General features: G+C 59.2%; 208 protein-coding genes and 7 tRNA genes (1 of these 215 cut by a window edge). 123 read left to right on the top strand and 92 right to left on the bottom strand.

The features are described 5' to 3' along the window. Together abc-f and K328_RS0105760 are read left to right on the top strand one after the other, a co-directional pair. Positions 1-719, top strand: partial view of a ribosomal protection-like ABC-F family protein gene (gene abc-f / locus K328_RS0105765; RefSeq protein WP_028465161.1) — the final stretch only. Its footprint begins 1,177 nt before the window's first position; the window shows 719 of its 1,896 coding nt (coding positions 1,178-1,896); its start codon lies beyond the left edge, outside the window; it ends in the stop codon at positions 717-719. An 18-nt stretch (positions 720-737) separates the two neighbouring features. After that, on the top strand, positions 738-2,330 hold the full coding sequence (locus K328_RS0105760) for a rhodanese-like domain-containing protein (RefSeq protein ID WP_028465160.1): 1,593 nt from the start codon (positions 738-740) through the stop codon (positions 2,328-2,330). Between the two features lie 29 nt (positions 2,331-2,359). Here the strand turns inward: K328_RS0105760 and metC are convergent, their stop codons facing one another. After that, complete coding sequence (gene metC / locus K328_RS0105755) at positions 2,360-3,520, bottom strand: cystathionine beta-lyase (protein WP_156901179.1); 1,161 nt, start codon at positions 3,518-3,520, stop codon at positions 2,360-2,362. Between the two features lie 407 nt (positions 3,521-3,927). On the opposite strand from metC, the gene K328_RS0105750 reads away from it, so the two are divergent. From K328_RS0105750 to K328_RS0105735, 4 genes are all read left to right on the top strand, one after another. Next, on the top strand, positions 3,928-4,971 hold the full coding sequence (locus tag K328_RS0105750; RefSeq protein ID WP_028465158.1) for an amino acid ABC transporter substrate-binding protein: 1,044 nt from the start codon (positions 3,928-3,930) through the stop codon (positions 4,969-4,971). 252 nt (positions 4,972-5,223) lie between these two features. Beyond that, entirely contained in the window at positions 5,224-6,258 is a 1,035-nt protein-coding gene (locus K328_RS0105745; RefSeq protein ID WP_245577409.1) for an amino acid ABC transporter permease, read from the top strand. A gap of 3 nt (positions 6,259-6,261) precedes the next feature. After that, a complete protein-coding gene (locus tag K328_RS0105740) occupies positions 6,262-7,617 on the top strand; it encodes an amino acid ABC transporter permease (protein WP_028465156.1) in 1,356 nt (451 codons plus the stop codon). A gap of 50 nt (positions 7,618-7,667) precedes the next feature. After that, positions 7,668-8,459, top strand: a complete 792-nt coding sequence (locus K328_RS0105735; RefSeq protein WP_028465155.1) for an amino acid ABC transporter ATP-binding protein — start codon at positions 7,668-7,670, stop codon at positions 8,457-8,459. A 116-nt stretch (positions 8,460-8,575) separates the two neighbouring features. Here the strand turns inward: K328_RS0105735 and K328_RS26845 are convergent, their stop codons facing one another. From K328_RS26845 to K328_RS25645, 4 genes are all read right to left on the bottom strand, one after another. Further along, positions 8,576-9,646, bottom strand: coding sequence for a GNAT family acetyltransferase (locus tag K328_RS26845; protein ID WP_245577408.1), 1,071 nt, complete (start codon positions 9,644-9,646; stop codon positions 8,576-8,578). Between the two features lie 11 nt (positions 9,647-9,657). After that, a complete protein-coding gene (gene sseA, locus K328_RS0105720; protein WP_028465154.1) occupies positions 9,658-10,512 on the bottom strand; it encodes a 3-mercaptopyruvate sulfurtransferase in 855 nt (284 codons plus the stop codon). A gap of 23 nt (positions 10,513-10,535) precedes the next feature. Further along, positions 10,536-11,537, bottom strand: coding sequence for a cysteine synthase A (locus tag K328_RS0105715; protein ID WP_028465153.1), 1,002 nt, complete (start codon positions 11,535-11,537; stop codon positions 10,536-10,538). A gap of 106 nt (positions 11,538-11,643) precedes the next feature. Further along, entirely contained in the window at positions 11,644-12,213 is a 570-nt protein-coding gene (locus K328_RS25645; protein ID WP_051284561.1) for a GNAT family N-acetyltransferase, read from the bottom strand. A 164-nt stretch (positions 12,214-12,377) separates the two neighbouring features. Here K328_RS25645 and K328_RS0105705 point away from each other — a divergent pair, with 164 nt between their 5' ends. Together K328_RS0105705 and K328_RS0105700 are read left to right on the top strand one after the other, a co-directional pair. Continuing rightward, positions 12,378-12,896, top strand: coding sequence for a SixA phosphatase family protein (locus tag K328_RS0105705; RefSeq protein ID WP_169721177.1), 519 nt, complete (start codon positions 12,378-12,380; stop codon positions 12,894-12,896). Further along, entirely contained in the window at positions 12,893-14,485 is a 1,593-nt protein-coding gene (locus K328_RS0105700; RefSeq protein WP_084608112.1) for a CYTH and CHAD domain-containing protein, read from the top strand. The genes K328_RS0105705 and K328_RS0105700 overlap by 4 nt, the downstream gene beginning before the upstream one ends. On the opposite strand, the gene K328_RS0105695 is transcribed toward K328_RS0105700, so the two are convergent. The 4 genes from K328_RS0105695 to K328_RS0105680 form a co-directional block, all read right to left on the bottom strand. Beyond that, complete coding sequence (locus K328_RS0105695; protein WP_028465150.1) at positions 14,474-15,574, bottom strand: CaiB/BaiF CoA transferase family protein; 1,101 nt, start codon at positions 15,572-15,574, stop codon at positions 14,474-14,476. The two genes, K328_RS0105700 and K328_RS0105695, sit on opposite strands and share 12 nt — an antisense overlap. 129 nt (positions 15,575-15,703) lie before the next feature. Further along, positions 15,704-15,778 (bottom strand) — tRNA-Asn (locus K328_RS0105690). Positions 15,779-15,980: 202 nt separating this feature from the next. After that, positions 15,981-16,054 (bottom strand) — tRNA-Cys (locus tag K328_RS0105685). A gap of 86 nt (positions 16,055-16,140) precedes the next feature. After that, the gene (locus tag K328_RS0105680; protein ID WP_028465149.1) at positions 16,141-17,217 is read right to left on the bottom strand and encodes a tartrate dehydrogenase; all 1,077 of its coding nucleotides are present in this window, start codon (positions 17,215-17,217) and stop codon (positions 16,141-16,143) included. Here K328_RS0105680 and K328_RS0105675 point away from each other — a divergent pair. From K328_RS0105675 to K328_RS0105660, 4 genes are all read left to right on the top strand, one after another. Next, positions 17,216-18,028, top strand: coding sequence for a protein-L-isoaspartate O-methyltransferase family protein (locus K328_RS0105675; protein ID WP_245577406.1), 813 nt, complete (start codon positions 17,216-17,218; stop codon positions 18,026-18,028). The two genes, K328_RS0105680 and K328_RS0105675, sit on opposite strands and share 2 nt — an antisense overlap. A 40-nt stretch (positions 18,029-18,068) precedes the next feature. Next, complete coding sequence (locus tag K328_RS0105670; protein ID WP_051284557.1) at positions 18,069-19,466, top strand: TolC family outer membrane protein; 1,398 nt, start codon at positions 18,069-18,071, stop codon at positions 19,464-19,466. Between the two features lie 94 nt (positions 19,467-19,560). After that, the gene (locus K328_RS0105665) at positions 19,561-20,250 is read left to right on the top strand and encodes a DUF2497 domain-containing protein (RefSeq protein ID WP_051284555.1); all 690 of its coding nucleotides are present in this window, start codon (positions 19,561-19,563) and stop codon (positions 20,248-20,250) included. Between the two features lie 128 nt (positions 20,251-20,378). After that, positions 20,379-23,021, top strand: a complete 2,643-nt coding sequence (locus K328_RS0105660; protein ID WP_028465145.1) for a valine--tRNA ligase — start codon at positions 20,379-20,381, stop codon at positions 23,019-23,021. A 12-nt stretch (positions 23,022-23,033) separates the two neighbouring features. On the opposite strand, the gene K328_RS25640 is transcribed toward K328_RS0105660, so the two are convergent. Beyond that, a complete protein-coding gene (locus K328_RS25640; RefSeq protein ID WP_051284553.1) occupies positions 23,034-23,480 on the bottom strand; it encodes a thermonuclease family protein in 447 nt (148 codons plus the stop codon). A gap of 15 nt (positions 23,481-23,495) precedes the next feature. Next, positions 23,496-24,398 carry an HAD-IIA family hydrolase gene (locus K328_RS0105650; RefSeq protein WP_036553176.1) on the bottom strand — a complete coding sequence of 301 codons (903 nt, stop codon included), beginning with the start codon at positions 24,396-24,398 and terminating at the stop codon, positions 23,496-23,498. Between the two features lie 168 nt (positions 24,399-24,566). Between K328_RS0105650 and K328_RS0105645 the strand changes: the two genes are divergently transcribed. Further along, the gene (locus tag K328_RS0105645; RefSeq protein ID WP_028465143.1) at positions 24,567-24,746 is read left to right on the top strand and encodes a hypothetical protein; all 180 of its coding nucleotides are present in this window, start codon (positions 24,567-24,569) and stop codon (positions 24,744-24,746) included. A gap of 32 nt (positions 24,747-24,778) precedes the next feature. Further along, positions 24,779-26,281 (top strand): M81 family metallopeptidase, encoded by a 1,503-nt coding sequence (locus K328_RS0105640; RefSeq protein WP_028465142.1) that lies wholly within the window; start codon positions 24,779-24,781, stop codon positions 26,279-26,281. A gap of 122 nt (positions 26,282-26,403) precedes the next feature. On the opposite strand, the gene xth is transcribed toward K328_RS0105640, so the two are convergent. Together xth and erpA are read right to left on the bottom strand one after the other, a co-directional pair. After that, complete coding sequence (xth, locus tag K328_RS0105635; protein ID WP_028465141.1) at positions 26,404-27,174, bottom strand: exodeoxyribonuclease III; 771 nt, start codon at positions 27,172-27,174, stop codon at positions 26,404-26,406. Positions 27,175-27,289: 115 nt separating this feature from the next. Then, the gene (gene erpA, locus K328_RS0105630; RefSeq protein WP_245577405.1) at positions 27,290-27,721 is read right to left on the bottom strand and encodes an iron-sulfur cluster insertion protein ErpA; all 432 of its coding nucleotides are present in this window, start codon (positions 27,719-27,721) and stop codon (positions 27,290-27,292) included. Between the two features lie 128 nt (positions 27,722-27,849). Between erpA and K328_RS0105625 the strand changes: the two genes are divergently transcribed. From K328_RS0105625 to K328_RS22680, 15 genes are all read left to right on the top strand, one after another. Next, complete coding sequence (locus K328_RS0105625) at positions 27,850-29,058, top strand: deoxyguanosinetriphosphate triphosphohydrolase (protein WP_028465139.1); 1,209 nt, start codon at positions 27,850-27,852, stop codon at positions 29,056-29,058. Then, positions 29,059-30,816, top strand: a complete 1,758-nt coding sequence (gene argS, locus K328_RS0105620; RefSeq protein ID WP_028465138.1) for an arginine--tRNA ligase — start codon at positions 29,059-29,061, stop codon at positions 30,814-30,816. It abuts the gene before it with no gap. Next, positions 30,813-31,727, top strand: a complete 915-nt coding sequence (locus tag K328_RS22700; protein WP_051284551.1) for an SPOR domain-containing protein — start codon at positions 30,813-30,815, stop codon at positions 31,725-31,727. The genes argS and K328_RS22700 overlap by 4 nt, the downstream gene beginning before the upstream one ends. Before the next feature lie 13 nt (positions 31,728-31,740). Continuing rightward, positions 31,741-32,769, top strand: coding sequence for a beta-N-acetylhexosaminidase (nagZ, locus tag K328_RS22695; RefSeq protein WP_051284549.1), 1,029 nt, complete (start codon positions 31,741-31,743; stop codon positions 32,767-32,769). After that, a complete protein-coding gene (locus tag K328_RS0105605; protein WP_028465137.1) occupies positions 32,769-33,476 on the top strand; it encodes a site-2 protease family protein in 708 nt (235 codons plus the stop codon). Before nagZ ends, K328_RS0105605 begins: the two co-directional genes overlap by 1 nt. Positions 33,477-33,484: 8 nt before the next feature. Further along, positions 33,485-34,279 (top strand): segregation and condensation protein A, encoded by a 795-nt coding sequence (locus tag K328_RS0105600; protein ID WP_028465136.1) that lies wholly within the window; start codon positions 33,485-33,487, stop codon positions 34,277-34,279. Continuing rightward, positions 34,276-34,935, top strand: a complete 660-nt coding sequence (scpB, locus tag K328_RS22690; protein ID WP_036553174.1) for an SMC-Scp complex subunit ScpB — start codon at positions 34,276-34,278, stop codon at positions 34,933-34,935. The genes K328_RS0105600 and scpB overlap by 4 nt, the downstream gene beginning before the upstream one ends. A gap of 147 nt (positions 34,936-35,082) precedes the next feature. Continuing rightward, positions 35,083-36,156, top strand: a complete 1,074-nt coding sequence (locus tag K328_RS0105590) for an ABC transporter ATP-binding protein (protein ID WP_051284545.1) — start codon at positions 35,083-35,085, stop codon at positions 36,154-36,156. Between the two features lie 115 nt (positions 36,157-36,271). Continuing rightward, a complete protein-coding gene (tatA, locus tag K328_RS0105585; protein WP_028465134.1) occupies positions 36,272-36,511 on the top strand; it encodes a twin-arginine translocase TatA/TatE family subunit in 240 nt (79 codons plus the stop codon). Positions 36,512-36,600: 89 nt separating this feature from the next. Further along, positions 36,601-37,059 carry a Sec-independent protein translocase protein TatB gene (gene tatB, locus K328_RS25635; protein WP_051284543.1) on the top strand — a complete coding sequence of 153 codons (459 nt, stop codon included), beginning with the start codon at positions 36,601-36,603 and terminating at the stop codon, positions 37,057-37,059. 3 nt (positions 37,060-37,062) lie between these two features. Next, positions 37,063-37,884, top strand: a complete 822-nt coding sequence (tatC, locus tag K328_RS0105575; protein ID WP_028465133.1) for a twin-arginine translocase subunit TatC — start codon at positions 37,063-37,065, stop codon at positions 37,882-37,884. 102 nt (positions 37,885-37,986) lie between these two features. Continuing rightward, the gene (gene serS, locus K328_RS0105570; RefSeq protein ID WP_028465132.1) at positions 37,987-39,276 is read left to right on the top strand and encodes a serine--tRNA ligase; all 1,290 of its coding nucleotides are present in this window, start codon (positions 37,987-37,989) and stop codon (positions 39,274-39,276) included. A 14-nt stretch (positions 39,277-39,290) separates the two neighbouring features. Then, positions 39,291-40,088 (top strand): 5'/3'-nucleotidase SurE, encoded by a 798-nt coding sequence (gene surE / locus K328_RS0105565; protein WP_028465131.1) that lies wholly within the window; start codon positions 39,291-39,293, stop codon positions 40,086-40,088. Positions 40,089-40,094: 6 nt separating this feature from the next. Then, positions 40,095-40,739, top strand: a complete 645-nt coding sequence (locus tag K328_RS0105560) for a protein-L-isoaspartate(D-aspartate) O-methyltransferase (protein ID WP_028465130.1) — start codon at positions 40,095-40,097, stop codon at positions 40,737-40,739. Positions 40,740-40,820: 81 nt separating this feature from the next. Beyond that, on the top strand, positions 40,821-41,924 hold the full coding sequence (locus K328_RS22680; RefSeq protein WP_051284541.1) for a peptidoglycan DD-metalloendopeptidase family protein: 1,104 nt from the start codon (positions 40,821-40,823) through the stop codon (positions 41,922-41,924). 13 nt (positions 41,925-41,937) lie between these two features. Here K328_RS22680 and K328_RS0105550 read toward each other — a convergent pair whose 3' ends face one another. Continuing rightward, positions 41,938-42,795: an ATP-binding protein gene (locus tag K328_RS0105550; protein WP_028465129.1), complete on the bottom strand. Its 858-nt coding sequence runs from the start codon at positions 42,793-42,795 to the stop codon at positions 41,938-41,940. A gap of 290 nt (positions 42,796-43,085) precedes the next feature. Between K328_RS0105550 and yajC the strand changes: the two genes are divergently transcribed. The 6 genes from yajC (at position 43,086) to K328_RS25630 (ending at position 48,246) form a co-directional block, all read left to right on the top strand. Next, positions 43,086-43,436, top strand: a complete 351-nt coding sequence (gene yajC / locus K328_RS0105545; RefSeq protein ID WP_028465128.1) for a preprotein translocase subunit YajC — start codon at positions 43,086-43,088, stop codon at positions 43,434-43,436. A gap of 87 nt (positions 43,437-43,523) precedes the next feature. Next, positions 43,524-45,095 carry a protein translocase subunit SecD gene (gene secD / locus K328_RS0105540; RefSeq protein WP_028465127.1) on the top strand — a complete coding sequence of 524 codons (1,572 nt, stop codon included), beginning with the start codon at positions 43,524-43,526 and terminating at the stop codon, positions 45,093-45,095. Positions 45,096-45,107: 12 nt separating this feature from the next. Next, on the top strand, positions 45,108-46,076 hold the full coding sequence (secF, locus tag K328_RS0105535; RefSeq protein ID WP_028465126.1) for a protein translocase subunit SecF: 969 nt from the start codon (positions 45,108-45,110) through the stop codon (positions 46,074-46,076). 4 nt (positions 46,077-46,080) lie between these two features. Beyond that, entirely contained in the window at positions 46,081-46,458 is a 378-nt protein-coding gene (locus K328_RS0105530) for an Mth938-like domain-containing protein (protein WP_028465125.1), read from the top strand. A gap of 22 nt (positions 46,459-46,480) precedes the next feature. After that, positions 46,481-47,401, top strand: coding sequence for a phytoene/squalene synthase family protein (locus K328_RS22675; protein ID WP_051284539.1), 921 nt, complete (start codon positions 46,481-46,483; stop codon positions 47,399-47,401). Further along, the gene (locus K328_RS25630; protein ID WP_051284537.1) at positions 47,398-48,246 is read left to right on the top strand and encodes a phytoene/squalene synthase family protein; all 849 of its coding nucleotides are present in this window, start codon (positions 47,398-47,400) and stop codon (positions 48,244-48,246) included. The genes K328_RS22675 and K328_RS25630 overlap by 4 nt, the downstream gene beginning before the upstream one ends. 1 nt (position 48,247) lies before the next feature. On the opposite strand, the gene trmFO is transcribed toward K328_RS25630, so the two are convergent. Further along, a complete protein-coding gene (gene trmFO / locus K328_RS0105515; RefSeq protein ID WP_028465124.1) occupies positions 48,248-49,633 on the bottom strand; it encodes a methylenetetrahydrofolate--tRNA-(uracil(54)-C(5))-methyltransferase (FADH(2)-oxidizing) TrmFO in 1,386 nt (461 codons plus the stop codon). A 182-nt stretch (positions 49,634-49,815) separates the two neighbouring features. Here trmFO and K328_RS0105510 point away from each other — a divergent pair, with 182 nt between their 5' ends. After that, entirely contained in the window at positions 49,816-51,036 is a 1,221-nt protein-coding gene (locus tag K328_RS0105510; RefSeq protein WP_028465123.1) for a hypothetical protein, read from the top strand. A gap of 45 nt (positions 51,037-51,081) precedes the next feature. Here K328_RS0105510 and uvrA read toward each other — a convergent pair whose 3' ends face one another. After that, complete coding sequence (gene uvrA / locus K328_RS0105505) at positions 51,082-53,946, bottom strand: excinuclease ABC subunit UvrA (RefSeq protein ID WP_036553172.1); 2,865 nt, start codon at positions 53,944-53,946, stop codon at positions 51,082-51,084. 188 nt (positions 53,947-54,134) lie between these two features. On the opposite strand from uvrA, the gene ssb reads away from it, so the two are divergent. The 7 genes from ssb to K328_RS0105470 all read left to right on the top strand — a co-directional run bounded on the left by ssb (position 54,135) and on the right by K328_RS0105470 (position 60,234). Next, positions 54,135-54,659, top strand: coding sequence for a single-stranded DNA-binding protein (ssb, locus tag K328_RS0105500; protein WP_028465121.1), 525 nt, complete (start codon positions 54,135-54,137; stop codon positions 54,657-54,659). A 38-nt stretch (positions 54,660-54,697) separates the two neighbouring features. Then, positions 54,698-55,525 carry a class I SAM-dependent methyltransferase gene (locus K328_RS0105495; protein WP_028465120.1) on the top strand — a complete coding sequence of 276 codons (828 nt, stop codon included), beginning with the start codon at positions 54,698-54,700 and terminating at the stop codon, positions 55,523-55,525. Between the two features lie 159 nt (positions 55,526-55,684). Next, positions 55,685-58,435, top strand: coding sequence for a DNA gyrase subunit A (gene gyrA / locus K328_RS0105490; protein WP_028465119.1), 2,751 nt, complete (start codon positions 55,685-55,687; stop codon positions 58,433-58,435). A 16-nt stretch (positions 58,436-58,451) separates the two neighbouring features. Further along, entirely contained in the window at positions 58,452-58,958 is a 507-nt protein-coding gene (gene coaD, locus K328_RS0105485; RefSeq protein ID WP_028465118.1) for a pantetheine-phosphate adenylyltransferase, read from the top strand. A gap of 73 nt (positions 58,959-59,031) precedes the next feature. Continuing rightward, positions 59,032-59,107: transfer RNA gene (locus tag K328_RS0105480), tRNA-Lys, on the top strand. 448 nt (positions 59,108-59,555) lie between these two features. Then, positions 59,556-59,897 (top strand): hypothetical protein, encoded by a 342-nt coding sequence (locus K328_RS0105475; protein ID WP_028465117.1) that lies wholly within the window; start codon positions 59,556-59,558, stop codon positions 59,895-59,897. A gap of 97 nt (positions 59,898-59,994) precedes the next feature. Continuing rightward, positions 59,995-60,234 carry a hypothetical protein gene (locus tag K328_RS0105470; RefSeq protein ID WP_028465116.1) on the top strand — a complete coding sequence of 80 codons (240 nt, stop codon included), beginning with the start codon at positions 59,995-59,997 and terminating at the stop codon, positions 60,232-60,234. Here the strand turns inward: K328_RS0105470 and K328_RS0105465 are convergent. Next, positions 60,231-61,424 carry an aminotransferase class V-fold PLP-dependent enzyme gene (locus tag K328_RS0105465; protein WP_084608108.1) on the bottom strand — a complete coding sequence of 398 codons (1,194 nt, stop codon included), beginning with the start codon at positions 61,422-61,424 and terminating at the stop codon, positions 60,231-60,233. The two genes, K328_RS0105470 and K328_RS0105465, sit on opposite strands and share 4 nt — an antisense overlap. 59 nt (positions 61,425-61,483) lie before the next feature. Between K328_RS0105465 and K328_RS0105460 the strand changes: the two genes are divergently transcribed. From K328_RS0105460 to K328_RS0105450, 3 genes are all read left to right on the top strand, one after another. Continuing rightward, entirely contained in the window at positions 61,484-62,359 is an 876-nt protein-coding gene (locus tag K328_RS0105460; RefSeq protein ID WP_028465114.1) for an alpha/beta fold hydrolase, read from the top strand. 69 nt (positions 62,360-62,428) lie between these two features. Continuing rightward, positions 62,429-63,127, top strand: coding sequence for a DUF502 domain-containing protein (locus K328_RS22665; RefSeq protein ID WP_051284535.1), 699 nt, complete (start codon positions 62,429-62,431; stop codon positions 63,125-63,127). A 36-nt stretch (positions 63,128-63,163) separates the two neighbouring features. Next, complete coding sequence (locus K328_RS0105450; protein ID WP_028465113.1) at positions 63,164-63,559, top strand: RidA family protein; 396 nt, start codon at positions 63,164-63,166, stop codon at positions 63,557-63,559. Here K328_RS0105450 and recG read toward each other — a convergent pair. After that, positions 63,556-65,637: an ATP-dependent DNA helicase RecG gene (gene recG / locus K328_RS0105445; protein ID WP_028465112.1), complete on the bottom strand. Its 2,082-nt coding sequence runs from the start codon at positions 65,635-65,637 to the stop codon at positions 63,556-63,558. The genes K328_RS0105450 and recG overlap by 4 nt on opposite strands. Positions 65,638-65,759: 122 nt before the next feature. Between recG and K328_RS0105440 the strand changes: the two genes are divergently transcribed. The 3 genes from K328_RS0105440 to K328_RS0105430 all read left to right on the top strand — a co-directional run bounded on the left by K328_RS0105440 (position 65,760) and on the right by K328_RS0105430 (position 70,784). Next, the gene (locus K328_RS0105440; protein WP_036553171.1) at positions 65,760-66,020 is read left to right on the top strand and encodes an FAD assembly factor SdhE; all 261 of its coding nucleotides are present in this window, start codon (positions 65,760-65,762) and stop codon (positions 66,018-66,020) included. Positions 66,021-66,024: 4 nt separating this feature from the next. Then, positions 66,025-69,519 carry a transcription-repair coupling factor gene (gene mfd / locus K328_RS0105435; RefSeq protein WP_028465110.1) on the top strand — a complete coding sequence of 1,165 codons (3,495 nt, stop codon included), beginning with the start codon at positions 66,025-66,027 and terminating at the stop codon, positions 69,517-69,519. An 83-nt stretch (positions 69,520-69,602) separates the two neighbouring features. Continuing rightward, the gene (locus K328_RS0105430; RefSeq protein ID WP_028465109.1) at positions 69,603-70,784 is read left to right on the top strand and encodes an oxidoreductase; all 1,182 of its coding nucleotides are present in this window, start codon (positions 69,603-69,605) and stop codon (positions 70,782-70,784) included. An 11-nt stretch (positions 70,785-70,795) separates the two neighbouring features. On the opposite strand, the gene K328_RS0105425 is transcribed toward K328_RS0105430, so the two are convergent. Next, positions 70,796-71,110 carry a DUF1272 domain-containing protein gene (locus tag K328_RS0105425; RefSeq protein WP_156901177.1) on the bottom strand — a complete coding sequence of 105 codons (315 nt, stop codon included), beginning with the start codon at positions 71,108-71,110 and terminating at the stop codon, positions 70,796-70,798. Positions 71,111-71,223: 113 nt separating this feature from the next. Here K328_RS0105425 and K328_RS0105420 point away from each other — a divergent pair, with 113 nt between their 5' ends. Then, positions 71,224-72,000, top strand: a complete 777-nt coding sequence (locus tag K328_RS0105420) for a DUF4197 domain-containing protein (protein ID WP_036553169.1) — start codon at positions 71,224-71,226, stop codon at positions 71,998-72,000. Here the strand turns inward: K328_RS0105420 and K328_RS22660 are convergent. After that, a complete protein-coding gene (locus K328_RS22660; protein WP_036553168.1) occupies positions 71,997-72,650 on the bottom strand; it encodes a DsbA family oxidoreductase in 654 nt (217 codons plus the stop codon). The genes K328_RS0105420 and K328_RS22660 overlap by 4 nt on opposite strands. A 134-nt stretch (positions 72,651-72,784) precedes the next feature. Here K328_RS22660 and K328_RS0105410 point away from each other — a divergent pair, with 134 nt between their 5' ends. After that, the gene (locus tag K328_RS0105410) at positions 72,785-74,407 is read left to right on the top strand and encodes an acyl-CoA synthetase (RefSeq protein ID WP_028465106.1); all 1,623 of its coding nucleotides are present in this window, start codon (positions 72,785-72,787) and stop codon (positions 74,405-74,407) included. Positions 74,408-74,431: 24 nt separating this feature from the next. Here K328_RS0105410 and K328_RS0105405 read toward each other — a convergent pair whose 3' ends face one another. The 3 genes from K328_RS0105405 to K328_RS0105395 all read right to left on the bottom strand — a co-directional run bounded on the left by K328_RS0105405 (position 74,432) and on the right by K328_RS0105395 (position 78,451). After that, on the bottom strand, positions 74,432-75,517 hold the full coding sequence (locus tag K328_RS0105405; RefSeq protein ID WP_028465105.1) for a mandelate racemase/muconate lactonizing enzyme family protein: 1,086 nt from the start codon (positions 75,515-75,517) through the stop codon (positions 74,432-74,434). 97 nt (positions 75,518-75,614) lie between these two features. Beyond that, positions 75,615-77,456 (bottom strand): adenylate/guanylate cyclase domain-containing protein, encoded by a 1,842-nt coding sequence (locus K328_RS25625; protein WP_051284533.1) that lies wholly within the window; start codon positions 77,454-77,456, stop codon positions 75,615-75,617. Next, entirely contained in the window at positions 77,441-78,451 is a 1,011-nt protein-coding gene (locus tag K328_RS0105395) for a P1 family peptidase (RefSeq protein WP_028465104.1), read from the bottom strand. The genes K328_RS25625 and K328_RS0105395 overlap by 16 nt, the downstream gene beginning before the upstream one ends. A gap of 105 nt (positions 78,452-78,556) precedes the next feature. Between K328_RS0105395 and K328_RS0105390 the strand changes: the two genes are divergently transcribed. Continuing rightward, positions 78,557-80,146 (top strand): peptide chain release factor 3, encoded by a 1,590-nt coding sequence (locus K328_RS0105390; protein ID WP_028465103.1) that lies wholly within the window; start codon positions 78,557-78,559, stop codon positions 80,144-80,146. A 54-nt stretch (positions 80,147-80,200) separates the two neighbouring features. Here K328_RS0105390 and K328_RS0105385 read toward each other — a convergent pair whose 3' ends face one another. After that, the gene (locus tag K328_RS0105385) at positions 80,201-81,502 is read right to left on the bottom strand and encodes an NAD(P)/FAD-dependent oxidoreductase (RefSeq protein ID WP_028465102.1); all 1,302 of its coding nucleotides are present in this window, start codon (positions 81,500-81,502) and stop codon (positions 80,201-80,203) included. Positions 81,503-81,898: 396 nt separating this feature from the next. Between K328_RS0105385 and K328_RS0105380 the strand changes: the two genes are divergently transcribed. Next, on the top strand, positions 81,899-82,426 hold the full coding sequence (locus K328_RS0105380) for a MarR family winged helix-turn-helix transcriptional regulator (RefSeq protein WP_169721175.1): 528 nt from the start codon (positions 81,899-81,901) through the stop codon (positions 82,424-82,426). 74 nt (positions 82,427-82,500) lie between these two features. Here K328_RS0105380 and K328_RS0105375 read toward each other — a convergent pair whose 3' ends face one another. Then, positions 82,501-83,187 (bottom strand): aspartate/glutamate racemase family protein, encoded by a 687-nt coding sequence (locus tag K328_RS0105375; protein ID WP_028465100.1) that lies wholly within the window; start codon positions 83,185-83,187, stop codon positions 82,501-82,503. An 18-nt stretch (positions 83,188-83,205) separates the two neighbouring features. Next, on the bottom strand, positions 83,206-83,658 hold the full coding sequence (locus tag K328_RS0105370) for a YtoQ family protein (RefSeq protein WP_028465099.1): 453 nt from the start codon (positions 83,656-83,658) through the stop codon (positions 83,206-83,208). A gap of 175 nt (positions 83,659-83,833) precedes the next feature. Between K328_RS0105370 and K328_RS0105365 the strand changes: the two genes are divergently transcribed. The 7 genes from K328_RS0105365 (at position 83,834) to K328_RS0105335 (ending at position 93,009) form a co-directional block, all read left to right on the top strand. After that, positions 83,834-84,937 carry an ABC transporter substrate-binding protein gene (locus tag K328_RS0105365; protein WP_028465098.1) on the top strand — a complete coding sequence of 368 codons (1,104 nt, stop codon included), beginning with the start codon at positions 83,834-83,836 and terminating at the stop codon, positions 84,935-84,937. Beyond that, on the top strand, positions 84,934-86,907 hold the full coding sequence (locus tag K328_RS22650) for a sensor histidine kinase (RefSeq protein WP_051284531.1): 1,974 nt from the start codon (positions 84,934-84,936) through the stop codon (positions 86,905-86,907). Before K328_RS0105365 ends, K328_RS22650 begins: the two co-directional genes overlap by 4 nt. Positions 86,908-87,152: 245 nt before the next feature. After that, positions 87,153-88,160 (top strand): BMP family protein, encoded by a 1,008-nt coding sequence (locus K328_RS0105355; RefSeq protein WP_028465097.1) that lies wholly within the window; start codon positions 87,153-87,155, stop codon positions 88,158-88,160. Between the two features lie 20 nt (positions 88,161-88,180). After that, positions 88,181-89,725, top strand: a complete 1,545-nt coding sequence (locus K328_RS0105350) for an ABC transporter ATP-binding protein (protein WP_342665264.1) — start codon at positions 88,181-88,183, stop codon at positions 89,723-89,725. Further along, complete coding sequence (locus K328_RS0105345) at positions 89,715-90,764, top strand: ABC transporter permease (RefSeq protein WP_028465095.1); 1,050 nt, start codon at positions 89,715-89,717, stop codon at positions 90,762-90,764. The genes K328_RS0105350 and K328_RS0105345 overlap by 11 nt, the downstream gene beginning before the upstream one ends. A 4-nt stretch (positions 90,765-90,768) precedes the next feature. Continuing rightward, the gene (locus K328_RS0105340) at positions 90,769-91,719 is read left to right on the top strand and encodes an ABC transporter permease (protein WP_036553165.1); all 951 of its coding nucleotides are present in this window, start codon (positions 90,769-90,771) and stop codon (positions 91,717-91,719) included. 15 nt (positions 91,720-91,734) lie between these two features. Further along, on the top strand, positions 91,735-93,009 hold the full coding sequence (locus K328_RS0105335; RefSeq protein ID WP_028465093.1) for an amidohydrolase family protein: 1,275 nt from the start codon (positions 91,735-91,737) through the stop codon (positions 93,007-93,009). Here the strand turns inward: K328_RS0105335 and K328_RS0105330 are convergent. Next, on the bottom strand, positions 93,006-94,145 hold the full coding sequence (locus K328_RS0105330; protein ID WP_028465092.1) for an aminotransferase class V-fold PLP-dependent enzyme: 1,140 nt from the start codon (positions 94,143-94,145) through the stop codon (positions 93,006-93,008). The two genes, K328_RS0105335 and K328_RS0105330, sit on opposite strands and share 4 nt — an antisense overlap. Positions 94,146-94,243: 98 nt before the next feature. Between K328_RS0105330 and K328_RS25620 the strand changes: the two genes are divergently transcribed. Further along, positions 94,244-95,209 carry a glycosyltransferase family 17 protein gene (locus tag K328_RS25620; RefSeq protein WP_084608212.1) on the top strand — a complete coding sequence of 322 codons (966 nt, stop codon included), beginning with the start codon at positions 94,244-94,246 and terminating at the stop codon, positions 95,207-95,209. Positions 95,210-95,255: 46 nt separating this feature from the next. On the opposite strand, the gene K328_RS0105320 is transcribed toward K328_RS25620, so the two are convergent. Further along, positions 95,256-95,345: transfer RNA gene (locus K328_RS0105320), tRNA-Ser, on the bottom strand. Between the two features lie 314 nt (positions 95,346-95,659). On the opposite strand from K328_RS0105320, the gene K328_RS0105310 reads away from it, so the two are divergent. After that, positions 95,660-96,373, top strand: coding sequence for a FadR/GntR family transcriptional regulator (locus tag K328_RS0105310; RefSeq protein ID WP_028465089.1), 714 nt, complete (start codon positions 95,660-95,662; stop codon positions 96,371-96,373). 42 nt (positions 96,374-96,415) lie between these two features. Then, a complete protein-coding gene (locus K328_RS0105305) occupies positions 96,416-97,321 on the top strand; it encodes an SMP-30/gluconolactonase/LRE family protein (RefSeq protein WP_028465088.1) in 906 nt (301 codons plus the stop codon). An 11-nt stretch (positions 97,322-97,332) separates the two neighbouring features. On the opposite strand, the gene K328_RS0105300 is transcribed toward K328_RS0105305, so the two are convergent. From K328_RS0105300 to K328_RS0105280, 5 genes are all read right to left on the bottom strand, one after another. Then, entirely contained in the window at positions 97,333-98,616 is a 1,284-nt protein-coding gene (locus tag K328_RS0105300; RefSeq protein WP_028465087.1) for a TRAP transporter large permease, read from the bottom strand. A gap of 13 nt (positions 98,617-98,629) precedes the next feature. After that, positions 98,630-99,196, bottom strand: a complete 567-nt coding sequence (locus tag K328_RS22640; RefSeq protein ID WP_084608211.1) for a TRAP transporter small permease — start codon at positions 99,194-99,196, stop codon at positions 98,630-98,632. Between the two features lie 116 nt (positions 99,197-99,312). Then, positions 99,313-100,299 (bottom strand): TRAP transporter substrate-binding protein, encoded by a 987-nt coding sequence (locus K328_RS0105290; protein WP_028465085.1) that lies wholly within the window; start codon positions 100,297-100,299, stop codon positions 99,313-99,315. 178 nt (positions 100,300-100,477) lie between these two features. Continuing rightward, on the bottom strand, positions 100,478-101,404 hold the full coding sequence (kdgD, locus tag K328_RS0105285; protein WP_205620581.1) for a 5-dehydro-4-deoxyglucarate dehydratase: 927 nt from the start codon (positions 101,402-101,404) through the stop codon (positions 100,478-100,480). Positions 101,405-101,449: 45 nt separating this feature from the next. Then, positions 101,450-102,283, bottom strand: coding sequence for an NAD-dependent epimerase/dehydratase family protein (locus K328_RS0105280; protein WP_028465083.1), 834 nt, complete (start codon positions 102,281-102,283; stop codon positions 101,450-101,452). A 295-nt stretch (positions 102,284-102,578) separates the two neighbouring features. On the opposite strand from K328_RS0105280, the gene K328_RS0105275 reads away from it, so the two are divergent. The 9 genes from K328_RS0105275 to K328_RS0105235 all read left to right on the top strand — a co-directional run bounded on the left by K328_RS0105275 (position 102,579) and on the right by K328_RS0105235 (position 111,717). Beyond that, positions 102,579-103,556, top strand: coding sequence for a lytic murein transglycosylase (locus K328_RS0105275; RefSeq protein WP_028465082.1), 978 nt, complete (start codon positions 102,579-102,581; stop codon positions 103,554-103,556). 94 nt (positions 103,557-103,650) lie between these two features. Next, the gene (locus K328_RS0105270; protein ID WP_028465081.1) at positions 103,651-104,631 is read left to right on the top strand and encodes a septal ring lytic transglycosylase RlpA family protein; all 981 of its coding nucleotides are present in this window, start codon (positions 103,651-103,653) and stop codon (positions 104,629-104,631) included. 152 nt (positions 104,632-104,783) lie between these two features. Then, positions 104,784-105,959 (top strand): D-alanyl-D-alanine carboxypeptidase family protein, encoded by a 1,176-nt coding sequence (locus K328_RS0105265; RefSeq protein ID WP_084608105.1) that lies wholly within the window; start codon positions 104,784-104,786, stop codon positions 105,957-105,959. Further along, a complete protein-coding gene (gene tmk, locus K328_RS0105260) occupies positions 105,952-106,620 on the top strand; it encodes a dTMP kinase (protein WP_036553455.1) in 669 nt (222 codons plus the stop codon). Before K328_RS0105265 ends, tmk begins: the two co-directional genes overlap by 8 nt. Then, positions 106,617-107,735, top strand: coding sequence for a DNA polymerase III subunit delta' (locus tag K328_RS0105255; protein ID WP_028465078.1), 1,119 nt, complete (start codon positions 106,617-106,619; stop codon positions 107,733-107,735). Before tmk ends, K328_RS0105255 begins: the two co-directional genes overlap by 4 nt. 100 nt (positions 107,736-107,835) lie before the next feature. Continuing rightward, positions 107,836-109,368 (top strand): methionine--tRNA ligase, encoded by a 1,533-nt coding sequence (gene metG, locus K328_RS0105250; protein WP_028465077.1) that lies wholly within the window; start codon positions 107,836-107,838, stop codon positions 109,366-109,368. Then, complete coding sequence (locus K328_RS0105245; RefSeq protein ID WP_028465076.1) at positions 109,369-110,187, top strand: TatD family hydrolase; 819 nt, start codon at positions 109,369-109,371, stop codon at positions 110,185-110,187. 8 nt (positions 110,188-110,195) lie between these two features. Continuing rightward, positions 110,196-110,972 carry an MBL fold metallo-hydrolase gene (locus tag K328_RS0105240; protein WP_028465075.1) on the top strand — a complete coding sequence of 259 codons (777 nt, stop codon included), beginning with the start codon at positions 110,196-110,198 and terminating at the stop codon, positions 110,970-110,972. Positions 110,973-111,069: 97 nt separating this feature from the next. After that, positions 111,070-111,717 (top strand): glutathione S-transferase family protein, encoded by a 648-nt coding sequence (locus K328_RS0105235; RefSeq protein ID WP_028465074.1) that lies wholly within the window; start codon positions 111,070-111,072, stop codon positions 111,715-111,717. Positions 111,718-111,784: 67 nt separating this feature from the next. Here K328_RS0105235 and K328_RS0105230 read toward each other — a convergent pair whose 3' ends face one another. Continuing rightward, positions 111,785-112,414 carry a hypothetical protein gene (locus tag K328_RS0105230; protein WP_028465073.1) on the bottom strand — a complete coding sequence of 210 codons (630 nt, stop codon included), beginning with the start codon at positions 112,412-112,414 and terminating at the stop codon, positions 111,785-111,787. A gap of 43 nt (positions 112,415-112,457) precedes the next feature. Here K328_RS0105230 and K328_RS0105225 point away from each other — a divergent pair, with 43 nt between their 5' ends. Beyond that, positions 112,458-112,709: a hypothetical protein gene (locus tag K328_RS0105225; RefSeq protein ID WP_028465072.1), complete on the top strand. Its 252-nt coding sequence runs from the start codon at positions 112,458-112,460 to the stop codon at positions 112,707-112,709. Between the two features lie 17 nt (positions 112,710-112,726). Here K328_RS0105225 and K328_RS0105220 read toward each other — a convergent pair whose 3' ends face one another. Next, positions 112,727-114,445, bottom strand: a complete 1,719-nt coding sequence (locus K328_RS0105220) for an FAD-dependent oxidoreductase (protein ID WP_028465071.1) — start codon at positions 114,443-114,445, stop codon at positions 112,727-112,729. A 307-nt stretch (positions 114,446-114,752) separates the two neighbouring features. On the opposite strand from K328_RS0105220, the gene K328_RS22635 reads away from it, so the two are divergent. From K328_RS22635 to K328_RS0105175, 9 genes are all read left to right on the top strand, one after another. Then, entirely contained in the window at positions 114,753-115,538 is a 786-nt protein-coding gene (locus K328_RS22635; RefSeq protein ID WP_169721174.1) for an IclR family transcriptional regulator, read from the top strand. A gap of 232 nt (positions 115,539-115,770) precedes the next feature. After that, entirely contained in the window at positions 115,771-117,042 is a 1,272-nt protein-coding gene (locus tag K328_RS0105210) for an ABC transporter substrate-binding protein (RefSeq protein WP_028465070.1), read from the top strand. A gap of 87 nt (positions 117,043-117,129) precedes the next feature. After that, a complete protein-coding gene (locus K328_RS0105205; RefSeq protein ID WP_028465069.1) occupies positions 117,130-118,005 on the top strand; it encodes a branched-chain amino acid ABC transporter permease in 876 nt (291 codons plus the stop codon). Then, positions 118,002-120,539, top strand: coding sequence for a branched-chain amino acid ABC transporter ATP-binding protein/permease (locus tag K328_RS0105200; RefSeq protein WP_051284526.1), 2,538 nt, complete (start codon positions 118,002-118,004; stop codon positions 120,537-120,539). Before K328_RS0105205 ends, K328_RS0105200 begins: the two co-directional genes overlap by 4 nt. Before the next feature lie 54 nt (positions 120,540-120,593). Continuing rightward, positions 120,594-121,301, top strand: coding sequence for an SDR family oxidoreductase (locus K328_RS0105195; RefSeq protein ID WP_028465067.1), 708 nt, complete (start codon positions 120,594-120,596; stop codon positions 121,299-121,301). Between the two features lie 52 nt (positions 121,302-121,353). Further along, entirely contained in the window at positions 121,354-123,135 is a 1,782-nt protein-coding gene (locus K328_RS0105190) for a thiamine pyrophosphate-binding protein (RefSeq protein ID WP_028465066.1), read from the top strand. Positions 123,136-123,172: 37 nt separating this feature from the next. After that, complete coding sequence (locus K328_RS0105185; protein ID WP_028465065.1) at positions 123,173-123,532, top strand: cupin domain-containing protein; 360 nt, start codon at positions 123,173-123,175, stop codon at positions 123,530-123,532. A gap of 223 nt (positions 123,533-123,755) precedes the next feature. Continuing rightward, on the top strand, positions 123,756-124,904 hold the full coding sequence (nirK, locus tag K328_RS0105180) for a copper-containing nitrite reductase (RefSeq protein WP_028465064.1): 1,149 nt from the start codon (positions 123,756-123,758) through the stop codon (positions 124,902-124,904). Positions 124,905-124,981: 77 nt separating this feature from the next. Continuing rightward, positions 124,982-125,806, top strand: coding sequence for an SUMF1/EgtB/PvdO family nonheme iron enzyme (locus K328_RS0105175; protein ID WP_028465063.1), 825 nt, complete (start codon positions 124,982-124,984; stop codon positions 125,804-125,806). On the opposite strand, the gene K328_RS0105170 is transcribed toward K328_RS0105175, so the two are convergent. Then, positions 125,773-126,954, bottom strand: a complete 1,182-nt coding sequence (locus tag K328_RS0105170; RefSeq protein WP_051284524.1) for an NnrS family protein — start codon at positions 126,952-126,954, stop codon at positions 125,773-125,775. The genes K328_RS0105175 and K328_RS0105170 overlap by 34 nt on opposite strands. A gap of 84 nt (positions 126,955-127,038) precedes the next feature. After that, complete coding sequence (locus tag K328_RS0105165) at positions 127,039-127,470, bottom strand: pseudoazurin (protein WP_028465061.1); 432 nt, start codon at positions 127,468-127,470, stop codon at positions 127,039-127,041. 99 nt (positions 127,471-127,569) lie between these two features. Here K328_RS0105165 and K328_RS0105160 point away from each other — a divergent pair, with 99 nt between their 5' ends. Beyond that, positions 127,570-128,265 carry a Crp/Fnr family transcriptional regulator gene (locus K328_RS0105160; protein WP_028465060.1) on the top strand — a complete coding sequence of 232 codons (696 nt, stop codon included), beginning with the start codon at positions 127,570-127,572 and terminating at the stop codon, positions 128,263-128,265. A gap of 25 nt (positions 128,266-128,290) precedes the next feature. Here K328_RS0105160 and K328_RS0105155 read toward each other — a convergent pair whose 3' ends face one another. Then, on the bottom strand, positions 128,291-128,500 hold the full coding sequence (locus tag K328_RS0105155; protein ID WP_028465059.1) for a DUF1858 domain-containing protein: 210 nt from the start codon (positions 128,498-128,500) through the stop codon (positions 128,291-128,293). A gap of 191 nt (positions 128,501-128,691) precedes the next feature. Between K328_RS0105155 and K328_RS0105150 the strand changes: the two genes are divergently transcribed. Genes K328_RS0105150 through K328_RS0105125 form a run of 6 tightly spaced genes read left to right on the top strand, consistent with a single transcriptional unit; the run spans position 128,692 to position 133,658 of the window. Continuing rightward, entirely contained in the window at positions 128,692-129,144 is a 453-nt protein-coding gene (locus K328_RS0105150; protein WP_028465058.1) for a c-type cytochrome, read from the top strand. Positions 129,145-129,156: 12 nt separating this feature from the next. Further along, on the top strand, positions 129,157-130,512 hold the full coding sequence (locus K328_RS0105145) for a cbb3-type cytochrome c oxidase subunit I (RefSeq protein ID WP_028465057.1): 1,356 nt from the start codon (positions 129,157-129,159) through the stop codon (positions 130,510-130,512). Then, the gene (locus K328_RS0105140) at positions 130,509-131,318 is read left to right on the top strand and encodes a CbbQ/NirQ/NorQ/GpvN family protein (RefSeq protein WP_051284522.1); all 810 of its coding nucleotides are present in this window, start codon (positions 130,509-130,511) and stop codon (positions 131,316-131,318) included. The genes K328_RS0105145 and K328_RS0105140 overlap by 4 nt, the downstream gene beginning before the upstream one ends. Positions 131,319-131,333: 15 nt before the next feature. Next, entirely contained in the window at positions 131,334-133,256 is a 1,923-nt protein-coding gene (locus K328_RS0105135) for a nitric oxide reductase activation protein NorD (protein WP_028465055.1), read from the top strand. A 1-nt stretch (position 133,257) separates the two neighbouring features. Beyond that, on the top strand, positions 133,258-133,434 hold the full coding sequence (locus K328_RS26840; protein ID WP_169721173.1) for a hypothetical protein: 177 nt from the start codon (positions 133,258-133,260) through the stop codon (positions 133,432-133,434). Continuing rightward, positions 133,413-133,658: a hypothetical protein gene (locus tag K328_RS0105125; protein WP_051284521.1), complete on the top strand. Its 246-nt coding sequence runs from the start codon at positions 133,413-133,415 to the stop codon at positions 133,656-133,658. The genes K328_RS26840 and K328_RS0105125 overlap by 22 nt, the downstream gene beginning before the upstream one ends. Positions 133,659-133,815: 157 nt before the next feature. On the opposite strand, the gene K328_RS0105120 is transcribed toward K328_RS0105125, so the two are convergent. Genes K328_RS0105120 through K328_RS0105110 form a run of 3 tightly spaced genes read right to left on the bottom strand, consistent with a single transcriptional unit; the run spans position 133,816 to position 137,387 of the window. Next, on the bottom strand, positions 133,816-134,136 hold the full coding sequence (locus tag K328_RS0105120; protein WP_051284520.1) for an STAS domain-containing protein: 321 nt from the start codon (positions 134,134-134,136) through the stop codon (positions 133,816-133,818). A gap of 12 nt (positions 134,137-134,148) precedes the next feature. Beyond that, on the bottom strand, positions 134,149-136,116 hold the full coding sequence (locus K328_RS22630) for a glycosyltransferase (RefSeq protein WP_051284519.1): 1,968 nt from the start codon (positions 136,114-136,116) through the stop codon (positions 134,149-134,151). Continuing rightward, positions 136,113-137,387, bottom strand: a complete 1,275-nt coding sequence (locus tag K328_RS0105110; RefSeq protein WP_028465052.1) for an HlyD family secretion protein — start codon at positions 137,385-137,387, stop codon at positions 136,113-136,115. Before K328_RS0105110 ends, K328_RS22630 begins: the two co-directional genes overlap by 4 nt. A gap of 563 nt (positions 137,388-137,950) precedes the next feature. On the opposite strand from K328_RS0105110, the gene K328_RS0105100 reads away from it, so the two are divergent. The 6 genes from K328_RS0105100 to K328_RS0105075 all read left to right on the top strand — a co-directional run bounded on the left by K328_RS0105100 (position 137,951) and on the right by K328_RS0105075 (position 142,978). After that, positions 137,951-138,781, top strand: a complete 831-nt coding sequence (locus K328_RS0105100) for an archaeosortase/exosortase family protein (protein ID WP_028465050.1) — start codon at positions 137,951-137,953, stop codon at positions 138,779-138,781. After that, positions 138,778-139,203 carry a hypothetical protein gene (locus tag K328_RS26595; RefSeq protein WP_156901176.1) on the top strand — a complete coding sequence of 142 codons (426 nt, stop codon included), beginning with the start codon at positions 138,778-138,780 and terminating at the stop codon, positions 139,201-139,203. The genes K328_RS0105100 and K328_RS26595 overlap by 4 nt, the downstream gene beginning before the upstream one ends. A gap of 148 nt (positions 139,204-139,351) precedes the next feature. Continuing rightward, complete coding sequence (locus K328_RS0105090) at positions 139,352-139,663, top strand: STAS domain-containing protein (RefSeq protein ID WP_051284518.1); 312 nt, start codon at positions 139,352-139,354, stop codon at positions 139,661-139,663. A gap of 10 nt (positions 139,664-139,673) precedes the next feature. Continuing rightward, entirely contained in the window at positions 139,674-140,150 is a 477-nt protein-coding gene (locus tag K328_RS0105085) for a hypothetical protein (protein WP_028465047.1), read from the top strand. Beyond that, positions 140,132-142,261 carry an SLBB domain-containing protein gene (locus K328_RS0105080; RefSeq protein WP_084608102.1) on the top strand — a complete coding sequence of 710 codons (2,130 nt, stop codon included), beginning with the start codon at positions 140,132-140,134 and terminating at the stop codon, positions 142,259-142,261. Before K328_RS0105085 ends, K328_RS0105080 begins: the two co-directional genes overlap by 19 nt. A 12-nt stretch (positions 142,262-142,273) precedes the next feature. Then, on the top strand, positions 142,274-142,978 hold the full coding sequence (locus K328_RS0105075) for a P-loop NTPase family protein (RefSeq protein WP_028465045.1): 705 nt from the start codon (positions 142,274-142,276) through the stop codon (positions 142,976-142,978). Here K328_RS0105075 and K328_RS0105070 read toward each other — a convergent pair. The 5 genes from K328_RS0105070 to K328_RS0105050 are packed head-to-tail and all read right to left on the bottom strand — an operon-like array spanning position 142,975 to position 149,423. After that, positions 142,975-144,429, bottom strand: coding sequence for a sigma-54-dependent transcriptional regulator (locus K328_RS0105070; protein ID WP_051284516.1), 1,455 nt, complete (start codon positions 144,427-144,429; stop codon positions 142,975-142,977). The two genes, K328_RS0105075 and K328_RS0105070, sit on opposite strands and share 4 nt — an antisense overlap. A 13-nt stretch (positions 144,430-144,442) precedes the next feature. Next, positions 144,443-144,760, bottom strand: a complete 318-nt coding sequence (locus tag K328_RS0105065; RefSeq protein WP_028465043.1) for an STAS domain-containing protein — start codon at positions 144,758-144,760, stop codon at positions 144,443-144,445. Positions 144,761-144,816: 56 nt separating this feature from the next. Then, positions 144,817-146,325: a SpoIIE family protein phosphatase gene (locus tag K328_RS0105060; RefSeq protein WP_028465042.1), complete on the bottom strand. Its 1,509-nt coding sequence runs from the start codon at positions 146,323-146,325 to the stop codon at positions 144,817-144,819. After that, entirely contained in the window at positions 146,319-148,886 is a 2,568-nt protein-coding gene (locus tag K328_RS0105055; RefSeq protein WP_028465041.1) for an ATP-binding protein, read from the bottom strand. Before K328_RS0105055 ends, K328_RS0105060 begins: the two co-directional genes overlap by 7 nt. A gap of 27 nt (positions 148,887-148,913) precedes the next feature. Next, a complete protein-coding gene (locus tag K328_RS0105050) occupies positions 148,914-149,423 on the bottom strand; it encodes a putative pterin-binding protein (RefSeq protein ID WP_051284514.1) in 510 nt (169 codons plus the stop codon). A gap of 257 nt (positions 149,424-149,680) precedes the next feature. Between K328_RS0105050 and K328_RS0105045 the strand changes: the two genes are divergently transcribed. Beyond that, on the top strand, positions 149,681-150,610 hold the full coding sequence (locus tag K328_RS0105045) for an NAD-dependent epimerase/dehydratase family protein (RefSeq protein WP_028465039.1): 930 nt from the start codon (positions 149,681-149,683) through the stop codon (positions 150,608-150,610). Between the two features lie 82 nt (positions 150,611-150,692). On the opposite strand, the gene K328_RS0105040 is transcribed toward K328_RS0105045, so the two are convergent. The 12 genes from K328_RS0105040 to K328_RS22610 are packed head-to-tail and all read right to left on the bottom strand — an operon-like array spanning position 150,693 to position 166,026. Continuing rightward, a complete protein-coding gene (locus K328_RS0105040; protein ID WP_036553158.1) occupies positions 150,693-151,712 on the bottom strand; it encodes a glycosyltransferase family 4 protein in 1,020 nt (339 codons plus the stop codon). After that, entirely contained in the window at positions 151,669-152,769 is a 1,101-nt protein-coding gene (locus K328_RS22625; protein WP_051284510.1) for a glycosyltransferase, read from the bottom strand. The genes K328_RS0105040 and K328_RS22625 overlap by 44 nt, the downstream gene beginning before the upstream one ends. Further along, positions 152,766-154,265, bottom strand: coding sequence for a GumC family protein (locus K328_RS22620; protein ID WP_051284508.1), 1,500 nt, complete (start codon positions 154,263-154,265; stop codon positions 152,766-152,768). Before K328_RS22620 ends, K328_RS22625 begins: the two co-directional genes overlap by 4 nt. Continuing rightward, positions 154,262-154,612, bottom strand: a complete 351-nt coding sequence (locus K328_RS0105025; protein ID WP_028465037.1) for a hypothetical protein — start codon at positions 154,610-154,612, stop codon at positions 154,262-154,264. The genes K328_RS22620 and K328_RS0105025 overlap by 4 nt, the downstream gene beginning before the upstream one ends. Before the next feature lie 45 nt (positions 154,613-154,657). Beyond that, complete coding sequence (locus K328_RS0105020; protein WP_028465036.1) at positions 154,658-157,039, bottom strand: hypothetical protein; 2,382 nt, start codon at positions 157,037-157,039, stop codon at positions 154,658-154,660. Continuing rightward, on the bottom strand, positions 157,036-158,175 hold the full coding sequence (locus tag K328_RS0105015) for a glycosyltransferase (protein ID WP_028465035.1): 1,140 nt from the start codon (positions 158,173-158,175) through the stop codon (positions 157,036-157,038). Before K328_RS0105015 ends, K328_RS0105020 begins: the two co-directional genes overlap by 4 nt. A gap of 1 nt (position 158,176) precedes the next feature. Further along, complete coding sequence (locus K328_RS0105010) at positions 158,177-159,844, bottom strand: asparagine synthase-related protein (RefSeq protein WP_028465034.1); 1,668 nt, start codon at positions 159,842-159,844, stop codon at positions 158,177-158,179. Positions 159,845-159,857: 13 nt separating this feature from the next. Next, positions 159,858-161,042 (bottom strand): glycosyltransferase family 2 protein, encoded by a 1,185-nt coding sequence (locus K328_RS0105005; RefSeq protein ID WP_028465033.1) that lies wholly within the window; start codon positions 161,040-161,042, stop codon positions 159,858-159,860. Positions 161,043-161,050: 8 nt separating this feature from the next. Then, complete coding sequence (locus tag K328_RS27075; RefSeq protein WP_036553156.1) at positions 161,051-161,779, bottom strand: acyltransferase; 729 nt, start codon at positions 161,777-161,779, stop codon at positions 161,051-161,053. Positions 161,780-161,784: 5 nt separating this feature from the next. Continuing rightward, a complete protein-coding gene (gene glmS / locus K328_RS0104995) occupies positions 161,785-163,575 on the bottom strand; it encodes a glutamine--fructose-6-phosphate transaminase (isomerizing) (protein WP_028465031.1) in 1,791 nt (596 codons plus the stop codon). Between the two features lie 57 nt (positions 163,576-163,632). After that, positions 163,633-165,084: an O-antigen ligase family protein gene (locus K328_RS22615; RefSeq protein ID WP_051284506.1), complete on the bottom strand. Its 1,452-nt coding sequence runs from the start codon at positions 165,082-165,084 to the stop codon at positions 163,633-163,635. Between the two features lie 3 nt (positions 165,085-165,087). Next, positions 165,088-166,026, bottom strand: a complete 939-nt coding sequence (locus K328_RS22610) for a glycosyltransferase family 2 protein (protein ID WP_169721172.1) — start codon at positions 166,024-166,026, stop codon at positions 165,088-165,090. A gap of 72 nt (positions 166,027-166,098) precedes the next feature. Between K328_RS22610 and K328_RS0104980 the strand changes: the two genes are divergently transcribed. From K328_RS0104980 to K328_RS0104955, 5 genes are all read left to right on the top strand, one after another. Then, positions 166,099-167,280 (top strand): glycosyltransferase, encoded by a 1,182-nt coding sequence (locus K328_RS0104980; protein WP_028465030.1) that lies wholly within the window; start codon positions 166,099-166,101, stop codon positions 167,278-167,280. Beyond that, the gene (locus tag K328_RS0104975; RefSeq protein ID WP_156901174.1) at positions 167,280-168,668 is read left to right on the top strand and encodes a lipopolysaccharide biosynthesis protein; all 1,389 of its coding nucleotides are present in this window, start codon (positions 167,280-167,282) and stop codon (positions 168,666-168,668) included. The genes K328_RS0104980 and K328_RS0104975 overlap by 1 nt, the downstream gene beginning before the upstream one ends. Before the next feature lie 12 nt (positions 168,669-168,680). After that, positions 168,681-169,373 carry a sugar transferase gene (locus tag K328_RS0104970; protein ID WP_084608097.1) on the top strand — a complete coding sequence of 231 codons (693 nt, stop codon included), beginning with the start codon at positions 168,681-168,683 and terminating at the stop codon, positions 169,371-169,373. A 377-nt stretch (positions 169,374-169,750) separates the two neighbouring features. Continuing rightward, positions 169,751-171,118 carry a phosphoglucosamine mutase gene (gene glmM, locus K328_RS0104960; RefSeq protein ID WP_028465026.1) on the top strand — a complete coding sequence of 456 codons (1,368 nt, stop codon included), beginning with the start codon at positions 169,751-169,753 and terminating at the stop codon, positions 171,116-171,118. Between the two features lie 97 nt (positions 171,119-171,215). Next, the gene (locus K328_RS0104955; protein ID WP_245577457.1) at positions 171,216-174,800 is read left to right on the top strand and encodes a PAS domain S-box protein; all 3,585 of its coding nucleotides are present in this window, start codon (positions 171,216-171,218) and stop codon (positions 174,798-174,800) included. 122 nt (positions 174,801-174,922) lie between these two features. Here K328_RS0104955 and K328_RS0104950 read toward each other — a convergent pair whose 3' ends face one another. Both K328_RS0104950 and K328_RS0104945 read right to left on the bottom strand, forming a co-directional pair. Then, positions 174,923-175,618, bottom strand: coding sequence for an HAD family hydrolase (locus tag K328_RS0104950; RefSeq protein ID WP_028465024.1), 696 nt, complete (start codon positions 175,616-175,618; stop codon positions 174,923-174,925). A 38-nt stretch (positions 175,619-175,656) separates the two neighbouring features. Further along, complete coding sequence (locus K328_RS0104945; RefSeq protein WP_028465023.1) at positions 175,657-176,562, bottom strand: LysR substrate-binding domain-containing protein; 906 nt, start codon at positions 176,560-176,562, stop codon at positions 175,657-175,659. Positions 176,563-176,698: 136 nt separating this feature from the next. On the opposite strand from K328_RS0104945, the gene K328_RS0104940 reads away from it, so the two are divergent. From K328_RS0104940 to K328_RS0104930, 3 genes are all read left to right on the top strand, one after another. Then, complete coding sequence (locus tag K328_RS0104940; protein WP_028465022.1) at positions 176,699-177,247, top strand: carboxymuconolactone decarboxylase family protein; 549 nt, start codon at positions 176,699-176,701, stop codon at positions 177,245-177,247. Positions 177,248-177,308: 61 nt separating this feature from the next. Further along, the gene (locus K328_RS0104935; RefSeq protein WP_028465021.1) at positions 177,309-177,920 is read left to right on the top strand and encodes a pyridoxamine 5'-phosphate oxidase family protein; all 612 of its coding nucleotides are present in this window, start codon (positions 177,309-177,311) and stop codon (positions 177,918-177,920) included. 4 nt (positions 177,921-177,924) lie between these two features. Further along, the gene (locus K328_RS0104930; protein ID WP_028465020.1) at positions 177,925-178,431 is read left to right on the top strand and encodes an HPP family protein; all 507 of its coding nucleotides are present in this window, start codon (positions 177,925-177,927) and stop codon (positions 178,429-178,431) included. Positions 178,432-178,435: 4 nt separating this feature from the next. Here K328_RS0104930 and ggt read toward each other — a convergent pair whose 3' ends face one another. From ggt to K328_RS0104910, 4 genes are all read right to left on the bottom strand, one after another. After that, complete coding sequence (ggt, locus tag K328_RS0104925) at positions 178,436-180,178, bottom strand: gamma-glutamyltransferase (RefSeq protein ID WP_028465019.1); 1,743 nt, start codon at positions 180,176-180,178, stop codon at positions 178,436-178,438. Positions 180,179-180,241: 63 nt separating this feature from the next. Beyond that, positions 180,242-180,316, bottom strand: a tRNA-Glu gene (locus tag K328_RS0104920). Positions 180,317-180,360: 44 nt separating this feature from the next. Beyond that, a tRNA-Glu gene (locus tag K328_RS0104915) sits at positions 180,361-180,436 on the bottom strand. A 48-nt stretch (positions 180,437-180,484) separates the two neighbouring features. Continuing rightward, a tRNA-Glu gene (locus K328_RS0104910) sits at positions 180,485-180,560 on the bottom strand. Positions 180,561-180,743: 183 nt separating this feature from the next. Here K328_RS0104910 and K328_RS0104905 point away from each other — a divergent pair. Further along, a complete protein-coding gene (locus K328_RS0104905) occupies positions 180,744-181,802 on the top strand; it encodes a cyclase family protein (protein WP_051284500.1) in 1,059 nt (352 codons plus the stop codon). Between the two features lie 54 nt (positions 181,803-181,856). Here K328_RS0104905 and recJ read toward each other — a convergent pair whose 3' ends face one another. The 4 genes from recJ to K328_RS25615 form a co-directional block, all read right to left on the bottom strand. Further along, positions 181,857-183,632, bottom strand: a complete 1,776-nt coding sequence (gene recJ, locus K328_RS0104900; RefSeq protein WP_028465017.1) for a single-stranded-DNA-specific exonuclease RecJ — start codon at positions 183,630-183,632, stop codon at positions 181,857-181,859. A gap of 4 nt (positions 183,633-183,636) precedes the next feature. Beyond that, positions 183,637-184,611: a class II fructose-bisphosphatase gene (gene glpX, locus K328_RS0104895; protein WP_205620627.1), complete on the bottom strand. Its 975-nt coding sequence runs from the start codon at positions 184,609-184,611 to the stop codon at positions 183,637-183,639. 99 nt (positions 184,612-184,710) lie between these two features. Then, positions 184,711-186,000, bottom strand: a complete 1,290-nt coding sequence (locus K328_RS0104890) for a homoserine dehydrogenase (RefSeq protein ID WP_028465015.1) — start codon at positions 185,998-186,000, stop codon at positions 184,711-184,713. Between the two features lie 129 nt (positions 186,001-186,129). Continuing rightward, complete coding sequence (locus tag K328_RS25615) at positions 186,130-187,461, bottom strand: OmpA family protein (protein WP_051284498.1); 1,332 nt, start codon at positions 187,459-187,461, stop codon at positions 186,130-186,132. A gap of 211 nt (positions 187,462-187,672) precedes the next feature. Here K328_RS25615 and K328_RS0104880 point away from each other — a divergent pair, with 211 nt between their 5' ends. Further along, positions 187,673-189,472 (top strand): PHA/PHB synthase family protein, encoded by a 1,800-nt coding sequence (locus K328_RS0104880; protein WP_028465014.1) that lies wholly within the window; start codon positions 187,673-187,675, stop codon positions 189,470-189,472. A gap of 20 nt (positions 189,473-189,492) precedes the next feature. Here K328_RS0104880 and K328_RS0104875 read toward each other — a convergent pair whose 3' ends face one another. Next, positions 189,493-190,014, bottom strand: coding sequence for a gamma carbonic anhydrase family protein (locus tag K328_RS0104875; protein ID WP_028465013.1), 522 nt, complete (start codon positions 190,012-190,014; stop codon positions 189,493-189,495). A 166-nt stretch (positions 190,015-190,180) separates the two neighbouring features. Between K328_RS0104875 and K328_RS0104870 the strand changes: the two genes are divergently transcribed. Beyond that, positions 190,181-191,389 (top strand): MFS transporter, encoded by a 1,209-nt coding sequence (locus K328_RS0104870; RefSeq protein ID WP_028465012.1) that lies wholly within the window; start codon positions 190,181-190,183, stop codon positions 191,387-191,389. Between the two features lie 182 nt (positions 191,390-191,571). Next, the gene (gene yghU, locus K328_RS0104865) at positions 191,572-192,429 is read left to right on the top strand and encodes a glutathione-dependent disulfide-bond oxidoreductase (RefSeq protein ID WP_028465011.1); all 858 of its coding nucleotides are present in this window, start codon (positions 191,572-191,574) and stop codon (positions 192,427-192,429) included. Between the two features lie 27 nt (positions 192,430-192,456). Here the strand turns inward: yghU and K328_RS0104860 are convergent, their stop codons facing one another. From K328_RS0104860 to K328_RS0104815, 10 genes are all read right to left on the bottom strand, one after another. After that, positions 192,457-193,398: a hypothetical protein gene (locus K328_RS0104860; protein ID WP_028465010.1), complete on the bottom strand. Its 942-nt coding sequence runs from the start codon at positions 193,396-193,398 to the stop codon at positions 192,457-192,459. 252 nt (positions 193,399-193,650) lie between these two features. Further along, positions 193,651-194,760 (bottom strand): dimethylsulfoniopropionate demethylase, encoded by a 1,110-nt coding sequence (locus K328_RS0104855; RefSeq protein WP_028465009.1) that lies wholly within the window; start codon positions 194,758-194,760, stop codon positions 193,651-193,653. Between the two features lie 243 nt (positions 194,761-195,003). Next, a complete protein-coding gene (locus K328_RS0104850) occupies positions 195,004-195,909 on the bottom strand; it encodes an NAD-dependent epimerase/dehydratase family protein (protein WP_028465008.1) in 906 nt (301 codons plus the stop codon). 36 nt (positions 195,910-195,945) lie between these two features. Continuing rightward, on the bottom strand, positions 195,946-196,278 hold the full coding sequence (locus K328_RS0104845) for a hypothetical protein (RefSeq protein ID WP_028465007.1): 333 nt from the start codon (positions 196,276-196,278) through the stop codon (positions 195,946-195,948). Further along, positions 196,278-196,589, bottom strand: a complete 312-nt coding sequence (locus K328_RS27145; protein ID WP_028465006.1) for a hypothetical protein — start codon at positions 196,587-196,589, stop codon at positions 196,278-196,280. Before K328_RS27145 ends, K328_RS0104845 begins: the two co-directional genes overlap by 1 nt. Positions 196,590-196,684: 95 nt before the next feature. Then, entirely contained in the window at positions 196,685-197,503 is an 819-nt protein-coding gene (locus K328_RS0104835; protein WP_028465005.1) for a sulfotransferase family 2 domain-containing protein, read from the bottom strand. A 201-nt stretch (positions 197,504-197,704) separates the two neighbouring features. After that, the gene (gene rpsI, locus K328_RS0104830; RefSeq protein WP_036553149.1) at positions 197,705-198,202 is read right to left on the bottom strand and encodes a 30S ribosomal protein S9; all 498 of its coding nucleotides are present in this window, start codon (positions 198,200-198,202) and stop codon (positions 197,705-197,707) included. Positions 198,203-198,205: 3 nt separating this feature from the next. Then, positions 198,206-198,664, bottom strand: a complete 459-nt coding sequence (gene rplM / locus K328_RS0104825) for a 50S ribosomal protein L13 (protein ID WP_028465003.1) — start codon at positions 198,662-198,664, stop codon at positions 198,206-198,208. Between the two features lie 190 nt (positions 198,665-198,854). Further along, positions 198,855-199,769 (bottom strand): aldose 1-epimerase, encoded by a 915-nt coding sequence (locus tag K328_RS22600; RefSeq protein WP_051284496.1) that lies wholly within the window; start codon positions 199,767-199,769, stop codon positions 198,855-198,857. After that, positions 199,766-200,194, bottom strand: a complete 429-nt coding sequence (locus K328_RS0104815) for a PaaI family thioesterase (protein ID WP_028465002.1) — start codon at positions 200,192-200,194, stop codon at positions 199,766-199,768. The genes K328_RS22600 and K328_RS0104815 overlap by 4 nt, the downstream gene beginning before the upstream one ends. Before the next feature lie 107 nt (positions 200,195-200,301). Here K328_RS0104815 and K328_RS0104810 point away from each other — a divergent pair, with 107 nt between their 5' ends. After that, on the top strand, positions 200,302-201,396 hold the full coding sequence (locus K328_RS0104810; RefSeq protein WP_028465001.1) for an NADH:flavin oxidoreductase/NADH oxidase: 1,095 nt from the start codon (positions 200,302-200,304) through the stop codon (positions 201,394-201,396). Positions 201,397-201,423: 27 nt separating this feature from the next. Here K328_RS0104810 and K328_RS26590 read toward each other — a convergent pair whose 3' ends face one another. After that, positions 201,424-201,618, bottom strand: coding sequence for a hypothetical protein (locus tag K328_RS26590; RefSeq protein ID WP_156901173.1), 195 nt, complete (start codon positions 201,616-201,618; stop codon positions 201,424-201,426). Positions 201,619-201,927: 309 nt separating this feature from the next. Between K328_RS26590 and K328_RS0104800 the strand changes: the two genes are divergently transcribed. Then, on the top strand, positions 201,928-202,791 hold the full coding sequence (locus tag K328_RS0104800; RefSeq protein ID WP_028464999.1) for a dimethylarginine dimethylaminohydrolase family protein: 864 nt from the start codon (positions 201,928-201,930) through the stop codon (positions 202,789-202,791). A 12-nt stretch (positions 202,792-202,803) separates the two neighbouring features. Here K328_RS0104800 and K328_RS0104795 read toward each other — a convergent pair whose 3' ends face one another. Continuing rightward, positions 202,804-203,523 carry an HAD family hydrolase gene (locus K328_RS0104795; RefSeq protein WP_169721171.1) on the bottom strand — a complete coding sequence of 240 codons (720 nt, stop codon included), beginning with the start codon at positions 203,521-203,523 and terminating at the stop codon, positions 202,804-202,806. Positions 203,524-203,700: 177 nt separating this feature from the next. Between K328_RS0104795 and K328_RS22595 the strand changes: the two genes are divergently transcribed. The 3 genes from K328_RS22595 to K328_RS0104780 all read left to right on the top strand — a co-directional run bounded on the left by K328_RS22595 (position 203,701) and on the right by K328_RS0104780 (position 207,201). Next, a complete protein-coding gene (locus K328_RS22595; RefSeq protein WP_036553145.1) occupies positions 203,701-205,011 on the top strand; it encodes an ammonium transporter in 1,311 nt (436 codons plus the stop codon). A gap of 11 nt (positions 205,012-205,022) precedes the next feature. Continuing rightward, complete coding sequence (locus tag K328_RS0104785; RefSeq protein WP_028464997.1) at positions 205,023-205,361, top strand: P-II family nitrogen regulator; 339 nt, start codon at positions 205,023-205,025, stop codon at positions 205,359-205,361. A 121-nt stretch (positions 205,362-205,482) separates the two neighbouring features. After that, positions 205,483-207,201 (top strand): SulP family inorganic anion transporter, encoded by a 1,719-nt coding sequence (locus tag K328_RS0104780; RefSeq protein ID WP_028464996.1) that lies wholly within the window; start codon positions 205,483-205,485, stop codon positions 207,199-207,201. Positions 207,202-207,227: 26 nt separating this feature from the next. Here the strand turns inward: K328_RS0104780 and K328_RS0104775 are convergent, their stop codons facing one another. Both K328_RS0104775 and K328_RS0104770 read right to left on the bottom strand, forming a co-directional pair. Beyond that, entirely contained in the window at positions 207,228-208,034 is an 807-nt protein-coding gene (locus K328_RS0104775; protein ID WP_028464995.1) for an alpha/beta fold hydrolase, read from the bottom strand. 264 nt (positions 208,035-208,298) lie between these two features. Next, complete coding sequence (locus K328_RS0104770; RefSeq protein WP_051284493.1) at positions 208,299-209,660, bottom strand: MATE family efflux transporter; 1,362 nt, start codon at positions 209,658-209,660, stop codon at positions 208,299-208,301. A gap of 76 nt (positions 209,661-209,736) precedes the next feature. Between K328_RS0104770 and K328_RS0104765 the strand changes: the two genes are divergently transcribed. From K328_RS0104765 to K328_RS0104745, 5 genes are all read left to right on the top strand, one after another. Further along, entirely contained in the window at positions 209,737-210,675 is a 939-nt protein-coding gene (locus tag K328_RS0104765) for an AEC family transporter (RefSeq protein ID WP_028464993.1), read from the top strand. Positions 210,676-210,722: 47 nt separating this feature from the next. Beyond that, positions 210,723-212,114, top strand: coding sequence for a multicopper oxidase family protein (locus tag K328_RS0104760; protein ID WP_028464992.1), 1,392 nt, complete (start codon positions 210,723-210,725; stop codon positions 212,112-212,114). A 111-nt stretch (positions 212,115-212,225) separates the two neighbouring features. Beyond that, complete coding sequence (locus K328_RS0104755) at positions 212,226-213,023, top strand: enoyl-CoA hydratase (RefSeq protein WP_028464991.1); 798 nt, start codon at positions 212,226-212,228, stop codon at positions 213,021-213,023. 2 nt (positions 213,024-213,025) lie between these two features. Beyond that, entirely contained in the window at positions 213,026-214,849 is a 1,824-nt protein-coding gene (locus K328_RS0104750; protein WP_051284491.1) for an O-acetylhomoserine aminocarboxypropyltransferase, read from the top strand. Between the two features lie 124 nt (positions 214,850-214,973). Next, the gene (locus tag K328_RS0104745; protein ID WP_169721170.1) at positions 214,974-215,441 is read left to right on the top strand and encodes a PAS domain-containing protein; all 468 of its coding nucleotides are present in this window, start codon (positions 214,974-214,976) and stop codon (positions 215,439-215,441) included. 16 nt (positions 215,442-215,457) lie between these two features. Here K328_RS0104745 and K328_RS22590 read toward each other — a convergent pair whose 3' ends face one another. The 4 genes from K328_RS22590 to K328_RS0104725 are packed head-to-tail and all read right to left on the bottom strand — an operon-like array spanning position 215,458 to position 219,884. Next, positions 215,458-216,036, bottom strand: coding sequence for a histidine phosphatase family protein (locus K328_RS22590; protein WP_051284489.1), 579 nt, complete (start codon positions 216,034-216,036; stop codon positions 215,458-215,460). Next, on the bottom strand, positions 216,020-217,033 hold the full coding sequence (locus tag K328_RS0104735; protein ID WP_028464988.1) for an NAD(P)H-dependent flavin oxidoreductase: 1,014 nt from the start codon (positions 217,031-217,033) through the stop codon (positions 216,020-216,022). Before K328_RS0104735 ends, K328_RS22590 begins: the two co-directional genes overlap by 17 nt. 5 nt (positions 217,034-217,038) lie before the next feature. Further along, positions 217,039-219,165, bottom strand: a complete 2,127-nt coding sequence (locus K328_RS0104730; RefSeq protein WP_028464987.1) for an acetate--CoA ligase family protein — start codon at positions 219,163-219,165, stop codon at positions 217,039-217,041. Beyond that, positions 219,162-219,884 carry an SDR family oxidoreductase gene (locus K328_RS0104725; protein ID WP_028464986.1) on the bottom strand — a complete coding sequence of 241 codons (723 nt, stop codon included), beginning with the start codon at positions 219,882-219,884 and terminating at the stop codon, positions 219,162-219,164. The genes K328_RS0104730 and K328_RS0104725 overlap by 4 nt, the downstream gene beginning before the upstream one ends. 203 nt (positions 219,885-220,087) lie before the next feature. On the opposite strand from K328_RS0104725, the gene K328_RS0104715 reads away from it, so the two are divergent. Together K328_RS0104715 and K328_RS0104710 are read left to right on the top strand one after the other, a co-directional pair. Continuing rightward, positions 220,088-221,149, top strand: coding sequence for an alcohol dehydrogenase (locus K328_RS0104715; protein ID WP_205620580.1), 1,062 nt, complete (start codon positions 220,088-220,090; stop codon positions 221,147-221,149). Between the two features lie 125 nt (positions 221,150-221,274). Then, entirely contained in the window at positions 221,275-222,183 is a 909-nt protein-coding gene (locus K328_RS0104710) for an NAD-dependent epimerase/dehydratase family protein (RefSeq protein WP_028464984.1), read from the top strand. On the opposite strand, the gene K328_RS22585 is transcribed toward K328_RS0104710, so the two are convergent. The 4 genes from K328_RS22585 to K328_RS0104690 are packed head-to-tail and all read right to left on the bottom strand — an operon-like array spanning position 222,159 to position 227,697. Further along, positions 222,159-223,751, bottom strand: coding sequence for an alkaline phosphatase family protein (locus K328_RS22585; protein ID WP_084608093.1), 1,593 nt, complete (start codon positions 223,749-223,751; stop codon positions 222,159-222,161). The genes K328_RS0104710 and K328_RS22585 overlap by 25 nt on opposite strands. 4 nt (positions 223,752-223,755) lie before the next feature. After that, the gene (locus tag K328_RS0104700) at positions 223,756-224,580 is read right to left on the bottom strand and encodes a MaoC family dehydratase (protein ID WP_028464983.1); all 825 of its coding nucleotides are present in this window, start codon (positions 224,578-224,580) and stop codon (positions 223,756-223,758) included. Between the two features lie 23 nt (positions 224,581-224,603). After that, the gene (locus K328_RS25610) at positions 224,604-225,317 is read right to left on the bottom strand and encodes a class I SAM-dependent methyltransferase (protein ID WP_051284487.1); all 714 of its coding nucleotides are present in this window, start codon (positions 225,315-225,317) and stop codon (positions 224,604-224,606) included. A gap of 55 nt (positions 225,318-225,372) precedes the next feature. Further along, positions 225,373-227,697, bottom strand: coding sequence for a molybdopterin-dependent oxidoreductase (locus tag K328_RS0104690; RefSeq protein WP_028464982.1), 2,325 nt, complete (start codon positions 227,695-227,697; stop codon positions 225,373-225,375). 182 nt (positions 227,698-227,879) lie between these two features. Here K328_RS0104690 and K328_RS0104685 point away from each other — a divergent pair, with 182 nt between their 5' ends. Genes K328_RS0104685 through K328_RS0104675 form a run of 3 tightly spaced genes read left to right on the top strand, consistent with a single transcriptional unit; the run spans position 227,880 to position 230,269 of the window. Next, the gene (locus tag K328_RS0104685; RefSeq protein WP_028464981.1) at positions 227,880-228,425 is read left to right on the top strand and encodes a thiamine pyrophosphate-binding protein; all 546 of its coding nucleotides are present in this window, start codon (positions 227,880-227,882) and stop codon (positions 228,423-228,425) included. Positions 228,426-228,428: 3 nt separating this feature from the next. Then, positions 228,429-229,028, top strand: a complete 600-nt coding sequence (locus K328_RS0104680) for a thiamine pyrophosphate-dependent enzyme (protein ID WP_028464980.1) — start codon at positions 228,429-228,431, stop codon at positions 229,026-229,028. A gap of 14 nt (positions 229,029-229,042) precedes the next feature. After that, positions 229,043-230,269, top strand: a complete 1,227-nt coding sequence (locus K328_RS0104675) for an MFS transporter (RefSeq protein WP_051284485.1) — start codon at positions 229,043-229,045, stop codon at positions 230,267-230,269. 3 nt (positions 230,270-230,272) lie between these two features. Here the strand turns inward: K328_RS0104675 and K328_RS0104670 are convergent, their stop codons facing one another. Beyond that, complete coding sequence (locus K328_RS0104670) at positions 230,273-230,593, bottom strand: hypothetical protein (RefSeq protein WP_028464978.1); 321 nt, start codon at positions 230,591-230,593, stop codon at positions 230,273-230,275. Positions 230,594-230,686: the final 93 nt, after the last annotated feature.

Here is a 230,686-nt window from a genome sequence, read left to right as displayed (position 1 = left end):
AGGCGACGGCTGCCGAACATATGGCGCGGCTGATGCCGGGGGCGGCTCCGGACAAGGTACGGGCACGGCTTGGTGGTGTCGGCCTTGTACAGGACAAGCAGACAACACTGTCGAAGCATCTGTCTGGAGGGGAGAAAGCGCGCCTGACGCTGGCCCTGATCACCTATGACAGCCCGCACGTATTGATCCTCGACGAGCCGACCAACCATCTGGATATCGATGCTCGTGACGCGCTGGTTCAAGCGATGAACGATTATACAGGCGCGGTTATTCTGATCAGCCATGACAGGCGCTTGCTTGAATTGACAGTCGACCGGCTCTGGCTCGTCTCGGGCGGGACCGTGAAACCCTACGACGGCGACCTCGACGGGTATCGCGACTGGCTGCGTCAGGAAGAGCGTGCCGCGGCCCGGTCCGAGAATGGCTCGGGTGGGTCGGAGAAGAAAAACGACCGGAAACAGGCCCGCAAGGACGCGGCTGATCGGCGCAAGCAAACCGCGGATCTCCGCAAGCGAGCCCGCGAGCTGGAAAAAAACATCGAGAAACTGAACCAGCGTAAAGCCAAACTCGAAGCACAGCTCGCTGACCCGAAGCTGTATGAAGGACCGACATCGGACATGAAGGCGCTGATCCTGAAGAAAGAAGCAGTGAATCAGGAGCTGGAAGTCGTTGAAGCGGAGTGGCTGGAAGCAGAAGCGGCTCTGGAAGAAGCAAAATAAAGCGGGAGGAGGGCAGCCATGGCCCGGACGATCACTGCGCGCGAACTTCACGATGCGTTAAACGGAACCGGTGAAATTGCCCTCGTCGACGTAAGGCCGGAAGCGGTTTTTGGAGCGAACCATATCCTGCTCGCGGCCAATATTCCGCTCGGCCAACTTGAGCTGCGCATGGCCGATCAGGTGCCCCGGTTGTCGGTATCCGTTGTCTTGTGCGACGGCGGGGAGGGGCTGGCGGAACTTGCGGCTCAGCGCCTGGCCGGTCTCGGCTATACGGATATCTCCATCCTCGAAGGTGGCGTGAACGCTTGGGGAGCGGCTGGTCTTGAGCTTTTCAGCGGCCTCTATGTGCCGAGCAAGGCTTTCGGCGAATATGTCGAGCACGAGTATGAAACCCCGTCTGTCTCTGCCGAAGAACTGCACCAGATGATGGAGCTGGGGGAGAATATGGTGGTGCTGGATTCGCGGCCGATGAGCGAGTTCACCATGATGAACATCCCGACGGGAATCGACATGCCCGGTGCCGAGTTGGTCTATCGAGTGCAGGAAGCGGCGCCCGATCCCGATACCACGGTTGTGGTCAATTGCGCTGGCCGCACCCGGAGCATTATCGGGGCCCAGTCGCTGATCAATGCAGGTATCCCCAATAAGGTTGTCGCGCTGCGCAACGGCACCATGGGGTGGCATTTGGCGGGCTATCAGCTCGAACATGGCAATATGCGCCCACCGCCATCGGTGAGTCCTGAAGGGGGAAATCTTGCGCGGCAGCGCTCCCGGGCTGCGGCCGACCGGTTCGGGGCCCGGCGCGTCGACTCTGCCACTCTTGAACGCTGGCGGTCAGAGAGTGCTGAGCGGACCCTCTATATTCTCGATGTCCGGACCGTAGAGGAATTCGAGGCGGGCCACATAGCCGGATCGCGCCATGCGCCGGGTGGCCAGCTTGTCCAGTCGACCGATAGCTATATGGCGACCCATCGTGCGCGGGTGGTTCTGGTCGACCCGGAGATGGTGCGGGCGAACATGTCCGCAAGCTGGCTCAGGCAGCTCGGCTGGCAGGAGGTTTATGTCCTCGAAGGCGCGCTCGACAGTCAGCAGATGGAGAGCGGTCCGCGTGCATCGCTCCTGCTCGGCGACTTGCCAGCGGCAGATCTGATTTCTCCGGAAGACGCACGGCAACGGGTCGGGGCCGGCGCTGCATTCGTTGATCTGACGCGCAGTCTGGATCATCGGGACGATCATCCCGAGGGTGCCCGTTGGGGTAAGAGGGAGACCCTGGAAAGCGATTTGTCGGCGATCGGCGTGGCGGAAGTAATTCTGACGGCGGCGGATGTGCGGCTGGCTGTCCTGGCTGCGGGCGATCTGGCCGATAGTGACATTCGCTGCTCGGTCGTTGATGGCGGAACCAAGGCTTGGGAAGCCGCCGGTTTGCCAATGGCGGCAGGCATGGGGGCTCCCCTTGCAACTTTGGATGATGTCTATATGCGTCCCTACGACAAAGACGCAGGGAAAGCAGAGATGGAACGGCGGATGAACGCCTATCTCACCTGGGAAGTAGCCCTGGTCGAGCAGATCGGGCGGGCCGGCGGCATCAGTTTCCAATCTTATCGGACCTGAGCGCGCCGGCTCCCGTTATGCGAGGCCGGTCATGCGAGGGCAGACAAGCGCTCAAAACCGGCCTCAAGATCTGCAATGAGGTCGGCTTCATCTTCCAGCCCGGCATGGATGCGCAAAAGCTGGCCCGGAACCTCCCACTTTGTCGCCGTGCGGGCCGCGGCAGGATCGCCGGGAAGAATGAGGCTTTCATAGCCACCCCAGCTCGCGCCCATGCCGTAGAGCTCAAGCCCGTCCAGGAACGCGGCGAGCGCCGTTTTTGATACCGGTTTCAGGACAAAAGAGAACAGCCCGCTGGCGCCGGTGAAATCCCGTTTCCAGAGATCGTGTCCGGGGCAGGAGGGCAGCGCCGGATGCAGGACGCGGTCGACTTCGGGCCTTTCCTGCAGCCATTCAGCCAGGGCAAGGGCCGTCTCGCCGTTTTGTGCGAGACGCACAGCCATCGTCCGGAGGCCGCGCTGAGCCAGATACAGGTCGTCCGGGCCGGAGCAGTTACCCTGCATGTAAACCATGTCGCGGATTGCACCGGCGTGGGCTGTCCGGCTGGCAATGGTTCCCATCATGATGTCGGAATGGCCACAGATATACTTGGTCACCGCCTCGACAACGATGTCGACGCCGTGCTCCAGGGCATCGAAGTAAAGCGCTGTTGCCCAGGTGTTATCCATGATGACGGTCGCATCGTGCTGATGTGCGATTGCCGCCAGCTTCGGGATGTCCGAGACCTCGAAAGTCATGGTTCCCGGGGCTTCCAGATAGACAATCTTTGTCTCCAGCCGGATATTCTCCGCGAGCTCTTCGGGTTTCATCGGATCGAAATAGCTTGAAGAGACCCCGAAACGTTTAAGGAACCCCTCGGCGAATTTCCGTGTCGGGAAATAAACGCTGTCAGCCAGCAGGATATGATCCCCGGCAGAGACCTGGCTCAGGATGGCACAACAGATTGCAGCGAGACCGGAAGATACCGCGATTGCATCGTCGGCTCTGTACAGTGCGGCAACCGCTTCCTCGAAGGATCGACTGGTCGGCGTTCCCCGCCGTCCGTAGCGATATCCATCGAACTCCGGTTTCCGGGATGCCTCCAGTTCCGCGAGTGTCGGCTTGAGAATCGTCGAGGCGTGGTAAACTGGTGGGTTGACGACCCCATGATTCCGATGCGGGTCGCGTCCCGCGTGGGCAATGAGAGTACGCATTCGGGATTTCGCGCCGGTTTTCATGTGATCTCCGAAAACTTTGAGGGTTATTGATAAGGTTTTGCATTTAAAACTTTATTGTCAAAAAAGCACGGTTGTCCGCCGAAAAACCGCAAGAGTTGCAGTGATGGCATGGGGATTACTGAACCGTCGGCTTTTCTCGCACTTGCAAAACACGGCAACGGCGTGTTGGTATTAGCTCTACTGTCATGAAGACTGGTTCCAAGGTTGCCCATGTTCCGCTCCAGTCGAGTGGACGAGGCAGAGAGTAAAAGCCGGGTAGCGGGGATGCATGACGGTGAACAACGACCGGGATCCAAGGGGGCGATCCCAAAGTCTTAGTCAGGGGTATGCAGACCGGGACAACCGGCCGTCGTTAACCTAAACATAACAGGGTGGGTTTAAGAATGAAGAAACTGAGTCTTTTAGGCCTTGGTCTTGGCATGATGGCCAGCCTTGGCTTCACAGCCGAGATGGCGTCCGCGCAAAGCACGCTGGACATCGTAAAGGAACGGGGAGTTCTGCGGTGCCAGGTCGGCACTCCGGCTCCGGGCTTCTATCAGCTCGATGAAAAAGGTGACTGGTACGGCAGTGACGTAGCCATTTGCCGCGCTATTGCAGCCGCCATCTTCGATGATCCGAGCAAAGTGGAATTCCAGTCCGTGACCAGCGCGGTGCGCTTTACCGCCATGGCCAACGGTGAGTCGGACGTGCTGTCCCGCACGACGACGTGGACCCTGTTCCGCGACACGCAGCTTGGCCTCGATTTCACAGCCGTTAACTTCTATGACGGCCAGGGCTTCATGGTCGACAAGGACCTTGGCGTGAGCAGTGCTCTTGAGCTCAAGGGTGCGACCGTTTGCGTGCTGACAGGCACCACGACCGAATTGAACCTGACCGACTTCAGCCGCTCCAACGATCTCGCGATCGAGCCGGTTGTCTTCGAAGATTCCAACGTTCGTGACGATACCTTCGCCAAGGGCGGCTGTGACGCGATCACCAACGACAAATCCAGCCTTGCTTCCACTCGTGCGAAGTTCCCGGATGCGTCCAAGTACGTCGTTCTCCCGGAAACGATTTCCAAAGAGCCTCTTGGTCCGGTTGTTCGTCAGAACGACTCCCAGTGGATGGACATCGTGAAATGGACCGTCTTCGCTCTGGTTCAGGCCGAAGAAATGGGCATCGACAGCACCAATATCATGGATATGGTGGCCAATCCGGCTACTCCTGAAATGGCGCGTATGCTCGGTGTCGAGGGTGACCTGAACAAGGGGCTCGGTCTCGAGAAGGACTGGGTTGTCCGCATCATCAATCATGTCGGCAACTATGGCGAAGTGTACGAAGAGTACATGGGCACCAAAGGTGAGTTCGCCATTGGCATCCCGCGCGACGGTAGCCCGAACGCGCTGTGGACCAAAGGCGGCCTGATGTACTCCCCGCCGTTCCGGTAAGACATCCAAGACAGCAGGCCCGGTCGTAAATCGGCCGGGCCTCTGTTCTATTGGATCACTTAACCTTACGCGGAGATCGGCTATATGGCTGTCGTTGACAGAGGGGCGTCGGGACAGGGTTCATCGTTCTCAGTAATAGTGAACGACGAACGTTACCGATCCATATTCTACCAAATTATCGTGTTTGCAGTCGTTATGTGGGGCGGCTGGTATCTCTTCTCGAACACGTCTCAGAATCTTGAAGCGCGTGGGATGAGCTCCGGGTTTGACTTCCTCGGAAGTACCGCCGGATTCTCGATCGCATTCTCGATTATTCCTTACGAAGCCGGTGACAGCTACCTGTGGGTCTATCTGGTAGGCATCACCAACACGCTTCTGCTGTCGTTCCTTGCCATCGTGGCGACGACGATGCTTGGCTTTTTCGTCGGCATAATGCGGCTTTCGAAAAACTGGATGGTTGCGCAGCTGGCGTCCTGGTACGTCGAAATATTGCGTAATACGCCATTGCTGCTGCAGATCCTGTTTTGGTATCTCGCTGTTTTCGCGATCCTGCCGCGACCGAAGAACAGTCTCGATATTCTCAGCCTTGAACTCTTCCAGCTGAACAACCGCGGGCTTTATTTCCCCGCACCGGTTCCCGGCGATCTTTTCTGGCTGACCATGGTCACGCTTCTGATATCCGTGATCGTTGCGTATGGCATCGCGATTTGGGCCAAGAGGCGGCAAAACGCGACAGGTGTACGGTTCCCGGCTTTCTGGACCGGTGTGGGCATCATTATCGGTTTTCCGATGGTGATGTTCCTGATAACCGGCTCCCCGCTGCAGTGGGATATCCCGGTTCTGAAGGGATTCAATTTCGCTGGCGGATCATCAGTTCCACCGGCTTTCCTCGCGGTTTTCATCGCTCTCGTAATTTACCATGCGTGCTTTATCGCAGAGATGGTGAGGGCGGGAATTCTGTCGGTTAGTCACGGTCAGACCGAAGCCTCGTATTCACTCGGGTTGAAACCGGGACTTACGCTGCGGTTGGTCATCATCCCGCAGGCCATGCGAGCAATCGTTCCGCCGCTGATCAGTAACTGGATGAACGTGGTCAAGAACTCGTCCCTGGCGATTGCCGTGGGCTTTCCTGATCTCGTTGCGGTCTTCATGCAGACCTCGCTGAACCAGTCCGGTCATGCGATCGAGATCGTGGCCATGGTGATGTTCTTCTACATGACCGTCAGCCTGACGATTTCCGGAGCACTGAATTACTACAACAAGCTCGTTCAGTTGAAGGAGCGGTGAGCCATGACAAATCTTGACGCATCGTCTTCAGAAGTTGTCTTCAAGCCAAAACCCAGCCTGCCGCCGCCACCGAATACAGTCGGTGCCATCGGCTGGGTCCGGAAGAACCTGTTTAGTAGCCCATTGAATGCATTCCTGACCATCCTGTCGCTCTATGTGATCTGGGTTATCGTTTCGAACACCTTCGAGTGGGCGATCGTGAATGCTGTATGGGAGGCCAACTCACGTCGCGAATGCCTCGACAAGGTCGGGCTTTCGGGAGCGTGCTGGGCCGGTGTCAGCCATTGGATGAAGAATTTCATCTATGGCCGCTATCCGGATGAGGAAGTCTGGCGGGTAAATCTGGGCTTCGGAACACTCATCCTCTGGATGCTGCCGTTCTGGCTTCCGCGGGTGACATCGAAGATCGCAATTGGCGCATCCGCCATCCTGATCTCTCCGTTCCTCCTCGGGTATCTCTTCGCCGGGGGCGAAAAGGGGCTTTTCCTTCAGGTCATGATCTCTATTGCGATCACGTCCTTCATTTTCAGCTGGGCCCATACCTTGCTGTCCATGGCTACGGGTAAGTCGCTTTGGGCGGCTATCGTTCAGGCCAGCGGGTTTTCCGCAAAGCCGGAAGCCACGCATAAATACCCGGTATTTGCCGCCTGTCTGGTTGTGTTCGCCGTTGCTTTTGCATGGCAATCCAGCTGGGATATCACATCGCAATCAACCAACCTCTGGGGCGGTTTGTTTGTCACTCTGGTGATTTCCGGGATCGGGATTGCGGTTTCGTTGCCGGCCGGCATTGTGCTGGCTCTGGGCCGCCGCTCGAAAATGCCGGTCATCCGGGTTTTCTGCGTGTCCTTTATCGAGCTGTTCCGGTCTGTGCCGTTGATTACCGTGCTTTTCATGGCGGTAACCATGGTGCCGCTGTTCCTGCCCGAGGCAATCAACCCGGTGAAGATCGTTCAGGCGATCATCGCGGTTTGTATTTTTTCCTCGGCCTATATGGCGGAAACGGTGCGTGGCGGTCTTCAGGCCATTCCGAAAGGACAGTATGAAGCGGCGCAGGCTCTGGGTCTGAGCTACTGGAAAATGATGACTCTGATCGTCATGCCGCAGGCTCTGAAACTGATGATCCCGAATATTGTCGGTAGCTTCATCGGCCTTTTGAAGGATACCACACTGGTCTCCATCGTCGGACTGTATGACCTGCTTCTGATGTTGAAGGCCGTCAGTCAAAACCCGCAATGGAACGGTATCCACACGGAGCCGCTTGTCTTCGGAGCAGCTTTGTATTTCGTTCTCTGTTTCGTCATGTCGAAATACAGCCAGCATCTTGAACGGACGCTGGGAGCAGGGCAGGCCGGGAGATAACCCCGGCAGGTCCATTCCTTTTCAGCGTATCGAGCCAAGGAGTTAACAACATGAGCATGGACGCTCAGGTCGAAACAAAACAAACGGTCAAGTCCACCAAGGGCGATGAAGTCGTCATTGAACTGGCTGGCGTTAATAAGTGGTACGGAGAGTTCCACGTCCTGAAAGATGTGAACCTCTCGGTTCATCAGGGTGAGAAAATCGTTATCTGCGGCCCGTCAGGGTCCGGTAAATCGACGCTTATCCGTTGTATCAACCGTCTGGAAGAGCATCAGGGCGGCGATATCATCGTCAACGGCGTGACGCTCGACAACAACCTGAAGAACATCGATGCGATCCGCAGCGATGTCGGCATGGTGTTCCAGAGCTTCAATTTGTTCCCGCACCTGACGGTGCTGGAAAACTGCACGCTCGCCCCGATCTGGGTGAAGCAGACGCCAAAGGCCGAAGCCGAAGAATTGGCGATGGAATATCTGGAGCGTGTGAAGATCCCGGAACAGGCCAATAAATACCCGGGGCAGCTATCCGGCGGCCAGCAGCAGCGTGTCGCCATCGCGCGGTCTCTCTGCATGAATCCGCAGATCATGCTGTTCGATGAGCCGACCTCGGCCCTTGATCCGGAAATGATTTCAGAAGTGCTGGACGTGATGGTCGAGCTCGCGGAATCCGGCATGACCATGCTTGTGGTGACTCACGAGATGGGCTTTGCCAAGCGAGTGGCCGATCGCGTGATCTTCATGGATTACGGCGAGATCGTCGAACAGAACACACCAGAAGAGTTCTTCACGAACCCGCGTTCTGATCGTACAAAGCTGTTCCTGAGCCAGATCCTGGCGCACTAACACATTCAGTCTGGGCTTATACAGTCTGGGAGGGGGGGACAACGGGGGACCCTCCGGAAGGGCGCGCTGCGAGAGATCGCGCGCGCCCTTCGCATTTCTAATTCATGGGGCCAGGATCAGCGCGTGGCACCGTCGGCCAACGGAAGTTTCTCCGCTGCCGCACGATCCCGGAACAGGCTGTTCGGCGCATGTCCGCGATCCGAAGAGTGCGGGGGGAGCGGCAGCCCTGCAAGCCGCGGGTCTGGCAGGATCTCGACCTCCCGTGCGTAGGGCACGAACCCGGCTCTCTGGTAATTGCCGAGGGCGCGGGGGTGATCGAGGTCACAGGTATGGACCCAGACGCGTTCTGTTTCTGGCTGCCATGCGAGATCTATGGCAGCGTCGATGAAATAGCGCCCGATACCGATCCCGATGAATCCCGGCAACAAGCCAAAATAGGACAGCTCCACGTCCTTGCCGTTCTGACTGCGCTCAAGCTCACAGAACCCGGCTGGCTCTCCATCCACACTCAGCAGGTAATATTCGGCTCCTGCGCGTGAGAGGGCTGCCGCCAGCGTTTCGTCATCCATGATCCGTCGAGACACCCAGGTCCAGTCGCCGCCGACCCCGTCATAGAGGAACCGGTAAAACCGCACGCTGGGAACGGCCATTCGTTCCAGCACGATCCGTTTGCCGATCTCCGGCGGCCGTGCCGGCTCCCGGTCTGGCCGGGAAAGCATTTCCAGGTGGATAACCGTCGTTTCGGTCTGCCCGGTCTGCCAATCCGGCACCGGACCGAACCGCTTCGCCATGACAAGGCGGTCTTCCTGGACATAGCCAAGTCGCTCGTAGAAGTCTTTTACCTTGGTATTAGCTGGCCGGATCATAAGCTGGGCCTTGCCGACACCGCGCTCTTTCAGCCATTCCTCGGCGGCGGACATGATCTCCCGGCCAAGCCCGCTCGTCTGTCGGCCCGGGGCCACCCCGACATAATAGTACCAGCCGCGATGCCCATCGTGACCGACCATGGTGGCGGCTGCCAGTTCCTGACCATCGAACCCGAGCAGGATTTCTGCATTTGGGCTGGCGCGGCAGAAGTGGATGTCCTCATAAGGATCGTTGTGCGGAACGGTGAGACCTGCCTCTTTCCAGAGCGCGACAACGGAATCGATATCGCCGCCCGCAATGGGGCGTACGTGCAAAGCCACGACGGCCTCCTTCAGGATGTTTCGACTGGCGTTTCCGGGTGCGCGCCCCATTCGCTCCAGGAGCCGTCGTAAACGGCGACGTCTTCCTTGCCTAGCAGGTAAAGGCCGAGCGACAGGATACAGGCGGTTACGCCGGACCCGCAGGTTGTCGAGACCGGTTGCGCGAAATCAAGGCCGAGACCGGCCTCGAAACGGTCGCGCAAGGCGTCTGCAGGCAGAAATGTCTTGTCCGCGTTTAGCAGGGTACCGAATGGCATACTGAGGCTGCCGGGGATATGACCGCTGCGCAGACCGGCCCGGGGTTCAGGGGCCGTTCCGGCATAGCGTTCGGCCGCACGGGCATCAAGAACCGCCCTGGAGCCACTGCCGATGTTGTCGCTGAGAGCTTTGAGGTCGGTAACCAGCTCTTTGCGGAAGGTCGCCGTGAAGCTGGCTAACGGTCGTGTTTCCGCGCCTGAGGCCACGGGCCGGTCTTCGGCCAGCCATTTTGGCAATCCGCCATTCAGGACAGCGACCTTGTCATGCCCGAACAGCCGGAACATCCACCAGACCCTGGCTGCACTCATCATACCGTAGACATCGTAGACGACGACGAGGTCATCGTTCGATATTCCCATCGCGCCGACCTTCGCGGCGAATGTCTCGGCGTCCGGAATCATATGGGGCAGGGTGGCGGCGGGGTCTTTCACATCGTCGATATCGAAGCGTCCGGCGCCTCGGATGTGCTTTTTGAGATATTCCGTGTCCGCGTCGCGATCTATGCCCGGCAGGTGGTAGCTGGCATCCAGGATCTTGACTGCTGGATTGCCGAGATTCTCGGCCAACCAAGCTGTCTCGACGAGTGCTTCTGGATTCTTGTAATTCATCGTTTTCCTCCCGCTTTGCGCCGTCAGACCAACCAACTCGGTACGGGCAGTCCTTTTTCTTTCAGGAACTCCGGATTGAAGATCTTGGTCTGGTAGCGGTGTCCCCAGTCGCACAGGATCGTCACGATGGTGTGTCCCGGTCCCATCTGTTTGGCGAGCTTGACGGCGCCGGCGACATTGATGCCGGTCGAGCCGCCCATGCAGAGGCCTTCTTCCATCAGCAGTTTGAAGATCACATCGAGGGCTTCCTCGTCCGTCACCTGGAAAGGCGCATCGACTGTAATGCCTTCCAGGTTTTTTGTGATCCGGCCCTGCCCGATTCCTTCAGTGATCGAGCCACCTTCGGATTTCAGCTCACCATGGGCATAGTGGTTGAAGATCGCCGAGCCCATGGGGTCTGCAAGGCCGATCGTCACATTCTGATTGCGCTCCTTCAGTGCCATGCTGACACCGCCAATGGTACCGCCGCTTCCGACAGAGCAGATGAACCCGTCGACCGTACCGTCCGTCTGGTCCCAGATTTCCGGGCCTGTGGTGGTGTAGTGGCCATGGCGGTTGGCGACGTTGTCGAACTGGTTTGCCCAGATTGCGCCGTTCGGCTCACTTGCCGCAATTTCCTCGGCCAGACGGCCGGAGTACCGCACGTAATTGTTCGGGTCCTTGTAAGGTGCCGCAGGAACCAGCCGGAGATCCGCGCCGACCAGGCGCAGCATGTCCTTTTTCTCCTGGCTCTGGGTTTCCGGCATGACGATGACGGAGCGGTAACCGAGTGCATTGCCGACAAGGGCAAGGCCGATGCCCGTATTGCCGGCCGTCCCCTCGACGATCACGCCGCCGGGGCGCAGGGCGCCGCGTTCTTCGGCATCGCGAATGATCGCCAGCGCGGCACGGTCCTTTACAGAACCACCCGGATTAAGGAACTCGGCCTTGCCGAGGATGGTGCAGCCGGTTTCCTCCGACGCGCGCTTCAGTTTGATCAGCGGGGTATTGCCGATTGTGCCGACGAAGCCATCGCGAATTTGCATTCTTTTTCTCCGGTATTACGTGCGGGCCATCAGGCCCCGAACTTAGTGTTCGATCCGTCCGCTTACCAGTTCGTATGGCCTTAATGTGAGCGGCCGGGTGCGGATTTCACAGTTTCTGTTCCTGCATGGATCGACGCAGGGAAGACCCGGCGAGGCGATAGAGAATTTTATCGCTCTTCAGCAACGGGCCGAGCTTTTCGTAAAAGGCCGTCGCCTTCTCGTTCCAGGGATCGGCTGTCCAGTCGATCTGTTCGACACCGCATTCTTCCGCCTGGCGTACCAGTTCGGCCATCAGGCCGGCGCCTACGCCGGACGCACGCGCTCTTCTCGTGACGAAAAGATCCTGAATGAAAAAGCTGCGCTGGCAGCTGGCGAGAGCGAAGACTTCGGTATAGGCGATAAATCCCTGCAATCCGGCGGTTGTTTCGGCGACCAGTACCTTGAGATTGTTGTCCCGCTCAAAAAGTTCCGACGTCATGATATGGGCCATATAGGAGCGCTGGTTTCGCGCCGGAAGGCCATAAAATGCGAGAAGTTCCTGGGTGAGTAGAGCAAGGCTGTCGATATCTTCCGGCTTGAGCGGGCGGATATCTGCTGCTTTTCCGGAATCGATTTGATTACCTTTTGTCGCGGGATCAATGAGCGCGGTATTTCGGGGCGTGGTTTCGGCGCTCATAAACGGTTCCAGCGGACAAACATAATGCGGTACGGAGCAACCGCCTTGTTTGACCTTGGCGGCAGCGGCACGCGCTGTCAATTTAGCGCTCTTTAAAAGGGGGCTGAAATGGTTATGGCGCCAAAAAATACGGGTCCATCGCCCTCAGAAACGGGAGCCGCCTGGTGAGCAAAACCCTTTTGCTGTTGCGTCATGCCAAGTCCAGCTGGGACGCCCCCGCTCACAGTGACTTTGAGCGGCCATTGAACCGGCGCGGCGAACGTTCAGCGGCGGTTATAGGCATCATGATGAAGCAGGAGCAGATTGCACCCGATCTCATTCTCTGCTCATCGGCCCGGCGAACGGTACAGACCCGGGACATTGTTCGTCCTTATTTACCCCGCAATTGCCCGGTAGAGGAAACCTCCCGGATCTATGAAGCAAGCATGAACGATATTTTTGCTGTTCTGTCCGAGCTTCCCGACAATGTTCAAAAGCTCCTGCTTATCGGGCACAATCCTGGCCTGGCACAATTAACCTTGTTTCTGTGCAGTACAGCGGGAGGCGAAGCTCTGACTCGTGTGCGGGAGAAGTTTCCGACCGGGGCTCTGGCGGAGATTGAGCTCGATATCGACACGTGGAATGAGATCGCGCCCGGAAAGGGGCGGTTACGCCGCTTTGTGGCTCCAAAGGATCTTGTATGAGTAGGAAAGCAGAGCCATTACCGACCGAATCGGAGTTGCGGCTCGCGGTCTCGGAGAAATGGGTCAATCGGCTGAAGAGGTTGCCGTCTTTGGTCAAGTCAGGTAGTGAGCGGGCCAAGACCGCTCATCTGAAGTCGACATATTTTGACACGCCAGACAAAGAGCTCGCCAGCGTCGGCATTAACCTGCGCATCCGGGAGATGGGGCGTCGGAAACTTCAAACCCTGAAGATCGGTAGCGGCTGGCAGGCCGGTATCACGCAGCGGATTGAGATCGAAGGCTGGGTTAGTGGCGAAGAGCCGACTCTCGACCTTATTCATGCGCCGGAGATTCGGGATTTGCTTACCCGGGACGGGGTGTGGGGACGGCTGCAGCCCGTTTTCGTCACGGACTTCCGGAGAACGAGCCGTCTTGTAACCTACGCCGGACGGTTCGGTGATGCTCTCATTTCGGCTGATCTCGATATAGGCGAGATTCGCTCGGGTACCCGAAAAACGGCAATCTCCGAGCTGGAACTCGAGCTCAAAGACGGTACGCCGAGCGCGTTGTTCGAGTTGGCATGTGCGATCAACGATGATGTTCCGGTCCGTATCGAATATCGCGGCAAGGCCACCCGCGCGGGGGAATTGCAGGTTCCAAAGGAGCCGAAGCCGGTCAAAGGGCGGCGGCCTCTGTTGGTTAGGGGAAGCCGGATCAATGAAGCGGCCGTTGCGATCCTGAAGGCTTGCCAGACGCAGATCGCTGCGAATGAGTTCCCGATTCTGGAGAGTATGGCCCCTGAAGGACCGCACCAGATGCGAGTGGCAGTGCGCCGTTTGAGAGCCGCGCTCGGGATGTTCCGGACATTCGGTGACGCGGAGCTGATCGATCGCATCAGGGAAGAGGGAAAGTGGCTTGCGGGTTCCCTCGGCCAGGCGCGTGAATGGGATGTTTATATCGCTGATCTTCATGATCCCGTCGAGGCCGCTCTTGGCGCAGATATTCCTGCGCTGAAGGAACTCCGGGCGCTTGCTGAGGTTCGGCAGGAGGCCGGGTACAGAGACGCCCGGGCAGCCGTCGCATCGTCCCGGTTTACCTCTTTCCAGCTGCAACTCGGTCTGCTGATAGAAACGCTGACTAATTCCCAGGGAAAAGACGCCTTCGACCATCTGGCCCGGAGTGAGGAATTTGCCGCGTCAAAGCTCGAAAAATGCTACCGCAAGGTTCGCAAAATGGGACGAACGGCCCTTCAGGGCAACACTGCCGCGAAGCATGAGTTACGGCTCGAAATGAAGAAGATGCGCTATGCCTCTGAGTTTTTCGCGTCCCTTTTCGAGGCCAGAAAAGCCAAGATCTTTTCCAAGTCTGCGGCCCGATTGCAGGACCTGCTCGGCTATGCAAACGACTACGCGGTATGCATTGAGCAGTTGGAGTCTCTTGTTGCTCCGGAGAGCGGAGCGAACATGCCCGATCTGATGAAGGCGTCGGGAATTGTCATCGGATGGCACGGGGAGGAAATGGCCCGCGCGGATCAAGAGATAGAAGATGCATGGAACCGGTTTCTGGATGCCGGGCGGTTCTGGCCGAAACGACATCGCTCAGCGAGCTGATGCATCACCTTTGAGTTCAGCAAGGATTTCGGCTGTGTGCTGGCCTCTGTAAGGACTCGGCGACGCAGGTGTTGGTTTCTTGCCATCGAATCGCGGTGCGGCTGCGGCCTGCAGCCGGCCGTCGAGATCCTGCCAAACCCCGCGCGCTGCCATATGGGGATCGGTCGCGGCGTCATCCGGCGAAAGCACCGGTCCGACGCAGGCGTCGCTGCCCCGGAATAAAGCCAGCCAATGCGCGCGGGACTGGCTGGTGAAGAGGGAGGCAAGCCGTGCGCCGAGATCCGGCCAGAGAGACTCCTCGAACTGCTGTTCGAACGCCGAATCGCCTTCAAGCCCCAGGCGCTCCAGGAATATCCGGTAAAATTTAGGCTCCAGGCACTGAACCGAGAGAAAGAGGCCGTCGCTGCATTGATATGTGCGGCTCCAGTGCGGCCCGTCCAGCAGGCTGTGGCCGCGTTCCGTTTGGAAAGAGCCGGCCGCGCGAAGCGACATCAGCAGATTCATCATATGCGCCGAGCCGTCGACGATCGCTGCATCCACAATGGTGCCCTGGCCGGTCGCACGGGCTTTCAGCAGGGCGGACAGGATGCCAATCACCAGATAGAGCGCGCCACCGCCGATATCGCCGACCAGGGTCGGGGGCGGGAAAGGTGCTGTGCCTCCCGGGGAGGCGTACCAGAGTGCGCCTGATAGCCCGATATAGTTCAGATCATGACCGGCCTCCCCGGCTTTGGGGCCGTCCTGGCCCCATCCCGTCATCCGGCCGTAGACAAGGCGTGGCTGCAGTGAGAGGCACTCATCCGGCCCCAGACCCAATCTCTCCATCACACCGGGCCTGAACCCCTCGATCAACCCGTCCGCACCTCTCAGCAGGGCCTTCAGGACTGCAATATCCTCTGGCACCTTGAGATCGAGGGCGATTGAGCGCTTGCCGCGATCAAGCAGGTTGTTATCGCCTTTGCCCGGAACATCCGATGCTGTCTTTCGGTGCACCGTGATCACGTCAGCACCAAGATCTGCGAGCAACATGGAGGCGAAAGGGGCGGGGCCGAGGGCCTCGATCTCGATGATACGGACATCAGATAACATGGTTGAAATCCAGCTGTTCGGGCAGTGGATCGCATGGTCGCTGGAATGGAAGTCGGCGGCAATGCCGGGCAGGCGTGCGCCGAGAAATAAAAAAACGGCCGAAACCGAAGTTTCGACCGTTTTTGTTATTGGCTCCCCGGGACGGATTCGAACCGCCGGCCAAGCGATTAACAGTCGCTTGCTCTACCGCTGAGCTACCGGGGATCAGCAGCTCGCCGAGGGTGTGCCCCGACGAGGTGGCGGTATATAGCAGCGCTTTTCGGCGAGTGCAAACTCGAAACGTGCCTGTAAGGCAATTTTCGCATGAGCATTTTAAGCGCCGCCTTCTCATGCCCAAAAACAGGCATGGAAGGCTGTTACGGGACGCAAGCCGAGGAAATTATGCGTAAATTCTCAGAAGGGAAGTTGGAGGCCCGGGCCGGAATCGAACCGACGTACAAGGATTTGCAGTCCTCTGCATAACCACTCTGCCACCGGGCCAACAGGGCGCGATAGGTAGCCGCCCGCTCCACGCCCGTCAATGCCTTTTCATGCGTTGAAGCACTGTGTGAAACAAATGACCCGAATCACACATTCCCTTTCGACAGCGCAGCAAGCACTGCATCGGTCACTTGCCGCGTTGTTGCTGTGCCGCCGAGATCGCGCGGAAGAACAGAACCGTCCGCAGTCACCCGCTCAATGGCGGACATCAATCGTGACGCTGCGTCGGTCTCGCCGAGATGCTCAAGCAGCATGGCGCTGCTCCAGAATGTTCCGATCGGATTCGCCACGCCTTTGCCCGTGATATCGAAGGCCGAGCCATGGATGGGTTCGAACATGGAGGGCATATCCCGCTCCGGCCTCAGATTTCCTGTCGGTGCGATTCCGAGCGAACCGGTCAAGGCGGCGGCGAGATCGGAGAGCACATCTGCGTGCAGGTTTGTGGCGACAACCGTATCCAGGCTCTTCGGGTCCAGCACCATTCTTGTGGTCATCGCATCGACCAGCATCTTGTCCGTTTCGACATCCGGGTAATCGGATTTGATTCGCTCGAACACGCTGTCCCAGAACACCATGCCGTGCCGCTGGGCATTGGATTTCGTCACGAGCGTAAGTTTTTTCCGCGGACGGGATTGCGCGAGCTCGAAAGCAAAGCGCTGGATTCGCTCGACGCCGACCCTGGTGAAGATGGAAACGTCGAGTCCGACTTCCTCTGGCAGACCGACATGGGCGCGTCCGCCGGCTCCAGCATATTCACCTTCCGAGTTTTCCCGGACGATAACCCAGTCGAGATCATCGGCAGTGACACCGGCGAGGGGCCCCTGAATACCTGGAAGCAGGCGGGCCGGGCGAACATTGGCGTACTGGTCGAGAGTCTGGCAGATCTTCAGGCGCAAGCCCCACAGGGTGATGTGGTCCGGGATATCGGGATCGCCGGCGGAGCCGAACAGGATTGCGTCGAATCGGCGCAGGGTATCGACCCCGTCCTCCGGCATCATCACGCCGTGCTTGCGATAATAGTCGCCGCCCCAAGGGAAATGCTCGAATGCGAGCTCGAAATTCGCACTGTCAGCGGCGAGCGCTTCGAGGATCTCTACGCCTGCGTCGATCACTTCCGGGCCAATGCCATCACCGGGGACGGCGGCAATTTGATATTTTTTCATGGCGGTTATCGGTGCGGCCGATGACAGGCCGTTCCTCCCTTGGGTGGTATCTGGGGTGGTATCTGGATTGTGTTCAAAAACCCCTCAAAGTATAACTTCCACAAGGCCGCGTATCGGCCTGCCTTTTCACATGCTGGAGCACTGTCGCGAAATGACGGACTTCGCCACTGCACGCCACAACATGGTCGAGAGTCAGATCAGGACGAACAAGGTCACTGATACGGCGATCATTGACGCTTTCGAAGCTGTTCCACGGGAGCTGTTCGTCCCCAAACAGTTAATGGGCGTCGCCTATGTCGACGAGGATCTGAACCTTGGCAACGGCCGGGTTCTGATGGAGCCGATGGTTTTTGCCCGCTTGCTGCAGATTGCATTGCCTGATTCGGCAGACGCGGTGCTGGATGTCGCGTGCGGGTGTGGTTATTCGACGGCCATCCTGTCGCATCTTGCCGGGACGGTTTACGGTGTCGAGCAGGACGAGAAGCTGGTCAGTGGTGCTAATGAACGGCTCGGTTCGCTTGATGTCGATAATGCGGCGATTGTCGCGGGTGATCCGCTTGCCGGTTATATAAAGAAAGCGCCTTACAGCCTGATTGTTATCGGCGGCGGGGTTGAACGGATCCCGGAATCGATTACCGATCAACTTGCCGATGGCGGAAGACTGGTCACGATACTATATGAGAACGGAGCGCGGCAGGGTAACGCCGTGCTTGTCGAAAAATTCGGGACGACGGTTTCCAAGCGGGTGGTTTTCGACGCCTCCGTGCCGTTGCTCCCGGAGTTCCGGAATGAGCCGAAGTTCGTTTTTTAGATTGTCACGTTTGCTTTTTGTTAAAGTGGAAAGATCTCGGATGACACGGGTGACGGGTATGAAGAAATTGCATCGCACGGCCGCGATGTTGACAGTGTCAGCTTGCATTCTTGGCGTTTCTGCACCGCCAGTCACCGCCGAAACGCTTTCTGATGTCCTTTCTTATACCTACCGGACCAACCCAACCCTCAATGCCGCCCGGGCAAGCCTGCGTGTCGTTAATGAAGGCGTCCCGCGAGCCAAGGGCGGCTGGCTGCCGACGGTCTCCTCGACACTTTCTGTCGGCTTCGCGAAAACCGATGTAGATACCAACGTCACGTCAGCTGACGGCAACACGACGCCGAAATCGGCCAACGTTACGGTGACTCAGCCGATCTATCGTGGTGGACGCACGGAAGCGGACGTCAACTCGGCCGAATATAGTGTGCAGCAAGAGCGCGCCACCATGTTCAGTACAGAGCAAAACACGCTGCTCGATGCGCTTACCGTCTATATGAACGTGATTCGGAACCAATCTGTGCTCGAACTGCAGAAAAAGAATCGGGCACGCTTGGAGACCCAGCTTCAGGCAACACGGGATCGTTTCGAGGTTGGTGAGGTGACGCGTACCGATGTGGCGCAAGCCGAAGCCCGCGTCGCCATTGCCGAGGCCGACCTGATCCAGGCGGAAGGCAATCTGATCAGCTCGCGGGTGGCGTACGAACGTGTCGTCGGTACTGTACCGAGTGAACTGGAAGATCCGGACATCGTTACGTCCTTGCCCGAGAGCCGGGAAGAGGCTGTTGAGCAGTCAGTCATAAATAATTTTTCCCTGATTGCCGCCAAATTCGATGAGCGACGCCTCGGTGAGACAATTGATTTGGTGTTTGGCGAGCTGCTGCCGACCGTCAATCTTGTCGGCTCTGCCGAATATGCCGAGGACAGCGGCTTCAACGACGACAAAACGACCGAGTTTGCCGTTACGGCTCAGGTCATCATTCCGATCTATCAGAAGGGGCAGGTCTCCGCGCGTGTCCGCGCTGCGAAGGAGAATGCCAACCGGTCCCGGATCGTGGTGGAGTCGATTCGCCGCGATACGGTCGACCTCGCGGCGCGTGCCTATGAGGCATGGCAGACTTCGGTAGCCCAAATTCTGGCTCTAAAATCCAGTGTAGATGCGGCTGAAATTGCCCTCGACGGCGTCCAGCAGGAAGCGACCGTTGGTGCCCGGACTGTGCTTGATGTCCTGGATGCGGAACAGGAGCTTCTAGACACGCAGGTCAGTCTTGTCAGCGCAAACCGGGACGAAGTCGTGGCTGCGTATACGCTTCTGCTTGCTATGGGCAAGCTCACGGCGGCGGATCTTGGTCTTGATGTCGAGTTCTACGATTATGACAAGCACTACCGGGATACCATCGATCGTGTCTGGGGAACTGATGTGTCGGGAAAACTCCCCTGATCGCCCGGGACTACTGGCCGGACGACAGGCTGGCGTTTCATAAACTTGTAGGATACCCTTTAAGCCTCTTGATTCCTTGTGGGTTTGAGTCTGGATGAGTGATACGGCGCAAGAACCGTCGATGGAGGAAATCCTCGCCTCGATTAGGCGAATCATTTCCGAAGACGGTGAGGAGGGCGAGGAAGCCCCACCCCCCGAAGAAGCTGCCGAGCCAGAGCCGACTCCGGAACCGGAGGCCGAGCCTGAAGCGGAGCCTGAACCCGAGCCCGAACCGGAGCCAGAGGCTGAAGCGGAGCCTGAACCCGAACCGGAGCCGGAGCCTGAAGTAGAGGCCGAACCGGAGCCCGAACCGGAACCGGATTTCGAGGAAGAGGAAGACGTCCTCGATCTGACGGATATGGAGGAAGAACAGCCCGAGCCGCTGTTCGACGAGCAGAAATTTAAGGAAGACGAGCCGGAACCTGCTCCCGCGCCGCCTCCGCCACCACCTCCGCCGCCGCTGCAACAACCGCAGCAAGCGCCTCCGGCCGAAGGGCTTGTTTCACCGCCGCAGGCCGCCGAAACGGTCGATGCGTTCAGCCGTCTGAATGAAAAGCTGAACGAGGATTATCACGAGCTGCCGATCGGCAACGGGGCCATAACGCTTGAGCGCCTGACGCGTGAATTGATGCGTCCGATGCTCAAGGAATGGCTGGATCAGCATCTGCCGATGATGGTTGAGCGTCTGGTTCGCGAGGAAATCGAGCGGCTGGTGATGCAGTCCCAGCGGCGCGACCCCTGGTAAGAACCATCGGTCCCGGGCTTTCCGGGCTGGAATTCCAACCGATGATGCCCTAAACCTGCTCTCCTTTCGGGGAGCAGGTTCTATCTGTTTTCTGATACCGGTTTCACGACATGGCCAAGGGCATCAAAATGCTTGGAAAGACATTCGACGCGGCCGCGGTTGAGCGGACCCATTACGAGAACTGGGAAAAAGCAGGCGCATTCGCCGCCGATCCCAACTCGAGCAAGGTTCCGTACACCATCATGATGCCGCCGCCGAACGTCACCGGCAGCCTGCATATGGGCCATGCGCTCACTTTCACCATTCAGGACATCCTGGTTCGCTATAAGCGGAAAACCGGCAACGATACGCTGTGGCAGCCGGGTACGGACCATGCGGGCATCGCCACCCAGTCGGTTGTCGAACGCCAGCTCGCGGCCAAGCAGATCACCCGGCGCGCGATTGGCCGGGAAGCGTTCGTTGAGAAGATTTGGGAATGGAAAGCCGAATCAGGCGGAACCATCACCAGCCAGCTCCGTGCCCTCGGCGCTTCGCCGGATTGGCAGCGTGAGCGCTTCACAATGGACGAGGGCTGCTCCGACGCGGTCGCGAAGGTATTTGTAGAACTTCATAAAAAGGGCCTGATCTACAAGGACAAACGCCTTGTGAACTGGGACCCGGAACTGCACACGGCAATCTCCGACCTGGAGGTCCAGCAGGTCGAGAGCAAAGGTCATCTCTGGTATTTCCGGTATCCGCTGGAAGACGATCCCAGCCGGCATATCGTTGTCGCGACGACTCGTCCGGAAACCATGCTTGGCGACAGCGGTATTGCGGTGCATCCGGATGACGAGCGGTACAAGGATCTGGTGGGCAAATACGCCATCCTTCCGCTTGTTGGTCGCCGTATTCCGATTGTCGCGGACGAGTATTCCGATCCGGAAAAAGGTTCCGGCGCTGTCAAGATGACGCCTGCCCATGATTTCAACGATTTTGAGGTCGGTCGCAGGCACAATCTGGAACAGATCAACATCTTCGATAGCCGCGCGCGCATCAACGAGAACGCGCCCGAGGCCTATCGGGGGCTCGACAGGTTCGACGCCCGCAAGAAGATCATTGCAGACATGGAAGAAGCAGGGCTGCTGGAGCAGATTGAAGATATCCAGCACACCGTCCCGCATGGAGACCGTTCCGGCGTTGAGATCGAGCCGTGGCTAACCGATCAGTGGTACTGCGACGCGGAAACTCTGGCGAAACCGGCCATCGAGGCCGTGGAGACCGGGAAAACGCAGTTCGTTCCGAAGAGCTGGGAGAACACCTATTTCGACTGGATGCGCAACATCCAGCCCTGGTGCATTTCACGTCAGCTTTGGTGGGGCCATCAGATCCCGGCCTGGTACGGCCCGGACGGCAGCATTTTTGTCGAGGAATCGGAAGAGGCGGCGCAGGCCGCAGCGGATGCGCATTATGGCGCAACGACCGAGATCACGCGCGATGAAGATGTGCTGGATACCTGGTTCTCTTCCGCGCTCTGGCCGTTCTCGACACTCGGTTGGCCGGAAAAAACACCTGAACTGGACCGTTATTATCCGGGTGATGTGTTGGTCACCGGTTTCGACATCATTTTCTTCTGGGTCGCCCGGATGATGATGATGGGCATTCATTTCATGGGCGAGGTTCCGTTCTCGACGGTCTATATCCACGCTCTGGTCCGGGATCAGCACGGCGCCAAGATGTCCAAGTCCAAGGGCAACGTGATGGATCCGCTCGATCTTATCGAGAAATTCGGCACAGACGCGCTGCGTTTCACCCTTACCGCCATGGCGGCGCAGGGCCGGGACATCAAGCTCGCCGAGAGCCGGGTTGAGGGCTACCGGAACTTCACGACCAAGCTCTGGAACGCGGCCCGCTATGCGGAAATGAACGAGTGTCAGTGGGATGCGTCGTTCGATCCAAAGGCCGCGACACAGACCGTGAACCGCTGGATCATCTCCGAGCTGGCGGAAACGGAAGCCAAGGTTTCGAAGGCCATCGACGGCTACCGGTTCAACGACGCAGCGGGCGCGCTCTATCACTTCATCTGGGGCACCTACTGCGACTGGTATCTGGAATTCACCAAGCCGATCCTCTCCGGTGCCGACAAGGCTGCTGCGGAAGAAACCCGCAAGGCAACGGCCTGGGTGCTGATGCAGGCTATCAATCTGCTGAACCCGTTGATGCCGTTCATTACCGAAGAGCTGTGGTCTGCTTTTGGCGGTGAAGGCCAGTTGATCACCACGGCCTGGCCGGATGGCTTGAAGGAAGCTGCAGACGCAGATGCCATCGCCGAGATGGACTGGGTGGTGCGGCTGATTTCCGAGGTGCGCTCTATCCGCTCGGAAATGAACGTGCCAGCCGCCGCGAAGATCGATCTGCTGCTGAAGGATATGTCCGCTCAGACAGTGGAGCGGCTGGAGCGGAACCGGGATGTGATCATCCGTCTCGCCCGTCTGGAGAACATATCGGCGACGGACGATATTCCGACCGGTGCGGTTCAGGGGGTGATCGACGAGGCGATGATCATTTTACCAATCGCCGATGTGGTCGATCTGGCCCAGGAGCGCGTGCGCCTGGAAAAGGATCTTGGCAAGCTAAACGGCGAGATCATGAAGCTGGACAAGAAGCTCTCGAACGAGAGCTTCATCTCCCGCGCGCCGGCGGAAGTGGTGGAAGAAAACCGCGAACGGCTGGCCGATGAGAAGACCAAGCGGGACAAACTGGCCGCCGCGCTGGAGCGGATCGCCGCGCTCTAGGACGCTAACACCTTAGTCTGGAACATTTTCCCAAAGCCCGCGCTTTCCTGCGCGGGCTTTTTCTTCTGCGGGCCTGTAGGCATCGCCCGCTTCATCAGCAACAGCCCAGCCAGACAGCACCATCTCGTTTGAGATATCCTTATTATTGACGATGCATCGGGCATTGAAGGTTTCCACGGCAACGCAGCGGGCCTGCTTACGGTCCGCCAGTTTTTGCAGATGCTTCTTCGCAGCTGCGCCGCAGAGCCAGGGCAGGGCGCCGCGCAGGCATTTCTGACGGGGGCTCGGTGCAACGATCCCGAACAAACGGATTACGCTTCTATCTATCTGGATGGTTCCGGCATCAATAACGCGGGCTTCGCCTTCGATGACGATCGGCTTCTTGTCCGCTGCCATTGCGGCGTTTGAAAAGCCGGTCAGACAGAGGAGCATCGATAGCAAGAGGACTGGCGCATGCATGCGGTCGCTCCATGATTAAATCGACGGTGCGATGAAATCAGGCCAGATTCCGCTTTCTTCCGCAAGGGTGAGGGGATCTTTTCCACGTGTGAAGCCGGTTTCGACCAACAGGGCCTTCATGCCCCGGGCCCGTCCGCCGAGCACGTCCGTATGGAGAGTATCGCCAACGCAGAGCACCCGCTCCGGGGGAATATGGGCCAGGTCACGCATGGCCATCTCATAAACCGGGCCGAAGGGTTTGCCGAGAAAGATCGGCTCGACCCCGGCTTCGTCCGCAAGCTGATGCGCGAGATATCCGGGCTCCAGGCTCATTGCTTCGGTATAGGGGGCTGTCAGGTCCGGGTTTCCGACAATGACGGGGCGGGGATGGCGCTTGAAACTCTCGAGGATCGGCGCGAAATCCTTTCTCCAGAAATTATCGCAATCGAGCAGCAGAAGACCTGCAGCCTCGTCTATATCAACCCCGTCACCAGGCCAGCCGCGAATGTCATGGCCTCTTGGAATCAGGTGCGGATCGAGGCCAATTGCCGCCCAGAAACCGCCTTCACCGCCTTCCAGCATGCTTTCAAGCAGGCTGACACCAGCGAAAATCTCAGATTCCTCGAACAGATATCCGCGCGCGCGATGGCTTTCACACATTGCAGCGACACTCTTTGAGCCGTCGTTCGAGACGACACGGACGGCTACGCCTGCCTTGCGGATACAGTCATAAGCCGCCGGGCCTTCGGGGATGACAGGCGGGCCGAGGCTAAGCACGCCGAAATTGTCGAGAATCACGGCATCGAAATCGTCGATGATCTCGGCAATGCCGGATACGTGGCGCGGTGTGACGGGCGGCGGTGCGGGCGGTAAACGGTGCGACCAGCGCAGATACCCGGCCCAGCTATCGTCGAACGTCAGATATTCCCTCGCGCACATGTCTGTCAGTCCCTCATTAGGTCTGATTTTGGAACCGGAGCGGTTCCAGAAGAATGGTCCCGGGCAAATTGCCATCGCGCAGGGCCCGTGATTAAGATGTCAGGCATTGATTACAGGCAGATGTCCCCTCTGCCAACGCCGCCTCATCCCCGAGGGTACGGAATCTGAATGGTACAGCACGGAGACAGGACCGGGATTGAACAGGAGCCGCGCCGCTGGCACAGCTCCGAGTTCGTCGGTCTTGTCGTCTTTCTTCTCATCTGCGTGGCCGTTCTGCCTTTCGTGCGGGACAGTTACATCCTCCAGGATGTCTGGGTTTCGCTCTGCGGCGCCATCGGCATCAACTAGCTTAGACATAACCTTCGGACGGGAGAGCCCGAATGGCGCGGATTATCATCGGCGGCTTTCAGCACGAGACCAACACATTCGGCCCTAGCAAGGCGGCACTCGACGCCTTCACCAGCCCCGGGAGTTGGCCGGCACTGGTCACCGGTGCGCCCCTGTTCGAAGCGGTCAAGGGGATCAATATTTCTGTCGCGGGTTTCATCGAGCAGGCCCGGGCGCTCGGGCATGAGTTGGTGCCGACGAGTTGGGCCGCGGCGTCTCCTTCAGCTCATGTGACAGACGAAGCTTACGAGCATATCGCCGGATTGATCCTGAAGGGCATCGAGGCTGCCCTGCCGGCCGACGCGATCTATCTCTGCCTGCATGGCGCGATGGCGACGGAGACCTACGAGGATGGCGAGGGCGAGTTGCTGCGCCGGGTTCGGGCGCTTGTCGGAGACGACATCCTGCTTCTGGCCAGCCTCGACCTGCACGCGAACGTCACTCCGGAAATGGTTTCATGGGCGAATGGCCTCGATGCCTACCGGACCTATCCGCATATCGATATGGCCGATACCGGCGCCCGGGTAGCACGCCGGCTGGATGCTCTCATCAAATCTGGCCGCAAGCCCGTCCATACTTTCGAGCAAATCCCGTTCCTGATGCCGCTGGTCCGGCAATGCACGATGGCCGAACCAGCCGCTGGTCTCTACGCGATGATTCCGGAGCTGGAGGCGGCGCATAACGTCTCGCTTTCCTTCGCAACGGGCTTCCCTGCAGCCGATATACATCATTGCGGGGCGTCTGTTTTCGCATATGGAGACACCGAAAGAGGTGTGAAACAATCCGTGAAACAATTGGTTGATGCCATTTGCGCCAAGGAAGCGGGTTTTTCGGCCGCACTGCCCGGTCCGGACGAGGCGGTTCGAGAAGCGATGCGCATCGCGGCCACGGCGGACCGCCCAGTCATCATCGCGGATGTGCAGGACAATTCCGGCGGCGGTGCCGATAGCGACACGACGGGGCTGTTGCGCGCTCTGGTCCGCAATGGTGCCGAGGGTGCTGCGCTCGGATTGCTGGTTGATGCCGAGTCGGCTCTGGCTGCGCATGAGGCCGGTGAGGGGGCGGAGGTCGTGCTCGCTCTTGGCGGCAAGTCCCGCGTGCCGGGTGATGCGCCCTTTGAAGGCACGTTCCGGGTCGAGGCGTTGTCGAATGGAGAATTCATGGCGACTGGACCGTTCTATTCCGGCACCCACATGCGGCTCGGCCCGTCGGCCCGGCTCAGCATCAATGGCGTGCAGATCCTTGTCGGCTCCCGCAAGGTGCAGATGGCGGACCGGATGATGTATCGTTTCCTCGGCGTCGAGCCGGAACAGATGAAGATCCTGGTGAATAAAAGCTCGGTGCACTACCGCGCCGATTTCGCGCCGATCGCCGCAGAAATCATAGAGTGTGCGTCTCCGGGGCCGGTTCTGGCCGATCCGGCGGCGCTACCGTGGAAACATCTGCGCGAAGGGCTGCGGACACGGCCGCTGGGGGACCCGTTCAAAGCGGGGTGAGCTCACTCTAAATCGTCATTCCCGCGCACGCGGGGACCCAGGAAATCAGAACTCGCCATGATCGACTAGGTCCCGGCTCTCCGGCCGGGATGAAGTCTAAAAAGCGATGACGACGTGAGCAGTTACGCCGCGAGCTCGATCCAGACCGGGGTGTGGTCCGAGGCCTTGGTTTTTCCGCGCGGGCCGGAGTCGATGCCGGAGGCTTTCAGCCGGTCCGCCGCTTGCGGCGAGAGCAGCAGGTGGTCAATCCGCACACCGTGATCGTTCTGCCAGGCACCGCCCTGATAATCCCAGAAGCTGTAGCGGTGCGGTGCGGTGTTGTAGATCCGGTAGGCGTCGGCATAGCCGAGATTCAGAATGGAGCGGTATGCGGCGCGGGATTCCGGCTGGCAGAGCGCATCGTCCGCCCAGCCGGCCGGGTCATGCACGTCGTCGTCCATCGGCACGACATTGTAGTCGCCTGCCAGCACGACGGGGCCTTCGCTTTGCAGCAGGATTTCCGCCTGGGCCTTCAGTCGCTTCATCCAATCCAGCTTGTAGGTGAATTTCTCGGTCGCGATCGGATTTCCGTTCGGCAGATAGATCGAGGCGAAGCGGATGCCGCAGATCGTGCCCTCGACATAGCGGGCCTGTTCGTCCGCATCGTCGCCGGGCAGTCCAACCAGTGGGTCCTCGATCTCGTGTTTGGAGAGGATAGCGACGCCGTTATAGCTCTTCTGCCCGTGCGCCAGGATCTTGTAGCCGCGTTCCTCAATCTCAAGGCGCGGGAAATTCTCGTCCACGGTCTTGGTTTCCTGGAGCATGGCAACGTCGGGCTGGAAGCCGTCGAGCCACTCCAGCAGGTTCGGGAGCCTCGCCTTGACCGAGTTGACGTTCCAGGTGGCCGCTTTCATGGGGAGTCCGTTCCGCGAAGAGCTTGGAGAATGACGAGCGGCAAGTTTGCCCGCACGCTGTCGCGCGGCCAAGACACTTTGCCGGACATCAAGGAAACCGGCGCGTTAGCTTCTGTCAGAGGGAGAAGGAAGTACCGCAGCCGCAGGAAGACGAGGCGTTCGGATTCGTGACCTGGAAATAGGCGCCGAGCAATTCGTCGACATAATCGAGCACGCCGCCGTCAAGCAGGTCGAGAGAGGTATCGTCCACGATCACTTTCATGCCGTGGCTCTCGAACACGTGGTCGTCGTCCTTCATCACATCATCGAAACCGAAATCGTACTGGAAGCCGGAGCAGCCACCGCCCTCGACGCCGACGCGCATGAATTTGCCGTCGCCATTCTCTTCCATGTCCAGCAGGACCTTGATCCGCCGGGCTGCACTTTCGCTTAACCCGAAGCTGCGCCCACCAGCACCCGGAGGTGCTGCGGCAGCACTGTCACCATGGTTTTCAGCGAGGCTCATCGCCGCTCCGATCATCGTGTTCGAATTTCTGACCGTGATCATAATCACGTCCCTGATGAGAAAGTAATACGTCAGGCCCTGAATTCAACTGTTTTCGGGCCCTTGGCATTGCGCGAAAGGGCGCCCGAGAGTAGGTTCCGCCCAGTTCGAATCGCACTTGGTCCCTGTATATGCCCGAGTCCCAAAACTGGACGTTCAAACAGCAGTTCGCGCCCTATGCCGCGGATTTCAGGAACAGCCGCGGCCGGCAGTTCCCGGAGCCGGAAGCGCGCGAGCGCACGCCGTTCCAGCGAGACCGGGACAGGGTTCTGCATTCCGGCGCTTTCCGGCGCCTGGAATACAAGACCCAGGTTTTCGTCTATCACGAGGGCGATTATTACCGCACCCGGCTGACGCACAGCCTTGAGGTGGCGCAGATTGCCCGCTCAATCAGCCGCTCCCTTGGTCTGAATGAGGATCTGGCGGAAGCCCTGGCGCTTGCGCACGATCTCGGCCACACGCCGTTCGGCCATGCCGGCGAGGACGCCCTGGACGCGGTGATGAAGCCTTATGGCGGCTTTGATCACAATGTGCAGACGGTTCGGGTCCTGACCCTGCTGGAACAGCGTTACGCGTCGTTTGATGGCCTCAATCCGACTTGGGAAACCATTGAGGGGATCATCAAGCATAACGGCCCACTGACGGATCGGGACGGAGTTGGTGACGTACCACCGATTATTACCGAGTTGGACTCGAAACTATCATTGCAGTTAAGTGGTTTTGCCAGTGCGGAAGCCCAGATAGCGGCGCTTTCCGATGATATCGCCTATCACGCACATGATATTGATGACGCGCTGCACGCAGATCTTTTCGATATCGAAATAATGCTCGATGTACCGCTGATAGGCCCCATAGTCTCGGAAGTGATGGAGAGTTACGGTACGCTCTCCCGCGCCAAGATGGTGCAGGAGATTGTCCGCCGTCTGATTGGCGCCATGGTCGAAGATCTGCTTGGGGAAACTCGGCGAAGACTGGCGGAATACCGTCCGAATTCGGCCGATGACGTGCGCAGCGCTCCTGTTCCGCTGATTGCTTTTTCCGCCGAAATGGAAGACCAGAACCGCACTTTGAAAGCGTTTCTGTTCCACAACATGTATCGTCACTACAAAGTGAATCGCATGGCCAGTAAGGCCCGCAGGGTGGTAACGGACATGTTCGAGTTGCTGATGGCGGAGCCTAACTGCCTTCCGGCGCAATGGCAGCGCACCGGCAACGACCAGCCGGGCCAGATTGACGATACCAAACAGGCGCGCCTTGTGGCCGACTATATCGCTGGCATGACCGATCGCTTCGCGGTGATCGAGCATGCCCGTCTCTTTGATCTAAACGCGAAGACATAAATGAACGTTTTCAGATACTTTCAAAGTAAACTTGATGCAACGATAGAAGCGCTGGCCGCCGAGGGAGCACTACCCTCCGGCATGGATATCAGCCGGGCGGGCGTTGAGCCTCCGCGCGATCCGAGCCACGGCGACATTGCCACGAACGCGGCCATGGTGCTGGCCAAGCCCGCAAATATGAAGCCGCGCGACATCGCCGAGTTGTTGATCGTCAAGATGCGTGACTGGGAAGAGGTCAGCGAGGCTGAGATTGCCGGCCCCGGTTTCATCAACCTCCGGATCGCCGACGGTTTCTGGCGCAATGCCATTTCAGGACTGCTTGAAAAGGGCCTGGATTTCGGCAAGTCGGATATCGGCGCCGGCAAGAAGGTAATGGTGGAATACGTCTCCGCCAACCCGACCGGCCCGCTGCATGCGGCGCATGCGCGTGGTGCCGTGATTGGCGATGCGCTGGCTGCACTGCTTGCCAAGGCCGGATTCGACGTGACCCGCGAATATTACGTCAACGATGCAGGTGCTCAGGTGGATGTCTTGGCTCGTTCCGCCTATCTCCGCTACCGGGAGGCTCGAGGGGAGGATATAGGCACCATTCCTGAAGGTTTCTATCCGGGCGAATATCTGAAAGAGGTCGGTGAGGCACTTTCGGCGCGCGATGGCGGGAAATGGATGCAGAGCCCGGACGAGGAGTGGCTTCCTGAAGTGCGTGCCTTTGCCATCTCCATGATGATGGAAGGGATCAAGGAGGACCTGACCGGTCTTGGCGTTGATATCGAGATCTACAGCTCCGAGAAGGCTTTGGTCGACGCTGGCGCGGTCGATGCCGTCATGCAGACGCTGGAGGAGCGCGACCTGCTCTATACTGGCGTGTTGCAGCCGCCGAAGGGCAAGCAGCCGGATGACTGGGAGCCGCGCCCGCAGCGCCTGTTCAAGGCGATGCAGTTCGGAGACGATGTTGACCGGCCGATCCAGAAATCGGACGGCACTTGGACCTATTTCGCAAATGACGTCGCTTACCACCTCGATAAGTACAATCGCGGCTTTGCCGAGATGATCGATGTCTGGGGCGCGGATCACGGCGGTTATGTGAAACGCATGAAGGCGGCGGTGAAGGCCGTAACCGACGGCAAGGGCGAACTGGACGTCAAGCTCTGCCAGCTTGTGCATCTGATGGATGACGGCAAGCCGGTGAAGATGTCGAAACGGGCTGGAACCTTCGTGACCTTGCGCGATGTCATCGATTCGGTAGGCAAAGACGTGCTTCGGTTCATCATGCTGACCCGGCGCAACGACCAGACCCTCGAATTCGATTTCAAGAAGGTCACCGAGCAAAGCCGGGAAAACCCCGTTTTCTATGTGCAATATGCCCATGCGCGCTGTCATTCCGTCTTAAGGCATGCCGCCGAGGCACTTGAGGGCGCGGATGTTTCCTGTGCCGGGCTGGCACCGGTAGTGCTGGATCGCTTGACCGATCCGGCCGAGCTTGGTCTCATGAAACTGTTACTCGGATGGCCTCGTACGGTCGAAAGTGCCGCCGAAGCGCACGAACCGCACCGGATCGCTTTCTATCTCGGCGAGGTCGCCACCGGTTTCCACAGTTTGTGGAACAAGGGCAGGGAAGACACGACTTTGAGGTTCCTGGTCGATGATGACCGCGAGTTGACCATGGCTCGGCTGGCTCTGGTTCGAGCTACGCAGACGGTCATCGCTTCCGGACTCTCCGTGATCGGGGTTGAGCCCGTGGAGGAGTTGCGCGCATGAGTTTGCATTCGGGAGCGCCGGAACGGCCGCGGATGATCGAGGAAGAGGATCGTCCCGGACCGCCTCCACTCATGTCCGAAGAGACGACCAAGGGCAGGGGGTTGACCATCATTGCTGCAACTCTGGCGGTTGCAGCCTTTGCGGGTATCGTCTGGTACGCCTACGATCAGGGCCGTCGGATAGGCAGCGAAACCGCCGCCCCGCTGATCAAGGCCGATGTGACACCGTCAAAGGTTCGGCCTGATTCGCCAGGTGGTATGGAAGTTCCGCATCAGGACAAGCTGGTGCTCGACGATCTCGGCTCCGGGCGTGGCGCTCAGAACAGCGAAAGCCGTGTAGAGCGCCTGTTGCCGCCGCCGGAGACACCGCTGCCGCCGCCGGAACCTCTGTCGATCCCGACCAATGACGCGACCCAGACTGCGGAAGCCCCGGCGCCGACTGCGCCAGCCGTAACATCGCCCCCGGCTTCATCTCCATCGGCAACCGCCGTTATCCCGCCGGCCAAGAAACCAGCGGAGACCGCGGCGAAAACACTTGTCCCTCCGCCGCCCGCAATCCCGGCAGCGAAGGTAGAAACGCCGGTCACGGCACCGGCGCCGAAGCCCGTTGCCGCAAAGACACCCAAACCGGCACCGGCTCCAGCTCCAGCCCCGGCACCTGTCGCCACAGGCGGTTTCAATATCCAGATCGCCGCCTTGCGGAGCGAGGATGCCGCCGCGAAGGAATGGAACAGGGTGAAAGCGGCTAATGCTGCTTTGCTCGGCGCACTCGGGCCGACTTACCAGCGTGTCACGACTTCCAACGGGGTGTTTTTCCGGGTACAGGGCGGACCGTTGAGCGATAAAGCCGCACGTGACATCTGTACGGCACTGAAAGCCAAGGGTCAGGCTTGCCTCGTGGTGAAACGCTAGACGGGACACGCAAATGCGCTCCTTGATCCTCGGCTGTGCCGGTCCGGAACTCAGCCGGGCCGAGCGCCAGTTCTTCATCGATACCGATCCGTTCGGCTTCATTCTGTTTCAGCGGAACTGCGAAAGCACGGAGCAGATCCGGATGCTGACCGAAGATCTGCGCGATTGTGTCGGACGCCACGCGCCGGTTCTGATCGACCAGGAAGGTGGCCGGGTTCAGCGCCTGAAGCCGCCGCAATGGCGTGCAGCCCCGCCGGCAGCCTTGTTTGGCAAGCTTTACGCCGAGGACCCGGTGCGTGCGGAGCAGGCTGTACGGGTGAATGCCCGACTGATTGCCGCGGAACTCACGGATTGCGGCGTCGATGTAGATTGTCTGCCGTTGCTCGATGTCCGGCAGGACGGTGCCCATGACGTCATCGGAGACCGTGCTTTTGCCTATACGCCGGATATCGTTGCCAGACTTGGTCGCGCTCAGGCGGAAGGTCTTGCCGCCGGCGGTGTCGCTCCTGTGATGAAGCATATCCCCGGGCATGGCCGGGCAGGTGTCGACAGCCACCACGCGTTGCCTCGGGTCGACACGGAACGGGACGAACTTTCCGCGATCGATTTCGCGCCTTTCAAGGCTTTGAAGGACCTGCCGATGGCGATGACAGCTCATGTCATCTACGAGACGCTGGATTCCGGGCGCGCGGCCACGGTTTCCCCCACAGTCATCGGAGAGGTTATCCGGCAGGAGATCGGCTTCGACGGGCTTTTGATGAGTGACGATATCTCCATGAAGGCGCTGGTTGATCCGCTTGACGTATCAACGGCACATGCGCTGGAGGCCGGATGTGACGTTGTCTTGCACTGCAATGGTGACATGACGGAGATGCAGGCAGTCGCCGGAGCGGCCCCGGTTCTGTCCGGCAAGGCTCTTTCCCGCGCCGAAATGGTGCTCGATTTCCTTGAGCGCATTCAGCGGGAGGCCCGTCCGGCGGTGCACGAAGAGCTTCTTTCTTCCTTTGCCGAGCTGACCGGTCAATATCGGTCCTCCACCTGATGGAAGAGATGATCTCCAACATCCTCTTCACGGCGTCGATCTGGGCACTACCGGTATTGATCGCGATCACCATGCATGAAGCGGCGCACGGTTATGTGGCGAACATGCTTGGAGATCCAACGGCTCGCCTGATGGGGCGTGTGACCCTGAACCCGTTCGTCCATATCGATAGGTTCGGCACGATCATCCTGCCGATGCTGTGCGTGATATCTGGATGGGCTCTCGCCGGCACGCCGTTCGTCTTCGGTTACGCCAAACCGGTACCTGTCGCCGTGTCGCGCCTGAACAATCCGCGCCGCGACATGATGCTGGTCGCGGCGGCGGGGCCTGCAATAAATGTCGTGCTGGCATTCCTTGCAGCGGCGCTATTGCACACTGTTGCCTGGTTCCCGGACTGGTTCAGCGCCTGGTGGCAGGCCACCTTGATCAACGGGATCTTGCTCAATCTGGTGCTGGCAGTGTTCAACCTGCTGCCGATTCCGCCGCTCGATGGCGGACGGATCGTCACCGGACTTCTGCCTTACGAGTTGGCTGTGCGTTACTCCAAGCTTGAGCGTTTCGGCCTCTTCATTGTCATCGGCCTGATGTTTCTGCTGCCCTATATTGGCCGGGAGATTGGCGTCGATCTCAGTTACGCCATGCAGCTCGTCATGTTCGGCGTCAAAAATCTGCTACACTTTATCCTGATGCTCACGGGACAAATCTGAGGCAGGCAATGAGCGACGGTTTCGAAAGCCCTGTTCCGGAACACCGCCGTAGGCGGGAGCCGGTTCAGCTTTCGCTATTCCTGAATATCGACGGTTTCGAAGGGCCGATCGACGTTCTGCTGCAGCTTGCCAGGGACCAGAAAGTCGATCTCATTCATGTTTCCGTACTGCAGCTCGCGGAACAGTATCTCGGCTTCGTCAATCAAGCCCAGAAGCTCAACCTGGAACTCGCCGCTGATTATCTGGTGATGGCCGCCTGGCTCGCCTATCTGAAATCGCGTCTGCTTCTGCCGCCTGACGAGAAGGAAGAGGAAGAACAGAGCCCTGAGGAGATGGCGGAGGCCCTGCGGTTCCAGCTCATGCGCCTGGAGGCGATGCAGCAGGCCGGGGAGGCGCTGATGTCCCGTCCGCAGTTTGGCGCGGACTTCTTCGCCAGAGGGCAGGGTGAAAGTATTTCCGTCCGCAGGCGCCCGATCTATGACGTGACGCTGTATGAATTGCTGCGCGCCTACGCGGATCACCGGGTGCGCCACGACAGGTTGGCGCTGCGCATTGAGGCAACCCACCTTTATTCCGTCGAGGATGCGGTCCAGCGTCTCAGCCGCGTCCTTGGTGCCGTGCCGGAATGGCAAACCCTGTTTTCTTTCCTGCCGAGCGGGCTGCGCAAAGGCCTCCGTCTGCGCTCCGCCGTTGCCTCGACCTTTGTTGCCTCTCTGCAGCTGGTTAAGGACGGAAAGGCGGAGATCAATCAGGCCGGGACCTTCGCCCCGATCTATTTTCGCTCCCGGGAGGGTGATGCGTGAATTTCGATACACCCGAGAATTCCGGTCCGAGCCGATCCGAACGAATCGTCGAAGCCCTGTTGTTCGCAAGCAAAGACCCGTTGCCGGTCTCCGAAATTGGTGAGCGTCTCCCGGAGGGCGTTTCCGCGGAAAGCATTCTGGAGAAGCTGCAGGCACGTTATGCCACGCGCGGCGTTCATCTGGTACAGATCAAAGATTGTTGGGCCTTCCGGACAGCACCCGATCTGGGAGACTCTCTGCGGGTTGAGATGGCTGTCCGCCGTAAGCTCTCCCGCGCGGCGATCGAAACCCTGTCTATCGTGGCTTATCACGAGCCGGTCACCCGGGCAGATATCGAAGAAATCCGTGGCGTTGCGGTCAGCAAGGGAACGCTCGACGCCTTGCTCGAAGCTGGCTGGATTCAGCCACGCGGCAGGCGCCAGGTACCGGGGCGACCGCTGACCTGGGGGACGACGGAGGCCTTCCTCGATCATTTTGGTCTGACGGCACTGAGCGATCTGCCGGGGCTGGAGGAATTGAAGGCGACGGGAATGCTGGACAAACGGCCGGGTCTGACGTCGATTGCCATGGGCGATGAGGATGGCATTGAGCCGGACGACGGCGATGAAGAAGACGATGGCCAGTTCGATCTTCTAGAGAGTGAGGACGGAGCTTAAGCAAGCTCTTGTACGTATGTGATTGCTTCCGCGCTTGAGCACCCGTGTGCCTTCTGATACCTCCCTGTCTGTGATGACATTGCAAATAAATCGCGTTTCGCTGCGCACAGCATCAATCCCGACCTGTATCAGGAGCGGGAACAGAGGATGACGCCTGTCCTTCGCCTGGAAGGCGTCAGCCATCAGTTCGACGGTATTCGTGTGGTCGATGACCTGACCCTGGGCATCGCTCCGGGCGAAGTATTGTGTCTGCTTGGCCCGTCCGGCTGCGGGAAAACCACGGCGCTGAGGATTGCTGCCGGTCTGGAGCCGCTGCAGACCGGTCGCGTGCTGATGGGTAATGCCGAAGTTGCGGGGCCTGGTCTGCAGACGCCGCCCGAGCAACGCGGAATTGGTCTGGTCTTTCAGGATTACGCGCTGTTCCCGCATCTGAACGTGCTCGACAACGTGGCGTTCGGTCTTTCGGTGTTCACAAAGTCTGTCCGCCGGGAGAAAGCGCTTACCGAATTGCGCCGTGTTGGTATGGACAGCGCTGCGGACAAATTTCCGCATGAGTTGTCTGGTGGTCAGCAGCAGCGTGTCGCGTTGGCTCGGGCTCTCGCTCCAAATCCAAGGATCATTCTGCTGGACGAGCCGTATTCAGGACTGGACAGCGCTCTCCGTGCCCAGGTTCGCGACGATGTCCTGCATCTCCTGAAGGAAAGCGGTGCCGCCACGCTGATGGTCACGCACGATCCCGAGGAAGCCATGTTCATGGCGGATCGGATTGCCGTGATGCGGGATGGCCGGATCGTGCAGGAAGGTTCTCCGCACAGCCTTTACTGCTATCCGAATTCTGCATTCGTTGCAGGGTTCTTCGGGGAGGTGAATGCCTTTACCGGGCCGGTGAAGGATGGCCACGTCGCAACACCGGTTGGCCCGGCCGCCGTGGAGGATATGGCGGAAGGGACACAGGCAACAGTGATCGTACGGCCGGAGGGACTGCGTGTAACCACATTGCAGGCAGGTCAGAGCGATTATGCGGCACTGGTCATGGAGTCGCGCCTGCTAGGACGCAGCAGCCTGGTCCATTTGCACGTTCAGTCCGGCGAGAACGGCAGTACCAAAGAGTGGCATTTCCACTCCCGCATGCCCGGTATATTCCTGCCGGATGCCGGGACGCGGCTGCGGATAGAACTCGACCCGGGGCAAATCTTCGTGTTTCCCGCGCAGGAAGACTAAATTCCTGCGGATTAAAGCCGTGCGGGACATTGCAGAGGACCTATGATCATGCCTATATACGGAAAAAGTCCTACTACGGGACGTAACTAATCTAGACAGACGGGAGCGTTCGCTCATGGGTTTCGGTAGTATCTGGCATTGGCTCGTTGTTTTGCTGGTTGTCGTTGTGCTGTTCGGCGGAAGTGGGAAAATTTCCTCGCTGATGGGCGACTTCGGCAAAGGCCTGCGTAATTTCAAGAAAAGCATCAAGGACGAGGATGGTGATCAGGCATCCGAGGGCGATTCCTCGAAAAGCCTCAATGCCGAACAGTCCGCTGCTGCGCAGCCCAAGGCTGACGAAGCACAAAAAAGCTGACGGACCTCACCTGGTTCTCCGGCCCTTATGCCGGAAATGGACCACGCGCGGGCCGACAGGTTCCGTGGCGTGAATAATGGTATGCGCTGATGTTTGATCTCGGCTGGCAGGAATTTATGCTGATCGCGTTTGTCGCGGTGGTCATTGTCGGCCCCCGCGACCTGCCGCGTGTGGTTCGCTCGGTCAGCACCTATCTCCGAAAGGCGCGCTCTATCGCCCGCGATTTCCAGAACAGTCTGGAAGAAGTCGCCCGTGAGGCCGAGCTCGATGATCTCCGTAAGGAAGCCAAAAACTTCACCAGCGGCGACATCGAGAAGCGTGTCAATGAGTTGGTGGACCCGGGTGGGGACACCAAGAAGGAGATGGAGCGGATCGCCGGTCAAGCGCGGGATGTGGCGTCGTCACGCCCGGTCGAATCGGCGCCGGATGAGATAGAAGCCGAGAGCATACAGGATGCGAAAGCCCCGGGTGCTGCTGAACCGGCCGAGGCTAAACCCTCTGAACCAGACGATAAAAGCGCGCAGAAAAGCGCCGCTGCAGGACAATAATCCATGACTGAGGATGTTGAAGAAAAGCGGATGCCGCTGCTGGACCATCTGGTCGAACTGCGCAGCCGCCTGATCTATTCCTTTGCCGCTTTCATTGTCGCGTTTTTCATCTGCTATGCGTTCGCCGAGCCGATTTTCGCGTTCCTGGTCGAGCCGCTGGCCAGCCTGACCGAGGGCGAGCCCGGCCGGCGGATGATTTATACGGCGCTGCACGAGGCTTTCTTTACCTATTTGAAAGTCGCCTTCTTCGCTGCGGCCTGCCTGGCTTTTCCGATCATCTCGATGCAGCTCTGGAGCTTCATCGCACCTGGTCTCTACAAGGATGAGAAGACGGCATTCCTGCCGTTTCTGATCGCCACGCCGATCCTGTTCACAATCGGCGCGGCCATGGTCTATTACCTGGTCATTCCGCTGGCCTGGCAGTTCTTTCTCGGCTTTGAGCATCCGGGTACGGACGGTTCGCTGCCGCTGGTGCTTGAGCCGAAAGTTGATCAGTACCTTTCGCTGGTCATGCGTCTGATCTTTGCCTTTGGTGTCTGTTTTGAGCTGCCGGTGTTGATCATCCTGCTGGCCAAGGTCGGCATGGTGAGTTCCACCGGTCTCGCCAAGAAGCGGAAATATGCGATTCTCATCGCGTTCGTTGTGGCCGCCATATTGACTCCTCCGGACGTTATCTCCCAGGTCCTGCTCGCCATTCCGGTCGCGATTCTCTACGAGATCTCGATTATCGGCGCGCGCATCATCGAGAAAAAGCGCGGCCAGAAGGTCGATGACGACGATGATGATGAGGACGAAGACGAGACCTCGTCTAGCACCGCCACCTGACCGAGCGGCGCCCCGGCAACGGATCGGGGCCTGCCGCTGGACCCGTCGGGTGGCACTGCCTATAAGATCAAACCGGATTTCCGAACAGAATGGACGTGTGAGATGCACGATATCAGATGGATTCGCGAGGACGGAGCGGCCTTCGACAAGGCCATGGCGCGCCGCGGGTTTGCCCCGCAGGCTGACGCTATCCAGACTCTCGACAAGCAATGGCGCGATACGACAACCGAGCTGCAGAGCCTGCAGCAGCGCCGTAACGAAGCTTCCAAGGAAATTGGCAAGGTGAAGTCCCAGGGCGGCGATGCCGATACCCTGATGAAGGAAGTCGCCGATATCAAGGACCGGATGCAAAGCCTTGAGGAAGAGGGGCGTCTCCTCTCGGAAAAACTGGATACGGTTCTGTCCGGCTTGCCGAATGCCTTGGCAGACGATGTGCCTGACGGCCCGGACGAGAGTGCGAATGTGTTGCTGCGTACGGTCGGAGACGCTCCCCGCACCAACGAAACCTCTCCGGACCATGTCGCCATCGGCGAAGGTCTCGGCATGATGGATTTTGAAACGGCCGCGAAGCTCTCAGGCGCCCGGTTCTCGTTGTTACGCGGTCAGTTTGCCCGTCTTGAACGCGCACTGGCGAGCTACATGCTCGATATCCATACGGGTGAGTTCGGCTATACTGAGGTCTCTCCGCCTTATCTGGTGCGGGATACCGCACTTTACGGCACTGGCCAGCTTCCGAAGTTCGGCGAGGATCTGTTCAAGACCACGGGCGATCACTGGCTGATCCCGACCGCCGAGGTGCCGCTGACCAACATGGTGTCCGGCGAGATTCTGGCGGAGGAGGAACTGCCGCTGCGCTTCACGGCCTACACGCCCTGTTTCCGCTCTGAAGCAGGCTCCGCCGGCCGGGACACGCGCGGCATGATCCGGTTGCACCAGTTCAGCAAGGTCGAGCTTGTTTCCGTCACACATCCAGACAAGTCGATGGAAGAGCACGAGCGCATGACGAGTTGCGCCGAGGAGATGCTGAAGCGTCTCGGGCTTTCATATCGTGTCGTCACGCTCTGTTCGGGTGACACCGGGTTCGGTGCACGCAAGACCTACGATATCGAAGTCTGGCTGCCGGGTCAGGATGACGGTAAGGGCATGTACCGGGAAATCTCCAGCTGTTCCAACTGCGGCGATTTCCAGGCCCGTCGGATGAAGGCCCGTTACCGGCTCGATGGCAGCAAGCAGACCGGATTCGTCCATACCCTGAACGGTTCCGCTCTTGCGGTTGGACGGACTTTGATCGCCGTGCTGGAAAATTATGCTGAAGCTGATGGCTCGGTCAGTATTCCGGAAGTGCTGTGCCCCTACATGGGCGGGTTGGAAAAAATCTCGGCCGCGAGCTGACGGGAGAGCGAATCATGACCTGGCCGCTTGATGTCGGCAACGCCCGGATCCTGATTACGAATGACGACGGCTATTACGCACCGGGGCTTCAGGTCCTGGTGCGGATAGCACGGTCACTATCGGAAGATGTCTGGGTGGTGGCGCCGGAGAGCGAACAGAGCGGGGCAGGGCATTCCCTGACCCTCAGGCGCCCGCTTCAGGCCCGGGAGCATCAACCGAACTGGTTTTCCTTGAACGGCACACCGACGGATTGCGTGCTGCTCGCAGTAAACTCTCTGATGAAAGGGAAGCTCCCGGACATTGTGCTCTCCGGGGTGAACCGGCACGGTAATCTGGCGGACGACTTGACCTATTCCGGCACGGTCTCGGCCGCCATGGAGGCAACTATCCTCGGCGTTCCTGCTGTTGCGTTCAGCCAGGAGCTGATTGACGGCCAACCGGCGGACTGGACCCCGGCGGAGACTTTTGGTCCCAATCTCCTCCGCCGAATTCTGCATGAAGGTTTTCCGGAGAACACACTGTTAAACGTGAATTTTCCTCCGGTTCCGGCAGATCAGGTCAAAGGCATTCATTTAACCTCCCAGGGGCGCCGTAAAAGCGGGGACGATATTATGGAGGTGACGGATCCACGCGGGGCACGGCACTACTGGATTGGACATATGCAGAGCATGAAGCCCTATGCGGAAGGTACTGATCTCGCCGCGATTGATGCAGGTTATATCTCTGTCACACCGGTCAAGATGGACATGACAGACTACGAGACGCTGAAGTCGCTTCATGGTGCCTTTCAACTGGAACATTCAACCGATTGAGCCGCGATGACTCTTGAGGAAAGCAAGATACGTCTGATCATGGAGCTGCGGCGCGAGGGGATCTCCGACAGCGCAGTCCTGGGGGCTATCGAGCGGGTTCCGAGGGAAATCTTCATTCCGGCTCCGATCAAAACATTTGCCTACGACAACAGGGCGCTCCCCATCGGGGCCGGGCAGACCATCAGCCAGCCCTACGTGGTGGCTTACATGACCCAAGCCCTCAACCTCAACGATCGCTGCAAGGTTCTGGAGATCGGCACCGGATCCGGCTACCAGACCGCGGTTCTGGCCCGTTTGGCGCGTCGTATCTACACCATAGAGCGGCATCCCAGCCTGTCGGATGAAGCGAAAGAGCGTTTCGAAGCTCTGGACCTGCATAAAGTGGTGACCCGGGTCGGCGACGGCAGTAAAGGCTGGCCGGAACAGGCACCGTTCGATCGGATACTTGTCACGGCGGCATCGGAAAACGTGCCGGAAATCTTGCTGGAGCAACTGGGCGAGGGCGGTATCATGGTCGTTCCGATCGGCCCGCAGGACGGCACCCAGCATATTCACCGGTTCACCCGGACAGAGGACGGAATTGAGGATGAATGCCTTCTGCCAGTGCGATTCGTGCCTCTGGTCGAGAGCGAAGTGCGGGACAGCGCCTGATTGTCCCAGCGTTCAGCGGCTCTTGGCGCGGGCCTGCGGGCGCCGCTTGAGAAGGCGGTTTGCAAAACCTAAACTCGCCATATGGCAATGACCTTCCCACGCTTTCGAAATTGGGCCGCCCTTCTTGTTGTGGCTGGTCTGCTGGCTGCCTGCGGCGCGGGCGGGCCGCGTCTTGCCTATCGCCCCTCCGGAAAGTTATCGTCTCATCTTGCCATTCCGTCTGGCGGGCTGATCAGTGCCGGTCCGAACGACACGGTCTATGAGATTTCCCGGCGCTACGGTGTGCCGGTGCGGGACATCATCCTCGCGAACCAGCTGCAGCCGCCCTACAAGCTCTATGTGGGGCAGGACCTGCGCCTGCCGGCGCCGAGCAGTTATGTGGTGCGGCAGGGAGACACGGTTTTCTCGATATCCCGGCGATTCAATGTCGACATGCGCACGGTCGTGCAGATGAACGACATCAGACCGCCTTACCAGATCCGGGTCGGGCAGGAGATGCGTTTGCCGTCGCAAGAGATCGCGAAAGGCAGCGCCGTCGCCTCCAACACCAGAACATCGCTCAACGCACGGCAGTTTCCCAAAGGTCCGGGCAGTCGCGGCAACACCACCAGGACCGCATTGCTGTCACCGGGGATCGTTGCCTTGCCGGAGCTTAACCCGCGTAATCCGGCGTCTTCTGAACGGCAAGCAGTTGTTCTGCGGCCTCCGGCACCGAAACCTCGCTCGACCCAGTCTGCATCGGCGCCCGCTCCCAAGGCGAAAACAGGCCTAGAGGTTGCGAAAATACGTCCGCCGCAACGGGCCGGCTCCAAATTCCGCTGGCCGGTCAGGGGACGGGTCATCGCGAATTTCGGGCCGCGCCAGGGCGGACTTCATAATGACGGCATCAATATCGCCGCCCCTCGCGGCGCACCGGTAGCGGCCGCCGACAATGGTGTGGTGGCTTATGCGGGGGACGGGCTTCCCGGATTCGGCAAGCTGTTGTTGCTGAAGCACGCGAACGGCTGGATTACGGCCTACGCGCACAGCGATCGCCTGCTGGTAAAGCGAGGCGAAATCGTCCGGCGGGGCCAGACCATCGCGACGGTCGGTTCAAGCGGCAGCGTGGATCAGCCCCAGCTGCATTTCGAAGTGCGCAGGGAAAAGCGGGCGGTCGATCCGCGCCAGTATCTCGACAGAAGCTGAGCTCTTTAGCCGGTTAGGCCAGCTTCTTGCCGAGATCGCCGGCCAAATCCTGAATGAACTGCCAGGCGACACGACCGGAGCGTGCGCCACGGGTGACCTGCCATTCCTTGGCCTTGGCGCGCAGATCTTCCGCGCTGATCGGCAGGTCATAGGCTGATGCGTAGCCTTCGATCATGGCGAGGAAGGTATCCTGGTCGCAGGCATGGAAGCCGAGCCAGAGGCCGAAGCGATCGGAAAGCGATACCTTCTCCTCAACCGCTTCGCCCGGATTGATCGCCGTAGATTGCTCGTTATCGATCATATCGCGGGCCATCAGGTGACGGCGGTTGGACGTCGCATAAAACAGCACATTGTCCGGCCGGCCTTCGACGCCGCCTTCCAGGACCGCCTTCAGGGACTTGTAGGAATTGTCGGCAAAGTCGAAGGAGAGATCGTCGCAGAAGACAATCAGACGCCGCTCCGTATCCCGTGCCAGATTCAGCAGACGCGGCAGGGTTTCGAGGTCCTCTCGGTGAATTTCAACCAGGGCCAGGATGCCGTTGCGCTTCTCATTGACCTGGGCATGGACGGCCTTGACCAGCGAGCTCTTGCCCATGCCGCGCGAGCCCCAGAGCAGCGCGTTGTTGGCGGGCAGGCCGCGGGCAAACCGGTCGGTGTTCTCGCGCAACTGTTCCAGCTGCGGGCCAACCCCCTTCAGGAGAGAGATATCGACACGGTTGATCTGCCTGACGGGGTCGACCTGTCCTGCTTGTGCATTCCAGACAAAGCCTTCGGCGTCGCCGAGATCGGCAGCCTTTGCGGGCGGCGGTGCGATACGCTCGAGAGCGTCGGCAATACGGGCGAGAATCTCAAGCTCTCGGGCGTCGGACATGTCACTGGACCTTGAAAAGGATAATCATCGTGCTCTGTTCCGGTTGTTAAACCGGAGCGGCGGGAAAGTATCACACGCCGTCTGTCCGTCAATTCCTCGGTCTGTCTTTTCCACCGGCTTTCCGGCCATTGAAAAAGCCCGCCGGACCTTTATAGTCCGCCGTTCCGAGTTTTCGGCGTGTTCCAGTGGAAATCGCTGGCCGAGACGCCTGGGAGCGACTATGTGAGCGAAGCATGCGCGATTACGAAAACGGATCGCGCTGAACTTTGCGTCTGAATTGGGAGAACTTGATGTTCATTTCACCAGCCTATGCCCAAGCGGCTGGCGGCCTCGGCGGCGGCTTCGACGTAATGGCGTTCCTGCCGTTAGTCCTGATTTTCGTTGTCTTCTACTTCCTGCTGATTCGCCCGCAGCAAAAGCGGGTCAAAGAGCACAAGGAAATGCTTTCCAAAGTCCGCCGGAACGATGTTGTCGTCACCAATGGTGGTCTGATCGGTACGGTTACCAAGGTGATCGACGATAAAGACGAGATCCTCGTGGAAATCGCCGAAGGTGTGAAGGTCCGCGTGGCCCGCAGCATGCTCTCCGACGTTCGGGCCAAAACCGAACCCGCGACGGCGGAAGCCACTGACAAAAAGTAAGAGTCCTCGCGGCGCCCTGACGGGCGCCGCTGACACATCCGCTGACCCGTTATGGCGATGGCCCGTTATGGCTAGAGGCACATAAAGATGCTCCAATTTCAGCCTTGGAAAACCGCTCTCGTGGCGCTGGTCTGCGCGTTGGGTGTGCTGTACGCACTACCGAATGTGATCGAGCGCGACCTGACCCAGGATCTTCCCTCCTGGCTTCCCGGAAAGAAGATCAATCTCGGTCTTGATTTGCAGGGCGGCTCACATCTTCTTCTCGAAGTCGATGTGGACGTCGTCGTTGCCGAACGGCTGGAAGCCATTGTCGATCAGACCCGGCGCAATCTGCGCCAGGAGCGGATCGGCTATCGCGGCCTTGGCGTGGCGCGCGACGCGGTTCACTTCACCGTTCGCAATCCGGAAGATCTCGAAAAAGCGCGGAATACTGTCCGCAGGATTGATCCGGAAACAGATACGGAAACCGGTGCCGGGAACACGATCCGGATCACGCTGACAGAGGTTGCAATGCGCGATCTCAAGGCCCGTGCCATCGCTCAGTCGATCGAGATCGTTCGCCGACGCATCGATGAGACCGGTGTGCGCGAGCCGACGATCCAGCGGCAGGGCGACGATCGTATTCTGCTGCAGCTGCCGGGCGTTGACGATCCGGAGCGGATCAAGGCGCTGCTCGGCCAGACGGCTAAACTGACCTTCCGGATGGTCGATGCGACCGCTTCGGTTCAGGACGCGATGCAGGGACGGGTGCCGCCGGGCTCGCAATTGCTTCCGGCAGCCGACGAGCGTCCTGGCGCCCCGAGTAATTACGTTGTGAAGCGACGGGTGATGGTCAGCGGCGAAAATCTCGTCGATGCCCAGCCGAGCTTCCAGGACGGACAGCCGGTCGTCAGCTTCCGCTTCGATACGGTCGGCGGTCGCCGGTTCGGCAAGGCAACAACCGAGAATGTCGGGCGTCCCTTTGCAATCGTGCTGGACGGCAAGGTGATCAGCGCGCCGGTGATCCAGACAGCCATCCTTGGCGGATCGGGGATCATTTCCGGCAGCTTCACCGTGCAGGAAGTCCAGGACCTCTCGCTGCTGCTGCGCGCCGGTGCACTTCCGGCGCCGTTGCAGGTGCTTGAAGAGCGCACTGTCGGTCCGGGACTTGGTGCCGATTCAATTGCTGCCGGCAAGTTTGCCAGTGTCATAGGTCTCTTGCTGGTGATTGTCTTTATGATCGTTGCCTATGGATTCTTCGGCTTGCTGGCGAATGCCGCCCTGTTCTTCAACATGGCTCTCATCGTGGCCGTACTCTCCAGCCTGCAGGCGACCCTGACCCTTCCGGGTATCGCAGGTATTGTCCTGACTGTTGGTATGGCTGTCGATGCAAACGTCCTGATTTTCGAGCGTATTCGTGAGGAAGTCAGGAATGGCCGGACACCCATGGCATCCATCGAGGCGGGCTACCAGCGCGCCTTCCGGACGATCGTCGATGCGAATCTGACGACTCTCTTCGCGGCCCTGTTCCTCTACTTCATGGGGTCGGGTCCGGTGAAGGGCTTCGCTGTGACGCTGGGCATCGGCATTCTGACGTCGCTCTTCACGGCAACGCTGGTCAGCCGCCTTTTCATCGTGCTCTGGATGCGGCGTAGCCGGCCGAGCGAATTGCCGATCTGAGGGAATAGACAGATGTTCAGACCACTTCGCATCGTTCCCCACGGCACCAAGGTGCCGTTCGTTGCCAACCGCTTTAAAGCCTTTGCCTTCTCGGTTGTGCTGATGCTGCTCAGCCTCGGCGCCTTGGCCGTCAACGGGTTGAATTTCGGCATCGATTTCCGCGGCGGCATCCTAATGGAGGTGAAGACCGACGGCCCCTCCGACATTCAGTTTCTCCGGACCGAACTCGGCAAACTCGAACTTGGTGATGTCAGTATCCAAGAGTTCGGGGCCGAGGACGATATTCTGATCCGTATCCAGCGTCAGGACGGATCGGAAGCGGAACAGCTTACCGCCGTCGAAAAAGTGAAAGAGACACTGGGGGAGGGCGTTGAATACCGCCGCACTGAGTTTGTCGGACCGACCGTCGGTGAGGAACTGAAGGAAGCCGGGCTTATCGCGGTCATCTGCGCTCTCGTGGCGATTATGATCTACATCTGGTTTCGCTTCGAATGGCAGTTCGGCATTTGTGCCTTGATCGCGCTTAGCCACGATGTGCTTTCGACCCTCGGGCTATTCGCTCTGAACGGGCATGAATTCAACCTGCCGACGGTCGCTGCGATCCTGACCATCGCTGGTTATTCGATCAACGACACCGTGGTCGTTTTCGATCGCGTGCGGGAAAACTTCCGCAAGTACAAGAAGATGTCGTTCGCAGATCTGTTCAACCTCTCGATCAACGAGACCCTCTCGCGTACGACGATGACCTCGGTCACCACCCTGCTTGCTCTGCTGGCGATCTACTTCTTCGGCGGGGCGGTTCTGGCCGACTTCGCGCTGGCCATGATCTGGGGTGTTATTATCGGCACCTATTCCTCGATCTTCATTGCCGTGCCGTTGCTGCTTTACATGCAGCCGCGTCGGGGCGAGGAAGATGACGCGGACTCCCCGGTCCAGATGCCGGAATACGAGCGGCAGGGAGCTGCCGACAAAAAGGACTGATCCAATGGATGTAACGCCCCTGATCCCTGAAGGTCTTCAGCTTATAGAGACCTATGGCGACGGGGCGTTCCGGATCACCGGCGTCCGCTATCAGGGCGCCGTTTTTGTTTTTCCCAACGAAACACAAGTCTGGCAGCAAGCCAGTGTCGAGGACCTGACCGCAGCCGCTCTCTCGCCGGTGACGGATCGTGAGACGGTCCCCGAGATACTGTTGCTTGGCACAGGCGCGCGCACCGAGTTCATCCTGCCGTCCATCCGCGCGGCGATCCGGGAAAAGGGGCCTGTGGTGGACATCATGGATACAGGAGCCGCTTGCCGGACCTACAATGTATTGCTGGCCGAAGGGCGCCGCGTCGCCGCCGCGCTGCTGCCCGTTGACTAATTCTTACGACGACAATCCGGCAATGGTTGAGGATTTTGCGTTCTGCCGCGAGATAGCCAGGCGGGCCAACGCAAACCTCCTGCATGCCGCGCGATTGCTTCCGGGGCCGCGTCAGGATTTTTTCTTCGCAACCTACGCCGCAATGCGTCTGATCGACGACGCGGTCGATGATGGTTTTCTTTGTCGCCCGTCCGAGGACCGTGAGCACGAGCGCGGCGCCATGCTGGCCGATATCGACAATTGGCAGGGCCAATGTCTTGGCCGAACGGAAGAAGGGCCACTTCCGGCGCAGGTTTACCGTGCCTTGCGGAAGACGGCGCATTGTTCCGACCTTGGCGAGACGCCCTGGACCGGTCTTGCTGACGCTATGCGGCGCGATGTCCGCGAACAGCCGATGCCGGACTGGGAAGATTTCCTAGGCTACGCCGCGGGTGCGACCGTAGCTCCGGCAACGATCTTCATTTATCTCCTCGGTGCGAAGCCGGCGGAAAGAGGTTTTTCCTGGGATTTGCCCGAGCCGCCGGTGCATTACGCTGCCGATCTCGGGATATTCTGCTACCTCGTTCATATCCTCCGCGATCTGGCCAAAGATGCGGAGCGGTCGGAGCGGCTGGTGACCGTCCCTGATTGTCTAATCGAAAATGCCGGATTGCAGAAGACCGGCCTCACGGACGCGATTCGGTCGCGTGACCCGCGTGTTGGCTCTTTGGCAGCGGATCTTCGGCAGCGGGCATCCTCTCATCTTGAAGCCGGGCGCGTCGCTTTAAGGGCTCTGAAGCCACTCATAGGTCGGCGTGAACAGTTGGCTCTGTCCGGGCTGATCGGTATTTACGAGACGCTCTTCGACCGTTTTTCAGCAGACTATTTCACGGGGATGGCCGACGCGCCGGCTCTCGAGGTGGCGCTCCGCAAGAAACTGCTGCCCTCGCAAGCCCCGTCATGACCCCTCAGCCTCCCACACTCTCGGCGCCAGCTGCACTGGTCCGCCGGCATGATCTGGACCGTTTTCGGTTTGGCCTCTTTGCGCCTGCGCGGCATCGCGAGGCAGTCTTCACGCTTTTCGCCTTCAATCATGAGGTGGCGAAGACTCGTGAAAGCGTGAGCGAAACAATGATCGGCGCGATCAGGCTGCAATGGTGGCGCGACAGTATCGAGGGAATATATGCCGGAACACCGCGCCAGCATGAGGTGATCGAGCCGCTTGCAGCCTGCATCGCAGCCTACGGGTTGCCGCGTGCGCCATTCGACGCGTTGATCAACGCCCGGGAGCGGGATCTCGAAGATCGCCCGATGGACGACCTTGCGGAAATGGAAGGCTATCTCCGGGCCACAACGCTTCCACTGGTTACGCTTGTTGCGGAAATACTGGCGCCCGGCGGGAGTCGGGATCTGGACGGTCTTGCCGAGATCGCCGCCGGACATGCCCTGGTCGGGAAATTACGCGCGTCTGCTTTCGATGAAGCGGTCCGGCGCCCGTTTTTGCCGAGACCAGTTCTTGAAGCGCATGGCGGGGAAAGTCGCGGTTTTGCGGAGCTGAAGGCAGGCGAGGGCGCTCGTAAAGCCGTGAAACAGATGGCAGAGCATGCGAAAACTCTCATCGAACGGGGATTGGCGCGCACACCTAAGCATTCGCACCTTGCGCCGTTGCTGCTGCCAGCCCGCCAGGCACGCGCACGGATCCGGCTGCTGGCCAAGCTGGACTACGATCCATTCAGACCAGAGTTTGCCGACCATGATCCGCTTGATGTTTGGCGCTTTTGGCTGGCGCGGCTGATCCGGCGGTATTGAGTTACTCCGCAGCGGCAGCCTTGTTGCCCGACAGCCATTCATCGATATCGCGCAGGGCGCGTCCGGCCATGGCAGCCTTGCGGTCACGACCTTTCAGCTTTCGCTTCTTTCCATTCGCGGTGATTTCCGGCTCGATCGTCGGGAACAGCCCGAAATTGACGTTCATCGGCTGGAAGGTTTCAACGTCGGCATCGCCGGTGATATGGGCGAGTAATGCACCGAGCGCTGTGGTTCGCGGCGGCAGGGACAGCTCGGTATTCAGACGCTCGGCGGCAGCGAATCGCCCGGCGAGCATGCCGATGGCCGCACTTTCGATATAGCCTTCGACACCGGTGATCTGTCCGGCGAAACGCAAGCGTGGCATGGCTTTCATGCGCAGCGTGTCGTCCAGCAGCAGCGGCGAATTGATGAAGGTATTGCGATGAATACCGCCGAGCCGGGCAAACTCGGCCTTTTCCAGTCCCGGAATGCTTCGGAAGACCTCGGTTTGCGGACCATACTTCATCTTGGTCTGAAACCCGACCATATTGTAGAGCGTGCCTAGGGCATTATCCTGACGCAGCTGGACCACGGCATGCGCCCTGGTTCCTGTGCGCGGATCGGTGAGGCCGACCGGCTTCATCGGGCCGAAGCGCAGAGTTTCGGACCCGCGCTCTGCCATCACCTCAATGGGCATGCAGCCTTCGAAATAGGGGGTGTCTTTCTCCCACTCGCGGAATTCCATTTTCTCCGCATCGAGCAGAGCTTGGATGAATGCCTCGTATTGGGCTTCGTCCATAGGGCAGTTGATGTAGTCCTTGCCGTCTCCGCCGGGGCCGACCTTATCATAACGTGACTGGAACCAGGCCTTGTCGAAATCGATGCTTTCCTTGTGCACGATCGGCGCAATTGCATCGAAGAAGGCGAGGGAGTCCTGTCCGGTCAGTTTCGCCACGGCTTCGGAAAGCGCGGGCGAGGTGAGCGGGCCCGTCGCGACGATCACGGAATCCCAGTCTTCCGGCGGCAGACCGTCGATCTCGCCGCGCTCGACCGTAATCATCGGATGCCCGGTAAGGGCCTCTTCTACGGCTGCCGAGAAATGGTCCCGGTCGACCGCGAGAGCGGATCCTGCAGGTACCTTGTGAGCGTCAGCCGCGGTCATGATCACGGAGCCGACCCGGCGCATCTCCTCATGCAGAACGCCCACGGCGTTGCCTTCCGCATCGTCCGAGCGAAAGGAATTGGAGCAGACGAGCTCGGCGAGCCCGTCGGTCTGGTGCGCATCGGTCGAGCGATCCGGGCGCATTTCATGCAGCACAACCGGAACGCCGGCCTCTGCCAGTTGCCAGGCCGATTCGGATCCGGCAAGACCGCCGCCGATGACGTGAACCGGGCGCATGTTATCCATGGAACTTCCAATATTCTGGCTGCAGGTGGCAATCGGCAGACAGATAGACCTTAAAAGCGCCAACATCAACGCGGCACAGCAGAGATGCACCTGCGTTAACCCTGTTTTTATTACTTTTCTGCATCATATTGCCCATACGATGCAAAGCCTTAGCGACTTGCGGAAAACCGGCCAAAGATCAGATGAGCAACACAGGCTATTTCGAAAGTTTCGATCGCCAGAAATTGGACCCGGCCGACAAGGACGGTTTCAAATCCTCCATGATCGATTTTTGCCGCACGAACGCGATGGCGGCAGACGCTCTGATGGCGGGGAATGTCGAGATGCTCGGCCTCGAGAGCCTGAAGGAAAAATTCGGCCCTAACTGGGGCAAGGTTCGCGGCAAGGTCCATCTGCTGACAGAGACCATCATCAAGCAGGTCATAACGCCGAATGATGTCTATGTGCTCGCCAACGCGGAGCAGTTCATCGTGTTGTTCGGCCAATGCGACAAGGAAACTGCAAACAAGAAGGCACAGCAAATCGCCAAGGAGGTGAACAGGCGCCTGCATGGTAGCAGTGCGGATAGCGGGTTCCACGGCGTCACAGTCAAATCCATGGTGTTCGAGATCCCTCGCGACGAGCCGGAAAAGCTGGCGGACGTCAAAGCACTGACCGAGACAGTGGAAGAAGCGCGGCAAGAAAAGCAGGCGGAAGAGACCGAGGCATTCGAGCAGGCCCGGGAAACGATCAAACTGGTCTATTGGCCGGTCACCAATATCCGCAAGCGCCTGGTTTCAATGTATCGCGCTGAGCTGTCGATCCCTGACGGCACGATGCCGGAGGCAGGAAGTGAAACAGGTGCGCTTGAATGCGCCATGGACGTAGCCGCGCTTCAACTGGCTCAGGCCATGATGAAGGACATGCCCAGAGCAAAACCATTGCTGTTGTTGCCCCTGCACATGAGTTCCCTGACCAGCAAACAATTCCGGGAAGCAGTCCTTTCCGAACTCAAGCTGCTCCCTGAGTGGGCTGAGCGGCGGCTCATGCTTTTGATCAAAGGGCTGGACGATGACGTCCCTCAGACGGTGCTGCACAATACTTTCGCCTACATCTCACCATTTTGCGCCGGGTTTGTTGGAGCCTTCTCCCGGACATTCGCCCGTGCGGAGCAATTGCAGGGGGCAGGCCTGATCGGGACCGGTTGCAGCACTGCAGATACCGAAGGGATCACACCGTCCCTGGTTGAGGAGCTGAGCAATTTCGTCGTGAAGAATAATGGCGGCCCGAAAAGGACGTTCGTATTTGAAGCCCCTGACCTCGATACGGCAACCACGGCACGCAAAGTTCATTGCGATTATGTGGACGGCCCCGGAGTGGCTCCGGCGCTTAGTGTCTTCGGGCCGGTCTTCAAGATCGCCTGAGCCACGCGCGTGCGGACTGAATGAACTCTCTCATAGAGGGTGGAATCAGGCCGTCTTCTTCGCGCCGGAAGCAGCCAGATAGGGCGCCAGATACTTGCCTGTGTAACTGCCCGCCGTTTCGGCGACAGCCTCGGGCGTGCCCTCGGCGATGATCCTGCCGCCGCCGGAGCCGCCCTCAGGGCCGAGATCGATGATCCAGTCGGCGGTCTTGATGACCTCGAGATTATGCTCGATCACAATGACCGTGTTGCCCTGGTCCACGAGCGCATGGAGTACTTCCATCAGCTTGCGGATATCTTCGAAATGCAGCCCGGTCGTCGGCTCGTCCAGAATGTAGAGCGTTTTGCCAGTCGCCCGCCGGGATAGCTCCTTTGAGAGCTTCACCCGCTGCGCTTCACCGCCCGAGAGCGTGGTTGCCGCCTGACCGATCTGGACATATCCAAGCCCGACCTGCTGTAGCGTCACCAGCTTGTCGCGGATCGACGGCACGGCCATGAAGAACTCCACGCCTTCCTCGACAGTGAGCGCGAGCACGTCGGCGATGGATTTCTGCTTGTAGGTGATTTCCAGGGTTTCACGGTTATACCGCTTGCCCTTGCAGATATCGCACTGAACGTAGACGTCTGGAAGGAAGTGCATCTCGATCTTGATGACGCCGTCGCCCTGGCAGGCCTCGCACCGTCCGCCCTTTACATTGAAGGAGAACCGGCCGGCCTTGTAGCCCCGGGTCTTGGCTTCCGGGAGACCGGCGAACCAGTCACGGATTGGCGTGAAAGCGCCGGTATAGGTCGCCGGATTCGAGCGTGGCGTGCGGCCGATCGGCGACTGGTCGATATCCACCACCTTGTCGATGAACTCGAGCCCGGTAATTGAATCATAGGGTCCCGGGTGTTCGCGCGCGCCATGCAGCTTCTTGGCGATCGCTTTCCACAGCGTCTCGATGATCAGCGAGGACTTGCCGCCGCCGGAAACCCCGGTGACGCATGTCATGGTGCCGAGCGGAATGGAGACCGTGACATCGTCCAGATTGTTCGCCGTGGCGCCGGTCAGCCGAATATGACGCGCTTTTGTCGCCTTGCGCCGCTTCGCCGGGATCGGCACCTGACGAAGACCGGTGAGGTATTGCCCCGTCAGACTCTGCGGCGCTCGCATGACCTCTTCCGGCGTGCCCGCCGCGACCACGGTGCCGCCATGCACTCCGGCGCCGGGACCCATATCGACCACATAATCGGCGGCCCGGATCGCATCCTCGTCATGTTCGACCACGAGTACTGTGTTACCAAGATCACGCAGTCGCACGAGAGTGGTCAGCAAGCGGTCATTGTCCCGCTGATGCAGCCCGATGGACGGCTCATCGAGTACATAGAGCACCCCGGTCAGGCCGGAGCCAATCTGGGAAGCGAGGCGGATACGCTGGCTCTCCCCGCCAGACAGTGTGCCGGAAGCGCGCGACATGGTGAGATAGTCGAGACCGACATTGTTAAGGAAGCCAAGGCGTTCGTTGATTTCCTTCAGGATGCGCTCGGCGATCTCAGCCTGCTTGCCTGTCAGGCTGTCGCTCAGCCCCGTGAACCATTTCACCGCCTCGGAGATAGACAGTTCCGTCAACTCGCTGATATTGCGGCCTTCGATCTTCACCGCCAGCGCTTCCGGCTTCAGGCGCTGGCCGAGGCAGACCTCACACGGTGCAACGGACTGGTATTTGGAAAGCTCGTCGCGGCTCCAGGCGGAATCGGTTTCCCGGAAGCGCCGTTCCATGTTCGGCACCAGTCCCTCGAACGGCTTGTTGGTCTGGTAGCTGCGCAATCCGTCGTCAAAGGTCATCACCACGCGTTCAATACCCGTACCGTAGAGCAGGGCGCGCTGCGCCTCTTCCGGCAGATCCTCGAACGCGGTGTCTAGAGAGACATCGAGATGCTTCGCCAGGCTCGCCAGTGACTGAGCGTAATATTTAGAGGTCGACCCTGCCCACGGTGCCAGGGCGCCCTTGCGCAGACTTTTGCTGCCGTCCGGAACAATCAGGTCCGGATCGAAATACATACTGTTGCCGAGGCCATCGCATGTCGGGCAGGCCCCGAATGGATTGTTGAAGGAAAACAGCCGAGGCTCGATCTCGTCGATGGTGAAGCCGGAAACCGGGCAGGCGAACTTGGCGGAAAAGGTCTTGCGCTCACCGCTGGACGCATCCTCGGCAATCAGCAGACCATCCGACAGATCAAGCGCGGTCTCGACGGAATCGGCAAGCCGGGTGCCAATACCCTCACGGACGACAAGCCGGTCCACCACCACTTCGATATTGTGTTTCAGCTTCTTGTTCAGGGCAGGAACGTCGTCGATCTCATAGAGTTCGCCATTGACCTTGAGACGCTGAAAGCCCTGCTTGCGCAGCTCCGCCATCTCCTTGCGATACTCGCCCTTGCGGCCGCGCACGATCGGCGCCAGGAGATATAGCCGGGTGCCTTCCTCCATCTCGAGAATCAGGTCGACCATCTGGCTGACCGTCTGGCTCTCGATCGGCAGGCCGGTCGCGGGCGAGTAGGGGATACCGATCCGGGCGTAGAGCAGCCGCAGATAATCGTAGATCTCCGTTACTGTGCCGACCGTGGAGCGCGGGTTACGCGACGTGGTCTTCTGCTCGATGGAGATCGCCGGTGAAAGACCCTCGATCAAATCCACGTCCGGCTTCTGCATCAGTTCCAGGAACTGCCGCGCATAGGCCGACAGGCTCTCGACGTAGCGGCGTTGTCCTTCGGCATAGATCGTATCGAAGGCCAGCGACGACTTGCCCGAGCCACTGAGCCCGGTCAGAACCGTCAGGCTGTTCCTTGGGATGGAGACATCGACGCTCTTCAGGTTGTGCTCGCGGGCACCCTGGACACGGATATCTTTCGGTTCGGAAGAGGCTGACATTGGCAGAATCCGGACTAAGAACGAAACAGAAACATTTATAAGGCGCAAGGCTGGACTTGACCACCCGCATTTTGCAGGTGCAGCAAATCCGGAGAGAAGCCGGCGGTAATCGATCCCGACTGGATTAGCAGTCCCGGATATGGGACAGTCCGGCAAACAAATTCGCAGAGCAGAGTGGAAATAGAACCATGGCAGGCAGCGTCAATAAGGTCATCCTTGTCGGCAATCTCGGACGCGATCCGGACATCCGGAGCATGCAGGACGGAAACAAGGTCGTGAACCTCTCCGTCGCCACCTCGGAATCCTGGCGTGACCGCAACAGCGGTGAGCGTAAGGAGAAGACCGAATGGCACCGTGTCGTGATCTTCAACGAGAATCTTGCAAAGGTCGCTGAACAGTATCTCCGCAAGGGCTCGAAGATCTATGTCGAGGGCCAGTTGCAGACACGCAAGTGGACAGACCAGTCCGGTGTCGAGAAATACAGCACCGAAATCGTGCTGCAGCGTTTCCGTGGCGAGCTGCAGATGCTCGACGGCCGCAATGAAGGCGGCGGTCAGGGCGGCGGTGGCCAGGGTGGCGGCTATGGCGGTGACGACGGCTACAATCAGGGCGGCGGTTACGGCGGCGGCTCGGGTGGTGGCGGTCAGGGCGGCGGCAGCGGTCCCGCTCCGGTCGGCGGCCCGGGCGATCTCGACGACGAGATTCCGTTCTAAGCGGCTTTGGTGCGCGCCGACCGACAGGATCCGACGGCATGGATAAGTTTCAGGCAGCAAATCAGCAAAAATGGAACGAGTTGGCGGAAGTGCATTACACTTCCGCCGGCAGTGACTATGGCGTCGAAGACTTCCTGAGCGGTACGGAAGGCGCTCGCGACCTGCACAAGACGGAACTGGAGGAACTCGGTTCCGTCAAAGGCCTCGATATCCTGCATTTGCAGTGTCATTTCGGCCTGGACTCGCTGTTGCTGGCCCGCAAGGGCGCGAAAAGCGTTACCGGTCTGGATTTCTCGCCCGTCGCAATCAAGCAGGCGCGGGAGTTGGCGGAGCGGGCGGGCATTGATGCTGCCTTTATCGAAGGCAACGTCTATGACGCACCGGAGTTGGTCCAGGGCACATATGATCTGGTCTACGTTTCCTGGGGCACGATTTGCTGGCTGCCGGACATTGAGGCATGGGCGCGGGTTGTTGCACACTTCGTGAAACCCGGCGGCCGTTTCTATTTTCTGGACCAGCATCCCGTAACGCTTAGCTTCGACGATTACGCGCCGGTCCCGCACGCGCCGATTTACGATTACTTCCACAAGCCCGACCCCATCTCATTCGACGGAACGGATTCCTATGCGGATGAAGATGCGGTTCTCCGGACCAAGCGCAGTTACGAATGGACCCACCCGGTCGGCGAAGTTGTCACAGCCCTGATCGATGCCGGCCTGCAGATCGAGTACCTGCATGAGTTCGATACGGTGGCCTGGAAAGCGCTGGCTTTCATGGAGCCATGCGAGGGTGGTTTGTACCGTTTACCTGAAGGGATGCCACGTCTTCCGCTAAGTTATTCAATATCGGCGCGCAAGTATCTGTAAATAATGGACAATCTGGCTCGAAAAATTCACCGTAAAGATTGTTCCTTCGTTACCGTTCTGTTATAAATTCAGGGACTTCTGAAGGTCCTGGCGGAGGGCCGACGAATATAGGCTGCCACCGCCGTTGACAGGGACGCAACCAACCGGAAATCGCTTGAATTGACCTCATCCGAATCCTCTTCATTCGACATTTCGCCTGTCTCAATCGAAGACGAAATGAAGCGCTCCTATCTCGATTACGCAATGAGCGTGATCGTGTCCCGGGCGCTCCCCGATGTACGTGACGGCCTGAAGCCGGTTCACCGCCGGATTCTCTATGCCATGAAGGAGGGCGGATACGACTGGTCCAAGCCCTACCGTAAATCGGCGAACATCGTCGGTGCCGTCATGGGGCAGTATCACCCGCACGGCGACAGCGCGATCTACGACGCGATGGTCCGAATGGCGCAGGAATTCTCCATGCGCCTGCCTCTGGTCGACGGCCAGGGTAACTTTGGCTCGATGGACGGCGATCCGGCTGCGGCTATGCGATATACAGAAGCACGCCTCGCGAAATCCGCCGAAGGCCTGCTCCGGGACATCGACAAGGATACGGTCGACTACGTTGCCAACTACGACGAGACGACGACCGAACCCAGTGTCCTGCCTGCCGAATATCCGAACCTACTGGTGAACGGCGCCGGCGGTATCGCCGTCGGCATGGCCACGAACATCCCGCCGCATAACCTGGGTGAGGTGATCGACGCCTGCTGCGCCTATGTGGACAATCCGGGTATCACCATCGAAGAGCTGATCGAAATCGTGCCAGGGCCGGATTTTCCGACCGGCGCTATGATTCTCGGCAAGAACGGCATCCGTGACGCTTACCACACCGGGCGTGGCTCGGTGATGATGCGGTCCAAGGCGGATATTCAGGAAATCCGCAAGGATCGCCACGCGATCGTCGTCAGCGAGATTCCCTATCAGGTGAACAAATCCCGCCTGATGGAGCGCATCGCAGAACTTGTGCGTGAGAAAACCATCGAAGGCATTGCCGAGTTGCGGGACGAGAGTGACCGTGACGGCGTGCGCGTCGTTGTCGAACTCAAGCGCGATGCAGTACCGGATGTGGTGCTGAGCCAGCTTTACCGCTTCACCCCGCTGCAGACCAGCTTCGGCGTCAACATGCTGGCGCTGAATGGCGGCAAGCCGGAACAGATGAACCTGCGCGACGTGATCGTCGCCTTCATCGCTTTCCGCGAGGTTGTCATCACCCGGCGGACCCGCTTCCTGCTGCGCAAGGCGCGGGACCGTGCGCACGTTTTGGCCGGCCTGCTGGTTGCAGTGAACAATATCGACGAGGTGATTCGGGTCATCCGGGGTTCCCGCGATGCGGCCGACGCCCGTGAAAAACTGATGGGCCGGGATTGGCCCGCGGAAGATGTCGAGGAATTCATCGGCATCATCGACGATCCGGGGCACAGGGTTGTGGACGGAAAATACCGTCTCTCCGACGCCCAGGTCCGGGCCATTCTGGAATTGCGCCTGCAGCGCCTGACCGGGATGGAACGCGACAAACTGATCGAGGAGACCAAGGAGCTCGCGTCCAAGATCGCTGAGTATCTGGAAATCCTGCAGTCGCGTCCACGGATGATGGAAGTGCTGCGTGCCGAACTGGTCGCGGCCAAGGAAGCCTACGCCACGCCGCGCCGGACGGAACTTGTCGATGCCGAGTTCGAGCACGACATGGAAGACCTGATCCAACGCGAGGACATGGTCGTTACGGTCAGCCATAACGGCTACATCAAGCGCGTACCGCTTTCGACCTACCGGGCCCAGAAGCGTGGCGGCAAGGGCCGCTCCGGCATGGCCACGCGGGACGAGGATTTCGTCAGCCGCCTGTTCGTTGCCAACACCCACACGCCAATTCTGTTCTTCACGTCGCGCGGCATGGTCTATCAGATGAAGACCTACCGCTTGCCGATCGGCACGCCGCAGTCCCGCGGCAAGGCGCTGGTCAACCTGCTGCCGCTTGAGCAGGGCGAGTGGATCCAGACCATTATGCCGATGCCGGCGGAAGAGGAAGAATGGGCGGACATGCACATCATGTTCGCGACCTCAGCCGGTACTGTGCGCCGGAATTCTCTGTCCGATTTCACCAATATCAAGCGCAACGGCAAAATTGCCATGCGCCTGGATGAGAACGACCGCTTGATTAATGTGCAGCCCTGCATGGAGGCAGACGATGTCTTCCTCACCACGCGGGACGGCAAGGCGATTCGCTTCCGGGCAACCGATGTCCGGTTGTTCCGCGGCCGCGATTCGCTCGGTGTGCGCGGTATCCGGCTGGGAGCTGGTGACGAGGTCGTCTCGATGTCGATCCTGCACCATGTCGATTATCAGGACATTCCGGACTCCGACGAGCTTGAGCGCGATGTTTATCTGAAGCTTGCCGGCCAGTTGCGGCGGGCGACGGGCGAGGGCGACGAGGAGACCGATTCGCCAGCGACCGGTTCCCTGACGCCGGAGCGATTCGCACAACTTGGTGCGGAAGAGGAATTCATTCTTACGCTCACTGAAAGCGGTCTCGGCAAGCGGACCTCGGCCCATGAATACCGGATCACCAACCGAGGCGGGCAGGGCATCGCCAATATGGAGCTCACCAAGCGCAGCGGTGGTGTCGTCGCCGCGTTCCCGGTGGCCGATAACGATCAAATCATGCTTGTGACCGACGGCGGACAGGTGATTCGCTGTGCGGTTGGCGAAATCAGCATCACTGGGCGGAGAACCCAGGGTGTCTGGATCTTCCGCGTCGATGAAGGCGAGAAAGTCGTATCCGTGGGCCTGGCCGGCGATGAAAACGGAGACGACGTGGAAGGCGAAGAAGAAAACACAGACGAAGGCGGAAACGGAGATACCGCCGAGAGCTAACGGGGGACTTGGGAACATGAGGGTTGGGGTCTATCCGGGAACGTTCGACCCGATTACGAACGGGCACCTGGACATCATTCGGCGCGGCAGCAAATTGGTCGACAAACTGATCGTCGCCGTCGCCCGCAATGCGGGTAAAGGCCCGCTGTTCAGCCTCGACGAACGGGTTGAGATGGTACAGGACGAAATCAACAAACTGAACACGGCCCATAAAGGGGACGGAGTTCACGGAGAGATTGTCGTCGTATCTTTCGGCAACCTGCTGATGCATTTCGTCGAGGAGAATGGCGCCGCGACAATCATTCGCGGACTGCGTGCCGTCTCGGATTTCGAGTACGAATTCCAGATGGTCGGCATGAATGCGCGTCTTAATGCGGACGTCGAAACGGTGTTCCTGATGGCATCCGACCGCAACCAGTTCATATCCTCGCGTCTGGTCAAGGAGATCGCAAATATGGGCGGTGCCATTGACCAGTTTGTTCCTGAGCGCGTGGTCGCGCGGGTTCAGGACAAGTTCCAATAACCGGAACAAAAATAATTACCGGAAGAGGTTGACCGGAGCCCGCTGTTTGCATAGGTTCCGGCTTCCTTTCGGGGGGCGCGTAGCTCAGCTGGTAGAGCATCTGACTTTTAATCAGACGGTCACAGGTTCGAATCCTGTCGCGCTCACCATTCCTCCGAACTTATAAAATGCCCCGCCGCGTCGTTTCTGTACGTTGCGTTTCAGGCACCGCATCGATCTCATTCGATAGAATGAGTAATCCGATGTGTTTTTCAAATGCCTTTAGATCGCTCTAGTGCGCCGGGAGACCTCTGGAGAAGGTCAAATCTGGATTACCCCGCCAGACCAGGCGAAGTGCAGGCGCTTGATTCGCATAAAACAAGAATGGTTAGATTATTAAATAAAATGCGTTCTATTTCCGTTAACCAAACCGCAAGCCATTAGACTTGAATTTCCGGCCTTTCCGCCAGGGAATCACCGTTAATTGTACTTGCAAAGCCACAAATTTGATCAAAATCTAACTTGCTTAGCTTTGTCGCAGCATCAGATAGCGTATATTAGTACTATCACTATACCGGAAAGCGCCGTCGCGGCGTTCTGAACGAGAAGGACGAGAGTTTGGGGTTTTTTGACTTCCTCAGCGTCAAGGCCAAGAACAAGAAGCCGGTCAGGCCGACCAAGGCGCAAGGCATCAAAAGCGTCAAGGCCAAGGGCAAGCTTGAGGCCTGTGGAATCGTGAAGATCGACAGTTTCACGTTCGTCGTGAAGGACTACAATTTGAAGGGGTTCATCATTGAACCTTACGACAAGGATATCCTGGTCAAAAGCCAGCGCTTCCGCTTCGATATCGATGTCTCTAAAGGCAATCACAAGATGAAAGGTTCTGCGGAAGCGGTCGTCACCAAGATTGCAGGCAATGCCCTGGCAGCCGCATTTACGATCAAGCCATACGATCACTAAAGAACCGACAACCTCTTTCTGGTATGTTTCTTACGGTTCGGTTTGGGCCAACACCGGCAAATCAGTCGGGGCGTCCTTGCCAACAGGGAGATCCATCATGGATGAACGTAAGAAGCTGCTTCTGATGATGCGGGAGATCCGCAAGAAGATCGATCCCCGGGTCCTGGAACAGGCCAGACAAGCCGCTCTATTACAGATGGGGCAACAGCCACAGCCCGAACCGCCGCGAGATAATGAAGCATCCCGGCTCTTCAAGCTGGCTCGCGAGGATAACGGCGCCCGTAAGAGCGAAATCCTCGCCTATCTCGAGAAGAAGTTCCGCAGCAAGCTGAACTAGGTTTTGCCCTCTGATTTTCGCTTTATCGCTTGGGCCAATTTCTCATACTCCGTGACATCATTGTAGATCTGCGCTGAGATTCGGCACCAGAGATTGCCGGCCATGTAGCGGATCGGGACCTGAATTCTGTCGTGATCGACCAGATCCGCCCGCAAAGCGTCCGCATCCTGTTGACTGTCTCCAAGACCATCCGGGAGGCGTATCGTCGCCATCGATCCTGTCAGCGCCTGTCCTGAGCCGCGCTCAGTGTTCCATGCGGCAGCCAGCAGGTTAGCCGCCCGATTGGCGAGTTCCGTATTGTGCCGCCGGATATTATCCGTCCCGTAAGCATCCATGAACGAGAGTGCGGCAGGCAGGGAGAGTTGCGCCGAGGCATCTCGGGTCCCAACCCAGTCGAACTCGTCTATGTAGCCGTCTGAATAGCCGTGAGAGATCACCAGGGGGTGCGTGCTCGCCCTGTGCTCCGGCGCGGTCCACAGAAAGGCACATCCTTTCGCGGCGAACATCCATTTATGGCAATTCCCCGTGTACCAGTCGCAGTCGAGCGAGGAGATGTCGAGCGCGAGCATGCCGGGCGCATGCGCACCGTCGATCAGGACGAGCGCACCGGCTTCCCGCGCGGCCTTTGCCATCTCTGCCACGGGCAGGACAAGCGCTGTCGGCGAGGTCACATGATCGAGAATGACAAGGGCAGGGGCTGGATTAAGCGCGGCTTTGAACCGCTGCAGAATGTCGTCCGTGTCCGAAGCGGGGAAAGGCAGGGAGAGTGCCCGCACCTTGGCGCCGCAGCGGGACGCGACATAATCGGCCGTATTGCGCACTGCGGGATAGGTCTGGTCCGTCACCAGAATGTTGGAGCCTGGAGCGAGGTCGAGCCCTCGAAGCACGGCATTCACCGCGCCGGTCGCATTCTCGACCATCGCGATACCGTCAGCATCGGCTCCGATACGCGGGGCGAGGGCAGCAGCAGCCGCACGCAGACCAGGCCGGAACTCCCTATCCATGAACCGGCTCGGCTCACGTTCCAGACGATCCTGCCAGACCCGTTGGTCGGCGAGCACGGAAACCGGCGTGGCGCCGTACGAGCCATGGTTCAAATGCGCGTAATCGCGTTCCAGCGCAAAGGCTGCCCGAACAGGGGAACCGAAAGCCGGAATGTCATTATTGCCGCGCGCCGCCGGGACCTGCATGGTCATCTCCATAAATTGAAGACTGAGAGTGCCACGGGCGGAAACGGAAGCGGAACAGAATGTTTGAGGGATTTGAGCGGAAGCGCATCGCGACTTCCGGAACAGAGATCAATCTGGTGGTCGGCGGCCGTGGGCCGGGCCTGCTGCTACTGCATGGATACCCCCAGACGCATGTGATTTGGCACAAGGTTGCGCCAATTCTGGCTGAGAAGTTCACCGTCGTGGCATCGGACCTGCGTGGTTACGGAGACAGCGGAAAACCGGCGACTGACCCTACGCATACTCCATATTCCAAACGGGAAATGGCGCTGGATCAGGCAGAAGTCATGTCCACGCTCGGAATCGAGGAGTTTTCTGTTGTCGGGCATGATCGCGGTGCACGCGTCGGCCATCGGCTGGCCCGGGATCACCGGGATCGTGTGACCCGGCTCTGCACACTCGATATCTGTCCGACACTGGATATGTACGAGACGACCGACATGGCCTTTGCCGCGGCCTACTATCACTGGTTCTTCCTGATCCAGCCTGCCGACTATCCGGAGCGGATGATAGGACAGGACCCGGCTTTCTACCTGGAAAAGAAGTTGAAGTTTCTGGCCGATGGAACTGCGATAACGCCGGAAGCCATGGCTGAATACAAACGCTGCTTCGCCATGAAAGAGACTATCCATGCCACCTGCGAGGATTACCGCGCCGCTGCTACCATCGATCTGGAGCATGATCGCGCCGATAGGGAGCAATTACTCGACATTCCGATCCACGCCCTCTGGGGCGAAAAAGGGATCATCGGCCGGTTCTACGAGCCATTGGCCGTCTGGCAGCGCTATACGACCGAAGCTGTGACCGGGAGCGCGGTTCCATCAGGGCACTATATCCCCGAAGAAGTGCCCGGCCGACTCGTGGAAGAACTCAAAGATTTTCTTGGCAGTGAGTGACCGTTTGCGTCGCAGCATTCTGTCCCTATATGTTCTGGTTGGGGCATTGAGCATCAGGCGGCATTCCAAATGACCAAAGAGAAGAATTCGGGCGTCGTCCGGCCAACATTTTTCGGCCGTATGCGTGCCTATATGTTTGCCGGAATCCTGGTGACGGCGCCTATTGGAATCACGCTTTATCTGACCTGGGTTATCGTCGATTTCATCGATAATCAGGTGATGCCGCTGATCCCGCAGAAATATAATCCGGAGAACTTCCTGCCGTTCTCCGTTCCCGGCATCGGCCTTATCGTCATGCTGGTTTCCCTGACCCTGATCGGCTGGCTGACGGCCGGTATTCTGGGGCGCTGGATGATCCGGTTTAGCGAGCATTTACTGGCCCGCATGCCAGTGGTTCGCAATGTCTACAGCGCCATTAAACAGATCATGGAAACCGTTATGGCGCAGCAGTCGAGCGCTTTCCGGGAAGTGGTTCTGATCGAATATCCACGGCGCGGCATATGGGCCGTCGGCTTTATCACCGGCGGCACGGTTGGCGAAGTGCAGAACGTGACCGACGATACGATGGTCAATGTCTTCCTGCCGACGACGCCGAACCCGACATCCGGTTTCCTGCTGTTTCTGCCGAACCGGGATGTATATCGCCTGACGATGACCGTCGAAGAGGGAATCAAGATGGTGATTTCCGCCGGGATCGTCACACCGCCTGACCGCCGGCCATCGTCCGAGCGGGAAAAGCCCGTTATTCATGTCGAGAAGGCAGAGTAACAAGCGCCTCTGACCACCTGAAAATATGGATAAAAAATGCAACGTAGACTTGTTTCTTCGGGGTCTTATCTCGAGCCGATTATCGGTTTCAGCCGCGCCGTCCGGGTTGGTGATTTCATCTCTGTCGCCGGAACGGCGCCGATTGGTGCCGACGGAAAGACTGATGGAGTTGGGGATGTTTACCGGCAGACCGTGCGCTGCCTCGAAATCGTCCGTAAAGCCATTGAGGATGCCGGTGGTTCGATCGAGGACGTCATCCGGACACGCATTCTGGTGACGGACGCAAAAACCTGGAAAGAGGCGGCCCGGGCGCACGGGGAGGTCTTCTCGGACATTCGCCCGGCGACTACCGTTATGGAAGTCCCCTGTTTCGTCGACCCGGACTGGCTTGTTGAGATCGAAGCAGAAGCGATCTGCACCCCCAAGAACTAACCGCCACGTAGGTAGCGGATCGCCGCATCCCGTTCGAACAGATAGAGCAGCACGCGCAGGGCCTCTCCACGCTCGCCCTTGAGATCGGGATCGTTGGTCAGCACCAGCCGGGCATCATCGCGCGCAACGGTCAGCAGATCGTTGTGCACGGCAAGATCCGCGAGACGGAAAGTCGGCAGACCACTCTGCTTGGTTCCGAGTATTTCCCCGGCTCCACGCAGTTTCAGATCTTCCTCCGCAATACGGAATCCGTCTTCTGTCTCGCGCATCACGGCGAGCCGGGCCCTTCCGGTTTCTGAAATAGGTGAGCCGAACAGCAGCAGGCAGGTAGACGCCGCGCTGCCCCGTCCGACCCGGCCGCGCAATTGGTGCAGCTGGGCCAGTCCGAACCGCTCGGCGTGTTCGATCACGATAACCGTTGCATCAGGAACGTCGACACCGACCTCGATCACCGTTGTCGCGACCAGAATGTCCAGCGGACCGTTCTTGAAACTGTCCATCACGGCGTCCTTGTCAGCCGCTTTCATCTTGCCGTGGACGAGACCGACGCGCCCGGGATAGAGCCGATCCAGGTGCTGGAATCGCTCTTCGGCGGCCGCAACGTCGATTTTCTCGGATTCCTCGACCAGCGGGCAGACCCAATAGGCCTTTGCTCCGGAGGCAGCCTTGCGTCCAACGGCCTCGGCAACCTCGGAAAGCCGTCCGATCGGGATCGTCCGGGTGTCGATTGGCTGGCGTCCCGGCGGTTTCTCCGTAAGCCGCGAGACGTCGAGATCTCCATAAGCCGTCATGGTCAGCGTCCGCGGGATCGGCGTCGCCGTCATCACCAGCGTATCAACGGCATGCCCCTTTTCACCGAGGCTCATCCGCTGATGGACCCCGAACCGGTGCTGCTCGTCGATCACCGCGAGGGCCAGATCCTTGAATGCCACGCTTTCCTGGAAAAGCGCGTGGGTACCGACGGCAAGATGGACCGCGCCCTCGGCAATCTCGGCGAGGAGTTGCTCCCGGGCCTTGCCTTTGTCCCGTCCGGTCAGAACGGCTATCCGCAGGCCCGCCGCCTCCGCGAGCGGCTTCATTGAGGCATAATGCTGCCGCGCGAGGATTTCCGTCGGGGCCATCAGGGCAGCCTGCCTGCCACATTCCACCGCATTCAGCATAGCCAGCAGCGCGACGACCGTCTTGCCGCTACCGACATCGCCCTGAATCATACGCAGCATACGCTCAGGGGATGCCATATCCCTGTAGATATCCGTCAGCGCCGTCGCCTGCGCGCCTGTGAGTTTGAAGGGAAGGGCGGCCTCGGCCTGGCGGCGCAGCGTTCCATCCCCCTCGACGGCGCGTCCTTTCTGGCGCTTCTGATGGGCCCTGACCAAAGCCAGCGCGAGCTGGTTCGCCAGCAACTCATCATATGCGAGACGGCGCCTTGGCTGAGCCTGCGGATCGATATCCTCCAGCGAGCCGGGCGCGTGCGCTGCCAGCAAGGCTTCGCGCCAAGCGGGGAACTGCTGGACCGCGAGGAACGGCTTGTTTCCCCATTCCGGCAATTCCGGCACGCCTGCAAGTCCTGCCGTTATGGCCTTTCTCAATGTCTTCTGGGTTAGGCCCCCGGTCAGTGGATAGGTCGGCTCCACTTGCATGATCGAGTCGGCATCCTCTTCCGCAACCATGTGATCCGGATGGGTCATCTGCAGGCGGCCGTTAAAATGCTCGACCTTGCCGCTGACCACGCGACGGCTGCCGATGGGCAGCATCTGCGCCACATAGTCAGCTTTCGCATTGAAGAAGACGATATCGAGCTGGCCGCTCTCATCCTCCGCGAGCACTCGATAGGGCTGTTTGCGGCTGCGTCCCGGCCGGTGCTCGACCACGGTGACGTGCAGGGTGGCAATCACATCGTCCGGCGCCTCGGCAATGCGCGGATTGAAGCGGCGGTCTATGATTCCACTCGGCAGGTGCCAAAGCAGATCCACGACCGCTTTTCCGGCCAGCGTCTCCAGCAATTTAGCGATACGCGGACCGACGCCGGGAAGGCGGGTCGTATCGGCAAAAAGGGAATAGAGAATTTCCGGTCGCAATTTTCTCGCCGATGCTATTAAGGGCGCGGCTCGTCGCCGCTGGCCGTTTTCCCGGGGGCTGACATGCCAGGACTTCGATTTATATCCTAGCGCAACGCGTTGACAAACAAGGAGTGCGCCGTATGACCGGTCTCGATGATAGGCGTAAGAAGCTGATCTATCGCAGCGCCTATACCGGCACCAAGGAAACCGACCTGCTGCTCGGCGCCTTTGCCCGGACCCATATTGCGGATCTTGATGAAGAAGGGCTCGATACGTATGAAACCCTTCTCGAAATTCCCGATCCGCGGCTCTACAAGTGGATTACCGGCCAGGAAGAAGCGCCGGAGGAGTATGAAACGCCCATCCTCGACATGATCCGCAACTTCAAACTCGTTGAATAGTCTTTTGATTTACAACAAATCTGCCCTTTCGAAGGCGGGATCTGCCGCTTTTTCATCCGTACCAGAAGGCCACGACGCGCGTGTCCTGCTCGAGATTGCCGCGGCCCATGGTGGTGTTCTGCATGTGGCGCGGGACGACTCGCGCCTGGCCGTTCTCCGCCAGTCGCTTGGCTTTTTCGCGCCGGAACAGACGGTACTGAGCCTGCCCGCCTGGGATTGTCTGCCTTATGACCGCGTCTCCCCGCATGGCGACCTGATAAGCCAACGGGTTGAGACACTTGCCCGGCTTGCCTCAACGGGCCTTTCCGGCGGTGCCGTAATGCTGACAACGGTGAACGCGCTGTTGCAGCGTCTTCCGCCGCGCAGCTTTTTCACCGATGTGGGGCTCGCCCTGAAGCCCGGTGACAGTAAACCGGTCGAGGATATCTCCCGGTTTTTCGAGGCAAACGGCTACACCCGTGCGGCGACGGTCCGGGAGGCCGGGGAGTATGCCGTGCGTGGCGGAATCCTCGATGTCTTCCCGCCCGGCGCGGAAGAACCGCTTCGGCTTGATTTCTTCGGCGATGAGCTGGAAACGATCCGCGCTTTCGACCCGGTCAGCCAGCGCACGACTGGCAAGCTGGATGCCTTCGAGATTTTCCCGGTCGGAGAGTTCCGGCTCGATGAAGAGGGAATCAAGCGCTTCCGTTCAGGCTATCGCACCCATTTCGGCGGGGAGATTTCCAAGGACCCGCTTTATGAGGCGATCAGCGAAGGCCGCCGACATGTTGGCATGGAGCACTGGCTACCGCTGTTTCATGAGGATCTGGAGACCCTGATCGACTACACGGGCGCGGCGCCGGTGACATTCGATCATCAGGCGGACGCGGCCATGAGTGCGCGTTTCGATCTCATCCAGGAATATTATGAGGCCCGCAAGAGCCTCTATGACCGGGGTACACCGGACGGCGGGAGCGTCTACCGGCCATTGCCGCCTGACAGCCTCTATCTCAATGAACGCGACTGGCTGAGTCTCGAAGAAAACCTGCCGAGCGCCCGTTTCACGCCGTTCGACCTGCCGGAAAGCGGTGCCGACGGGGCTACGGTTCTGGATTGCGGCGGACATGGCGGTGTCGGTTTCGCAGAGGCGAGGGCCCGGCCGGATACGGATCTCTATGCCGCCGTGCGCGACCGCATTCTGGGTGAGCCGGAAAGCCGCCGGGTGCTGGTTGCCGGATACACCTCCGGCTCGCGGGACAGGCTGGTTTCCCTGCTGCATGAGCATGGGTTGGAACGGCTGGAGCCGGTCAGCACCTGGAAAGAGGCGCAGAAGCTGCCGAAAGGCACTGCCGGAGCCGTTGTGCTTCCCCTGGAGCAGGGGTTTGCCAGCGACGATCTGCTGTGCATTGCCGAGCAGGATATTCTCGGTGAGCGGCTGGCCCGCCCGTCGATCCGGCGCGGGCGCCGGGGCGAGGAGTTTCTGCAGGAAGTCTCAGCCCTGCATGAAGGCGATTACGTGGTCCACGTTGAGCACGGGATCGGCCAGTATGACGGGCTGGAAACCCTGGAGATCGGCGGTGCGCCACATGATTGCCTGCGGTTGCTCTATCTCGGCGGAGACAAGTTGTTCGTGCCGGTCGAGAGCATCGAGGTGTTGTCCCGCTACGGCTCACAGGAATCCGGTGCACAACTGGATAAACTGGGCGGCGCCGCTTGGCAGGCACGCAAGGCAAGGGTCAAGAAACGCCTGCGCGACATGGCAGAGCAGCTGATTAGGCTCGCCGCGGAGCGTGAGGTTCGTGAGGCCGAGCCGATTGCAACGCCGACCGGCGTCTATGACGAATTCTGCGCCAAGTTCCCCTATACCGAGACAGACGATCAGCTCCGCGCCATCGAAGAGACGCTGGACGATCTGAACAAAGGCCGGCCGATGGATCGGCTGGTCTGCGGCGATGTCGGATTCGGCAAGACCGAGGTGGCGTTGCGTGCCGCCCTTGTTGTTGCCATGCAGGGCTATCAGGTTGCCGTGGTGGTGCCGACGACGCTGCTGGCGCGTCAGCATTTCGCCCAGTTCAAGGAACGCTTCAAGGGCCTGCCGGTCAAAGTGCGCCAACTCTCCCGCATGGTGCCGGCCAAGGAACAGACGGCGGTCAAGGAAGAGCTGGCAAGCGGTGATTGCAGCATCGTCGTCGGCACCCACGCCGTGCTGGCGAAAAGCATCAGCTTCTCCAATCTCGGCATGGTCATCGTGGACGAGGAGCAGCATTTCGGCGTTGCCCAGAAAGAACGCCTGAAGGAATTGCGTTCGGCGATCCACGTCCTGACCCTGACCGCAACGCCAATCCCGCGGACGCTGCAGATGGCGCTGAGCGGGGTCCGGCAGATGAGTCTGATCACAACGCCGCCGGTTGACCGGCTGGCGGTGCGCACCTTTGTCATGCCCTATGACGGGCTGGTCATCCGTGAAGCCATCATGCGGGAGCATTATCGCGGCGGTCAGACCTTCTATGTTTGCCCGCGCCTCGACGATCTGCCGCGCATGCATGACCGGCTGACCCAGTTGGTGCCGGAAGTCCGTATCGCCACGGCACATGGCCGGATGAGCCCGACTGAGCTTGAAGATGTCATGACCAAGTTCTGCGACGGCGCCTACGACATCCTGCTCAGCACCAACATCGTTGAGTCCGGTCTCGATATTCCGAACGCGAATACCATCATCATTCATCGTTCGGACATGTTTGGTCTGGCCCAGCTCTATCAGCTGCGTGGCCGTGTTGGACGTTCCAAGACCCGGGCCTATGCCTATCTGACCACGCACCCGACCAAGATCCTGACGGCGGACGCCAAGCGTCGGCTCGAAGTGATGCAGACCCTCGACAGTCTCGGCGCCGGGTTCAGTCTTGCCAGCCACGACATGGATATCCGTGGCGCCGGTAACCTGCTGGGCGAGGAACAGTCGGGCCAGGTGAAGGAAGTCGGTATCGAGCTTTACCAGCACTTGCTGCAGGAAGCTGTGCAGGCGGCGCGGGAAGGAGGCTTCGAAAGCATGGAGCCGGAGGAGCAGTGGACGCCGCAGATCTCCCTCGGCACCCCCGTCCTCATCCCCGAAAACTATGTGCAGGACCTGACCGTTCGGCTCAGCCTCTACCGGCGCATAGCCAATCTGGTGAACGAGGCGGAGATCGACAGCTTCGCCGCCGAATTAGCGGACCGATTTGGAACCCTGCCGCCGGAGGTCGAGAACCTGCTGAAGATCATTGCCATCAAGCAGCTCTGCAAGCTGGCCGGGGTCGAGCGGGTGGATGCGGGGCCGAAAGGCGCTGTTATTACTTTCCGGAACAACGACTTCTCCAATCCGCGCGGGCTGGTCGGCTTCATCGCGAAGCAGGCCGGTAGCGTCCAGCTCCGGCCGGACCATAAGTTGGTCTATCGCCGGGCTTGGGAGCAGAAGGATGTGCGGGTACGCGGCTTGACCGGGCTGATGCAGGAACTGGTCTCGATTGCCTCGCAAGGGGCGTGAGGGTAAGCGCTTCCAAGAGATCGCTAACGTCTGACTGGATGGTGCGTTAACCTTTATCGTCATAGAAACGGAGGGGCGCCCGGATGCTTGATAAACCGCTGCATCTTCCCTGCGGCGCTGTTCTGAAGAATCGCATCGCCAAGGCCGCCATGTCTGACGATCTCGGCGACGGTCAAGGCTCTCCGACAGATTCCCAGCAGAGGCTGTATGCACTTTGGGCCGATGGCGGCGCAGGGATGTCTTTGGTCGGCGAAGTCCAGATAGGACCGTGGGCGCCGGAGAATTATGGGAACCTTGTTCTTGAACCCCTGGGTGAAGCAGAACGGTTTCGAGGCCTGTCCGACGCGGCGACCGCAAACGGGGCTCATTTCTGGGCACAACTCGGTCACGCCGGCGCCCTGGCGGTGTCGGTTTCCGGTCCGGCGAAAGCGCCGTCGGCGATCGACGTGTCCGGCATTCATGCTGTTGAAATGACGTCTGACGAGGTCGAGGCGCTTCCTGCCGCCTATGCACAAGCGGCGCTGAACGCCCGGTCGGTCGGTTTTACCGGGGTCGAAATTCATGCGGCACACGGGTTTTTGCTCAACCAGTTCCTGTCCCCGCTTTTCAATCGCAGAACCGATCGCTGGGGTGGCACTCCCGAGAAGCGCGCGGTGTTATTGCTTGAGATCATTGCCGCGGTGCGCACTGCTGTCGGTCCTGACTTCCCTATGGCCGTCAAGATCAATGCAACTGATCAGCTCGCCGGCGGTATCGAGGAGGCGGAGGCGCTCGGCCTTGTCACGATGTTGGACGAGACCGATATTGACCTGATCGATATCAGCGGCGGTGCCTATTTTCCGGGAGCGGCTGCTGCGAGTGACGGAACCAAGGCCGGGCCGTATTTTCTCGACTTCGCCCGCTTGGCACGGGAACGCACCGGCAAGCCGCTGATGACGGCGGGCGGCTTCAAGAAACGGATGGATGCGGAAGAGGCGGTGTCGTCCGGTGCCGTTGACATGGTCGGGCTGGCCCGAGCCCTTGCAATCGATCCGGCGCTACCTGGGAAATGGTTGAGTAAGTCTGGGGAAGAGCCTGTATTTCCAAGATTTTCCGTGACGCCGCCTGGTGGCGTCACGGCATGGTATACTGAACGGCTGCACCAATGGGGGAGCCTCGGTGCGGTAGACAGTAAGGCTTCTCTCGAAGAGGCTCAGGCGCAGGTTGAGCGCCGCAAGGAGGCCAATGCCGTACTATGGCGGAAACGTTTCCGAACGGGGCTCTAGGCCGGTCTCACTCAGCGATCTTCCGGGGATATATCCCTGATCCGGGCAACGTGGGCGTCGATTTCAGCGCGGGTGTATGTGGAGTGAATCCGCTTCTCGGATGCAGGATGATTCTCAAGGCCAAGCATCCTGTCCGGCCTCCACGCCTTCAATGGCCGGATCGGGCGCGGCACGAAACCGCCGCCACAGGTCGGGCATACATTGAAAAGCGCGGTTTCAACACATTCGACGCAGTAGGTACATTCATAGGAGCAGATCCGCGCATCCCCGGATTGCGGCGGCAGATCTCGGTCGCAAAGTTCGCAATTTGGTCGGAGTTGGAGCATCATCGAATCCACTTAATGGTTTTGTAGTACCCGACGATTACAATCGCCTGAGCCAGACGATATCATGAGCTTGAGCCGACACGACACCGGCTCGTTAACCGCAAAGAGACGATATGCCAGCGATTAAGCGCCTGTATTCCCGCCGCAGCCTCCTTGGTGCCTCCGTTCTCGTAACAGCCTCGATCGCCGCGAGCACGGTGAAGGCCCAAACGGATTTATTCGGGACTGCAAAGGGGCTTTTGAACTCCTTGGGCGGCAGTAGCCAGGCCGGATCAGGGTCGATAGGCCTGGATAACGAGACCATCTTTGCCGGGCTGAAGGAGGCGCTCAGCGTCGGTACAGAGAAGATCGTCTCCCAGTTAAGCGCAGCGAACGGTTATTTTGGCGACAGCGCCATCCATATTCCGCTTCCGGAAAGTTTGCAGACGGCGGGCAAATTCCTGGACAAGGCCGGCTTCGGCTCCCTTGCTGAAGATCTGGAATTGAAAATGAACCGGGCGGCTGAGGCCGCCGCGCCGGAAGCGGGAGCGATTTTCAGCGACGCCATTTCATCGATGAGCCTTGAGGATGTGAAAGCCATCTATGAGGGGCCGGACGATTCCGCCACACGCTGGTTCCAGCAACGGACCAGCGAGACACTGACCGCGCGCTTTACCCCCGTTGTCGAACGTTCGATGTCGGAAGTCGGTGTGGTGCGGAGCTACGACGCCTTCGTCGGGCAGTATGCGAAGATACCTTTCGTCCCGGATGCCAAGGCTGAATTGTCGACGCACGTGGTCGGCAAGGCGCTGGAAGGGCTCTTCCATTACCTCGCAATAGAGGAAAAGGCGATCAGAACAGATCCCGTGGCCCGCTCGACGGATTTGCTGAAGAAGGTCTTCGGCAGTTAGGCCTGATTGGCCACCACGGTATTGTCCGAGCTGTCCATATCAAATAACGGGAAGAAGGCTTCCGGTTCCTGTGCGCCGGAAACCGCATATTGCCGGTTGAAGATGAAGCAGGGCACACCGTTGATACCGTTTTCGTAGGCGAACCGGGTTTCGGCCATCACTTCACTGGTGCCGCCGGTGCTTTCGAGCCATTCGCGGGTATCGTCCGGCTTCATGCCAGACTGTTCGGCCAGTTCAACAAGATTGTCGATCTCGCCGATATCGACGCCTTTGGTGAAGTAGGCGACGAACATCCGCTCCATCAACGCGTCCGACGTGCCCATGACGGTCGCAAGATTGATCGTGCGATGTGCCAGGACCGTATTCGGTGTGCGCTGGATCAGGTCAAAGCGGAAATCGATTCCCTCTCCGTCGCCCATGCGCTTGATGTTGTCATAGATCTGCGTTGCCCGATCCGGGCCGCCGAATTTGTTCTCGAGATAGGCCTGCCGGTCCATGCCTTCCGCCGGCATTTCCGGATTCAACTGGAACGCCCGCCACTGAATTGTCAGGTTCGGCAGAGGACGAGCCTTCAATGCCCGTTCAAGACGTCGTTTGCCGATGAAACACCATGGGCAAATTACGTCGGAGAAAATATCGATCTGGGTCATAGTCCGGCTCCAAGGCCCGTTCTGTCTCGGTCTCGTGGTGTCGGCGAGCAACACCATTTCCCCGTGCTTGACGGTTTATCGAAACGAAGAAACCATGTCTCTTAACGGGGACAGGGAAACATTTGCGGGCGGTCATGTCGATCTTTGAAACGGGACTTGAGAGAAATCGGGCAAACTATGCGGCTCTGACGCCATCCGATTTTCTGGAGCGCGCGGGTGCAACATTTCCCGAAAAAGTGGCCATTATTCACGGCGATCTGCGCCGAACGTACGGTGATTTCCTGAACCGGAGCAGACGCTTGGCCGATGCATTGCGCAAGCGCGGCATTGGCCACGGCGATGCCGTTTCCGTTCTGGCGCCCAACACACCGGCCATGCTCGAATCGCACTATGGTATTCCCATGGCCGGAGCAGTCCTGAATGCCATCAATACCCGTCTCGATGCTGCGACCATCTCTTTTATCCTCGGTCACGCCGAGTCAAAGCTGGTGCTGGTGGACAAGGAGTTCGCGCCGGTGATGGAAGAGGCACTGGCGCAGATCGATAATCCGCCGCCGGTGATCTGGATCGACGATGCCTTGGCTGAAGGCGGCAAGCCGCTGGGCGAGAAGGAATACGAAGAGCTACTCACCGAAGGGGAGCCTGCGCCGGACTGGCCGCGGCCCTCGGATGAGTGGCAATCCATGTCGCTCAATTACACGTCCGGCACCACCGGGAACCCGAAAGGCGTCGTCTATCACCATCGCGGCGCCTATCTGAACGCGATGGGCAACGCCATCGCTTTCGGGCTGACCTCCGGCTGTAATTATCTCTGGACGCTGCCGATGTTCCACTGCAACGGCTGGACATATACCTGGGGGGTGACGGCGGTCGGCGGCACGCATGTCTGCCTGCGCAAGGTCGACCCGGCATTGATCTTCGAGCAGATAGCGGAGCATGCCGTCAGTCATATGTGCGCTGCGCCAATTGTGCTGACCATGCTGATTCACGCTCCGGCGGAGCAGAAGAAAGCGTTTTCCCAGCGCGTGAACATCGCCACCGGCGGTGCGGCGCCGCCGAGTGCGGTCATTTCATCGATGGAGACGATGGGCTTTTCGGTCACCCATCTCTACGGCCTGACCGAGACCTACGGCCCCTCGACGATCTGTGCCTGGCCTCCCGAATGGGACGAGCTGGATCTGGACGCAAAGGCCCAGCGCATGTCCCGGCAGGGCGTCTGGTACCCGACGCTGGAAGGCATGCGGGTAAGCAACCCCGATACCGGCGAGGCTGTGCCGGCGGATGGAGAGACCATCGGTGAGCTCTGCCTGCGCGGCAATACGGTGATGAAGGGGTACCTCAAGAACCCGAAAGCAACGGCGGAAGCGTTGGGCGATGGCTGGTTCCGGACCGGCGATCTCGCGGTTCTGCACCCGGATGGCTATGCCGAGGTCAAGGACCGGTCAAAGGACATCATCATTTCAGGGGGCGAGAACATCTCGTCTCTTGAGGTTGAAGAAGTCCTCTACAAGCATCCGAAAATCATGGAAGCCGCCGTAGTCGCCAAGCCCGACGAGAAATGGGGCGAAACGCCTTGTGCCTTCGTCACTCTCGCCCCCGGTGCCGGAGAGGTCGGCGTGGAAGAGGTTACGGCCTGGTGCCGTGAGCAAATGGCCTCTTTCAAGGCACCGCGCACCATCATCTTTGGCGACCTGCCCAAAACATCCACCGGCAAGATTCAGAAATTCGTGTTGCGGGATCAGGCGAAAGATCTTTGATCGCAGTCCATTACAGGACGCTGTTCAGATTTTGAATCTCTCGATCATGTCCGGATCGGGCTCAAAGCCGATACCCGGGCGGTCTGGTACCTGAACCATGCCGCCAGAGGGCAGGGGAATTTCCGGATCCAGATAGCCTTCGGGCTCGATATAGAGATGCTCGAACTGCTCGCAGATCTCGCGCGCGGCCATAAGCTGGATCGTTGCCCAGTAACCGGGACCGAAGTAGGGCGCATGGGGCATCACCGCGGCACCGTATTCCTCTGCGACGTCGCAGACCCTCAGGAACTCGCTGACGCCGCCAACCTTTGTCACGCTCGGTTGCAGATACTTGATGTGCGGCGCTGTGCGGGCGAACTCGACCGAAGTGCAGGCATTCTCGCCACTGGCGATGGCCACGCCATACTCGGCCTGCAGCATTCCCAGAGTTTCCTCATCGTCCGGCGGAAACACCGGCTCCTCGACCCAGTAAAGATCCAGACGCCGCATATGCGGCATGATTTCGTGCGTCTGTTCCATCGACCAGTTGCAGTTCACGTCCGTTGCAAGCTTGGTCTCCAAGCCCGCACCCTGACGGCCGGCCTTGATGGCATCGAGTGAAATCTCGTGCAGTTTGACGGTCTTGTATCCTTCGCCGACGACCTTGGCCGCGAAGGATCGGACAAGATCCGGGTCCGTATATCGCATAAGGCTGGCATATGCGGGCAACGAGTTTCTCGGCCGCACTGCCAGCAGTCTGGCAAGCGACGCCCTTTCCTGCTTCGCCTCGATATCCCAGAGCGCGATATCAACGGCGGATATGGCGAACATGGTGATGCCATAGCGGCCATGCAGATGCAGGCGCTGCTGCAATTCAGAATTCAGCGCGGCGACATCGTCTACCTCCCGGCCGACGAGCAGGGGAGCGACCATGTCCTCGATTGCCGCCGCTGTTGCCCTGCGGCAGGAATAGGCGAAGCCGTCACCCCATCCGACAATACCGTCTTCCGTTTCTATCCGGACAAGCACGATATCGAGGTGGGTCCATTTGGTCGGCATCAGGCCGGTCCCGGCGCTTCCATCCTCGAATGGAATCTGCAGGGGAATGACGTCGACTGATTTGATTTTCATTTTTTGCTTCCTCCCTGACGGCGCTTTCGTTCCGTCCGCAAGGGAAGCTTAGCTGAACTCACACGGGTGACACGAACATAGATAGCAAGTGTGCTCTCTAGAGGCGCTGGCCGAGATCGGTGTCGTCAAGGTTCAGCTGGAAGACCTGAACGGCGCCGGTCCGTCCGCGCAGCTCGAAAAGGCCGACATCGGTAATGTTCGTGGGGTTCCCCGCCGCCGTAGCTGTCTCCGCAGCAACGAGAATACAGATGTCCGCATCCGGTTCGACTTGCTTGCCCAATTGCTCTATCCGGTTGGCAACATTCACCGAATCGCCGATTATAGTGTAGTTGATCCTGTCCGGTGCTCCGATATTGCCGACGATGGCGGTGCCTGTCGCTATTCCGATGCGGATATGGATCGGGTCCCCGCCTTGCTCTACGCGTCGCCGGTTATCCTCGCGAAGTAGTTTGGCTATCCGGCTGGCTGACCGCAAACAGGCTGCTGCGTGGTCCTCGCGTATCGCCGGAGCGCCCCAGAAAGCCATCACGCTGTCGCCAGAATACTTGTCGATGTTGCCGCCTTCCGCTTCGATTGCTTCGTTCATCAACGTGAAATGGGCATTGAGCATCTCGACCAGTTCATCGGGCGGATATTGCTGCGATATTCCGGTGAAACCGACGATGTCGGAAAACAGCACCGTCACCTCCCGTTCCACGGATGGCACGCCCTGGCTGCCGCGTTCACGGAGAATCTCCATCACAAGTGAGCGCGGCACATAGACCCGGAATTGTGCCAGGCCGGAAATCATCGCGTTGAAAGCATCCGCCGCATCATTGAATTCGCGGACCGGATTGCCGCGAATTTCAGGAATCGCTTCCAGATCGAGCTTTGCGACAGCGTTCGATGCGGATGCAAGCTCGGCAACCGGCTGCCGGATGCGCTCGGCAAGTTGCCTTAGTCGCAGCATTGCCAACCCCATCACAATCAGCCCCGCTATGGCGCCATAGGTCAGATAACGGAGCATGTCGCTGTAGCTGGTCGTCGACAGGTCTACATACATTCCAACCGTGTAGAGTTTACCATGGGCAACGGAGACCTTCTGCGAGAGAGCTACATATTCTGTACCGGCGACTGTGGTGGTCCAGAATTGCGTACCGTTTGATTCATCTACCGTCCCCACATCGCGTCGTTCCGGATCCATGAGGGCGGCAAGTACCGGATCGCCGAGTTCCGTTGCACTGAGCAGCGGTTTTTCCGCAGACATCAGCGCCTGCATGCTCGGATCCGTCAGAATGGGGTGGGCGAGCAGACGATCCTTTTCGTCCAGCACAAAGACAGAGCCACCTGCGATGTCGGCATCCCGTAGGAATATGGAAATATCCAGGGGTGAAATCGCTGCGGCTGCCACCCCGAGATAAGTATGGTTCCTATCATAAATAGGGCTGCGCGCGCTGATCAGGGTCAGTCCGGCATTTTCCGCATAAATGGCAGATGCGAGATAGGGCTCTCCGATCTGGCGGGCTTCCTTGACGGCTTGCTCTTCGATCGATCCGGCGGTGATCTGACGGGAGCCCATCCGTCCATCGGGAGCAATCCATTCCATCGATCCATCATTCCGCAAGAACGCCAGTGCCCGGATATGCGGCTGAAGCTGCATTGCGGTCCGCGCCATGCCTTGAGCTGTGGCACTCATCGGTGCGCCGTTGGGCATGGTGTACTGGCCGACAAGTTCGGCGGCCTTCAAAGCCGGCCTGATATGTAGCGACAATGTCTGCTTGATCGACTTGATGGTGGCGTTGGCATTTTCCCTGATGACAATGAGACCGCCCTGATTCCCGAAATAGAGCGTTACCGCCAGCACCGCTCCAAGAGCGATCAGGAAAAGCCCGCCGATATCCCGCAGCAACAACGTGCGGATGGTGATCGTATGACTGGAAGTCGTCAGTTTGTCCGACACTGAACCCCCATTTTTTCCCGATAACTGATGGATAGCCCCTGACTGTCGGCCTCAAAGACGCCGCGCGCAACAGCGCGGGCAAGACAATCCGCAGCATGTGCGCCAAGCATCGCGAGATCGCGCGCCGGATCAGCGAGTGGCCGGATACCGGTAGAAACGCCGAAGACCACGTCTCCGTCGAATGGCGTATTCGCAGGCCGGATGGCACGGGTCAGTCCCTGGTGCGCCATGATGGCGAATTGCCTGCACTGGGATTTGGTCAGCGCAGCGTCAGTCGCGACGATGCCGATCGTGGTGTTCTCTCTTGGGCCCGCGAGCTTAGGCATGTCAACGGCACTGCCTCTGTCCTCGGAAACCGGCAGGACACCGCCGAACTCAGCACCCGCTTCGGAATCCCATGCGAAGAATGCGCCGGAGACGGGATAAGTAACGGCACCGACCGCGTTTACGGCGACCAACGCACCGACTGTCGGACCGTCGTCGCTAACCAGAACGGAGGCACTGCCGAGACCGCCTTTATACCCGCCGGCATTTGCGCCAAACCCGGCGCCTGCATTGCCGAGCCCGAAACCATCCGAGGCTGCTGCCAGAGCCTCCCGGCCGAGCACAGGGTAGGGGGAGTCAGTACCCCAATCCTTGTCGCCGCCATTGTTGAGATCGAAAAGGATTGCAGCCGGGACAATGGGCACAACCGATGCGCCTGCCCGATATCCGATACCCTTTTCGCGCAGTCCCGCCATGACGCCACCCGCAGCATCGAGCCCGAAAGCGGACCCGCCGCTGAGTACGATAGCGTTCACGTCCTGAACTGTCGCTTCTGGACGTAAAAGATCGAATTCGCGCGATCCGGTGCCGCCGCCGCGCGAATCAACCGAGGCAACCATGGTGCCATCCGGCACCAGAACGGTAACGCCGCTCCGCAACTGCTCGTCATGAGCGTTGCCCACGCGGAGCCCCGGAACATCGGTGATGAGATTGAGTTTCCCCGGCTGCACTTTGAAGGGCCTCCCGTTTCCGCATGGCCGCCCGTTAGGATCCGCTATTGGACTGACCGGACAAAGTCTTTATATACGACGGCGTTCCCCAATAAGGACGATTAGATGAGTTCCCTTGACGACGCTGTGGGGCGCCGGCGCACTTTCGCGATCATCGCGCACCCGGATGCCGGTAAGACCACTTTGACCGAGAAGCTGCTCCTGTTCGGGGGCGCGATCCAGATGGCCGGTGCCGTTAAGGCGCGCGGGCAGCAGCGGCGCGCCCATTCCGACTGGATGAAGGTCGAGCGTGAGCGCGGCATCTCCGTCGCCTCGTCGGTCATGACCTTCGATTACGGGGACAACACGTTCAACTTGCTCGATACGCCGGGCCACGAAGACTTCTCCGAAGACACCTATCGGACCCTGACGGCCGTCGACAGCGCCATCATGGTGATCGACGGCGCGAAAGGTATCGAGGAACAGACCTTGAAGCTGTTCGAGGTCTGCCGCCTGCGCGATGTGCCGATCATCACCTTCGTCAACAAGATGGACCGCGAGGCACGGGACAGTTTCGAGCTGCTGGACGAGATCGAGCAGAAACTGGCTCTCGACGTGACACCTGCGAGCTGGCCGATCGGCATGGGGAAAGCCTTCAAGGGCTGTTACGACCTGCTGAACGATAAACTGATCCTGATGGATCGCGGCAGTCACGATGCACCGGACCAGGGCCTGACCTGCAACGGGCTGGATGATCCGAAACTTGACGAGCTTTTGCCGGCTTCGGTCGCAAAGCAGCTCCGAGAGGAAGTCGAGATGGCGCGCGGATTGTGCCCGGACTTCGATCCGGAAGCTTTCCTTGGTGGCACCATGACGCCGGTCTATTTCGGCAGTGCGGTGAACAATTTCGGGGTGCGGGAGCTGCTTGGCGGCGTTGCGCGCTACGCTCCGCCGCCGCGTCCGCAGGCGACGAAAACGCGTGAAGTGACGCCGTCGGAGAAGAAAGTCTCGGCTTTCATCTTCAAGATCCAGGCAAACATGGACCCGAAGCATAGGGACCGCATTGCCTTCGCCCGGATCTGCTCCGGCCATTTCAAGCGCGGCGCCAAGCTGAAGCATGTGCGCAGCGGCAAGCTGATGAACATCCACAACCCGGTGATGTTTCTGGCCCAGGACCGTGAAATTGCAGACGAAGCCTGGCCGGGCGACATCATCGGCATCCCGAACCACGGCAACCTGCGGATTGGCGATGCGCTGACCGAGGGTGAAGATCTCCAGTTCAACGGCATTCCGAGCTTCGCGCCGGAACTGTTGCAACGGGTTCGACCGACCGACCCTCTGCGGGCGAAGCATCTCGAGAAGGCGGTGGTTCAGCTGGCGGAAGAGGGGGCTGCGAAGGCCTTCAAGACCCGGATCGGCGGCAGCTGGATCGTCGGCGTGGTCGGCGCGCTGCAATTCGAAGTGCTGGCGGACCGGATTCGCACCGAGTACGACGTGCCGGTGAGTTTCGAGACCGCGGGCCTGTATACGGCGCGCTGGCTGGAAGCCGAAGACCCGGCGGAGCTTAAGAAGTTCATCGAGGCGAACCAGGGCGATCTGGCCGACGACCATGACAACATGCCGGTCTTCATGGCCCGCAATGGCTGGCACCTGCAGCACACGGCGGAGAACTGGCCGAAAATCAGGTTCCTGAAAGTGAAGGAGCAGATGGCCTAGGCGCATCTGCACCCTTGGCCTCGTCGCGACGGGCCGTGCTTACGCGCGTAGATCTTAGTGAGAACGCCAGGCCTGCCACCGGTCCTGTATCTGAAAACCCCAGTAAGCGCACTGGGCAATCAATGGGCCGAGTGGGCCACCGGCAAAATCGAGGCCGAAGGGTGCGAACAGCTTATAGGTATCGTCATCCTCAGCGATGGCCTTTGCCACGACCTCTCCACCGGCCGTGGTGGCGCACATGCCGTGCCCGCCATATCCTTGATTGTACCAGACACCCGGTTGCAGCTGTCCGATCTGGGGCATCTTGTGCACCGAATAGCCCATGGTCCCGGGCCAGGCGACTTCGGCCCGAATGCCTTCGAGTTGGGGATAGATCTTCAGGATATCGCCAATCATCTTCTGCCCCAGATTACGCGGCGACAGATTGGAGCTGACACGTCCGCCCCATAGCAATCTTGTATCGGGCAGGGCACGGTAATAATCGCCCGCGAGGCGGCTATCCGACGTCGCATAGGGCGCTCTGATGGCATCTTGCAGCCGGTCGCCGAGTGGCTCTGTGAGGACCACATAGGTTCCGACCGGCAAAGTTGCCCGTGACAGCTTCGGATGCAGGTTGCGGATATATCCAGAACAGCAGATGACCACCTGGTTGGCAGTCACACTGCCGGTCGCGGTGTTTATCCGTTTTTTGTCAGTGCTGAGGTCCATGTGAGTTACGGCACTGTTCTCATAGACTGTTGCTCCAAGACTGGTGCAAGCATCTGCGATACCGTTGGTGAAGTTCAGGGAGTGAAACTGAAACGCCGTCGGGTCCAGAAGGCCCTCGTTGTACCGCTCTGTCCGGTAGAGTTCCTTCATTTCCTCGCGGCTTTTGAATTCCAGTCCAAGATCGAACCGCTTGTTCATCTTCTCAGCACTGGCTTTCAGGCCATCGGCATTCCTGTGCCAGGACGCCTTCACAATGCCGTCCTGCATCGGCCCGGCATCGATGCCGTATTGATCAAGCCGTGAGCGGATCAGGGCGAGGGCGTGGAGGCTGAGCCGCATAATCGCATCTGCATCCTCGCGACCCACGACAGCTTCAATACCGTCCGATCCAAGGCTGTACCCGGCGCTGACAAAACCGCCATTGCGGCCTGATGCACCCCAACCGACCCGTTGAGCCTCAAGGACGACAACCTTCTTTCCCCGCTCCGCAAGCCCCAGGGCCGTGGCGAGGCCTGCCATGCCGCCGCCAACGACACAGACATCGCAGTCAAGATCATGTGCGAGGGGCGGGCGTGAGACGGGCGCTTTCAGAGTCCGGCCATAATAACTGTCCACGTAACCTGCGCCGTGTCGCTCCAAATCAGTCATTCCCGTTTCCATTTCTAATCTGAAGTGCACGAGGCGGATTCCGCATAGAAACCGACGCCCTTGCTCTGCCTTGCACTGGAATCTTGTTCTTATAATCTCTGAGCGTCGGCGCTGGTCAATCGCCCTTCTGAATGGTTATTGGCATAAATTGTCCGGCGCGAGCGCATCAAAATCATCAAAGGACCGGAGGTGGCTTTGGGTCGGTCCGGTTTTTTCTATGAAATTCTTTTTAATTTTTAGAAGGAAATCAGCGCATTAGCGGGATAAAACAGCATCATACCTTGGGGTGACAGTCATTCGTAACGTCATTTACGGATTAAGCTTTACAAATAGAAACCATTTTGATGGAATGGCATCAGTTCGAAAGCAACTGCTCATGCAATGCGGAGACAAACCATGACCGTACAAACACTTCGACGCTCTGCTCTGAAGATCGATACGGCTGATATCGGCATCGGCGCATCCGCCGAAACCGTACGGTCGGGCTATCTGGAACTCACATCGATGCTCGACCGGCTGCATCGCCGGTATCTCGATGTGGTTCGCGTTGAACTCGAATCCATGGGTATCAACAATATCAATCCTTCACAGGCTTTGATGCTTGTCGGTATCGGGGACGAGGACATTCCCGTCCGGGATCTCATTCATCGCAAGGGCTATCAGGCCTCGACCGTTTCCTACAACGTCAAGAAACTGTCCGAGTACGGATATCTGGAGCAGGAACGTGCGGCGCACGATCGCCGTTCGGTGCGCCTGAGGTTGTCCCCCAAAGGCAGGGACATCGTCTCCCGGCTCCGGGAACTGGAAGAGCGTCACATGGAATTCACCAATGGCCGCGGCGAACTTCTGCGCGGCATGGAAAATGCGACGGCCACGCTGCGACAGCTGGACCAGATCTGGGCCGAATACATTACCTTCGGATAATTCCCCCTACATCCGAAACACTGCCGAACGCGCCGCTTTCAAGCGGCGCGTTTTGTTTCTGGTGCAGGCTGATATCAGCTGGCCGCCGCCCGAAGAGCCGCGCGGGCGAGTGTCCGCGTCGAGTCCAATGTCGGTAGAGCACTGTTTTCGTCGCTGATAATGAGCGGAATCTCGGTGCAGCCGAGAAGAACCGAATCCGCGCCGCGCTCTTTCATGCGTTCGATCAGCGCCTGAAAATACGATATCGAGTCAGTGCGGAAACGGCCTGGAACGAGTTCTTCCATGATGATCCGTGAAATTTCGGCAACCTCTTCCGGCTCAGGCCGGGCCCAGCCGATGCCAAGCGCGTCGAATTTGTCCGGATAGACATCACTCTCGACCAACCATCTGGTACCAAGCAAACCGACTTTTTGGAATCCATGCTCCCGGGCGAGAGCCGCGGATTCTTCTGCAATATGCAGCCATGGAAGCGGGGATCGCTCCGCCACATAGTCGAATGCCTGATGAATGGTATTATCCGGGCAAATCAAGAAATCCGCCCCGGCGCGCTCCAGTCTTCGGGCGGAATCAAGCATCAACTCTCCGACGCCGCTTAAATCTCCCGCTTCGAGGCAGCTGACATATTTCGAGAGTGGTGGCGTGTGCATCGTAATGTCGGGATGCTCGTGCGCGCCGAGCAGTGCCGCTCCTTCAGAACAGATAGTCCGGTAGCAGAGCGCCGCGCCTTCGGCCGAGCAGCCAACAATTCCTATATGCTTCATCGGTTTATGCGCTCGACCTTAAAGTTCTCCGGTCACCACATAACGCAATACTGCAGCCACCTGTGCCGGTGTTTCCGCAACGGCCAGCGCGGCGCCATCGACTTCTTTCAACGGGTGCGTCAGTGCTGGGTCGTGTTGGATGATGAGCGGCTTTCCGAGAGCGGAAGCGTATCCCGCATCGAAGGCAGCATTCCACTGCTTGTATTTGTCGCCGAACCGGACGACGACGATATCGGCACGCTCAATCAGGGTGCGGGTGCGGATGGCATTGACCTTGGCGCCTTTGTGATCGGCCCAGAACGGCTTCTCTTCGGCACCGAGGATGGAAACACCGCAATCGTCGCTGTTTTCGTGAACGGTCACTGGCGCCGTGAAAACAATCGGCAATCCAGCAGCTTTTACGGCCTCTTCGATTTCCGCGCGCCAGTCCGTGTGAATTTCGCCGGACAAATAGACTTCAAGATCGGTCATGGAACCCTCCTACAGAACAGACCGCATTTGATATCCTAGTTTGCCGGTTTTTCAGAGTCCGTAGCTCCGCCGAATGCCAGAGCGCGACATCGGTCTGCCGCCGTGTCGAAACATTTACTAAATTTTATTCTAACTATGAAAACGTCCAGTGTATCGATCACTGGAGAGACAGCTCATGCGCCAATTTGCAACGCTTTCTGGGGTAATGATGCTCTTGCTGCAACTCGCAGCCTGTGGCGAGCCCGAAGTCATTCGTCTTGGATTTATCGGTGGCCTGGAAGGAAGGGCATCCGATATCGGCATCGCGTCACGAAATGCCGTCCAGATGGCCGTCGACGAGAAAAACGAAGCCGGTGGGATTAACGGGCGTCAGATCCAGCTTCTCGTACGCGACGATCATGGTACGTCGGAAGGTGGTGCGGAAGCTGCGCGCTCCTTGGTTGCTGAGGGTGTAGACGCGATTATCGGCCCCAATCTCAGCGTTGTCGCCGGCGGCATGGTTCCAGTGATCAACGAGGCTCAGACAGTCTCGATTACACCGACGGTTTCTTCCCTGTCTTTCGTCGGCAATGACGATCATTTCTACCGTATTGGCTCATCAACCCGCCAGTATGCCGAAGCTTACGCGCGATACAGCATCGATGTAGGACACCGGAAAATCGCTGCGGCGCTTGACGGAAGAAATGCGCTGTTTTCCCAAAGCTGGACAGATGAGTTCGAAAGAGCATTTACCGAGCTCGGAGGCACGCTCGTTGCCTCGTTCCAGTTCGACAGCACGATCGGTGGAGAGTTTTCGCGCGCGGCGACGACCCTGTTGGCTTCGAATCCCGACGCAATAATCTTTATCGCCAATGGTGTAGATGCTGCGCAACTCACCCAGCAGGTAAGAAAGCAGAACAGCGAAATAGAGCTCATGGCCGCGGAATGGGCTGCTTCGGAAAGCCTTCTCACTCTTGGCGGTGCCGCAATTGAAGGGCTGCTCCTGCTTCAGACCTATGACCGGTACGATGAGACGGCACATTACGTTGCATTCCGGGATGCTTACAAAGCGCGTTTCCGTTCCGACCCGGGTTTTTCAAGCATCGCGGCTTATGATGGTGCGACTGTCCTGTTTTCCGCACTCCAGGACATGGATGACAGTCAGACCATCAAATCGTCAATGGATGCGCTCGGCACAATCCAGGGACTGCAACAGAAAGTGACGTTTGACGATTATGGCGACAGCGCCAGACAGCTTGTTTTCGTTACCGTGCAAAAAGGGAAATTCATCCGGAAATGAAGGCCCAAAGGGTTCTCTCCCTGCGTGTTGCGCTCTCTCTGCTATTCGTCTTCACGCCTTTGGTTGCTCTCGTTATCGTCGGATCGATCACGCTTGCCATACGGTTGCCGCAGATCGCCGATGAAAACAGGCTGATAGCCAAAGAGTCGGCGGCGGAGATGGCTGCGCGTGTAGAGGAGTACCTCCGTTCCCTTGAACACCGCCTCAAGGTTCTGGCCGCTGCCGTCGATAATGTTCCCGAACAGGAAATCTACTTTCTGCTGCAAACGGCCCGAGGCGATGGCTTCGACGCCATCTATCTGGTCGACGATCAGGGCTTGTTGGTCGATGCCAGCGTCAAGAATTACAGCACTGAATATATTGAGGAAATTGTCGGAATAGATATGTCCGGCAATCGGCTTTTTCGAACGGTTGCCGATACGAAGAAGCAGGCCTGGAGTGACACGCAGCTATCCTCCATATCGGGAATAGTGACCGTCGGCGTAGCTGTCCCTCTGGAAGGAAGTAATAAAACGATCATTGGGGAAGTTCCTCTCGCTCAGATTGTCTCCATAAGTCAGTTTTCGCGTAGCGACCGGCAACTTGATCTCTGGATCGTCGATCGGCTGGGAGAGGTTGTTGCAGATACCCGAATTGCACGTTCGGGACGCCACAACCTTCTGCATCTGCCTGTTGTTCAGGCTGGTTTGAACGGGACGCCCATGCCGGAGACGCTCTCCTACGATGGCCGGAGTTATTATACGTGGGCTGATTTTTCCAACTCGCTTGGATGGTTGTTCGTTAGCCGAATTCCACGTGGCATGGATAATTCCGCGACCCGGGAACTCGTTGCCATCATCGTCACGGGCTTTATCTCAACATCGCTCATCGGCGCACTTCTGGCTCCGCTTTGGGCGCAAACGATGTCACGCACCGTGAAGTCCGTTATCGAGCGTGCCCGTTTGGTCGCATCGGGACGCCGGCCAAAGACCTGGCCGACTGGAACAATCAAGGAATTCAACCAGCTCTCCGGAGATCTTGAAGCCATGGCCGACGCGCTCGTCAGCCGGGAGCAGGCTCTCAAGGAAATGAATGAGGAGCTTGAGGAGAGGGTTCAAAGGCGCACGCAGGATCTGGCCTCGACTAACGCGGACCTTTCCGAAGCACTGAACAATTTGCAGAAGACACAGAACGAACTGGTAGAGGTTGAGAAACTGGCTGCTCTCGGGCGTCTGGTCGCGGGCATAGCACATGAATTGAACACGCCTCTGGGAAACAGCAAACTGAGCTTGTCCGCCCAGAGTCACGAGATCGAGAGTTTCAATGCCTTGCTGCAAAAGGGGCTGCGCAAGTCAGACCTTATGGCGTTCCTGGATAGTGTTAGGAAAACAACCTCGATGGCGTCCCTGAATGTCGAGCGCGCCTGTGACCTGGTCGCAAACTTCAAGCAGGTAGCTGTCGACAGAACGACATCATACCGGCGGAAATTCCGCCTGCATGAGCTGGTGTCAGCTACGGTTCTGACATTGCAGCCGTCCATTGGAAAAGATATTCAGGTCACAATTGAGGAAATTTCCGATGAGCTCGAGATCGATAGCTACCCGGGCGAACTTGGGCAAATCCTCACCAACCTCGTAGACAATGCCGCAAAACATGCTTTCCCGGACAAACCCGGCAACATCTATATTTCCGTTGCAGAGGCTGACGGTGGAATGCTTGGAATCTCGGTTCGCGATGACGGGATCGGTATGGAGCAGGACGTCTCGGAAAAAATCTTTAACCCGTTTTACACAACCAAGTTCGGTCAGGGCGGGACGGGGCTTGGGCTCCACATATCCTACAACGCTGCCGCCAACGTGCTCGGCGGCAGCCTGACTGTCGAGAGCACACCGGGTGAGGGTACCACTTTCAGCCTGCTGATCCCTGTGGTCGCTCCGGAGCAGGAAAATGATGCACCCGGTAACGAAAATGCCCCTCCGGTTTTATCCTGAGGCCGGATAACGGTAATCAGGTGTTTGCCTGTCCCCCTTCCGGGTTCGATTGACAATCCGAAACCAAATGCTGAAATTGAACCGTCACATACGATGGCATCGCAGCCCGAGGGTGGGCGGCCTCCTGAAACAGGGGGCAGAAGAATGCCACGGATGAGACGGGAGGATTTGGCAAAACAGAAAATGATCGAATGTATCCGGAGAGAGTCCGGAACATTAGACGTTTCGATTCTCGGGGGACTGATATGACAATTCTTTCGCGCCGCCAGGTTCTGGCAACGCTAGCCGCTCTCAGCGCCGTATCCATGCTGCCGGCGGGGCTCGCCAACGCGGCCGGCAAGATCAAGGTCGCGGGCATCTATACCCAGCCGATCCAGCAAAAATGGGATGCGCGTTTGCATCAGGCCCTTGAGGCCGCAAAAGCCGCTGGCAAGATCGAGTATTCCTATTCCGAGAAAGTCTCCAACACGGATTATATCCGCGTGCTGCGCGAATATGCCGAGAGCGGCGTTCAGCTGATCGTTGGCGAGGCCTTCGGCATCAGCCGCGAAGCCCGCAAGGTGGCTGACGAATATCCGAATGTTGCCTTCGTCATGGGCGACCCCTTCAAGCCGCACGGCAGCAATTTCTCCGTTTTCGATAACTATATCCACGAGCCGTGCTACCTGATGGGCATCATCGCCGGCAGCATGACCAAGTCGAAAAAGATCGGCATGGTCGGCGGCTATCCGATTGGCGAGGTAAACCGGCTGTTCCACGCATTCATGGCAGGCGCCAGGTCCGTCGATCCTTCGATCGAGTTCAAGGTGACCTTCATCGGTTCCTGGTACGATCCGCCGAAAGCCAAGGAAGCCGCCTTCGCCCAGATCGAATCCGGCGTCGATATCCTTTATGCCGAACGCGCCGGCGTGGTTGATGCCGCTCGCGAAAAAGGCATTCTTGCCTTTGGCAATGTCAACGACATGAACAAGGAAGAGAATGGCAAGGACGTGGTTGTGACTTCCGCCCTTTGGCATATGGAAAGTGCGATCGACTACGCCATTGAGCAGGTCAAGGCCGGCAGCTTCAAAGCCGAGGACTACAAGGAATGGACCATGATGCAGAAGGGCGGCGCCAGCCTCGCCCCGTATTATGAGTTCGAGGACAAGATCCCGGCGGACGCGAAAGCCAAGGTCGCCGAGCTTTCCAAGCAGATCATGTCCGGTGATTTCGTGGTCGAGATCAACGACAACGAGCCTAAATCCACGTTCTGATCCGTTGGGATGTCACGCACGTGACCCATAAATCTGTCTCAGTGATGCCCCTGTTATCCTTCAGGGGCATCACCAAGCGTTTCGGACCGCTGGTCGCGAACGATGCGATCTCGCTCGACCTCAATCAGGGTGAGGTCCTTGCTCTGCTAGGCGAGAACGGCGCTGGGAAAACCACATTGATGAATATTCTGTTCGGCCATTACGTGGCTGAGGAGGGTGAGATCCTCGTGGATGGCGCACCGTTGCCGCCCGGCTCGACGGACGCCGCTATCCAGGCGGGTATCGGTATGGTGCATCAGCATTTCACCCTCGCTGAGAACCTGACGGTGCTGGAGAACATTACCCTCGGCACCGAGCCGCTCTTTGCCTGGCGCCGGGATATCAAGGCTGCCCGGACGAAGATAGCGGACATGGCGGCCGAGTACGGCCTCCATGCCGATCCGGACAAGCTGGTCGGTGCTCTCTCCGTCGGAGAAAGACAGCGGGTGGAGATTCTGAAGGCTCTATACCGCGACGCCCGCATTCTCATTCTGGACGAGCCGACAGCGGTTTTGACGCCACAGGAATCGGACAGCTTGTTCGAGACCCTGAAGAAACTGACGGCCAAGGGGCTGGCGGTCATTTTCATCTCTCACAAGCTGAACGAGATACTGAACCATACGAACCGGGTGGTCGTGCTGCGCCGGGGAGCCGTTGCCGGAACGGTGACGACTTCCGAGGCGGACCGGGCAGGTCTGGCGCGGATGATGGTGGGGGAAGAGGTGAACCGGCCGAAAGTGACCTCGATGATGCCTGGCAACGCGGTTCTCCGTCTGACACATGTCGATTGCCAATCGGACAGCGAGGCGCAGAGTCTGAAAGATGTCAGCCTGGAGATCCGGGCACACGAGATCATCGGGCTTGCCGGTGTGGCAGGAAATGGCCAGCGCACCCTAGCGAACCTCTTGTCTGGTCTTGCGACTGCCGACGCGGGTGATGTCGAGATCCTCGGCGCGCCGGGCGTTGCCGATCCGACGGAGCTTGTCCGGCGCGGTGTCGGCCGGATTCCCGAGGACCGGCACGCAACAGGCGTGGTTGGAGAGATGCCGCTCTGGGAGAACCTGATCAGCGAAGACCGGCGCGGAGCTGAAATTGCGCGTGCCGGCTTCGTCATCGACAAGCGTAGAGCGCTTGAACGGAGCAAGCGCCTGATCGAGGAATTCGATATTCGCTGCGAAGGTCCGGAGGCGGAAACCCGCTTGTTATCAGGCGGTAACATGCAAAAGCTCATCCTTGCGCGGGTCTTGTCGCGAGGACCTGAATTCATCCTCGCCAACCAGCCGGTACGCGGTCTGGACGAGGGGGCCATAGCCTATGTCCAGAGCCGCCTGCTGCAGGCACGTGCCGATGGCGCCGGCGTGCTGCTGATCTCGGAGGACTTGGACGAACTCTTCGCACTCAGCGACCGTATAGCCGTGATGTATCACGGCAGGTTGACGCCGCCTCAGGACACGGCCGGCCTTACGGTCGGCGATGTAGGTCTGCTGATGTCCGGGCACGAAGCGGAGTCCGCTCATGCGCATTGAGACGAGACAGGAAGTGGCGCTCTGGCGCGTGTTGCTGGCCCCACCCCTTGCCGTGCTGGCCGCACTCGTGCTTGGCGCCGGGCTGATCATCTGGGCCGGAGAGCCTGTTCTGGCCTCTTACTTCGCCCTGCTGAAAGGATCTCTCGGCTCCAGCTTCGCCTTGAACGAGACGCTGACGCGCAGTACGCCGTTGATCTTCACGGGTCTGGCTGCCGCTGTCGCCTTTCGGGCCAAGTTCTACAATATCGGCGCTGAAGGGCAGCTCTATTGCGGTGCGCTGGCCGCGACCTTCTTTGGCACCGGCCTCATTTCCCTGCCGCCCGTCCTTATGGTCCCGTTCCTGATGCTTGTCGGCGCCATGGCCGGCGGCGCTATCCTGATCGTACCTGTGTTGCTGAAGACCCACATGAAGGTCGACGAGGTGGTGACGACGCTGTTGCTGAACTTTGTCATCCTGCTGCTGGCCGGGTACCTGCTTGAGGGCCCTTGGAAAGACCCGATGTCACTCGGCTGGCCTCAGGCCGCGCCCATTATTGACGAAGGCATTTGGCCGCCATTGCTGGCCAAGGGGCGCCTGCATCTTGGCTTCATCTTCGCACTCGTGGCCGCCTTGCTTGCCTGGGCGCTGATGCGTTTCACCGTCTGGGGATACGAGATCCGCGCCGTTGGCTTGAATGCCTCCGCCGCCGGTTTCGCCGGTATCGGCGTCAATGCAACTGTGATCCGTACTGCGTTGATATCTGGCGGTCTTGCCGGTCTCGCCGGGGTCAGTGAAGTCGCCGGTCTCAAAGGTTATCTCACGCTCGATCTCTCGCCGGGTTTTGGATATGCGGGGATTGCCGTCGCCATGCTGGCGCAATTGCATCCGCTCGGTGTCATCCTGTCCGCTTTCTTCATTTCCGCCGTCTATGTCGGTGCCGACGCGATGAGCCGGTCGACCGATATTCCGACCTACATCGCTGACGTGCTGGTAGGCCTCTCGGTCCTGACCATCCTGGTCAGCGTCATGCTCACCCGCTACCGCATCCGCTGGAGCTGACGCGATGATCGGAGACATTTTCGAAATCCTCCTCACCGCCGGGTTCTGGGCCGCCACCATCCGGATCGTCAGCCCTCTCATTCTCGGCACCCTCGGCGAGCTGATCTGCGAGCGTGCGGGAGTGCTCAATCTCGGCATCGAAGGCATCATGACAATGGGTGCCATGGCCGGGTGGATGTGGGTCTTCCAGGGCGGGGACCTTTGGGGCGGGATTGTCTTCGCGGCCTTTATAGGCGCGCTGTTCGGCTTGTTTCACGCGAGTTTCACGGTTTATCTCGGGCTCTCACAACATGTGACCGGCATCGGCATCACCCTGTTTGCCTCTTCGCTCAGCTATTATGTCTTCCGCATGCTGCTGCCGGACGCGACCACGCCGCCGAAGATCGTTCCGTTCCAGCCCTATGCCATTCCGGGCCTATCCGACATCCCGGTGATCGGAGAGGCGCTGTTCAGCCAGACGCCGCTCACCTATCTCGCGCTGCTCTCCGTTCCCGCCGTCTGGTATGTGCTGGAGCGCACCCCGCTCGGCCTCGCGGTCCGTATGGCAGGTGAGAATCCGGTTGCGGTCGAATCCCAGGGTATTGATGTGCTGGCGGTGCGGACCGGTGCCGTGATGGTCGGCAGTGCCTTCATGGCAATCGGCGGCGCCTTCATCACCATGAGCGCCTTCGACGCCTTCTATTTCGGCATGATCAACGGCCGGGGCTGGATTTGCGTTGCGCTGGTGATCTTCGCCTCCTGGCGTCCAGGCAAGGCACTGCTCGGCGCATTGCTGTTTGCCGGGCTCGACGCTCTGCAGGTCCGCGCGCAGCAGCTTGCCGGTGCGCAGATTCCCTACCAATTCTTCCTCATGGCCCCTTATGTGCTCTCCATTGCGGCAATGGTGGTGATGTCCCGGCGGGCGAGCTACCCCAAAGCACTGCTGGTGCCGTTCCGGCGCGGTGACCGCGTTTAATGAAAGCCTGATCCAATGCTCGATATCCTGATCAAGAATGCCACGCTGCCCGATGGGCGTACCGGCCAATCCATCGCCATTCAAGGAGACCGCATTGTCGAAGTGGGGCCGGCGATCACAGGTGACGCGGGCAGGGTGATCGATGCGGGCGGCTGTCTTGTGACGCCGCCTTTCATCGACCCTCACTTCCATCTGGATTCAACCCTAAGCCTCGGCGAGCCGCGCCTGAACCAATCCGGCACATTGCTGGAGGGTATCCAGCTTTGGGGGGAGCTGAAACCGCACCTGACTGGTGACGCGATCAAACAGCGCGTGCGGGAACTCGCCCGCTGGTCCATCGCCAAGGGCACGCTGGCCATTCGCAGCCATGTGGACACGTCCGATCCTCGCCTGATCAATGTGGACGCGCTGATAGAGGTCCGGGAGGAGCTTAAGCCCTATATTGATATCCAGCTCGTCGCCTTTCCGCAGGACGGCTATTTCCGCGCCCCCGGTGCAGCGGAGAACCTTGCGCGAGCCTTGGACAAGGGCGTCGATGTTGTCGGCGGTATTCCACATTTCGAGCGCACCATGGAAGACGGCGCCCGCTCAGTCCGCGCCCTATGCGAGATAGCGGCTGAGCGCGGCCTGCGCGTCGACATGCATTGCGACGAAACAGACGATCCCATGTCGCGCCATATCGAGACGCTGACGGCGGAAACCAAGCGGCTCGGGCTGGAGGGTAGGGTGGCTGGCTCGCACCTGACATCCATGCATTCGATGGACAATTACTATGTCTCCAAGCTGCTGCCGTTGATGGTGGAAAGCCAGATGCATGCGATCCCGAATCCGCTGATTAACATCACCCTGCAAGGGCGGCACGACAGCTATCCGAAGCGCCGGGGCATGACGCGGGTGAAGGAAATGACGGCGGCCGGGATCAATGTCGCGCTTGGCCATGATTGCGTGATGGATCCCTGGTACAGCCTCGGCAGCCACGACATGCTCGAGGTTGCCCACATGGCGGTCCATGTCGGCCAGATGACCGGCGTTGACGAGATGAAGGCGATGTTCGCCGCCGTTACGGAGAACTCGGCGAAAGCGATGGGACTGGAAGGCTACGGTATCGCGAAAGGGGCGAATGCGGATCTGGTGATCCTGCAGGCGGGCGACGTGATGGAAGCCATTCGTCTGAAGCCGAACCGACTGTTCGTCATTCGCCGGGGCCAGGTGATTGCCGAAGCGCCGCCGCAGATGAGCACGGTCAGCATCGGCGGCAAGAGCCAGCAAGTCGATTTCCGCCGGTCCTAACGCAACTCTGTGTCCAGCGCCGCGAACAGGCGGTCCACATCGGCCTCGTCATTGAAGAGGTAGGGGCTGACCCGCAGCGCGCCGTTCCGGAAGGCGACGTGAACATCGCGCGCCGCCAGCCGTGCTGTGAGACCTTTCGGCCATGGCTCATCCCGGTAAAGCCCGATGAAATGCCCGATGCGGCGGGCTTTTGGCGGGCATTTGAAGCCACGCTCCTCCGCCCGCTCCGCAATCCCGTCGACCAGCGCGCTCAGATAGCTGTGGATCGCCTCCGGCGTCCATTTAGTGATCTGCTCCAGCGCCGAGACGCACATCGGCATGTGGATCATGCTATCCGCCGCCCCCATGTCGAAGCGCCGCGCATTCGGCTTCAGGTGCCCGCCAAGGCCGCTGCCGGTCTCCATAGACGGCGCGTCGATCCGCGAAGCGTGGTTCAGTTCCAGAGGCATGCCCGTCTGGTGCTTCGGCGCCAGATACATGAAGCCCATCATGTCCGGGCAGAGCAGCCATTTGTAGCCCGAGGCGACGACGAAATCCGCCGGAACCGTTTCAAGATTCAGCGGTTTTACGCCAAGCGATTGGGTCGCATCGACGACCAGCGGTATCCCGCGCCTCACGCATTCCGCCGCAATCGGCTCCAGATCGACAAGCGCCCCGTCGCACCAATGACAGTTGGGCAGCGCCACGATACCCACACCGTCGTCCAATGCTTCCAGAACCGGACCGGTCCAGTCAAAGTCCGCACCGCGCGGGACGTACCGAACGCCGCCGCCTGACTGCTCCGCCAGTCTCTGCCACGCATAAACATTCGACGGGAATTGCGCTTCGAGCACCAGAACATCCTGTCCAGGCGCCAAAGTCAGATTGGCCGCGGCTGCGGCAATTCCGTAACTGGTCGAAAAGACAATCGCGACATCGTCCGCCGTGCTGCCGAGTAGACCACCATACAATTCGCGGCAGCGCTCCATCTCCCCCGGCAAGGCCGCACGCTCGGCTATCCATGGCTGCCGCTTGCGCATGAGTCCCCGCTCACCGGCAGAGAAACTCGCCATGAGGCAAGGAGACTGGCTGGCCGTGTTGAAATAAGTCAGGCCAGTCGGCAGATCGAACAGATCCCGTTTGCAGGTGATGGGCATAAGAGGTTCTCCATTGGGATTATGCGCAAATTGCCTTCCAGCTGGGCGCCGGATAGCACACTGCACAGAATGAATTCTTATCTCAAGAACAGCCATACTTGGCAGCAGCATGCCGTTCCGCTAAGCAGCGATGCAGCCTGCAGGCATCTACGAGGATTCCAATGACCGTCTACGACTGTTTCATGTTCAACAATGAGCTCGACATACTTGAGCTTCGCCTGCGCGAACTTGACGATGTTGTTGACCGGTTCGTCCTGGTTGAAGCGGCGGAAGCCCATAGCGGTATCGCCAAGCCGCTGCACTACGACGAGAACAAGGCTCGGTTCGCCCGTTGGGCAGATCGCATCACCCATATCGAGATCGGCTCGTTTCCGTCGAACCTGGATGCATGGGGCAAGGAAAACGCCCAGCGCAACGCACTCTCCTACGGATTGAAAAATATCGCGGACGATGATCTCGTCATCATTTCAGATGTCGATGAAATTCCGCGCGCATCTGCCATCAGAGAGGTCCTGACCCGCAGGGACGTGGATGTGATCGGCCTGCAGCTCACCCATTTCAATCTCCGTCTGAACTATATGCAGCGCGACGGTGCCGATCCTGTCTTTGTCTGGCCCGTGGCGGCATGGGGACACGCTTTCAAACGGAGTAGTCCACAAAAATTGCGGGATTTCAGGCTCACCTTGAAAATCAAGATGTTGAAAAACCGCCTCGATTCAAACCTTGCGGTTCTCGAGCATGCAGGCTGGCATTTTTCCTATATTGGTGATGATGAGCATGTTCGCCTGAAACTTGCGAGTTTCGCCCATCGGGAATTTGCCGTGTCAGAGGTGCTTGAAACTCTTGGTGTCGAAGCAGCAATGCACCGGGGAATGGATATTCTTGGCCGTGACGGATTTCGCTGGATCGGAGTTGCCTTGAACGATTACTTCCCCGAAGAAATCAGGAAGAATCCGGACAGGTATGCATCAATGCTGCTCTCCCCGTGCCGCTACGAGATCAATGTGACGGCGGTGCCGGAGACAGGGCTCATGGTTCTCAATCGGATCAGAACCGAGCCATAACCGAGAGTGAACTCGGAAAATCTAACCTGAATTCCGAAAAGCGGTATGGCGGATGGGGTGGGATTCGAACCCACGAGACGGTCTCCCGCCTGCCGGTTTTCAAGACCGGTGCCTTCAACCGCTCGGCCACCCATCCGCAATTGGCATTTCGATATTGCTGCAGGGCATTGCCCGAAAAGCAAAATAACCTCGAATGCTGCCCCGCCAAAACGAGCAAGGACGGGTGTCTATACGCAACCCCGCCGCGCCCTGCAACAGAGAACAGATGAACGACGCTGAGTTCCTGAATTTTCCAGGCGGCGGCATCGCGTTTTCTGCCTCGCAAACGGCTTATTGGGAGGCGAACGGGGATACCCTTACGTTCAGAATAGAATTGATCAATCATCCTAATTAATACTACATATACAGTCCACTAATCATACTTCGAAGACGCAACGGGAATCGATGTAAATGCCTCAGAAGGTTCATGGCGGACGGAATCTCACCCAGGAAACGACAGCGGCACTGCGCGCTAAAATCGCCGCAGGGCCCATGAAAACGGGCGATAGGCTGCCGACTGAGAAAGAACTTGAAGCCGAATATGGTGTCAGCCGCACCGTTATCAGGGAGGCTGTTGCTGTTCTGAAAGCCGACGGTTTGGTCGAGCCAAGACGCGGCGCCGGTATTTTCGTCCGTGACCCGAACGGTACCCGGAACAGGGGCATGGCGTCATTCCTGTCTGGCGATGTGCACAGCACGCTCGACCTTCTCGAACTACGCATGGCCGTCGAGATAGAGGCTGCCGGCCTCGCTGCCACACGGCGCAGCCTGTCACAGGATGCCCGGATCCGAGAGAACCTGAACCAGTTCGAGCGCGCCGTGGAGAGTGGTGCGTCCTCTGTGGCGCTCGACGCTGCGTTTCACCTCGCCATCGCCCAGGGAACCAACAACGAGCTGTTCGCGACGTTTCTGAACTCACTCGGAAAACGCGCCATTCCGCGCAACACGCTTTCGGAACAGGACCGCGAGCGGCTGATAGACAAAAGCTATCTCGAACGGGTGAACAAGGAACATCGTGCAATCGCCGACGCAATCTCCGCCGGCGATCCGGACGCGGCCCGGCTCGCCATGCGCGACCATCTCAGCGGCAGTATCTCGCGATACCGGAAAACGCTTTCCTCATAAGGCGCTTGTCCCTCTAGCTGAACCGAGAATCAGGAAACGGACATGAACACCACGGTCGAATGCGTCCTCGATGCCAAGGCCACACTTGGTGAAGGCGCTGTCTGGGACGCTCAATCAAGTGCGCTCTGGTGGGTGGATATTGCCGCGCCTTCCTTGCACAGGTTTCATCCCGAAACGAGACGGAATGAAACCTGGTCAATGCCATCTGCCATCGGGTGCGTGGCGCCTCGCCGGTCGGGCGGTGCGATTGTCGGGCTGGAAGAAGGATGGTGCGCTTTCGATCCGTCTGTTGGTTCTGTTCGTCTCATGAACGATATGGCGCCGGGGCTCGCTACACATCGCTTTAATGACGGAACGGTCGATCCGGTGGGCCGGTTCTGGGCCGGTACCATGCCGAAAAGCGGCCCGCGCGACGCCGTGGCGGGAGAGGCAGGTGACGGTACCTTGTTTTGTCTGGATACGGACGGGAGCTGCCGGGCTGTCCTGGATGGGCTCTACATCCAGAACGGACTTGCTTGCTCACCGGACGGAAAGCGGATGTATCTCTCCGACAGCTACAAGCCGATCCGGACGATCTGGGTGTTCGATTACGACCTCGAAACCGGAACCCCATCGAACCGGCGCACCTTCTTCGACACGAGCGCCGTGGCTGGACGACCGGACGGCGCGGCGATGGACGCAGAGGGCTGTTACTGGATGGCCGGCATCGACGGCTGGCAGATCCTCCGGCTGACGCCAGACGGAACAATTGACCGAACCATCCCGGTTCCCGTCGAAAAACCCACCTGTCTCGCTTTTGGCGGCCCTCGGCTGGAGCAGCTTTATATCACCAGCATGGGGGACGGCCTGATCACCCCGGGGACCGAAGAGCGCCAGCCCCATGCCGGCGGTGTTTTCGTTTGCGAGCCAGGTGTTGTGGGCTACGCACCGCCAGCCTGCGGGGCCTGACCCAAGACCGTTCAGCCTTCTATCAGACGCGGTAATGTCAGCGAAATTGCAGGAATAAAGGTCGTCAGCATGAGCGCGACAAGAATAGCCGCGTAGAACGGCCAGATCGTCCGTACGGCGCGTTCGATCGGAACCTTGCCGACTGCGCATCCGAGGAACAGGCATGCCCCGACCGGCGGTGTGCAGAGCCCCAATCCCAGATTCATCATCAGGATCATGCCGAACTGCACCGGGTCCATGCCTAGCGAGATCACAACGGGTAAAAAGATCGGGGTGCAGATCAGGATCAGCGCCGCCATGTCCATGATCATGCCGAGCACAAGCAGCATGAGATTGATCATCAGCAGGATGGCTATCGGGTTCTCGGTGACTCCGGTCATGAACTCGATCATGCGGCTGGGGACCTGATAGAAGGTCAGCATATAGGCGAACGCTGTCGCCGAGGCGACCAGGATCAGCACCATCGATGTGGTGCGGACCGAATTGAGCACGGCTGTCTTGAAGGCTGTCCAGCTCAGGGAGCGGTAGACGATCATCGTCACCGCGAAAGCGTAGAGCGTTCCGAATGCCCCTGACTCGGTGACTGTGAAGACGCCGGAGAGTACGCCACCGACAATAATGACAGCGGTGAAGAGCCCGGGCAGGGCTGTGATGAAACTGATGAACAGGGAGTATAGTCCCGGGAACGGTTCAACCCCATACCCTCTGCGGACCGCGATGATATAGGCCGCTGCCGCCAGGCAAAGACACATCAGGACGCCAGGCAGAACCCCGGCCAGGAAAAGTTGCGAAATCGAAATGCCGCCGCCTGCGGCGATAGCGAACAGGATCATGTTGTGGGATGGCGGCACCAGAATGCCGGCAATCGACGACGTCACGGTAACATTCACAGCATAATCATCGTCGTAGCCCTTTTCCTTCATCACCGGGATCAGGATCGAACCAAGCGCCGATATATCCGCTACGGCTGATCCGGAGATGCCTCCGAACAGCATGGAGGAAAAGACATTGACCACACCAAGCCCGCCACGTACCCAGCCAACGGCTGCGGATGCGAGCCGGACGAGCCTGATGGCGATGCCGCCGTGAAACATCAGCTCCCCAGCGAAAATGAAGAAGGGGATTGCCATCAGGGAGAAAACATTGATGCCCGAGATGATGCGCTGGAATGCAACGACCAGCGGCAGTCCTTCGATGAAGAATGCTGTCACGGCGGCAACAGCCAAAGCGAATGCCACGGGCACGCCGATGACGACGCATACGGCGAATACGCCGAGCAGAATGAGAAGTCCCATTTGAATATCCCGATCAGCGCGGAGAAGAAGAGGGTGGCTCGCGGTTCAGGAAGAACCGGATCAGATGACCTGTCGAATAGATCAGACATGCCGCTCCGCAGAAGGTCAGCGGTATCGCGCGGAGCCCTTCCGGAACATGGATGAGCGGGATCTGCGTGCTCCATTTGAACAGGACGAGCTTATAGGTCTGCACCATCATGACCGAGCCGAAGACCGCCATAATCAGGTGGACAAGGAAGTCCATCACGCGCTGCAGTGGGCGGGGCGCTATGTCGCGAAAAAACGAAACCCCGAGATGGGATCTTTCATGAATGCCGGTCGACGCACCGACAAAGCCGATCAGGGCGACCAGCAGCAGGGCGACTTGCTCGACCCAGGTCGGCGTTGCGTTCAGCACGTATCGGCCGAACACAAGCCAGCCGAACATCGCGGTCAGAAAGACCATGGCTGTCCCGGACACCCAAAGGCTGAGAAGGCAGAGTGTATCCAGTCCCCGGAAAAACTGCCGCAACATGGCGATCCCATTATGCTTTGTCGTACTGGCGCCGGCCTCGGGGCCGGCCTGATGTATGGAGTTCATCTGAAAACCCGGCTCGAAAAGTGCCAGACGCGGCACGCAGCTTGACGAATGTCAAAAAGAGCCGCCGGAATGACCCGCATCTGTGAGTCATTCCGGCGGCCACGGGACAGGAGTTTTTACTGCGTTGCCTGGATGGCAGCGACGAGCGGCTTCAGTTCCTGATTACTTTCCAGGAACTTCTCAAAAACGGGCTTCATGGCATCCTGGAATGCCGCCTTGTCAGCCACATCGTTGAACTTCACACCAGACTTCATCACCATTTGCCGGCTGGCGTCTGCCCGCTCCGCCCACAGCTCGCGCTGCAGTTCAGCGGACTCGCGTGCGGCGGCCTTTACTGCGGTTTTATCCGCGTCGGAGAGACCGTTATAGACGTCGGCATTGATGCAGACGCATTCCGGAATAATCAGGTGCTGGGACAGGGAGTAATAGCCAGCGACCTCGAAATGGCCGGTCGACTCATAGGAGGGCCAGTTGTTTTCGGCTCCGTCGACAACCCCGGTCTTCAGCGACTGATAGACTTCGGAGAAGGCCATCGGAGAAGGGTTACCGCCGAGTGCGGCAATCATCCCGGAATAAAGATCGTTATTCATCACCCGAACCTTCATGCCCTTGACGTCCTCGGGCTTATTGATCGGATGTTTAGAATTGTAGAAGGAGCGGGCGCCGGAATCGTACCAGGCAAGCGCGATCATGCCTTTTTTGGCCATACCGGCACTGATCTGATCGCCTGGCGCCCCGTCCATGGCTCGATGCATATGCTCCATGTCCTTGAAAATGAAGGGCAGGGAGACGACGTTGGCCTCCGGCGCGACGGGACCGATCGGTCCGAGATTGAAGTTCCCGATCTCAACGCCGCCGATGCGCAGCTGCTCGATCGCATCCGGCTGGTTTCCAAGGACGCCGGAATGGAACATTTTCAGCGTATGACGCCCGTCGGTCTTTTGCGCCAAGAGTTCGGCGAACTTGTCCATCGCGACCGTATTGGGATATCCGGGCTTGTGGATGTTCCAGCCTTTCCATTCAGCAGCTTCAACACTGCCGGAAACACCCGCCAGCAAAGCGACGGCAAGCGCGGTTGATCCGATTTTGTGGATGATCGACATTTTGTATTTCCTCCCTTTTTGGCCCGGCTGTGTGCCCGGGACCAATGCACCGCTGGTTTGTTTTTTCTTGTGCGGTGCGTGTTGCCGGAATGCGGCGCTTGATGCGCCGTCTATAATCCTTGGATAAGTATGCCTCCTTTTTGCAATTGGTCAATCTATCGAAGAATGAATCTTACTTCTAAGCGGCGGCGGCCATGCCGCAGGATTCGATAACCGCGGCAAGGTCTTCGACATCATTGTCTGTCGCTGCGGAAAGTGGGGGGCGGACCGCTCCGGCATCCCGGCCGACAGCGCGCAATCCTCCCTTGATCAGACTGACCGGATACCCTGGAACCCGGTCGCGTATATTCGCGAATGGGTAGAAGAATGATTTCAGGATGGCGTCCATTGCAGCGCGGTCACCGGACCGCATTGCCGCGTAGAACTTTAGGGCCAGTTCCGGCACAAAGTTGAACACTGCCGAGGAATAGGTACTGAACCCTGCGGCATCATAAGCTGCGGCGAATAACTCATGGGTCGGCATCCCGCCGACATAGACCAGCCGGTCCCCAAGCATGGTGCGGATCCGGGTGACGAGGTCGAGTTCGCCGACCCCGTCCTTGAAGCCGATCAGGTTAGGACACACTTCCGCCAAACGGGCGACGCTGTCGGCGGTGAGCACGGAGGTCGCGCGGTTGTAGACTACCACGCCGATTGAAACAGATTGGCAGACGGCTTTGACATGCGCGATTTGCCCGGCCTGGGTTCCTGCCATCAGATAAGTAGGCAACAGCAACAGGCCGTCAGCGCCCGCAGCTTCCGCGGCCCTTGCGTCGGCAATGGCTCGGACCGTATTCACGCCACATCCGGCAACGACCGGGGAGCGTCCGTCCGCTGCTTCAACAGCAGCGCGGATGATGGCCGGAAACTCGTCCTGACCAATGGAAAAATACTCTCCGGTTCCGCCGGCGGCAAACAGCGTCGCCGCATCGTAAGAGGCCAGCCAGGAAACATGATCCTGATAGGGGTTGGGCGCGAATTTCAGTTCGTTATCAAAATGCGTGACTGGAAAGGACAGAAGGCCGGTAGCCATGCGGGCCTTGAGCGCCTGGGGTGAAAGAGACACGGTAATTCTCCCGATACGGGTTGATAAGAGCGGCCGGTGAGCGGATCAGGACTCCGACTTCGCCCCTTGGACGGCAACGCGGCGCGGATCGCCCTGATATCCCTCGCTTGCGAACGGACCACCCTGGACCGCCAGGCCGACTTCGTCCCCCGGCTCCGGGACGCCGGAGCTGTCGACTTCGGCAGCCCAGACATCCGATGAGTCATTTGGCCGATAGCCCAGGCGTCGTGCCGTTTTGTTGTCCCACCAGGTGCGCGAATTGTCGGACATGCCGTAGACGATCTCATGGTGTAAGTCTGGCACCTCCAGCCCGATCCGGCAGAGTTGCGTCAGATCCCCTATGCTGACCCAGGACCCAAGAGTCCTCTGGGTTTCGGGCTTTTCGAAGCACCAGCCGATGCGGATGGAGAGGATGCCAAGGCCATAATTGTCTGCAAAATATTGTGACAGGCCCTCGCCGAAGACCTTGCTGAGCCCATACCGGCAATCGGGGCGAGGGCGCTCCGAGCCGTCCAGTATCTGGCCGCGCGGATAAAACCCGATCGCATGGTTCGAGCTGGCGAAAACAATACGTTTTACGCCAGCGTTATAGGCAGCTTCGAAGAGCCGGTATGCGCCGTCTATGTTCGTGCGGAGAATATCGTCCCACGCGTTCTCGACGGACAATCCGCCCAGATGAATGATCCCGTCGACGCCATCGACGATCCGCTCCAGATCCTCCGCCCGGGTGAGGTCGGCTACCGCGATCTCTTCGCCATCTCCCGCTGATCCGAGATCAACCATGTCGGATACGCGCAATATGGGGTAGGCGCCGGCGAGCGCCTGTCGCATGCGGCGACCGATGCCTCCCCCGGCACCAGTAAGCAGAATTCGTTTCATTGATCATCCCATAGGTATGACTAATTGTCATAATCAGGATATCTAGTGTGATTATTTTGTCTAGAATGAATTTTTACCGGATACGCCATGTCAGCCTGATACCGGGCTCACAGTTTTGCCTGTGCCGACCAGATTCGCAGCCGCGCGGTCAGGAGCGCACGAGATGTCTCTGAAACTGTCGTCTTGGATCAATGGCTTGCAGAGCGGCCCTGCACTTTCTTGCGAGCGTCTGCCCCCTATGCCACAACATGCGGTATTGCATTTGGCGACACAGGCTAGGCATTGGGCGCAGAACATGTTGAGAAAAATTCTGGTACTTGCAGGACTGCTTTCGGCAGTCACATTCACCTCAGCCTATGCCACCGCGACGCAACCATTCGAGGCCTGGGTCACGGAGCTGAAAGCGGAAGCGGAAAAGCAGGGGATCAGCCGGTCCATTCTGGATCAGGCCTTTGCCGGTGTCGCGCCGATCCCGCGCATCATAGAGCTCGATCGAAAGCAACCCGAATTCACCCTGACATTCGAACAGTACCTGACCCGCGTCGTACCGAATTCCCGGATCCAGAAAGGCCGTGCACTCCTTAAGGAAAACAAGGATCTGCTGGCCGAGGTTTCGAAGAAGTTCGGGGTACAGCCTCGCTTTATTGTCGCCCTTTGGGGCGTAGAGACTGATTTCGGCCGGATAACCGGCGGCTTCCCCGTCGTCGCGTCTCTGGCGACCCTGGCTTATGACGGGCGCCGCAGCGCCTTCTTCCGGAAGGAATTGCTGCTGGCACTGAAGATCCTGGAGCAGGGCCATATCGCGCACAGTGACATGAAAGGTTCCTGGGCCGGGGCCATGGGGCAGAGCCAGTTCATGCCTTCCAGTTTCCACAATTTCGCTATCGACTATGACGGCGACGGTCACAAGGATATCTGGGGCACCAAAGCCGATGTCTTTGGATCTATCGCCAATTATCTGTCCAAGTCCGGTTGGAACGACAGTGAGACCTGGGGCCGGCCCGTCGGCCTGCCTGCGACTTTCGACAAGTCTCTCGTTGATTCCAAAGTCACCAAGACGATGCGTGAATGGGAAGCGCTCGGCGTAACGCGGCGTAATGGCACTCCGTTGCCGAGCCGTAACCTGACCAGCCAGCTGATCGTTCCGGGAGACGGCGAACTCGCGCCGGCATATCTCGCCTATTCGAACTATGAGGTCATCCTGAAATGGAACCGCTCTAGCTACTTTGCGACGGCGGTCGGCACACTCGCGGAAGCTATCGGCCAGGAATAGTTCATCGCGAAATTGACTACGATATATGGTAGTATTGCGGTTGAATTTGTATATCCGTTGTAAGTCGGGCGCCGAACGGAACAAAAGGACAGACATGAAATCTCTCGCCACGATCTCGTTCATGACGCTTGCCCTGCTGTTGTCCGCCTGCGCGGAAACGGAGTTCGTGGTTCACACGGCCAAACAGGTCCAGAACGCCACGTCGGATGGCAGACCGCTTGGCCGCTACAAGGTCGGGTCTCCCTACGCGATCAATAACGTCTGGTACTATCCCCAGGTCGATTACGGATATGTCGAAACCGGTATCGCCTCCTGGTACGGACCGAACTTCCACAACAAAGACACCGCCAATGGTGAGGTGTTCGACCAGAACGCTGTCACAGCCGCGCACCGCACCTTGCCGATGCCGAGCGTTGTGCGGGTGACCAATCTGGAGAATGGCCGTGCGCTGGTTGTCCGGATCAATGATCGGGGGCCGTTCGCGCATGGCCGGATCATCGATCTTTCCCGCCGTTCCGCGCAACTTCTCGGATTTCAGCGTCAGGGCACAGCGAAGGTCCGTGTCGAAGTTTTGCCGGAGGAGAGCCGCCAGATCGCGGAAGCTTATCAGTCAGGCAAGCCGGTTCAGCTCGCCAGCTTGAATACGGCCCCGGTTCCGACACCGACTGCGGCCCCAAGTGTGGGAGTATCCAAAGGGAACGTATCGGAGATACCAGGCACTATCGTTCTGACACCGCCCCCGCCGCCGGTCGTCTCCATAACGCCAAGCCCCGCGGATCAGGGAAGTGCCGTTGATCTCGCCCGCCAGTCACGCAGCCAGACCGTCATTCAATCCCAGCCGGAACAGACCGAGATATTCGTTCAGGCCGGTGCTTTCACGAATGCGAACAATGCGGACAAGCTGACGCAAATTCTGGCCGATGTTGGCCCGGTCCGGATCGATCCGCGCCAGATAGAGGGCAAATACTTCTACCGCGTGCGCCTTGGCCCTCTGGAAAATGTAGAGGATGCGGACCGGATACTTGAGGCCATCATTGGCAGGGGATATCCCGGCGCGCGCGTGATCGTCGAATAGTGCGGGTTAACTGGCCGCTAAAAATTTTTGCGGGGCGGGCTTATGTCTCATTTCAATCAAATTTGTGCATTATGTACAAAACCGCTTGGGGCTGTTGAAGCCGAAAACCTGTTGGACCAAAACGTCTCGTCATTCGGACGGGTGGGGATCTCATGACGATAATAGCCGGCAAACTTAACGTGGCAGTCGGACATATGCGCCTTGTACTTGGCGGGGCCGGGTTGCTTGTGGCCTGCCTGCTTTGGGCGCCGCAGGCATCAGCGCTCGATACCAGTGCACGTGAAGCCATCCTGATCGACTACGACACCGGCACAGTCCTTTTTCAAAAGGATGCGGACAAGCCGATGCCGCCCGCCTCCATGACGAAGATCATGACGGTTTTCATGGCGTTCGAGCGCCTGAAGGACGGCAGGCTTTCCATGGACGACACTATTGCTATCAGCGAGAAGGCCTGGCGCAAGGGCGGCTCCAAAATGTTCGTGAAGGTGAATACCAGGGTTGCCGTGCATGACATTCTGCATGGCATTATCGTGCAAAGCGGCAATGACGCTGCCATCGCTCTGGCTGAAGCACTTGGCGGAACCGAAGAGGCATTCGCCGCTGAGATGACCAAGCGGGCGCATGAGATCGGATTGACCAACAGCACCTTCCGTAACGCGACTGGCTGGCCGGATCCGGAGCACCGGACGACGGCTCATGATCTTTCGCGTCTTGCCATCGAAACCATCCGCCGTTTCCCGGAATACTATCCGATCTATTCGGAAACGAAATTCACCTACAACAAGATCAAACAAGGCAACCGGAATCCGCTGCTCTACAAGAACATGGGCGCAGACGGGCTGAAGACAGGGCATACGGAAGCCGCCGGATACGGCCTTGCCGCGTCGGCCGTCCGGAACGGCAGACGTCTGATCCTGGTCGTAAACGGACTTGAAAGCGTGTCCGCGCGTTCCCGCGAAGGCGAGGCCTTGATCGATTGGGGCTTCCGCGAGTTCGAGAACTACAACCTGTTTGAGAAGGGCGCTGTCGTCGCGGACGCAGATGTCTGGCTGGGGAACTCCAAAACCGTTCCTCTTGTGACCGATAGCGATGTGCTTCTCACGCTCAAGCGGACCGCACGCCAGAAGATGAAAGTCAGCGTAGTCTATGAAGGGCCTATCCCGGCTCCGATCGCCGCCGGTACTCAACTGGCTACGCTGAAAGTCTCGGCCCCGGATATGGATGACGTGACGATACCGCTCTATGCCGGTGACGATGTCGAGCAGCTCGGCGTATTTGGTAAAGTCGGCGCCGCAGTCGAATACCTTGTCTGGGGCAGTGGTGGTTGATCGCGCTGCCCCCGAAAGAGGGCGCTTCATCACATTCGAAGGCGGAGAAGGGGCTGGCAAAAGCACCCAGATCCGCGTGCTGGCAGCGGCGCTGGAGAAAGCCGGGCAGGATGTCTGCCTGACACGCGAGCCCGGAGGCTCCGCCGGGGCGGAACAGATCCGGGAACTGCTTGTCACCGGCGATCCCCAGCGTTGGGACGCCATGACGGAGCTTCTGTTGCTCTACGCCGCCCGGAGGGACCACGTCCGGCGTCTGATCGAACCCGCGCTTGAAAAAGGCACCTGGGTGCTCTGTGACCGGTTCTCCGATTCCACTATGGCCTATCAGGGCTATGGCCATGGGCTGGACCGCGGGAAAATTGCGGATCTGCACAAGATCGTGCTCGGCGCCCTCAGCCCGGACCTGACAATCATCCTCGACCTCGACCCCAAGATCGGTCTTGCTCGGACCCGCATCACGGATGAGGCGCAACGGCGCGGCGCCGAGGATCGGTTCGAGCGCATGGAAATCGCGTTTCATCAGCGGATGCGGGATGGGTTTCGGGATATTGCTGCAGGAGAGCCGGAGCGCGTGGCCCTGGTCGACGCGGACTGCGATACAAACAGTGTTAGCGAAACCGTCGCCATGCTCGTCCGCGAACGGCTCGGCGCTTCTCTATGAGCGAAGAACGCCGCCTTTCCCTGCCGAGAGAAAACGATACGCTTATCGGTCATGCAGCTGCGGAAACGGCGATGTATGACGCTATTTCCTCTGGCCGGATTCCCCATGCCTGGATGATCACCGGGCCTGCCGGGATCGGTAAAGCAACCCTTGCCTACCGGTTCGCCCGCTATGTGCTGTCCGGCGGCGGCGGAGAAGATGAGGGGCCGGGCCTCTTCGGCGATGCGTTACCTCCGGCGGCAGCAAGCCTCAATGTGTCGCGTGACGATCCGGTATTCGCGCAGATCGCTGCCGGAAGTCACCCGGACATGCTGGTCGTCGAACGCGGCTACGACGAGAAACGCAAGAAGATGCGCGGCGAGATCGTAGTCGACGATGTGCGCAAGATCGGCAGCTTTCTGCGTCTGACCCCATCGCTTGGCGGCTGGCGCGTTGTCATTCTCGACTGCGCGGACGAGATGAATAGGAACGCGGCAAACGCGGTTCTGAAACTGCTGGAGGAGCCGCCGCGGCAGGCCCTCATTTTGCTTGTCAGCCACACGCCGGGGCGGTTGCTGCCGACGATCAGATCCCGTTGCCGGACAGTTCGTCTCGGCCCGCTCTCCGACAGCCAGATCGCCGAGTTGCTGGCTATCCACCAGCTGGAACTCTCGCCGGAAACCGCCGCTACACTGGTGGCCCTTTCCGAAGGCAGCATCGGCCGCGCTCTCGGACTTGCAGCAGAAGGCGGCATTTCCGCGCTCGAAGATATTTTCGGTGCACTTGGCTCCTATCCGCAACTTCAGGATCTCGCTCTGTTGGAGCTGGCAGACAGATGGACCAAGCCGGTCAAGGCGGAGGAAAGCGATCCTTTCTTAACGGGTATGAACCTGCTGGACTGGTGGCTCGGCCGCGTCGCGCGTGATGCGGCTGCAGGCCACGCCCCGGTCGATCGGGTGAAAGGCATGGGCGCCGCCGCCCTGAGGCTGACCGAAACCCTCGGTCCTGCCGGTATCGCGGAGCGCCGCACACGGATCGCATCTCTGCTGGGAAAAGGCATTGGCCTCAACCTTGAAAAGCGGCAGTTGCTGATGGATGTATTCTATTCTCTGGCCCCGGATCACGCCGCTTCCTGACGTTTCGTCTTGAAACTGACGGGTGCGGGCGGTACCTCATGACACAAAATTTCACAGACTGTCCGCCTGACTGGACAGCGTCCGCCGATCGGATACTTCCATGAGTGCGCATTATTACCTGACGACGCCGATCTATTACGTCAACGACAAGCCCCATATCGGCCATGCCTATACGACGCTTGCCTGCGACGCACTCGCCCGCTTCAAGCGTCTGGACGGCTATGAGGTCAAGTTCCTGACCGGCACCGACGAGCATGGGCAGAAGGTCGAGACAGCGGCAGAGAATGCCGGAATTGACCCACAGGAATTCACCGACCGGGTGTCGCAGAATTTCCGCGACCTTGCGGGCGCGATGAACTTTTCGAATGACGACTTCATCCGGACAACGGAAGAGCGCCACAAGAAGGCGTGCCAGACCATCTGGAACAAGTTGCTGGAGAAGGGGCACATCTATCTCGGCGCTTATGAAGGCTGGTATTCGGTTCGCGATGAGGCGTTCTTTACTGAAACAGAGGTCGTCGACGGCAAGGCACCGACAGGAGCACCCGTCGAGTGGGTCGAAGAGCCGAGCTATTTCTTTGACCTCTCCAAATGGCAGGAACCGCTCCTGAAGTATTATGAGGAGCATCCTGAGTTCATCGCTCCGCCCGCGCGACGCAACGAAGTCATGAGCTTCGTGAAGTCCGGGTTGCGTGACCTTTCGGTCTCGCGCACCAGCTTCAAGTGGGGCGTGCAGGTTCCGGGCGACGATGCGCACATTATGTATGTCTGGCTGGATGCGTTGACGAACTACATCACGGCCGCCGGATATCCGGATACCGACAGTGCCGAGTACAAGGCCTTCTGGCCAGCGGACCTGCACATGGTTGGCAAGGATATCCTGCGCTTCCACGCGGTCTATTGGCCGGCCTTTTTGATGGCCGCCGACCTGCCGCTGCCGAAACGTGTTTTCGCACACGGCTGGTGGACCAATGAGGGCCAGAAGATCTCCAAATCCGTCGGCAACGTGATTGACCCGTTGGAGCTGATCGAGAAATACGGACTCGACCAGGTGCGCTACTTCCTGCTGCGGGAAGTGCCGTTCGGCAATGATGGCGATTTCTCGCACACCGCCATGATCAACCGCATGAACAGCGAGTTGGCGAACGATTTCGGCAACCTGTCACAGCGCGTGCTGTCGATGATTGCCAAGAATTGCGGCGGCGCGGTGCCGGCGCACGGTGACTTCACAGACGCCGACAAGGTCCTGATGGATGCGGCCGCGGGCCTGCTCGGTACGCTCCGCCAGGCCTATGACGCACAGGCCTTCAACAAGGCACTCGATCAGGTCTGGCAAGTTGTCGGCGATGCCAACCGTTATGTCGACGAGATGGCTCCCTGGGGACTCAAAAAGACCGATCCGGACCGGATGACGACCGTGCTCTATGTGCTTGCCGATACCATCCGCGTGCTCGGCGTGCTGATGCAGCCGATCGTGCCCGACAGCGCCTCGACAATGCTGGATCAGCTCTCGCTTGGTGAGGAGGAGCGGAAATTCTCTGCCCTCGGAAACCGGCTCGTATCGGGTACGGAGCTGCCAAAGCCAAGCCCTGTATTCCCGCGCTATGTCGAACCGGAAACAGCGGAGGCCTGAGTGAACGCGCCGGCTATCGTCGACTCCCACTGCCATCTCGATTTCGAGACCTTCGAGGACGAACGGGACGAAATCATTGCCCGTGCCCGGGAGGCAGGTGTTTGCCGGATGGTGACGATCAGCACCCGGATCACGACCTTTCCGAAGATCCGCGCGATCGCGGAGCAATATGACGATGTTTTCTGCTCGGTCGGTATTCACCCGCACCAGTCGGGCGAGGAGCCGGAAGTTTCCGTCGAGGAACTGATCGAGCTTGCAGCGCACCCGAAAGTGGTCGGCATTGGCGAGTCCGGCTTTGATTACTTCTATGACAGCTCCCCGCGCGACGCGCAGCGCCGGAGTTTCACTACCCATATCAGGGCAGCTCAGGAAACCGGACTGCCGCTGATCGTCCATGCCCGCGATGCGGATGACGACACGGCCGAGCTGCTGGAAACGGAATATGCCCGGAAGCCCTACACGGGCGTCCTGCATTGCTTCAGCAGTGGCCGCCGGCTGGCCGAACGGGCGCTGGATATCGGCTTCTATGTCTCGCTGAGCGGCATCATCACCTTCAAGAATGCCGAGGATATCCGCTCAACGGTACGGGACCTGCCGCTGGACCGCCTGCTGGTCGAAACGGACTCTCCATACCTCGCGCCCGTACCAAAGCGCGGCAAGCGAAATGAGCCGGCTTACGTCGCCCATACCCATCAGGCGCTCGCCGAGTTGCGCGGCGTTTCAGTCGAGGAAATGGCAAAGCTGACGACGGAAAACTTCTTCCGTCTGTTCTCGCGGGTTTCCGTGCCTGAGGACTTCACCCTCACCGGCGGAGCCTGACCACCGTCATGAAGATCACCATGCTCGGATGCGGGCCGTCTTCCGGCGTTCCGATTGTCGGTGACGGATGGGGAGCATGTGATCCGTCAAACCCGAAAAACCGCAGACGGCGCCCGTCGATCCTGCTTGAAGAGGGCGGGACAAGTGTCCTCGTCGATACGACACCGGATCTCCACGATCAGCTTATCGATGCACAGGTCACGGATCTGGATGCGATCATCTACACACATAGCCACGCGGACCATGTGCACGGCATTGATGACATCCGTCCGCTCTGCTGGGGAACCGGTAAGCAGATCCCGACCTACATGGATGCCAAGACCCGCAAGGACCTCTTCCAGCGGTTCGGTTACATGTTCGAGAAAACGCCGGATAGCCCGCCACACTTTCGCTCACCACTGAAAGCGCTGCACATCTCCCCTGGCGATACTCTGGAGATCGGTCCGCTCTCGATTGAACTGTTGGAGCAGGATCACGGTCCAAGCGGCACGTCACTTGGACTGCTCGTCAACAATGTTTTCGCCTACTCGACCGATGTTGCGATCTTTACCGACGCCGAGCTCGAAAGACTGCGGAACATCCCCGTCTGGATCGTGGATTGTCTTCGTATCGGTCCGGCCCTAAGCCACGCTAACCTGGAGACTGCGCTCGGCTGGATCGAACGCGTAAAACCGGGCCAGGCATATTTCACCCACATGGCAGCCTCTCTCGACTACGAAGAAACACTCGCGAAATGCCCTCCAGGCGTCGAGCCGGGGTATGACGGGTTGGTGATCGAAATCTGAAAACGCTGGTTCCGTAATGGGTCGTGACCGGTCGATTGCGAATTGTCCGCTAAACCTTATTATGGTCGCGAAATCAGGGTGATACCGGGAGCGATCAATGCTGAAAGTCTGGGGACGGCGCAGTGCCTTCAACGTGCAGAAAGTCATGTGGTTGGTCGGCGAGTTAGGGCTGGAGCATACCCATACAGAAGCCGGTGGCGCGGCGGGAGGGCTGGATGATCCGGCGTTTCGCACCATGAACCCGCACGGCAAGGTTCCAGTGATTGACCATGACGGAACAATCGTCTGGGAATCCCATGCCATTCTGCGCTATCTCGCCGCTGTCTTTGGGGACGCAGCGCTCTGGCCGGATGACCCGGCTACACGATCGGAAGCCGACAGATGGATGGACTGGTCGCAGACCAGTCTTCAACCAGCATTTCTGACCGGGATATTCTGGGGAATTTTTCGTACGCCGGAAGCGCAGCGGGATTGGCCGTCTATCCGGGAAAAACAAAAACTTACGAGCCAATGCTTGACGCGTCTGGAGGAAGCATTGGACGGCCGTGACTTCCTGGGCGGCTCGAAATTTGGGCTGGCGGATATTCCGGCGGGTACAAATCTCTACCGGCTTTTCGGCATGGATCTGGAATGGCCTGCCGTGCCTCGGGTTGAGGCTTGGTATGAACGCTTGAAGGAACGGCCTGCTTACCGGGAGCACGTCATGATCCCATTTCAGGACCTGAAAGGCCGGACCAGTTTTTAAGTCGTCTAAAGGGCCGCTATTTCGTCACTATTTACAGACAGTTATTTATTGTTGTTCACCATCTGAATCATATCCTCCCGAGATCAAGCAAGCTCCAGTCGGCCGGTTTTCCCTCTGATTCAGCGCGCCTGCGCAGCATGCTCCTGAAACCGTTTCGCGCCAATTCGAGATCGAGACGCAGATCGAAGCGCTTCGATACCGTTTCAGCGACATCGAGCAAGGCTTCAAACCCTTCCATGCAGCGCGCTTCGTCACGCGCATTCTGGTTCGCCAGGATGAGCCAGCGTGGCTGCTGACTTTTCATTGCCTCAACGAATCCATCAGCACCTGCAGGTCCCGATGGATAGGGCAGAGGCGGGATCACCTCGCGGACATAGAACTCCATCCAGCGATCGAAATACCCGCGCAGCTCAAGAACTGGCTCGGCGCCCGAATCTGGCATTCCGGTACAATCCGGCCCATCCGAATCCAGCGAGGCAAAACGTTCGTAGAGAAGATCCTCGATAAAAACTTCCAGAAATTCATAGAGTGTGGTCGTCGAGCCTATTGCATGCAGCATGCCCGCGAGTTCCTTCGGGACGACCGTGATGTAATCTTCGCGCTGTGAGCTCTTGTGCGACCGGTTGTGCTCGCCCGCATGCCAGGTGATTACCCGACCAGGTTTCTTCAGAGCATCCTCAAGTGCTATTCTGCCCACATAGAGATCCAGATAATGACTGCGACCGAGGGACCGGAACGCGATGATAGACCCGAATTTGATCGGCGAGTTACAGAAAGATCACCAGAAGCTCCTTCTTACCAAGGAAGAAGCAGCGGATTTTCTTGGTGATCTCGCTGCACTGTGCCGACAGCACCATGTTCTGCTGCGGACATCGGACGGGATGATCCGGTTCTCCAAAAGCTTCGAGAAATCGGATACACGGACGACATTCAAGACCCTCGTCGATTCATCAGGTCGGGCGCCTGCAGCAAAAATAGCTCTGAAAGACTAAACGCAAGCCCTGATACGTCAGCCAGAATCGGGCGCTTTCTTCCCAGCAAGATGCATCGCCGCAAGATAACCAAACACGAGTGCGGGCCCGAGAGTGATGCCGGGACCGGGATAACAGCCGGACATGATCGAGTTCATGTCGTTTCCGCAAGCATAGAGGCCTGGGATTGGCGCGCCGTTCTCTGCGAGCACCCGGGCGTTTCCATCCGTGCCGAGCCCGCCTGCCGTCCCGAGATCGCCCGGTTGCAGTTTGACCGCGTAATAGGGAGGGGCGGTGAGCGGGCGCATGCAGGGATTGGGGCTGGTTTCCGCGTCGCCGACATATTTGTGATAGGCGTTCGCGCCGCGTCCGAAGAGGGTGTCGCTTCCAGTCTCTGCATCAGAGTTGTAGCGGGCAACGGTTTTCACAAGCGCAGTGGGATCAACGCCGATTTTTGCCGCAAGGCCGTTCAGGTCTGGTGCCTCGATGAGATATCCGCTTTTCAGGTAAGGCGCGCGCCGGGCAGTCATTGGTTTGACGGCGCCGAGGCCGTAACGCCAGAGCGAAATTGAATCGCAAATCAGGTGGCACGGCACTGCGCTCTGTCCCGTGTCGGTGCGCAGCATCGCCGTGACGAACTCATGATAAGAATTGGCTTCATTGGTGAAGCGGCGGCCATCAGAGGCCACGGCGAGCATGCCGGGCTTGCCACGGTCGGTCACCGTGTGGGGATAGACAGCCTCGGCGCCGTTACTCCGGCGGAAGGTCGAGACAGGAACCCAGAAGGCATTGCTCTCATTTCCGGCCGGCAATGAGCCGCCGGCAGTCCGGCCCAGAGCCAGGCCGTCACCTGTGGCGCCGGGCGCCACGGCGGATAGTGGACCGGCTCTTTCCGGAAGGTAGGTCTGGCGCATCTCCTGATTATGTGAGAACCCGCCGGTTGCGAGAATGACGCCCCTCCTGGCCCTCACAGTTACGGGACCGTCCGCGCCCGCTATTTCCACACCGCCGACACGGCCGCTTTCCATCAGCAGGCGCGTGACATCGCTTTCCAGAGCGACGGCAACGGAATGGTCCTTCAGGCTCTTTACCAGTCGTCCTGCGAGTGCATTCCCCAGCACGAGCGCGGCGCCCCGATGCAAGTTAAGCCGATGCAGGCCGTATTTAATCAGCAGCATTGCGACGCGGAGGGCCGAACGGGGAGAGCGGAACATGCGCCGGAAATGCGGAATGTCTGTACGGGAGACCATCATGCCGCCGAAAAGCGTGAATTCCGGCAGGGGATCCCGCAACAGCCGGAAGGCTTCACCAAGCGTGCGGCCATCGAAAGGCTGCGGCTCCAGAACCCGGCCCTTGAGCGTGGCGCCGGGTAGCTCCGGGTAATAATCCGGGTAGAAGGCGAGGGGGACGAGGTCGACTGCCGTATTGCGTCCCAGATAAGCAATAGCCTCGGGCGCGCGCTGCAGATAGGTCTGGCGGAGCTCTCCTCCTGGCAGGTCGCCGATCACGGCATCCAGATATGTCCGTGCATCTGCTACCGTATCTTCCTGCCCCTCCGTCTTTGCTGCGATAGTGTTTGGAGCCCAGACCATGCCACCCGAAATGGCTGTTGTGCCGCCCAGCCGGTTGGTTTTCTCCACAAGCAGAACAGACAGGCCTTCGTGTGCCGCCACAGCCGCCGCGGCCATGCCGCCGGCACCGGCCCCGAGTATAATGACATCGTAGTCCTGCTTAAGATCGGCATTCCCGATACTCACTGGAAGTCTCCATCCCCTGTCGCGCCGGTTATCGCTAAAACAGTCCCGTTCCGGTTTGTGATTTCATATTGCTAAAGATGCATGCGATATAAAGATATAAATTATGGATTCGCCTGAAGCGGCACCCATATTATTATGGCAAGAGGCGCCGCTTATGCCGAAGAAGCAGGGTTCCCGTTCCGGTCTGCTGCCGCTTGTCGATTGAAATTTAGCCGTTTTCATCGCAGACTCACCGGCCATGATGGCACGTTCGCAGCTTGGGATCTTCTTGCTGCAATACTGAATTTGGATGGTGGACGAACACTTGGTGGAAGCACGTAAAGCCGAAAAACCCAGCATTCAGTCGCTGGCACGGGCATTTTCCATTCTGGAATGTATCGGCCAATCCCCCGGAGGCATTCAGCTGTCAGAGCTGAGCAAGGCGGTTGAGCTGAACAACAGCACCGCGTTCCATCTGGTCAAGACGATGGTCCAGCTCGGCTATGTCCGCCAGGACGACAAGAGCAAGAAATACCATATCGGCCGACCGATGTTCCTGCTCGCCGCCGCTGCCCTGAACGATATCGAGCTCTACAATATCGTCAGCCCGATTCTCCACGATTTGGCCCGGGATACCGGGGAAACCTCGCATTTCGCGGTCTGGTCGGGAACCAATGTGGCCATCATGGCCCGCAAGGAAAGCACAAGCCCGCTCAGGCTAAGCGAGGGGCTGGGGACCATGCGTCCGGCCTATGCTACCGCCGTGGGAAAGGTTCTGCTTGCCCATCTCGGATCGGATCAGCTGGAGAGCTATTTCGAGGATGTCGTGTTGGAGCCTCATACGGCGGCAACCATCACGGACAGTCAGAGACTCGTGGCAGAGCTTAGTAAAATCCGCGAAAACGGCATTGCCTATGACGATGCGGAACTCTTTGCCGAAGTGCGCTGCGCGGCAGTTCCCGTGGTTGATTTTCGCAACAATCTGATCGGCGCCATCGGTATTTCCGGCCCGGTCTGGCGACTTTCTATCTCTGAGCTACAGGACAAGCAGGCAATCTTACGAGCCGCTGCCGACCGGGTAAGCGAAGCGCTCGGCGCGCCAGCCCTCCAGTAGCGCTTTCAAAACAGCCTCTATTTTGCCAAGTAGGCGGGCTATTGGCTCGTCGACTCCGGATTCTTTCGAGATTTCCTGGCTTTACGGACCGGACTTTGAATCCGGCCGCACGGCCTGACCTCCCGCTTTGATTGCCGCGTGCTGAAATTGTCAAAGTCCGAGTTGACAATGATGCGATATTATAAAAATTATATACAACAATAATAAATAATAAGCCTTGAGGGAGGTAATTATGGAAGAACGCGTGACAACGCGCGCCCACATTCAGGCGCCTGTAAGCCGTAGAACTGCTTTGAAGGTCGGAGGCGGGCTGGTTGCCAGTGCGGCAATCGGCAGCCCGTCAATTGTACGTGCCGCATCCGATGACATCATGATTGGCCACCTTACGCCGATGACCGGGTTTCTCGGCGCTCTCGGCGAATGGGCCGTACTGGGTATCCAGATGGCGGCCGAGGAAATCAACGCGGCGGGCGGCGTAATGGGCCGCAAGCTGGACGTGAAATCCGAGGATTCGATCAACCCGAACACTGCCGCGACCAAGGCCCAGCGCATGCTCGAGCGTGACGAGAAGGCCTTCCTGATGGGGGAAATCAGCTCCGCCTCGGCGCTCGCCATCTCCCAGGTCGCCGCGCGCAACAAGAAGATGTTCATGGCGCTCGGGCCGCGGTCGGACACCCTCCGTGGCAAAAACTGCAACCGCTACATGTTCTGCACCGATATTCCGAACACCGTGATGGTCAATGCGGTCGGCAATGCGCTGCTGCGTGACGGCATGGTGAAGGGCAAGAAGTTCCACACCCTGACGGCCGATTATGTGTTCGGTCACGATCTGTTGAGGGCGGCGAAGAGCTTCTTCGCGGCGAATGACGCGACCCTGTCCGGAGACGATCTGGTGGCGACCGACGTCACCGATTTCAGCCCGTATCTGCTGAAGATCCGGCAGTCACAGCCAGACGTGGTCTGCCTCAATCTCGCGGGCAACCAGGTAACGAATTTCGTCAAGCAGTATGCAGAATATGGCCTGCCGTTCCCCACTATCGGGTTCAACCTGAACACTGCAGATGCGTGGGCCGCCGGTCCGGGCAACCTCAGCGGCACCTGGCCGACCGTTTGGTACCACACGCTGCAGACACCTGCGTCGATGGCGTTCGTTGAGGCCTTCCAGAAGCGCTACGGCAAGCTGCCTGAGAACCATGCCTGGATCGAGTATGTGGCCCTGAAACTGGTCGCCCAGGCGATGGAAGAGACAAAGTCGACAGACTCCGAAAAGCTGATCCAGCATTTCGAGAAGGGTGCCAAGTTCGACATCATGAAGGGCAGGGAAGCCTATTTCCGGTCCTGGGATCATCAGCTTGTCCAGGAGGCCTATCCGTTCTCGGTGAAAGATGCCGGCTCGGCCAAGGACCAGTGGGATCTGATGACGCTCGGGACTGCCGTTCCGGGGGCAAACCAGCCGCTGGAGGCGATCTATCCGACGAGCGAACAAAATCCCTGCACGCTCTGAGACCTGCCTGGCGTGGTCCCCGAACGTCCCCGGGGCCACGCCGCTTTTTCGCATGCCCGATCCCGTAGTTAAGAGAACTGAACAGGAATGCAGCTCGTCTTCCTTCTGGAACAGCTCGTAAATGGCCTCGTCCTTGGTGGCTATTACCTGCTGATCGCACTCGGCCTGTCGCTGATCTTCAGCGTCGGCGGTGTGGTTAATCTGGCCCATGGCGCGTTCTACGCGCTCGGCGCCTATGTCTCGGTCGAAATTGCCAAATATGTCGGCTTCGCACCTGCTGTGGCTATCTCGCCGGTCCTCGTCGGGCTCCTCGGCATCCTGTTCGAGCGTTTCATCCTGAAGCGGTTTTACACCGCGGACCCGATCCTGGGATTGCTGGTGACCTTCGGCCTCGCCATGGTCGGCGAGGAAATGATCCGGATCATCTGGGGCGCGGCACCGCAACCGGCTTCAATGCCGGCACTGCTCAAGGGGCCGGTGATCGTCGGCGATTTCCTGTTTTCCAAATACCGCCTTCTTCTGCTGGCCGTGGTTGCCGTGGTCCTGGTCGGTATCTGGTACCTGCTGCAGAAGACGTCCTTCGGACGCGTTGTCCGGGCCGGGATCCAGGACCCGGACATGGTGGCGGCGCTGGGTATCCGGCTGCAGCCATATATGACCACCGTCGTGGTTCTGGGCGTCGGCATGGCCGCTCTGGGAGGTGCGCTGTTCGCCCCGATTGCGGTCGTTCACCCGGCGATGGGAGCGGAAATCATAACCGTCGCCTTCGTCGTCGTCGTTATCGGCGGGCTTGGCAGTTTCTGGGGCGTTGTCGCCGCCGCGCTGCTGGTCGGCGTGGTGCGCGGCATCACCATCCATTTCGTGCCCGCCGCCGGTGAGGCCTCGATGTACGTCCTGATGTTCCTGATCCTGATGTTCCGTCCGCGCGGCCTGCTTGGCGAGCGCATGGAGAAGTTCGAATGACCTCCGCGCTCCTGAAAACGAAGCACGCGCCGCTCTGGATTGGCGCACTGGCATTGCTTCTGTTGCCGGCCATCATGTCGCTGCTGGGTCAAACAACCAGCACGGCGGCATTTCTTGTCACGCTGACGATCGCGGCCATGGGGCTGAATGTCCTTGTTGGCTATACCGGGCTGGTGTCCTTCGGGCATGGCGCCTGGTTCGGTATCGGCGCCTATGCCGCAGCGCTCAGCCAGCGACACTGGTTCCCGGACCAGATCCTGATCCCGATCCTGTTCGCCATGCTTTTCGTTGCTGTCGCGGCGGCAATCGTCGGTGTCCTGATGTTGCGCCGGAAGGGGGTTTACTTCGCCCTGATGACGCTGGCGCTTGCCGCGTTGACATACACAATCTCCTTCCGCTGGACCGAGGTGACAGGTGGTGAGGACGGGCTTGGCGGCCTGCAGCGGGGCACTCTCGGTCCTCTCAATCTGGACGACCAGCTTTCCTACTATGCCGTCGTCGCCGTAATCGGCTTTCTGGTGCTTTATGGGCTGCACCGGGTTGCCCGCTCACCCTTCGGCCATGTCCTGGTGGCGATCCGAGAGAACGAACAGCGTGCTACATTCCAGGGATATCCTGTTGATCGCTACAAGCTGGCCGCTTTTGTCCTCTCGGCCGCAGTTACAGCGCTGGCGGGAGCGCTGACCGGTTTTCAGCACTACATCGTGTCGGCGGAATCCACCTCCATCATCTTCTCCGGCGAATTGCTGGCGATGGTGGTGATCGGCGGGATGCGTCATATCCTCGGCCCGGCCATCGGTGTCGCGTTTTACATCCTGTTCCGCGAGATGCTCTCTATCTGGACTGTGCACTGGCTGTTCTGGTTCGGCATCGTCTTCGTCAGTTTCGTCATCTATTCGCCGAACGGCCTTGTAGGCATTTGGGAGCGTATGCGCCGTCACTGGCACAAGGCACCTTCCGAAGCGGCCGCGATGAGCAAGCGGAAGCTGTACGACAATCTCGCGCTGCCAGCGTTTCTCCGGCCCGAACGCACCGGCGGCACCGTTCTGCAGGTCGAGGGCGTCTCGAAGCACTTCGGCGGTATCCGGGCTGTGGAACATGCCGGACTGGAAGTCTCTGCAGGCGAAATTCACGCGCTGATCGGCCCGAACGGCGCCGGCAAGACGACTCTCTTCAATCTGGTTTCCGGCATGTTCACGCCGGATAGGGGAGTGATCCGGTTGCGGGGAGAGGAAATCCAGTCCCTCTCACCGGATGCTATCTGCCGCCGGGGGCTGGCCCGGTCTTTCCAGATCACCAATCTGTTCCACGATCTTACGATACGGGAAAACCTCCGTCTGTCCTTGCAGGCCCGACATGAAAGCCGCTTCAATCCTTGGCAAGATGTTGACATCGATCCGGAAATCAACGCCGAGACCGACGAGCTGATCCGCTATCTCGGGCTCGACGGAATTCAGGAAACCAAGGGTGGTGATCTTTCCTATGGCGGCCAGAGACTGGTCGATCTTGGTATCGCGCTCGCCTCAAAGCCGGGAATGCTATTGCTCGATGAGCCCCTTGCAGGTCTCGCTGCGGCAGAGCGGGAGAGGGTGTCCAACCTGATCGAGAATGTTTCAAAGGAGGTCCCGGTTCTGATCGTCGAGCATGACATCGACCGTGTGCTTGCCTTCTCGAAGCATGTGACAGTGATGAACCAGGGCGAGGTGTTGATGTCCGGCGGGCCTGAGGCCGTGCGCACGGATAGCCGGGTTCAGGAAGTCTATACCGGCTCCGGAACCCCGGTCGTGACTGGCCGGAAGACAGATGCTGCAGGCGAGGCGGCCCCGGTACTGACAATCGACAAGGTGAATACCTTCTACGGCAAGAGCCATATCCTGAACGATGTCGGGCTGGACGTAAAAGAGGGCGAGATTGTCGCCTTGCTCGGACGCAACGGTGCCGGCAAGTCGACAATGCTGAAGACGCTTGCCGGTCTTGTTCCGGCCGCCTCCGGCAGCGTTACATTCGGCGACCGGGAGCTGGTCGGTATGCCCGCTTATCAGGCCGCGCGGCTTGGTATTGGGTATGTCCCGCAAGGGCGCGGGCTCTTCGCCGGGATGACCGTTGCCGAAAATCTCGAGCTTGGCCGGTTGGCACGGGCGGCATCGGATGATCGCGGTGTCGTCTGGACCGAAGAGCAGATCTTTGATTTCTTCCCGGTCCTGAAAGAACGCCTCGACACGCCCGCCGATTATCTGTCGGGTGGCGAGCAGCAGATGCTGGCGGTTGCCCGGGCACTGTCCGGAGATGTTCGCCTGCTGTTGCTAGACGAGCCTTTCGAGGGACTGGCGCCCGCGATCATCCAGGATCTCTTCGCCGTGTTCGACCGGCTTCGCCTCAGCCTTCCAGTGGTAATCGTTGAGCACAATCTGGATCTGGTGCTGGCCCTGGCCGACCGGGTCTTCGTGCTCGACCGCGGCGCTGTTATCCATACCGGGCCCGCAAAGGCTCTGCTTGACGACCTGGACTATCGCAAGGAGATCCTGTGGCTCTAATCCGCGTCACATGTAGTTGAATTCCATTCTCTATCCAGAAACACGAGGACCATCATGACAAAGAAAATCGCAATCGTATTCGGCGGCTCACGCGGGATCGGAAAAGCCTGCGTCGATGCTCTCGCGGCGGACGGTTTTGACGTCGCACTGACCTATACAAGTACCGCCCCGGAAACCGCCGGATCGGTGCGGGCCTACAAGGCTGACATCACAAATCCGGCGGATGTCACCCGGGTAATCGCGGATGCGAGCAAGGATTTCGGCGGGGCGCCGACCTGTATCGTCGCCAATGCCGGCATCAACGTGCCACCGGCACCGATGGCTAATTTCGACCCGGAGAATTTCCGCCGTCTCGTCGAGGTAAATATCGTCGGCGCCTTCAACGTACTCCAGGAAGCCGCCAAGTCGGTGACGGACGGCGGCACAATCATCGCGCTGACCACGTCGCTTGTGCGTTTCGCAGCGCCGGGCCTCGGTCCGTATAGCGCCACCAAAGCGGCCGTCGAATGTCTCGTCCGGTCCATGTCGAAAGAACTGGCCGGGCGCGGTGTCCGGGTGAACGCCGTGGCTCCCGGGCCGGTTGATACTGACCTGTTCCGTTCCGGCAAGGACGAGGCGGCAATCCAGCGCTCCGCCGGCATGAGTCCGCTGAACAGGGTCGGCCAGCCGGAAGAGGTCGGAGACGTCGTGGCCTTCCTGGCCTCCGATAAATCCTCCTGGATTGACGGCCAGATCGTGCAGACAAACGGCGGCATGGTCTAAGGCCGGAATTTTCCTGAGAACGACTTGAGACAACCTGGAACGGGAGAGCGCCATGGCGCTGCGTAAAGGCGCGGAGATCATCGCGGAACATCTGATCAACGAGAAGATCCCGTATATCTTCGGAATCTGTGGCCACGGCACCGTGGGCATGCTGGATGCGCTGTACAATGTGCAGGACGAGATCAAGCTGATCTCGCCCCGGCACGAGCAGACAGCGGCGCATATGGCGGATGCCTATTTCCGGGTCAAGCACGAGCCGGTCGCGACCTTGACCTCCTGCGGTCCTGGCTCGGCCAACCTGATCATGGCGACAGCGGTAGCGCAGACGGACAGCTCCGCTTTCCTGGCGATCACGGCAAACGTGCCAACCTCGCAGTTCAACCGCAGCCCGTTCCAGGAACTGAACCGGCACAATCAGGCCGACTTCGCCAATGTCATGCGGCCGGTCGTGAAACGCAGCTTCCAGCCGACCCGGGTCGACATGCTGCCGCTGGCCCTGCGCCAGGCGACGACGACAATGCTGAGCGGGCGGCCGGGACCGGTCAATCTGGACGTGCCATTCAACGTCTTCCAGGAAGAGGCGGACGTTACTCCCGAGGCGCCGTCGGGCGGCCATCTGGCCCGCCGCAACGGAGCGGCACCGGAAGATGTCGCGGCAGCGGTCGATATGCTGCTGGCGGCCGAAAAGCCGGTCCTGTTCATCGGCCACGGCGTGACGCTTTCTGAAGCGAGCGCTGAGCTGACGGAGCTCGCGCGCCGGTTCTCCATTCCCGTCATCAGCTCGCCGAACGGCATGGGCTGCTTTGATATGGAAGACCCGCTCTCGCTCGGCTTTATCGGCCGGAACGGGGCCTATCAGGCAAACCAGGCGGGCAGGCACGCCGACCTCGTGATTGCCGTCGGCGCACGCTTCGACGACCGGTCCTCGTCGTCCTGGACACCCGGTTACTCATGGAATTTCCCGGACACGAAACTGATCCATGCCGATGTCGACCATGATGAAATCGGCCGCAATTATCCGCCGGATCTTGGCGTCCTGGCCGATGCCAAAACGTTCCTGACCCAGCTGCTGGCGGAACTTGACCAGCGTGGCGCATCCGAAGACGGACGTATGGCGCCGTGGCTGGCGGATATTGCCGGTTGGGCCAAGGCATGGGACGACTTCACTCGGCCGAATTTCGACGTGCATGCCAGCCCGATGCGCCCCGAGCGCGTGGTGGCGGATTGCGCGGCCGTGTTGCCGGACGATGCGATCATCTCCCTCGATTCCGGCGTGCATCACAACTGGTATATGCAGTTCTGGAAAGCGCGGCGGCCGCAATCCATGCTGAACACCTGGGGGTTCTCCGGCATGGGATTCGGGCCGAGCGGCATTCTCGGCGCCAAACTGGCGGCACCGGACAGGCCCTGTATCTCGATCTGTGGCGACGGCGGTTTCACCATGGTGCCGCACGTGCTCTGCACCGCCGCCGAATACAACATTCCGGTCGTCTGGGTGGTCTGGAACAACTTCTGCTGGAGCGCCATCCGCGACATCCAGTACGGATTGTTCGACGGCCGCGAGATCGCTACGGGCTTCTACGAGACCGGCAACAACAACCGGCCCTACAACCCGGACTTCGCCGCCTGGGCACGGGCCGCGGGCGTTGAGGGGGTTACGGTTTCGAAATCGGAAGATTTCAAGGGCGCGCTGGAACATGCAGTCGCTTCCAACAAACCGTATCTGATCGATGTACATGTCGATGCGGAAATCCGCCCGCCGGCAACCGGAACCTGGGCATTGCCGCCGATCCCGCACAAGGAGCCGGTCTTCGGCGAGCCGTATCACCCGTAATCGTCAAGCAAGCGCGGAAACCAAGGAGACCAGATTCATGAGCAAGGCTTTCATCCGCAACATTGCCGAGGTCGAGTGGAAGGAATTCCCTGGCCACTTCGGCGGCGCGCTGTCCAAGCCGCTGGTCGCGGCCGACACGTCCGACGCCAAACAGCTCGACCACCGGATTTCCTGCTACCAGCCGATGGCCTATGTCGAACGGCATACCCACAAGGTGCAGGAGCAGGTCTATCACGTACTCGAAGGCGAGGGTCTGATGGAGATCGCCGGCAAGAAGCAGGTCGTCCGGCGCCATGACGTGATCTTCATCCCGCCGGGGATCGAGCACGGCATTCAGAATTCGGGGCTGACTGATCTCGTTTTCCTCGTCATCACCACGCCGATGACGGACGATTAACGCTCCGAGAAAAGAGCCGGTGAGATTCTCATAACGGAATCTTCGTAACATCAAAGCTTTGCGCCAACCGATCGTATTGATTGGCGCAAAGCTATCTCGGGTTCAGTGACCCTCACATTCTCCGACAGAAAAAATAGCCCGACATTGTGCTGGCACAACGTAGCACTGGGCATGCATCGCTAAATCATCCTTGAACAGATTTGAAGCTCGAAAGGAAAAAGCGATGTTGACGCGTAGAGCCGCATTAATCGGTGCCGCAGGACTTGCAGCGACCCCCTTGGCTATTAAAGCCGCACAGGGCGAAGAGATCATGGACACATCGATGGCCCCTCCGGCCGACCTGTCGTCCCTCAAGCGCATCAAGCACAAGCTGGTTAAGCCGCCATTCGTCCATGCGCACGATCAGATTGCGCCTGCCGAACCGCGTATCGTCGAGTTCGAAATGCAGATCGTCGAAAAAGAAATGCAGATCGCCGATGACGCATATCTGCAAGCGATGACTTTCAACGGGTCAGTTCCCGGCCCGCTGATGGTGGTTCATGAGGGTGATTACGTTGAACTCACAATGTACAACAGTCCGAACAACACGATGCAGCACAACATCGACTTCCACTCGGCAACCGGTGCGCTGGGTGGCGGGTCTCTGACGTTGGTCAATCCAGGTGAAAAGACAGTGCTGCGCTGGAAAGCGACGCGGCCGGGTACCTTCGTTTATCACTGCGCGCCGGGCGGCCCGATGATCCCGTGGCACGTCGTCTCCGGTATGTCGGGCGCCGTCATGGTGCTGCCGCGCAAGGGTTTGTCGGATCACAATGGCAAGCCGGTCAGCTATGACCGCGTCTACTATATCGGCGAGAACGATTTCTACGTTCCGAAGGACGAGAACGGTGAGTACAAACGCTTCGCGGATGTCGGCGACAGCTATTCCGACACTCTAGAGGTAATGAACGGCCTTATTCCCACCCACGTTGTCTTCAATGGCAAGGTTGGAGCCCTCACAGGCGACAATGCTTTGAAAGCAAGCCAAGGCGAGCGGGTGCTGTTCGTCCATAGTCAGGCCAACCGCGACAGCCGTCCACACCTTATCGGCGGACATGGCGATCTGGTTTGGGAGCACGGCAAATTCAACAATGCTCCCGACCGTGATCTCGAAACCTGGTTCATCCGGGGCGGCTCGGCGGGTGCCGCGCTCTACGAATTCCTGCAGCCCGGCGTCTACGCCTATGTGAACCACAACCTGATCGAGGCCGTGAACCTTGGTGCGACCGCTCACGTTCTGGTCGAAGGCAAGTGGAACAACGACCTGATGGAACAGGTTGTCGCTCCGACGGAATACAACGCCGCTCATGAAGGCAAAACAGCGCTGCCCTGAGTGCAACCAATCGTCAGTCTCAAACGAGGGGCGGCCGGAAACGGCTGCCCCTTTTTATCTTGTCGAGGGATATGGAAATGCGCTCCCTGACTGTATCGCTCTCCGCTCTTGTTCTGACCGCATCCGTTGCCGCGATTATCGGCTGGAACATTTCAGCGCCCGCGATCACCGATTTGCCCGAGACCGTCGTGGTCGAACCGGGTCCGTACACGTATCGGCCCGCCGGGAATTATCGCTATTACGGTAAGCTTGTTGAGGCACCCCTGGAACAGCACGACGCAGAAACGCCTCTTGAAATCATGAAGTTTCAGGTCAGCCGCGCTGAGTATGCTGCCTGTGTCGCAGACGGTGCTTGCAAGGCTTCAGAAGTTTCCCAGGGCGGTAGCCCGACAAGTGCTGAAATGCCTCAAACCGAAGTCAACTGGTATGACGCGACGGCCTATGCCGCCTGGTTCTCGCGCCAGACGGGCCTCGACTGGCGTCTTCCCGATGACAGGGAATGGCAGCGCGCGGCAGCCGAGCGCTTTGTTGAAGAGGCCATCGTCGAAGAAGCGAAAGACGACCCGGCGCAGCGCTGGCTGGAGGCCTATGCCCGCAATGTCGCAGCCCGTGAAGGTGTCGAAACAGAACTCAAGCCGCGCGGGGCATTCGGCGAGAACTCCCACGGTCTATCCGACCTTGCAGGCAATGTCTGGGAGTGGACCAATACCTGTGTAGCGAATACGGATCTGACCGCCGACGGGGTGAAGCCTTTGGCGAAACAGGAGTATTGCGGGGCTCATATCGCCGAAGGAAAGCACCGGGCGATTGTCATCGATCTGGTCCGTAATCCGAAAGTCGGCGGCTGTGCCGCCGGCCTGCCGGCGGATTACGTGGGCTTTCGGCTGGTTCTGGTCAGATAGGGGCCAATTTTCAGCGAGAAAATGGCAAAGCCCGCAATCCACAGAGCCGCTGCTATCCAAAGACCGGAAACACTTCCGACAAATGCCTCCGGAAAGCACACCCGAACAAGTGCTGCGCTGAAAATCATCCCCGCCGCAACGCTCAGCAGAGGCCCAGCCTCGAGCTTGTGACCTGTATGTCCAAGAGAAGCCCGGATCATGACTGCCATTGTCATTCCGCCGATAGCACCGATGCCAAGCAGATGGGCGCCGGAGGCCGGCGATATCCAGCCAATTGAAGCCGCGCCAGTTGTAACGAGCCCAAGCGGAATAAAGGCATAGGCAGCATGCAGCATAAGCAGAAGAGGGGACCTCCAGGTGCTTGCGCCCCGCCACCGGCTCAAGCGGACGCCCTGCAGACCGGCAGCTCCGAGCATTATCCAGCCGGTAGTTGGCTCATAAGGAAAGAATGACCAGCCAAGAAGCACTCCGCCACCGGTGAGCAGACAGAGTGCGTCGAACCGGTTCATCGGAGCAGGAAGCTTTTCACTGTTGCGTTTGACCAGCCAGTTCCGGGTAAAGCTCGGAATGATCCGCCCGCCGATCAACATGATCAGAAAGACGATAACGCCGACACCCAAGCGCCGGCCGACGTCGGAGACACCGGTCAGATGGACTTCGACGTGAAAGGTGAGGTTGGCCCCGAGCAAAAGTAGGACTGGAACCACGACTATGAGATTTCGCCAGTTCCGGCCGGCGACGATTTCCACGACGATCATGGCCACGATGGCAACTAGGAACGCCAAATCGGCAAGCATTACGCCGATCGGCTCCATTCCCAAGATCCCCCCGGTCGCAAGCCGGCCGATGAGCCACAGGATAACGAGAAAGACCAGCGGCCAGCCCCGTTTGGGCGCGCGTCCTGTCCAGTTCGGAATCGCCGTAAACAGGAAGCCGGCGATGACAGCCGATGCATATCCGAACAGCATTTCGTGGATATGCCAGTCGGTCGGGGTAAAGGGGCTCGAAAGCTCGAGTGTTCCATCCAGCAGCAGCATCCACAGAAAGACGGAGATGCACGCGAATAGCGCTGCGGACAGGAAAAACGGCCGGAAACCGTAGCTGAGAAATGCCAGGTCACGCTCAGGCACCCGTGTCTCGTTAGTCATCTCGATGTTTCCACCTTACAAATGAAAAGGGCGATGCACATACGTGGCATCGCCCCCTCGGCATCAGTCATTCTGAATTGCGGGTCACTTGACCTTGGCGAACGCGGCATCAAACCGTTTCTTTGCCTTGCCCCTCTGCTTCACTGCACGCACGGCTTCAAGATTGCTGGCCTTGCCAACCTGGATCAGGGCGACCATCCCCATGCCGATGTGGGGAGTGCATTTGAGCCCGTAAAGACCTTCGGTCTCGACCACGAGGTCGAAGTCCTTGTTCATCTTGCTCTTGAACTTCTTGACCCCGTCCGGGAGCATTCCCTTGATAGATTCTACATTGTGGCCTTTGTCAGTCGCAACGAAGCGGATCGTGTCGCCCGGTTGAGCAGCAACAAAATCAGGCTCGAAAATCATGGAGCCCGCAGCGCCCTTGTTGAGCATCTTGACTTCGTAGGTTTCGGCCAAAGCGGATCCCGCCATCATGGCAAGAGCTGCGGTCGCCATCATTATTTTGCTGAACATCGAAAAATCCGTTCTTTGTTTTCGGTATTTTTGCCTGACACCGTTATGCTTTAGTGCCGCGCGAGGCTCTTTGTGCTGCAACAAACTTCGGGACGAGTTTTGAATAAATTAGACGAAAGCCTTCTCGTCGGGCTTCCACCGTTCCGACGCCTCGAGCGCACCCAGATCCGCGAAATCCTCGACCAGGCAATCTCCAGGCGGGCGGAAGAGGGCGCGACCGTCTTTTCTGAAGGAATGCATGCCGACCAGTTTTATCTGCTGCTGGACGGCTATATTCGGGTCGTTAAGTCAACGCCGGGGGGCGAGCAGATCATTGCGATGCATATCGCTCCCGGTCAGCTTTTCGGCATTGCTCCGGCTCTGGGACGCGACACCTATCCTGCAACGGCAATTGCGGCGGCAGAGACCGTTTCCTTGTCCTGGCCGGTTCGGGTCTGGAGCGATTTCACGTCAAAGTATGATGGTTTCGCGACCGAAACCTACAAAGTTGTCGGTGAACGCATGGGAGAACTGCATTCCCAATTGATGGAGTTGGCAACCCAGGCCGTGGAACAACGCCTGGCGGCGGCGCTTCTCAGGATGGCCAATCAGTCCGGCCGCAAGGTCGAAAACGGGATTGAAATTGCCTTCCCGGTTACCCGGCAGAATATTTCGGACATGACCGGAACGACGCTTCATACGGTCAGCCGGCTGCTCAGTGCCTGGCAAAAGCAGGGCATTCTGGAAAGTACGCGGCGTCATATTGTCGTGACGGACCCGCATCGTCTCGTCTTGCTGAGCGGCGCCGGGAGCTAGGCGCGGCTTCTGCCGAATAACCACTTTAGAGACCTGCTGCCTGACGTAGTTCCGCCCGAAACGCGTCTTCATCCAGTTTGTATTCCGCACAGGCGTCGATAACCGTGTGGAAAGGCGCAATTGGGCAGCCGTAGCACAACATCCGGTGCCTTATGAATACCGCCGGCGTCCCGGGCCATTCCTTGAACAGCGTGGTCAGCGGCAAGTCTGGATCGTTGATATCCGGCGGTCTCATGACGTTATTGTCCCTGCAATTCGAAGCTCCCACAGCTCGAGGCGGTCATATGGTCAAGGCTCAAGACCATTGATCCTTTGTGATCTCGTTGTGACACGGCAAATCGTTGAGTTCTTTGCGCTGCGACAACATTGCCCAACCCGGACCCCGGTATTTCTGCTCCATCCGTAATAACGAGCAGGTCCGGCACAATGTCTGAGATCCTTACAAAATCGCGGGCCAGGAACATTTTTTATGGAGGATCTCTGTTCTTCATAGTCGTGTTCGTGGCCATGACGATCCACAGTCACCGCTATGTCGTCGAGAAATCCACGGCAGGCATGCCGCTGACCGACGCGGTCAAACTCGGCAAGGAAGTCTGGGAACGGCATAGCTGCATCAACTGTCATACGCTGCATGGCGAAGGTGCGTATTTCGCGCCGGAAGTCGGCAACGTGATGACCCGCTGGGGTGTTCTCGACGATCCCGAAGGGGCCTTCGAGATCCTTGATGCGTGGATGAAGGCGCAGCCTTCCGGAACACCCGGTCGCCGGCAAATGCCGCACTTCGAAATCACCGAGGAAGAAATGCGCGGGCTGGCCGACTTCCTCCGCTGGGCCGATCAGACGGATACCCAGAATTGGCCGCCTAACGACGCGGGTTGAGGGAGAAAAATCATGAAATACGCATCACAAAAAGTGGCCTACGCCTATTTCGTTGTTGCGATGGGGCTGTTTGCCATTCAGGTGCTGGGTGGTCTGCTGGCCGGCTGGATATATGTTGCTCCAAACACATTGTCCGAGCTGCTGCCGTTCAACATCATTCGCATGATCCACACTAACGCGCTGATCGTCTGGCTTCTGCTGGGGTTCTTCGGTGCTGCCTATTATCTCGTTCCGGAAGAAAGCGAACGCGAGATCTACTCGGTCAAGCTGGCCTATCTGCAGCTGATCATTCTCGTTGTCGGCACGCTTGGCGCGGTCGCGAGCTATCTCGTCGGCATCCATGGCGGGCGCGAGTTTCTCGAGCAACCGCTCTGGGTCAAGTTCGGCATTCTGGTGGCGGCGGTGATCTTCCTCGTCAATATCTCGCTGACCGTACTGGCGGGGCGCCGGACGGCGATCACCAATGTTCTTCTGACCGGGCTTTGGCTGCTGTCCCTGTTGTGGATCTTTGCCTTCATCAACCCGTCGAATCTCAGCCTCGACAAGATGTACTGGTGGTTCATCGTCCATCTCTGGGTCGAAGGCACCTGGGAGCTGGTGATGGCGTCGATCCTCGCCTTCCTGATGCTGAAACTGACCGGCGTCGATCGCGAAGTGATCGAAAAATGGCTCTACGTCATTGTCGCCACAGCACTGTTTTCAGGCATTCTCGGTACCGGCCACCATTTTTACTGGATCGGCCTGCCGGAATACTGGCAGTGGGTTGGCTCGATCTTCTCGACCTTCGAGGTGGTGCCGTTCTTCGCCATGATGAGTTTCGCCTTCATCATGGTCTGGAAGGGGCGGCGCAATCATCCGAACAAGGCGGCACTGTTGTGGTCGCTCGGCGCGGCGACGGTCGCCTTCTTCGGGGCCGGCGTCTGGGGCTTCCTGCATACTCTGCATGGGGTCAATTACTACACCCACGGCACGCAGGTGACGGCAGCGCACGGACATCTGGCCTTCTACGGAGCCTATGTCGCCCTGAACCTGGCAATGTTCACCTATGCCATGCCGGTTTTGCTGGGTCGCTCACCCTACAACCAGGTGCTCAACATGTGCAGCTTCTGGCTAATGACCGGCGGCATGGCCTTCATGACCTTTGTGCTGACCTTCGCCGGTACCATCCAGACGCATATGCAACGGGTGGTCGGCGACTACTACATGGATGTGCAGGACACGCTTGAGATCTTCTACCTCATGCGCTTCGGAGCGGGTGTTGCAGTTGTACTGGGCGCTTTGCTCTTCCTTTACAGTCAGCTTGTCCCGCAGCGGGAAATCGTCGAGCCCGGTGATGAAGCCGCGGCTCCCGAAAGAGGCCAGGCATGAACGCGCACAAAAAAAACGTGACGGGCACCCAGCCCGTCCCGTTCTACCGGCCAGTCGGCAACGAATGCACGTTGTTCGAAACGGCCCACGCCAATGGTCTAGCCCTTCTTCTGAAGGGGCCGACCGGCTGCGGCAAGACGCGGTTCGTGGAGCATATGGCGGCCAGGTTAGGTCGCCCGCTCTACACCGTTGCCTGTCATGACGATCTCTCCGCGGCCGATCTGATCGGCCGCTACCTGCTCCGTGGCGGGGAGACTGAATGGGTCGACGGACCGCTGACACGGGCAGTGCGAGAAGGCGCGATCTGCTATCTCGACGAGATTGTCGAGGCGCGCAAAGACGTCACCGTGGTGCTGCATCCGCTGACGGATAGTCGTCGCACGCTGATGATCGACCGCACTGGGGAAGAACTGACCGCGCCGCCAGGCTTCATGCTGGTGGCGAGCTACAACCCCGGCTACCAGAACATCCTGAAGCGGCTGAAACCGTCTACGCGGCAGCGCTTTCTGTCGATCGGTTTCGACTTTCCGGATGCGGTGACCGAGACGGCCGTCGTGTCCTGCGAAAGCGGGCTCGAGGAAAGCCGTGTCGCGCCGCTGGTTCGGCTGGCCGGTCATATCCGGGCGCTGTCGGGCATGGATCTGGAGGAGGGCGCCTCCACCCGTCTGCTGATCTACGCTGCGACGCTGATTGCGGGCGGCATGCCGCTCGAACAGGCGCTTGAGGCCGCTGTAATCGAGCCGCTGACCGACGAGCCGGATATCCAGCAGGCCCTCCGCGATCTGATCGCCGTGGTCTACGGCTGACCGGGGAGCATCGCGATGATCAGCCCGCTGGACCTGATGGAGCCCGAAGAGACGGTCGGCAATCTCTGGCATGACTGGGCCAGCCGCATGGCTGCGCCCGAGGGCTACGACGAGAGTGCCGTGCCGCTGGAGGCGATGCGGGCCTCTCTGGCGGTTCTGTTTCGGGCGTTGGGCGGGGCAGGTGGTGTCGAAATCGGTGCCGCGCCCGCGACAGCGGCCACGCACCGGCGCGGCGTCATGCGCACAATTGGTGACGGTCGGCAGCTGGAATATCTGGCCAGCTTCGATGGTGAGCGCTTGCGGCTGCCCCCGCTCATGGATGCGTTCCCGACGCTCGACCTCAACCGGGCGGCATATCTGTGGCTGGCGGCCATGGCAGCCAGCAGTGAAGGACTGATCTCTCCCGAGCCATCAGCTGATCTGCTTTCAGTGGACCTGGCACACCTTCTGGCCATGGAGGCGCTGACGTCGCGTACGCTTGCGGCTTGTCCTGGGCTCGCCAAGCCGTTCAGGGCACTGCGTACTCATGTGCTCGAAACCCGCACGTCGCATGCCTCACACCGGACCGAGAATGCGCTGGAGGAGCTGACACGCCGGTATCTCGGCGATCAGGCACCGCTTTCCGAGCCGGCGGCTGAGCTGATGCGTCAGGCCCGGTCCGGAACCGCAACAGCGCACCGCAGTTATACATCACCCGCCCAGGTACCTATCTGGCTCCGGCTGGGACGTGCCGCGCCGGGCGATGCCGCCGCCGAGCAGGATCCGGGCACAGCCCCGCCAGGGCTGGCAACGACCACGCGAAAAGTCGGCACGCGCGAGGAGCGCGAGCAGGCCGATCGCAAGGACAGTTTCATCATCCATCGTTTCGAGGCGATCCTGAGCTGGGTCGAGAGCATGAACCTCAACCGCTCGGTCGATGATGACGATCAGGACAATGCACAGAAGGCGGCAGAGGATCAGGATCACATCACCCTGTCGCAAAACCACAAGCGGGCTGCAACGAGGCTGCGCCTGCATCTCGACCTTGCGCCGCAGGATGCCGATCACGAACGTCTGGCCGATCACCACACCTATCCCGAATGGAACCATCGGGCGCGTGCCTACATGCCCGATCTCTGCCGCGTTCTGGAGGCAGAAGCCACCGCGGACCCAGTTCGGGACATCAAGGTCGACCAGCACCTGATTGCCCGAGTCCGGCGTCAGTTTGAGGCGCTGCACCCGCGCCGCATCTTGCGTCCACGTCAGATCGAGGGTGCGGAGCTTGATCTCGACGCGCTGATCGCGGCCCAGGTTTCGTTGCGCGTGACAGGCTCCGGCAGTGACCGGATTTATCAAAGTCTGCGGGTCACCGAACGCGATCTTTGTGTCGCCGTGCTGATGGATTGTTCGCGTTCCACCGAAGCGGTTATCGGCGAACGGTCGGTCATTGACACGGCGCGCGAGGCCTTGATGGCGCTTGCAGGCGGTATCGATGCTGCCGGTGACCGGTTCGGCATCTGGGGCTTCTCCTCGCTTCGTCGCGATCGCGTCTTCCTTACCCGCTGCAAGAGTTTCGATACACCGATGTCGGCCAGGGTCACCGAACGGATTGCCAGCCTGCGTCCGGGACACTACACCCGGCTGGGAGCCGCCATCCGCCATACCACGGCGCAACTGGCGAAGGAGAGTGCCGCGCGCAAGCTCCTGCTGGTCCTCACCGACGGCAAGCCGAACGATCTAGACCATTACGAAGGCGTGCACGGTATCGAGGACAGCCGCATGGCCGTCCACGAGGCGCGCATGCAGGGGCAGGCGGTCTACGGCATCGTCGTCGACGCTGACGGCCAGGACTGGTTCGCGCGGATCTTCAACCGCGCCGGCTTCACCCTGCTGCCCGATCCCGCGCGCCTGATCCGTGCGCTTCCGGACATTTATCGCTCACTGATACAGGAGACCTGACATGCGAACGCTGCTCTTTCTTTGCGCTTTGATGATGCCGTTCCAGACCCATGCGTCAAACTTCCAGCGCCCGATCCCGAACCCGCAAACCGCAACGGCGGAAGGCTGGTTCCTGTTGGCATCTGTCGCCTTGTTGCTGGCTCTGGCGGCGGTGCAATGGCTGGTGACCCGGCGGTGAGCACGCGGCCGGGATGGAAGCTGCTGGCAGGACTCTATCCGTTCGGTGCGGGTGCCGCTGCCGTCAATCTGTTCTTCGCATCATTGATCTTCAGCTGGCTCGGCTGGCGTGTGCTGACCCCGTATGAATCCATTGCCGGCGGCTTGGTCCTGGGCATCCCCGCAACATGGTTTTTCGCCGCCCACATCAAACGCCTTATTATAAACGCCGAGAAACCTCGATGAATTGAGCCGTCTTGCCGCTCAAGTGAAATCAGCAGAAGTTCGCGAAGAAGTCAGGTTGATCAGGCTGAGCTTCGACGTTCAGTTTTTTTAATCCAGCCCAAGGACTCAGCAAACATCCCGACGAAACGTTCCGTGGCGGCGCTCAGGCTGCAGATGGTCACGCTACGTTTTCTGCTATTGGCAAGCACAGCACACGGCCACTGCCGGTAATGCGCAGCAGGTCGTTGGGCTGGCCGGTTGCGCCGATAACGTGCAGGAGGCGGCCCTTGGCGCCGAGTTGGCGGTAGAAGGAGACCAGAAGGCCGAGGCCAACGCTGTCCATGAAATCCACGGCGCTGATATCCACGATTACAGCTCCGCTCGTTGTCAGGGAAACGTCGAAGAACTGATCTCGCAGCGCGGAAGCCGATGTGCCGTCGAGCGAGCCTTCCAGCGTGATGCTGAGTGGACTTGAGTCCGAGCGTATGCGGATTTCCATGTTGTTTTCTCCTCAGACGAAGTTGCGAAGGGTTTGACGGACGATACCTAGCCAGTTTGCCGATCGGACACTGTTGTCGAGATCGCCGGCACTTAGGCGATCAATCAGTTTTGTGCGCACGTCGATATCCAAGGCACCGAACAGAATGCCGACGCCGGCCGACGTGCTTCGGACGACCCGGCCGGGGACGGCACCAATACCGAATATCTCGAGCTCGACATCGCTGCCCACCGCTGGGGCGTTGGCGAGTGTTAATTGCGCGCCAGTTGCCGACAAGTCGACGAGGCGGCCAGGAAGGGCCTCCTCCACACAGGTGATGACGGACGGCTCGTTCAGGTTAAATCGCTCCTCGCCACGGAGGCGGCTGCGGTCAATTGCGATGAGACCGATCAGAAAGCAGATCACCAGATTGAGGCAGCCCCAAAGATTTGCGATCAGATTGAAGCTGGCGGCATCGTGGTTCCCGCGCCAGGCGAAGCCGTTCCACAACAGGCCAATGCCCGTCAGCAAGCCGATGAGAATGGCGAAGCCGAGACCAAGGCGATCGACGGTTCGCTGCTCAGCTGCCTTTCCTTTTGGGGTGACCTGGAACGGCACGCCGAAGGGGCATATCAACGAGGCGACGACGGTCGGAAAGACATGTAGAGCGGTGTGGATGCCGACTGCGGCTGAGACCAGCGGAACGTAGCACCCGGGAACCAGCCACATCATTGCCGCCGTCGCGAGGAGAACCAGAGGGGCTATGATCTCGAAGAAAGCCGCTAGCGTCAGTCCGGGGAAAGGAGAGGTGCCGGTGAAAAAATAGATTATCGGCACCAGCAGCATGAACAATTTCAGAGGATGCTGTGCGATCCACCCGAGCGGGAAATAGAGCACACGATCCTTGAGAGAGAGTCCGGGACCGAGCGGCCCCTGGCGCAGGAAAAGCCCCTGGATGGCCCCACGGCACCAGCGCTGCCGCTGGACGATGTAGGCGTTCATGTTTTCCGGCGCTAGTCCCGAAGCCAGCCGCTCGTTCAGATACCGGGAGCGATAGCCAACACGGAGCATGGCAAGAGATGTAAGCAGGTCCTCGGTGATCGACCCGGTTGGCACACCGCCGATGGCCTCGACCGCAGAACGGCGCATGATCGAGCCCGCCCCGCAGCAGAAAGCGGCGTCCCAAGCGTCCCGGCTCGGCGCCATGTGGTCGAAGAACAGGCGTTGTTCGTCGGGAATCTCCTGGAGCGCCGCCAGATTGGTCTGGATCGGGTCCTTGTTAAAGAAGTGTTGTGGCGTCTGGACGAGGCCGATGCTGGGGTCTTCGAACAATCCGGTCGTGCGAAGCAGGAAGTTTCGTGTCGGAGCGAAATCGGCGTCGAAGATTGCCACGATCTCCCCATCTGTGAGGGTGAGCGCATTATTGATATTGCCGGCCTTGGCGTGGGAGCGATCCGTCCGGGCGATATAGCCGACATCATGGAAGGCGCACAGGTCACGAAGCCAGGTTCGCCCGTTCCCGTCATCGCAGACCCAGACCTTGAAATTCGGGTAGTGAATCCCGCGCGCGGCGATGATGCTGCGCTCCAGGACCTCGCGGCCTTCGTTGTAGGTCGGAATTAGGATGTCGACTGACGGGAACTGTTCCGCTGGCCTGGCCAGCAGCGCACGCTCGGCACTGTCGGTTGCGGGCTTACGGTCCGCTGTTCTGGACATGATCAGCAGAAAGATGGCGATTTCGAGCAGGGCCAGCGTTTCAAGCCCAAAGGTCCCCCATGCATAGGCGATTTCCCCGCTTCCGCCTTTTGCCGAGATAAGCTGGTCGGCACGCCATATGACGTAACGGATGAAGAAGACGGCTGTCAGAGAGACCACGATCAGTCGATCGCGATTACTCGTCCGGTGAAGCTGCGGCATCGCGAAAGCAATGAAGAGAACAGCCAGAATCAACGGAGTCAGAGCTGGCACATCAAACGCGATATTGGTCAACAAGCCAGTCACTTCAGGTTCTCCGGAATGGCGGCGGCCGCAGTTTTGACGATGAAATTGCGGAACGCGCCGAAGGCGTCGGCGACGGTGGCAAACCGCCCGGTGTCTGCAAAGCGGGTAAAGGCGACTTCGGCGGATCGGCCGATCAAGCAAAAGTTTTGGGGCCCGGCGCCATGCTGTTGCGGATCAAAGGAGAGGATCGCCTGGAACTCCCGCGGGCCACGCATCTGCGGGCGGGCGGCGAGCAGACGATCTTCGGTGATAGCGCCAGCACCTCGGAGTGCAAGAACCCTGGCTGAGAAGGGGGCGTTGGCGCCGACCAAGCGGACCTCCGCCTCGTCTCCGATGCGGATCCGGGAGAAGCTCTCCTCTTCAAGGGACACGTCGAGAAAGGCATTTGCACAATCGACGATTTCAAGCAGTTCGACGCCAATCACAACTTCGTTTCCCGGTTTGACAAACCGTTTCCAGACGACGCCGTCGACCGGTGAGTAGAGCCGTGTGAGCCGCGTGGCCGCGAGACGGTTTGTCTCTGTCTCGAACTGACGCTCGATCTCTCTGACGCGGATGGTGTATTCGCTGCGGCGGGCCTCGAGGTCGAACAACCTCAAGCGGATTTCGTCCAAGCGCTGCTGCGAATAGGGAACGTCGTTTTGACCTTCGGAAAGGAACGTCGTTTGCTGAACGGACTGCCGACGGACATTCAGCCTTTCGATGATTGCGTTCTTTTGCGAGAGCCGTGCATCGAGTTGCTTAACCTTGAATTCAGCATTTTCGAACTTGGCCTTCGACGTGGCCTCCTTGGAAAGTAGTGTTTTCTGACGGTCGAGTTCGCGCCCGGCATGCTGACGTTCGGCTGCAATCGCTTCACGATCCGCCTCGGCTTCCGCCAGCCTCCTGGAGAGGTGCTTCAGAGTGAAGTCACCATATGTGCGGACACGCGCGGCTAGCTCATTGGCCGTATCCCGCAGCGCATTCTCCTGCCGATCAAGCGCGTCAATCCGCTCAGTGAGCGCGACCTTTTCGGTGCGCAGTTCACCCTTGAAGCTTTGGTCTTGGCGATTGTTGTAGGTCTCCGCCAATTGGGTGCCCTTGCGGACGCGTGTGCCGACAGAGGGGGGGCCGCCTTTCACCGTGCCTTCGGTCATCGAGGACACGACGGTGATTTCGGCATTCACGACAGCATCAATGCTCGGAATCACGAACACGGAAGGGCTCATGCCAAATGCTGCGGCGCCGATGATGGCCACGCTGAGAAGAATGCGGTTCGGGCGTATGGGCATAGCGAACTCCAATATTTGGTCCGCTTGCCGCAAAGTTCGGGCCATCTTCTGTAGTTAAATTAAAATCAATAAATTCAGTGCGTTATGATTTATGGGGGCGATACGCGAGGCGCTTTGAGCGTTGAACCCTTGCAAATTGCAATCTGCGATCGACGCAACTTGCATGGCCGACACATCGGGATCAGACCTGCAGCGCAGGAAAAGCCTTTAGAAACAATGTGAAGCTTGTTGGGCGGCGAGGAAAGGGAGTGTAGATCTCTCTGGTCTGTTTCTTGCGTTGAGGGTTCTGAGATATTGATCCTGCTCGGAGGAAGAGATGTTCAGAGTGATCCTATGCACCCTTGTTCTTTTGGCTGGCCAGAGTTCTCTGGTCACGGCGGCTGAGGACAATTTCAACACCACCGCTTTTAAAGATGGGGCCACGAACGGCTCGACGAACGCCAATTGCAGTGCGGCTATCTCATGGTGGTGCCAGGCGCAGCTCGCGGAATCGAGCGTGGAGCCAGTGCCCGGGCCTGCGCTGAACGTGGCGACTGGAATCATCCTCCTGATTGCCGGCTGTTATGCGTGCCGCCGTCGCTAAAGCGGGCGGTTTCGCCGCGCCGTGCTGGCGCGTTCTGGACAGGCAGCTCCTTTGCCGCGATGTCGTCTGGACCGCCCTCGCCCTAATATCTGCGGGATGGCTTTGGCGCGGACTGCATGCCGGGACGTCATGGCCCGGTACTGTTTCAATTTTGTGTGCAGTGGCGGTTGCGGTCGACCTTCAGCGGTCACGTCATCGGACTGCCGGTCGCATAGCCGGCCCGCTGGCGCTTCTGCTCATCATCAGCCCTGCTCCTGCCGGCGGTATTTCGATAATTGTAGCCATCCTGATCGCAGCGTTCGCCATCAGTGTGGCGGCGAAATCGGCAAAAGATACGAACCTGTGCGCGGCGGCTTTCATGCTGGCCGTTACTGCTCTGTTGGAGTTTTTCTCCGGAGTTGGTGCTGATGTGGTCAGCCAAACTCTGCTCGAAAGCGAGGCCGGGATGCTCGGCAAATTGCTGACAGTCGCTGGCGAGTCCCATCAATTGAGGGGGAGTGTTCTGTTCTTGTCTGGGCGCCAGGTCGTGCTTTTGACAGAGTGCTCCAGTTTCATTCTGATTGCGGAGGCTGCGGTTCTGACCCTGGCTCTCGGCCATCTGCTACGTGTCAAATCGGCAAAGCTCGTTGTCACTCTGTCGATAGTTACTGTTTTCACTGCACTGCTCAATCTCGGCAGGCTGACGGCCATGCTCTTCTCTCCACATTTCTATGGGCAGCTACACAACGAGGCGGCAAATCAGGTGATGGGGTTTGCCATCTGCGCTGTTGTCCTTGTCCTGCTGTTCCCGAAGCGGGGGACTGGAGTATGAAGCGCTGGCTTCTCGTGCTGTTGACACCTCTGTGCGTCCTGAGTGCACGAGAAGCGGTGGATCGACAATCCGGCAGAACGGAATTCAACGCTTGGGCGACGCACGCGAATTACGTCGCAAGGCAAACGAGGGCACTGACGCCTGGAGCTTCCTACATCGGCACTGACTATTATCGGGAACGTGACACATGCCGCTTGGTGGCCATCCCGGTACAGCGGGGCGGAGAAATGTGGGCGGTGCTCCCCGGGTTGATCGGACAGGCGGCATTCAACGGTGGCCATCTGTTTGACGGTGTTTTCCGGCCATTGCCCGCAACCGGCAACGAGTTCGCTTTGGGACGGGTTGATTCCCGTCTGCGACAGCAGAGAGTGTCCGCCGAGGCCCATCTCGTGTTTGGTGAAGCGGCATGTCTCGCAGAATGAGTGGGCCCCTTGCAATTTGCGGCAAGAGGGATATCGACTTATTGAGCAAACATTCAAAATATTTTGATAATTCAATACGTTAAACACACGCCAGCAAATGGCACGGGGGTTGCTCCATAGACTTTGAAAGCAAGTCATGGAGGACCCAATGACCATCATCGTTCAATCATCGAACACCGATCACGACATTTCCGTTTGTGGAGCCTTCGACGCTGCTTTGGCGTTTGAAGCGAAGAGTGCCTTTCAGAGGGTCATCGATGCCGGCGGCAATGTCCGGCTGGACATGTCGAAGACAGATTTCATCGACAGCTCCGGTATCGGCGCGATCGTGTTTCTCTACAAGCGTCTGGTAATGCAGAGCCGGACGCTTGAACTCCACGGTGTCAATGGCCAGCCGCGGGACCTCATCGCGATGCTGCGCCTCGACCGTGCTATCCCGACCAATCCTCTGGCAGCGTGAGGTGCTGGAGATGAAGCGCATTTCCATTACAGCCTTCGCAGCGGTTCTTTCCGCATGCTCGTCTTTCCCGGAAGCCGGGACGGGCGGGTTCGCGGAACACCGTGCGACGCTGTCCCCAAATCTGGCCTGGGACCCCGGCGGCTGGAATTCCGAAGCCGGGCCAGAGCCGCACCATTGGTGGACCGGCTGGCGTTTGACCGCGCTACACGACGAAGGCTGGGTGACATATCAGATCAACCGCCTCGATTGTGCCGACATTCATCTCGACTCCCTGCGTAAGGCGGGTGGCCAGGACCACTTTCCGGCGCTGGTCTGGAAAGCAGAACGCGATCGCCGTCGGGCGATGCGTGGTCTCTCCAGCGGCCTCGAGTGGGATGCTGAAAAAGAAATTGCCGCCTACGAGGCGGACTTGAGCGAGCTGGCGGAGCGTCTTTCGAGCAAGACCGGCGCGCAGAAACGGACATTGTCATGCGAGCATTCAGGTTGACCCGAGGAGCCCTGCGGATCGTATTCGCGGCGCTTCTCATCGTTGCTTTTTCGGCAACAGCCGAAGCCGAAGGCCTACTTGGTCCCGGCGACGTGCTGAGCCTGAGCCTGCCAGGGGAAGAAGGCGTCACGGGCGCCTTCCCACTGGATGACCAGAGCCGCGTAATCCTGCCCGAGATTGGTCATGTTAATTTGCTCGGGCTGTCGATAGAGCAAGCAAAAACGAAACTGTCCGAGGCGCTGTCAAAGGTTTACCGGAATACCGAGAGTTTCGATGCCACGCTCAAGGAACACCGAAAGCTGGTCACAGTACTGGGCTATGTGCGTCAGCCGGGTACCGTGGACCTTTCCGGTGATGCGGGTGTCCAGGAGGCAGTTACGGCAGCTGGAGGGCTCGTCCCCGGTGCCCAGCTCGACCGGATGCAGCTCCGCCGTGACGGTCGCAACGAGACGTTCAATTTCAAGAAATACCTCGATACCGGAGATACGACGCTGATCCCGGCGCTACGGACCATGGACACGGTTTTTGTCCCTGCTTCGCCGCTTACCGGCAATGTGCAGGTGGAGTTCGATGCGCGCACGCTCACCGAAGGCGGCGACGCAGCAGAGAACAAGACGGGGGTCAAGATTTTCGGCGAAGTCCGCTCGCCCGGCGCATATGGCTACGCTGACGGGCAAAGCGTGGTCGATCTGATCATGCGAGCAGGGGGGGTGACCCGCTATGCCGCCGTGGAACAGATCCGGGTGATCACAAACGGAGAACCGCAGCCTTTCAATCTCAAGCTTTACCTGGATACCGGTGATACCTCCACGATCCCTTCAGTCGGGCCGGGTTCGACCATCTTCGTGCCAATTGAAACCGTTGGAGTGAAGAAAGGCTCGCGCATCGTCTACGTCATGGGCGAGGTGTTCAAGCCGGGCGCTTTCGAAGTGCAGGACGAGACTTCATTCCTCGATGTGCTTGCGAATTCAGGCGGTCCGACGCGTTTTGCCGATACCAAGCGGGTACGCATCCTGCGGAAAAACGGGACGGCCGAACCTTTTGATCTGGCGATGTATTCCGAAGTCGGGGGCTCTGGCGTTGCGCTACCGCAATTGTTCCCGGGCGACTCCATCTTTGTGCCTGAGAAACTGGACCTGAACGAAAAGTCCTGGCTGAAGGTGGCTCCTTCTCGCGCCGTACATGTGATGGGGCAGGTTGCCAAGCCGGGACGCTTCGAGTGGTCCGATGAGATGACGTTCATGGACCTTCTGGCGCATGCCGGGGGACCGACTCCGCGCGCTGATATCGGAGCTATTCAGATCGCCATGCCGTCCGGCGACGGTACTGTCCGCAGCGTCCGCTTCAATCTCGACGAGTATCTCAAAAATGGCGGCAACGTGTCCGATGTGCCGACGATCATGGCAGGTTATACGATCATGGTGCCGGAACTTCCCTGGGATCCGAAGGACAACAAGAGCCAGTGGATGCGGCAGCCTGCCGAACGCTCACTCTACGTTTTCGGGGCCGTCAAGGCGCCGGGGCGCTATGCCTTCGATCCGTCCCTGAATCTGCTGGATATCCTGTCCGCCGCCGACGGCCCCACGGCGAGCGCCGATCTGCACAGTATCCGGATCAATCATCGCGGTGAGGAGAAGACCCGGGTTTCCACTGTCGATCTCGAGCTCTATTTCCGTACCGGGGATGAAATGCTGCTGCCGGACGTCAAACCTGGGGACGCAGTCTATGTCCCCGAGCGTGGCCGGGAGTGGATCGACAAGTCGAAGGAGCGCACTGTGCGGGTCCTGGGCTCCATCGGAAAACCTGGACGCTATGTATTCAGTGACGAGATGACGATTCTCGATCTTCTGGCCGAGGCCGGTGGGCCGACCGGAACCGCGCTTCAGGACAAGATCCTTGTCGTCAATCTCTCCTGCTGCCGCGATCAGGCCAGGACCTTCGACCTGATCGATTTTGCAAAGAGCGGCGATGTCCGCAAGCTCCCTCTGGTCCGGCCGGGCGACACCGTTTACGTGCCCGACAAATCGCAGGACAACTGGACCCGCTTCACGGGCTTCGTGAAGGATGCAGGCCAATTGCTCGCCTTGTTCGCCCTCGCTGGCGTGCTCTGAGGAGGATGGAAAATGATCCCCGCCAATTACACCGAAATAGATACGCTCTACAGGCATATCGTTTCACGCAATGTGCGCCGCTTCGTCGTCGCTTCGGTCAGTCCGGGCGAGGGTGCCACCACGCTGGCCTACAGTCTCGCACGGCGTGCAAGTCGCGCTGGGAAACGGGTCCTGCTGATCGATCTGAATGTTTACAAGCCGTCTCTTGGCGCGTTGCTCGGGGTGGAGCGGGTACAATGGAACCCGAACATCGAGGACCTGACGGACAAGATCGTCAATTTCGGCAGCGACGGCATGTCTGTATTACCAGCACCACTGGATGAGCCTCTTTCTCCGGCCTTCCGGGAGACCGGTTCACTGGAGTGCATGCTGGACCGGCTTGAGGAGAGTTACGACCTGATCGTCCTGGACATCGCGCCGCTGTTGCTGAGCAATGCGCGAAACGTTCCGCCTTTCACCGTCTGCCGTGCGGCCGGGACCGTACTCCTCGCGGTGATGATGCGGGTAACCAGGCAGGCCAATCTCGAACGTGCAACGGCCTTGCTCGCCGATGAAGGCATATCCATCCTCGGTGTTGCCGCCAGCGACAGGGATAATCCATCGCTCGGGGCGGAACTTGAGCGCGAGGCTATGCGGCTGAACCCTGTCTTTCCTGTCGGCGCCAATTGGCTGGCACGTCAAATTCGCAAAGTGGGATTCCTTTACGAACGACCCTAGTACGCGACACTGGCGGGAGCCGGCTGCCCGGCGCTTTGCGCTTCAAGCTCCTCCCAGGTCACACGTTTCCTGTAGATCGTAGACGGGCTGATGTCGAGTAGGCGCGCGGCTTTCTGAATGTTACCGTCGCAAATCGTGATGGCGTTCTCGATCGTGTCCCGTTCCATCACCCATAGCGGCCGAATGTCGGCCGGACTGGCAATCGGCGCGGGTCCGCCGACTGCCGGCGCGCTGGAATGTGTTTCCTGTTGAAAGCGCGGTGCTGTCTTCGGATCGAAACGGTCCAGTGGCGGCGGCAGCATTTCGCGTGTGACCGTGTCGCCATCATTAAGTACGATCATGTTACGGATCACGTTCTGCAACTGCCGTACATTACCAGGCCACTCGAAGCCGAGAATGATCTGCGCGACATCGTCCGAAAAACGTTCGAAGTTTTTGCCTTCTTCCTTGCTCATTGTCTGGAGGAAGTTCTTGGCGATTTCCAAGCCGTCGCCACCCCGCGCCCGCAGAGGCGGGAGCTGTAGGGGAATAACGTGCAGACGATAGTAGAGATCCTCACGGAAACGACCTGCCTGTACTTCCTCCCATGGGTCCCGGTTGGTTGCGCAAACAAAGCGCACATCAACGGAAACGGTGTTTGATCCCCCAACCTTCTGGAAGGTCCCTGTCTGGATGAAGCGAAGAAGTTTTACCTGAAGGTCGAAATCCATTTCGCAGATTTCGTCCAGGAAGAGGGTGCCCTTGTCCGACCGGGCGGCTGCTCCTTCGCGGTCAGTCGTCGCTCCTGTGAAGGCGCCTTTGACATGCCCGAAAATCTCGGACTCCATGAGGTCTCGCGGAATGGCGCCGCAGTTCAGGGCCACGAAAGGAGCGTTCTTGCGTGATCCCTGGCGGTGCAGGGCTTCAGCGGTAAGCTCCTTGCCGGTTCCGCTTTCTCCAGTGATGAAAACCGTTGCCTTGGATGTGGCTCCGGCCTCGATTGTCTTGTAAACCGCCTGCATGGCGCTCGAGGAGCCGATAAAGCCGTGAAATCTGTCCTGCGCGAAAGTTTCGCGCAATGTGGTGACATCTTCGAGGAGGCGTTGTGTCTCCAGACCGTTGCGTACGCTGACGACAAATCGTGTCTTGTTCGGTGGCTTGACGATGAAATCGCGGGCCCCGGCCTTCATGGCTTCGACAGCGACATTCAGCGAACCCTGACCGGTGATCACGATCGGGTAGACGGGGATTTCCTTTTCCGAAATCTCCCGGATCAGGTCCATGCCATCTCCGTCAGGAAGCCCCAGATCGACAAGCGCGACGCTGGGAGGCGTACGGTTAACGAACTCCATTGCCTTGGCGAGACTATCCGTCACGTGGCAAGAGATGCCTTCTTCCGCAAGCCAGCTTTCCAGCATTCGGCTGATCGAGGGGCTGTCCTCGACAATCAGGGCTTCAACGGTGTGAGGCATTGGCAATGTCTCCCTAATTCCTTTTTAGTTCCAGTATCGAGATCCCGCCGATCTGTTCAAGCAATCGACGGGGTTGGCCTCCGACACACATTATCTCAAATGAATTAGATGCACTCTTCGCATGATCGCGCAATCGTACGACGAACCCGACGCCCGCACTGTCCATAAATTCAGTGCGCTTGAGATCAAGAACGATCCCCTCGATAGCGTCAGAATATTTAATGATAATTTGCTGGTCGAGATGAAACGCGGTCTCCGCATCGAGCGCACCGGCAACCTCAACCCGAAGAATTCCCTCAAGAACCTCAATTTTGAGCAAGTGCCCGGTCATTGACTGTCCGATCCGTTTTGTTGGAAGGGTGAAAGATGATCCCTCTTGCATCGGTGTTATCTGGCGACAGCAAGAAAAGTCGATCTGTCATCCTGATCCTGTTCGCGACCGTGTCCGGCTTTGTCCGCGATCTCGTTGAGCTTTGCGAGCGTGGCGCTATCCGGAGGCGGCAGCCCTCCGAGCGCGCTCAACAGTGCATCTTCTGGGCGCTCGCGACACAGAACCTCGCTGATACCGTCCGTAAAAAGCAACAGGGCGTCGCCGCTTCCAAGCTGGAGCGTCTTCGTCTCGGGCAACTCGTTAGAGAGCCCTGGGAGGACCCCACTGATCGGTACCGGGCGCCATCCTATGCCTTGCAGATATACGAGCGGTCGGGGATGCCCGGCGGAGGCGACGAGTACCTTGCCGCTGTCGCTGAAGGTTGCGGCGACTGCAGTGACAATGGTTGAGGTCAATCGGGTGTCCCGTGCCACATGGCTCGATAGTCCCTGCAGTACGCGCGCGGGGTCTCGGGCAGTTTCGTCGAGCGACATGATCGACTGGACGTAGCCCGAATAGGCATGTGCGAACACTTTTGCCGGAATGCCGTGCCCCATCACATCGAGCAATACGACTGTAAGGAAATCGTCGCCCCTGACGTGAACCATGAAGTCTCCACCACCGGCCGATGCTGCTATCTCTTCCGCGAAAAAATGGAAGCGACCGAGTTCAGCGGGCGTGCTGGAGCGCAGTGAGTTGGTGACACTCGCCTCAAATGCTGCGGCTGCCGATTGTTTAATCCGGGTAGATCGTTTCAGAACCCGGTCGACGGTTCGAACCAGCTTTCCCTTCGATGTGGGTTTTTCCACGAAGTCGTCGATGTCCAGGTCATTTGCTTCATCGTGGATCTTCTCATCAATGACCCCGGTCAGGAAGATGAACGGGATTAGAGCGGTTGCGGGGTCGCAACGGAGCGACTCACGAAGCTCAAGGCCGTTCAAGTCAGGCATATCGATATCGGAGATGATCAGGTCCGGATGTTCATGGTTGATATGGTCGAGCGCTTCACCGCCTTTGTTGAACGGGTGGACCTCGTAGCGGTCTCCGAGGAAAGCCTCGATCAACTTGAGGCCAACCGGGTCGTCGTCGATTGCGACAATCGTTTTCCGCTCGGAAGCAGGCAGCGGCTCACGAACGACAAGCTCATTGCGGCTTTCGGATGACAGGTAGGAAACTGAACTGGTCAGGCTGAAAATGAGATTGAGGCCCATGCCGCGTTCCATCATTGACAGGTCACCGAGGCTCCGAGCCGTTTCGCGAGCAGTCTCAAACCCGGTAAAACGGGGGCCATTGTCACTGAGGATGATGATGAGATTGCCGTCCGCGGTGTCGACTGAAACACAAATTTCAGTCGGTAGCGGTTTTGCGTGCCGGACAATATTCGTGAAGGCTTCCACCAGTACGAGCGTTAGGTCGTTGATCCGGTTTCCGGAGAGACTGCTGCTCTCCAGCACTGGCGCGATGTCTTCCCGCAGACGACGGGTTTCAACCAGTTCCGGACCGTATGTCTTGGAAAATGTCAGCATGATCCAGTTCCAGTTACTGTGAGTGTCGCTGCGGTTCTGTCTCTGTCAACAAGCACTTCCTTGATGGTGGAATATAGATCCTGCTTGGCCAGCGGTTTGGTCAGGACCTGGTCCATGCCGGCATCCCGGCAGGATGCCAGTGCAGATTCGAATGCGTGGGCGGTAACGCCAATCACCGGGATATCGCTGAACCGCCGGATCTGCTGCGTTGCTTCGACACCATCCATTTCCGGCATCGAGACATCCATAAGGACAAGGTCGAAGGTGTTGGCTCGCGCCTCGTTCACAACCTGTTTGCCGTTTTCCGCGACAACGAGATCAGTCGCAAAATCTTTCAGAAAGGCTCGCATGACCAACTGGTTCGTCTTGCAATCTTCAGCAAGCAGGATCCTGAGTGGCCCTGACCGCTTATCCTCAACCAGACGGGCCGGTTCGGTCCTGACGGGAACGGCCGGGCACGGTGCGAGGAGCTCTCTCATAAGGGTCGTGGGGTGGATCGGATAGCGCAGGAACCGTGTGCGGCTGTCGAAAGCCTCCGTTACATCGTCGAGCATGTGTTCCGAATGGAGGACTTGCAGGTGTCTTTGCGGACTGATTGCGGTTGAAGCTTTGAGAGGGCTGTCGTTTATCAAGATCACATCCGTTTCGCCGTCTGACAGCGGGCTGGACGAGTCGCCAATGGTGACATTCATGCCGAAGCCCTTGATCTGGGTGCTTAACGCATCCGCAATCGCACGATCGGAAAGGTCGATGAGCACCCTGGACGTGCTGGGACCGGCTTGTTTGACCCACGGTTCGCTTGAGAGTGCTTCAAACGGAATGTCGAACCAGAAACGGCTACCTTTGCCGACAGCGCTTTCGAAGTCGACGACACCCCCCATTTTTTCCGCGAGAACTTTGGATATGGCGAGGCCAAGGCCGGTTCCGCCAAAGCGCCGTGCGTAGCTGGAGTCGATCTGCTTGAACGCACGGAACAGATCGGCGTGTTTCTCTGCCGGAATGCCGATCCCCGTGTCTGTAACGGAGAAACGAACCAGGCAGCGATCGTCGCTGCTGCTCAGGCGATCGATCGAAAGCGCAACGTTGCCGTGTTCGGTGAACTTGATCGCGTTGCTGACGAAATTGTTCAGGATCTGGCGGAGGCGGTCCGAATCACCAGCGACCGATTTCGGCAGAGTTGGATCGAGTGTCAGAGTAAGGCTCAGTTCGGATTTGTCCGCCAACGGTGTCATCAGATCGAGCACGTTTTCCGACAGCTCGGCCAGTGACAGCGCTTCCTTCCGGAGAACCATTTCGTTTGCCTCGATCTTCGAAGCATCAAGAACATCATCAATGACGGTACGCAGGGAGACGGCCGAACTAAGCGCTGTCTTTACGTAATGCCGACCGGCCTGGGAGAGGGGTTCATCGATGATGATCTGCAATATGCCCAGGACACCGTTTAGTGGCGTTCTGATTTCGTGACTCATCATGGAAAGGAAACGGGACTGTGCTTCCAGATTGCGGATCGCGGTGTTCTTCGCGTTCTCCGTTTCGATTTCCCAGCGTTTGCGGTCCGTCACGTCGGCGAGCTTGACGATCATGGTGCCGTTCGTGGCGCGGCGGGTTTCGATCCGAATCCAGCTTTCGTCGTCCATGATGAATTCAAAACCGGTGCCGTCGGCGCGTCGTAGAGCATCCATGATCCTGTTTACGGGACGACCGGCAGGATCAAGCAGCACGTTGTTCGTGAAACCTGTCTCAAGAGAGGTTTCAAAGAAATCTCCTGTCGGCGCGCTCCCGGAGAACCGTTTCATGAAGAATCTGAAGATAGTATTCGCGGAAACACACCGGCCTACACTGTCAATGACAGCGAACCCTTCGGCCATGGACTCGATGGCGTCAGTTACGCGTTCGCGAGCCGCATTCGCAGCCTCTTCAGCCGTTGTCGCTGCCAGCGTTGCCTTGTTCGCCTGCCGGTTTGAAAGAACCAGGCTGACGGTAAAGGCCGCGCCACAGAGGAACAGACCAACCAAGGAGACCATGATGTCATGGATCGCGGATTGGCGATCGCGGATATAGTTGACGAACCGAACTTGCTCGCCATGCATGATTCCAGCGGTCAATTCCTGCGATAGCCTGGTGATGCTTTGGCCGGTGTCCAGGATGCTCCTGACCGCTTCCGGCCGCGACTGGGGTTTGAAACCATCATCGGCGATGATGCTGTCAATTTCCTCGATCTGGGACTGAATATTGTCGACTACCGGCTTCATGCCGCTTGCGTTCACAAGCTTGGCAAGATCCCCCTTGCGGAAGACCTGGACCCGGCTCCAAAGAATGTCGAAACGCGTGGATGTTTCCTTGGGAGATGCGTTCTGGCCATTGTTTGTAAGATCGTAAAGGCTCTCACGGAAGCGGCCGAGTTCGAACTGTAATTGAGCTCCCGCCCAGACCGCATTTTCGGAAAGTCGTGATTCAAGCGTCTCATCGACGGTAGTGACGTGCTTGAAGCCAAAACCAAGGCTAACGGTGAACGCCAGGACGATGAGTGCGAGAATGGACTTGCGAAGCGATGCGGTCATGGGACTGGAACCTCTGCGAGTGCGGAATTATTCAACAACAATCCGGTTGAGCTGCCAGATCCATTTCTCGTTGTATTCAGCGCTCTGCAGCTCGTTGTGTTGGTCCCGTGGATAAACGATCCAGATCGGTCCTTTTTCCCGAACGGACATTTCCTCGCCGTTCATCAGCAGCGCGAGAATGGCGTCATACTTTTCGAAATCCGATGTCGGGATGGTGATCGCGTAGTCATTGAGCGCGATCGCGCGCAGATTAGACCCATCCGCCTGAACGAATTTCAGAACGTCGCGGATCAGCGGGCCCTGGAAAATCTGGACACCGTCGGTCCAGGCCGTTGTGGTGCGGATTTCCTTCTGCGGCAGAGTCATAAGCATCGCCCTGTCGAACGTTGCCTTACCGCCTTCATTCATGACGGCGATCTTGCCTGACACTTCCAGAATGACGTCGTTCTGCGGGCGTTGCATTTCGCCATACGCCGATGTCGCAAACAGCGACACCACTCCGGCGAACAGGGCAATGAGAGAGCGGCGAGCGATCATTGGGATCTCCTTCTGAATTGATCTACTCACCATCGGACGCAAACTTCGTTCCGTCTTCGCTTTATCCATAAAATTACGTTGAATCAGTTTGTTAGCGTTTTCTGTGTGAGTTGTGAAAAGCGATTCCGTTGCAGAATGCAACGGCTCCGGTCGTTGCAATTTGCGAAACGGCTCAGCGTATTCCCTTGGTTTTCAGAGGCTTCGGTTTTGGCATGTCGGTTGCGTAGGAGGGGTATCTCAATGTTCGGAGTACTCCCATGCAATATCTCGTCACGGGCGGATGCGGCTTCATCGGGTCCCATCTCGTCGATAAACTTCTTGCCGATGGCCATTCGGTTCTGGTTCTGGACGATCTTTCTACCGGTTCTCTCGACAATCTTAATCCCGAGGCGGAATTTGTCCGTGGTTGCATCACCGACCAGGCCGCTGTTGACGCGGCCATGCGTAATGTTGACGGGGTATTTCATCTGGCCGCTATCGCTTCGGTCGCTCGTTCCAACGAAGAATGGAGCTGGACCCACAAGGTCAACCTAACGGGCTTTGTCCATGTCGCCGACGCGGCACGCGCCCGAAAATGTCCTGTTGTCTATGCTTCTTCAGCCGCGATCTATGGAGACAATTGCGCTTTGCCGCTGAGCGAGACGGATGAGCCGCGGCCGATGACGGCCTACGGAGCAGACAAGCTGGGCTGCGAGTTGCACGGTCGGGTGGGTGCCCTTATTCACGGCATTCCGACGACGGGATTGCGGTTTTTCAACGTTTATGGCCCGCGTCAGGATCCCAAATCCCCCTATAGCGGGGTGATCTCGATCTTTGCCGACCGGGTCATGCGTGGGGAGCCGCTGAAGGTCTTCGGAGACGGGCACCAGACCCGTGATTTTGTTTATGTGGGCGACGTGGTGCGCTGTCTTGACGCCGCAATGCAGACCCCAGTTCGGGGTGCCCGTGTCTTTAACGTGTGCACCGGGCGAGCGACGTCGATCCGCGAGCTTGCTCATCTCGTCATGATGGCCGCCGGCCGTGAGGTTGCCGTGCGCTATCTCGAAGCCCGCGCAGGAGATATCCATGCCTCAATCGGGGATCCGAGGAGACTCAGCTCCGCTTTCGGGTTCAAGCCGGAGACTTCGGTTGGGACCGGCCTGATGCAGCTGTTGTCATCGTTGGGTGTAGGAGAGAAAGCCGCCTGATCTTGGGAATTCTTCCGAACAGGGAAAGCCGGCCTCAGCGAGTGAGGCCGGCTTTTTTGCGGCTGGTTATTCAAATGATGTATCAGGCGGCCGCCAGGCGGTAGACAGCCTCCAGGCGCTGAACAAGACGATCCGCGGAGCATTCGTGCCGGACATACTCCCAGCATTGCTCGCCAATGGTGTCCCGTTCCCCGTCTTCGAGATGGGACCAGGTGCGGATAGCATCACGCAATGCGCCTGTATCTTCGGGTGGTGCACACCAGCCGCGTCCCGCATCTGTCAATTGACGCAATGCTCCAACATCGAAAGCGGCAACCGGAACACCCTGCGTCATGGCCTCGAGCGCAGCCATGGGCAGACCTTCGGCACGAGATGGCATCACCAGCAGGCCGATGCCGGGCCAACGGCGATCAAGGTCCTCTACCGCTCCGTGAAACGTCACGTTTGCAGGCGCAATGGCTTCAAGCGAGCCGCTCATGGCACCGTCGCCATAGATGCTGAAGGTGAGGTCTGGCAGGCCGCGGGCAATCTCGCAGAGCAGATCGGGGCCTTTTTCGTGCGAGAGCCTTCCAACGAAGGCAATCTCGCGCCCGCGTCGAGGAGGGCATTTCCCAGGAACCCGGACACCGTTCGGAACCACCTCAGCGCCGCCAAATATCCTGGCGGCAATATCCTGGTTCACCGCGACAGCTTTACCGAGCGGCGCACTCAGCCTGTCGAGCAGGGTGTAGAGCCGGACTTTGCCGGTACCCGTATCACCATTGTGAAAGGTCGAGACCAGAGGTGTTCCAGTACGCCGGCAGGCGATGCGGCCAAAGATGTTGGCCTTGTACCCATGGGTGTGAACCAGCGCCGGCTGCTCCTCCGCGATAGCCGTCACGAGATCCTTCATGGATCCCGGGAGGCAGCGCCACGGAATGCCGGCTCGGTCCAGCCGGTCTCGCAATGGATGCACGCCATGATCGGCCAGGAAAACAACCTTGGTCTGTCTGCCTGCCTCTCGTTGCGCCTGAGCCAGCCCCAGGACATGGGTTTCAATACCGCCAATAGCGCTTGAATCAAGCAGTTGCCATGTCGGACGACTGATTTGGCGTGTTTCCATGCCATAGCTCCTCATAGTCGATCATCATGCGATCGAGCGAATAATGTTCCATGACGAAATCTCTTGGGTTCGAGACCTGAATTCGGGCGAGGGACCCGTATATGGCATTGACCACGGCGGCAGGCTCGGCCTTGGCGGCGACGAAACCGGAACCGGGATCCATGGCGTCGAGTACCCCCCCGACATTTGTTGCGATCACCGGGATGCCGCAAGCCTGTGCTTCAAGCAAGGAGAGGGGCAGGCCTTCGGCCCTCGAACTCAGGCAGAATCGATCCAGGGCCCGATAGAAATCTTCCATGGCATCGACCCTGCCAAGAAAGTGTACCCTCCCGGCCATGCCGTTGGCGTCCACGCGCCGTATCAGGGATTCCCGCTCGGAGCCGTCTCCGGCAATCGCCAGATGCAACTCGGGAAATTCGGTCATCGCGTCGATTAGGATATCGACGCCTTTTACATGTTCGAGGCGCGCGGCAATGCCGAACATGGGAACGCCCAGCGGCAGGTTGAGGCTGGCGCGTGCGATGCGGCTGTTTCCGGGGGTGAAGCGATTGGTATCGACACCGTTCGGAATCACCATGATGTTCTCGAACCCGAGATGGAGGTTCATCTGTCCGGCGACATTCGGCGCATCTGCCACGAGCAGGTGTCGGAAGGCCCGCATTGCAGTCCTGACGATAAAACGCCGCCGCCTCGCGTCGAGATGCCAGGCGTCATGCTCGGTGTGAATGAGTTTGGCTATCCCGGCAAGACGCGCTGCGGCTCCGCCATATATCAGGGGGCCTACATGATGAGTGTGCACCACGTCGGCGCCAATCGCCGTCAGAGTCCGAGCGAGAGAGACAGCAAGGCGGGGCACAAGACCTGGCGGCTTCTCCATGAACAGAATCCGATCCGAGAATTCTCTGAGCCGCGGCCAGGCATTGATGGCTTCTTCTCGTGTTCCCTCAAGGGAGATGATGGTGCTCCGGCTTCGGCTCCGGCGCGTCAGATCAAGAACCAGACATTCGAGACCGCCTGGGCGCAGGTGCTGGACGATTTGGACGACATGATCGCTCATGCTTTTGCCTCCTGTCTGAAGAACCGCATAAGGCGGCTTCTGCGATTGGTGTGCTGAGTGGGGCCATAGCCGGCGACGCGAGGCAGCCGGGTCAGAACCTTTGATCCGGGGATGCGCTCCACATGGTCGATGGTGCGAATAGTCGTGTCCGAAATGTCGACGACCACGGCGAGACCGACTCCAAGGGCGAAACCGGCGACAAGGCCCATCACGGTGTAAAATATGGTCGGGAGGCCGGTGCGGGCCTTGGGGACCAATGGGGGGTTAACGACCTTCACGGTTTCCGAGGAATCGAAGCGGCCGAGAGATCCCGTTACCTGTGCCATTTCAAATCGCTCGGCGAGTTGCGCCACGATCTTCCGGAGAACGGTCACATCGCGCTGCAGGCTCGTCAGGGTCTGTTCGACCATGCCGAAAGCATTGACCCTCTCGCGCAGGACGACTTCTTCTTCACCGAGGGTCTCTATTTCTTTTCCGAGCCGCTCGATCTGATCTTTCGCTTCCTGCAATCGCTCCAACTGAGAAACAACGAGCCCCTGTCCCTCGGCAACTCCGGACGAAATCATGTTCCAGAGACGATCCGGATCGTTGTTCAGAAGGGTGCGGCCAAGCGCGACTCTTTCACTGCGCTCATGTTCGAGCTGACCGACTTGCCGGAGCATTGCCTTGACCATGCTGTGCTGGTCCGTATAGCGAGACCTCAAGATCGAAAGTTCCGTGCGCGCGGTGACGAGCGCCTTGTCCAGCTGGCCAACGACGGGGTCGGTCTCCACGAGCTTCATCTTGATCGACGCGAAACTCGCACGGTCGCCTGCGAGCTGGCTGGTCTTGTCGGCGAGAAAGCGCCTGACTTCAGCGAGGCGATCGACGTTGCGGGTGTGCAGCTCGGGAAGGGAATCAGCATGTTCCGATTTGAAGTCGGCGAGCTGTCGTTCCAGTGTTTCCAGTTCCAACCGTTTGGATTGCAACTGTTCCCGCAAGAATTCTTCCGAGCCGTCGACGGCTGTCTGGCCCGGGGCCAATAGTCTGGTGATGAATTGGTGACTGACCTCGGTCAGGAGCTTGTCCATGCCCTTTGCCACATTTGAGCGGTAGGTAATCTCGACTACTTCGCCGCCGGTCAGGCGAAACATCAGGTTACTGTTGAGCCTTCCGGTCAGCATCTCAACCTGGCTCATCGGGGTGTCCTTGTTGATCCAACCGATATTCCAGAGCACTTCCTGAAGCGATTTCCGGATCCGGAGCTGCTCCACAAGAGCGTCCATGCGATCCTTCAATCGCGTTGATATTGCAAGATCCTGCAGAAACGGGTTGTGACTGGTCGGCTCCTGAATGAGCAGCGTTGTTTTCGCCGTGAAATAGCGCGGCGTCACAATGCCAATGGCGGTACCGACAAGGGGCATTAACAGGATTGGGACGACGATGAGATAGCGTCGTTGCCAGGCCGCAGAAGCGATCCTGAGAATGATGTCCCGCAGTGACAGGATCGAGATCATTTGCAGCCCGGAACGGAGGTGTCGACCGCCCTGGATGCGACCTGGCGCCGCAGTTCCTCAAGCGTGATATCGTCGGACAGGTCAGATCCCGCACCCGCCACGAAATCGGTTCCGGACATACCATGCGGGAGACCGGCCGTTTCGGCTGCCGGCGGCATGAATTCTCCACGTACCCGGGCCAGCATGACCTCGACGGAAAGAGGGTCGGACGGGACGATATCCCGGTCGGTTTTCATGAGTGCCAGATCTGCCGGTGCGATCAGATCGAATGGCGACTGAGCACAGGCGCCAGTGGCCAGCACGGCCAGCAACGCAAAGGCTTTCGCGGTGTTACGGAACTTCTGCATTGGAACCTCCTCGTCCGGCTTGTGCCGGATGCAAACTGAGATAACTCAGTCCGAGAACCGCAGGTTCCGTGCCAATGCTGTAATGCTTTCCCGAAGGTGGAATAAATCCATGTGAATCAGTCTCTTATCCTTCATCCAGTCGCCGGAGATACGGTCATGTATCACCTTGCGAAGTGCGACAGCCGTTGCATTTCGCGACGCTTCCTGGTCGAGCCACAGAAGCCAGCGCAAATCGATAATGCCGTCCGCCATATCCAGCAAACCGCGGTCGATATCGGGGACGCGCGGGCATTCCTCCGGCGTCGGATAGAGCCACTGGACGTCGGCCTCGCGACCATCTGTCGGGTCGAACGGATCTGCGGTGGGCATCCGGGCATGCCATTGCAGGTAACCATCTAGATCGTTGCGCCAGAGGAAAGTCCCGGCGGCCAATCGGGTCTGGCCGACATTATAGATCATGGTCCTGGTGCCCTGATCTCGCAGTGTGCCGATCGTGTCCGGATTGAGCCCATAGCCGGAATTTATCAGGGCGAGGTCGAACAGGGGGGCGACTTCCTGATCACGCTCGGCATTGAAGTGACCGGCGATGCGGGCTGTCGGTGCCGCCTTGCGGATCTTGCCGATCCAGGCTTTGAGTTTTTCCAGGTCGTGACCGTCATTGGAAACTTCATCCGCGGCCGACCAGTAGATGGTCTCCCCTCTACCGGTGAGTTCGGTTTCCGCCCGCAGCAACTGGTCGGTCCAGTTTTTCGTGCCCTGGAGACGTTTCAGGGGCGTGTAGCCGAGTAGGGGAGTCGAAAACCCAGCGAGCCTGACAGTCTGGATATCCCGCATCATCGTCTCAAGCGTTTCTGCGGTCTTTGGTGAGGTCATGGGAGGTGCGACGCCGGTCAGGCCGAGAGACTTCAGCGCGGAGAGATCGCAAAGCCGGGCTTCGGTTGAGGACGTCTTGAACCAGCGGTGCAGCGGCAAGTCTTCAAGATAGATGCCTATGGTTTTGTCTGTTTCGGGAAGCGTGACATCGAGCACCTCCACGGAGATCGGCAAAGCTTGGCCAGCAACGGTGATGCTGCCTTTGTAAAGGCCCGGAGGAGTTGCTTTCGGCACTGGAACAAGCACCGTGTAGCGCCTCGGCAGTCCTGGAAGGATGGAAAGGTTAGCGGCATCTCCGCGCAGGTGACGGTCATCGGCGACGAGCAGGGTCGATGCCGTTTCCGGTCTGGTCAGGCGCCAGTGCCCTGCGAAAAGCGTTCCCGGCAGAAATGTTCCGAGGCGCTCGGGCGCGGCGAGAGACGGGGCCGGGTCGATGATTTCATGCGGTGAGCGTGCGGTGATTTCGATCCGTGCATGCGTCCCCGGCGCGGCGAAGACGGTGCCGCCGCCGGTGAGTTTGAGGGTGTCCGTCGCGGGTTCAGTCACTATGTCCGGCGTCTTGAAACGCCAGGTCTCGTCGAACCGTTTCCGGCGCTCCGCCTCGATGTTTTTGAGAGTCTGCGCATCACCGACAGATGTAAGGACAAGGCCGGACAGGAAAGTGGCCGAGAGATTGGAGCCGGCGAATTCGATGCTGATCTGGCCGTCGGGGCTGTCGACCACATGCGTCACTTTTCCGCCGCGCCGTGCTCCGAAACCGTCCCAGGCGGTTTTGCCCGGATGCCATTCGTGACCACGGCCCTCAAGATAGATCTGGCGCCGCCAGTCGGCATGGGTCATCCGGCGGTAGAATGCGGTCTCGCCGTTGATCCGGATACGCCGTTCGAGGGCATGGGGCAGGTACTCCCATTCGCCGACATCCTCGGTCCAGAGAGTCACCTGCCAGACGCCGGGGCGGTGCTTAAGAACCAGGCGTTCTATGCCCTCGATACCGTCGGCGACCAATGCGTCTCCGCCCGGGCGGTCGCGGGTGTGCAGGTTTCGTCCGATCATCATCGGGTCGCCGGGAGCGACCTTTGCAAATCCGGGGAAGATCGCACCGTCTTCGGGACCGAAATCGAGGGCGATCACATCGCTTGCCGGAGCGTGTACCGGTACGGGAATCTCGACCGTCGCATGCTCGACGGTGACGCGTTGATCGGAAGGGGACGCGAACAGCTTGGCGAGTGTCAGCGTCTGCCGGTCAAGGGGATGCCGGCGCGGTGTCTTCAAAGAGGCAATGGGAACGCGAAAGGTGAACAATCCGGGCGGTACTTTGCGCTCAAGATTGACCCGGCTCCAATAGTCGGTCGATTGCGCATCGTCGATCCGCAGAACGATGACCGCCGGTCCGTCGAGGCCGTTCTTGCCGGTAACCACGATCTCGGCATCGTTGGGAGCCGATGCAAGCGCGTTAATCGGCAGGTCGTAACCGGTTGCGCCGGCATTGTTGTGGAACCAGGCGCCGCCGGACAGGAGTGCCGCGATCAGTACGGCGAATATGAGGCTTTTCATGCCGCGATCCCTTCGAGCGCAGAAAGAGCCTGATCCGCACGGGCGTGCCAGGTCTCGGATGCGACAAGTTGTTTGCGGGCCGCCCGCGCCGCCGGACTGTTATCGATCCGGTCGAGAGCAGCACTGAAATCCGCTGTGTCGGCGACGACGGAGACGGCATCTCTATAAGGGGCGAGGCTGCGGAATTCGGTGCTGATCACCGATGTTCCGCTGGCGAGATACTCGCGCAGTTTCAGAGGGTTGCAGGCGCGGATCTGCGGCGTGTCCAAAAACGGCAGCAGGGCGACATCCGCATGCTGGACGTAGCCCGGCAGGGCGTGGTGTGGACGCGGGCCAAGCAGGCGGATGTTGGCGACGGATGAGAGCCGGTCCAGGGAAATATCGGCCTTGCCAATCAGGACGAAAGTCCAGTCGGGCCGGGCTTCGGCCGTGCGCGCCATCAGTTCCTGATCGAGCCAGTCCGAAATGCTGCCGTAAAACAGGGCAATTTTGCCGTTGGGAAGGTCGGCAGGTCGGTCCGCCGGACGGTCGAAAAGATCGAAATCGACGCCGTGCGGCAGAGCCGAGATCCGGGATCCCTCGAATTTTCTCTCCAGCGCCTCATTGGTCACGAAGACAATGTCGGACTGCTGCGCGAGCTTCTTTTCCATTCGTGTGACCGGCGTGTGGTCGACGCCGACAAGTCCGGAGAAATCATCGCAGCAGTAATAGGCGACTGCCGCCTCGCCGAGAGTTCCGACAACGTCGACGGCGGTCGGCAGCGAGGCCCAGAGAATGGGGCTTTCAAGGTCCTGCTGTATGAGCGCCGCCCGGATCTGGGCGCCGAGACTGGCACGATTGATGGCCGACGCCAGCGGGTTCCCGGGCCAGGAAACGGCGCGGGGGTGAATGATTGTCAGGTTATCCGGCTTGTCCTGCGCTGCCGGGACCGCGGCCGGTTTCTGGTTGCTGCGTCCCATCGACCGGAGTTTGCGCAGGACGCGCCCGGCGTCGCTCGCATTCAGCCGCGGCCGCCGAAGGCCGATTGAGTTGACCCAGATGACAGGGCGATCAGCGGCAAAGCGTTTGGCAAGGTGCTGACTGCTGCTGGGAAGGCCTCCCCAGTCTTCTCCGAACATGACGAGCGGGCGGTTCATCTCACGCTGCCTCCGAGTGTTTGTCGCTGGCTGAAGTCGCGATGCTGGTCAGAGCGGACAGCGTGCCGGTGGCTCGGAGCTGGTCGAGACCGGCCGCCCAGTTGACGAAGGACGTGCGGTTTTGCCCGGCGATGCCGGTCCAGTCGGCCACATGTCCCGCGAGCAGAGATACGTCTGCGCCTCGGGCCCATGCTGAGTAGTCGGTGAGAGGCGCGCCTGATTTTCCGTAACGTGCCGATACGCCGACCCGAGCCGCCAGTCCCGGCCAGCGCTCGGCAAGGGTTAAGCCCTCCGACAGGGGGCGCCCTGTCTTGTCCCAGTCGATCGCGGCAAGCCCTGGAGCCAATCGCTTGATGGCCCAGCGATGGAAGCCGCCGGCCATACGGCGATGAACCGGCAAACCCGACATTGCTGTAACGACATCGCGGTCAAGGAACGGATGGAAACGGGGGTGAACATCGTCCAGAAGCTGCTGTCCCGCGACAACGAAACGCGGAACGCGAAGGCGCAGATAGGCGAGGTCGAGACCAGTGGCGAGTGTGTCCGTCTGCTCCAGAAGGCAGGAGACTTCCTGCTCCAGCCGGGCCAGGGCCTCTTGGCCCTCCGGCATTCCGGATGTGGCAAGTGCCTCCAGACGCCCGCCGGACATATGTTCCATCACATACCGGAGCGCTCGCGGTGCGAAATGTTTGCGTGCGAGTGGCGAGCCGAGCAGCTCAAGTCCCGGTGCGCCACGGTCGTAATAGAAGCAGCGATAGGTTTCCGAGCCGGTGCCGGTGATCAACGGCCGTCCGGCGATCTCTGTCAGCGTCTCGGCGGCGAGAAGGCCATGGGCGTGGTTTACGGCGACCTCTCCGGCGCCGATCAAACCGACTCTGGCGGCGTGACGGGCAATCTGCTCGGCCTCGATGTCGGCTTCGAAATGCCAGCATTCTGCGGCACCGGCGAGACCGAGTGCGATGCGCCGGTCGGAGCTCGTCCGGGCGCCGTAACTGAAGGTGTCAGGCTGATGGCCGGAAGCGAGGGCACAGGCGAGCAGGAGGCGGGAATCCAGCCCGCCCGACAGCGGGATCATGGCCTCGGGGGAGGCCCGGAGGCAGCGGTCGACGGCGCTGACCAATGCGTCCAGTGCTTGTCGCGGTCTGCTGCTCGTGGCGCCGAGTGTCGGGCATGTTTCGCTCAGTTGCTCGGGTGCGTGACCAGGTTGCAGGCAAACCAAAGCGCCTGGGCGACACTGGTAAACCATCGGAAAAACGGTTCGATTGCCGAGGAGCTGGCCGAGACCCAACAGTTCGGTCGCGGCGGCGGGATCGCCACTGCTTGCCAGTTCGGGACGGTTTTCGAGGATCGTCGCGGTCGCGCTTGCCGCACCGATTTCCTTGTCGGAACGGAATAGCGAGACGGGATAGAGGCCAAGGACGTCCGTTGCGGCGACGATCCTGCCCCGGAGCTGGTCGAACAGAACGGCACTGGTGCCCCAGAGTTCCGGAGCCCGGCCATCGCTCAGGGCCGTGAAGAGCGCCGTGGCGTCGACAGGCGTTCCCGGGTCGCCCCAGGCAATCAGAAGGCCTGAAGGGACATCGAAGCGGTGTATTTCACTCGCACGGTTTGCGGAGAAAGCGACGGTGGAAATGTCACCGTTTTTCAGAGTGGCGAAAAATGCGGCCATCGCGCGGATCTCCTCAGGTGACGATGCGGCGCCAGGGGCCGCGCTTCGGGTTCCGAAGATAGTCGAGAGCACCGATGCCGTTGGCGACATGGGCCTGGACCAGATAGTGGACGGTGCGGCCAACACGCCCCCATGGCAGGCCGGGGGCAATCTGCACTAGGGCGGCCAGCAGGTAGCCCGCGCTCTGGCCGGCGGCGAGTACGGCGAAGACCGGCGATGTCGGGGCGAGTGCAAGTGAGCCGAGCCATGCGAGAACCAGGATCAGGGGCATGAAAGCCCGCAGGAACTTGCTGGAAAAGAAGGCGAAGGCCATGCCGCCATGCCGGGGATGGAGCAGGCCGACGAGGCGGATAGCCTGCTGCATGTTACCGGCGCCAATGCGCTTGCGGCGTTGACGGTCGACCGAGAGAGATGTGCCGTCGAGCTCATAGGTCAGGACCTCCGGGTCATAGACGGTGCGCAGACCGTTTGCCGCGATACACATCGGGATAACGAAGTCGTCATTGATCGTATCGGCAGGGATCGGCCGGAAGCTGGAGCGGCGGATTACATAGAAGGCGCCATGGGCACCGATCAGGCCGCCGATCCGCGCTTCCGCGGCTTTCATCGCGGTCTGAAAGCGCCAGTAGGCGGCTTCACCGGCTGATCCAGGCTCCATCAACTGGTAGGTCCCGGACACGACGCCGACCCGCCAGTCGGCAAAATGCCGGGCGGCGTGGAGAAGAGCGTCGATGGCGAGAATTGAGGATGTGTCTGTAAGCGCGACCAGATCTGTATCGCAGCGCTCGATCTGCTCGTTCAGGACGGCTGTCTTGCCCCGGTTCTCGAGGCAGTTGACGACTGTCACGCGCCCCAGGGCCTGTTCGTCGAATTCGACCGCGCGCGAGGCTTCCGCGTAGGTCTCGTCGGTGCAGCCGTCGCAGATAATCCGCAACTCGAGCCGGTCCGCCGGATAATCCAGGCTGAGGATATTGGCGATCTTCTGAACGATAGCCTTCTCCTCGTTAAAGGCGGGGACCAGAACTGTCACGCTTGGCAGGTCGCTGTCCGCCATGGTGGCGAGGAAGTCGCGCCCGGGCACCTTGGCGGGCTCGTTGCCGCGCCGGGCGATCGCCCGCAGCAAAGCAGGGTAGATCGCGTGGTGATAGGCGACGAGGCCGGTTGCGGCGAGGGTGACGGATTCGAGAAATACGGACATGTCGGACCTCAGGCAGCTTCGTTCGTTGCCGCGAGCGGCACGAGAAGGCGAATGGGACGGGCTGGAACGCCTGCAGCGAGAACGCCCGGCGGCAGGTCTCGGGTAACCACGCTTCCGGCGGCGACGACGGTTCCGGCACCGATGCGGACGCCGGCACTGACAGTGACACCGGTTGCGAGCCAGACACCGTTCTCAAGGACGATGTCGCCGACCTGATCTTCGGTTTCAGGCTCGCCTGCGGCCCGAGCGAGCGGGTCGAGCGGATGGCCGGGATAACCGGCGAGGAAGGCACGACCAGCGATCCGCACATCGTTGCCGATGACGACACGGCTGCCGACGGCAATCGTCGTCTGCCAGCCGATGTCGCAATTGCGACCAACGCTGAGTGTCGGGCGGGGGGTAGCCCGAGTACGGCCGCTGATCGTGACCTGGGTGGACAGGCGAACGTCGTCGCCTATCTCGATTTCGACCGGTCCGAGCACGAGGGGCAGACCGGCGCCGTCCAGATAGAGCTGGCGGCCGGAGCGCGCGAGGCGGCTCCTGAATATCGGTGTCCGGTAGAAGATCCGGGTGCAGTCCCGGAATGCGGACACGACGCTTCCATGCAGGTGGTAAAGACCCTTGTGAATGCCGGGAATAACCGGAACTTCGAGATGACGCCGCGCCGTGGCGATGCCGTAGATCGCTTTCGCGACGGGATGGCGGCGTTCCTTCACCCAGTGCCTGAAACCGCTCATGTCCGTCACTCCACCGTGACCGACTTGGCCAGGTTGCGTGGCTTGTCCACGTCGAGGCCGAGTTGGCTGGAAGTGTGATAGGCGAGGAACTGCATGGCGACGACATGCAGGATCGGTGCAATGAACGGGCTCGCTTGCGGCACACGAATGACGTCGTCGGCAGCGTCACATTCGAGTTCTCCCCGTTCCGTAATCAGGACCGTGTAGGCACCGCGGGCCTTTACCTCGGCGAGGTTGGATAGAGTCTTTTCCAGTGTCGGGCCGCGGCTGGCACAGGCGATTACCGGCAATCCATCGGCGATGACGGCGATAGGACCGTGTTTGAGTTCGCCCGCCGGATAGGCTTCGGCATGAATGTAGGAAAGCTCTTTCAGCTTGAGGGCACCCTCGGCGGCCGACGCATAGTCGGCGCCGCGGCCGAGGAACAGACAGCTTTCGGACGTCTTGATACGGGAGGCGATATCACCTGCCTGCGCTTCACATCCGAAGATGTTCCGGATTGATGACGGAAGGCGGCAGAGTTCGGCCTGCAGTTCCACGGCCCGTGAGATCGATACCTCGCCTTTTAACCGGGCAACGCGCAGGGCTAGCTGGGCAAGGGCGGTGAATTGCGAGACGAAGGTCTTCGTGGCCGCGACCCCGATCTCCCGTCCGGCGCTTGTCGGCCAGAAATGGTCGGCGCGCCGTGCGAGCTGGGAGCGGGCGACATTGACGATCGCGACGGTCGGCACGCTATTGGCTTCAAGAAGATCGAGGGCGGCGATGGTGTCCGCAGTCTCGCCTGACTGGGATATCAGGATGGCGGCCGTCTTGTCGGTGTCGAGCATCGGACGCGTGGATAATTCGGATGCGATTTCGAGATCGACCCGGATATGGCCAAGTTCCTCGAACCAGCGCCGGGCCAGCATACCGGCATAGTAGGACGAGCCGCAGGCGACGATCTGGATACGGTCCGCATTCACCAGACATTCCGGAATGTCGAGATTGGCGAGATTTCGCAGTGTTGTGGCGACAGCCGTCGGCTGCTCGTCGATTTCGCGGCGCGTATGGTCGGGCCATTCGGTCGAGGCGGCTGTGCTTTGGCTCTCTTCTACAGGCGCCCATTCGCGCTCAACAACGGTACCTTTTTTGTCCAGGATCGTAATCTCGGTGCGCTTCAGAATGGCGATGTCGCCTTCCTCGATGCTCGCGATATCGGTCACGCGGTCGGTCAGGGCGACATCGTCGGACGCGACCCAGGCACCGTTGTTTCCGCGCCCGATCACAAGGGAGCTGCCCATGTGCAGGGTCACGATGGTGTCGCGATCCCTTTTGTCGAGCACGGCGATCGAATATCGGCCGCGCATACGCGCCGCGGCGCGCCGGATTGCGCTGACGAGATCGCTCGACCTGGCAAGTTCCTCGACGATCAAGTGTGGAATGACTTCTGTGTCGGTTTCGGAGAGGAAGCTGTGTCCGGCGGCAATCAGCTCGCGTCGCAGTTCCTGATGGTTCTCGATGATCCCGTTCTGCACGACAGCGATGCCGTCATGGACGTGCGGATGGGCATTGATCTCACTTGGCTTGCCATGTGTGGCCCAGCGTGTATGAGCGATCCCGATGCTGCCGTCGGCAGGACGGTCGCGCAGCAGAAGCTCGAGCTGGTCGACTGGACCGACAGCGCGTCGAACTTTGATGCGTTCGCCGAGCACTGCGATGCCTGCGGAATCATAACCACGATATTCCAGCTTACGCAGGCCGTCGATCAGGGCGTGGGCCATGAAGCTGCCGTTTACTCCAGCGATAATCCCGCACATAGGATCCTCCAAAGATTGTTCAGTCCAACCACCGCAAGCGGTGTGCCAGAAGTTAACTCATTGAATTTTATTGATTTTTGTATTTTCGAGGACGGGAGATTCGCAACCTGCATCGGAGCTTGCATTGCGTCCTGCAACGCCGGGGAGAATACCGATGCGATCTGGCGAAATGCGGTCTGCGGCAACGATCAGGGCATGCATGATGTAGAAGGGCCAGATGAAGCCCTGGGTCAGGAACGTGCCCGAAACACAGAACCCGGCAAGGCCCGCCAGCAATGCTTCCCGGGTCGCACCTGTCCAGGCAACGCCCCGGTCGAGATGGGCTGGCCACTGGCGCGCTTCCTTCTCGCTCACTATGGCGCGGCGCAGGGTCACCCCGACCATGGTGCAAAAGACGCCGAAACCCAGGAAACCTGACTCAGCAAGGACACCGAACCAGGTGCTGTGCACAGCATGGTTCTTGCCGTCCCAGTGCGAGGAATAGAAAAAATAGTTGGCGTAGAAATTGTCGAGGCCGACCCCGGAAAGGGGATTGGAGAGGGCCATCCGGAACGCTGCCTCCCAGGCGTAAAGACGTCCCATGGAGGACTCGTCGATACCGTCTGCCGCAGCAACGACCGAACGGTCTCCGACACCGGCCAGGACGAAGAGAACGGCACCGGCGGCTCCTCCGGCCAACACCAGCAGCATCTTGTTCTTTGTCCGGTTCCAGGCGTAGACGCCGCAGACCGCCATCAAGCCGAGCAATCCGCCGCGGCTCTGTGTGTAGACGATCCCGAGGATGACTGTCGCCAGACCGGCGAGGCCGATAAGACGGTCATGAAATCCGAGACCTCGGCGCAGGATCATTGCGACCGCGAAGCTGGCCGGAAACAGAAGCACCAGTGCAAGGTCGTTCGGATCCCCGAGCATCGAGCCGAAGCTTCTGCCGATGGTCACGCGCGTGCCTTCGACAAGACCGATCCCGTTATGCCGGTTCTGGATTGCGACCAGAGCGACCAGGAAGCCGGCTATGACGAACACCCGGCTGGCAAGCGCGAGGTCGCCCGGTTTCTGGACCAGCCAGGCAATGGCGAAGACCATGATCGCGATCTTCACGAAAGTGCCGTTCCAGAAGCCGAACGCCAGTCCGAAGTTGCTCGCGAATATGACGCCGAAAGAGACCAGTATGAAAAACGTGAGGGCGACTTTCAGTTCCGGGGTCAGAAACAGGGTCAGGCGCCGCGTCGCGAACTGATAGCCGAGGGTGGCCAGTGCCCCCATCGCCAGGAGCTGCGGAATGCGCAGCGAATAGAGCATCGGATAGGCTTCGTGAATCCTGAACAGTGAGAACACGACGAAGCCGACAATGATCGCGACCGGAAAGCGGAAAACGACCAGAACCGCGAAAGGTGCCAGTGCGAGAGCCAGCGCGGCCAGAGGGGTTTTGGTTGCATACCAGGCTGCACCTGCGAAGCAACTGATCCCGACAGCGGCCAGTGTCTGACCTATCCGAGAGCTCAAAAACATGGTTCAGGCCACCAGCAGATTGCGCATGTCGGCAATGGCCGAGCGTGCCGTGCGGCGGGTCGGATTGGCGCGCAAGGCGCGGAGATGAAAGCGCAGCGACTGGGAATGATCTCCAGTTTCGCGGGCCATCTCGGCGCGCGCTATATCGATTCTGGCCTTTGCTGCACGAACCGCGTGCCGGTCCATCGGCGCGATCAACGGCTCGTAGGTCTCGACGATGCTGTTCATGCAGGAAATCCGAAGTGCCCGGTTGCTGGTGACCGAGCCGGGCATGACGAGATAATCCATTGCAGGTTCGGTCGAGTAGGCGGCCGGGCCGCGCAGCGCGAGCCGCAGCCACAACTCCCAGTCCGAGGCGGACCGGAGGTCCGGGTCGAACCCGCCGCTCGCCTCAAAGGCATCCTTGCGGATGACGACCGTGGACGTGCCTACGGCGTTCTCCGCAAAGATCAGCGGGGCGGAGTTTTCGATCCGGCCGAAGTCCGCCCCTGTTTGGGGGAGCGCCTTGTAGAGAGGCCAGAATGGGAAGGCGAGGCCGAGAGACTGACCGGCGGGTGTGAAGTGCTCATAATCGGTAAAGCTGAGCAGCACGTCTGAATGGGTCTCGTGAAAGGCAACCTGCCGCGCCAGTTTGCCGGGCCGCCAGCGGTCGTCCGCATCCAGAAAAGCGATGAGCGGCGCCTCGGCATGTTTGATCGCGAGATTACGTGCCGCCGCCGGGCCAATGCCGTCGCTGTGCAATTGCATAATGCGACAATCGTTGCGGCTTGCATCGGTCAAAACCGCATCCGTGCCGTCGGTCGAACCGTCATTCACGACAATATGCTGAAACTTGTCGATGCCTTGCGAACGGACGCTTTCCAGCGCCCCGGGCAGGTCTTCTGCGGCATTGCGGGCCGGTGTGACGATCGTAACGAGCGGTGTTTCGGTTCCGTGAGGCATGGTTTTCATCCTTGGCATTCATGTTGCGACTTGCCGGGTAAGCAGCAGCTACCGTGCCAAGGAGGTTTCCGGATGAAGCGCATCGCTTTCCTGATCGACGAGTTCCCTGTTCTCTCTGAAACCTTTGTTGGAAACGAGATCCGTGCCGTTGCGGCGCTCGGCCATCCGGTCGAGATCATCGCCATGCGGCGCCCGCAGGGGAAAAGCCAGCCGGCGGATGAAGCTCTGGCGACGCAAACGGTCTATCTGGACGAGATCGGTTCGCTCGACGCCGGGTTGGAACTGATGCGCTCAGGCAGCCGGATCGGCCGGGCCTGGGAATTCATCTCGGAACAGCGCGGCCTTCCAGGCCGTTCTCTTCTGTTCAATGCGGCCAAGATCGCGTCCGTTCTGCATCGCCGGAACTGCGAACACATTCATGCCCATTTCGCCTGGGGCGCAGCCGGACATGCCATTGCGGCAGGACGTCTTGCCGGTATTTCGGTTTCCTTCGTAGGACATGGAACGGATGTCTTCGGGACCCCGGCCGATCTGGATACGAAGCTGAGGCACGCCGATTTCGCGGTCGCGACGTGCGAGGACACACGCGCGCATTTCCTTAACCTGGCCAGCGACGCCATCGTCGCCTCGATTGCCTGCGGGATCGAGGTGGACCGGTTCAAACGACCGGAAAGCGACGGTAACCCCGGTGAGCCGAGGTTGATATATGTGGGGCGTCTGATCGAGCGCAAAGGCGTTCAGGATGTGTTGAGTGCCCTGTCGCGGCTCGCACCGTCCGAACGCCCGGCCTTCGATATCGTCGGCGACGGGATAATGCGCGCCGAGCTGGAAGAACAGACCGCTGCCCTCGGGCTATCGGCCAGCGTGACCTTTCTCGGATCGCGTCCCGCCGAATGGCTGACAGCCAATCTCGGGCGATACACGGCCTTGCTTGCGCCATTCTTCGAGGGCGAGGACGGAGGCCGCGACACCGGTCCGCTGGTCACCAAGGAAGCAATGGCAATGGAAGTGCCGGTCATTGCTTCGACATTCATGGGGCTTAAGGAAATCGTTAACGAGAGTTGCGGCATTCTCGTGCCGCCGCGCGATCTTGATGCGCTCACGGCGGCGATCCGGACCGCGGTCTCCTGGTCGCCGGAAGAGCGGTATCGCCTGGGGCAGGCCGGACGGCAGAGGGTCATCACCAATTTCACGACCCGCCGTCAGGCGGAGTACCTGACGGCGGTTGTCTCGTGTCTGGGGCGGGCGGCCTGATGAAAGCACTGATCTGTAACCCGGCTGTCCGGAGCGCCGCGTTCTATGCGGTCGCCCTTGTTTTCGGTAAAGGCGTGTCGTTCTTGATGCTGCCGCTGGTGACGGGACATCTCAGTCCCGCCGAATATGGTGTGGTCGAGCTTCTCGCATCCGTCGCCGACGTTGCCGGGATCGTCTTCGGACTCGGGCTTGCGGATGTACTCTTTCGGTTCGGCCGCGAGGAGGGCATGGCGTCGACCCTGCTTGGCTTCTCGCTGACGATTGGGTTGCTGCTCGGGATCGCGGGGCAACTCGCGGCTCCCACAATGGCTGGTATGACGCCGGTCCCGGTTGCGCTTCTAGACCTGCGCATTCTTTTCGCTTCGCTTGCCCTCACGGCCGCAATTCAGGTCCCGCTAGCTTATCTCCGGTACAGGGACCGGCCGGCCTTGTTCGCGGCTGTATCAATCGGGAAGGCTGCGGTTCAGGCTGGGCTGGTGGCTATTTTCCTGATCGCGGATGGGGGTGTTACAGCAGTGCTGGCCGGAGGCCTGATCGCTGATGGCATTGTGACTGTGATCCTGGTCAGCCTGCAATTCCGGGAAGCAGGGATCGGTATCAAACGGAAGCACGCGAGGCTGGCGCTGGGATATGGCGTGCCGCTGGTTGCCAGCGGAATGGCCGGTTTTTGTCTGGGAAGCTTCGATCGCTGGGTGCTTGCGGCACATGTTTCCGTAGAGGATCTCGCCTTCTACGGCCTGGCTGCGAAATTCGGGCTGATCGCAGCGCTTGCGATGCAGCCGTTTGAGATGTGGTGGTTCCCCCGTCGCTTCAGTCTGCTTGAGACAGAGGAGGGACGGCGCCACAGCGCTGACATCGTCGGCATTGGCTTTGTCTACAGCGTTATGGTCGTCGGCGGTGTCGCCGCTCTGGGGCCGTATGTGATCACCTGGATGACACCGGTCGCTTATCATGAGGCGGCCGTTCTGGTCCCTTGGCTGGCGCTGATTGCGCTGCTTCACGCCACCTCCAATTTGGTCAATGTGGGCTGCTACGCAGGGAAGACCACGGTTCTGCCGATGTGTCTCAACGGCTTTTCTGCCGTCGTCGCCGTCACGGGATACATGATTCTGATTCCGGCCTTCGGTGTCATGGGGACGATCATGGCAACCCTGGTCGCGCAGTCAGTCCGCCTGACCCTCTTCTTTGCTTTCAGTCAACGGCGTGTTCGCATTCCGCATCACCTGTTGCGTTCTGCGATGTTGGTCTCTGCAACAATGGTATTGTTTGTCGGGATGGGACTCTATCAACTATCTGATTTTTATATATTTATTCCTTTGGCATCACTTGGCGCGGCATTTGCTCTTGGACTATTGAGAGCCCCTGATCGGGGCGGCAATCCGGCCTAAGGAGTGATACCCATGTCGATTGAAATCACCAATACCTATGAACCGCTCGCAAGCCAGGACCATGTTGAGCAGCAGCCGTTTGTTCACCCGGTTGTGGTGGTCGCAAAGCGCTCGGTTGACGTGGTCGGGGCAGGCAGTTTGCTGATAGCAACCTTGCCGCTGTTTCCCCTCATCGCCCTTGCTATCCGAATTGAAAGTCCTGGGCCGGTACTGTTCCAGCAGCTTCGCGTGGGACGCACGACAGACACGTTCTCCGAGTTGTTCCAGATGAACAAGTTCCGTTCCATGAGGACCGATGCGGAGAGTCGCTCAGGCGCTGTCTGGGCCTCGAAGAATGACAACAGGATCACGCGGGTGGGAAAATTTCTGCGCAAGACCCGGCTCGACGAGTTGCCGCAGTTGATCAATGTCCTGCGCGGCGAGATGTCGCTCGTGGGGCCTCGGCCGGAGCGGCCGAGCTTCTGCCGCAAGCTGGAGCAAGAAATCCCATTCTATATCGAGCGTACCTGGGGATTGCGTCCGGGCATTACCGGATGGGCGCAAGTCAATCAGGGTTACGATGAGACCCTCGACGATGTCAGGTCGAAGATTCTTTACGATTTCAGCTATGCGCTGGCAATGCGGTCTCCGTTTTCATGGCTGGCTATGGAAGCCAAGGTCGTTTGCCGGACCGTGATGGTCATGGCGTTCGGGCGTGGTCAGTAGGGAGGGGAGAGAACAATGGCCAGACATCGCACATCTTCCTTTAAGCGTACAAACGGGCGGACCTGTCGCCCTCTCTGGATAGATATAGATCGCGTGCCCTTTCTCGCGGCGAACTGGAGCCTTGGAGGGTTTCTGCTTGCCGAAAGGATTCCTAATCTGGAGGTCGGCGATAGAGTGCTCACGCGGTTGTCCCTCGATCCGATTACGGAATCCCCATTCGCTTACATTTTTGCGCGCGTTGTGCGGATCACATCGGAAGGAACCGGCTTCGCGTTCACCGAAATGCCGCAACTCGCCTTCGATCTAATGGAACGCGCGATCTTCGCGCGCCACCCGATGGAAAAGCGCGCCAGCAGCGCGCGGAACAAGAGGTCAAGATGACTGATACGCTCTTTGGAACAGATGGAGTGCGCGGCAAGGCAAATGCCGGAAACCTGCGCCCCGATGTTGTTGTCCGTATTGCTCAGGCTGCCGGCAGCCTACATCCACCTTCACCGGGCGAGCGCCACTCTGTCGTTATAGGCAAGGATACGCGTCTGTCCTGCTACATGATCGAAAACGCCCTGGCCGCCGGTTTCGCGTCGGTCGGGATGGATATCGTGCTGACAGGGCCGCTGCCGACCCCTGGTGTGGCGATGGTAACCCGCTCCATGCGGGCCGACCTCGGAGTAATGATCTCGGCATCGCACAATCCATACGACGATAACGGTATCAAGCTGTTCGGTCCTGACGGACGCAAAGTAAACGGAAATGTTGAGCAACGGATTGCCGCACTTGTCGCGTCGCCAGACCAGATCACGCTCGCGGATGCCGGGCGTGTCGGGCGGGCCCGGCGGGTCGAAGACGCAATCGGTCGCTATGCCGAATTCGTCAAGGCCAGCTTTCCTCGCGAACTCAGCCTGCGCGGCATGAGGATCGTCGTGGATGCCGCCAACGGTGCAGCTTACAAAGTTGCCGAGAGCGTTCTCTATGAACTCGGTGCCGACGTTATTGCAATCAATGTCAGTCCGAACGGCAGGAATATCAATGACACCTGCGGCGCAGTCGAACCCCAGGCGCTCTCCGAAGCGGTGTGCACATATCGGGCGGATATCGGGCTGGCACTCGATGGGGATGCCGATCGCGTCATGCTCGTCGACGAAATGGGACGTGTTGCAGACGGAGACCAGCTCCTTGCCTGTATTGCCCGGCGCTGGTCGGTCGCCGACCGTCTCACAGGAAACGGGATTGCAGCAACTGTCATGTCTAATTTCGGTCTTGAGCGCTGGCTCGGCGAGCAAGGTCTGAAACTTCATCGTACGCAGGTCGGTGACCGGCATGTCGCCGAATGTATGTGGGAAAAGGGGCTTAACCTGGGTGGTGAGCAGTCCGGCCATGTGCTTTGCGGCGATATCGCAACAACCGGAGACGGGCTCATTGCCGGTTTGCAGGCAATAGCGGCAGTGATCGAAACCGGTCGGCCGGCGAGCGAGGTTCTCCGCTTGTTTGAACCGGTACCGCAACATCTCGTTGCCGTTCAGTGCCGTGACAGATCCATTGTCCAGAGCGAAGCCGTCAGGACCGCTGTGGCGGAAGCCCAACGGGCGATTGCCGGCAAGGGGCGCATTCTCGTGCGGCCGTCAGGCACCGAGCCTGTTGTCCGGGTCATGGTCGAAGGCGAGGTCCCCGATCTTGTCGAAAGCATTATGGAAACGTTGACGGATGTGATTGCCTCCGAAGATCGTGTCACCAGTAAAGCGGCGTGAGAAAGCGCTGGGTTGAATCTGTTCAAAAGCTGCCCGCTCGTCGCTAGGGTGGCTTTTGGACGGGCTCGGGTTTGACGGGGGAAGTCAGAACTTGAACGTGGAATCCAAGCGCTCGGTGCCACTGGCACTGGTTATTGCCAGCTTCATTCTGTTCACTGCCGTTTTTGGCATAGCGCTTTACACATTGATCGACCGTCACGAGAAATCGGAACGAGAGATGGGGGCTTTGCGGACTGCAGAGAACCTCACTCAGGGAATTTCCGCTTTTCGCTCTTACTACTCTGAGCGGGTTCTGCCGCGCGCGATTGAGGCTGGGAGTGATATTGCGCACGGTCCGGATGCCGAAGGCGGAAAAGCCCTTTTACCTTTCACCATGGCCATGGACTTCAGCAGGTTCCTGCGCGAACGCGGAGCCCAGTTGAACTATACTCTCTTTAGCCGCCATCCTTTTCCGGGTCGGGAAGACCGGGCATTGGATGACGTTGAGGGTCAGGCGCTTGATCGGCTTGAAGAGCACGAAGTCAAGAGCGTCGCGGTCCAATCTCGGATCGGTGAACGCGATGTTATCCGGTATTTCACCCCGGTCCTGATGGCTCAGTCCTGTGTCGACTGCCACAATTCACACCCCGAGAGTCCAAAGAAAGACTGGACGGTCGGTGCCGTTCGCGGCGTACAGGAGGTGGTCGTCCCTGTCGATGCTGCAAGCGGCAGCTCCGGAGAGGCCGACGAGAGCTTTGCCAACATTCTCTTTCTCGTCGTCACCGGTTTGCTCGGATTAAGCGGTTTTGTCTGCTTCCTCCTTTATCGTGACCGTCAGGCGGTGACGGAACTCGGCCGTATGGCCGATCTGGAGCGCGGAAAAAATGTGGAACTCGCCGAAACGGCGTTGAAGCTCGAAGAAGGCATGGCGCGCTTGAACGCCGTGCTTGAAAATGCCGCGGACGCAGTCATCACGATCGATGCGGACGGGGTCATAGAATCCGTCAATGGCGCGACCGAACAGATATTCGGATACCCGCGCGGTGAGCTGATTGGCCGCAACGTTAAGGTTTTGATGCCGGAGTCCGATGCTTCCAGACATGACGGATATATTCGAAATCATCTGGAAACCGGCGAAAGCCGGATCATAGGCATTGGTCGGGAAGTTGAAGGCCGCAGAGCAGATGGCACTGTTTTCCCGCTGGATCTGTCAATTGGCCGGGTTGATGTTGGTGGCCGGAAGATCTTCACGGCGATCCTGCGGGACATTGGTGAGCGCCGAAAGTCGGAAGAAACCGAGCGAATGCTTTCACTGGTTGCGTCCCGCACCGACAACGCGGTGGTAATCACGGACCGGGATGGCATCACCGAATGGGTGAACAAAGCATTCGAGAGAATAAGTGGATATACGCCCGAGGAAATCATCGGAAAGAAACCAGGGATGCTCCTGCAGGGTGACAAAACCGACCCACGGGCGGTGGAGCGTATTAGCGCGGCATTGAAGGAGGCCCGCGGCTTCAGTGAGGAACTGGTCAATTACTCCAGGAACGGAACGCCCTATTGGGTCTCTATTGACGTTCAGCCGGTCCATGACAGTGCAGGGAGCGTTATCCGGTTCATTGCCATCGAGCGGGACATCACCGAGACCAAGGAGAGGGAAGAGGAGCTCAGGCAGGCACGCAGGCAGGCCGAGATCGTCCAGCGCCAGTTGACCGAAGCCCTCGATACCTTGCCCGATGCCTTTGTGATCTTCGATGCGGAAGACCGAATCTCGCTTTTCAATTCTCGCTACAAGGAACTCTATGCAGCCTCGGCGCCGGTCATTGAGACCGGTAGCCGTTTTGAAGATGTTCTGCGGTACGGGCTGGAAAATGGGCAGTATCCAGATGCTGTCGGACGCGAGGATGAATGGCTCATTGAGCGTATGGCGGCCCACAGCAATCCATCCGAGCCGGTTGAACAAAGACTGGACGACGGGCGTTGGCTTCGTATCGTCGAGCGCCGAACCCCCAACGGCGGTTGTGTCGGCTTCCGTGTCGATATCACCGAGTTGAAGGAGAAGCAGCAGGCGCTGGATGATTCAAGGCTGCAGGCGGAAATCGCAAACGAGACAAAATCCCGGTTCCTTGCAACCATGAGCCACGAGATTCGGACTCCGCTGAACGGGGTAATCGGCGCCTTGAGTCTGCTATCCGAGGCTACCCTCGACAGACAAAACCAGCAGTTCGTTGCCACCGGACGGCGTGCTGCCGAAAGCCTGCTCAGCCTGATCAATGACATCCTGGATTTCTCCAAGATGGAGGCGGAGAGGCTGGAACTGGACCCGGTTCCCATCGATCTGACGCGGATTGTCGGGGATGTGCTCGCTGTTCTCCGTCCCAAGGCTGAGGAAAAAGGGCTGGCCCTGGCTGAGGAGTTCGATCCGGATCTGCCGACCGCAGTGATCGCCGATCCCGATCGCCTGAAACAGATTCTCTTCAACCTCGCCGGCAACGCAGTCAAATTTACAGATAAAGGCAGTGTTACTGTTCGCTGCCGAAAAATCGCCATTGCGGAGCCATCCGTCGTTCTGCGGTTTGAGATTGTGGATACCGGAAAAGGCGTTCCGGAAAGCGAGCAGAAGAACCTGTTCGACGAATTCTGGTCGACCGGGCGTGATGGCGGCACCGGCCTCGGTCTGGCAATATGCCGGCGCCTGGTCGATATCATGGACGGAGACATCGGTGTTGAAAGCACGTCCGGCGGCGGTAGTCTGTTCTGGGTCGAATTGCCGCTGAAACAGGCCTCCGCAGAGGCTGTGCAGGCACGGCAATGGCCACTGGTTCGTGGCAACGAGCGACCGGAAGATATCGGAATCCTAACCGGCAACGTGCTCCTTGCCGAAGACAATCCGGCAAACCAGCTCATCCTGAAATCCATGGTCGAGCGTTATGGCCTGAACGTTGAAACCGTCGGCGATGGACACGAAGCAGTCGAAGCTGTGCGTGTGCGCGACTACGATCTGGTCCTTATGGACGTGAACATGCCCCGTATGACTGGGACCGAAGCAGTCAAGGCTATCCGCAGCATGGCGGGCGGGAAGGCCGGTGTTCCAGTCGTTGCGGTCACGGCACATGTGATGTCGGGTGATCGGGAAACTCTCATTTCAGAAGACTTCGACGACTATCTCGGCAAACCGGTGCATTGGTCGGAGCTTGGGCAATGCCTTGCTTACTGGTTGTCTCCCGAAAATCTTGGAGGCCGCGCGGCTGCTCTTGCAGCGCGGGGCGGCATCGAAGATCAGGAAGAGGCAGAATTCGCGGAGGAAAAGGATTCACAAGTGGACGGGGGCGCCACGGCCACCGTGCCGGTGTCAGCCTATGACGCAAGCACGGTTGATGAACTCGTGCGCAATACCAGCCCGGTGATCGCTATTGAAATCATGGACCTTCTTGTGGGCGAATTGCACAAGACCGAGCCCGAGCTGCGTGGATTACTCGCGGACGAAAAATGGACCGATGTTGGTCGGTTGGCACATCGGATCAAGGGCAGTGTCGCCAATCTTGGTTTGACGGGAGTGTCTAATCTTTGCCTTCAGATGGAGATGGCCGCCGCATCCGGCCGCGTTCAGGAACTCCCAGCACTCAGCGAAACCTATCTTGCTTCGATTGACGGCGCTTGCGAACGCCTTCGTTTGTTGCAGGACGAACTTGCCAAAGCATAGATATCCTTCGGTCGTGCTTCCTCTCATTGCCAAAGGAATTTATACCAGAAGTATTTCCCATAATATTCATTATGAAACACCTCTTGTAAGGCCGGGTGTCCTAGCCTGACACTGAGGTTCGGTTACATGATTTGCCGTAGCAACGCGGGCACCTCACCAACATTATTCAGGCGCCTGTACTGCTTTGCTTTGGCTGGCTCGTCCGCATGCTCCAGCGCCCATGTGAGATCATGCGGGATATGCACACCCCAGCTTCCGGCCGCAATCGCGGGAACAATGTCTGACTTCAACGAGTTACCGACCATCATTGCGTTCTCAGGGCTTTCACCGGCCTCTGAGAATATCCGGCTGTAGGTCTCGGCCGTCTTGTCGCTGACGATCTCGATCGCATCGAACAGTTCCCCCAGCCCCGACGCCGCCAATTTCCGCTCCTGGTCAAACAGGTCGCCTTTGGTAATCAGCACCATGCGATAGTCCGGCGCGAGCTGTTCGAGGGTTTCACGCACGAAAGGAAGTGTTTCAACAGGATGAGCATGCATCTCCCTGCCGGCAGACAGAATTTGCTCAATCACGCGCGCCGGAACGCGTTCATCCGTCACTTCAATCGCGGTTTCCACCATCGAAAGGGTAAAGCCCTTGATCCCGAACCCGTAGACCTTGAGGTTGCGCCGCTCCGCAGCCAGAAGTTTTTCGCGCAGATGGTAGGGCTCCGCGAAATCGATAAGGAGTTCGGTGAAGCGCTCTTCCGTCAGCTTGAAGAAGCGCTCGTTCTCCCAGAGCGTGTCATCGGCATCGAAGCCGAGTGTGGTCACTTTCATGGTCACTCCATGTAGGCCAATATCGGCATCCCGAAGCATCAGGCCATTTGCAGGATCTCATTCTGCCTAAGATTCTCCACCATGAAATCCACCAGCGCACGCACTTTTGCCGATGCAATGCGCCCTTCCGGATGCACCACATGCACGGGTACCGGTAAGGGTCTGAAGGCGTCGAGCACGGTCATCAGCTTGCCGTCTCGGACTCCGGTTGCAACCTGGTAGGACAGCAAGCGCGAAACGCCCCATCCTCCGCGCAGAAGCTCCAGAATTGCGTCGTTCGTATTGAGCGCCAGACGCGCTTCGGATTCGAAGATGAAAGGCTTTCCATTCTGCTTGAAGGTCCAGGAGATCCGGCTGCCAAATGCAAGCGGGTTGATAAGGCGATGGTCGGCAAGATCTGAGGGATGTTCCGGTGATCCGTGCTTTTCGAAATAAGCCGGAGCCCCTGCGACCACGCGGCAGACCGATCCGACGCGGATTGCCGTCAGCGATGAGTCCGGCAGCTCCCCTATGCGGATGGCGACATCCAGCCCCTCCTCTACAACATTCACGACCCGGTCGACGAACAGCGTTTCGGCCGTGACGTCGCCGAACTGGTCAAGAAACGCTCCGAGTATGGGGGTAACGACGTGACAGCCGAACAAGACAGGCGCTGTCACCCTGATGTGTCCCCTTGGGGCTTGGGGGGAGCCTCCGACCGATTCTTCAGCCTGCTCGAGCGCATTCAGGATTGAACGCCCGTCCGCCAGCAGCCTGCGGCCGTTTTCGGTCAGGCGAACAGACCTGGTTGTGCGGACAAGGAGCCGGGAATTCAAGCGCGTCTCAAGAGCGGAGACCGCGCGCGTGACCGCAGGCGGCGACATGGCAAGCAGCCTCGCCGCTGCAGCAAAGCCGCCCGTTTCTGCGACTTTCACAAAGACCTGTAACTCGCGAAATCGATCCATCTTTAATTCCGAAAAATGGAATAGTTTTTTCCATTATATGCTCATTCATTCTTTTGGCGGAATAGCCGATCTGATGGGGGCGCCGGATATCACTGCTTCCCCCCATCCATAACCGCCGGCGCCGAAAGGATCTGACATGAGCCGCATTGCCAAAGTCACCACAGAAACCGCAAACAATGAACAGAGCGCCCTGCTTGATGCCATCAAAGGCAAGCTGGGTATGGTGCCTAACTTCCTCGCCGTTCTCGCCCAATCGCCGGCGGCACTGATATCTTTCCTTGGCCTGCATGAAATCGCCGGCTCAGGTGCCCTCGACGCACAGACCCGGGAGCGGATCGCCATTGCCCTCGCCGATCGGAACAGCTGCCAGTACTGCCTCTCCGCCCATACCGCCATTGGCCGCAAGTCGGGCCTGACGGATGCGGACATGACCGCAAACCGCTCCGGCGGGTCGACCGATGAACGGGCCGCGGCCGCCGTTGCCTTCGCCCTTGCCTTGAGCGAGCACAAGGGATCACTGACCGAGGCCGAGTTCAGTGCTGTCCGGGACGCCGGCTATTCGGATGCTGAAATCGTCGAGATCGTGGTCCATGTCGGCATGAACCTGCTGACCAACATCCTCGCTAAATCGACCGAGGTCGATATCGACTTCCCGAAGATCGCGCTGACGGCCCGCGCCGCCTGAGCGATACCGGAGGGGCGGCATGCCTGCCGTCCCTCCTCCCCAGCATTGAGGAGACCGGACGATGCCGAGACCGTTCGCAGAAATCAGCTTTACCCCCAATGTCGAGGCGGCGCAGGAACGCTACGGCAGCCGGGCGCAAATGAGTCGCTTCCAGACGTCTGGAGAGGATGCCTTCATCGGATTGACCGAGGCCGAGACCTCATTCATCCGGGCGCGGGACGGCCTCTATCAGGCAACCGTGTCCGAAACCGGTTGGCCCTATGTCCAGTTCCGTGGCGGCCCTGTGGGGTTTCTCAAGGTGCTCGACGAGAAGACCATCGGCTACGCGGACTTCCGGGGTAACCGGCAGTATCTCAGCGTCGGCAACATGAACGGTAACGACAGGGTCTCGATGATCCTGATGGATTACGCAAACAGGCGCCGGCTGAAGCTTTTGGCGCGGGCAAAGATCCTGCATCACGAGGACGCGCCAGAGATGCTGGAACGCCTGCAGCTCCCCGAATACAGAGCGCGTGTCGAGCGCGCAGTCGTATTGACCGTCGAGGCGACGGACTGGAACTGCCCGCAGCATATCACACCCCGTTTCACGGAAGCCGACGTCGCAGAGGCCGTCGCACCGCTGCGTCAGCGCCTGAGCTATCTGGAAACCAGACTGGCCGAGCTGGAGGGCTGACCACATGCCTACGCTTCTCGGAAAAATGATCGGAGGCGGAGCTTGCCCTGAGCCGGCACGTCCGGCCGCCGCGCTCCTCAGTGGTCTTGGTGCCATGCTTGCCATTGGTTTTGCCGCCGGTCTTTCGGAAATGCTGGACGCCATGCTGATGATGGCCCCGTTCGGGGCATCCTGTTTTCTTGCCTTTGCTCTACCGCAATGCCCACTCGCGCAGCCGCGCAACATCGTCTTCGGACATCTGGTCTCCAGCCTCGTCGGTCTTGCTGTTCTAGCTATTCTCGGCCCGGAGTGGCCCGGCATGGCTCTCGCTGTCGGGCTGGCCATTTCCGCAATGATGTGGACGGGAACAGGGCATGCACCGGCGGGGGCCGATCCGGTCGTGATCTTCGTACTTCAGCCGGGCCCGGCATTTCTGCTGACACCCGTCCTGTCCGGAGCTCTTTTGATTGTCGTCGTGGCGCTGCTTTTCAACAATCTGCGCCCGGGTAAGCAATATCCGGTCTATTGGTGACTGTTCAGTCGCCCCTCACCGCGCCTTCACGCCGTGGATCGGCGGCGCCGGAGAGCACTCCATCACCGATCATGATGGCGTGGATTCCCGAATTCATGGACCGGACCTTCACCGTGTGTCCTTTCGCTTCGAGCGCCGAACGCCAGGACGCAACCGGCGTTCCCTCTTCTAGATCCATCGGGCCGTTCCGGTTGCTGACATGCCCCATATCGACCGCCTGCTGCGGGTCCATATCCCAATCAATCATACCGACCAGCGCCCAGGCCACGTAGGGAATGATCCGGCTACCGCCCGGCGAGCCGATCAGGATCACAGGACGCCCGTCCTTCAGAACAATCGTCGGCGCCATGGAGCTGCGCGGGCGCTTGCCGCCTTCCACGCGGTTGGCGATCGGCTTGCCGTCCTTCTCCGGAAGGAAAGAGAAATCGGTCAGCTCGTTGTTTAGCAGGAAACCACCAGCCATCAGACGGCTGCCAAAGCCGGTCTCGATCGTCGTGGTCATGGAGACCGCGTTTCCGGCCGCATCGACAATGACGAAGTGACTGGTCCCGGCCCGCTCCGGCTGTCGATCGGGAAAGAGATCCCCCTTTCTGGCGAAAGGAGGTGTGCCGGGTTCGGCTTTTTCCATGGCATACCCAGTATCGATCAGTGCCGCCCGCGCTCTCAGATAGTGCGGGTCGAGCAAACCGCGTACGGGAACCGGCACATAATCATCATCTGCCATGTAGAGCGCTCGATCCGCGTAAGCGAGCCGCGACGCCTCGGCAAAAAGATGCGCTGCAACAGGGCTATAGCCGACGGCCTTCATGTCGAATTGAGCAAGCATTCCCAGGATCTGGCCGACAGTCAGTGCACCGGAACTTGGCGGTCCCATGCCGCAGATTTCATATGTCCGATAAGCAACGCAAACCGGTGCCCGCTCAATCGCCCTGTATCCCGCGAGATCAGCCGCAGTCATGAGGCTGGAGTTGTCCGGTGTGGACGCCAGTGCGGTCAAAATGCTTTCCGCGATCTCGCCTTCATAAAAAGCTTTCGCGCCGCCGGTCGCTATCGTCTCCAGACTGTCTGCAAAAGCCGGGTTCCTCAGGACGGTTCCAGAGGATTTCGGCGAGCCGTCTGAATTGAAGAAATAGTCGCCGCTGCCTGATTTCTGATCAGGCAACCCGCGCTCTGCCGCCCGGGCGATGGCTCCGCCGAGCCGTGGCGAAATTTCGAAACCGTCCCTTGCCATCCGGATCGCCGGCTGGAACAGATCAGGCCACGGCAGGCTTCCATGCGCTTCATGTGCCATATCGAGCAGTGCGACCGTACCAGGCACACCGACGGAGCCGGCGCCGTTCACTGCCTCCCAAAACCCTTTCCGGTTGCCGTCAGACTTCAGGAAGTAGTCAGATCCAGCCGCAGCCGGTGCGGTCTCTCGTCCGTCATAAGTTGTGAGTTGTCCTGTGGCTGCGTCCCAGTAGACGAGAAACGCACCACCGCCGATACCAGAGGATTGCGGCTCCACGAGATTAAGCACCATCTGCACGGCGACCGCCGCGTCGATGGCGTTGCCGCCAGCCTTGAGGATATCGTACCCGGCTTCGGTAGCATGCGGATTGGCGGCCGCTACCATGAACCGCTTGGCTGTTGCACCGGTTTGCTCCGTCAGCCCACTTGGGCCTTCCGGTTGAATGTCGGCTGCGAATGCCGCGCCGCCGATCAGGCCGAGCCCGACAGCGGCTATCAAATGCTTGCGAATGATCATCAGTCACTCCCCCCATAGGATGTACAGGTGGTGACGTGAGCCGATTTTGGGAAGATTAAATTTTGGTGACCCCTACGGGAATCGAACCCGTGTTTCAGCCGTGAGAGGGCCGCGTCCTGACCGCTAGACGAAGGGGCCGTTTATAAAGTCTGTCACGGGCCGGACAGAGCAGCAAGTGTGGTTGGTGACCCCTACGGGATTCGAACCCGTGTTGCCGCCGTGAAAGGGCAGTGTCCTAGGCCTCTAGACGAAGGGGTCGCCGAAGGAGATCACGAATCACTCCAACCGCTCGACACACCGAGAAAGTGGTGACCCCTACGGGATTCGAACCCGTGTTGCCGCCGTGAAAGGGCAGTGTCCTAGGCCTCTAGACGAAGGGGTCATCGTCGAGCGAGGCGTTGGTGTACTCGTTCAACATCGGGAAATCAAGCCCAGAATTTCCATTCGCGTCACACGCGTTAAATCCCTTTTGATGTTCTTTCAAAAGTCGAGAATAATCACCCTCGAGAGCACGGATGGCCTCTTTGTCCCTTAAACGCGCCGTCCGCAAACCAGGGAGGAATTCATGAAAAAATATGTAGTCGCCGTAATGGCAATCGCCGGGACGCTCGGATTCGGGGGTGCAGCCAATGCTGAGTGTACACCGGAAAACTGGAAAGGGTGTGCCGGCAAGCCTTGGGTCGATGGTGACAAGATGGAAACGCCGCTCGGCTCGAAATGGTGGCCGAATCCGCTGTGGGGCGCTGGGGATGAAGCCGGTTCAACGAACTGGTATCTGAAACCGGAAGTTGTGATGCGCGCCCTCTCCCAGATCAAAACCGGGAAAACCTACAATCTCGGGCATCCATACACAGCGGACATGCCTCTTTTCGGAGCCCGAAAATTTTCGCTGCGTATCCCGGGTGCGCCGACCGGAGGGGCCTTCGGCGCCAACCAGGTGCTTTGGAACGACGAATTCCTGGCGACCGAGATCGGCCAAGTCGGCACGCAGTTCGACGGCCTCGGCCATATTGGTGTGAATAGCGGAACCGGTGGTAACAAAGGCGAAATGCGCTGGTACAATGGCTTCACCGCCGATGAGATGATCACGCCTTACGGGCTGAAAAAGCTCGGTACGGAAAAACTGCATCCCATTGTGGCCCGAGGCGTTCTGCTCGACATCGCTGCCGCTCGTGGTGTTGACGCAATGGCTGCAGGTGAGGTCATCACCATGGCCGATGTGCAGGCCGCTCTGAAGAAACAGGGTATGGAAGGCTTCCAGTTCACCGAGGGAGACGCGATCATCTTTCGCACAGGGTGGGAAAAGCACTGGGACGACGCCGCAACTTACAACAATGGCTGCCCCGGAATAGGCATGGAAGTCGCACGCTGGGTCGCCGAAGATGTGAAGGCTGGCGTGACCGGTGCCGATACCTGGCCGGTCGATGCGGTTCCGAACCCGGATCCGGCCTGCGTATTCTGCGTTCATACCTTCCTGCAGACCAGGCACGGTATCGTTAATCAGGAAAATATGAAGCTTTCGGAGCTGGCCGCCGACGGCGTCTATCAGTTCGCCTACATCTACACACCGACCCCGGTGGCGGGTGCGACGGGCTCAATGGGCGCTCCTCTCGCGATTCAATAGAGGCACAACCTTACGACCAGAAAAGCGGTGCCTCAGGGCACCGCTTTATATTTGTCAGGAGACGTCGGCGGCGTCGTCGATCATGATCTGCACATCGCTGCGGCCATTCCAGTCATCCGGCCGGAGGTGGCCTGCGACATGGATCGGGCGTCCACTGCTTTTCAGCAATGCCGGTCCCAGATCACCTTCCAGGGCGCGAAAAGCGATGCCTTTCAGACGCTTGCCGTCCGGGCCCGTAAAGACACAACGCACATGGCCTGTGCCGACTTCACGAACATCAACAAGGCGAACATCGGTCAGAACGAAACGCGGCTCTGAATTCCCGGCACCGAACGGACCGACTTTCTGGATAGTGTCGACCAGATCCCTGCTCGCTCCCCCAATGGCGAGCGACGAATCGACCGAAAGCGTCGGCACGATAGGTTCACCTTCCAGCTCGCTGTGAATACGCTCCCCGAGAAACGCCCGGAAGGCATCCAGCTTGTCTGCTTCGATTGTGAAACCGGCAGCCATGGCATGACCGCCGCCCGCGACAAGCAGCCCCGCCTGATGGGCCGCGATGATAGCCGGGCCAAGAGACACGCCCGGGACGGAGCGTCCGGAGCCTTTACCGATCCCGTTATCCAGCGCAATCACGCAAGCCGGACGGTCATACCGTTCTTTCAGGCGTCCAGCGACAATACCGATGACGCCTGGATGCCAGTTCTGTGCAGCTACAATGATTGCCGGCGCATCATCAGGTTGTTCCGCTGCAAGTGCCTCGGCTTCCGCCAGCACCTGCGCCTCGATCTCACGCCGGTCCGTATTGAAGCTGTCGAGTTCAGCCGCCAGTGCGACAGCCTCTTCCGGAGAATCGGTCAGAAGCAGACGTGCGCCCAGATCACTTTTGCCGACACGCCCGCCCGCATTCACACGTGGGCCGAGGACGTAGCCCAGATGATAAGGCTCCGGACGTGCATCGACACCGGCAACGTCAGCGAGCGCCACAAGGCCCTTGTTGCCGCGCTTGGCCATGACCTTGAGGCCCTGGATGACGAAGGCACGATTCAGGCCTTTCAAGGGCACCACGTCGCACACCGTGCCGAGCGCCACCAGATCCAGAAGGTGCAGCAGGTTCGGCTCCTGCCGACCATTGAAATAGCCAGCCTCGCGCAGAGCCCGGTTCAGTGCGACTGTGACGAGGAACGTGACACCACATGCCGCAAGATGGCCGAGCGATCCGTCCTCATCCATTCGGTTCGGATTGACGATCGCGAGCGCTTTCGGCAGCTCCGGTTCCGCCATGTGATGATCGACGACAATCATCTCGATACCGGCATCTGCCGCTGCTTGCAGAGGATCGTAGGCGGTCACGCCGCAATCGAGCGTGATGATCAGGGAAGCACCCTGCTCCTTCAGCTTCAAAAGCGCGGGCGCGTTCGGCCCATAGCCTTCGCTTATCCGGTCCGGGATATAGAGCAGCGGATCAACACCGATCCAGCGCAGGTAGCGGATCAGAATGGCGGCAGAGGTCGCTCCATCAACGTCATAGTCGGAGAAAACCGCGATCGGTTCGCCGTCTCTCACCGCTTTAGCGATCCGCTCGATGCAGGGCGCCATGTCCTGCAAGATGCCCGGATCCGGCATCAGGGATTTCAGGGTCGGATCGAGAAAGCTCTCGACCTCATCCAACCCGATATTGCGGGAGGCGATCAGCCGTCCGACCAGTTCCGGAAAACCGAATCTCTGGGCGATAGCGAGACCGACACGTTCGGTTTCCGGATTCGTGCCATGCCTCGGGATCCAGCGTTTGCCGGTGAAGGAGCGCTCGACCCCGAGGAAACTCTGCATGGGTTTACTGGTCTTTGTCGAAGCCGGTTTCAGAAGACTTCCGGGTCCAGTCGTGATGCGCTTCAACAGTCCGGACGGTGCCGGTCTTGGAACGCATGATGATCGAGTGAGTCATTGCCCCGCCCGGATATTTGCGTACGCCCTGCAGCATCGTGCCGGTGGTAACGCCTGTCGCCGCGAACATCACGTCGCCGCTGGCCAGATCCAGCAGGCCATATTTGCGATCGAAATCGGTGATGCCGAGACGGGTCGCCCGGCCACGCTCATCATCATTGCGGAACAACAGGCGGCTCTGCATCTGACCGCCGATGCAACGTAGTGCGGCCGCGGCCAGAACGCCCTCGGGAGCGCCGCCGGAGCCCATATAGAGATCAACGCCGCTGGTCGGCTGGGACGTCGCGATAACACCGGAAACGTCGCCGTCGTCGATCAGCATGATCCGTGCACCCGCGTCGCGCACCCTGGCAATCAGATCGCTGTGGCGCGGGCGGTCGAGAATACAAACCACCAGATCCTCAATCGCCATCTTCTTCGCCTTGGCGAGATTGGCGAGATTTTCCGCAACGCTGTTGTCGAGGTCGACCACGCCTTCCGGCAGATCGGCGCCAACGGCGATCTTGTCCATATAAACGTCCGGCGCATTCAGGAAGCCGCCCTCGTTCGCCATTGCCACGACGGCAAGCGCGTTCGGGCCGCCCTTGGCCGTAATCGTGGTGCCTTCCAGCGGATCGAGTGCAATATCGATCTTCGGGCCACCCTTACCGACCTTCTCACCGATATAAAGCATCGGCGCCTCGTCGCGTTCGCCTTCGCCGATTACCACGGTGCCGTCGATCTCAAGATTGTTGAGGGCACTCCGCATAGCGTCGACTGCAGCCTGATCGGCTTCTTTTTCGTCGCCACGCCCCATCAGGCGGGACGCCGCGAGCGCAGCTGCTTCCGTCACCCGCACAGCTTCGAGCGCAAGGTTCCGGTCCATGGTCAGCGCGCCCTGCGTTTCCCTCTCAGCCATAATTGTCGTCCTTTTTTGTCATCTTGGTTTTGTTAATTCCTGTCCGGAGCCTGTGGCAGCCGAAAGTCAGAAGTCTTCTATCCTGATCTGCCGCGGCTCTTCCAGCACGCAATTCAGCCTCGCCAGTTCCTCGAACGATGCTTTTATCGCCGTTTCCGAGGTTTCATGCGTGGTCAGGACCAGCGGCACCGCCTCTTCCGGATTTCGCGCCCGCTGGATCATCGCCTCGATAGAGACATCATGATCCCGGAAAATTGCCGTTACATCGGCGAGCACACCCGGCCGATCGATCACCATCAGGCGCAGATAATAACATCCCGTCAACGAAGAGATCGGCGCTGTCCGGGCTGCCGAAAGCTTGCTTGAATCAAGACCGAATACCGGGACCCGGCGGCCAGCCGCGAGATCCATGACGTCGGCAATCACTGCAGACGCGGTCGGCCCGGCTCCGGCGCCGCGGCCGTAGGAGAGCGTTGTCCCAACGGCGCTGCCTTCAGCGACCACGGCATTAAACACATCCTCGACCTGCCCGATGGGTGTATCCGCCTTCACCATGCAGGGATGGACGCGCTGCTGCACGCCTGCATCCGTTTCCTCGGCAATCCCGAGCAGCTTGATGCGGTAACCGAGTTCCTCGGCGAACGTGATGTCCAGCGGCGAGACATGACGGACCCCCTCGACATGGACGTTTTCGAAGTCGACATGGTGGCCAAAGGCGATTGCCGAAAGAATGGCGAGCTTGTGCGCAGCATCTACCCCGTCCACGTCAAAGGACGGGTCGGCTTCGGCGTATCCAAGCCGCTGTGCATCGGCCAGCACATCGTCGAACGGGCGGCCGGTCTCGCGCATCACACTCATGATGTAATTGCAGGTGCCGTTCAGAATTCCATAGATCCGCTTGATATGATTCCCGGCAAGCCCTTCACGCAGCGACTTGATGATCGGGATACCGCCGGCAACTGCAGCCTCGAACCCGAGGCCGACATCTTGCTCTTCGCATGCTTTGGCTATTTCGGATCCGTGATGCGCGACCAAAGCCTTATTCGCTGTAACGACCGACTTGCCCGACTTTATAGCTCCCAGCACGAGGTCATAGGCCACGCCTTCAGAGCCGCCGATGAGTTCCAGCACGCAATCGACGTCGTCGCGGCCAGCCAACACCGCCGCGTCATCAACCCAGTCAACACCAGCAAGATCGACACCGCGGTCACGGCTTCTGTCCCGAGCCGATACGGCCTTCAACTCGATGGCACGCCCGGCACGGGCGCTCAGCATCGCTGTGTCAGTCAGCAAAATACGCGCCGTCTCCGCCCCGACAGTACCCAGTCCGGCGATTGCTATTCTGAACGGCTGCATGGATGCATTCTCCCTAACGGACATGCGCCGGAATCCGTCCATTTATGGATCCCGCCGCAGCAGATTTAACGTGCGGCCCGGCGGCAGAGCCACCAAGGCCCCGCTTTCATACCCCGCAGGGAGCGCGGGTCAATAGATGAGATAAATTTCAGCCCGACGATTTTCCGCTTCTCCTGCCGGCATCGCTTCCGAGGAGACAGGCTGGCTGTCGCCAACAGCAAGCACTGAAATTCGGTCGGACGGCGCTCCCGCATTGATCAGCGCTTCGGCAACCACATTCGCACGCTTCAAGGAAAGCTCGAAATTAATCAGCTTGTGCTCGGACGGATCCATGTTCCGGGTTCGGCTCGACGCGTGGCCGACGATCTCGACACTCGCGTTGTAGTCCCGAATCAATGGCACCAGCTCGCGAATTACACCGCGGTCAGAGCCGGACAGCCGGGAGGACCCATTGGTAAAGCGAATTATTCCTGCCTGGTATGAACCGCCACCACCAACTGGATAGTTTTCGAAGGATCCCGGCAGTGCACTCTCGTCAACGATCACACTCGGGTCGTCGAAATTGAATGGCTGGTCCTCCGGAATAGTAAGGGCCAGAAGCCCGGTTTCCGCAGCAAGCGGTGCCGGAACCGGCTCAGGTTGGACGACAGGCTCCGGGGTCGTTGGAACCGATGCCGTCTGAGTTACTGTTGCCGCCGCCGGTACTTCCTCCTGGACTGTTTCCGATGCAGGAGGGGTTTCAACAGAAACGGCTTCTGAGGAGCCAGTTTTAGCGTCAGAGATAAATTTCTTATAGCGCGCGCCGAGCGTCCCGGTTTGGGGCTGGTCTGCGCGACTACTGCGTGTTGTCGGCTCCCCTACCCTGGCGTTTGTTACCGGCCGATCACCCTCTGATTCAGGCGCTGGCGAATTTGGCCACAAGCTGGACCGCGATGAAGTGTTTCCGGTATCGGCCACAGCCTGAGACGGCAGCGACGAAGCTGCTACCGTCGCCGGCTCCTCCATCTGCTTGGTGGCTTCATCCGAAGCCGTCATCCGAAGCGGCTTAATCTCTTCTGTGGCGACACTTTCGGCCCCTTCGCTTGGGGCGGAAGCAGCAGGGGCTCTCGGTTGAATCTGCGCAAGTGAGCCAGTGCTGGCATCTGTCACTGATGGCCCGGTGCCTTTGTCATCATACTGGGCATTTGCCCTGTCCGAGACCAGTTCATCCTTGATATCCGCTCGCTCTGTCGCCGTCGTGCGCGGCGCCGGATTATCGGGGACAGAAGAGACACTCGGATAGGTGCCGGTATCGCCGGACGTATCGGCATCGGAATCATCGAACCAGCCACCGACGGCAGACGCGGAGTCGTTATACCATTCAACCGGATTAAGCGCGTCCGGCACGGATGAGCACCCCGCAAGCGTCAAGCTTAAGGCCGTTACAAGACCCAAAGCCGATTTGTGGCGCCCTTTATACATTTCCGTCATCCTTCAGAAACTCCGACCCTCGGGCCAGTCTCGCGAAACCGGCCTTCGACAGTAAACTTGCTGCGAACGGATTTACCATAGTTGCTTGGAAAAACACAGATTACTATCTGATTTTAAGGGTATGATTCTTTGAAATGCCACACTCTATCCCTACTATTGCTACAATCGATTTCAAATGATCGGCTGAGAGAGTGAGGCGGGGATGCATGAGCATTCGGAGGAGATGAAGCAGATCGACCCGGTTGAATTCGCCAACACCATGCAAGACATCGCAACACGATCGCAAAAGCTCGTGAGCAGCTTCATGGAGCGCCAGAAACTTGACGGCAAGGCTGCGGATTCCGATCCGCTGCATCTGGCCGACGCTTTCATGTCCCTGACGAATCAGATGATGAACAATCCGGCTCATCTCGTTCAGGCCCAGATGGATCTCTGGCAAGGCTATATGGATATCTGGAACCGGTCCACGCAGCGCTGGCTGGGAAAAGAAACCGAACCAACCGTTCAGACCGAGACAACCGACCGCCGGTTTCGCGACGAGGCTTGGCAGGAAAACGTCGTCTTTGACTTCATCAAACAAAGTTATCTTCTGACATCGCGCTGGACGCAGGATCTGGTCGGACAGACCGAGGGGCTCGATCAGAAAACCCAGCAAAAGGTCGACTTCTATACCCGCCAGTTTGTCGACGCGATGGCACCGACGAACTTCCTGATGACCAATCCGGAAGTGCTGCGGACCACCGTTGAAACCCATGGCGACAACCTTGTGCATGGCCTGCAAAACCTGCTTGAAGACCTTGAGCGGGGCAAAGGCAAACTGTCGATCCGGATGACAGATCCCGACGCGTTCGAAGTCGGCAAGAACATCGCCACGTCGCCCGGAAAAGTGGTCTACCAGAACGACCTCATGCAGCTGATTCAATACTCACCATCGACCGAGACGGTCTATCGCCGTCCGCTGCTGATCGTGCCGCCGTGGATCAACAAGTTCTATATTTTGGACCTGCGGGAGAAGAACTCCTTCATCCGCTGGGCCGTATCCGAGGGCTTCACTGTCTTCGTCGTTTCCTGGGTCAATCCGGACGAGAAATTGAGCCGGAAATCCTTTGAGGATTACATGCTCGAGGGACCCTTGGCTGCACTCGATGCAATCGAGCAGGCAACAGGCGAGAAAGAGGCGAACGTCATCGGCTATTGCATCGGCGGCACGCTGATGGCGGCCACCCTCGCCTACATGACCGCCAAGAAGGACGACCGCATAAAGTCGATCACGTTCTTCACCACCATGGTTGATTTCGAGGAGGCGGGAGAGCTCAGCGTTTTCATCGACGAGGAGCAGCTCGCGGCTCTGGAAGAGAAGATGAACAAGCGCGGTTATCTCGACGGCTCCGAGATGGCATCGACATTCAACATGCTGCGCGCCAACGATCTTATCTGGTCATTCGTGGTGAACAACTACCTGCTCGGCAAGGACCCCTTCCCGTTTGACCTGCTGTACTGGAATTCCGATTCAACCCGGATGCCGGCGGTGATGCACAGCTTCTATCTGCGCAAAATGTATCAGGAGAACAAACTGATCGAGCCGGGCGCCCTCACGCTTGCGGGGACGCCGATTGACCTCAGCACGATCAAGACCCCGGCATTTATCCTTTCGACCAAGGAAGACCATATCGCCCCATGGAAATCGACATATCGGGCGACACAGATCTATTCCGGTCCGATCAAATTCTGCCTTGCAGGCTCGGGCCATATTGCCGGTGTGGTCAACCCGCCCGGCGACAAGCCTAAATATGGCCACTACACCAATAGCCGCCGACCGAAATCACCGGATAAATGGCTCGAAGGGGCGACCTATCACGAAGGCACCTGGTGGCCTGAATGGGCGAAATGGATGTCTCGTCATGGCGGCGGTCAGGTCGAGGCGAGGGTCCCCGGTGACGGGGCCTTGAGCGTGATCGAGGATGCACCGGGCAGCTATGTGAAAGTGCAAAAAAAGGACTGACAGGTCTTCGAGCCCCAGCGTCAGTCCTCCGCGAGATATTCCTGCGCCAACTCCCAATAATGGACGGAGACGTAGGAGAGATACTGTTTCTCCTGCTCCGTCAGATCGCGTGTGTATCGCCCCGGGTTACCCATCCAGAGTTGGCCCGTGCGAACAATCTTGCCCGGAGCGACAAGCGCGCCCGCAGCAACCATCGCACCGCTTTCGACGATGGCTCCGTCCATCACGGTCGCCCCCATGCCGACAAAGGAACGATCTTCCAGAATACAGGCGTGAATGATCGCGGCGTGTCCAATCGACACATCGTCGCCGATCTCCGTGCCCTGCCCTTTTGAGCTGACATGCACGATTGTCCCGTCCTGAATATTGCTGCGGCGCCCGACGCGGATCGGATTGTCATCACCACGCAAAACGGCGCCATACCAGATGCTGCTCTCCGCCCCCACGGTGACGTCACCGATAAGTGCTGCGGTTTCCGCCAGAAAGGATGGGACAGCGACTGTCGGCGTCTTCCCCTTAACACGTCTCAAAAGTGCCGGCACTCTCGTCTCCAGGTAGCCAGTGTATGTCATCACATATCTAGACCAGTCACGGCCGACATGCAGCATCAGGACTTGAATTGTCAGGAGCGAAAGTTCAGAACCGCTCGTCCTTATGCAATACGGCAAATAAGCATTCCATGAACAGTGACCAGCGAATCTCCCCGTCATGCTGAATCGGAAATGGCGCAACGTCGCGCTGCTGACCTTCTGCGAAGTCCTCGCCATGACGCTCTGGTTCAGCGGCTCGGCGATCATTCCGGGACTTCGACAGGAAATGGTACTGAGCGACAGTCAGGCCGCTGCCATGGCGAGCGCCGTATCCTTCGGGTTTGTCGCGGGCACTCTACTGAGCGCCTTTTTCACACTCGTCGACCGGGTCAGGCCGCAGACGCTGTTCATGTTCGCCGCACTCACGGCTGCTGCCGCCAATCTGGCGACGCTTGCGATCGATCCGGCCGGTCCCTGGATGCCTGTCCTGCGCTTTATCGTCGGCGCCTGCATGGCCGGAGTCTATCCGGTCGGCATGGTTCTGGTTTCCTCCTGGACAGAGAAAGACCGCGGCTTCCTGGTAGGACTGCTGGTCGCGGCCCTGACATTGGGCTCCGGGGCGCCACACCTGATCGATTTGTTCGGCGGCCTCGACTGGCGTTTCACCATTATTGCCAGCTCATCCATGGCGGCAGTCGCCGGGCTTCTCTGCCAGCTCTTCGAGCCCGGTCGTCCATTTGCCAAGGCCGCAGCCTTCAAGCCTGGCCAGATGCTTCAGGCCTTGACCGATCCGGCACTCAGGCTCGCCAATTTCGGCTATTTCGGACACATGGTGGAGCTCTATGCCGTCTGGGCCTGGATAGGCCTGTTCCTCGCGTCCAGCCTGGCAATCTACCCGGGCGGTGAACATGCTCCGGAATTGGCAAAACTGCTCGCCTTCACCATGATCGGCTCCGGCGCCGTTGGCAGCATTGCCGGTGGCTTTCTTGCGGATCGCATCGGCAGGACCCGGCTTACCATCGGCGCCATGGCGGTCAGCGGAGTTTGCTGCATCCTCGCCGGTTTCGCGTTTGGTATGCCAACTTATGTACTTGTCATCTTGTGTGTGGTGTGGGGCATTTCCATCATCGCCGACTCAGCCCAATTCTCAGCCAGCGTTATCGAACTCTCCCCGCCCACTTATGTCGGCACCATGGTCACCACCCAGACCTGCATCGGCTTCGTGCTTACCATTGCAACCATTCACGCGGTGCCATTTCTGGTCGATTGGTTGGGCTGGAGCGGCGCTTTTGTTCCACTAGCGGCGGGCCCATTCCTCGGGGTTTTGGCCATGGCTAAACTCCGGGCCATGCCGGATTCCGTCAAGCTGGCACACGGACGCCGCTGACGCTGAGATGTGGCGTTCGCCCGCCTTGGAATCTCGTCGCGTCACACACTCAGAAACAGAAACAGTCTTTTTCCAGATACAGGAATCCTCTTTTTAACCTTGTCCAAATGTGGCCATCTCCCATTTGGACAAGAACCGGAATGTCGGCCCGGACCCGAAACCATATGAACGGATGAGGCTTCATGAACGATCAAGCGCCCTATACGCCCCCGAAAGTCTGGACCTGGGATAAAGAGAATGGCGGCAAGTTCGCCAGCACCAACAGGCCGATCGCAGGCGCCACGCACGAGAAGAAGCTTCCGGTCGGGGACAACCCGCTCCAGCTCTACTCCCTGGCAACGCCGAACGGTGTGAAAGTCACCGTCATGCTTGAGGAACTGCTGGAGCGCGGCCACAAGGGCGCTGAATACGACGCCTACACCATTCGTATCGGTGACGGCGACCAGTTCGGCAGCGACTTCGTTGCCATCAACCCGAACTCCAAGATCCCCGCCCTGCTCGACCGCAGCACGCCAACGCCGACACGCGTTTTCGAGTCAGGCTCGATCCTGCTCTATCTTGCCGAGAAATTCGGCGACTTCATTCCAAAGGATCCCGCCAAGCGGGCCGAATGCCTGAACTGGCTGTTCTGGCAGATGGGCAGCGCGCCGTATCTCGGTGGCGGGTTCGGGCATTTCTATGCCTATGCGCCGGAGAAGTTCGAGTATCCGATCAACCGGTTTGCCATGGAAACCAAGCGTCAGCTCGACGTTCTGGACCGCCAGCTTGCCGAGACCCCGTACATCGCCGGCGACGAGTACACCATCGCCGATATCGCGATCTGGCCGTGGTACGGCGTTCTGGCGCAAGGCAAGATCTACAATGACTCGGGCACCTTCCTTGAGGTCGACAGCTACACGAACGTTCAGCGCTGGACCAAGGAGATTGCCGCTCGCAAGGCCGTAAAGCGTGGCCGGGTCGTCAACCGCGTCTCCGGAGACCCGAGCGAACAACTCGAAGAACGGCATTCCGCCGCCGATATCGACAAGCTCGGTCTCTAGAGCCTCGACATAGAACCACCCAGGCCATCAAGTGGCCTGGGTGGCCATCTTTCCTGCCCTCTTCCTCGCGTAAATCACAACGATTCCTCCGCTTACGATCAACACTCCAGCGGCTACCTGGAGCAACCCGATATTCGGCCAGGCACCGTAGCCGTACGTAGCGATGACACACTCGAGCACAGCGCCAACAATCGGCAGCGCCAGCGCCGCGGCAAGGTAGTTGTGCGTGCCGGCGACTGCGGCTGCGCGCAGGCCGAGATATGTCGCCAGTCCCCTGAGTGTAATCCCGAGCCCAAGTCCTGCCGCCCATAGCTCCGGCCTCATAAGCTCGGCAACATCCGCATCGCCAGCCAGTCCCGCCGCTGACTGGAGGATACGCCAGACGGCAAAGCCAATTGCGGTCAACAACAGGACAATCCCCGTGAGACGCAGGCGCGTGCGCGGCGCCAGTGCCATCATGTGAGGATGCCGCTCCGCAAAGAGACTGGCACTCAGAACGCAGACTTGCGACAGGGCCAACAAAAAGAGTGCCGGGTTTTCAAGGCTGCCGTCGAACCCGAAAGCTGTCGTTACGGAACCCGCAACAAGCGGAATATGCCCCAGCAATTCAAGGCGTGTTGGTTGCCGGTGAAAAAGCAAACAGACAGCAAGCGCAGACATTGGAACGCCAATGGATCCGAAAAACCCGGCCTGAAGCACATCGACATGGATCAGCGCGGCCATATACAGCGCCGCCGTTCCAATTCTGAAAATGCCAATCAGCCAGGTATCCAGCCGCCAAAGAGCACTGACGCCGACTTCCGCCCCCCGCGAAATCACGATGAAAAACAGGCCACCGGAACCCATTTGCAGGAACGTGAACATCCATGGATCGAGGCTGAGCCCGATTATCAGAGCGCGGCTGCAGACCAGCAACAATGCCCAAGTCAAAACGGAGGAGATCAAAACCGGGACAGCCGATTTCTGCATATTCATGAATCCGAGACGGTGTCGCGTGAAGACGGGCCTGCAGAATAGCGATACAGCTACCATGCAAAAGAACATTTGTAGGCGCCGGCAGGGGATTTTGTCCGGATCGGCGTCATGGAGTGGCCGGTAGAATGCCCTGCTCGCCATCTCGATGCCGGTCTTGCCATTGAACTGTTCGCCTCAGAGCGAACGGAAGCTTTGCACAACGGGAAACAGAGATCGCTATTCACGCGTGATCCCTAGGCGATCAATTCAATTCCAGAAACCTTCCTGAATCTCAGCAGACCGCGGACCGTCAGGAGTGACTATGCTCACCTTGGTTCCACTGTCCCAGTGCGTAACATGAACCATGCCGATAGAGACATTGGTCTTGAAGTCTGGAGACCATACTGCCGAACTCACGCGCCCGACTGTCTTTCCGTTAGCTTTAATAGGCCAGAAATCCTCACAAGCGGGAACAGGATCCCCATCAATCGAGATCGGCCGAATTTGTTGAACCGGCCCTTCCTTTGCCACTCTCAAGAGAGCATCCCGTCCGATACACCCGATCGCGCTTTGCGTATTACAGAACCGGCCCAATCCGCATTCGTGCGGTGTGTTGTCGTCGGTCATGTCGTTTCCGTAAGAAAGAAGACCGCTCTCTATTCGCTCGATCAGATTTGGGCATCCGGCATGAACATCCAGATCCTTCCCCGCTTCCATCAGGGCATTCCATAGAGGCATTCCCATATCGGAACCATTGAGATAAATCTCGAAACCGCCTTGTTTTGAATATCCTGAACGGGCAACGACCATGTCCCGCCCCATGAATTCAAAGTGGCTGAAGCGGAAAAACCGAATCCTGCGAACAGAATCCCCAAACACCCGAGCCACCAGGTCCTCGGCTTTTGGCCCCTGAACAGCCAATGGCGATACATCGGGTTCGTCTACCAAAACATCGAGACGGTATCCATAAGCCAGCCCTTTCACCCAATAGAGCAGGTCGCTGTCAGCTATGGATATCCACCACCTGTTATCGCTTAACTTGAGGAGTACCGGGTCATTCAGCATCCCCCCCGTCTCATCCACGATCGGTATGTAAGAACACTGGCCCGGCAACATGCTTCTCAAGTCACGGGGGGTAAGCATTTGTACCAGTCGGCTTGAATCCGGTCCGCGAATCTCCACCTGTCGCTCACACGAGACGTCCCAGACCTGCACGGCTTCTTTTAGATGGCGATAGTCTTCCACTACCGACCGGAACACGGTTGGCAGCAACATATGGTTATAAACAGTGTATGCACGGACACCGGCCTGCTCGACTCCGTCTGAGAAAGGCGTGCGGCGCAATCTGCGTGACGCCGAAAGGAAAGGAACACCCATGGAATTGCGCCTTGACGTTATATGACCGAGTAATTCCTTTTACTTACTCCGGCTCCATAAATACTTTCTTTGAGGCGACATAATTGAGTAAACACACAACAAAACGTGAAATTTCGACCACAATCTTATTCTGTGTTTTGCAGTCGATAAAAAACAATCGAAGCCATCACGACGTGGAAATAGCCTTCCCGTTAAGAGATTGTGGCAAAACCTAAAAACTCCGGCCTCCGATCAGCCTTCCGCCTAGGCTTCTGCGTAGCACCCACTTTCAATTTCCTCGATAAGACTAGGCCCATGCGGCGCCCAGCCGAGCTCAGCCCGAGCCCTTAGTGCCCGCACCCGGCTATTCGATCCCATCGTGTCGTTTGCCGGCCCCTCGCCCCAATGCCCCGCCGCTTCAGCCAGCGTCATTTCCGTGGTGCCATTGCCATAGCCAAGCATTTTGCCAATCGCGGCGCAGACGTCGCACATCGCGTTCTCTCCATTCTCGGCATAGAAGAACGAGCCGGCTGGCGCGTTCTGCAATGCGAGAAGATAGAGATCTGCAAGATCGCGAATATGGACATTCGACCAGACATTGGTTCCGGGCCCGATATGGCGTGCTGCGCCGGTCCGCTGGGCGAGATCAATCAGCCAGGGAACCTGCATGCTATCCGGATTGACGCCCAGACCTTCTCCATAAATCAGACTGGGGGCAATGATCACGGTCCGCACGCCGCTTTCCGACGCAGCCAGAATATCCCTGTTGAGCGCGACCCGCGCTGCTCGGGCCGGAGATGGCTCGATCAGCGTATTGTCGTCATATATCGGGGGCGCATACCTGCCCTCGTCACGTCGGCCGACAATGCTTGAACCACTTGTATGGATAAAGGCCTTACCGCTCCCCGCGAGTGCCTTGAGCATCGTCTCAGCGGCGGGCCGGTGGTCCGCGCTCGCTGCGTTCACGACAGCATCGGCGGCCTGCGCTTCCCGCATCAGAAGGGCACTGTCGTCAAGATCCCCGATAACCGGATCAATACCCAGCGCCCGAACCAGGGACGCCTTCTCCTTTGAGCGAACCAGCCCGCGGACCTTAAGACCGTCCTTGAAGAAACGCGCCGCGACGGATCCACCGATATACCCGCTCGCTCCAGTCAGAAAAATATTCACTCGATCCCCCTTGCAAACTTTTTTAAGTGTTCAGACTCACGGCTGCCGAGAAGTGTGCGAAACCCAAAGTGCCGCGCGCGGATCCCGCGGCACTAACATGCCCTGATACCGGGCCATTCCCATCGGTGTGGCATTCACAATGCCATCAAAACGGTCACCGGTCAGATCGTCGAGGTCCGGAAATTCGACTGACATGTCCGGCCAGCCGGCCCGAATGTCCTCAACGAGGCGGACTGTAGAAGTCGCCTCCCTGTCTGCCGCGACACTCCGGCCTGCGCCGGTTCCCAGAACGCGATAAAGAGGCTGTCCCGCCATTTCCGTCACGAACGCGTCATGGAATCCAAGGATATCCTTATCGTAGTCGTGCATCAGACCATCCTGAAACACGAGTGTATTGGACGCGCCGACGCGAGACACTTCCTCCGACCACACGTCAACAAGCTCCAGAACGCGCTGCTTTTGAGGGTGGGTGTTATTGCCCCCCCCGTAAATCCGGCGGCCCGGACTCTGGCGAGTTCCATACCAAGATCGACAGGGGACGCCTGTTCGGTATCGATCAGAACATAGCGGCAATTGATACCCTGCGCGGCGCTTTCGGCTTCATGCATCACAGGAGTACGAGAGAATCCGATCCCGTCGCCGATCAGACCGACAAGGACCTCGCCATCTTTTCCCTCCATGGCAATTGTCAGATTGCATTGAATGTATTTTCAATGGCTCTATCCCCCCTGTGGGACCTGTAGTCACGATACGCACAGGGGTTATGTGCAATCTTTTATCGGAATTTCACTAGGGACTGCTCGACAACGTCGTTCTGGTCATCATATTCGAGTGAAACATAGGAGCGCATCTGTCGAGGTTTGAGATATGCGTCATCCGCAAAAAGCTTGGAATAGCGCTCCTGATAGAGGTTTTCAGCAAACCGGTAGAGATCTCGGTCAAACTGAGATCTCTCGTGCAGCTGCTCGAGCATGACATCCGAAATATCACACTCCACTTCCGCAACCTGAAACCGTGGATAGATAAAACCCTCAAGACTAACAAAGCATGCCAGCAAGGACGCGAATTCGGAAAACCGCTCCTGCAACCCAAAGAATGCCAAATCGGATTCGATACGACGCTTCGCCCTGGCGAGTGATCGTTCAAGATCGTTATCTCCGGCCTGCCAGCCGATCAGAAATGTTGCATGATTGAGTGCTGCGGAGCTGAGACCGCCGAGTATCTTCTCTGGCTTCCAGCGAGCACCCGAAATACGCGCCGCAACATGCTGCAGAAGCGAGGTGCCTCTGCTCACAGGGTTCCGCAGAACAGTGAAATAGGCAGTGTCTTCGTCATCAAAACGGCGCTTTGGCGGTGAATGAGAGAGCACAATACGGGCAGTCGCCTCATCCCCGAGGCGCACGTCCTCCCGCGAGAACGCGCCGGCCGCATTGAAGACGGTGTCACCCCGAATGCTCGCAGCCGCTTCGAGTAGATATCGCGTGGTCGTTCCGCCGCATTTCGGCACATGCAGGAAATGGAGCCGACGCCCGGCGCGACAGAGGTTTTTGTCTCCAGACGCGTTGACCAGCGATTTTCCGATATCAATCTTCACGCCACAGACGCTCCATACAACCCATCGCGACCATCAGTCGCCCATTCCCGGACCAAATCCCGTCAGGTAGAACAGCTTCTGTCATCGAAATCTGTCTGCTCGCAAGGAACATGGTACCCGACATCACACAATGCGCTGGTTCGAAAAGACAAAAAAACGCGGCACAAGGCCGCGTTTTTCCATCTGAGATATTTGGTCGGTTTAACGCTTGGAGAACTGGAAGCTCCGGCGCGCTTTCGCCTTACCGTATTTCTTACGCTCGACCACACGCGAGTCACGGGTCAGGAAGCCAACTTTCTTCAGCGACGGGCGCAGGCCCGGCTCGAAGTAGGTCAGTGCCTTGGAAATACCGTGACGCACGGCACCGGCCTGGCCCGAGAGGCCACCACCAGTGACGGTGCAATAAACATCGAATTGGTCTTTACGGTCCGTAACGTCGAACGGCTGGTTGATCACCATGCGCAGCACCGGGCGGGCGAAATACACGCTGTCTTCGCGGCCGTTAATGCTGAACTTGCCGGTACCCGGCTTGATCCAGACACGGGCGATTGCGTTCTTACGCTTGCCAGTGGCATAGGCCCGACCGAACTTGTCGAGTTTCGGCTCAGCTTTCACCGCCTCTTCGGCCGCGTCCTGCTTCAGAGCCTCGAGCGCTTCCAAGCCTGCGCCTTCGTTGGTCTCTTCAGTCTCAACTGACATGGCTTACCTCTTGTTCTTCGGGTTCATCGCGGCGACGTCCAGCACTTCAGGCTGCTGCGCCTCATGCGGATGCGCGGCACCGGAATAGATACGCAGGTTGCGCATCTGCTCACGGGCGAGCGGGCCACGGCTGATCATCCGCTGCACGGCTTTCTCAAGCACCCGTTCCGGATGCTTGCCGTCCAGGATCTTGTCCATTGTACGGGACTTGATGCCGCCCGGATAACCGGTGTGCCAGTAAAAGGTTTTGTCGGTCCGCTTGTTGCCGGTGAGCTTCACCTTTTCAGCATTGATCACGACGATGTTGTCGCCACAATCCATGTGCGGGGTGAAGGTCGGCTTATGCTTGCCGCGCAGGTAGTTTGCGAGAACGGAAGCGAGGCGGCCCAGGATCATGCCTTCGGCATCAACGATCCACCACTTCTTTTCGATCTCGCTCGGTTTTGCCGAGTAAGTACGCATCTCTTTAACCATCCAGTGATGCTGCTAAATCCAATAGCCACACAAGAACCGAAGTCCTCTGCAGCGGTCGGCGTAAAATACGGATGCGCGTTATGAAGTCAAGCGCGAAAAAGTATGTTTTTTCAATAGCTTTACAATAACGGTATTATATTACCGCGCATGTAAGTCGTTTTATAACCGGATGAATGGCTTAATGTCCTGCAAACCCGGGTTTGAACCGCATCGAAGCGACAAGCCTTTCGCCCGGCGGAACCGCCTGTATCCCCGTTCCAGTAACGCCTGCCGCCAAGAGATTGATGGCATCGATACAGTGAGTCACGGGCTCCACACAGAAGAAGGGCTTTCCGTCAGGCGTAAACAGAATGACATGGGAGAGCCCCTTGCTGCCGTCGATTTCAAGGCTCAGTCCCTCGCCTGGCCAATGCAGCAATGCACGGCCTCCCCAGCCGCCGAAACCGGTATCAAGCCCACGTGGCAATGGCCGCCCCTCTGTCCCGGAAAAACCCAGATCTCCGGGAACACTCTTCGGACCGGCAGGCAGAACTCCATCAACAGCCGGCCAGATCGAAGCGAATGAGGTTGTCAGCACCGGCCCCGCCCGCCATGGCAGATACGGGTGATGGCCGAGCCCGCCCGGCATGGCCATCGGCCCGATATTATCCAGCTCCATTGAAATGCGAAGCGTTCCACCCGTCAGATCGAAAACCTGCCGCGCCTGATAGGGAAAGGGCCAGTCCTCGCCCGAATAGACATAGGACAGCGCAGCGTAAGTATCGGAAACGGTATCGACATCCCAGGACACCGAGCGGCCATGTCCGTGAATGGCGTGTGGGGCGTTCTTCTCCGTCACGGCGATCCGATGCTCAGCGCCATCCCAGATAAAGCGGCCATCCCTGATGCGATTGGAGAACGGCACCAGGGGAAAGCTGCCCCATGCCGTTGCATCTTTGCTGTCAGAGTCTCCCGATTTCGGCCGGGGCACGAACCAGTCCGTCCGTTCCTCACCAGCCTCGCTCCAGAAAGCGGAGATGCGGCCGCCCGATTCCGGCAATATCTCGACATTCAGGGGACCATCGGAAAGCCGGATGACAGATTCGGCACTCATTCCTGCTCTCGCGGCGGGATCGAATAGGTCGCGGTTACATGGCAAACCGGATCGTCTTCTTCACCTGTGCTGAACAGGGTGACTTCGCCATAAGCCAGCCGCTTGCCGCATTTCAGCAAACGCCCTTCCGCGATCAGGTCAACCGGCTTTGGACGGCGCAGGAAGTTGGCATTCAGGCTGGTGGTCACGGCGAGCTTCACAATACCTATGCGCGACAGCACGCAGGCATAAACCACGACATCCGCCAGCCCCATCATCACCGGACCGCTGACCGTGCCGCCGGGACGCAGGAAGTCCTCCTGATACGGCAGCACCGCCCGGGCTGTCCCGTCGCCGATCTCCTCGAACCGCACGCCGTACTGGCCGACCGCAGGCACTTCCTCCCGCGCGATCCGGTCCATTTCGGCATTGCTCAACTTCGTCATTCAGTCCTCCCCCATGGGCATAATACCGATATTGTTGTGTTCATACGGTATTTTACGCGCCAGCATGTGCGGCCAGTATGTGCGGATAAAAACTAGGATAGAGCCCCATGAGCAGTCATCTCTTTTCCCCGATCAGTTTTCGTGACCTGACCTTGGATAACCGCATCGCCGTTTCGGCTATGTGCCAATACGCGTCCGAGAACGGGTCCGCGAACGACTGGCACCTGATGCATTATGGAAACCTCGCCATGGGCGCAGGCGGGTTGCTGATTACCGAGGCGACACACGTTTCCGCCGAAGGCCGGATCTCACCCAAATGCCTTGGCCTCTATTCGGACGAAAATGAAGCGACGATCAAGCGGTTCGTCGACTTTTGCAAAAAGTACGGAACGGCAAAGCTCGGCATCCAGATCGGCCATTCGGGCCGCAAGGGCTCGACCAATCCTCCGGGCAAGGGCGGCAAGCCCGTTGCCGAGGGCGAAGGCCGCTGGCAGACCGTCGGCCCCTCGCCTATTGGCTATGCGGATTGGCCGGCACCGCTCGGACTTGATGATGCCGGACTGGCCAAGGTCAAAGCGGAATTCGTCGAGAGCACTATTCGGGCTGACCGGGCCGGTTTCGACCTCGCCGAGCTGCATGGCGGGCACGGTTATCTGTTGCATCAGTTCGTCTCGCCGCTGAGCAACCAGCGGACGGACGGCTATGGCGGCAGTCTCGAGAACCGTCTGCGCTTCCCGCTTGAGGTCTTCGAGGCATGCCGTGCCGTCTGGCCAGCAGGAAAGCCCTACGCTGTCCGGTTCTCAGCGACAGACTGGGTCGATGGTGGCTTCACACCTGATGAGGCAGTGGCTTATGCGAAGGAGCTGAAAGCCCTCGGATGTGATTTTATTGACGTCACAACCGGTGGTCTCGACCCGCGCCAGAAAATCGAAGTCAAGGCCGGGTACCAGGTTTTCCTTGCCGAAAAGATCAAAAAAGAAGCCGATATCCCGACCATGGCCGTTGGCATGATCGTCGGAGCGCAGCAGGCGGAAAACATTATAGCCAAAGGCGAAGCTGACATGGTCGCATTGGCCCGCGGCGTTATGGACGACCCGCGCTGGGCCTGGCACGCGGCGCAGGAGTTGGGTGAGAGCATTGCCTACCCGGAGCAATATGCCCGCTGCGCGCCGAATCTCTGGCCTGGCGCCGCATTGAAGTAACTGGCCAGCCATCTTGCGGCCAATCAGTCAGATGCCACTGTTACTGCTTTTGAGCCAGGCGATTGCCTCTTCGCGACCGCAGAATATCTCGTGCTCTACAGGAGAAACGGCACTCGCCATGTTGCTATAGGCCTGCAATAGCTGACGCTCGGACGGAATGCTGACGACAATCGCGTTCCGGGCCCCTGGACCGCGTAAATTGGCAAGATCCGAGCCTTTCATGGCAACTCTCTGAAAGTTAGCGGCTCTGAAGGATGAAACGCGCGCTCCAAGGAAATTCCAGAGCGCGAGTTTTCTCGGGCTGTTTGCATGGTATGTCGAGGATACCGAAATTATTTCGTCGGCAGACAGATCACCAGTGCCCACAAACTCGACAATGTCGTCATGCTCATGGACTTCGATCGGCAATTGTTGAACCTCCCCTAGTATCTTTTGATTAAGTAGAGATCATCTGCCGGCCGGATATCAACCTCCGCAAAGAACACCTCTTCCCGGGTGCACTCGAGATGCGATTTAAAAGGACGCAAACGCATGCAGAATGAAACCAGCAAGATCCGCCGGGTGTTGATGAAGCATGCGAAGGATGCCTTTGTTTCCCAAGAAAAACTGGCCTCTGAATGGCGCAGCCTGAACTATCTGGAGGAGCCGGATTTCTCGAAGGCTTGTGCCCAGTCGGACACTCTGGCCGACATTCTGATCGGGCTTGGTTGTTCCGTTGAATGGCTTGGAGCTGACGAAACGGTCGGTATCGATTCCATCTATGTGCGCGACAATGCCATCACCTCCGACAACGGACTTGTCCTCTGCCGGATGGGCAAGGAGGCGCGTCGTCCGGAACCTGCGGCGATGGCGCCGGGGCTCAAGCAGGCTGGAGTGCCTGTCCTTGGACAGATTGACGGCACCGGGAAGATCGAGGGCGGCGATCTGATATGGCTGGATGGCAACGTCCTGTGTGTGGCCGACGGTTACAGGACCAATGCGGAAGGTGTCCGGCAGCTAACGGAATTTCTCGGAGATGCCGTCTCGGAAGTCATCACCGTCCCGCTGCCGCATTGGAACGGCCCCGGCGATGTGTTGCACCTGATGTCCTTCATCAGCCCGATCGCGCCGGACCTGGCGTTGGTCTACTCCCGAATAATGCCGGTCTTCTTCCGAAACTGGCTGCAAGAGCGCGGTATCGAGCTGGTCGAGGTGCCGGACGAGGAATATGACAGCATGGCCTGCAACGTGCTCGCGGTCGCCCCACGGGTTGCTGTGATGCTGGAAGGCAATCCGGTGACCCGGCAGCGTCTGGAAAAAGCCGGCGCGGACATGCATCTCTATGATGGCTCGGAGATATCCGCCAAGGGTTGCGGTGGGCCGACCTGCCTGACCCGTCCGCTAGAACGGGGCTGATCGACCTCCCGGTCAGCCTACTTCGCGCGAGGGAATATCCGGGGTCGCGATCCCGAGCAGCTCGGGCAGCTTTGCCATATCATCGAAGAGCTCATGCACACCGACGGCAGCGAGTCCTTCCGGGCCGTGATCGGCATAATATCCAAAGACCCGCATGCCGGCTGAAATTCCGGCGCGGGCGCCCGTCGGACTGTCTTCGACCACGACACAGTTCTCCGGCGCCACCCCCATGCGCTCCGCGCAATAGAGATAGAGATCCGGCTCCGGCTTCGGAATGCCGACCATGTCGGCAGAGAAGATACGACCTTCGAAATGTCGCTTCAGGTTCGTCACACCAAGCGTGACATCCATCTTTTCAACCGGCCCATTGCTACCGACACAAATCTTCGTGCCGGAGTCCGAAATTACGGACAGTGCGCTGTCTATCCCGGGAATGGCCCGCAGCTCCTTACGATAGAGCTTGAACTGCTTGGCATAGATGTTTGGCACCCAGTCTTCGCCCAGCTCCCGGCCAAGCATCGCTTCGACGTCCTTCTGGATGAAGGTGAGCTTGCCGCCGAGAAAACGCTTCAGCGCGTCCTCAGCCATGATCTCGACACCGGCTTCGGTCATGGCGGCGGCTATGATCCGGTTTGCAATGGCTTCGCTGGCAACCAGCACACCGTCGCAATCAAAGATAACGAGTTCGCATTTCATGCCACCGGTATAGCAGCTGGGAACATGTCCCGTCATCAAATGTATCGAGACAATTTTGCGTGCAGAGCCTGAAAACCCGACATTCTTTTTTTGGTCAAAAATTAAGCAGAGTCTATTTCTGCTTGCAGAACAGGCAACGGCCATTAGTCTTCCGGCCTGAGGGGTACGGGGGTACCCGCATCGATAACCGACTTTCAGGGGGAAACACTTTTCATGACACATATCCGGAGGCTCGCCTCCCTCGGCTTCACCACTGCCGCCGCCTTCGGGTTCGGCATCGGTGAAGCCCGGGCGGCAGATGCTTTGAGCGGCGGGGATACAGCCTGGATTCTGACGGCTACCGCGCTCGTGCTGTTTATGACCTTGCCCGGTCTGGCTCTTTTCTATGGCGGGCTTGTGCGCGCCAGAAACGTGCTGTCCGTCCTGATGCATTGCTTCGCCGTTGCTTGCGTGGCTTCGATTGCCTGGCTTATCGCGGTCTATAGCCTCGCCTTTGACGATGGCGGAGCGCAGCAGGCCTGGATCGGCGGACTTGGAAAGATGTTCCTCGACGGTGTCGGCACGGACAGTCTCTCGGGCACGATCCCCGAGACTGTGTTCTTCATGTTCCAGATGACCTTCGCCATCATCACCCCGGCCCTTATTGTCGGAGCCTATCCGGAACGCATTCGTTTCGGCGCAGTCGTGGCCTTCAGCTTCTTATGGCTGTTTCTGGTTTATGCACCGGCCTGTCACTGGGTCTGGGGCGGCGGCTGGCTCGCCGATATGGGCGTGCTCGATTTTGCCGGCGGTATCGTTGTCCATGTCACGGCAGGTGTTTCGGCATTGGTCCTCTCTATTGTCCTCGGCCCGCGTCGTGGTTTTCCGCATGAAATCCGTCCGCCGCACAGCCCCGGCATGACGGTGACCGGCGCTGCGATGCTGTGGGTCGGATGGTTCGGATTCAATGCCGGCTCCGCGCTGGCTGCGGACGGAAATGCAGGAATGGCCATGACCGTGACGCATATATCCGCGGCGGTCGCCTCACTCGTCTGGGCAGTCACCGAATATTTCCGCTTCGGAAAACCGAGCGTGATCGGGATTGTCACCGGCATGGTCGCCGGACTGGCCGCAATCACGCCCGCGTCCGGATTTGTCGGGCCGATGGGAGCTGTCGCTATTGGTCTCATTTCAGGTTTTGTCTGCCAGTGGTTCACGACCTGGATCAAATTCAAGATCAAGATTGACGATTCTCTTGATGTCTTTGCGGTCCACGGGGTTGGCGGCATTATAGGAACGCTGCTGGTCGCCGTCTTTGCTGTGCCCGATTTCGGTGGCCTTGGCCTTGCCGAAGGCGTCACGATAACGGACCAGCTCTGGGTTCAGATGATCGGAATCCTGTCCGTCGCAGTCTGGTCTGGCGTGATTACCTGGGTGCTTGCCCAGATCATTTCGCGGACAATCGGTCTGCGTGTCAGCGAAGAGAGCGAGATCGAAGGCCTTGATATCATCGCGCACGGCGAGCGCGGCTACGACCTAACCTGAGGAGACAGGTGATGAAGATGATTATCGCGATTGTGAAACCGCATCGCCTGGACGCGGTACGCTCGGCACTCAACGAGGTCGGCGTTCACGGAATGACCACCAGCGAGGTCAAGGGATATGGCCGTCAGGGCGGTCATAGCGAGATTTACCGCGGAGCTGAATACACGGTGAGTTTCGTTCCGAAAGTGAAGATCGAGGTGGTCACCAGCGATACGCTTGCCGACCGGGCGGTCGAGTCCATCGCCCAGGCCGCGAAGACAGGCAAGATCGGCGACGGCAAGATCTTCGTGATGGATGTAGCAAAGGCCGTCCGCGTCCGAACCGGCGAGCAAGGCGACGACGCTCTTTAAGCTGCGGCGCTATCACACACGGAAAAGGCCGGGACAGTCCCGGCCTTTTTTGCTTTCATACCTTATCGCATAGAACTGAAATGATCAGTCGTCGCCGCCCGGCATAGACTGGACTCATCGCATGAGCAGCAATGTCACTCCTTCGCCGGCCTTCAAAGGGCCGAGCTTTCTGGAAGCATTTACCCCGAAGCTGGTGACAGTCCTGCGCGAGGGTTATGGGCTTGCGAATTTGCGGGCCGATGCTGTCGCCGGCCTGACCGTCGCCATTGTTGCCCTGCCACTTTCCATGGCCATAGCCATTGCCTCGGGGGCAACCCCGGCACAGGGCCTCTACACCGCGATATTTGGCGGCTTCCTGGTCTCCATGCTCGGCGGTAGCCGGTTCCAGATCGGCGGGCCGGCAGGCGCGTTTATTGTCTTGGTGGCTGCCACAGCGCAGGCGCATGGCATGGACGGGCTGATCCTCGCCACCATGCTCTCCGGCCTGATACTCGCGGCCATCGGCCTGCTGCAACTCGGCACCTACATCAAGTTCATCCCCTATCCGGTGACGGTCGGTTTCACCGCCGGTATTGCCGCCATCATTTTCGCCAGTCAGATCAAGGAACTGCTCGGCCTGACCCTGTCCGGGCCGGAGCCGGGACCACTGCTGGAAAAATTGCCCGCGCTCTGGGTCGGTCTGCCGACCGCAGAGCCTGTCACCATAGTGATGGCAGCCGCGACCATCGCCGTTATCACCGGGCTCAAGCATTTCCGCCCGCATTGGCCCGGCATGCTAATCGCCGTCGCTGGTGCCGCAGTCGCAACCACCCTGCTCGATCTTCCTGTCGCCACCATCGCTTCCAGGTTCGGCGGCGTGCCCAGCAGCCTGCCCCTGCCATCCCTGCCATCCCTGGACACTGCAAAGATCGTGGCCGTCCTGCCGAACGCGCTTGCCTTTGCCTTGCTCGGTTCCATTGAATCCCTGCTCTCCGCAGTCGTGGCGGACGGCATGACGGGACGGCGACACCGTTCCAACTGCGAGCTGGTGGCACAAGGCGTGGCCAATGTCGTGTCGGGCCTGTTTTCCGGGATCTGCGTCACCGGCACCATCGCCCGGACGGCGACAAATGTCCGGGCGGGCGCACATGGCCCGATAGCGGGCATGCTGCACGCGCTGTTCCTGTTGGCCTTCATTCTGATCGCTGCCCCGCTCGCCGGTTTCATTCCACTCGCCAGCCTCGCAGGGGTGCTGGCGCTGGTGGCCTGGAACATGGTCGAAAAGCATGCCTTTATCACCCTGCTCCGGGCCTCACGCGGGGATGCGGCCGTCCTGCTGACGACGTTCCTGCTGACCATCTTCCGGGACCTTACAGAAGCCATCATTGTCGGCTTTGCCCTGGGATCGGTCCTGTTCATTCACCGGATGTCGAAGACCACGGCGATCGAGACCCATCGCCCCTTCGTGATGGAGGATGAGGCGGACAGTTCCGACCGTCCCCGCGCACCCTATGAGGAGGATGCGGAGAACGATCCCGAGATCGTCATCTATCGTATTTCGGGGGTGTTCTTTTTTGGCGCCGCCGCTTCCATCGGATCGGTACTCGACCAGATAGCCGACACCCACCGGGCGTTGATCATCGATTTCAGCGCCGTGCCCTTCGTCGACTCAACCGCAGCCAATACGATTGAAGTGCTCGCACAGAAAGCCGAACGGCGGGGTGTTTCCGTTTATCTCACAGGAGCGATCCCGGACTCCCGCCGCGACCTCATCGCGCACGGCCTTCGGCCACCCCTGGTGCGTTACTCAGACAGCATTGAAAGCGCCATACGCGAAGCCAGAACGGAGGAGCGTCGCTAGGCGACGCTCCATGCGGTCCAAGCGACTTAAAGAGAGGCGGCGAACGTCATGATTTCAGACGAAAATTTCTCCGGCCGCTCCGCCGGAATCAGATGTCCTGCGTCACCGAACACGACATGAGACTTCTTCGGGATCCGTGCTTCAAGCTCCGCAATGTCTGCCTCTATACGGAACACCCGGTCATGTTCCCCCGTCATCAGCAACACAGGAACGTCCAGCTTCTCGTATGGGAAATCCCATTCCGTGCTGACCGATCCCTTCATCAGCTCGTAAAGACCCTCGCCGTCTTTCATGCCCTGGTAATCACCCTGCAACAGGGTTGGCCGCATCTTCGCCAGCTGTTCCGGATTGACCAGCATCGGCAGATTGGCCTCCATGATGAGCTGCCCGCCGCCGGTCCCCGCCATGCGGACCATGGCGCTGTTGATCCATTCCAGTCGGAGGCTTGGCTTGCGCAAGGTGTTGATCAGCACCAACCCTTCGGCAGCGGCACCTTTCAGATAGGCCTGGGCGGCAAAAAGTCCGCCGATGGACAGACCTGCCAGAATCGGACTCGGCGGAGCCACATGATCGACGATCCGCTTCAAATCATCGACGATGGTAAGCGGTCCGAGATCCGCATCCGGGGTAAAAGTGCTATCCACCTGACCACGGAAATTATAGACGAGCGTGCCGTATCCGGCGGCCCGAAGAGCCGGGCCGATGGCGTCGACTTCCCACATCCCGGTGTTACCGGTCAGCGCATTCACAAAGACGAACGTCTGTCCCTTCGCACCCGGCGCCTGATACTCATAATAGAGACTGTTGCCGACGCTAATTTCCAGATTCGCCATTTAGTCCTCCCGTCCATATTTTTTTGACGACTATAGGCTGAGAGTCCTGGGGCTTCCAGCCCTTGCCCAGTCCGATCGAGTGAGAATTGTTGATCTGGCACCGCCTTCCTGACCGGGGCCTCAGCCATGCCTATCTTGGAGGCGCTGCGAGGCCCGTGCACCGGCAGCGGCAACATCCATGCTGCTGTCGGCATCCCTTTCGTTCGGTCTGATCGCAACCGTTCTCACCCTGCTAGAAGTCAGATGGGCCGCACCATCGGAATATCAGTGCCGCCAAGGGCCCAGTTTCAATGTCAGGGCATTGAACAGGCCGTAGGTCGCCATGGCTCCGGCCACGAGAAGGAATACCGTTGTTTCGTTGAACGTCGACGGCTCCAGAAAGAAACTCCCGCCGCCGAGTAGAACGACAAACCGGATTCCCGCTCCGGTGACGGGCCAGAGCAGTGAGTTCATTGCCTGGCTCGCGAAATAGAGACACAGGCCCAACCCGAAAAATGCATATGCCGGTCCAACAATGCGCAGGTAAAGAGCGGTCGTTGCCGCGATTTCCGCATTGTCGGTGAAAAGCCCGCTCCACAACCACGGCGCCATGGCCAGAACAGTGCCTATCAGGCCGACAAACAAGGCGGCGAACCCACTCCCGATCCAGCTCACCCGGATGGCGCGCCCGCGCAGGCCGGCGCCGACGCTCAAACCCGCCATGGCAATGCTGGCGCTACCGAAAGCAAAAATGATCGGAATGAGGATCAGCTCGAGCCGCACCCCTATGCCATATCCCGCAAGGGATTGAGGGCCGATCCGCGCCATATAACCCGTCACCACCATCGCCATTGCAATGGTTAACGCAGATTGCACGCTGGCAAATGCCCCCCTGCGGCCAACAATCAAAACCTGCTGCCAACGGATCGGCCCGCCAAGCCGCACCCATACCGGCCGTTTGATGCGGAACAGATAGATCGCGAGATAAAGGCACCCGGCGCTGTATCCGATCAGGATCGAAAGTGGCGCGCCTTTAATCCCGAATGCGGGAACAGAGCCCGCCCCCGTCACAAGGAGTGAGGCGGCGATAAAATGTACGACCACAATGACACCCAGGCCCAGAGATGGGCGCAGCATATCTCCGCTGCCGCGCATAAGGCTCGCCAGCATATTGAACAGCCAGACAAGCACGATGCCGGGAAACAGCACCGCCGCATAATCAAGCGCCGTTTGCAGGATCGCCCCCTCACCGCCGAGAACGCGAAAAAGCGCCGGCCCGAAAAGCCATACGATGACAGCGCTGAAAATCCCGCCGATGGCGGCAAGGATGAGCGCGGTCCGGACCAGCGCTCCCGCCGCGTCATATTCCTTCGCACCAAGCGCGCGCGCCGTTGCAGCGACAACCGCTCCGCCCATGGCCCCAGCGGAAAACATCACGGAGAGGACAAACAGAGGAAATACCAATGCGACACCGGCAAGAGCCAGCGGGCCAAGCCCGCCGACGAACCAGCCGTCCGCTACGAAAAGGGCGGATTGCAACAGGCTGCCGAGTAACCCCGGAGCGGCCAGCCGCAGGATCTTTCCCGCGATCGGCCCTTCCAGAAACGGGTGCGCAGGAGAACCGGCCTTATCTGTCTTGGCTGTCATCTAGAGGATTTTTCCGTTATCGAGGATAGAGTTGCGAGCTGCCTTACCGGCGCTTCTTTTCCAAACCGGACCGTCCATGGAAATCCTGATCGACATCATCCTGCCGGTCTTCGGCACAGTCTTCATTGCTTATTTCGCGGTTCGTCTGCGGCTGTTCCCGGAAAGTGCAATCGACGGTCTGTCCAAGTTCGTCTTCAATTTCGCCATCCCGCCAATGCTGTTCCACACCATGTCGCGCCAGACCTTGCCTGACCCGATCGAATGGGAGTTTCTGTTCTCCTTTTTCGGCGCGGGCTATGTGGTCTGGGTGCTGGGCATGCTGGTGTCATTGTGGTGGTTCCGGCGCGACTTCGCTCATGCTTCGTTGGCAGGGATGACTGGCGCCTTCGGAAATACAGTTCTGCTCGGCATCCCATTGATTTTGACCACTTTCGGCGATGCTGGAACTCTGCCGGTCTTCCTGATCATCGCGTTCCATTCCTGGCAGTGGTTCGCGGTCGTCACGATCCTTGTGGAAGGCGGCCGCGGGCAAAAGGGTGCGATGATTGGCATTCCCTGGACCATCGTGAAAAGCCTGTCGAAAAACCCGATCCTGATTGGCCTGATGCTGGGCCTCGTCTGGAACATATTTGAGCTGCCATTGCCTCAGCCTGTTGTCGACATCACCGGGTTCCTCGGCCGCGCGGCACTACCCTGCGCTGTCTTCGCCATGGGAGCATCGCTCGCCAGATACAGGATTTCCGGGGCCATCTGGGAGGCTCTTGCCGGCAGCGTCCTGAAACTGATCGCCTTCCCGGCCATTACCTATGTGATCGCGACCCATGTCTTTGTCATGGACCCGCTCTGGCGCGACATCGCGGTCATCATGGCCGCGCTGCCGGTAGGGGTGAATGTCTACCTGTTCGCCGACCGCTACGATGCCGGCGCACCCGCCGCCGCGACATCGATGCTGATCTCCACCTTCCTGTCTTTTGGCACCATTGGTCTGCTTCTGCATTTCCTCGGCGTTCGGTAGCCCCATATCATGACTGGTCGGAAGAACCGGGAAAGGCGGAACAGGCGATGAAACTCTCCAGGCGGAACTTGCTCAGAGCCATGGGCGCGACGGGCATTGCGAGTGCAGTTGCAGGCCAGCCGGCATCTGCTGCCATCACACCGAAGGCCCGCCTGGAAGCACGGCCAGGGACAGCGCGCCTGGCACCGGCGGAGTACGAGCCCACACCGATCTGGGGATATGACGGCGGTGTGCCCGGCCCGACGATCCGTGTCCGGCAGGGCGAACGGGTCGACCGTGAGTTTCTCAACAATCTGCCGCAAGCCTCCACAATCCACTGGCATGGCATCAGGATCGACAATGCCATGGACGGCGTTCCGGAACTGACCCAGGCCGCCGTCCCTCCGGGCGGAACTTTCGACTACGGCTTCACCCTGCCGGATGCCGGCACCTACTGGTATCACCCGCACAACCGGACCTGGGAGCAGCTCGCGCGCGGTCTCTACGGCGCCCTGATCGTCGAAGAACCCGAAGCACCCGACGTGGACCGGGACGAAGTCCTGCTGATTGACGACTGGCGCCTGACCGAAACGGCGCAGATCGCAGAGAACTTTGGCGCCATGCATGACTGGTCCCACGGCGGCCGGATCGGCAACTGGATCACGGTCAATGGCGACGGTTACTGGACGTCCGACGCACGCCAGAATGACCGGATGCGCCTTCGCCTCGTCAATCCATCGAATGCGCGGATTTTCAATCTCAGCCTGAAAGGACTCTCCGGCTGGGTCGTTGCGCTGGACGGTCAGCCTGTTTTGACGCCTCAGCCAGCGGAAACGCTTGTGCTCGCTCCGGCGCAACGTATCGACCTTATTGTCGACGTCACCGCGAATGCGGGCACTGAAGCCTCCCTCGTCTCTCACGAACGCGGCGGCAGTTATGCCGTTGCCGTCTTTCGAGTTGGCAAAGCCGAGGCGGAGCGACGGATTGAAGCCCCCGGACCACTCCCGGCCAACCCCGTCCCCGAAACGGGCCCGCTTCAGAATGCCCGCGCGGTCGACCTGGTGATGGATGGCGGCGCCATGGGCAGGATGCGTAGCGCGGTGCTGAACGGGACGGATACCGACATCCGCACGCTCGTCAGCAAGGGCAAGGCCTGGGCTTTCAACGGGCAGGCCGAGATGACTGACACACCCCTGCTGTCGGCCATGACGGGAGAGACCGTGCGCATTCGCATGGAAAATCGGTCCCGCTGGCCCCACGCCATGCATCTGCATGGCCATCATTTCAGGCAGATACTTCAGGAAGAACGTATGGGGCCGCTGCGGGACACACTTCTGGTGCAATCCGACGAGACCGCAGAAATTGCCTTCGTCGCCGACAATCCCGGCGACTGGCTGCTGCATTGCCATATGGTCGAGCATGCCGCAGCCGGCATGATGACCTGGCTGAAAGTCAGCTGATAGTTTCACCGCTCAAATCACCGAGATCCCGCTGTCATGACTGTTCCTCGACGCATTGCGGCGCTAGTGTTCGCGATGATCCAAGGCGGAATAGCCAATCGGGAGGAATGCATGTCTGTCGCGGAAGAATTAGGGGCCGATCTTGTCTTGCGCGAGGACCGGGACAGTATTGCCCGGCTCACCCTGAACAGACCGAAAGCCTATAACGCGCTCTCGCTCGGCCTGATGGCGGCACTCCAGAACGAACTGGAAGAGATCGCCACCAATAAGACCATAAAAGCCGTGGTGCTCGAAGGATCCGGCAAGGGTTTTTGCGCCGGACACGACCTCCGCGAAATGCGTTCCCGCACTGATGAGACCTTCCATCAGACGGTTTTCGCCGCCTGCTCGAAGCTTATGCTGACTGTCACAAACCTGCCGCAGCCAGTCATTGCCAAGGTCCACGGCATTGCGACCGCCGCTGGCTGTCAGCTCGTTGCCACGGCGGACTTGGCCATCGCGACCGAAAGCACCCGGTTCGGCACCCCTGGCGTCAATATCGGCCTGTTCTGCTCGACCCCCATGGTCGCCGTCTCTCGGGCCATTCCGCGCAAGCAGGTTATGGAGATGCTGTTGACCGGCGAGATGATCGATGCCGAGACCGCCGTTACGCATGGCCTGATCAATCGCGCCGTTGCGGAGACGGAGCTGGAAGACGCCGTGCAGGAGATGGCCGGTAAGATTGCCTCGAAGTCGCCGCTGGTGCTGAAGACCGGCAAGAAGGCCTTCTACCGGCAGCTCGAAATGACGCTCGCCGATGCCTACGCCTATACCAGCCAGGTAATGGTCGACAACATGCAGGCCCGCGATGCGGCCGAAGGGATCGACGCCTTCATCGAAAAACGCGATCCGGAATGGACGGGAGAATAAAGATGGCCGAGAGCGAAGCAGCCCGCCGGATCGATCACGAGAATTATCCGGACGGCTACATCAAGGAGATCCTCTCCTCCGTCCGCACTATTGCCGTTGTCGGAGCCAGCCAGAAATGGACCCGGCCGAGCTACTTCATGGCAAAATACCTGCAGGGCAAAGGCTACCGGATCGTTCCCGTCAATCCCGGTCTCACCGGTCAGGAAATCCTTGGAGAGCAGGTCTATTCCTCTCTGAAGGACATCCCCTTCAAGATTGATATGGTTGATATTTTCCGTAACTCGGAAGCCGCCGGACCGATCGCGGAGGAGGCCGTCGAGATCGGCGCCGACGTGGTCTGGATGCAGCTCGGCGTGCGCAATGACGAAGGTGCGGAGACGGCCGAGAAGGCCGGACTCAAGGTCGTGATGAATCGCTGCCCGAAGATCGAGTTCTCCCGGCTCTACGGTGAGCTTTCCTGGCATGGTTTCGATAGCAATGTGATTTCCTCGAAACGCCGCGCCGTAGGCACCCCGAGTGCCGAGGAAGCAGCCAATCCGGCTGCGGCCCCCCGGCAAAGGGCCGGGTTCGAGACCCGTGCCATCCATGCCGGCGCCGCGCCGGACCCGACGACGGGGGCCCGCTCGACACCGATCTACCAGACCACGGCTTATGTGTTCGAGGATGCGGACCACGCCGCATCGCTTTTCAACCTGCAGACATTCGGCAATATCTATTCGCGCCTTTCGAACCCGACGACAGCGGTGTTGGAAGAACGGATCGCCAGCCTCGAAGGCGGCCGGGGCACGACCTGCACGGCGTCTGGCCATTCGGCGCAGATGCTCGCCCTCTTCCCGCTGATGCAACCGGGGGACAGGCTGGTCGCGTCGACCCGGCTCTATGGTGGATCGATCACCCAGTTCGGCAAGACTTTCAAGAAGTTCGGCTGGGACTGCGATTTCATCGATATGGACGATCTGGACGCGGTGCGCGCCGCTGTCGCCAACTCGTCCTGCAAGGCGTTGTTCGCGGAATCTCTCGCCAATCCGGGCGGTGTGATCAGCGACATCGCGGCGCTTGCCGATATCGCGCACGAGGCAGGCGTCCCGTTGATCATAGACAACACGATGGCCACTCCCTACCTCTGCCGGCCGTTCGAGCATGGCGCCGATCTTATCGTGCATTCGACCACCAAGTTTCTCTCCGGTCATGGCAACGCCATGGGGGGAGCGGTCGTCGATTCCGGAAAGTTCGACTGGGGCCAGAACGACAAGTTTCCATCCCTTTCCGAGCCGGAGCCCGCTTACCACGGCATTTCCTTCTGGGAGAGCTTCGGCGATCTGGCGTTCACCACCTATGGCCATGCGGTCGGATTGCGCGACCTCGGACCGACCATGGCGCCGATGAATGCATACCTCACCATCACCGGCATCGAGACGCTGCCTCTACGAATGGAGCGGCATGTGTCGAACGCGGCCAAGGTCGCCGCCTACCTCGATGACCATCCAGCTGTGTCCTGGGTTTCCTATGCGGGACTTGAGAGCAGCCCGTACCACGCACTGGCGAAGAAATACCTGCCCGGCGGAGCCGGCTCCGTTTTCACCTTCGGGATCAAGGGTGGGTATGCAGCCGGCGTTAAGATTGTCGAGCGGGTCGAGTTGCTCAGCCATCTCGCGAATATCGGCGACACCCGCTCCCTGATCCTGCACCCGGCATCGACCACGCACCGGCAGCTCACAGAAGAGCAACGGTTGGCGGCCGGAGCCGGAGAAGACGTGATGCGAATTTCAGTCGGACTGGAGACTGCGGAGGACATTATTGAAGACTTGGAACAATCCCTAAAATAAGAGACAATTAATTTAAGCAGGGATTGCGGATGATGTTTAAAAATCCCAAATAAATTGGGGAAATGAGTCTATGAACAACTGCGATGGTTCTGCAGCACTCCACATACAGACGACGCCAACAAAATTGTCCGTTGTTCAATCCGCCGCTGAACTTCAGCACCCGGAACTTGTCGCGCTCTATGAATTCTGGAAGGAGCGCGCCGGTGATCGCATTGCTCCGGCGCGCCAGAACTTCGATGTACCCGAACTCAAGCGCTGGCTTCCCCATCTGATCTTGCTCGATGTCCTCGAAGACTTATCGGACGTTCGGTATCGCGTCATTGGAACCTGGGTCGCAGACTGTTTCGGCCGAGATGACACAGGTAAGACACTCGCCGAGATCGGGCTGACTGATCGCCGTCGGGAAGTCCGCGACGAGTTCCTTCTTACGGCCCGGACCATGCTGCCCTATGCCGTCATCCGTCCGTTCTATGATCGTGCCGGGGTCAAGGAGTATCTCCGGGCCGAACGCGTGGTTCTGCCGCTCAGCAGTAATGGCGAAACCTGCGACAAGGTTCTTTCCGGGATATATGCGCTCGACGATCCGTCCTAGTCGCCCGCCCGGACGCTTATTCAATATCAAAAGCTTTCCAGCACGGCGCCGTGTCCCGGAAGGAAAACCAGTTTCCGCCCTCGTTACGAGGCTGATCCAACTCACGCGATACAGGCTGGCCAAGCAGATGCGCCAGCAGCAGCGCACCGACGGCGCCATGAGAGACGATCAGCGGTGTCCCGTCCTGTTCCGTGTGTCCGACAGCATCGCAGGCGGCAACAATCCGGCCCTGCTCGACACGAGCCGGCGCCCAACCACGCACGGACAACTTCGGATTGGCGAAAAACGCATCCGCAGTCCTCTCGAACTCCGCGCGCGGTAAATATCCGGTGGAAGTCCGGTCATTCTCGCCGAGATCAGCCTTGATCTGCACATCCAACCCGAGATGGTCAGCCAGAATTTCGGCTGTATCGAGAGCCTTACGCTCGGCGCTCGACCAGATTGCTGTGACCGAAGGCAGCCATGGCTGCACAAGTCCGGCCCTAATTCGCTCACGTCCCCGCTCAGAGAGTCCCCAGTCCGTCACGGCAATCGCCGGATCGATGACCACATCCGCGTGGGTGAGAAAGTACAGCCCTTTACTCCGCTGCCGCATTGGCGGGGACACGCAGGGAGGCAAGTCGATCCAATGCCTCGTCCATCTCGTCTACCATGCGGTCGATGATGTCGCCCAGCGGCTCGATACGGTCCGCGAATACCGCGGACTGGCCCATGGAAAGCAGCCCCTTCTCCGGGTCACCCTCTTCATAGGCTTCCCGTTGCAGGGTTCCCCGGACATGCTCGCGGTAGCTCTCGTAGTCATTCGCCCCGGATGATTCCAGCTGCGCAACCGAACGCGCTGTCTGGTTATCCATCACCCGATAAGTGTTACGCATGGAAGCGAGCACCAAACGGGAGCTGGTCTCGTCGGCTTCGATCACCCGTTTCTTCACCGCATCATGGCTCCAGATCTCGGAGGCGACCAGCAGACGGGTGCCCAGAATCACTCCATCCGCGCCGAAAGAAAGCGCTCCCGCCACCTGCCGGCCATGGCCGATGCCGCCGCCGATCACGACGGGGATATCGACGCGGAGTGCGGCTAGCACGCCTTGCACCATGTTCCCGATCATGTTCAGACCAGGATGGCCGCCGCATTCCATACCCACGACCGAAACAGCGTCGATATCGAGCTTCGTTGCCGCCGAAACCGCATGGCGCACGGAGGCGACCTTATGGATCACGACCGCACCGGCATCCTTCAGCTGCTTCACCAGATCCGCCGGTGGCATAGCAGCCGTTTCGAAACGTCGCACACCGGCCTGCAAAGCCAGATCGGCATGTCCCGACAGCATCTCGTTCTCTTCCGGCCGCTGCGAGATATAGAGATTAACGCCGATGGGATTCCCGTTCGAAAGCGCGTTCGCCTTCTCCAGTTCTTCTTTCCAGCGGCCCGGATCGGGAAATGTCTTCGCCGTCATGAAGCCGATAGAGCCGGCATTGGCAGCTGCGGCGACATAATTGGCGTCGGACAGCCACATCAGCCCGCCGCAGAGGATAGGGTGGCGGATGCCGAAGAGATCGGTGATCCGGGTACGGACGCTTTGCGGCCTCATCGCGCTCAATCCTTTCCGCTTGCCGAGGGAACGATCAGCGCATCGACGGCAACAGCGCCCTGACCTTCCGGAAGCACGATAAACGGATTGATATCGATGCTGTCCAGCTTGTCAGCATTCGCGGCGGCAAAGACGGAGAGCCTCGACAGCGCCTCGGCCAAAGCCGCTATATCGGCTGGCGGAGCGCCGCGCACACCTTCCAGAACCTTGTACCCCTTGATCTCACGGATCATTCGGTACGCCTCCTCGACCGAGAACGGTGCCAGCCGGAAGCTGACATCCTTCAGCACCTCGACAAGAATCCCGCCGAGCCCGAACATAACCGCCGGGCCGAGTACCGGGTCGAGTTGTACGCCGACAACCGTCTCCACCCCGCCCGAGACCATCTCGCAGACAATCACGCCGTCAATCGCAGCATCGGGGCGCTTTTCCGCTGCCCGCGCCATCAGGGTGTCGAAGCCAACCCGAACGGCGTCGGCACCTTCAAGTCCGACCAGCACACCGCCGATCTCCGTCTTGTGTGCGATATCCGGCGAGGCAATCTTCAGCACGACCTTACCGCCGAACGTCGCCGCTTCCATGACGGCCGCGTCCGCCGAGGTCACCAGCACCTCCCGCACCACGGGAATACCGGCGGAGGCGAGGACACGTTTCGCCTCGTGTTCCGCTGTCGGCTGGTCCGGCACGGTTTCCGATCCGGCCGGAAGCTCCGGCAGCGCACTGTCTTTCGCCGCAAAGGCCCGGCCGAAATACATCAGGCCGTTCGCCGCAGTGATCGCCGGCACCGGATCGTCGAACATCGGGTAACCGTTGTTCTCATAAAAACGCGTGTTCTCCTCGTTCGCGAGAATCGAGAAGAACAGATGCTTGTCCGGGCGACTCTCCCGCAGCGGCTTCAGGGTCTCGATAATGTCCTGGGCAATTTCCGGGCGTGCCGCGACGGCGGTGAAGAACGAGATGACGACGTCGTAATCACCCTCTTCCATCATGATCTTCAGGCATGCGGCAATCGCGTCACGCTGATTGAAGACCTGCCCCGTCACATCCACGGGATTGCGCGGCGCGGCGAAAGGCAGAAGCTCCAGCATCTTCTTCTGACCGGCCTCGGAGAATTCCGAGACGTCGAGACCAAGCGCCGAGGCGCTGTCCGCCATCTGCACGCCGAGACCACCGGAAATGGTGATGAAGCCGATCTTGTTGCCGTCCGGGAAATGCCCCTGCTGGCAGCCATAGGCGACCTCGAGCATCTCGTTCGCATCATCCGCGCGATAGACGCCATATTGCTTGAACATACCGTCGATGACGGCATCGGTTCCGGCCAGTGCCGCCGTGTGCGAGGCCGCTGCCGCCGCACCGATATCGCTGCGCCCGACCTTGACCATGACGATCGGCTTGCGCAGATCACGCGCTTTCTTGAAAGCGGCCCGAAGCCCTTCCCCGTTGCGAATGCCCTCGGCATAGGACATCACCACCTTCACCTCGGGATCGTCGAGCAGGTAGGAGATGCATTCGGAAAGCTCGATATCGGATTCGTTGCCGGTGGTGATCCAGCGCCCGACCTTGAGACCGCGCTTTCGGGCCAGATTGTAAATATGGCCGCCATAAGCGCCGCTCTGGCTGGCAATGGCGATGGGCCCCGGCTCCGGCGGGTCGACCTGCGGAGAAGAGGAGAAGGTCCCCATCCATCCACTCGACGCATTGAAAGCACCGAGGCAATTAGGACCAAGCACGCGGATACCGGTGCGTTGGGAGATTTCCGTCAAACGCGCCTGCATGGCCTCGCCTTCGGCACCAAGTTCAGAGAAACCTGAACTGAACACGATGCAGGCCCCGACACCCTTCGCCGCGCAAGCCTCGATCGTCTCCGCTACCATCGGGGCAGGCAAAGCGACTATGGCTGTATCGACGGCTTCAGGCACATCTCCGATCGTCGGATAGGCCTTCAAACCCTGCACGGTGTCGCGCTTCGGGTTCACCGGATAGATTGCGCCCTTGTAGCCATAGCGGACCGAGTAATCGATCGGCCGGCCACCGATCCGCATCGGATCGTCCGACGCGCCGATGACCGCGATGGATTTCGGCGCGACGAGCCGCGCCAGATTGCGTTTCCGGATATCGCTCAGATCGTTCATAGCGGTGCTGCTCCGACGGTCAGGCCGCCACAGACATAGAGCACCTGACCGGTGCAGAACCCGGCATCCTCACCGGCAAAGAATGCGACGGCGGACGCGACGTCCTCTGGCTGGCCGATCCGGCCAACCGGGATCGCTGCCTCGATGGCGTTGCGGCTGTCTGAACCAACCGGATTGCCATCCTCGAACATCTCGGTGGCGATAGGGCCCGGTGCGACACAGTTCACCGTAATCCCGTCCGGCCCGGCCTCAATGGCCCATGTCCGGGTGGCGGCGGCAATACCGCCTTTCGTCACAGCATAGGCGCTGCGCCCGTGTTTCCCGAGTGCTGCCCGCGAGCCGATATTGATCACCCGTCCGAACCCGCGCTGCCGCATGCCCGGTAGAACCGCCTGCATGCACTGGTATGGCGCCCGGACATTGACGGACATCAGTTGTTGCAGGATCTCCGGCGTCACCTCCTCGACAGTGCCCAGCGGCGCGATGCCCGCATTGTTCACCAGGACATCGATATCGAACTCATCGGTGATAGCGGCCAGCGTCTCACGCGTTGCGTCCGCGTCACTGAGATCGGCTGTCCTGAAGACACCGTCAAAGCTGCCCGTCGGCGCTGTCCGCGCCAGACCGACAACGCTATATCCACGATCTGCAAGATAGGCGGCAACGGAGCGTCCGATGCCGCGACTTGCGCCTGTAACCAAAACGGTTCTAGCGCTCATTTTCTTCCCTTCCCCCGATCCGGTAGATTTCGGTCTCATGCCGAATTGTCACCGATCTTTTCGCGGCAACCCGTTCGGATTCCGCGAGAATGTTTTTCAAGACAATGCCAGTCTCGCACCTTGTTGGCGGCACACAAGACCGCCTAGAGTTACGAAAACGAAATTGAATTTCGCAATAGCGATTAACAGGAGGAAACAGGTCCATGCAAATGCGTAGTTGGAAAGTCACCGATTTCGGGAAGCCGCTGGAAATGATCCAGCAGGAGATCCCGGAGCCGACTGGAACCGAAGTTCTCGTCAAGGTGACGCGCTGCGGGGTCTGCCACTCCGACCTGCATATCGGTGACGGCTATTTCGACCTTGGCTCGGCCGGACGATTGAACATGGGGGACCGCGGTGTGCCCCTGCCCCATGTACTCGGCCACGAGATCCTCGGCGAGGTCGTCAAGGGCGGGCCGGATGCGGGCTCGGTCCCGACCGGCGAGACCAAGCTGATCCACCCATGGATCGGCTGCGGCGAATGCTCTATCTGCAAATCGGGACAGGAAAATCACTGCGCCAAGCCGCGCACCCTCGGCGTTTACCGGGACGGCGGTTATCAGGAATATGTCCTGGTTCCGCACGCCATGTTCCTGGTTGATATCGGCGATGTCGATCCTTCCGAGGCAACGCCTTTTGCCTGCTCCGGCGTCACGGTTTACAGCGCGCTCCGCAAAGCGCAGCCGGTGCTCGACGACGAATGGCTGGTGATCATGGGCGCCGGCGGGCTTGGCCTTGCGGCGGTCGGCATCGCCCGCGCCATGGGGTTCAAACAGATCCTGTCCTGTGACATCGATGACAAGAAGCTGGCCGCTGCGAAGGATATGGGCGCGACGGCGACCCTGAATATTTCCGGGGATGATGCTGCCAAGGCTCTGGCCGCGGCCACTGGTGGCGGACCGCGCGCCGTTGTCGATACGGTTGGTGCCAATCCAACCGCCAAGCTCGGCTACGGATCGCTCGTCAAGGGCGGTCGCTATGTCATTGTCGGCCTTTATGGCGGCGATTTTACAATCCCGCTGCCTACACTTCCGCTTCGCGCTGCCTCGGTCATCGGCTCCTATGTTGGCAGCCTGAAGGAGCTGAAGGAGCTCATGGAACTGGTCAAGGCAGGCAAGGTGAAGCAGGTACCGATCGAGAACCGCCCGATGGACCAGGTTCAGAGAAGCCTGGATGAACTCCGCGCCGGCAAGATCGTCGGCCGCGTGGTGCTGACGAACGATTGAGTAAACTGCGCCGGGCGGTCGACGTCCCGCCCGGCGCACTATTTCTTCAAGATCTTTCTTGTTATTTATTTCAGGCAACGGATGTATTCTCTCCGTTGCACTTCATTCAGCCTGGAAAATTCCTCATGCATGTCCTTCTGCTCGGCGGCACCGGCTCTATCGGTTCCGCCATACTCGAAGAGCTGCTTTCACATCAGCATCAGGTGACAGCCTTGGCCCGCTCCGACAAAGCGGCAGAGCATCTGCGCGCCAAAGGGGCGGAGCCACTCCCCGGCGACCTGACAAGACCAGCCGAATGGGCAGGGGCCGTCACCGGAGTCGATGCCGTCATCCAGGCTGCCGCCGCGTTCGACACCGACATGGGCGCAATCGACAAATCAGTGCTCGAAGCTATCGCCGCTGCGGCCTCCGGACGGGATGTCCCGCTCCGCGTCCTCTATACAGGCGGGTGCTGGCTCTTTGGTGAAACCGGCAACCGGGTCGCCGACGAAAGCATGCCGTTTGATCCGTTGCCAAGCTTCGCCTGGATGGTGGAGAATTGGGAATGGCTGCGCAAGGCACCGGGTATCGCCCCGATCCTGATTCACCCGGCGATGGTCTATGACGAGGCGGGCGGCGTCCTCCATCGCTATCTGGATGCGGCGTCGCAAGGCGTCACGATAGAGATTTGGGGATCCGCGGATGTGCGCTGGCCACTCGTCCACCGAATGGATCTTGCATCCGCCTACCGGCTCGCGCTGGAAAAGGGAATTCCCGGGGAAAGCTATTGCGTTGCAGCCGAAAGCGGCGTCCCGACCGGCGCGCTTGCCGATGCGATCAAAAAGCGAGCCGGCTCTCTTGCGCCGCACATGATCCTTCCCGTTGCCGAGGCGGTTGCCCGCCATGGCGCATGGGCTGCCGGCCCGGCGCTTCAACAACGGATGCGCAGCAGGAAGATAAAGCGGGAGCTCGGCTGGGGGCCGCGCCATACCGACGCGGTTGCACTGCTCGGCAGCCGCCCTCCGATAGATCAGGGATCGTTCGGCCGCCAGTAGCCGATCAGGATGCCCTGCCGGTCCGCGCCGCCCGTCCGGGCGACGATCTCATCGTCAGAAATGGTGACGCGAAGCCGACGGTTCCGGAACCAGGTGAACAGCTTCTCGTGCAACTCAGCCCGGATCGCGGCGTGGTCCGGATCGGTTCCGAGATCGGAAAATTCGTCCGGGTCTGATTGCAGATCAAATAGTTGCGGGCGGAACTTCTCATGCAAAACATACTTCCAGCGCTCAGTCCGCAGCATGAAACAGCGGGCGTCCATCGGGTCTAGCCCGAGGTCGGCACGGGCATCCCGTCCTGAATAATCGCTTTCGGAAATGGTGAAGGACCGCCAGTCAACCTTTTCACCCTCAAGCAGCGGTATCAGGGAACGGCCTTCCAGCCGATGATAGGCAACCTCTCCCCCGACAGCCTCGATGAAGGTCGGCACCAGATCGATGGCCTCGACCAACTCGTGCGAGACCGTGCCCCGGGTTGCGTCTGCCGCCGCACGCGGATCGCAGACGATCATCGGGATGCGCACAGACGCCTCGTGAAACAGATCCTTCTCACCGAGCCAGTGGTCACCGAGATAGTCGCCGTGATCGGAAGTGAAAACGATCATGGTGTCATCGAGTCGGCCGAGGCGCTCCAGTTGACCCATCAGGCGGCCAAAATGATCGTCGATCTGCTTGATCAACCCCATATAGGCGGGAACGATCGTTGTTCGTGCTTCCGGGCGCTGGAACAGGCTGCTGTCCTTGTGCCGCATGAACGCCGCATAAACCGGATGCGGGTCAGTTTCCTCACAGGCGGCCCGGTGCACCGGCAGCATCTGCTCCGGTCCGTAGAGCGAGGCGTAGGGTTCGGGAACGATGTATGGCCAATGCGGTTTGATGTAGGAGAGATGCAGGCACCAGGGCCGGTCGCCCATCCCGGTGATGAAATCGATTGCACGATCGGTCATGTAGGGCGTCTCGCTGTCCTCCTCGCGAACGTCCGCTGCCCCGTTCGAATGTCCCCAGTACCAGCCGTCCAGTGTCTCGCCCGTCTTGCCGCGCACCGAATTTGCATGACTGGACCAGGGGTTTTCGCCGGAATAACCCTTCTGGCGGAGGTAGTGGTTGTAAGGCAGATCCGGATCGACGCTCCGGTCCGGATGCAGGCCGTCATCCCGCTCGAACGGCTCGAAGCCGCATTCGGCGACCAACACGCCGTGTTCGGAAACAGGGTTCATGCCAAGCCGCGCCATGCCCGCCTGATCTTCCTTCATATGCGTCTTGCCCGCCAGCGCAACCCTGAGGCCGAGCGGCCGGAGATAGTCGCCAAGGGTCCACTCATCCACACGCAGCGGGTAGTTATTCCAGCCCGCGCCATGGCTGAACATGTAGCGGCCCGTATAGAACGACATTCGGGACGGCCCGCAGATCGGCGATTGGCAGAATGCCCGGTCGAAACGGACCCCGCGCGCCGCCAGCGCATCGATATGCGGGGTATGAAGATGAGGATGACCGGCGCAGGACAGATAGTCCCATCGCAACTGGTCGCACATCACGAAGAGGATATTCCGGACGGTCTTTACGCTCATCTGGTCAGGCGTAGGAAAGCGAGGAGACCGACAGCTCGGCGGTCAGCTTCCCGCCCGCATTCAACGCGCGCATGCTGTCGATGAAGCCTGTTTTTCCCCGGTGTAGCCAGAGGCTCGCGTCTTCATCCCAGAACACCGGCCGGCGGAAGGTCGCCGCCAGCTCGAACGATACCGGAGGTCCGTCCTCAGTAAGTTTACCCATCATCCAGACCATGGTCTGCAGACCCTGCGCGAGCGGCGCGCGGTAGCCGAGGTTCGCGGCGAAATCAGGCTCGAAATGAATCAGGTTTCCGACATCTGAAGAAAACAGCGTAACATCTTCCGGTGTCATCTTTTTTTCGGAAACTGGCGTATATCCGTCCCGTGGATCGGACGGAGCTGATTGAGGGGTCTTTTTTGCCGCCGAAGCCCACTTTTCCTTGTCGGGAACCAATCCGATAACATCCGCAGTGAGCGCGACAGTGCCGTCTTTCAGCACAAACTCAAACTTACGGTGCAGCCGGTGGCCGCGCGGAACCTCTTCATACGCCTCGATCCATCCACGCTGGGTGACGGTCTCGCCGATGGCAATCGGCTCCAACTGCCGGAACCGCTGTTCTGTTTGGACCAAACCATCGACCTGGTGACCGGCCGCCCGCATCGCCTTGAAACAATCCTGCCCGAACAAGCCGGCCGCTGCCTGATCGCCATAGAGCGCGGGATCGACACCGCAGGCCTGTAACCTGCTGTCCTGATATTCCCGCGTACGGATCACGGGTCGCTCCGGGAAGCGGAAACCAGGGTAGAATTCTTCCGTCTTGGTGCGTGGCGCAGGGGCTGCATGGACCATTTCACTCTCCCGCCAGAAAGGCACTAGAAAGAAGGATAGGCTACGACTCGATCGCCGATTTTGACCACCTTGTGCTGATAATCGGGAGAGTGAGATCGTATTTCAACTGTCGCCTCCGACCGCAGCACGAACTGCTCGGCAAACGCGCCGACACCTGGGTGAAGCGACTTTGCCAAAACGTAGGAGGGAAAAAACTCCGAGATCATCGTTATGGCGACAAGATGCGCCCCTGATTCCCTAATGAAATCACGCACACCAGCGACAACGCCGAAACCACGCGCCCGCGCCTCCGGGCTGTTGGAAAAGTCATGCCCGAGTATCAGCCCGTCGGGCTTCACCTTTGGCCAGACGAGTCGAAGATCCTCTCGTACCGCGTCTCGCGTATGCATGGCATCCACATAGGCCCAGTCGAAGGTATGGTCTTCAAACTCCGGAAGCACATCCTGCGAGAAGCCGCGTTGAACATGGACCACGCCGCTTTCGATGTCGGCACTGAATTTCTTCAGGACCGCCCGGTAACGCTCCTCGTTCGCCTCATCGTCAACATTGTTGGCATCCAACTGGTAGTCCTGCCGGCTTTGGTGGACCCAGGGATCCACCAAATGGAGACGGGAAGGTTTGGCCATCTCGAGAATATCAGAGGAAAACACACCTTCGGCGACACCGATCTCGATCGCCGCGCCGCCCGTTGGCAGACAGGCGAGCAGGTTTTTCCGAGTCATTTTACCAACCAGCATTGTCTTCCGACTCTCACAAAGCCCAGATTAACAAAGGCACCGAACAGATTCTCTTTTAAGCCTTTTCTTCAATCCGCGGCGGCACGAAAGAGGTCACCGGCGGCGGCGTTCCTTCGTATTTCTCGACTTCAATCAGCACTGACTGCGCGCTCGGACCCTGCCCTATACGAGACGTTCCGATGTCTCGGGTCAGCACGTTCGGATTGCCGTGCTTGCAGAGCGAGCCGACCACTCCCGGCTCTTCCGGATCATACCAGGCACCGGTCGAGAGCTGCACCACTCCCGGACGGACGGCATCGGAGATGATTACCCCGGCAAGACAGGCCCCACGGTCGTTAAAGAGCCGGACCACATCTCCGTTTTCGATCCCGCGTGCGGCGGCATCGGACGGGTGCATGCTCATCGGCTCGCGATCCTTGATTTTCGAACCCCGGCTGATTGCGCCGCTATCGAGCTGGCTGTGCAGACGCGTCTTCGGCTGGTTCGATATCAGATGCAACGGATAGGTCCCGGTCAAAGGTGAGCCTAGCCATTCGTAGGGCTCTACCCAAGCCGGATGCCCCGGCGTGTCTTCATAGCCAAACCCCGCGACGGCCTCCGAGAAAAGCTCGATCTTGCCGCTCGGAGTGGTCAACGGATTGGCCTCCGGGTCTTCACGGAACTTCCGCAGCAGAACAGCAGGCTCTTTCGGCTGCAGCACCTCCATGGCGCCGATCTCCCGGAAGGTCTCAAGATCGGGCAGCTCGAAATCGGCTTCCGCCGCACGCTGCCGTGCCTGATCCCAGAGATGGCGCAGCCACGCTTCCTCGTCCCGCCCCTCGGTGAAAGTATCGGCAACACCGATCCGTTCCGCGAGCCCGGTAAAAACATCATAGTCATGCCGGGAATCACCAACCGGTTCGATCGCCTTCTGCATGGCGACGATAGTCTGCTCCCAGTGCGTCATGGAGAGATCGTTGCGTTCCAGAGCCGTGGTTGTCGGGAACACGAAATCCGCATGCCGCGCCAGGGCGGTCCACCAGATTTCATTCACAAACACTGTGTCCGGCCGGCGGATTGCCTGCACGAGACGGTTCAGGTCCTGATGATGATGGAACGGGTTCCCGCCCGCCCAATAGACAGCCTTGATGTCCGGATAAATGTGCGTTCCGCCATCGAACTCGAAGCTGCCACCGGGATTGAGCAGCATGTCGGAGATCCGCGCGACCGGGATAAACTTGTCGACAGGATTCCGGCCCTGGGGCAGCGCCGGCCATTTGAACATTTCGACCGGATTGCCGATGCCATTTTCCGAGCCGTAACCGAGCCCGAAGCCGCCTCCCGGCAACCCAATCTGCCCGAGCATGGCAGCGAGCAGGATGGCCAACCAGTAAGGCTGCTCGCCATGATCCGCGCGCTGCAGGCTCCAGGCCACCATGATCATGGTCCGGCCACCGGCCATGCGCCGGGCAAGCGTTCTCAGGGTTTCGGCCGGAACCTCGGAGATCCCTTCCGCCCACTCAGGCGTCTTCGGCTGGCCGTCAGTCTTGCCCAGCAGATAAGGCAGGAACTTGTCGAAGCCAACGCAGTAGTCTTCCAGGAAACCTTCGTCGTGCAGGCCTTCGGTATAGAGCGTGTGGGCCAGCGCCAGCATGATCGCCGCATCCGTATTCGGGCGCGGGGCGATCCATTCGGGCTCGACCATTTCGATCACGTCGTTCCGGATCGGGCTGATATTGACGAACTCGACCCCCATCTCGTAGGCGGTTTTCAGCCCTTCGAACACGGTATGCCGACCGACGCCGCCGGACGTCACCTGGCCGTTCTTTACCGGCACGCCGCCAAACATCACCACCAGTTCGCTTGTCTCGGCGATCACCGGCCAGGTCGTATGTTCGTCGAGCAGATACTTAAAGTGACCTACGACGTGCGGCGTGATCGCCTGCCCCGCCGCATAGCTGTATGTCCCTTCATGGCGCACATAGCCGCCCATGCAGTTCAGGAACCGGTGCACCTGGCTTTGCGCATGATGGAACCGGCCTGAGCTTGACCAGCCGTAGGAACCGCCGAATATCGCCTCGTTGCCGTGCGTATCCGCGATCCGCTTCAGCTCAGCCCCCGCCATGTCGAGCGCCTCGTCCCACGGCACGGCGACATAGGGGTCGCTGCCCCGTCCTTCGCGCGAGGCCGGGCCGTTCTCCAGCCAGCCTTTGCGGATCATAGGGCGGCGCACACGGACCTCATCGTCAATCGCATCGACGATGCCAGGGCCAATGATGGCCGGGGCCGGGTCTTTCTCGTAATCGTGTACGGCGACGAGCTTGCCGTTCTCGACTTCGGCAAAATAGGTACCCCAATGGGCGGATGTCGGTATCAGGCGGCGGTCGGTCTTGAGCGACATGATCGATTCCCGGTTTCTAGTCGCGACGACTATGTGACAGGCGCTGCACCAAGACAATGGACTGCTTGGCAATATGGACATCGTGGAATGGGACCGGTTCCGAATAACCGCCCCCCGCGCATGGACAGTTACGGCGGCGGCAGGCCATGATGTTGTAAATCAAATAAACGGGCAGGAAACAGATGAGCGGCGATTGGAGCGCTAACGCGCACAGCCTCTTCAAGGAGCATGGAATCAAGCAGGTCGCTTATGTTCCGGATGCCGGCCTCAGCGGCATTATCAAAGCCAGCCTTGCAGACAACGACATCCAGACAGTCCCGCTGACGACCGAGGAAGAAGGCATCGCGGTTGCCGCAGGTGCCTGGCTCGGCGGCCAGAAATGCGCCGTCATGATGCAAAGCAGCGGTGTCGGCAATACGATCAACATGATCGCATCCCTGACCACAACCTGCGCCTTCCCGCTTTTCATGATCGTCACCATGCGCGGCGACTATGGCGAGTCAAATCCCTGGCAAATGCCCATGGGGCGTGCGGTCGAGCCGGTGCTCGAAGCGGTCGGTGTGCGCTGCCTGCGCGCGGATACGGCCGAGGATGCCGCGGATGCCATTCAAGCGGGACTGATGATGTCTTTCCATGGTGGCGAAGCTGTCGCCGTTCTGATCGGCCAGAAACTGATCGGTGCGAAAGCCTTCTCGGCGCCAGCGGCGCAAGATGCGGCAGGAGATTGAATAATGAGCAATAACAAACTCTTCCGCCGCGACGTAGTGACGAAATTGATGGCCGTACGTGGCGATGCCCTGTGTATCAGCGGTCTCGGCTCCCCTACATGGGACCTTGCGGCGATCGATCACCGCCCGGAGAATTTCTACATCTGGGGCGGCATGGGCGGCGCGGCACCGACCGGGCTCGGACTTGCCCTGGCACAACCGGATCGCACCGTGTGGGTGCTCACGGGAGACGGCGAACAGCTTATGGGCGTCGGCAGCTTCTCGACCATTGCCCTGCAACAGCCAAAAAACCTGGCCGTCATCGTGCTCGACAATGAGCATTACGGCGAGACAGGCATGCAGGCCGCACCGACCGGGCGCGGCACAGACCTCGCCGCCATGGCAGCCGGCGCCGGCATCGGCAACACAATGACGGTCCGGAATGAAGCAGAACTGGATGAACTGGTCGCAGTGTTGAAAAAAGGTCAGTTCCCGCTCGTTGCCGTGATCAAGATCGATGTGACAACCGGTGAGACCATCATGCCGCCACGCGACGGGAAGTTCGTGAAGAACACCTTCCGCAGTGCCGTACTCGGCCCGGACAAGGCATTGCACCCGAACTGACGGCGCACGCCGAAATGACACACCCCACAGAGACCCAACAGTCACCGCCTCTCCGCGACACGGTGACGGTTGTCTTCTTCATGATCTGGGTCCAACTGATCGGCTCGATGGCCTCGCTGTGGCTGCCGGCAATCGCGCCTGAGGCTGCTGCAGCGCTCGGCGTTGATGCTTCGCTCATCGGCCTGCAGGTCGTCGTGGTCTATATCGGCGGGATGGTCACCAGCCTGCTTGCCGGAGGTCTGGTGGCACGGCTCGGTGCCTGGCGGGTTTCCCAGGTCAGCCTTTGTCTCTTCGCCCTTGCTCATCTGGTGATTGCCAGCGGTGTGCTGTCCCTGATGGCGCTCGGCTCCTTCATCATCGGGTTCGGTTACGGCCTGATCAATCCGCCGGCAGCCCATCTGATGTCGAAGATTGTCACGCCGAAGAACCGCAATCTCGTCTTCTCCATCCGGTTTACCGGCGTACCGCTCGGCGGGATTGCAGCCAGCACCTTCGCCCCTGCCATCGCCCTTGCGCTGGATTGGCAGACCAGCATGCTAGTGACCATCCTCGCCGCACTCACGATGGCGCTCGTCATGGAGTTCTTCCGAAAGCGCTGGGACAGTGACCGTTCCCGCACAGCCCCACTCATCCGGTCCCCTCTTGCCGACATCAAAGCGGCCTGGAAACTGCCTGCTATCCGCTGGCTTTGCTTTACCGGGCTGTTTCTGGCCGCGATCCAACTTTCCCTGAATGCGTTCGCCGTCACCTTCTTGGTTGAGGAAACCGGCTATACGCTCGTCGCGGCAGGCCTCGCGCTGACTGCTGTGCAGGTTGCCGGCGTCATCGGCCGTATTGCCTGGGGAGTTCTTGCGGATCGTATCCGGAGCGGATTCGCCGCGCTCATCATCAATGCGCTGCTAACGGGATTGTCCGCTTTGGCAACGGTTTTCATCGCACCGGATTGGCCCGTTGGCCTTGTTTATGCGCTGTTTTTTGTCTTCGGGTTTACGGCCATGGGCTGGAACGGAGTGTTCGCGTCTGCCGTCGTTCAGCACAGCCCCGACGGGAAAGCCGGAAACATGACTGGCGCGGCGCTGTTCTTCACTTTTTCAGGGGTGATTGTCGGGCCGGCGATTTTCACACTCGGCTACCAATTGCTGGGCACCTACAGCGGCAGCTTCTTGGTCACCGCTATACTGGCTGTTGCCGGAGCAGGCACAATCGCACTGGCGGCTCGGGGCGCCAGAACAAGTTTGTAAACGTCAGGAACCCAGCTTTACGGAACGCGCCCGGATATCGCTGTAATCAGGATTCGGCTTCATATCGTCGGTCGGATCCGAATACTCGCCGTGCTCCACAAAAAGCGACGCGCTCTCAAGAGCAGATTTCTCGACTTTGCGGGTCTCGCGCGGGTTCAGCATACGGAATGCCTTGTCCGCAGCATTGAATTCTTTCTCTTCGAGCGTCTTGGCCGCTTTGGCAATCGCTGCATGGACGAAGCCGGATCCAACCGTTCGATCAATCGCTTCGGCGAGGATCTCAAGGCTTTTACGCTCAACATGTTTGCTATCGACGGCACCCATTGCCTGTACTCCAAGTTGTCGCGTATTCAAGCCGCAATACTTAATATAGTGGTGATTCGTCTAAATTTTGCCAAGCCCTTTTTATAGTAAATG

This window comes from Nisaea denitrificans DSM 18348 (genome assembly GCF_000426505.1).
GTDB classification, from domain to species: domain Bacteria; phylum Pseudomonadota; class Alphaproteobacteria; order Thalassobaculales; family Thalassobaculaceae; genus Nisaea; species Nisaea denitrificans.
Note: the sequence above shows the minus strand (reverse complement) of the source record. Positions and strands in the feature narration are given on the sequence as shown.

Bases quoted from the DNA above. Each gene is read 5' to 3' on its own strand.
- ssb (WP_028465121.1), top strand. From the start codon at position 54,135: ATGGCAGGCAGCGTCAATAAGGTCATCCTTGTCGGCAATCTCGGACGC.
- K328_RS0105550 (WP_028465129.1), bottom strand. From the start codon at position 42,795: ATGTCCGACGCCCGAGAGCTTGAGATTCTCGCCCGTATTGCCGACGCT.
- K328_RS0105040 (WP_036553158.1), bottom strand. From the start codon at position 151,712: ATGGAAACACGCCAAATCAGTCGTCCGACATGGCAACTGCTTGATTCA.
- K328_RS0105665 (WP_051284555.1), top strand. From the start codon at position 19,561: ATGAGTGATACGGCGCAAGAACCGTCGATGGAGGAAATCCTCGCCTCG.
- K328_RS0105085 (WP_028465047.1), top strand. From the start codon at position 139,674: ATGAAGCGCATTTCCATTACAGCCTTCGCAGCGGTTCTTTCCGCATGC.
- nirK (WP_028465064.1), top strand. From the start codon at position 123,756: ATGTTGACGCGTAGAGCCGCATTAATCGGTGCCGCAGGACTTGCAGCG.
- K328_RS0105530 (WP_028465125.1), top strand. From the start codon at position 46,081: ATGGATGTAACGCCCCTGATCCCTGAAGGTCTTCAGCTTATAGAGACC.
- argS (WP_028465138.1), top strand. From the start codon at position 29,059: ATGAACGTTTTCAGATACTTTCAAAGTAAACTTGATGCAACGATAGAA.
- K328_RS27075 (WP_036553156.1), bottom strand. From the start codon at position 161,779: ATGAGCGGTTTCAGGCACTGGGTGAAGGAACGCCGCCATCCCGTCGCG.
- K328_RS26595 (WP_156901176.1), top strand. From the start codon at position 138,778: ATGAAGCGCTGGCTTCTCGTGCTGTTGACACCTCTGTGCGTCCTGAGT.
- K328_RS0105735 (WP_028465155.1), top strand. From the start codon at position 7,668: ATGAGCATGGACGCTCAGGTCGAAACAAAACAAACGGTCAAGTCCACC.
- K328_RS0104930 (WP_028465020.1), top strand. From the start codon at position 177,925: ATGCCTACGCTTCTCGGAAAAATGATCGGAGGCGGAGCTTGCCCTGAG.
- K328_RS22700 (WP_051284551.1), top strand. From the start codon at position 30,813: ATGAGTTTGCATTCGGGAGCGCCGGAACGGCCGCGGATGATCGAGGAA.
- K328_RS0105355 (WP_028465097.1), top strand. From the start codon at position 87,153: ATGACAATTCTTTCGCGCCGCCAGGTTCTGGCAACGCTAGCCGCTCTC.
- K328_RS0105255 (WP_028465078.1), top strand. From the start codon at position 106,617: ATGAGCGAAGAACGCCGCCTTTCCCTGCCGAGAGAAAACGATACGCTT.
- K328_RS25645 (WP_051284561.1), bottom strand. From the start codon at position 12,213: ATGAGCGCCGAAACCACGCCCCGAAATACCGCGCTCATTGATCCCGCG.
- sseA (WP_028465154.1), bottom strand. From the start codon at position 10,512: ATGAATTACAAGAATCCAGAAGCACTCGTCGAGACAGCTTGGTTGGCC.
- K328_RS0104760 (WP_028464992.1), top strand. From the start codon at position 210,723: ATGAAACTCTCCAGGCGGAACTTGCTCAGAGCCATGGGCGCGACGGGC.
- K328_RS22615 (WP_051284506.1), bottom strand. From the start codon at position 165,084: ATGTTTTTGAGCTCTCGGATAGGTCAGACACTGGCCGCTGTCGGGATC.
- K328_RS0105405 (WP_028465105.1), bottom strand. From the start codon at position 75,517: ATGAAAATCAAATCAGTCGACGTCATTCCCCTGCAGATTCCATTCGAG.
- K328_RS0105375 (WP_028465100.1), bottom strand. From the start codon at position 83,187: ATGAAGCATATAGGAATTGTTGGCTGCTCGGCCGAAGGCGCGGCGCTC.
- K328_RS0104975 (WP_156901174.1), top strand. From the start codon at position 167,280: ATGAAAGCACTGATCTGTAACCCGGCTGTCCGGAGCGCCGCGTTCTAT.
- K328_RS0105370 (WP_028465099.1), bottom strand. From the start codon at position 83,658: ATGACCGATCTTGAAGTCTATTTGTCCGGCGAAATTCACACGGACTGG.
- K328_RS0104685 (WP_028464981.1), top strand. From the start codon at position 227,880: ATGAGCGGCGATTGGAGCGCTAACGCGCACAGCCTCTTCAAGGAGCAT.
- K328_RS0105600 (WP_028465136.1), top strand. From the start codon at position 33,485: ATGAGCGACGGTTTCGAAAGCCCTGTTCCGGAACACCGCCGTAGGCGG.
- K328_RS0105165 (WP_028465061.1), bottom strand. From the start codon at position 127,470: ATGTTCAGCAAAATAATGATGGCGACCGCAGCTCTTGCCATGATGGCG.
- K328_RS0105185 (WP_028465065.1), top strand. From the start codon at position 123,173: ATGAGCAAGGCTTTCATCCGCAACATTGCCGAGGTCGAGTGGAAGGAA.
- K328_RS0105760 (WP_028465160.1), top strand. From the start codon at position 738: ATGGCCCGGACGATCACTGCGCGCGAACTTCACGATGCGTTAAACGGA.
- K328_RS0105270 (WP_028465081.1), top strand. From the start codon at position 103,651: ATGAAATCTCTCGCCACGATCTCGTTCATGACGCTTGCCCTGCTGTTG.
- K328_RS0105280 (WP_028465083.1), bottom strand. From the start codon at position 102,283: ATGAAACGAATTCTGCTTACTGGTGCCGGGGGAGGCATCGGTCGCCGC.
- recJ (WP_028465017.1), bottom strand. From the start codon at position 183,632: ATGCAGAGTTTCCTCGGGGTCGAGCGCTCCTTCACCGGCAAACGCTGG.
- K328_RS0105310 (WP_028465089.1), top strand. From the start codon at position 95,660: ATGCCTCAGAAGGTTCATGGCGGACGGAATCTCACCCAGGAAACGACA.
- tatC (WP_028465133.1), top strand. From the start codon at position 37,063: ATGACTGAGGATGTTGAAGAAAAGCGGATGCCGCTGCTGGACCATCTG.
- K328_RS0104775 (WP_028464995.1), bottom strand. From the start codon at position 208,034: ATGGCGAATCTGGAAATTAGCGTCGGCAACAGTCTCTATTATGAGTAT.
- K328_RS25630 (WP_051284537.1), top strand. From the start codon at position 47,398: ATGACCCCTCAGCCTCCCACACTCTCGGCGCCAGCTGCACTGGTCCGC.
- K328_RS0104935 (WP_028465021.1), top strand. From the start codon at position 177,309: ATGCCGAGACCGTTCGCAGAAATCAGCTTTACCCCCAATGTCGAGGCG.
- coaD (WP_028465118.1), top strand. From the start codon at position 58,452: ATGAGGGTTGGGGTCTATCCGGGAACGTTCGACCCGATTACGAACGGG.
- K328_RS22585 (WP_084608093.1), bottom strand. From the start codon at position 223,751: ATGAGCGTAAAGACCGTCCGGAATATCCTCTTCGTGATGTGCGACCAG.
- K328_RS0105065 (WP_028465043.1), bottom strand. From the start codon at position 144,760: ATGACCGGGCACTTGCTCAAAATTGAGGTTCTTGAGGGAATTCTTCGG.
- K328_RS0104750 (WP_051284491.1), top strand. From the start codon at position 213,026: ATGGCCGAGAGCGAAGCAGCCCGCCGGATCGATCACGAGAATTATCCG.
- K328_RS27145 (WP_028465006.1), bottom strand. From the start codon at position 196,589: ATGGAGGGAAAAGATGGCGAGGTCCTTGTCGGTCTGATCGGCGACGGG.
- K328_RS22595 (WP_036553145.1), top strand. From the start codon at position 203,701: ATGACACATATCCGGAGGCTCGCCTCCCTCGGCTTCACCACTGCCGCC.
- K328_RS22665 (WP_051284535.1), top strand. From the start codon at position 62,429: ATGACCAAAGAGAAGAATTCGGGCGTCGTCCGGCCAACATTTTTCGGC.
- K328_RS22625 (WP_051284510.1), bottom strand. From the start codon at position 152,769: ATGAGCGATCATGTCGTCCAAATCGTCCAGCACCTGCGCCCAGGCGGT.
- K328_RS22600 (WP_051284496.1), bottom strand. From the start codon at position 199,769: ATGAGTGCCGAATCTGTCATCCGGCTTTCCGATGGTCCCCTGAATGTC.
- K328_RS0105225 (WP_028465072.1), top strand. From the start codon at position 112,458: ATGATAGACCCGAATTTGATCGGCGAGTTACAGAAAGATCACCAGAAG.
- K328_RS0104980 (WP_028465030.1), top strand. From the start codon at position 166,099: ATGAAGCGCATCGCTTTCCTGATCGACGAGTTCCCTGTTCTCTCTGAA.
- K328_RS0105650 (WP_036553176.1), bottom strand. From the start codon at position 24,398: ATGTGCGCGAGGGAATATCTGACGTTCGACGATAGCTGGGCCGGGTAT.
- K328_RS0105745 (WP_245577409.1), top strand. From the start codon at position 5,224: ATGAGCTCCGGGTTTGACTTCCTCGGAAGTACCGCCGGATTCTCGATC.
- K328_RS0104735 (WP_028464988.1), bottom strand. From the start codon at position 217,033: ATGAGGCCGCAAAGCGTCCGTACCCGGATCACCGATCTCTTCGGCATC.
- K328_RS0105010 (WP_028465034.1), bottom strand. From the start codon at position 159,844: ATGGCCGCATTTTTCGCCACTCTGAAAAACGGTGACATTTCCACCGTC.
- K328_RS22660 (WP_036553168.1), bottom strand. From the start codon at position 72,650: ATGACCCAGATCGATATTTTCTCCGACGTAATTTGCCCATGGTGTTTC.
- K328_RS0104880 (WP_028465014.1), top strand. From the start codon at position 187,673: ATGCATGAGCATTCGGAGGAGATGAAGCAGATCGACCCGGTTGAATTC.
- glmM (WP_028465026.1), top strand. From the start codon at position 169,751: ATGACTGATACGCTCTTTGGAACAGATGGAGTGCGCGGCAAGGCAAAT.
- K328_RS0104770 (WP_051284493.1), bottom strand. From the start codon at position 209,660: ATGACAGCCAAGACAGATAAGGCCGGTTCTCCTGCGCACCCGTTTCTG.
- K328_RS22590 (WP_051284489.1), bottom strand. From the start codon at position 216,036: ATGCGGCAGCGGAGTAAAGGGCTGTACTTTCTCACCCACGCGGATGTG.
- K328_RS0105125 (WP_051284521.1), top strand. From the start codon at position 133,413: ATGGCTGGTGACCCGGCGGTGAGCACGCGGCCGGGATGGAAGCTGCTG.
- K328_RS0105025 (WP_028465037.1), bottom strand. From the start codon at position 154,612: ATGCAGAAGTTCCGTAACACCGCGAAAGCCTTTGCGTTGCTGGCCGTG.
- K328_RS26590 (WP_156901173.1), bottom strand. From the start codon at position 201,618: ATGAAAGGCTCGGATCTTGCCAATTTACGCGGTCCAGGGGCCCGGAAC.
- K328_RS0105170 (WP_051284524.1), bottom strand. From the start codon at position 126,954: ATGACTAACGAGACACGGGTGCCTGAGCGTGACCTGGCATTTCTCAGC.
- K328_RS0104890 (WP_028465015.1), bottom strand. From the start codon at position 186,000: ATGCAGCCGTTCAGAATAGCAATCGCCGGACTGGGTACTGTCGGGGCG.
- K328_RS25610 (WP_051284487.1), bottom strand. From the start codon at position 225,317: ATGCTGGTTGGTAAAATGACTCGGAAAAACCTGCTCGCCTGTCTGCCA.
- K328_RS0104715 (WP_205620580.1), top strand. From the start codon at position 220,088: ATGCAAATGCGTAGTTGGAAAGTCACCGATTTCGGGAAGCCGCTGGAA.
- trmFO (WP_028465124.1), bottom strand. From the start codon at position 49,633: ATGGATAACATGCGCCCGGTTCACGTCATCGGCGGCGGTCTTGCCGGA.
- K328_RS0105385 (WP_028465102.1), bottom strand. From the start codon at position 81,502: ATGACTGATTTGGAGCGACACGGCGCAGGTTACGTGGACAGTTATTAT.
- K328_RS0104950 (WP_028465024.1), bottom strand. From the start codon at position 175,618: ATGAAAGTGACCACACTCGGCTTCGATGCCGATGACACGCTCTGGGAG.
- K328_RS22610 (WP_169721172.1), bottom strand. From the start codon at position 166,026: ATGCCTCACGGAACCGAAACACCGCTCGTTACGATCGTCACACCGGCC.
- K328_RS0105425 (WP_156901177.1), bottom strand. From the start codon at position 71,110: ATGCTCCAACTCCGACCAAATTGCGAACTTTGCGACCGAGATCTGCCG.
- K328_RS0104680 (WP_028464980.1), top strand. From the start codon at position 228,429: ATGAGCAATAACAAACTCTTCCGCCGCGACGTAGTGACGAAATTGATG.
- K328_RS0104675 (WP_051284485.1), top strand. From the start codon at position 229,043: ATGACACACCCCACAGAGACCCAACAGTCACCGCCTCTCCGCGACACG.
- K328_RS0105055 (WP_028465041.1), bottom strand. From the start codon at position 148,886: ATGACCGCATCGCTTCGCAAGTCCATTCTCGCACTCATCGTCCTGGCG.
- K328_RS0104700 (WP_028464983.1), bottom strand. From the start codon at position 224,580: ATGGTCCATGCAGCCCCTGCGCCACGCACCAAGACGGAAGAATTCTAC.
- K328_RS0104795 (WP_169721171.1), bottom strand. From the start codon at position 203,523: ATGACGGGACATGTTCCCAGCTGCTATACCGGTGGCATGAAATGCGAA.
- K328_RS0105605 (WP_028465137.1), top strand. From the start codon at position 32,769: ATGGAAGAGATGATCTCCAACATCCTCTTCACGGCGTCGATCTGGGCA.
- K328_RS0104670 (WP_028464978.1), bottom strand. From the start codon at position 230,593: ATGGGTGCCGTCGATAGCAAACATGTTGAGCGTAAAAGCCTTGAGATC.
- K328_RS0104810 (WP_028465001.1), top strand. From the start codon at position 200,302: ATGAGCAGTCATCTCTTTTCCCCGATCAGTTTTCGTGACCTGACCTTG.
- K328_RS0105645 (WP_028465143.1), top strand. From the start codon at position 24,567: ATGGTACAGCACGGAGACAGGACCGGGATTGAACAGGAGCCGCGCCGC.
- K328_RS0105410 (WP_028465106.1), top strand. From the start codon at position 72,785: ATGTCGATCTTTGAAACGGGACTTGAGAGAAATCGGGCAAACTATGCG.
- K328_RS0105200 (WP_051284526.1), top strand. From the start codon at position 118,002: ATGACCTCCGCGCTCCTGAAAACGAAGCACGCGCCGCTCTGGATTGGC.
- K328_RS0105390 (WP_028465103.1), top strand. From the start codon at position 78,557: ATGAGTTCCCTTGACGACGCTGTGGGGCGCCGGCGCACTTTCGCGATC.
- K328_RS0105075 (WP_028465045.1), top strand. From the start codon at position 142,274: ATGATCCCCGCCAATTACACCGAAATAGATACGCTCTACAGGCATATC.
- K328_RS0105345 (WP_028465095.1), top strand. From the start codon at position 89,715: ATGCGCATTGAGACGAGACAGGAAGTGGCGCTCTGGCGCGTGTTGCTG.
- K328_RS0105080 (WP_084608102.1), top strand. From the start codon at position 140,132: ATGCGAGCATTCAGGTTGACCCGAGGAGCCCTGCGGATCGTATTCGCG.
- yajC (WP_028465128.1), top strand. From the start codon at position 43,086: ATGTTCATTTCACCAGCCTATGCCCAAGCGGCTGGCGGCCTCGGCGGC.
- K328_RS0105100 (WP_028465050.1), top strand. From the start codon at position 137,951: ATGCGTGCCGCCGTCGCTAAAGCGGGCGGTTTCGCCGCGCCGTGCTGG.
- K328_RS0105625 (WP_028465139.1), top strand. From the start codon at position 27,850: ATGCCCGAGTCCCAAAACTGGACGTTCAAACAGCAGTTCGCGCCCTAT.
- K328_RS0105750 (WP_028465158.1), top strand. From the start codon at position 3,928: ATGAAGAAACTGAGTCTTTTAGGCCTTGGTCTTGGCATGATGGCCAGC.
- K328_RS0105305 (WP_028465088.1), top strand. From the start codon at position 96,416: ATGAACACCACGGTCGAATGCGTCCTCGATGCCAAGGCCACACTTGGT.
- K328_RS0104800 (WP_028464999.1), top strand. From the start codon at position 201,928: ATGCAGAATGAAACCAGCAAGATCCGCCGGGTGTTGATGAAGCATGCG.
- K328_RS0105150 (WP_028465058.1), top strand. From the start codon at position 128,692: ATGTCTGAGATCCTTACAAAATCGCGGGCCAGGAACATTTTTTATGGA.
- K328_RS0104940 (WP_028465022.1), top strand. From the start codon at position 176,699: ATGAGCCGCATTGCCAAAGTCACCACAGAAACCGCAAACAATGAACAG.
- K328_RS0105365 (WP_028465098.1), top strand. From the start codon at position 83,834: ATGCGCCAATTTGCAACGCTTTCTGGGGTAATGATGCTCTTGCTGCAA.
- K328_RS0105340 (WP_036553165.1), top strand. From the start codon at position 90,769: ATGATCGGAGACATTTTCGAAATCCTCCTCACCGCCGGGTTCTGGGCC.
- tatB (WP_051284543.1), top strand. From the start codon at position 36,601: ATGTTTGATCTCGGCTGGCAGGAATTTATGCTGATCGCGTTTGTCGCG.
- K328_RS0104855 (WP_028465009.1), bottom strand. From the start codon at position 194,760: ATGGGTGTTCCTTTCCTTTCGGCGTCACGCAGATTGCGCCGCACGCCT.
- K328_RS0105140 (WP_051284522.1), top strand. From the start codon at position 130,509: ATGAACGCGCACAAAAAAAACGTGACGGGCACCCAGCCCGTCCCGTTC.
- K328_RS0105110 (WP_028465052.1), bottom strand. From the start codon at position 137,387: ATGCCCATACGCCCGAACCGCATTCTTCTCAGCGTGGCCATCATCGGC.
- K328_RS0105120 (WP_051284520.1), bottom strand. From the start codon at position 134,136: ATGGAAATCCGCATACGCTCGGACTCAAGTCCACTCAGCATCACGCTG.
- K328_RS0105145 (WP_028465057.1), top strand. From the start codon at position 129,157: ATGAAATACGCATCACAAAAAGTGGCCTACGCCTATTTCGTTGTTGCG.
- K328_RS22650 (WP_051284531.1), top strand. From the start codon at position 84,934: ATGAAGGCCCAAAGGGTTCTCTCCCTGCGTGTTGCGCTCTCTCTGCTA.
- K328_RS0104710 (WP_028464984.1), top strand. From the start codon at position 221,275: ATGCATGTCCTTCTGCTCGGCGGCACCGGCTCTATCGGTTCCGCCATA.
- K328_RS0105275 (WP_028465082.1), top strand. From the start codon at position 102,579: ATGTTGAGAAAAATTCTGGTACTTGCAGGACTGCTTTCGGCAGTCACA.
- K328_RS22620 (WP_051284508.1), bottom strand. From the start codon at position 154,265: ATGATCTCGATCCTGTCACTGCGGGACATCATTCTCAGGATCGCTTCT.
- K328_RS0105670 (WP_051284557.1), top strand. From the start codon at position 18,069: ATGACACGGGTGACGGGTATGAAGAAATTGCATCGCACGGCCGCGATG.
- K328_RS0105205 (WP_028465069.1), top strand. From the start codon at position 117,130: ATGCAGCTCGTCTTCCTTCTGGAACAGCTCGTAAATGGCCTCGTCCTT.
- K328_RS0105265 (WP_084608105.1), top strand. From the start codon at position 104,784: ATGACGATAATAGCCGGCAAACTTAACGTGGCAGTCGGACATATGCGC.
- K328_RS0104945 (WP_028465023.1), bottom strand. From the start codon at position 176,562: ATGGATCGATTTCGCGAGTTACAGGTCTTTGTGAAAGTCGCAGAAACG.
- K328_RS0105175 (WP_028465063.1), top strand. From the start codon at position 124,982: ATGCGCTCCCTGACTGTATCGCTCTCCGCTCTTGTTCTGACCGCATCC.
- K328_RS0105015 (WP_028465035.1), bottom strand. From the start codon at position 158,175: ATGAACCGCCCGCTCGTCATGTTCGGAGAAGACTGGGGAGGCCTTCCC.
- uvrA (WP_036553172.1), bottom strand. From the start codon at position 53,946: ATGTCAGCCTCTTCCGAACCGAAAGATATCCGTGTCCAGGGTGCCCGC.
- K328_RS0105590 (WP_051284545.1), top strand. From the start codon at position 35,083: ATGACGCCTGTCCTTCGCCTGGAAGGCGTCAGCCATCAGTTCGACGGT.
- tatA (WP_028465134.1), top strand. From the start codon at position 36,272: ATGGGTTTCGGTAGTATCTGGCATTGGCTCGTTGTTTTGCTGGTTGTC.
- K328_RS0104730 (WP_028464987.1), bottom strand. From the start codon at position 219,165: ATGAACGATCTGAGCGATATCCGGAAACGCAATCTGGCGCGGCTCGTC.
- K328_RS0105680 (WP_028465149.1), bottom strand. From the start codon at position 17,217: ATGAAAAAATATCAAATTGCCGCCGTCCCCGGTGATGGCATTGGCCCG.
- K328_RS0105135 (WP_028465055.1), top strand. From the start codon at position 131,334: ATGATCAGCCCGCTGGACCTGATGGAGCCCGAAGAGACGGTCGGCAAT.
- rpsI (WP_036553149.1), bottom strand. From the start codon at position 198,202: ATGTCAGTTGAGACTGAAGAGACCAACGAAGGCGCAGGCTTGGAAGCG.
- K328_RS0105005 (WP_028465033.1), bottom strand. From the start codon at position 161,042: ATGTCCGTATTTCTCGAATCCGTCACCCTCGCCGCAACCGGCCTCGTC.
- xth (WP_028465141.1), bottom strand. From the start codon at position 27,174: ATGAAAGCGGCCACCTGGAACGTCAACTCGGTCAAGGCGAGGCTCCCG.
- K328_RS0105740 (WP_028465156.1), top strand. From the start codon at position 6,262: ATGACAAATCTTGACGCATCGTCTTCAGAAGTTGTCTTCAAGCCAAAA.
- ggt (WP_028465019.1), bottom strand. From the start codon at position 180,178: ATGATCATTCGCAAGCATTTGATAGCCGCTGTCGGGCTCGGCCTGATC.
- K328_RS0104725 (WP_028464986.1), bottom strand. From the start codon at position 219,884: ATGAGCGCTAGAACCGTTTTGGTTACAGGCGCAAGTCGCGGCATCGGA.
- K328_RS25615 (WP_051284498.1), bottom strand. From the start codon at position 187,461: ATGTATAAAGGGCGCCACAAATCGGCTTTGGGTCTTGTAACGGCCTTA.
- K328_RS0105430 (WP_028465109.1), top strand. From the start codon at position 69,603: ATGCTTGATAAACCGCTGCATCTTCCCTGCGGCGCTGTTCTGAAGAAT.
- K328_RS0105715 (WP_028465153.1), bottom strand. From the start codon at position 11,537: ATGCAAATTCGCGATGGCTTCGTCGGCACAATCGGCAATACCCCGCTG.
- rplM (WP_028465003.1), bottom strand. From the start codon at position 198,664: ATGCGTACTTACTCGGCAAAACCGAGCGAGATCGAAAAGAAGTGGTGG.
- K328_RS0105560 (WP_028465130.1), top strand. From the start codon at position 40,095: ATGACTCTTGAGGAAAGCAAGATACGTCTGATCATGGAGCTGCGGCGC.
- K328_RS0104815 (WP_028465002.1), bottom strand. From the start codon at position 200,194: ATGACGAAGTTGAGCAATGCCGAAATGGACCGGATCGCGCGGGAGGAA.
- K328_RS0105300 (WP_028465087.1), bottom strand. From the start codon at position 98,616: ATGGGACTTCTCATTCTGCTCGGCGTATTCGCCGTATGCGTCGTCATC.
- K328_RS0105240 (WP_028465075.1), top strand. From the start codon at position 110,196: ATGAAGATCACCATGCTCGGATGCGGGCCGTCTTCCGGCGTTCCGATT.
- K328_RS0105440 (WP_036553171.1), top strand. From the start codon at position 65,760: ATGACCGGTCTCGATGATAGGCGTAAGAAGCTGATCTATCGCAGCGCC.
- erpA (WP_245577405.1), bottom strand. From the start codon at position 27,721: ATGATCACGGTCAGAAATTCGAACACGATGATCGGAGCGGCGATGAGC.
- metC (WP_156901179.1), bottom strand. From the start codon at position 3,520: ATGCGTACTCTCATTGCCCACGCGGGACGCGACCCGCATCGGAATCAT.
- K328_RS0105450 (WP_028465113.1), top strand. From the start codon at position 63,164: ATGCAACGTAGACTTGTTTCTTCGGGGTCTTATCTCGAGCCGATTATC.
- K328_RS22675 (WP_051284539.1), top strand. From the start codon at position 46,481: ATGGTTGAGGATTTTGCGTTCTGCCGCGAGATAGCCAGGCGGGCCAAC.
- K328_RS0105020 (WP_028465036.1), bottom strand. From the start codon at position 157,039: ATGAAAAGCCTCATATTCGCCGTACTGATCGCGGCACTCCTGTCCGGC.
- K328_RS0105660 (WP_028465145.1), top strand. From the start codon at position 20,379: ATGCTTGGAAAGACATTCGACGCGGCCGCGGTTGAGCGGACCCATTAC.
- K328_RS0104870 (WP_028465012.1), top strand. From the start codon at position 190,181: ATGCTGAATCGGAAATGGCGCAACGTCGCGCTGCTGACCTTCTGCGAA.
- K328_RS0105460 (WP_028465114.1), top strand. From the start codon at position 61,484: ATGTTTGAGGGATTTGAGCGGAAGCGCATCGCGACTTCCGGAACAGAG.
- glpX (WP_205620627.1), bottom strand. From the start codon at position 184,611: ATGGACCGGAACCTTGCGCTCGAAGCTGTGCGGGTGACGGAAGCAGCT.
- K328_RS0104860 (WP_028465010.1), bottom strand. From the start codon at position 193,398: ATGCAGAAATCGGCTGTCCCGGTTTTGATCTCCTCCGTTTTGACTTGG.
- K328_RS0105045 (WP_028465039.1), top strand. From the start codon at position 149,681: ATGCAATATCTCGTCACGGGCGGATGCGGCTTCATCGGGTCCCATCTC.
- K328_RS25640 (WP_051284553.1), bottom strand. From the start codon at position 23,480: ATGCATGCGCCAGTCCTCTTGCTATCGATGCTCCTCTGTCTGACCGGC.
- yghU (WP_028465011.1), top strand. From the start codon at position 191,572: ATGAACGATCAAGCGCCCTATACGCCCCCGAAAGTCTGGACCTGGGAT.
- K328_RS0104905 (WP_051284500.1), top strand. From the start codon at position 180,744: ATGAAAAAATATGTAGTCGCCGTAATGGCAATCGCCGGGACGCTCGGA.
- K328_RS0104690 (WP_028464982.1), bottom strand. From the start codon at position 227,697: ATGTCGCTCAAGACCGACCGCCGCCTGATACCGACATCCGCCCATTGG.
- K328_RS0105330 (WP_028465092.1), bottom strand. From the start codon at position 94,145: ATGCCCATCACCTGCAAACGGGATCTGTTCGATCTGCCGACTGGCCTG.
- K328_RS0105640 (WP_028465142.1), top strand. From the start codon at position 24,779: ATGGCGCGGATTATCATCGGCGGCTTTCAGCACGAGACCAACACATTC.
- K328_RS0104785 (WP_028464997.1), top strand. From the start codon at position 205,023: ATGAAGATGATTATCGCGATTGTGAAACCGCATCGCCTGGACGCGGTA.
- K328_RS0105090 (WP_051284518.1), top strand. From the start codon at position 139,352: ATGACCATCATCGTTCAATCATCGAACACCGATCACGACATTTCCGTT.
- K328_RS0105465 (WP_084608108.1), bottom strand. From the start codon at position 61,424: ATGCAGGTCCCGGCGGCGCGCGGCAATAATGACATTCCGGCTTTCGGT.
- K328_RS0105675 (WP_245577406.1), top strand. From the start codon at position 17,216: ATGGCGGTTATCGGTGCGGCCGATGACAGGCCGTTCCTCCCTTGGGTG.
- K328_RS0105335 (WP_028465093.1), top strand. From the start codon at position 91,735: ATGCTCGATATCCTGATCAAGAATGCCACGCTGCCCGATGGGCGTACC.
- K328_RS22640 (WP_084608211.1), bottom strand. From the start codon at position 99,196: ATGAACTCCATACATCAGGCCGGCCCCGAGGCCGGCGCCAGTACGACA.
- K328_RS0105420 (WP_036553169.1), top strand. From the start codon at position 71,224: ATGCCAGCGATTAAGCGCCTGTATTCCCGCCGCAGCCTCCTTGGTGCC.
- secD (WP_028465127.1), top strand. From the start codon at position 43,524: ATGCTCCAATTTCAGCCTTGGAAAACCGCTCTCGTGGCGCTGGTCTGC.
- K328_RS0104970 (WP_084608097.1), top strand. From the start codon at position 168,681: ATGTCGATTGAAATCACCAATACCTATGAACCGCTCGCAAGCCAGGAC.
- K328_RS22680 (WP_051284541.1), top strand. From the start codon at position 40,821: ATGGCAATGACCTTCCCACGCTTTCGAAATTGGGCCGCCCTTCTTGTT.
- metG (WP_028465077.1), top strand. From the start codon at position 107,836: ATGAGTGCGCATTATTACCTGACGACGCCGATCTATTACGTCAACGAC.
- K328_RS0105190 (WP_028465066.1), top strand. From the start codon at position 121,354: ATGGCGCTGCGTAAAGGCGCGGAGATCATCGCGGAACATCTGATCAAC.
- K328_RS0105470 (WP_028465116.1), top strand. From the start codon at position 59,995: ATGGATGAACGTAAGAAGCTGCTTCTGATGATGCGGGAGATCCGCAAG.
- K328_RS0105210 (WP_028465070.1), top strand. From the start codon at position 115,771: ATGGAAGAACGCGTGACAACGCGCGCCCACATTCAGGCGCCTGTAAGC.
- K328_RS0105050 (WP_051284514.1), bottom strand. From the start codon at position 149,423: ATGATCGCTCGCCGCTCTCTCATTGCCCTGTTCGCCGGAGTGGTGTCG.
- K328_RS0105380 (WP_169721175.1), top strand. From the start codon at position 81,899: ATGACCGTACAAACACTTCGACGCTCTGCTCTGAAGATCGATACGGCT.
- glmS (WP_028465031.1), bottom strand. From the start codon at position 163,575: ATGTGCGGGATTATCGCTGGAGTAAACGGCAGCTTCATGGCCCACGCC.
- K328_RS0105495 (WP_028465120.1), top strand. From the start codon at position 54,698: ATGGATAAGTTTCAGGCAGCAAATCAGCAAAAATGGAACGAGTTGGCG.
- K328_RS0105070 (WP_051284516.1), bottom strand. From the start codon at position 144,429: ATGCCTCACACCGTTGAAGCCCTGATTGTCGAGGACAGCCCCTCGATC.
- secF (WP_028465126.1), top strand. From the start codon at position 45,108: ATGTTCAGACCACTTCGCATCGTTCCCCACGGCACCAAGGTGCCGTTC.
- K328_RS0104765 (WP_028464993.1), top strand. From the start codon at position 209,737: ATGGAAATCCTGATCGACATCATCCTGCCGGTCTTCGGCACAGTCTTC.
- K328_RS0104780 (WP_028464996.1), top strand. From the start codon at position 205,483: ATGAGCAGCAATGTCACTCCTTCGCCGGCCTTCAAAGGGCCGAGCTTT.
- K328_RS0104755 (WP_028464991.1), top strand. From the start codon at position 212,226: ATGTCTGTCGCGGAAGAATTAGGGGCCGATCTTGTCTTGCGCGAGGAC.
- K328_RS0105235 (WP_028465074.1), top strand. From the start codon at position 111,070: ATGCTGAAAGTCTGGGGACGGCGCAGTGCCTTCAACGTGCAGAAAGTC.
- K328_RS0105695 (WP_028465150.1), bottom strand. From the start codon at position 15,574: ATGTTATCTGATGTCCGTATCATCGAGATCGAGGCCCTCGGCCCCGCC.
- K328_RS0105155 (WP_028465059.1), bottom strand. From the start codon at position 128,500: ATGAGACCGCCGGATATCAACGATCCAGACTTGCCGCTGACCACGCTG.
- K328_RS0104845 (WP_028465007.1), bottom strand. From the start codon at position 196,278: ATGCACGACTACGATAAGGATATCCTTGGATTCCATGACGCGTTCGTG.
- nagZ (WP_051284549.1), top strand. From the start codon at position 31,741: ATGCGCTCCTTGATCCTCGGCTGTGCCGGTCCGGAACTCAGCCGGGCC.
- K328_RS0105195 (WP_028465067.1), top strand. From the start codon at position 120,594: ATGACAAAGAAAATCGCAATCGTATTCGGCGGCTCACGCGGGATCGGA.
- surE (WP_028465131.1), top strand. From the start codon at position 39,291: ATGACCTGGCCGCTTGATGTCGGCAACGCCCGGATCCTGATTACGAAT.
- K328_RS0105290 (WP_028465085.1), bottom strand. From the start codon at position 100,299: ATGTCGATCATCCACAAAATCGGATCAACCGCGCTTGCCGTCGCTTTG.
- K328_RS0105060 (WP_028465042.1), bottom strand. From the start codon at position 146,325: ATGCTGACATTTTCCAAGACATACGGTCCGGAACTGGTTGAAACCCGT.
- K328_RS0105510 (WP_028465123.1), top strand. From the start codon at position 49,816: ATGAGCAACACAGGCTATTTCGAAAGTTTCGATCGCCAGAAATTGGAC.
- K328_RS0105700 (WP_084608112.1), top strand. From the start codon at position 12,893: ATGAGTAGGAAAGCAGAGCCATTACCGACCGAATCGGAGTTGCGGCTC.
- serS (WP_028465132.1), top strand. From the start codon at position 37,987: ATGCACGATATCAGATGGATTCGCGAGGACGGAGCGGCCTTCGACAAG.
- K328_RS26840 (WP_169721173.1), top strand. From the start codon at position 133,258: ATGCGAACGCTGCTCTTTCTTTGCGCTTTGATGATGCCGTTCCAGACC.